202 protein-coding genes, 3 tRNA genes, 1 other RNA gene and 3 pseudogenes (2 of these 209 running past the window's edge) are annotated in these 228,847 nt (G+C 66.5%); 149 read left to right on the top strand and 60 right to left on the bottom strand.

Annotation, left to right across the window (positions count from 1 at the left end; translation table 11 throughout):
• The 25 genes from METUNV2_RS0113830 to METUNV2_RS0113710 all read left to right on the top strand — a co-directional run.
• Positions 1-1,004 carry the 3' portion of a GGDEF domain-containing response regulator gene (locus tag METUNV2_RS0113830; RefSeq protein ID WP_018230061.1) on the top strand. It extends 928 nt beyond the left edge of the window, so 1,004 of the gene's 1,932 nt are visible here — the last part of the coding sequence; the start codon falls outside the window, past its left edge; its stop codon occupies positions 1,002-1,004.
• Between the two features lie 176 nt (positions 1,005-1,180).
• A complete protein-coding gene (locus METUNV2_RS0113825) occupies positions 1,181-2,875 on the top strand; it encodes a putative bifunctional diguanylate cyclase/phosphodiesterase (protein WP_026188165.1) in 1,695 nt (564 codons plus the stop codon).
• A 233-nt stretch (positions 2,876-3,108) separates the two neighbouring features.
• The gene (gene flhD / locus METUNV2_RS0113820) at positions 3,109-3,426 is read left to right on the top strand and encodes a flagellar transcriptional regulator FlhD (protein WP_008062328.1); all 318 of its coding nucleotides are present in this window, start codon (positions 3,109-3,111) and stop codon (positions 3,424-3,426) included.
• Between the two features lie 14 nt (positions 3,427-3,440).
• On the top strand, positions 3,441-3,980 hold the full coding sequence (gene flhC, locus METUNV2_RS0113815) for a flagellar transcriptional regulator FlhC (protein ID WP_018230059.1): 540 nt from the start codon (positions 3,441-3,443) through the stop codon (positions 3,978-3,980).
• 283 nt (positions 3,981-4,263) lie between these two features.
• Positions 4,264-5,121, top strand: a complete 858-nt coding sequence (gene motA / locus METUNV2_RS0113810) for a flagellar motor stator protein MotA (RefSeq protein ID WP_018230058.1) — start codon at positions 4,264-4,266, stop codon at positions 5,119-5,121.
• Between the two features lie 50 nt (positions 5,122-5,171).
• The gene (gene motB / locus METUNV2_RS0113805) at positions 5,172-6,119 is read left to right on the top strand and encodes a flagellar motor protein MotB (protein WP_018230057.1); all 948 of its coding nucleotides are present in this window, start codon (positions 5,172-5,174) and stop codon (positions 6,117-6,119) included.
• A gap of 83 nt (positions 6,120-6,202) precedes the next feature.
• Positions 6,203-7,372, top strand: coding sequence for a methyl-accepting chemotaxis protein (locus METUNV2_RS0113800; protein WP_081618545.1), 1,170 nt, complete (start codon positions 6,203-6,205; stop codon positions 7,370-7,372).
• 12 nt (positions 7,373-7,384) lie between these two features.
• Complete coding sequence (locus METUNV2_RS0113795; protein WP_008062343.1) at positions 7,385-7,750, top strand: response regulator; 366 nt, start codon at positions 7,385-7,387, stop codon at positions 7,748-7,750.
• Positions 7,751-7,781: 31 nt separating this feature from the next.
• On the top strand, positions 7,782-10,073 hold the full coding sequence (locus METUNV2_RS0113790; RefSeq protein WP_018230055.1) for a chemotaxis protein CheW: 2,292 nt from the start codon (positions 7,782-7,784) through the stop codon (positions 10,071-10,073).
• Between the two features lie 186 nt (positions 10,074-10,259).
• The gene (locus METUNV2_RS0113785; RefSeq protein WP_018230054.1) at positions 10,260-10,769 is read left to right on the top strand and encodes a chemotaxis protein CheW; all 510 of its coding nucleotides are present in this window, start codon (positions 10,260-10,262) and stop codon (positions 10,767-10,769) included.
• 16 nt (positions 10,770-10,785) lie between these two features.
• On the top strand, positions 10,786-13,182 hold the full coding sequence (locus tag METUNV2_RS0113780; protein ID WP_018230053.1) for a methyl-accepting chemotaxis protein: 2,397 nt from the start codon (positions 10,786-10,788) through the stop codon (positions 13,180-13,182).
• A gap of 54 nt (positions 13,183-13,236) precedes the next feature.
• Positions 13,237-16,071 carry a methyl-accepting chemotaxis protein gene (locus METUNV2_RS0113775; protein ID WP_018230052.1) on the top strand — a complete coding sequence of 945 codons (2,835 nt, stop codon included), beginning with the start codon at positions 13,237-13,239 and terminating at the stop codon, positions 16,069-16,071.
• A gap of 124 nt (positions 16,072-16,195) precedes the next feature.
• A complete protein-coding gene (locus tag METUNV2_RS0113770; protein ID WP_018230051.1) occupies positions 16,196-17,035 on the top strand; it encodes a CheR family methyltransferase in 840 nt (279 codons plus the stop codon).
• The gene (gene cheD / locus METUNV2_RS0113765; protein WP_018230050.1) at positions 17,010-17,639 is read left to right on the top strand and encodes a chemoreceptor glutamine deamidase CheD; all 630 of its coding nucleotides are present in this window, start codon (positions 17,010-17,012) and stop codon (positions 17,637-17,639) included. The genes METUNV2_RS0113770 and cheD overlap by 26 nt, the downstream gene beginning before the upstream one ends.
• Positions 17,640-17,662: 23 nt before the next feature.
• Complete coding sequence (locus METUNV2_RS0113760; RefSeq protein WP_018230049.1) at positions 17,663-18,766, top strand: protein-glutamate methylesterase/protein-glutamine glutaminase; 1,104 nt, start codon at positions 17,663-17,665, stop codon at positions 18,764-18,766.
• A gap of 34 nt (positions 18,767-18,800) precedes the next feature.
• Entirely contained in the window at positions 18,801-19,106 is a 306-nt protein-coding gene (locus METUNV2_RS0113755) for an STAS domain-containing protein (RefSeq protein WP_018230048.1), read from the top strand.
• Between the two features lie 152 nt (positions 19,107-19,258).
• Complete coding sequence (locus tag METUNV2_RS0113750) at positions 19,259-20,965, top strand: methyl-accepting chemotaxis protein (protein WP_018230047.1); 1,707 nt, start codon at positions 19,259-19,261, stop codon at positions 20,963-20,965.
• A gap of 246 nt (positions 20,966-21,211) precedes the next feature.
• Complete coding sequence (locus METUNV2_RS0113745; protein WP_018230046.1) at positions 21,212-23,233, top strand: methyl-accepting chemotaxis protein; 2,022 nt, start codon at positions 21,212-21,214, stop codon at positions 23,231-23,233.
• A 286-nt stretch (positions 23,234-23,519) separates the two neighbouring features.
• Entirely contained in the window at positions 23,520-24,491 is a 972-nt protein-coding gene (locus tag METUNV2_RS0113740; RefSeq protein ID WP_026188163.1) for a chemotaxis protein, read from the top strand.
• A gap of 19 nt (positions 24,492-24,510) precedes the next feature.
• The gene (locus METUNV2_RS0113735) at positions 24,511-25,455 is read left to right on the top strand and encodes a chemotaxis protein (RefSeq protein ID WP_018230044.1); all 945 of its coding nucleotides are present in this window, start codon (positions 24,511-24,513) and stop codon (positions 25,453-25,455) included.
• A 15-nt stretch (positions 25,456-25,470) separates the two neighbouring features.
• Positions 25,471-25,869, top strand: a complete 399-nt coding sequence (gene cheY, locus METUNV2_RS0113730) for a chemotaxis response regulator CheY (protein ID WP_026188162.1) — start codon at positions 25,471-25,473, stop codon at positions 25,867-25,869.
• Positions 25,870-25,891: 22 nt separating this feature from the next.
• On the top strand, positions 25,892-26,716 hold the full coding sequence (cheZ, locus tag METUNV2_RS0113725) for a protein phosphatase CheZ (protein WP_018230042.1): 825 nt from the start codon (positions 25,892-25,894) through the stop codon (positions 26,714-26,716).
• Between the two features lie 135 nt (positions 26,717-26,851).
• Entirely contained in the window at positions 26,852-28,732 is a 1,881-nt protein-coding gene (locus METUNV2_RS0113720; RefSeq protein WP_018230041.1) for a chemotaxis protein CheA, read from the top strand.
• Positions 28,733-28,919: 187 nt separating this feature from the next.
• Positions 28,920-29,270 (top strand): hypothetical protein, encoded by a 351-nt coding sequence (locus METUNV2_RS0113715; protein WP_018230040.1) that lies wholly within the window; start codon positions 28,920-28,922, stop codon positions 29,268-29,270.
• A 58-nt stretch (positions 29,271-29,328) separates the two neighbouring features.
• Positions 29,329-29,658 carry a DUF3135 domain-containing protein gene (locus tag METUNV2_RS0113710; protein WP_026188161.1) on the top strand — a complete coding sequence of 110 codons (330 nt, stop codon included), beginning with the start codon at positions 29,329-29,331 and terminating at the stop codon, positions 29,656-29,658.
• A 59-nt stretch (positions 29,659-29,717) separates the two neighbouring features.
• Here the strand turns inward: METUNV2_RS0113710 and METUNV2_RS0113705 are convergent, their stop codons facing one another.
• Entirely contained in the window at positions 29,718-31,883 is a 2,166-nt protein-coding gene (locus METUNV2_RS0113705) for a putative bifunctional diguanylate cyclase/phosphodiesterase (protein WP_018230038.1), read from the bottom strand.
• A gap of 213 nt (positions 31,884-32,096) precedes the next feature.
• On the opposite strand from METUNV2_RS0113705, the gene flhB reads away from it, so the two are divergent.
• Complete coding sequence (gene flhB / locus METUNV2_RS0113700; RefSeq protein WP_018230037.1) at positions 32,097-33,263, top strand: flagellar biosynthesis protein FlhB; 1,167 nt, start codon at positions 32,097-32,099, stop codon at positions 33,261-33,263.
• Positions 33,264-33,419: 156 nt separating this feature from the next.
• The gene (locus METUNV2_RS0113695) at positions 33,420-35,060 is read left to right on the top strand and encodes a methyl-accepting chemotaxis protein (protein WP_018230036.1); all 1,641 of its coding nucleotides are present in this window, start codon (positions 33,420-33,422) and stop codon (positions 35,058-35,060) included.
• A 154-nt stretch (positions 35,061-35,214) separates the two neighbouring features.
• Here the strand turns inward: METUNV2_RS0113695 and METUNV2_RS0113690 are convergent, their stop codons facing one another.
• On the bottom strand, positions 35,215-36,015 hold the full coding sequence (locus METUNV2_RS0113690) for a glycine zipper 2TM domain-containing protein (RefSeq protein ID WP_018230035.1): 801 nt from the start codon (positions 36,013-36,015) through the stop codon (positions 35,215-35,217).
• Positions 36,016-36,242: 227 nt separating this feature from the next.
• Here METUNV2_RS0113690 and flhA point away from each other — a divergent pair, with 227 nt between their 5' ends.
• The 7 genes from flhA to METUNV2_RS19900 are packed head-to-tail and all read left to right on the top strand — an operon-like array spanning position 36,243 to position 43,529.
• A complete protein-coding gene (gene flhA, locus METUNV2_RS0113685) occupies positions 36,243-38,354 on the top strand; it encodes a flagellar biosynthesis protein FlhA (protein WP_018230034.1) in 2,112 nt (703 codons plus the stop codon).
• Positions 38,351-39,853, top strand: a complete 1,503-nt coding sequence (gene flhF, locus METUNV2_RS0113680; RefSeq protein ID WP_018230033.1) for a flagellar biosynthesis protein FlhF — start codon at positions 38,351-38,353, stop codon at positions 39,851-39,853. The genes flhA and flhF overlap by 4 nt, the downstream gene beginning before the upstream one ends.
• Positions 39,846-40,733 carry a MinD/ParA family ATP-binding protein gene (locus tag METUNV2_RS0113675; protein WP_018230032.1) on the top strand — a complete coding sequence of 296 codons (888 nt, stop codon included), beginning with the start codon at positions 39,846-39,848 and terminating at the stop codon, positions 40,731-40,733. Before flhF ends, METUNV2_RS0113675 begins: the two co-directional genes overlap by 8 nt.
• A gap of 32 nt (positions 40,734-40,765) precedes the next feature.
• Positions 40,766-41,482, top strand: coding sequence for an RNA polymerase sigma factor FliA (locus METUNV2_RS0113670; RefSeq protein WP_008062399.1), 717 nt, complete (start codon positions 40,766-40,768; stop codon positions 41,480-41,482).
• A gap of 10 nt (positions 41,483-41,492) precedes the next feature.
• A complete protein-coding gene (locus tag METUNV2_RS0113665) occupies positions 41,493-42,251 on the top strand; it encodes a flagellar motor protein (RefSeq protein ID WP_018230031.1) in 759 nt (252 codons plus the stop codon).
• Between the two features lie 5 nt (positions 42,252-42,256).
• The gene (locus METUNV2_RS0113660) at positions 42,257-43,087 is read left to right on the top strand and encodes a flagellar motor protein MotB (protein WP_018230030.1); all 831 of its coding nucleotides are present in this window, start codon (positions 42,257-42,259) and stop codon (positions 43,085-43,087) included.
• 43 nt (positions 43,088-43,130) lie between these two features.
• On the top strand, positions 43,131-43,529 hold the full coding sequence (locus METUNV2_RS19900; RefSeq protein WP_018230029.1) for a hypothetical protein: 399 nt from the start codon (positions 43,131-43,133) through the stop codon (positions 43,527-43,529).
• 211 nt (positions 43,530-43,740) lie between these two features.
• On the opposite strand, the gene METUNV2_RS0113650 is transcribed toward METUNV2_RS19900, so the two are convergent.
• The 3 genes from METUNV2_RS0113650 to flgA all read right to left on the bottom strand — a co-directional run bounded on the left by METUNV2_RS0113650 (position 43,741) and on the right by flgA (position 45,385).
• Positions 43,741-44,235, bottom strand: a complete 495-nt coding sequence (locus METUNV2_RS0113650; RefSeq protein ID WP_018230028.1) for a flagella synthesis protein FlgN — start codon at positions 44,233-44,235, stop codon at positions 43,741-43,743.
• Positions 44,235-44,549, bottom strand: coding sequence for a flagellar biosynthesis anti-sigma factor FlgM (flgM, locus tag METUNV2_RS0113645; RefSeq protein WP_026188160.1), 315 nt, complete (start codon positions 44,547-44,549; stop codon positions 44,235-44,237). Before flgM ends, METUNV2_RS0113650 begins: the two co-directional genes overlap by 1 nt.
• A 155-nt stretch (positions 44,550-44,704) precedes the next feature.
• Positions 44,705-45,385 (bottom strand): flagellar basal body P-ring formation chaperone FlgA, encoded by a 681-nt coding sequence (gene flgA / locus METUNV2_RS0113640; protein WP_018230025.1) that lies wholly within the window; start codon positions 45,383-45,385, stop codon positions 44,705-44,707.
• Positions 45,386-45,708: 323 nt separating this feature from the next.
• Here flgA and flgB point away from each other — a divergent pair, with 323 nt between their 5' ends.
• The 9 genes from flgB (at position 45,709) to flgJ (ending at position 52,905) form a co-directional block, all read left to right on the top strand.
• Complete coding sequence (gene flgB / locus METUNV2_RS0113635) at positions 45,709-46,125, top strand: flagellar basal body rod protein FlgB (protein WP_026188159.1); 417 nt, start codon at positions 45,709-45,711, stop codon at positions 46,123-46,125.
• Between the two features lie 11 nt (positions 46,126-46,136).
• Complete coding sequence (gene flgC / locus METUNV2_RS0113630) at positions 46,137-46,550, top strand: flagellar basal body rod protein FlgC (protein WP_008062436.1); 414 nt, start codon at positions 46,137-46,139, stop codon at positions 46,548-46,550.
• 10 nt (positions 46,551-46,560) lie between these two features.
• On the top strand, positions 46,561-47,238 hold the full coding sequence (locus METUNV2_RS0113625; protein ID WP_018230023.1) for a flagellar hook assembly protein FlgD: 678 nt from the start codon (positions 46,561-46,563) through the stop codon (positions 47,236-47,238).
• A gap of 14 nt (positions 47,239-47,252) precedes the next feature.
• On the top strand, positions 47,253-48,470 hold the full coding sequence (gene flgE / locus METUNV2_RS0113620) for a flagellar hook protein FlgE (RefSeq protein ID WP_018230022.1): 1,218 nt from the start codon (positions 47,253-47,255) through the stop codon (positions 48,468-48,470).
• 19 nt (positions 48,471-48,489) lie between these two features.
• Positions 48,490-49,230 carry a flagellar basal-body rod protein FlgF gene (gene flgF, locus METUNV2_RS0113615; RefSeq protein WP_018230021.1) on the top strand — a complete coding sequence of 247 codons (741 nt, stop codon included), beginning with the start codon at positions 48,490-48,492 and terminating at the stop codon, positions 49,228-49,230.
• An 18-nt stretch (positions 49,231-49,248) separates the two neighbouring features.
• The gene (gene flgG, locus METUNV2_RS0113610) at positions 49,249-50,031 is read left to right on the top strand and encodes a flagellar basal-body rod protein FlgG (protein WP_018230020.1); all 783 of its coding nucleotides are present in this window, start codon (positions 49,249-49,251) and stop codon (positions 50,029-50,031) included.
• 20 nt (positions 50,032-50,051) lie between these two features.
• Complete coding sequence (locus METUNV2_RS0113605; RefSeq protein ID WP_018230019.1) at positions 50,052-50,750, top strand: flagellar basal body L-ring protein FlgH; 699 nt, start codon at positions 50,052-50,054, stop codon at positions 50,748-50,750.
• Between the two features lie 90 nt (positions 50,751-50,840).
• Complete coding sequence (locus METUNV2_RS0113600) at positions 50,841-51,938, top strand: flagellar basal body P-ring protein FlgI (RefSeq protein WP_018230018.1); 1,098 nt, start codon at positions 50,841-50,843, stop codon at positions 51,936-51,938.
• A 1-nt stretch (position 51,939) separates the two neighbouring features.
• Positions 51,940-52,905, top strand: coding sequence for a flagellar assembly peptidoglycan hydrolase FlgJ (flgJ, locus tag METUNV2_RS0113595; RefSeq protein ID WP_018230017.1), 966 nt, complete (start codon positions 51,940-51,942; stop codon positions 52,903-52,905).
• Here the strand turns inward: flgJ and METUNV2_RS0113590 are convergent.
• Complete coding sequence (locus tag METUNV2_RS0113590) at positions 52,897-53,400, bottom strand: hypothetical protein (RefSeq protein WP_051081978.1); 504 nt, start codon at positions 53,398-53,400, stop codon at positions 52,897-52,899. The genes flgJ and METUNV2_RS0113590 overlap by 9 nt on opposite strands.
• 96 nt (positions 53,401-53,496) lie before the next feature.
• On the opposite strand from METUNV2_RS0113590, the gene flgK reads away from it, so the two are divergent.
• The 24 genes from flgK (at position 53,497) to METUNV2_RS0113470 (ending at position 78,938) form a co-directional block, all read left to right on the top strand.
• Positions 53,497-55,440 carry a flagellar hook-associated protein FlgK gene (gene flgK / locus METUNV2_RS0113585; protein ID WP_018230015.1) on the top strand — a complete coding sequence of 648 codons (1,944 nt, stop codon included), beginning with the start codon at positions 53,497-53,499 and terminating at the stop codon, positions 55,438-55,440.
• 11 nt (positions 55,441-55,451) lie between these two features.
• On the top strand, positions 55,452-56,744 hold the full coding sequence (flgL, locus tag METUNV2_RS0113580) for a flagellar hook-associated protein FlgL (protein ID WP_018230014.1): 1,293 nt from the start codon (positions 55,452-55,454) through the stop codon (positions 56,742-56,744).
• Positions 56,745-56,746: 2 nt separating this feature from the next.
• Positions 56,747-57,202, top strand: coding sequence for a hypothetical protein (locus METUNV2_RS0113575; RefSeq protein ID WP_018230013.1), 456 nt, complete (start codon positions 56,747-56,749; stop codon positions 57,200-57,202).
• 59 nt (positions 57,203-57,261) lie between these two features.
• Positions 57,262-58,419 carry an MFS transporter gene (locus METUNV2_RS0113570; RefSeq protein WP_026188156.1) on the top strand — a complete coding sequence of 386 codons (1,158 nt, stop codon included), beginning with the start codon at positions 57,262-57,264 and terminating at the stop codon, positions 58,417-58,419.
• A gap of 69 nt (positions 58,420-58,488) precedes the next feature.
• Positions 58,489-59,895, top strand: coding sequence for a 3-isopropylmalate dehydratase large subunit (gene leuC / locus METUNV2_RS0113565; RefSeq protein WP_018230011.1), 1,407 nt, complete (start codon positions 58,489-58,491; stop codon positions 59,893-59,895).
• 41 nt (positions 59,896-59,936) lie between these two features.
• Positions 59,937-60,059: an entericidin A/B family lipoprotein gene (locus tag METUNV2_RS0113560; RefSeq protein ID WP_018230010.1), complete on the top strand. Its 123-nt coding sequence runs from the start codon at positions 59,937-59,939 to the stop codon at positions 60,057-60,059.
• A gap of 21 nt (positions 60,060-60,080) precedes the next feature.
• On the top strand, positions 60,081-60,719 hold the full coding sequence (gene leuD / locus METUNV2_RS0113555; RefSeq protein ID WP_018230009.1) for a 3-isopropylmalate dehydratase small subunit: 639 nt from the start codon (positions 60,081-60,083) through the stop codon (positions 60,717-60,719).
• Positions 60,720-60,738: 19 nt separating this feature from the next.
• On the top strand, positions 60,739-61,812 hold the full coding sequence (leuB, locus tag METUNV2_RS0113550; protein WP_018230008.1) for a 3-isopropylmalate dehydrogenase: 1,074 nt from the start codon (positions 60,739-60,741) through the stop codon (positions 61,810-61,812).
• 21 nt (positions 61,813-61,833) lie between these two features.
• Entirely contained in the window at positions 61,834-62,949 is a 1,116-nt protein-coding gene (gene asd / locus METUNV2_RS0113545) for an aspartate-semialdehyde dehydrogenase (protein WP_018230007.1), read from the top strand.
• Between the two features lie 140 nt (positions 62,950-63,089).
• On the top strand, positions 63,090-65,975 hold the full coding sequence (locus tag METUNV2_RS0113540; RefSeq protein ID WP_018230006.1) for a FimV/HubP family polar landmark protein: 2,886 nt from the start codon (positions 63,090-63,092) through the stop codon (positions 65,973-65,975).
• Positions 65,976-66,192: 217 nt separating this feature from the next.
• Positions 66,193-66,807, top strand: coding sequence for a CbiQ family ECF transporter T component (locus METUNV2_RS0113535; protein WP_232415677.1), 615 nt, complete (start codon positions 66,193-66,195; stop codon positions 66,805-66,807).
• Positions 66,804-67,604 (top strand): tRNA pseudouridine(38-40) synthase TruA, encoded by an 801-nt coding sequence (gene truA / locus METUNV2_RS0113530; RefSeq protein ID WP_018230004.1) that lies wholly within the window; start codon positions 66,804-66,806, stop codon positions 67,602-67,604. The genes METUNV2_RS0113535 and truA overlap by 4 nt, the downstream gene beginning before the upstream one ends.
• A gap of 14 nt (positions 67,605-67,618) precedes the next feature.
• Positions 67,619-68,254 (top strand): phosphoribosylanthranilate isomerase, encoded by a 636-nt coding sequence (locus tag METUNV2_RS0113525; RefSeq protein WP_018230003.1) that lies wholly within the window; start codon positions 67,619-67,621, stop codon positions 68,252-68,254.
• A complete protein-coding gene (gene trpB / locus METUNV2_RS0113520) occupies positions 68,229-69,461 on the top strand; it encodes a tryptophan synthase subunit beta (protein ID WP_018230002.1) in 1,233 nt (410 codons plus the stop codon). The genes METUNV2_RS0113525 and trpB overlap by 26 nt, the downstream gene beginning before the upstream one ends.
• 64 nt (positions 69,462-69,525) lie before the next feature.
• Positions 69,526-70,338 (top strand): tryptophan synthase subunit alpha, encoded by an 813-nt coding sequence (gene trpA, locus METUNV2_RS0113515; RefSeq protein ID WP_018230001.1) that lies wholly within the window; start codon positions 69,526-69,528, stop codon positions 70,336-70,338.
• Positions 70,335-71,204, top strand: coding sequence for an acetyl-CoA carboxylase, carboxyltransferase subunit beta (gene accD / locus METUNV2_RS0113510; RefSeq protein WP_018230000.1), 870 nt, complete (start codon positions 70,335-70,337; stop codon positions 71,202-71,204). Before trpA ends, accD begins: the two co-directional genes overlap by 4 nt.
• 55 nt (positions 71,205-71,259) lie before the next feature.
• Entirely contained in the window at positions 71,260-72,582 is a 1,323-nt protein-coding gene (gene folC / locus METUNV2_RS0113505; RefSeq protein ID WP_018229999.1) for a bifunctional tetrahydrofolate synthase/dihydrofolate synthase, read from the top strand.
• 26 nt (positions 72,583-72,608) lie between these two features.
• Positions 72,609-73,322, top strand: coding sequence for an SPOR domain-containing protein (locus METUNV2_RS0113500; protein WP_018229998.1), 714 nt, complete (start codon positions 72,609-72,611; stop codon positions 73,320-73,322).
• Entirely contained in the window at positions 73,319-73,813 is a 495-nt protein-coding gene (locus tag METUNV2_RS0113495; protein WP_018229997.1) for a CvpA family protein, read from the top strand. Before METUNV2_RS0113500 ends, METUNV2_RS0113495 begins: the two co-directional genes overlap by 4 nt.
• 5 nt (positions 73,814-73,818) lie before the next feature.
• Complete coding sequence (gene purF / locus METUNV2_RS0113490) at positions 73,819-75,348, top strand: amidophosphoribosyltransferase (RefSeq protein ID WP_018229996.1); 1,530 nt, start codon at positions 73,819-73,821, stop codon at positions 75,346-75,348.
• Positions 75,349-75,602: 254 nt separating this feature from the next.
• Positions 75,603-76,811: an O-succinylhomoserine sulfhydrylase gene (locus METUNV2_RS0113485; protein WP_018229995.1), complete on the top strand. Its 1,209-nt coding sequence runs from the start codon at positions 75,603-75,605 to the stop codon at positions 76,809-76,811.
• A gap of 188 nt (positions 76,812-76,999) precedes the next feature.
• A complete protein-coding gene (gene ispD, locus METUNV2_RS0113480) occupies positions 77,000-77,695 on the top strand; it encodes a 2-C-methyl-D-erythritol 4-phosphate cytidylyltransferase (RefSeq protein WP_018229994.1) in 696 nt (231 codons plus the stop codon).
• Positions 77,692-78,213 carry a 2-C-methyl-D-erythritol 2,4-cyclodiphosphate synthase gene (ispF, locus tag METUNV2_RS0113475; RefSeq protein WP_018229993.1) on the top strand — a complete coding sequence of 174 codons (522 nt, stop codon included), beginning with the start codon at positions 77,692-77,694 and terminating at the stop codon, positions 78,211-78,213. Before ispD ends, ispF begins: the two co-directional genes overlap by 4 nt.
• Before the next feature lie 131 nt (positions 78,214-78,344).
• Positions 78,345-78,938: a discoidin domain-containing protein gene (locus METUNV2_RS0113470; protein WP_018229992.1), complete on the top strand. Its 594-nt coding sequence runs from the start codon at positions 78,345-78,347 to the stop codon at positions 78,936-78,938.
• 67 nt (positions 78,939-79,005) lie between these two features.
• Here METUNV2_RS0113470 and METUNV2_RS0113465 read toward each other — a convergent pair whose 3' ends face one another.
• From METUNV2_RS0113465 to METUNV2_RS0113400, 17 genes and pseudogenes are all read right to left on the bottom strand, one after another.
• Complete coding sequence (locus tag METUNV2_RS0113465; protein ID WP_018229991.1) at positions 79,006-79,692, bottom strand: YMGG-like glycine zipper-containing protein; 687 nt, start codon at positions 79,690-79,692, stop codon at positions 79,006-79,008.
• 10 nt (positions 79,693-79,702) lie between these two features.
• Positions 79,703-80,131 carry a hypothetical protein gene (locus METUNV2_RS0113460; protein ID WP_026188153.1) on the bottom strand — a complete coding sequence of 143 codons (429 nt, stop codon included), beginning with the start codon at positions 80,129-80,131 and terminating at the stop codon, positions 79,703-79,705.
• A gap of 189 nt (positions 80,132-80,320) precedes the next feature.
• Positions 80,321-81,655, bottom strand: coding sequence for a ferredoxin reductase family protein (locus METUNV2_RS0113455; RefSeq protein WP_018229989.1), 1,335 nt, complete (start codon positions 81,653-81,655; stop codon positions 80,321-80,323).
• A 97-nt stretch (positions 81,656-81,752) separates the two neighbouring features.
• A complete protein-coding gene (locus METUNV2_RS0113450) occupies positions 81,753-82,163 on the bottom strand; it encodes a hypothetical protein (protein WP_018229988.1) in 411 nt (136 codons plus the stop codon).
• 146 nt (positions 82,164-82,309) lie between these two features.
• Positions 82,310-82,810, bottom strand: a complete 501-nt coding sequence (locus METUNV2_RS19895; protein WP_198288858.1) for a hypothetical protein — start codon at positions 82,808-82,810, stop codon at positions 82,310-82,312.
• Between the two features lie 109 nt (positions 82,811-82,919).
• Positions 82,920-83,165: pseudogene (locus METUNV2_RS0113440) on the bottom strand (transposase); the annotation flags it as partial.
• A gap of 212 nt (positions 83,166-83,377) precedes the next feature.
• A complete protein-coding gene (locus tag METUNV2_RS19890) occupies positions 83,378-83,590 on the bottom strand; it encodes a hypothetical protein (RefSeq protein WP_157281416.1) in 213 nt (70 codons plus the stop codon).
• A 101-nt stretch (positions 83,591-83,691) separates the two neighbouring features.
• A complete protein-coding gene (locus tag METUNV2_RS19885; RefSeq protein WP_157281413.1) occupies positions 83,692-84,741 on the bottom strand; it encodes a hypothetical protein in 1,050 nt (349 codons plus the stop codon).
• A gap of 128 nt (positions 84,742-84,869) precedes the next feature.
• The gene (locus METUNV2_RS0113435) at positions 84,870-85,292 is read right to left on the bottom strand and encodes a hypothetical protein (protein WP_018229985.1); all 423 of its coding nucleotides are present in this window, start codon (positions 85,290-85,292) and stop codon (positions 84,870-84,872) included.
• Positions 85,293-85,728: 436 nt separating this feature from the next.
• A pseudogene (locus tag METUNV2_RS20275) lies at positions 85,729-85,907 on the bottom strand (lytic murein transglycosylase); the annotation flags it as partial.
• Between the two features lie 7 nt (positions 85,908-85,914).
• Positions 85,915-86,028: pseudogene (locus METUNV2_RS20360) on the bottom strand (transposase); the annotation flags it as partial.
• A 31-nt stretch (positions 86,029-86,059) separates the two neighbouring features.
• A complete protein-coding gene (locus METUNV2_RS0113420) occupies positions 86,060-86,545 on the bottom strand; it encodes a DUF4844 domain-containing protein (protein WP_018229983.1) in 486 nt (161 codons plus the stop codon).
• 170 nt (positions 86,546-86,715) lie between these two features.
• The gene (locus METUNV2_RS19875; RefSeq protein WP_157281410.1) at positions 86,716-87,168 is read right to left on the bottom strand and encodes a hypothetical protein; all 453 of its coding nucleotides are present in this window, start codon (positions 87,166-87,168) and stop codon (positions 86,716-86,718) included.
• A 393-nt stretch (positions 87,169-87,561) separates the two neighbouring features.
• Positions 87,562-88,596: a lytic murein transglycosylase B gene (mltB, locus tag METUNV2_RS0113415; RefSeq protein ID WP_018229982.1), complete on the bottom strand. Its 1,035-nt coding sequence runs from the start codon at positions 88,594-88,596 to the stop codon at positions 87,562-87,564.
• A complete protein-coding gene (locus METUNV2_RS0113410) occupies positions 88,593-90,590 on the bottom strand; it encodes a transglutaminase TgpA family protein (protein WP_026188151.1) in 1,998 nt (665 codons plus the stop codon). Before METUNV2_RS0113410 ends, mltB begins: the two co-directional genes overlap by 4 nt.
• The gene (locus tag METUNV2_RS0113405) at positions 90,587-91,543 is read right to left on the bottom strand and encodes a DUF58 domain-containing protein (RefSeq protein WP_018229980.1); all 957 of its coding nucleotides are present in this window, start codon (positions 91,541-91,543) and stop codon (positions 90,587-90,589) included. The genes METUNV2_RS0113410 and METUNV2_RS0113405 overlap by 4 nt, the downstream gene beginning before the upstream one ends.
• Positions 91,543-92,460, bottom strand: coding sequence for an AAA family ATPase (locus METUNV2_RS0113400; protein ID WP_018229979.1), 918 nt, complete (start codon positions 92,458-92,460; stop codon positions 91,543-91,545). Before METUNV2_RS0113400 ends, METUNV2_RS0113405 begins: the two co-directional genes overlap by 1 nt.
• 208 nt (positions 92,461-92,668) lie before the next feature.
• Between METUNV2_RS0113400 and METUNV2_RS0113395 the strand changes: the two genes are divergently transcribed.
• The 3 genes from METUNV2_RS0113395 (at position 92,669) to bamC (ending at position 95,722) form a co-directional block, all read left to right on the top strand.
• Complete coding sequence (locus METUNV2_RS0113395) at positions 92,669-93,547, top strand: histone deacetylase family protein (RefSeq protein ID WP_018229978.1); 879 nt, start codon at positions 92,669-92,671, stop codon at positions 93,545-93,547.
• Between the two features lie 109 nt (positions 93,548-93,656).
• Complete coding sequence (gene dapA / locus METUNV2_RS0113390) at positions 93,657-94,535, top strand: 4-hydroxy-tetrahydrodipicolinate synthase (protein WP_026188149.1); 879 nt, start codon at positions 93,657-93,659, stop codon at positions 94,533-94,535.
• Positions 94,536-94,558: 23 nt separating this feature from the next.
• Positions 94,559-95,722: an outer membrane protein assembly factor BamC gene (gene bamC, locus METUNV2_RS0113385; RefSeq protein WP_018229976.1), complete on the top strand. Its 1,164-nt coding sequence runs from the start codon at positions 94,559-94,561 to the stop codon at positions 95,720-95,722.
• Positions 95,723-96,140: 418 nt separating this feature from the next.
• On the opposite strand, the gene cobA is transcribed toward bamC, so the two are convergent.
• Complete coding sequence (gene cobA, locus METUNV2_RS0113380) at positions 96,141-96,926, bottom strand: uroporphyrinogen-III C-methyltransferase (RefSeq protein WP_018229975.1); 786 nt, start codon at positions 96,924-96,926, stop codon at positions 96,141-96,143.
• A 192-nt stretch (positions 96,927-97,118) separates the two neighbouring features.
• On the opposite strand from cobA, the gene METUNV2_RS0113375 reads away from it, so the two are divergent.
• Together METUNV2_RS0113375 and METUNV2_RS0113370 are read left to right on the top strand one after the other, a co-directional pair.
• On the top strand, positions 97,119-97,823 hold the full coding sequence (locus tag METUNV2_RS0113375; protein ID WP_198288857.1) for a TetR/AcrR family transcriptional regulator: 705 nt from the start codon (positions 97,119-97,121) through the stop codon (positions 97,821-97,823).
• Between the two features lie 117 nt (positions 97,824-97,940).
• Positions 97,941-98,843, top strand: a complete 903-nt coding sequence (locus METUNV2_RS0113370) for a nitrate- and nitrite sensing domain-containing protein (RefSeq protein WP_036271204.1) — start codon at positions 97,941-97,943, stop codon at positions 98,841-98,843.
• A gap of 25 nt (positions 98,844-98,868) precedes the next feature.
• Here METUNV2_RS0113370 and cphA read toward each other — a convergent pair whose 3' ends face one another.
• Together cphA and METUNV2_RS0113360 are read right to left on the bottom strand one after the other, a co-directional pair.
• The gene (gene cphA / locus METUNV2_RS0113365; RefSeq protein ID WP_018229972.1) at positions 98,869-101,442 is read right to left on the bottom strand and encodes a cyanophycin synthetase; all 2,574 of its coding nucleotides are present in this window, start codon (positions 101,440-101,442) and stop codon (positions 98,869-98,871) included.
• Between the two features lie 20 nt (positions 101,443-101,462).
• A complete protein-coding gene (locus tag METUNV2_RS0113360; protein ID WP_018229971.1) occupies positions 101,463-103,643 on the bottom strand; it encodes a cyanophycin synthetase in 2,181 nt (726 codons plus the stop codon).
• Between the two features lie 273 nt (positions 103,644-103,916).
• On the opposite strand from METUNV2_RS0113360, the gene METUNV2_RS0113355 reads away from it, so the two are divergent.
• The 12 genes from METUNV2_RS0113355 to METUNV2_RS0113300 all read left to right on the top strand — a co-directional run bounded on the left by METUNV2_RS0113355 (position 103,917) and on the right by METUNV2_RS0113300 (position 127,718).
• On the top strand, positions 103,917-106,187 hold the full coding sequence (locus tag METUNV2_RS0113355) for a cyanophycin metabolism-associated ABC transporter (RefSeq protein WP_018229970.1): 2,271 nt from the start codon (positions 103,917-103,919) through the stop codon (positions 106,185-106,187).
• Positions 106,184-106,645, top strand: a complete 462-nt coding sequence (locus tag METUNV2_RS0113350) for a cyanophycin metabolism-associated DUF1854 family protein (RefSeq protein ID WP_018229969.1) — start codon at positions 106,184-106,186, stop codon at positions 106,643-106,645. Before METUNV2_RS0113355 ends, METUNV2_RS0113350 begins: the two co-directional genes overlap by 4 nt.
• 158 nt (positions 106,646-106,803) lie before the next feature.
• Positions 106,804-107,418 carry a response regulator gene (locus METUNV2_RS0113345; protein ID WP_018229968.1) on the top strand — a complete coding sequence of 205 codons (615 nt, stop codon included), beginning with the start codon at positions 106,804-106,806 and terminating at the stop codon, positions 107,416-107,418.
• A 305-nt stretch (positions 107,419-107,723) separates the two neighbouring features.
• Positions 107,724-108,947 carry an efflux RND transporter periplasmic adaptor subunit gene (locus METUNV2_RS0113340; RefSeq protein ID WP_026188148.1) on the top strand — a complete coding sequence of 408 codons (1,224 nt, stop codon included), beginning with the start codon at positions 107,724-107,726 and terminating at the stop codon, positions 108,945-108,947.
• Positions 108,948-108,956: 9 nt separating this feature from the next.
• Positions 108,957-112,103 carry an efflux RND transporter permease subunit gene (locus METUNV2_RS0113335; RefSeq protein ID WP_018229966.1) on the top strand — a complete coding sequence of 1,049 codons (3,147 nt, stop codon included), beginning with the start codon at positions 108,957-108,959 and terminating at the stop codon, positions 112,101-112,103.
• Positions 112,084-113,547 (top strand): efflux transporter outer membrane subunit, encoded by a 1,464-nt coding sequence (locus METUNV2_RS0113330; protein ID WP_018229965.1) that lies wholly within the window; start codon positions 112,084-112,086, stop codon positions 113,545-113,547. Before METUNV2_RS0113335 ends, METUNV2_RS0113330 begins: the two co-directional genes overlap by 20 nt.
• Positions 113,548-113,823: 276 nt before the next feature.
• Positions 113,824-115,158 carry an MdtA/MuxA family multidrug efflux RND transporter periplasmic adaptor subunit gene (locus tag METUNV2_RS0113325; protein ID WP_018229964.1) on the top strand — a complete coding sequence of 445 codons (1,335 nt, stop codon included), beginning with the start codon at positions 113,824-113,826 and terminating at the stop codon, positions 115,156-115,158.
• A 15-nt stretch (positions 115,159-115,173) separates the two neighbouring features.
• Complete coding sequence (locus METUNV2_RS0113320) at positions 115,174-118,290, top strand: multidrug efflux RND transporter permease subunit (protein ID WP_018229963.1); 3,117 nt, start codon at positions 115,174-115,176, stop codon at positions 118,288-118,290.
• 229 nt (positions 118,291-118,519) lie between these two features.
• Positions 118,520-121,627 carry a multidrug efflux RND transporter permease subunit gene (locus tag METUNV2_RS0113315; RefSeq protein WP_018229962.1) on the top strand — a complete coding sequence of 1,036 codons (3,108 nt, stop codon included), beginning with the start codon at positions 118,520-118,522 and terminating at the stop codon, positions 121,625-121,627.
• Positions 121,624-123,033, top strand: coding sequence for an efflux transporter outer membrane subunit (locus METUNV2_RS0113310; protein WP_018229961.1), 1,410 nt, complete (start codon positions 121,624-121,626; stop codon positions 123,031-123,033). The genes METUNV2_RS0113315 and METUNV2_RS0113310 overlap by 4 nt, the downstream gene beginning before the upstream one ends.
• Positions 123,034-123,142: 109 nt before the next feature.
• The gene (locus METUNV2_RS0113305) at positions 123,143-124,759 is read left to right on the top strand and encodes a FecR domain-containing protein (protein WP_018229960.1); all 1,617 of its coding nucleotides are present in this window, start codon (positions 123,143-123,145) and stop codon (positions 124,757-124,759) included.
• A 67-nt stretch (positions 124,760-124,826) separates the two neighbouring features.
• A complete protein-coding gene (locus METUNV2_RS0113300) occupies positions 124,827-127,718 on the top strand; it encodes an EAL domain-containing protein (RefSeq protein WP_018229959.1) in 2,892 nt (963 codons plus the stop codon).
• Positions 127,719-127,803: 85 nt separating this feature from the next.
• On the opposite strand, the gene METUNV2_RS0113295 is transcribed toward METUNV2_RS0113300, so the two are convergent.
• Together METUNV2_RS0113295 and METUNV2_RS0113290 are read right to left on the bottom strand one after the other, a co-directional pair.
• Entirely contained in the window at positions 127,804-128,577 is a 774-nt protein-coding gene (locus tag METUNV2_RS0113295) for a phasin family protein (RefSeq protein ID WP_018229958.1), read from the bottom strand.
• A gap of 66 nt (positions 128,578-128,643) precedes the next feature.
• Entirely contained in the window at positions 128,644-130,209 is a 1,566-nt protein-coding gene (locus METUNV2_RS0113290; RefSeq protein ID WP_232415675.1) for an acyl CoA:acetate/3-ketoacid CoA transferase, read from the bottom strand.
• Positions 130,210-130,376: 167 nt separating this feature from the next.
• Between METUNV2_RS0113290 and clpB the strand changes: the two genes are divergently transcribed.
• From clpB to METUNV2_RS0113275, 3 genes are all read left to right on the top strand, one after another.
• The gene (gene clpB, locus METUNV2_RS0113285) at positions 130,377-132,965 is read left to right on the top strand and encodes an ATP-dependent chaperone ClpB (protein WP_018229956.1); all 2,589 of its coding nucleotides are present in this window, start codon (positions 130,377-130,379) and stop codon (positions 132,963-132,965) included.
• 317 nt (positions 132,966-133,282) lie between these two features.
• Entirely contained in the window at positions 133,283-134,257 is a 975-nt protein-coding gene (locus METUNV2_RS0113280; protein ID WP_018229955.1) for an IS110 family transposase, read from the top strand.
• Between the two features lie 230 nt (positions 134,258-134,487).
• The gene (locus METUNV2_RS0113275) at positions 134,488-135,447 is read left to right on the top strand and encodes a tRNA dihydrouridine synthase (protein WP_018229954.1); all 960 of its coding nucleotides are present in this window, start codon (positions 134,488-134,490) and stop codon (positions 135,445-135,447) included.
• A 184-nt stretch (positions 135,448-135,631) separates the two neighbouring features.
• Here METUNV2_RS0113275 and ssrA read toward each other — a convergent pair.
• From ssrA to METUNV2_RS0113255, 5 genes are all read right to left on the bottom strand, one after another.
• Positions 135,632-135,994, bottom strand: a transfer-messenger RNA (tmRNA) gene (gene ssrA, locus METUNV2_RS19680).
• A gap of 31 nt (positions 135,995-136,025) precedes the next feature.
• Complete coding sequence (locus METUNV2_RS0113270; RefSeq protein WP_018229953.1) at positions 136,026-136,685, bottom strand: HAD family hydrolase; 660 nt, start codon at positions 136,683-136,685, stop codon at positions 136,026-136,028.
• Positions 136,678-137,385 (bottom strand): bifunctional 2-polyprenyl-6-hydroxyphenol methylase/3-demethylubiquinol 3-O-methyltransferase UbiG, encoded by a 708-nt coding sequence (ubiG, locus tag METUNV2_RS0113265; protein ID WP_018229952.1) that lies wholly within the window; start codon positions 137,383-137,385, stop codon positions 136,678-136,680. Before ubiG ends, METUNV2_RS0113270 begins: the two co-directional genes overlap by 8 nt.
• Before the next feature lie 128 nt (positions 137,386-137,513).
• Positions 137,514-138,263 carry an OmpA family protein gene (locus METUNV2_RS0113260; protein ID WP_018229951.1) on the bottom strand — a complete coding sequence of 250 codons (750 nt, stop codon included), beginning with the start codon at positions 138,261-138,263 and terminating at the stop codon, positions 137,514-137,516.
• A gap of 140 nt (positions 138,264-138,403) precedes the next feature.
• A complete protein-coding gene (locus METUNV2_RS0113255; protein WP_018229950.1) occupies positions 138,404-139,735 on the bottom strand; it encodes a TRZ/ATZ family hydrolase in 1,332 nt (443 codons plus the stop codon).
• A 176-nt stretch (positions 139,736-139,911) separates the two neighbouring features.
• Between METUNV2_RS0113255 and gyrA the strand changes: the two genes are divergently transcribed.
• The 32 genes from gyrA to rpoS all read left to right on the top strand — a co-directional run bounded on the left by gyrA (position 139,912) and on the right by rpoS (position 169,974).
• Positions 139,912-142,530, top strand: a complete 2,619-nt coding sequence (gyrA, locus tag METUNV2_RS0113250) for a DNA gyrase subunit A (RefSeq protein WP_018229949.1) — start codon at positions 139,912-139,914, stop codon at positions 142,528-142,530.
• 8 nt (positions 142,531-142,538) lie between these two features.
• The gene (gene serC, locus METUNV2_RS0113245; protein WP_018229948.1) at positions 142,539-143,624 is read left to right on the top strand and encodes a 3-phosphoserine/phosphohydroxythreonine transaminase; all 1,086 of its coding nucleotides are present in this window, start codon (positions 142,539-142,541) and stop codon (positions 143,622-143,624) included.
• 3 nt (positions 143,625-143,627) lie between these two features.
• Entirely contained in the window at positions 143,628-144,725 is a 1,098-nt protein-coding gene (gene pheA, locus METUNV2_RS0113240) for a prephenate dehydratase (RefSeq protein ID WP_018229947.1), read from the top strand.
• Positions 144,722-145,819: a histidinol-phosphate transaminase gene (gene hisC / locus METUNV2_RS0113235; protein ID WP_018229946.1), complete on the top strand. Its 1,098-nt coding sequence runs from the start codon at positions 144,722-144,724 to the stop codon at positions 145,817-145,819. The genes pheA and hisC overlap by 4 nt, the downstream gene beginning before the upstream one ends.
• The gene (locus METUNV2_RS0113230) at positions 145,816-146,694 is read left to right on the top strand and encodes a prephenate dehydrogenase (protein WP_018229945.1); all 879 of its coding nucleotides are present in this window, start codon (positions 145,816-145,818) and stop codon (positions 146,692-146,694) included. The genes hisC and METUNV2_RS0113230 overlap by 4 nt, the downstream gene beginning before the upstream one ends.
• 37 nt (positions 146,695-146,731) lie before the next feature.
• Entirely contained in the window at positions 146,732-148,027 is a 1,296-nt protein-coding gene (gene aroA / locus METUNV2_RS0113225; RefSeq protein WP_018229944.1) for a 3-phosphoshikimate 1-carboxyvinyltransferase, read from the top strand.
• A complete protein-coding gene (cmk, locus tag METUNV2_RS0113220; RefSeq protein WP_018229943.1) occupies positions 148,024-148,698 on the top strand; it encodes a (d)CMP kinase in 675 nt (224 codons plus the stop codon). Before aroA ends, cmk begins: the two co-directional genes overlap by 4 nt.
• A gap of 129 nt (positions 148,699-148,827) precedes the next feature.
• Positions 148,828-150,534 carry a 30S ribosomal protein S1 gene (rpsA, locus tag METUNV2_RS0113215; RefSeq protein WP_026188145.1) on the top strand — a complete coding sequence of 569 codons (1,707 nt, stop codon included), beginning with the start codon at positions 148,828-148,830 and terminating at the stop codon, positions 150,532-150,534.
• Between the two features lie 97 nt (positions 150,535-150,631).
• A complete protein-coding gene (locus METUNV2_RS0113210) occupies positions 150,632-150,937 on the top strand; it encodes an integration host factor subunit beta (RefSeq protein ID WP_018229941.1) in 306 nt (101 codons plus the stop codon).
• A gap of 10 nt (positions 150,938-150,947) precedes the next feature.
• Positions 150,948-151,187: a lipopolysaccharide assembly protein LapA domain-containing protein gene (locus METUNV2_RS0113205; protein ID WP_018229940.1), complete on the top strand. Its 240-nt coding sequence runs from the start codon at positions 150,948-150,950 to the stop codon at positions 151,185-151,187.
• Positions 151,188-151,199: 12 nt separating this feature from the next.
• Complete coding sequence (lapB, locus tag METUNV2_RS0113200; protein ID WP_018229939.1) at positions 151,200-152,375, top strand: lipopolysaccharide assembly protein LapB; 1,176 nt, start codon at positions 151,200-151,202, stop codon at positions 152,373-152,375.
• A gap of 24 nt (positions 152,376-152,399) precedes the next feature.
• The gene (gene rfaE1, locus METUNV2_RS19185) at positions 152,400-153,350 is read left to right on the top strand and encodes a D-glycero-beta-D-manno-heptose-7-phosphate kinase (RefSeq protein ID WP_018229938.1); all 951 of its coding nucleotides are present in this window, start codon (positions 152,400-152,402) and stop codon (positions 153,348-153,350) included.
• 37 nt (positions 153,351-153,387) lie between these two features.
• Positions 153,388-154,119 carry a ComEA family DNA-binding protein gene (locus METUNV2_RS0113190; protein ID WP_018229937.1) on the top strand — a complete coding sequence of 244 codons (732 nt, stop codon included), beginning with the start codon at positions 153,388-153,390 and terminating at the stop codon, positions 154,117-154,119.
• 27 nt (positions 154,120-154,146) lie between these two features.
• The gene (gene cysM / locus METUNV2_RS0113185) at positions 154,147-155,049 is read left to right on the top strand and encodes a cysteine synthase CysM (RefSeq protein ID WP_018229936.1); all 903 of its coding nucleotides are present in this window, start codon (positions 154,147-154,149) and stop codon (positions 155,047-155,049) included.
• Positions 155,033-157,048, top strand: a complete 2,016-nt coding sequence (locus METUNV2_RS0113180) for a hypothetical protein (protein ID WP_018229935.1) — start codon at positions 155,033-155,035, stop codon at positions 157,046-157,048. The genes cysM and METUNV2_RS0113180 overlap by 17 nt, the downstream gene beginning before the upstream one ends.
• A 23-nt stretch (positions 157,049-157,071) precedes the next feature.
• Positions 157,072-157,245 carry a hypothetical protein gene (locus tag METUNV2_RS20020; RefSeq protein WP_018229934.1) on the top strand — a complete coding sequence of 58 codons (174 nt, stop codon included), beginning with the start codon at positions 157,072-157,074 and terminating at the stop codon, positions 157,243-157,245.
• Positions 157,242-157,652, top strand: a complete 411-nt coding sequence (locus tag METUNV2_RS0113170; protein ID WP_018229933.1) for a YdbL family protein — start codon at positions 157,242-157,244, stop codon at positions 157,650-157,652. Before METUNV2_RS20020 ends, METUNV2_RS0113170 begins: the two co-directional genes overlap by 4 nt.
• Before the next feature lie 35 nt (positions 157,653-157,687).
• Positions 157,688-158,479: a 3'-5' exonuclease gene (locus tag METUNV2_RS0113165; protein WP_018229932.1), complete on the top strand. Its 792-nt coding sequence runs from the start codon at positions 157,688-157,690 to the stop codon at positions 158,477-158,479.
• A gap of 65 nt (positions 158,480-158,544) precedes the next feature.
• A tRNA-Val gene (locus tag METUNV2_RS0113160) sits at positions 158,545-158,621 on the top strand.
• Between the two features lie 196 nt (positions 158,622-158,817).
• Positions 158,818-160,740, top strand: a complete 1,923-nt coding sequence (thrS, locus tag METUNV2_RS0113155) for a threonine--tRNA ligase (RefSeq protein WP_018229931.1) — start codon at positions 158,818-158,820, stop codon at positions 160,738-160,740.
• Entirely contained in the window at positions 160,703-161,290 is a 588-nt protein-coding gene (infC, locus tag METUNV2_RS0113150) for a translation initiation factor IF-3 (RefSeq protein WP_332309778.1), read from the top strand. Before thrS ends, infC begins: the two co-directional genes overlap by 38 nt.
• 158 nt (positions 161,291-161,448) lie before the next feature.
• Positions 161,449-161,646 (top strand): 50S ribosomal protein L35, encoded by a 198-nt coding sequence (gene rpmI / locus METUNV2_RS0113145; RefSeq protein ID WP_018229929.1) that lies wholly within the window; start codon positions 161,449-161,451, stop codon positions 161,644-161,646.
• Positions 161,647-161,658: 12 nt separating this feature from the next.
• Positions 161,659-162,018, top strand: a complete 360-nt coding sequence (gene rplT / locus METUNV2_RS0113140) for a 50S ribosomal protein L20 (RefSeq protein ID WP_008062637.1) — start codon at positions 161,659-161,661, stop codon at positions 162,016-162,018.
• A 69-nt stretch (positions 162,019-162,087) separates the two neighbouring features.
• A complete protein-coding gene (gene pheS, locus METUNV2_RS0113135) occupies positions 162,088-163,119 on the top strand; it encodes a phenylalanine--tRNA ligase subunit alpha (RefSeq protein WP_018229928.1) in 1,032 nt (343 codons plus the stop codon).
• Between the two features lie 12 nt (positions 163,120-163,131).
• A complete protein-coding gene (gene pheT, locus METUNV2_RS0113130) occupies positions 163,132-165,501 on the top strand; it encodes a phenylalanine--tRNA ligase subunit beta (RefSeq protein WP_018229927.1) in 2,370 nt (789 codons plus the stop codon).
• A 33-nt stretch (positions 165,502-165,534) separates the two neighbouring features.
• Positions 165,535-165,843: an integration host factor subunit alpha gene (locus METUNV2_RS0113125; protein ID WP_008062640.1), complete on the top strand. Its 309-nt coding sequence runs from the start codon at positions 165,535-165,537 to the stop codon at positions 165,841-165,843.
• Positions 165,827-166,195, top strand: a complete 369-nt coding sequence (locus tag METUNV2_RS0113120) for a MerR family transcriptional regulator (protein ID WP_018229926.1) — start codon at positions 165,827-165,829, stop codon at positions 166,193-166,195. The genes METUNV2_RS0113125 and METUNV2_RS0113120 overlap by 17 nt, the downstream gene beginning before the upstream one ends.
• 67 nt (positions 166,196-166,262) lie before the next feature.
• A tRNA-Pro gene (locus tag METUNV2_RS0113115) sits at positions 166,263-166,339 on the top strand.
• Positions 166,340-166,623: 284 nt separating this feature from the next.
• The gene (surE, locus tag METUNV2_RS0113110; RefSeq protein ID WP_018229925.1) at positions 166,624-167,367 is read left to right on the top strand and encodes a 5'/3'-nucleotidase SurE; all 744 of its coding nucleotides are present in this window, start codon (positions 166,624-166,626) and stop codon (positions 167,365-167,367) included.
• Entirely contained in the window at positions 167,364-168,020 is a 657-nt protein-coding gene (locus METUNV2_RS0113105; protein ID WP_018229924.1) for a protein-L-isoaspartate(D-aspartate) O-methyltransferase, read from the top strand. The genes surE and METUNV2_RS0113105 overlap by 4 nt, the downstream gene beginning before the upstream one ends.
• On the top strand, positions 168,017-169,015 hold the full coding sequence (locus METUNV2_RS0113100; RefSeq protein ID WP_018229923.1) for a peptidoglycan DD-metalloendopeptidase family protein: 999 nt from the start codon (positions 168,017-168,019) through the stop codon (positions 169,013-169,015). Before METUNV2_RS0113105 ends, METUNV2_RS0113100 begins: the two co-directional genes overlap by 4 nt.
• A gap of 5 nt (positions 169,016-169,020) precedes the next feature.
• A complete protein-coding gene (gene rpoS, locus METUNV2_RS0113095; protein ID WP_018229922.1) occupies positions 169,021-169,974 on the top strand; it encodes an RNA polymerase sigma factor RpoS in 954 nt (317 codons plus the stop codon).
• A 234-nt stretch (positions 169,975-170,208) separates the two neighbouring features.
• Here rpoS and fliR read toward each other — a convergent pair whose 3' ends face one another.
• The 5 genes from fliR to METUNV2_RS0113070 form a co-directional block, all read right to left on the bottom strand.
• On the bottom strand, positions 170,209-170,982 hold the full coding sequence (gene fliR / locus METUNV2_RS0113090) for a flagellar biosynthetic protein FliR (RefSeq protein ID WP_018229921.1): 774 nt from the start codon (positions 170,980-170,982) through the stop codon (positions 170,209-170,211).
• Positions 170,983-170,993: 11 nt separating this feature from the next.
• A complete protein-coding gene (gene fliQ / locus METUNV2_RS0113085) occupies positions 170,994-171,263 on the bottom strand; it encodes a flagellar biosynthesis protein FliQ (protein WP_018229920.1) in 270 nt (89 codons plus the stop codon).
• A 13-nt stretch (positions 171,264-171,276) separates the two neighbouring features.
• The gene (fliP, locus tag METUNV2_RS0113080; protein WP_051081975.1) at positions 171,277-172,005 is read right to left on the bottom strand and encodes a flagellar type III secretion system pore protein FliP; all 729 of its coding nucleotides are present in this window, start codon (positions 172,003-172,005) and stop codon (positions 171,277-171,279) included.
• 23 nt (positions 172,006-172,028) lie between these two features.
• Entirely contained in the window at positions 172,029-172,451 is a 423-nt protein-coding gene (gene fliO / locus METUNV2_RS0113075) for a flagellar biosynthetic protein FliO (protein WP_018229918.1), read from the bottom strand.
• A 118-nt stretch (positions 172,452-172,569) separates the two neighbouring features.
• Positions 172,570-172,761 (bottom strand): YqaE/Pmp3 family membrane protein, encoded by a 192-nt coding sequence (locus tag METUNV2_RS0113070; RefSeq protein WP_018229917.1) that lies wholly within the window; start codon positions 172,759-172,761, stop codon positions 172,570-172,572.
• Between the two features lie 127 nt (positions 172,762-172,888).
• On the opposite strand from METUNV2_RS0113070, the gene METUNV2_RS0113065 reads away from it, so the two are divergent.
• Positions 172,889-175,093, top strand: coding sequence for a RelA/SpoT family protein (locus METUNV2_RS0113065; RefSeq protein WP_018229916.1), 2,205 nt, complete (start codon positions 172,889-172,891; stop codon positions 175,091-175,093).
• Between the two features lie 15 nt (positions 175,094-175,108).
• Here the strand turns inward: METUNV2_RS0113065 and METUNV2_RS0113060 are convergent, their stop codons facing one another.
• From METUNV2_RS0113060 to METUNV2_RS0113050, 3 genes are all read right to left on the bottom strand, one after another.
• Entirely contained in the window at positions 175,109-175,675 is a 567-nt protein-coding gene (locus METUNV2_RS0113060; RefSeq protein WP_018229915.1) for a putative metalloprotease CJM1_0395 family protein, read from the bottom strand.
• 154 nt (positions 175,676-175,829) lie between these two features.
• Positions 175,830-175,904 (bottom strand) — tRNA-Arg (locus METUNV2_RS0113055).
• A gap of 30 nt (positions 175,905-175,934) precedes the next feature.
• A complete protein-coding gene (locus METUNV2_RS0113050) occupies positions 175,935-177,374 on the bottom strand; it encodes an ArnT family glycosyltransferase (protein WP_018229914.1) in 1,440 nt (479 codons plus the stop codon).
• Between the two features lie 80 nt (positions 177,375-177,454).
• On the opposite strand from METUNV2_RS0113050, the gene METUNV2_RS0113045 reads away from it, so the two are divergent.
• The 4 genes from METUNV2_RS0113045 (at position 177,455) to METUNV2_RS0113030 (ending at position 182,803) form a co-directional block, all read left to right on the top strand.
• Positions 177,455-178,453: a glycosyltransferase family 2 protein gene (locus METUNV2_RS0113045; protein WP_026188143.1), complete on the top strand. Its 999-nt coding sequence runs from the start codon at positions 177,455-177,457 to the stop codon at positions 178,451-178,453.
• The gene (locus tag METUNV2_RS0113040) at positions 178,450-179,382 is read left to right on the top strand and encodes a lysylphosphatidylglycerol synthase transmembrane domain-containing protein (RefSeq protein ID WP_018229912.1); all 933 of its coding nucleotides are present in this window, start codon (positions 178,450-178,452) and stop codon (positions 179,380-179,382) included. Before METUNV2_RS0113045 ends, METUNV2_RS0113040 begins: the two co-directional genes overlap by 4 nt.
• Before the next feature lie 76 nt (positions 179,383-179,458).
• Positions 179,459-181,393, top strand: coding sequence for an ATP-binding cassette domain-containing protein (locus METUNV2_RS0113035; protein ID WP_018229911.1), 1,935 nt, complete (start codon positions 179,459-179,461; stop codon positions 181,391-181,393).
• A 261-nt stretch (positions 181,394-181,654) separates the two neighbouring features.
• On the top strand, positions 181,655-182,803 hold the full coding sequence (locus METUNV2_RS0113030) for a PEP-CTERM sorting domain-containing protein (RefSeq protein ID WP_018229910.1): 1,149 nt from the start codon (positions 181,655-181,657) through the stop codon (positions 182,801-182,803).
• 47 nt (positions 182,804-182,850) lie between these two features.
• Here METUNV2_RS0113030 and METUNV2_RS0113025 read toward each other — a convergent pair whose 3' ends face one another.
• Both METUNV2_RS0113025 and METUNV2_RS0113020 read right to left on the bottom strand, forming a co-directional pair.
• Complete coding sequence (locus METUNV2_RS0113025) at positions 182,851-183,753, bottom strand: HDOD domain-containing protein (RefSeq protein WP_018229909.1); 903 nt, start codon at positions 183,751-183,753, stop codon at positions 182,851-182,853.
• Between the two features lie 82 nt (positions 183,754-183,835).
• Positions 183,836-184,048: a hypothetical protein gene (locus METUNV2_RS0113020; protein WP_018229908.1), complete on the bottom strand. Its 213-nt coding sequence runs from the start codon at positions 184,046-184,048 to the stop codon at positions 183,836-183,838.
• Positions 184,049-184,162: 114 nt separating this feature from the next.
• Between METUNV2_RS0113020 and earP the strand changes: the two genes are divergently transcribed.
• The 3 genes from earP to METUNV2_RS0113005 all read left to right on the top strand — a co-directional run bounded on the left by earP (position 184,163) and on the right by METUNV2_RS0113005 (position 186,491).
• Complete coding sequence (gene earP, locus METUNV2_RS0113015) at positions 184,163-185,293, top strand: elongation factor P maturation arginine rhamnosyltransferase EarP (RefSeq protein WP_018229907.1); 1,131 nt, start codon at positions 184,163-184,165, stop codon at positions 185,291-185,293.
• A gap of 111 nt (positions 185,294-185,404) precedes the next feature.
• Positions 185,405-185,962 (top strand): elongation factor P, encoded by a 558-nt coding sequence (gene efp / locus METUNV2_RS0113010; protein ID WP_018229906.1) that lies wholly within the window; start codon positions 185,405-185,407, stop codon positions 185,960-185,962.
• Positions 185,963-186,251: 289 nt separating this feature from the next.
• Complete coding sequence (locus METUNV2_RS0113005) at positions 186,252-186,491, top strand: hypothetical protein (protein WP_018229905.1); 240 nt, start codon at positions 186,252-186,254, stop codon at positions 186,489-186,491.
• 25 nt (positions 186,492-186,516) lie between these two features.
• On the opposite strand, the gene METUNV2_RS0113000 is transcribed toward METUNV2_RS0113005, so the two are convergent.
• The 5 genes from METUNV2_RS0113000 to fabI form a co-directional block, all read right to left on the bottom strand.
• The gene (locus tag METUNV2_RS0113000; protein ID WP_018229904.1) at positions 186,517-188,394 is read right to left on the bottom strand and encodes an ABC transporter ATP-binding protein; all 1,878 of its coding nucleotides are present in this window, start codon (positions 188,392-188,394) and stop codon (positions 186,517-186,519) included.
• Between the two features lie 49 nt (positions 188,395-188,443).
• Positions 188,444-188,938, bottom strand: a complete 495-nt coding sequence (locus METUNV2_RS0112995) for a TPM domain-containing protein (RefSeq protein WP_026188142.1) — start codon at positions 188,936-188,938, stop codon at positions 188,444-188,446.
• Between the two features lie 13 nt (positions 188,939-188,951).
• Entirely contained in the window at positions 188,952-189,806 is an 855-nt protein-coding gene (locus METUNV2_RS0112990) for a TPM domain-containing protein (protein WP_036271203.1), read from the bottom strand.
• Positions 189,807-189,809: 3 nt separating this feature from the next.
• Complete coding sequence (locus tag METUNV2_RS0112985) at positions 189,810-190,424, bottom strand: LemA family protein (RefSeq protein WP_026188140.1); 615 nt, start codon at positions 190,422-190,424, stop codon at positions 189,810-189,812.
• A 305-nt stretch (positions 190,425-190,729) separates the two neighbouring features.
• Complete coding sequence (gene fabI, locus METUNV2_RS0112980) at positions 190,730-191,515, bottom strand: enoyl-ACP reductase FabI (protein ID WP_018229900.1); 786 nt, start codon at positions 191,513-191,515, stop codon at positions 190,730-190,732.
• 100 nt (positions 191,516-191,615) lie between these two features.
• On the opposite strand from fabI, the gene METUNV2_RS0112975 reads away from it, so the two are divergent.
• From METUNV2_RS0112975 to fae, 5 genes are all read left to right on the top strand, one after another.
• Positions 191,616-192,143 carry a ribonuclease HI family protein gene (locus tag METUNV2_RS0112975; RefSeq protein WP_018229899.1) on the top strand — a complete coding sequence of 176 codons (528 nt, stop codon included), beginning with the start codon at positions 191,616-191,618 and terminating at the stop codon, positions 192,141-192,143.
• Between the two features lie 77 nt (positions 192,144-192,220).
• Positions 192,221-193,591, top strand: coding sequence for a carbohydrate porin (locus tag METUNV2_RS0112970; protein WP_232415674.1), 1,371 nt, complete (start codon positions 192,221-192,223; stop codon positions 193,589-193,591).
• A gap of 69 nt (positions 193,592-193,660) precedes the next feature.
• Entirely contained in the window at positions 193,661-194,140 is a 480-nt protein-coding gene (locus tag METUNV2_RS0112965) for a MarR family winged helix-turn-helix transcriptional regulator (RefSeq protein ID WP_018229897.1), read from the top strand.
• Entirely contained in the window at positions 194,137-194,919 is a 783-nt protein-coding gene (locus METUNV2_RS0112960) for a class I SAM-dependent methyltransferase (protein WP_018229896.1), read from the top strand. Before METUNV2_RS0112965 ends, METUNV2_RS0112960 begins: the two co-directional genes overlap by 4 nt.
• A 167-nt stretch (positions 194,920-195,086) precedes the next feature.
• Positions 195,087-195,635, top strand: a complete 549-nt coding sequence (fae, locus tag METUNV2_RS0112955; RefSeq protein ID WP_018229895.1) for a formaldehyde-activating enzyme — start codon at positions 195,087-195,089, stop codon at positions 195,633-195,635.
• 102 nt (positions 195,636-195,737) lie between these two features.
• Here fae and dinB read toward each other — a convergent pair whose 3' ends face one another.
• From dinB to METUNV2_RS0112940, 3 genes are all read right to left on the bottom strand, one after another.
• Complete coding sequence (gene dinB, locus METUNV2_RS0112950) at positions 195,738-196,922, bottom strand: DNA polymerase IV (RefSeq protein ID WP_018229894.1); 1,185 nt, start codon at positions 196,920-196,922, stop codon at positions 195,738-195,740.
• A 5-nt stretch (positions 196,923-196,927) separates the two neighbouring features.
• Positions 196,928-198,079: a rhomboid family intramembrane serine protease gene (locus METUNV2_RS0112945; RefSeq protein ID WP_018229893.1), complete on the bottom strand. Its 1,152-nt coding sequence runs from the start codon at positions 198,077-198,079 to the stop codon at positions 196,928-196,930.
• A 63-nt stretch (positions 198,080-198,142) separates the two neighbouring features.
• The gene (locus METUNV2_RS0112940; RefSeq protein ID WP_018229892.1) at positions 198,143-199,066 is read right to left on the bottom strand and encodes a LysR family transcriptional regulator; all 924 of its coding nucleotides are present in this window, start codon (positions 199,064-199,066) and stop codon (positions 198,143-198,145) included.
• Between the two features lie 98 nt (positions 199,067-199,164).
• Between METUNV2_RS0112940 and METUNV2_RS0112935 the strand changes: the two genes are divergently transcribed.
• Positions 199,165-199,911 carry a sulfite exporter TauE/SafE family protein gene (locus METUNV2_RS0112935; RefSeq protein ID WP_026188139.1) on the top strand — a complete coding sequence of 249 codons (747 nt, stop codon included), beginning with the start codon at positions 199,165-199,167 and terminating at the stop codon, positions 199,909-199,911.
• 51 nt (positions 199,912-199,962) lie between these two features.
• On the opposite strand, the gene METUNV2_RS0112930 is transcribed toward METUNV2_RS0112935, so the two are convergent.
• From METUNV2_RS0112930 to METUNV2_RS0112910, 5 genes are all read right to left on the bottom strand, one after another.
• Positions 199,963-200,592, bottom strand: a complete 630-nt coding sequence (locus METUNV2_RS0112930; protein WP_018229890.1) for an LON peptidase substrate-binding domain-containing protein — start codon at positions 200,590-200,592, stop codon at positions 199,963-199,965.
• A 211-nt stretch (positions 200,593-200,803) separates the two neighbouring features.
• Positions 200,804-202,846: a HAMP domain-containing histidine kinase gene (locus tag METUNV2_RS0112925; protein WP_018229889.1), complete on the bottom strand. Its 2,043-nt coding sequence runs from the start codon at positions 202,844-202,846 to the stop codon at positions 200,804-200,806.
• On the bottom strand, positions 202,831-204,228 hold the full coding sequence (locus METUNV2_RS0112920; protein WP_018229888.1) for a sigma-54-dependent transcriptional regulator: 1,398 nt from the start codon (positions 204,226-204,228) through the stop codon (positions 202,831-202,833). Before METUNV2_RS0112920 ends, METUNV2_RS0112925 begins: the two co-directional genes overlap by 16 nt.
• A gap of 203 nt (positions 204,229-204,431) precedes the next feature.
• Entirely contained in the window at positions 204,432-204,569 is a 138-nt protein-coding gene (locus METUNV2_RS0112915; RefSeq protein ID WP_018229887.1) for an MFS transporter small subunit, read from the bottom strand.
• Positions 204,570-204,589: 20 nt separating this feature from the next.
• On the bottom strand, positions 204,590-205,999 hold the full coding sequence (locus METUNV2_RS0112910; protein WP_018229886.1) for an L-lactate MFS transporter: 1,410 nt from the start codon (positions 205,997-205,999) through the stop codon (positions 204,590-204,592).
• Positions 206,000-206,278: 279 nt separating this feature from the next.
• Here METUNV2_RS0112910 and METUNV2_RS0112905 point away from each other — a divergent pair, with 279 nt between their 5' ends.
• Genes METUNV2_RS0112905 through METUNV2_RS0112890 form a run of 4 tightly spaced genes read left to right on the top strand, consistent with a single transcriptional unit; the run spans position 206,279 to position 212,896 of the window.
• Positions 206,279-208,468, top strand: a complete 2,190-nt coding sequence (locus METUNV2_RS0112905) for an ABC transporter substrate-binding protein (RefSeq protein ID WP_018229885.1) — start codon at positions 206,279-206,281, stop codon at positions 208,466-208,468.
• Positions 208,465-209,442, top strand: coding sequence for an ABC transporter permease (locus METUNV2_RS0112900; RefSeq protein ID WP_018229884.1), 978 nt, complete (start codon positions 208,465-208,467; stop codon positions 209,440-209,442). The genes METUNV2_RS0112905 and METUNV2_RS0112900 overlap by 4 nt, the downstream gene beginning before the upstream one ends.
• Positions 209,442-210,902, top strand: coding sequence for an ABC transporter permease (locus METUNV2_RS0112895; RefSeq protein ID WP_018229883.1), 1,461 nt, complete (start codon positions 209,442-209,444; stop codon positions 210,900-210,902). The genes METUNV2_RS0112900 and METUNV2_RS0112895 overlap by 1 nt, the downstream gene beginning before the upstream one ends.
• On the top strand, positions 210,863-212,896 hold the full coding sequence (locus METUNV2_RS0112890) for an ABC transporter ATP-binding protein (RefSeq protein WP_018229882.1): 2,034 nt from the start codon (positions 210,863-210,865) through the stop codon (positions 212,894-212,896). Before METUNV2_RS0112895 ends, METUNV2_RS0112890 begins: the two co-directional genes overlap by 40 nt.
• Before the next feature lie 51 nt (positions 212,897-212,947).
• Here the strand turns inward: METUNV2_RS0112890 and METUNV2_RS0112885 are convergent, their stop codons facing one another.
• Positions 212,948-214,522, bottom strand: a complete 1,575-nt coding sequence (locus METUNV2_RS0112885; protein WP_018229881.1) for a transglycosylase SLT domain-containing protein — start codon at positions 214,520-214,522, stop codon at positions 212,948-212,950.
• 222 nt (positions 214,523-214,744) lie between these two features.
• Between METUNV2_RS0112885 and METUNV2_RS0112880 the strand changes: the two genes are divergently transcribed.
• Positions 214,745-215,695, top strand: coding sequence for a GGDEF domain-containing response regulator (locus METUNV2_RS0112880; RefSeq protein ID WP_026188137.1), 951 nt, complete (start codon positions 214,745-214,747; stop codon positions 215,693-215,695).
• A 37-nt stretch (positions 215,696-215,732) separates the two neighbouring features.
• Here the strand turns inward: METUNV2_RS0112880 and gloB are convergent, their stop codons facing one another.
• Positions 215,733-216,494 carry a hydroxyacylglutathione hydrolase gene (gene gloB, locus METUNV2_RS0112875; RefSeq protein ID WP_018229879.1) on the bottom strand — a complete coding sequence of 254 codons (762 nt, stop codon included), beginning with the start codon at positions 216,492-216,494 and terminating at the stop codon, positions 215,733-215,735.
• A gap of 77 nt (positions 216,495-216,571) precedes the next feature.
• On the opposite strand from gloB, the gene METUNV2_RS0112870 reads away from it, so the two are divergent.
• From METUNV2_RS0112870 to moaE, 8 genes are all read left to right on the top strand, one after another.
• On the top strand, positions 216,572-217,309 hold the full coding sequence (locus METUNV2_RS0112870) for a class I SAM-dependent methyltransferase (RefSeq protein WP_018229878.1): 738 nt from the start codon (positions 216,572-216,574) through the stop codon (positions 217,307-217,309).
• 35 nt (positions 217,310-217,344) lie between these two features.
• Positions 217,345-217,779 (top strand): ribonuclease HI, encoded by a 435-nt coding sequence (gene rnhA, locus METUNV2_RS0112865; protein WP_018229877.1) that lies wholly within the window; start codon positions 217,345-217,347, stop codon positions 217,777-217,779.
• A gap of 67 nt (positions 217,780-217,846) precedes the next feature.
• Positions 217,847-218,566: a DNA polymerase III subunit epsilon gene (dnaQ, locus tag METUNV2_RS0112860; protein WP_018229876.1), complete on the top strand. Its 720-nt coding sequence runs from the start codon at positions 217,847-217,849 to the stop codon at positions 218,564-218,566.
• Positions 218,567-218,693: 127 nt separating this feature from the next.
• The gene (locus METUNV2_RS0112855) at positions 218,694-219,731 is read left to right on the top strand and encodes an isocitrate/isopropylmalate family dehydrogenase (protein ID WP_018229875.1); all 1,038 of its coding nucleotides are present in this window, start codon (positions 218,694-218,696) and stop codon (positions 219,729-219,731) included.
• 148 nt (positions 219,732-219,879) lie between these two features.
• Complete coding sequence (gene mobB, locus METUNV2_RS0112850; protein ID WP_018229874.1) at positions 219,880-220,374, top strand: molybdopterin-guanine dinucleotide biosynthesis protein B; 495 nt, start codon at positions 219,880-219,882, stop codon at positions 220,372-220,374.
• Positions 220,371-221,588 carry a molybdopterin molybdotransferase MoeA gene (locus tag METUNV2_RS0112845; RefSeq protein ID WP_018229873.1) on the top strand — a complete coding sequence of 406 codons (1,218 nt, stop codon included), beginning with the start codon at positions 220,371-220,373 and terminating at the stop codon, positions 221,586-221,588. The genes mobB and METUNV2_RS0112845 overlap by 4 nt, the downstream gene beginning before the upstream one ends.
• Positions 221,589-221,593: 5 nt before the next feature.
• Positions 221,594-221,848 (top strand): molybdopterin converting factor subunit 1, encoded by a 255-nt coding sequence (moaD, locus tag METUNV2_RS0112840; protein WP_018229872.1) that lies wholly within the window; start codon positions 221,594-221,596, stop codon positions 221,846-221,848.
• Positions 221,849-221,869: 21 nt separating this feature from the next.
• Positions 221,870-222,328 carry a molybdopterin synthase catalytic subunit MoaE gene (gene moaE / locus METUNV2_RS0112835; RefSeq protein ID WP_018229871.1) on the top strand — a complete coding sequence of 153 codons (459 nt, stop codon included), beginning with the start codon at positions 221,870-221,872 and terminating at the stop codon, positions 222,326-222,328.
• A 4-nt stretch (positions 222,329-222,332) separates the two neighbouring features.
• Here moaE and METUNV2_RS0112830 read toward each other — a convergent pair whose 3' ends face one another.
• Complete coding sequence (locus METUNV2_RS0112830; RefSeq protein WP_018229870.1) at positions 222,333-224,450, bottom strand: 4Fe-4S binding protein; 2,118 nt, start codon at positions 224,448-224,450, stop codon at positions 222,333-222,335.
• A gap of 150 nt (positions 224,451-224,600) precedes the next feature.
• On the opposite strand from METUNV2_RS0112830, the gene METUNV2_RS0112825 reads away from it, so the two are divergent.
• Positions 224,601-225,464, top strand: coding sequence for a tetratricopeptide repeat protein (locus tag METUNV2_RS0112825; protein ID WP_081618544.1), 864 nt, complete (start codon positions 224,601-224,603; stop codon positions 225,462-225,464).
• Between the two features lie 9 nt (positions 225,465-225,473).
• On the opposite strand, the gene METUNV2_RS0112820 is transcribed toward METUNV2_RS0112825, so the two are convergent.
• Positions 225,474-226,103, bottom strand: coding sequence for a LuxR C-terminal-related transcriptional regulator (locus METUNV2_RS0112820; protein ID WP_018229868.1), 630 nt, complete (start codon positions 226,101-226,103; stop codon positions 225,474-225,476).
• A gap of 180 nt (positions 226,104-226,283) precedes the next feature.
• Between METUNV2_RS0112820 and METUNV2_RS0112815 the strand changes: the two genes are divergently transcribed.
• Together METUNV2_RS0112815 and METUNV2_RS0112810 are read left to right on the top strand one after the other, a co-directional pair.
• Positions 226,284-227,705 (top strand): hypothetical protein, encoded by a 1,422-nt coding sequence (locus METUNV2_RS0112815; RefSeq protein WP_018229867.1) that lies wholly within the window; start codon positions 226,284-226,286, stop codon positions 227,703-227,705.
• A gap of 5 nt (positions 227,706-227,710) precedes the next feature.
• Positions 227,711-228,847, top strand: the 5' portion of a protein-coding gene (locus METUNV2_RS0112810) for an ATP-binding protein (protein ID WP_018229866.1). It continues 735 nt past the right edge of the window; the window shows 1,137 of its 1,872 coding nt (coding positions 1-1,137); the start codon lies at positions 227,711-227,713; its stop codon lies off the right edge, out of view.

The following is a 228,847-nucleotide window of genomic DNA, read 5'->3' as shown; positions in this document are numbered from 1 at the left end:
CCGAGCCGCCATCTGCCCCGATCGGCCCTGCGGCCAACGACGCTCCGGGTGGCGACGGCCTGCGCGTGCTGGTGGTGGAAGACGACGCCGCCACCCGGCTGACGCTGCAGACCCTGCTGGTGCGCGGCGGCTACCGTGTGGCCACCGCTGAGGACGGCGTGCGCGGCATGGAATGCGCGCTCGAATTCCAGCCCCACATCATGGTGGTGGACTGGATGATGCCGCAGATGAACGGCCTGGAACTGACCCGTACGCTGCGCCAGACCCGACTGGGGCGGAACATCTACATCATCGTGCTGACCAGTCATGAAGAGGATGCGCGGCTGGTCGAGGCCTTCGAATCCGGTGTCGACGACTACATGGTCAAGCCACTGCGGCCGCGCGTGCTTGAAGCGCGGCTGCGTGCCGGACAGCGGCTGGTGCGCATGCAGCGTGAGCTGGAAACCGAGCGCGAGGAGATCCGTCGTTACGCGGCGGAGCTGGGCGTGAGCAACCGGCGCCTGCAGGAAGTGTCGCTGACCGATGCCCTGACCGGTTTTCCGAACCGCCGCTATGCGATGGAGCGCATCGGACAGGAGTGGGCCATTGCCCAGCGCAGCAACCGCGCGCTGTCCTGCATGCTGATCGACGTCGACCACTTCCGGCAGATCAATGAAACCTATGGTCGCGACGTGGCCGACCGGGTACTCGAACAGACCGCACGGGCCATCCGTGCCTGCATGCGCGCACAGGACGTGGTGTGCCGCACCGGTGGCGACGAATTCCTGATCGTCTGCCCGGATACCGATCTGCAGCAGGCTCAGGCCTGTGCCCAGCGCGTGGTGACCGGCGTGGCGGCGGTGCCTGTACAGGCCGGGCGCCTGCGGCTGAAGAGCTCGATCAGCGTCGGCGTGGCCGAAAGACTGCCCGCCATGCCGGATGCCGACGCATTGCTCACGCTGGCCGACCAGGCCTTGCTGGCGGCCAAGAAGGCGGGCCGTAACTGCGTACGCACCGCTGGCTGAACGGATTTCTGGTCGGCGCCGAGCGAGAAATTTGACCGCATGCGGCATTCTTCGCCGCTCAAGTTTCGGCAGAAATTGCCGTCCATCTGTCCGTTGATCGTGCTCACGACGCGGAACCCGTATTAATGGATCGTCACTCGGACAGGATGGGAGGCTTCAGAACCATCAAGGTGTTGATGGTCGAAGACAATGAAGACGATGTCTTCCTGCTGAACGCTCAGCTGAGCGCGCGCGGCCTGGACACCTATTCAGAGCGCGTGGACAGCGCGCAGGACCTGGCGCGTGCGCTGGAAGAGCGCGAATGGGACCTGGTCATTTCCGACCATGCGATGCCCGGCTTCGATTCCGCGTCGGCGCTTGAGGTCGTGCGCCGCAGTGGCCGCGACATCCCCTTCATCATCTACTCGGGCAAGATTTCCGACCACATGGCCTTTTCGGCCATGCGCAATGGCGTGGCCGACTATGTCCAGAAGGGCAATATCGCCCGTCTGGTGCCGGTGATCGAACGCGAACTGCGCGGCGTGGAAACCCGTCGCGCAGTGCAGACCGCCGATGCGCGCATTCACGCGCTGGCCTTCTTCGACACGCTGTCCGCTCTGCCGAACCAGACCCTGTTGCGTGCGCAGATCGACGACTGGCTCGACTCCGCGCGCCGCAGCGCCGAGGCGCGCCACGCCACGCTGCTCGTGGTGGATATCGACCGCTTCCTGCGCATCAACACCAGCTTCGGTTACGAAGCCGGCAATGCGGTGCTGCGTGAAGCGGTGCGCCGACTGATCGAGCGTGCCGGCGATGGCGCCATGATCGCCCGTCTGAGCGGTGACCGCTTCTGCGTGTTCGCACCGGCGTGCACCACCCGCGCGCTCGCATCCGGTCTGGCCCAGCGCCTGATGGACGCCTTCGCCACCCCCATCATCAAGGACGGTCTCGAACTGTTCCTGACTGCCTCGGTCGGTGTGGCGATGACGCCGGACGATGGCGATGACGCGCAGTCCCTGATCATGAACGCCGAAGCCGCGATGGCCAGCGCCAAGCGCTCCGGCGGCAACGGCCTCAGTTTCTACGCCCGCGAAATGAGCGCCAGTTCGGCCGAGAAGCTGGTGCTCGAAACGCATCTGCGGCACGCGGTGCAGCGCGGCGAACTGTTCCTGAACTACCAGCCCATCCTGAATGGCCAGACCGGGCGTCCGTCCGGTGTCGAGGCGCTGCTGCGCTGGAAGCACCCGCAGCGCGGCGTGGTGTCACCCGACCGCTTCATTCCGCTGGCCGATGAATCCGGCCTCATCGTCGAGATCGGCGCCTGGGTCATGCGCGAAGCCTGCACCCAGGGCAAGCGCTGGCACCGTCAGGGCATGGACGATCTGACGGTTTCGGTCAATGTGTCGGCGGTTCAGTTTGCCCAGCCCCGTCTGCTCGAAACCGTGCGCACCACGCTGGAAGACACCGGCTTCCCGCCGGAAAAGCTGGTGCTGGAAATCACCGAATCGGTGCTGATGAAAGACGCCGAAACCACCATCGGCATGCTGAAGGCGCTCAAGAACATGGGCGTGCGCATTTCGATGGACGACTTCGGCACCGGCTACTCGTCGCTGTCCTACCTGAAGCGCTTCCCGATCGACATCGTGAAGATAGACAAGTCCTTCGTCCGCGACATCAATGAGGACGAGGACGACGCCGCCATCATCCGCGTCATCATCGCGCTGGCGCGCAGCCTGCGGCTCACCACGGTAGCCGAAGGGGTAGAGACGCCAGAGCAGTACGGCTTCCTGCGCCGCGAGCAGTGCGACCGCTTCCAGGGCTATCTGTTCTCCCGCCCGGTTGATGCCGAGCTGCTGGAACAGCGCATTCGCGCGGGCGGTTTCGACGTATGAAAATAGTCCTCAAGTCCGCTGTTCTGCCGCCGTAATCACTGTCAGGCGCGCTCGTCCGAGCGCGTTCAACCCCCCGTACGTCCGCCGGATGTAGGAATTTTTCCTACAGGCAGGCGTTCGTCCGTTCGTACAGCAAGTTTCGCCGCTCCCTGATTGGGCGCTGTCGCCCTCGTCGGCAGAATGCGAGTCGTCCACAGGCGCCTGGCTGCCTGGAAAAACGGAGGGATCGCAGCATGAAAACCGCTGGCTTGCTCAACGAAATCCGCGAACTGAATCTCGCCTATCTGATGCTCGCGCAGCAGATGATCCGCGAGGACCGCGATGCGGCGATGTTCCGCCTCGGCGTCAGCGAAGAGGTGGCCGACATGATCGAGTCGCTGTCGCCGGCCCAGGTGCTGAAGATGGCGAGCGCCAACATGATGCTGTGCCGCCTCCGCTTTGACGACCGCGTGCTGCTCGGCCTGCTGTCCAGCCATGGCCGCGAGGCTTCGACCTCCCATCTGCACGCGACCATACTGGCCTGCGCGCAGCCGCTCGAAGCCGTGTCCTGATCCGGAGCCTGGTCATGAAAAACAAGAGCATCGTGTCGGAAGGCCGCGAAATCGCACTGGCCGTCAGCCTGATCGAACTGGGCGCCCGCCTGCAGCTGCTGGAGGCGGAAACCAACCTCTCGCGTGAGCGTCTGCTCAAGCTGTACAAGGAAGTGAAGGGCGTGTCGCCGCCCAAGGGCATGCTGCCCTTTTCGACCGACTGGTTCATGACCTGGCAGCCGAACATCCACGCTTCGCTGTTCATGGCCTTCTTTTCCTTCTTCAAGCAGAACTCGAAGCTGACCCAGCTCGACTGCATCGTGAAGGCGTTCAAGCTGTACCAGGAACATGTGCAGACCCACGGCATGGAAGAGGTGTTGAGCCTCACTCGCGCCTGGACCCTGGTGCGCTTCTTCGACGCCCGGCTTCTGCAGCACACCGCCTGCACCTGCTGTGGCGGCCGCTTCGTCGCCCATGCCTATGATCCCAAGACCAGTTATGTGTGCGGCCTGTGCCATATCCCTGCGCGTGCTGGCAAGACGCGGCGTGCCCGAGAGGCGCTGATCGCCGCCTGACCCCCGTTTTCCTGTCTGACCTCCTCCTTGCGCAAGCAAGGAGCTCGCCGCTGCGGGGCAACCCGCGGCGGCTTTTTTTTGTGCGGCAGGAAAGCTGTTCCGGGGGCTCATTTCCTGCGTTGCAGGATGGTCAAGTTTTGTTGCGTGGTGCCGTTACACCAACAGGCAGGCGGTGCCGGCAGGCAGATGTCCCCGGAATGAAACCGGGCCGCAGCACCTGATGTCCGGGCGGACCATGCTGTCCGCCGGCCAGAGGAACATCCGTCTTACACAGGAAAAGTCCATGTTTCTGATCATCGGCTACGTGATCATTCTCGCTGCTTCGGTGGGCACCTATGCCATCCACGGCAGTCTGGCGGCGCTCTGGGTGCCGACCGAATACGTCGCGATCTTCGGTCTGATGCTGGGCGGTTTCGTCGCCGGCAACGGCATGCCGGCGATCAAGGCCACGGTGGCTGCGCTGCCTTCGGTGTTCAAGGGGTCCGGCTACAACAAGGCCTTCTACATGGATGTGCTGGCCATGCTGTACGAAATTCTGGCCAAGGTGCGCAAGGAAGGCCTGATGTCGATTGAAGCCGACGTCGAGAACCCGGAAGCCAGCCCGATCTTTTCCAAGTACCCGAATTTCCTCGCTGATCATCATGCGGTCGATTTCCTGACTGATTACCTGCGCATGATGGTGGGCGGCAACCTGAACGCCTTCGAGATCGCCGACCTGATGGACGCCGAGATCGAAACCCACCATTCGGAACAGCATGTGGCGGTGCACTGCGTGTCCAAGATGGCCGACGGCGTGCCGGCCTTCGGTATCGTGGTGGCGGTGATGGGCGTGGTGAACGTGATGGGCTCGGTCGGTCAGCCGCCGGCGGTGCTCGGCAAGATGATCGGCGGTGCGCTGGTCGGTACTTTCCTCGGTATTCTTCTGTCCTATGGTTTCGTGGCGCCGATCGCCTCCCAGCTCGAACAGAAGATGGAAGAGGGCGGCAAGATCTACGAATGCATGAAGGTCGTGCTGCTGGCCAGCATGAACGGCTATGCCCCTCAGGTGGCGATCGAGTTCGGCCGCAAGGTGCTGTACTCGCCGGACCGCCCCAGCTTCAAGGAGCTGGAAGAGGAAGTGAAGAACCGCAAGGGCAAGTGATCGCGCTCATCGCGCAGACACTGACACAGGCATCCGGCAACTGAAGAATCATGTCCGACGATACCCAGCAGCCAATCATCGTCAAGAAGATCAAGAAGGGCGGCGGCGGCGCGCACGGCGGTGCGTGGAAGATCGCCTACGCCGACTTCGTGACCGCGATGATGGCCTTCTTCCTGCTGATGTGGCTGCTCGGCTCGACCGCCCAGGGCGATCTGCAGGGTATCGCGGAGTTCTTCGAGAACCCGCTCAAGGTGGCCCAGCAGGGCGGCTCGGGTTCGGGCGACAGCTCCAGCGTGATCCAGGGTGGTGGCCGCGATCTGACCCGTCAGACCGGCCAGGTCAAGTACGGTTCGGTCGAGACGAAGCAGCGTTCGATCAATCTGAGCGCCAGCAGCGAGGACCAGAAGGCCGAGGAGGCCAAGCGCGAGCAGCAGCGGCAGGAGCGGGCCAAGCTGGTCGAACTGAAGAGCCAGATCGAAGCGCGCATCGAAGCCAATCCGGATCTGCGACCTTTCCGCAATCAGCTCATGCTGGACGTGACCGCCGAGGGCCTGCGCATCCAGATCGTCGATGAACAGAACCGTCCGATGTTCACCTCGGCCAGCGACCGGTTGCAGCCCTATACGCAGAAGATTCTGCGCGAGATCGGGGTCATCCTGAACCAGGTGGACAACCGCGTCTTCCTGTCCGGCCATACCGACGCGACACCGTTCGCTGGCGGGCTGGGCGGTTTCTCGAACTGGGAGCTGTCCGCCAACCGCGCCAATGCCTCGCGTCGCGAACTGATCTACGGCGGCATGGATCCGGACAAGGTGCTGCGCGTGGTGGGCATGGCGTCCATCGTGCCTTTTGACAAGGACGATCCGTACAACCCGATCAACCGCCGGATCAGCATCGTCGTGCTGAACCGGGAAACCGAACAGGCCATGCTGTCCGATGGCCGGTCGGTCAATGCAGAGGATGTTGCGGCTGCCGTCGGCGCCAGCGCCAGGCAATGACCTCTGATCCGGTCAAGTCCGGCCGTCTGATGCCGTAAAAGAGAACAGTCTGCCCGGACCCTTTCCCTCGGATGCCTGTTGCCATGAAAGATAGAACGCTCGCCCTGATCGTCGCCTGGACCGGGTCCGTCCTGAGCGTCGGGGTTATTGCCGGGTTGGCGCCCGGTGCGCTGTGGCCCTTGCTGGCAGCCGGTCTTGTCTGCGCCCTTGTATGGAGCGCGGCGCTGCTGCTGTGCGTACGGACGGGCAAGCGCAACGCTGGCGAGGTCGATGTCCAGGCACCTGAACCGGATGGCTCGCATCAGCTGGTTGCCGGTTCCTCTGACTCGGTGCATGCACAGTGCGACCACATGAACGAGGAACTGAGGCGGGTTCAGCAGCTTCTGCGCGAGGCGATCGAGGGGCTGACCCTGAGTTTTCACAAGATGCACGGCGAAACCACCAGTCAGCGCGAAACCGCTCTGGCGCTCACCGGTGGCGACGGCAGCGAGCAGTTCGATTTCGAGACCTTCGTCGAGGAAACGTCGGGCACCATGCAGCGCGTGGTCGATAGCGTGGTCCACAACAGCAAGCTGGGCATGGAACTGGTCGAACTGACCGAAGGTATTGCCCGCGAGACCGAACGGGTGCGCGCGCTGCTGAGCGAGATCGGCGGAATTTCCAAACAGACCAATCTGCTTGCGCTGAATGCCGCGATCGAGGCGGCCCGCGCTGGCGAAGCCGGCCGCGGCTTTGCCGTGGTGGCCGACGAGGTGCGCGACCTGTCCTCGCGCACCAATGAATTCAGCCAGCAGATCGTCACCCTGGTCGATCGCGTGCAGGTCAATGTGCGCCATACCGAAGAGGCGCTGGCGAAAATGGCCGGCCAGGACATGACTTTCGCACTTGAATCGAAGACGCGGGTCGAGACCGTCGTGCGCGGACTGGAGATGCTGCACCAGCGGCGCCAGCAGTCCATCGTCGAACTGGGCGCCTCGGTCGAGCGGGTGGATGTGGCGGTGGCCAATGCAGTCACCTCGCTGCAGTTCCAGGACATGACCTCGCAGCTGCTCGGTCATGTACAGAAGCGCATCGATTCGATCGACGGCGTCATGATCACCGTGCGTGCGCTGAGCCAGGCGGCCGCACAGGGGCAGGCGTCGCCTGAACTGACCCGGCGTGTCGGCGACGCGCTGGCGCAACTGACTGTCGTAGATAGCACCAACCCGGTGGCCCAGCAGGCTTACCAGGAAGGTGAAATAGAACTGTTCTGAAGGAGCTGGACCATGGCAAAGACCGTGCTTGCGATCGACGATTCCGCGTCGATCCGTCAGATGGTGGCATTCACGCTGAAAAGCTCGGGCTACGAGGTGATCGAGGCGGTGGACGGCCAGGATGGGCTGGACAAGGCCAAATCCAAGTCGGTCAATCTGGTGCTGACCGACCAGAACATGCCGCGCATGGACGGCCTCACGCTGATCCGCAATCTGCGCGCGATGGCGCAGTACAAGACCACGCCCATCCTGATGCTCACCACCGAGTCGTCCGACGCGATGAAGGCACAGGGCCGCGCTGCCGGCGCGACCGGCTGGCTGGTCAAACCCTTCGACCCGCAGAAGCTGGTCGAGGTGGTGAAGAAGGTCATCGGCTGAGCACCCCACACCTGCCGCCGGGAGACCGTCCATGACCGTGGACATGAGCCAGTTCTATCAGGTGTTCTTCGAGGAAGCCGCGGAACATCTGGCCAATATGGAGCAGATGCTGCTCGACATCGATCTGGACAGCATCGATGACGAGGAGATGAATGCCATCTTCCGCGCCGCCCACTCGATCAAGGGCAGTGCCGGCACCTTCGGCTTTCAGGATCTTGCCCAGGTCACCCACGAACTGGAAACCCTGCTCGACCTCGTGCGCAAGCACGAGGTGGTGATGACCACCGCCATGGTCGATGCCTCGCTGGAAGCGGGTGACCTGCTGCGCGATCTGGTGGCCGCACATCGTGGTGAGGGCACCGCCGACATGGCGCGCGTGGCCGAGGTGTGTGCCGCGCTGCAGCGCCTGTACGGCAACGATGCCGTTGCGGCGGATGCCCAGGCGCAGCCGCTGCCTGAGCGCGCATTGCCGGAGTCCTTCCGTTTCAGTTTTGCACTGCCGCCGGCCTGTGCCGACGCGGCAGGCGTGATCGAGAACATGAGCGCCGAGCTGGAGACGCTGGGCGCCACGGTGGTCGATGTATCGATGGACGCGGCCGGCCGCTTGCAGTGCGTGCTCGGTGGTGCAGTCGACACGGCGGCTGTGCGTGACATCGTGGAGTTCATCGCCTATCCGGGCAGCTATGCCGAGGGCGATGAGGCCGTACCGGCCGCTGCGGATGACGCTGCTTGGGGTCTGTTCGCTGAGGATGCTGCGCCGGCGACGGCCGGTGAGCCGGCGGACGGAGCTTGGGGGCTTTTCGCAGCCGATGCCGCTGCAGAATCGGTGGCCGATGGCAGTTACGGTTTCTTCACCGATCCGGTCGCGCCGGTGCCGCCCGCACAGGCGACGGAAGACGACAGTTTCGGCTTCTTCGACCATGCGCCGGGTGTGCCCGATCTCGCGCCGGCGCTTCAGGCCAGTGCGACGACCGACGGCAGCTACGGTTTCTTCGAGCCGCTGCCGGTGTCGCACGCGGAGATCATGCCGGTGCAGGCGCCGGTCAATGTGGTGCCGGCGGAGCCGGCACCCGCTGCCGCTGCAAAGCCGGTCGAGGCGCCCAAGGCTGTTGCGGCGCGTGCCGCGAAGGCCGGCAGTGGCGGTGATACCTCGATCCGTGTCGGTGTGGACAAGGTGGACCAGATCATCAATCTGGTCGGCGAACTGGTGATCACCCAGGCCATGCTTGCCTCGGCTGCATCGAAACTGAATCCGGTCGAGTTCGAGCGGCTGATGAATGGCGTGCAGCAGCTGGAGCGCAATACGCGCGACCTGCAGGAATCGGTCATGTCCATCCGCATGCTGCCGATGTCCACCGTGTTCTCGCGCTTCCCGCGCGTGGTGCGCGACCTGTCGCAGAAGCTGGGCAAGCAGGTCAGGCTGGTGACCACCGGTGAATCGACCGAACTGGACAAGGGGCTGATCGAGCGCATCGCCGATCCGCTGACCCATCTGGTCCGCAACAGTCTTGATCACGGCATTGAAACGCCTGATGTGCGTGAGGCACGCGGCAAGCCGCGCGAAGGCACGATTACGCTGAAGGCCTCGCATCAGAGCGGCAACATCGTGATCGAGGTGGGCGACGACGGCGCCGGACTGAATCGCGAGCGCATCCTGTCGAAGGCGCGCGAGCGCGGTCTGGCGGTCAGCGACGCGATGAGCGATTCCGACGTGTGGGCGCTCATTTTCGAAGCCGGCTTTTCCACCGCAGACCAGATCACCGAAGTGTCCGGCCGCGGCGTGGGCATGGACGTGGTGAAAAAGAACATCACCGCCATGGGCGGCCGGGTGGACATCGAATCGATGACCGGCGTCGGCACCCGCATGACGGTGCGCCTGCCGCTGACCCTGGCCATTCTGGACGGCATGTCGGTCGCGGTCGGGGCGGAAACCTATATCGTGCCGCTGAACTACGTGGTCGAGTCGCTGCAGCCGACCTCAGCGATGATCAAGAGCGTGGCTGGCCAGCCGCGGCTGGTGCAGGTGCGCAACGAGTATCTGAACATCCTGACGCTGAAAGATGCGCTGGGCCTGCGCGACGGTACCTGCGATCTTGAACGCGGCATCCTGGTGGTGCTGGAGTCCGATGGCGACAAGATTGCGCTGTTCGTTGACGAACTGGTCGGTCAGCACCAGGTCGTGATCAAGAGCCTGGAGGCCAACTACCGCAAGGTGGTGGGCATTTCCGGCGCCACCATCATGGGCGACGGTCACGTCGGCCTCATCCTCGATGTGCCGGCGCTGGTCGCGTCGGCCCGCGGCACTTTTGCCGCGGCGGCCTGAGCCCTCATTCCCCCCCTTTGTTGCCCTGTCATGTGCGGTATGCCCGGCTCGCTGTCGCGAGGCGGGTCTCCGGGCGGGAGCATGACCGGCCGCCGGAGGTAACGCGAAAAATGGGGGCTTCCCAGCCTCAAGGCGCGTGCCCCTTCTGCCGTTACTTCCGTGGTATCGGAAGCGAGGGAGCTCACAATGGTTCATGCGGCGCAGGTGGCGACTCACCGGCCCGACGGGGCGGCAGAGGGCGGCTATGCCCAGGAGTACCTCACCTTCACGCTGGGTGAGGAGGAGTACGCGATCGATATCCTCAAGGTGCAGGAAATCCGCGGCTATGACGCGGTGACCGGCATCGCTCATGCGCCGCCCTTCATCAAGGGCGTGATCAACCTGCGCGGCACCATCGTTCCCATCGTCGATCTGCGCATCAAGTTCGGTGTGGGCGTCGTCGAATACACGCCCTTCACCGTCACCATCATCCTCAATGTGGGCGGGCGCGTGGTCGGCATGGTGGTCGATTCGGTGTCCGACGTGCTGGCGCTCGGGTCGGCCCAGATCCTGCCTGCACCGGATTTTTCGTCCGCGCTCGATACCCGCTACATCCACGGCCTCGGTTCGATTGACGCACGCATGCTCATCGTCGTCGATATCGAGAAACTCATGCTGTCGCCCGACATGGCGTTGGTCGACGACCCGGTGCACTGACTGAAAGTCCCCGAGAATGACTTCAATCACTTCGTCGAATATCGCGTCCCCGCGCGGTCTGACCGTGCAGCAGCGGCTGCTGGTCATCGTGGCAGCCTCGATGGTCGGTATCGTCCTGCTGGCCACCATCCTGCTGTTCGGCATGCGTTCCAACATGCTGGAAGACCGCAAGAGCGCCGCCCGCTTTGCAGTGGAGTCCGCCTGGGGCGTGGTGGATGCCTTTCACAAGCGCGCCCGGTCAGGAGAGTTGAGCGAGGATGAGGCGCGCAGGCAGGCGATGGAAACCCTGCGCACGCTGCGCTACAACGGCCAGGACTATTTCTGGATCAACGATTTCGGCCCGCGCATGGTCATGCATCCGACCAAGCCCGAACTGGAAGGGAAAGATCTCAGCGGTACCCGGGACCCGGACGGCAAGGCGCTGTTCGTCGAGTTCGTGCGGGTGGCCAAGAGCGAAGGTGCGGGCTTTGTCGACTACAAGTGGCCGCGCCCGGGTGCCGATGCACCGGTGCCCAAGGTGTCCTATGTCAGGCAGTTCGAGCCCTGGGGCTGGGTGGTCGGTTCGGGCATCTATGTGGATGACGTGAATGCACTCATCCTGAAGGAAGTCGGCTTCGTGGCGATGATCGCGCTGGCGATCACCGCCGTAATCGGCTTCATCGGCCTCAATCTGGGGCGCAGCATCGCCAGCCGCCTGCGCCTGGCCGGTCAGCATGCGGAAGCCATTTCGACCGGCATGTTCGATCGTGCCATCGACGCTGGCGTGCAGGACGAGGTCGGGCAGCTCATGCGACTGCTCGACAAGATGCGGGGCGATCTGAAGACACGTGCGGAACGCGATCGCGTGGTGGCCGAGGAAAATCTGCGCGCCCGCAGCGCGCTCGACTGCGTCACCACCAATGTGCGTATTGCCGACAACAGCGGCAATGTGCTGTACGCGAACCGCGCCATGATGCGCACGCTGGGACGGGTGGAAGGCGAAATACGGACGGGCGCTCCGAACTTCTCGCTTGACCGTTTCATCGGCAGCAATGTGAATGCGCTCTGCACCAATCCGCAGTTCGTGCGCCGCAGCTGGTCGGACGGCCCGATACAGCGCAGCGAACTGGCCATCGGCGACCATGCGTTCGAACTGTCGCTGACCCCCATCGTGAATGACGCCGGCGAGCGTGTCGGCACAGTGGGCGAATGGAAAGACCGTACCGACGAGGTGGCCATCGAGCAGGAGGTAACCGGCCTGGTCACCGCGGCCGGTGCCGGTGATTTCACGCGTCGACTGTCGGTCGAGAACAAGCAGGGTTTCTTCCGCCAGCTGGCGGAAGGGCTGAATGACCTGGTGGAACAGGTGTCGGGCAGCCTCGGCGATCTGGCGTCGGTGCTCAACGCGATGGCCAGCGGCGACCTGAACCGCAAGATCGACGGCGAGTACCAGGGCACCTTCGCCCAGCTCAAGGACGACACCAACTCCACGGTGGACCGCCTGCGCGAAGTGGTGGGCCGGATCAAGGAATCGACCGAAGCCATCAACGTGGCGGCCCGCGAAATCTCGGCCGGCAACAGCGACCTCAGTTCGCGTACCGAAGAGCAGGCCAGTTCGCTGCAGGAAACCGCCAGTTCGATGGAAGAGCTGAATGCGACGGTGAAGCAGAACGCGGACAGCGCACAGAAGGCGAACCAGCTGGGTCACCAGAGCAACGAGGCGGTGATGCGCGGAGCGGAGACGGTGAAGCGGGTGGTGCTGACGATGTCGGACATCCAGGACTCGAGCAAGAAGATCGCGGACATCATCGGGGTGATCGATTCGATCGCGTTCCAGACGAACATCCTTGCGCTGAACGCGGCGGTGGAAGCGGCGCGTGCGGGTGAGCAGGGCCGGGGCTTCGCGGTGGTTGCGAGCGAAGTGAGGAACCTTGCACAGCGCAGCGCGCAGGCGGCGAAGGAGATCAAGGGTCTGATCGCGGCGTCGGTGGAGCGGGTGGATGACGGCGCGAAGCTGGTCGCGGAAGCGGGCGACACGATGGAGCGGGTGGTGGACAGCTTCCGTCAGGTGACCGGTCTGGTGACCGACATTGCCTCGGCGAGCCAGGAGCAGGCATCGGGCATTGCGCAGGTGACGCAGGCGGTGAGCCAGATGGACGGGGTTACGCAGCAGAACGCGGCGCTGGTGGAACAGGCGGCGGCGGCGGCGGAAAGTCTGGAAGAGCAGGCGAGGTCGCTGATGAGGGCGGTGGGCCAGTTCAAGCTGGACGGGTCGGGCGGCATGTCGTCGGGCTATGAGCGTGCGGTGGTGCGCGAGGCGGCGAACAGCGAGCCGGTGCTGCCGCGTTCGCGGGGCGGCGCGCTGGGCAAGGTCAAGCGTGTCGTGCCGGGCGCAGCAGCGGCCTTGGCCGAAGAAGAGTGGGAAGAGTTCTGAAGTGGAACGTGACCGGGGTGGCATCGCCGTTCCGGACGCAGGAGAGGAAACATCATGCGCATCAATTCGCCGGTGACCGGGCGGGAAGTTGAACTCACCGATCGACACAACATCGTGTCGCGTACCGATCTGAAAGGTCAGATCGCCTACGTGAACCGGGACTTCATCGAAATCAGCGGGTTCGAGGAATCCGAGCTGATCGGTCAGCCGCACAATATGGTGCGGCATCCGGACATGCCGCGCGAAGCGTTCGAGGACATGTGGCGCTGCCTGAAGTCGGAGCGCCCGTGGACCGGTCTGGTCAAGAACCGGTGCAAGAACGGCGACCACTACTGGGTCGTGGCCAATGCCACGCCGGTGCTGGAAAACGGTGTGGTCACCGGCTACATGTCGGTGCGCACCCGCCCGTCGCGCGAACAGGTGGCGGCGGCGGAAAGCGCCTACCGCGCCTTCCGCGAAGGCAGCGCCAAGGGACTGGCCATCCGCGACGGCGTGGTGGTGAAGACCGGCTTCTCGCTGGCCCGCTTCATTGCCAGCCTGAGCATCCGCGCACGCATGTTCGGCATCGTCGGCATCGTCGGTCTGGCCATGATCGGGATCGCGGCTACCGGCATGCAGGCGCTGCAGAACAGCGAGTCCGTGCTCAAGGTCACCTACAGCGACCGCGTGGTGCCGAGCCAGCAGCTCAAGGTGGTGTCGGACATGTATGCGGTCAACATCGTCGACACCGCGCACAAGGTACGCAACGGCAATATCGATTTCGCGCAGGGCGAAAAGAACATCGCGCAGGCACGTGAATCCATCGTCAAGAACTGGGACCGTTACCGGTCGAGCCAGATGACCGATGAAGAACGGACTCTGGTCGAGCAGGCCCTGCCGCTGATGAAGACGGCCGATGCGGCGATAGATCGCCTTGCCGGGATCATGCGGGCCAAGGACATGGCGGCACTGACCGCATACACGGTGCAGGATCTGTATCCGGTCATCGACCCGATCTCGGGCAAGGTAGGCGAGCTCGTGGATCTCCAGATCCGGGTTGCCGGCGGCGAGATCGAGCATGTACGAGAACTGTCCGGCCGCGCGTTCGCGACCATGGCGGCGCTGCTTGTCGTCGGGCTGCTGCTGGCGGCGGTCGGTGCCTGGCTGCTGCTGCGTTCCATCCTTAAGCCGATCGGCGACGTGAAGGCCATCGTCCGTCGCATGGCGGAAGGCCGGCTTGACGTCGAGGTCGACACCACCCGTCGCGACGAGATGGTGGCCATTCTCGATGCCACCAAGACGATGAAGATCAAGCTTGGTGCCGACATGGCCGAGGAGCGTAGGGTGGCGGACGAAAATCTGCGCATCCGCGAGGCGCTTGATTCGGTCACCACCAATGTGCGCATCGCCGACAACAGCGGCAAGGTGCTCTATGCCAACAAGACGCTGCTCGAAACCCTGCGCCGCACCGAGTCGGAAATCCGGCGCAAGGTCGCGCAGTTCTCGGCCGACGCCTTCGTCGGCAGCGACATCACCGTGTTCTACGACGATCCTGAAGCGGCGCGTGGCCGTCTTGCGGCGCTGAACAGCACGGTCAAGAGCGAAATCGTGATCGGTGGCCGGCTGTATCAGCTCACCACCAGCCCCATCGTGAATGCTACCGGCCAGCGTCTGGGTTCGGTCGGTGAGTGGCTGGACCGTACCGACGAAGTGGCCATCGAGAAGGAAGTGACCGATCTGGTGCGCGCAGCCGGCAATGGCGATTTCACGCGTCGGTTGTCGGTCGAGAACAAGCAGGGTTTCTTCCGTCAGCTGGCGGAAGGGCTGAATGGCCTGGTCGAGCAGGTCGCGGCCAGCCTCGGCGATCTGGCGTCGGTGCTCAACGCGATGGCCAGCGGCGACCTGAACCGCAAGATAGACGGCGAGTACCAGGGCACTTTCGCCCAGCTCAAGGACGACACCAATTCCACGGTGGACCGCCTGCGTGAAGTGGTGGGCCGGATCAAGGAATCGACCGAAGCCATCAATACCGCGGCACGTGAGATTGCCGCGGGCAATGCAGATCTGAGCGCACGTACCGAGGAACAGGCCAGTTCGCTGGAAGAGACCGCCAGTTCGATGGAAGAGCTGAACGCGACGGTGAAGCAGAACGCGGACAGCGCACAGAAGGCGAACCAGCTGGGTCACCAGAGCAACGAGGCGGTGATGCGCGGAGCGGAGACGGTGAAGCGGGTGGTGCTGACGATGTCGGACATCCAGGACTCGAGCAAGAAGATCGCGGACATCATCGGGGTGATCGATTCGATCGCGTTCCAGACGAACATCCTTGCGCTGAACGCGGCGGTGGAAGCGGCGCGTGCGGGTGAGCAGGGCCGGGGCTTCGCGGTGGTTGCGAGCGAAGTGAGGAACCTTGCACAGCGCAGCGCGCAGGCGGCGAAGGAGATCAAGGGTCTGATCGCGGCGTCGGTGGAGCGGGTGGATGACGGCGCGAAGCTGGTCGCGGAAGCGGGCGACACGATGGAGCGGGTGGTGGACAGCTTCCGTCAGGTGACCGGTCTGGTGACCGACATTGCCTCGGCGAGCCAGGAGCAGGCATCGGGCATTGCGCAGGTGACGCAGGCGGTGAGCCAGATGGACGGGGTTACGCAGCAGAACGCGGCGCTGGTGGAACAGGCGGCGGCGGCGGCGGAAAGTCTGGAAGAGCAGGCGAGGTCGCTGATGAGGGCGGTGGGCCAGTTCAAGCTGGACGGGTCGGGCGGCATGTCGTCGGGCTATGAGCGTGCGGTGGTGCGCGAGGCAGCGAACAGCGAGCCGGTGCTGCCGCGTTCGCGGGGCGGCGCGCTGGGCAAGGTCAAGCGTGTCGCGCCGGTATCGCTGGCTGCGGCCGAGGACGAGTGGGAAGAGTTCTGAACGGCATATCCGGTTCCGCGGAACCGGCAGTACGCATCAACCAGGGTCAGGCATCGTGAGTACAGGCAGCAGGGCAGGCATTGCGACACATAACGCGGCAGAGGTCACCCGTCAGCTTTCCGAGGTGAAGACGCTGGCCGGCAGCACGCGCGAATTCGCCTTCACGCGGGAAGACTTCGACCGCATCGCGAAGATGATCCACCAGTACGCAGGCATCTCGCTGTCGCCGATCAAGTTCGACATGGTCTACAGCCGGCTGGCACGCAGACTGCGCGCCACCGGGGATGCGACCTTTGCCGACTACATCCGCCGGCTGGAGCGCAATGACCGTACCGAGTGGGAAACCTTCGTCAATTCGCTGACCACCAATCTGACCTCCTTCTTCCGGGAAGCGCACCACTTCGACATCCTGAAACAGCATCTGACCAAGCTGGGCAAGCCGAATGCCCGCATCTGGTGCAGTGCGGCCTCGACCGGCGAAGAGCCTTACTCGATCGCCATCACCTGCTGCGAGCTGTACGGCTCGATGAATCCGCCGGTGGAAATCATCGCCTCCGACATCGACACCCAGGTACTGGCCCAGGGGCAGGCCGGTGTCTATGGTGAGGAACGCATCGAGAAACTGTCACCCGAACTGGTGCGCAAGTACTTCCTGCGCGGCACCGGCAGCCGCTCCGGCGATGTACGTGTGCGCCCCGAGCTGCAGAAGCTCATCCGTTTCACGCGGGTGAACCTGCTCGAGTCGAACTGGCCGGTGCGCGGCCCGCTTGAAGCCATCTTCTGCCGCAACGTGATGATCTATTTCGACAAGCCGACGCAGTACGGCATTCTCAAGCGCTATGTGCCCCTGCTGCGCCCGGACGGCCTGCTGTTTGCCGGGCATTCCGAGAGCTTCTCGCACGCGGTGGACCTGTTCCGCAATATGGGAAGAACCGTCTATGCGCGTGCTGACGGCGCTCGCTGACAACGGTCCCGGCCTGATCGAGCATCAGGCCGCGCAGCGCTACTTCGACCGCAATTTCTCACGTGAGGCGGTCAAGATACTGCCGGGCGAGTTTTTCGTGACCACCCGCGACATGCTGCTGGTCACCGTACTCGGTTCCTGCGTGGCTGCCTGCATACGCGATCCGGAGCGCGGTATCGGTGGCATGAATCACTTCATGCTGCCGGATGCCGGCACCGGCGTCATGAGCCGCTCGGCGCGCTACGGCGCCTATGCGATGGAGCTGCTGGTGAACGAACTGATCAAGTCCGGGGCCCGACGTTCTGCTTTGCAGGCAAAGGTGTTCGGTGGCGGCCGTGTCATGGCTACGCTGGCGAATGCCAATGTCGGTGAGCGCAATGCGGATTTCGTGCTCGATTATCTCGCTCAGGAAGGCATTCCTGTTCTTGCTCAGGATCTGCTGGACAGCCATGCAAGAAAGATTTACTTCTTTCCGAATTCGGGGCGCGTGCTGCTCAAGCGGCTGGCGCGCATGAACAACGATACGCTGGTCAGGCGCGAGCGCGAGTATCAGGAACGCCTTGCTCGCGACGATGCTTCCGGCGACATCGAATTGTTCTCCTGACCGGTTGCAAGGAGAAAGAAGGCATGAAGATCAGGGTTCTCGTGGTCGACGATTCCGCGGTGATGCGCGCGGTACTGACCGAGATCATCAACCAGGCACCCGACATGGAAGTGGTCGGCTCCGCACCGGACGCTGCGATGGCGCGACAGAAGGTGAAAGAGCTGTCGCCCGACGTGCTGACGCTGGATGTCGAGATGCCCAACATGAACGGGCTGGAGTTTCTGGATAAGGTGATGCGGCTGCGTCCGATGCCGGTCATCATGATTTCCAGCCAGACCGCCCAGGGTTCGGAAACCACGCTGCAGGCACTGGAGCTTGGTGCGGTCGATTACGTTGCCAAGCCGCGCGGCTCTCTGGCCGGCCTGCCTGCCAGCTATGCGCAGGAAATACACGAAAAGATCCGCACTGCCCATGGCGCGCGCCTGAAGGTGCTGCGCGCCGGCGCGACGGTGACGACGCCGGCGCCGGTTGCCGCGGCACGGGCGACCGCGCCCCCGCGTCCGGCCACGCCGGCGGTGGCGACATCGAGCTGGGGCGATCGCATCATCTGCATCGGTGCATCCACCGGAGGTACCGAGGCGATCAAGGAAGTGCTGTGCCGGCTGCCGGAAAACGTGCCGGGCATCGTGATGGTCCAGCACATGCCGGAAATGTTCACCGCGAGCTTTGCGCGCCGGCTGGACACGCTGGCACGGGTCAAGGTGAAGGAGGCGGAGCAGGGCGAGCGCATCCTGCCTGGCCACGCCTATCTGGCACCCGGCCATTCGCATTTGGAAATCCGCCGTTCCGGCAATGGCTATGTCTGCGAACTGTTGCAGACGCCGCCGTACAACCGCCATCGCCCGGCGGTCGATGTGCTGTTCAATTCAGCGTCCCAGCATGCGCGTGGCAGCGCGGTGGCGGCGCTGCTCACCGGGATGGGCAAGGACGGCGCCCAGGGCATGCTGGCCATGCGCCGGGCCGGCGCATGGACCATAGGCCAGGATCAGGACAGTTGCGTGGTCTATGGCATGCCGCGTGAAGCCGCCCAGATCGGGGCGTGCTGTGAAGTGGCGCCGCTGACCCAGGTTGCCGAACGCATTGTTGCCGCGTTGCAGAACGGCAAGCGTCTTGCCACCCAGGCCTGAGCGCCCGACGTTTCAATATCGATACAGGTTCATCATGGAAATACGTACTTCATCTCTCGACAATGACCAGACGCGCATCGCGCTGGGCGGCCGTTTCGATTTTTCGTCCCACCGCGAATTCCGGGACGTGACCGAACAGCTGCTTGCCCGCGGTACTGCGACGATGGAAATCGATCTGGGCGCGGTCACCTATCTCGACAGTTCCGCACTCGGCATGCTGCTGATGCTGCGCGACAAGGCGCGTGCCGCCCACTGCGAAGTGGTGCTGACGCACTGCAGTGCGCCGGTCCGTCAGGTGCTCGACGTCGCCAATTTCCAGAAGTTGTTCACGATCACCTGAGCGATCGACGGGCGGCGACTCAAGTTCGTACGCACGTCGTCGTAAAGCCTGTACCACGGATCGGCACACGATGCCCAGGGTCTGGGGACAGGACGTCGGGTTCGTTTGCCTGGCGCCTGTCCGAAGGCCCTTACCGGACAGGAGAGAGATCGATGACGACGAGCACGCGCGCACAGACGCGCAGCCTTGGCCCCTGGTTGGGCCTTTCTGCAGGACTGCTGACCACCCACCTCGGCCTGTACGCGCTCACCGCGCCGGCCTTCACACCCGGCGGAGCGCTCATTGCTGCCGCACTGGCGCTGATTGCCAGTGCGCTGGCACGCGGCCTGACGCTGCTGCTGCTGGAGCGGCCGCTGGATCGCATTGTCGCCGGCGTCGAACAGGCCCGCATGTCGGGCGACCTCACCTTCCGTCTCGAAGTGGCCGGCTATGGCGCTTTGCCGCGCCTGGCCGACGGTTATAACCGCCTGGTGCAGGAATTCAGCGCGGCCATGGCCAAGATGCTGTTTACCTCGCAACGTCTGCAGCAGACCTGCAGCGATCTCGGTAAGGGTGCCGAGCGCGTTGCCGGATCGGCCGAGCAGCAATGTGCGGCTTCGCGTGCCGCCAGCGGCGACGTCGGCAACATGAAGGACAGCATGGCCGAAGCCACGCGCGCCGCGTCCGGTACGGTGGATGACGCCACCCGCTCGCGCGAGTTGTCGCAACAGGGCGCCCAGGTGGTGACCCGGGTGGCCGAAGAGATGGGACGGGTGGCCGGCAGCGTGTCCGAGAGCGCCCGCAAGATCGAACTGCTGGGGCAGCGCTCGGAGGAGATCGGCTCCGTCGTGCAGGTGATCCGGGAGATTGCGGACCAGACCAATCTGCTGGCGCTCAACGCGGCCATCGAGGCGGCACGGGCTGGCGAACAGGGTCGCGGCTTCGCGGTGGTGGCTGACGAGGTGCGCAAGCTGGCCGAGCGCACAGCGGCCTCCACCGGGCAGATCCACTCGATGATTTCCACCGTACAGCGCGAAACCGGCGAAGCGGCTTCGGCGATACGCACCAGTGCAGTCGAGGCGCGTCGAGGTGCTGACCTGACCGGCGAGGCGGTGGCGACGCTGGAAAACATCCGTGCCTGCGCCGATGCAACCCTGGAGCGCGTGGGCGGCACGGTGGACGCGATGCGCCACAACCATGCGCTGGGCGAACAGGTCGAACAGCACGTGCAGCGCATTTTCGCGATGGCTGAATCCAATCTGGACGTATCGGGTGAAACCGCGACCGGCGCCGCACGGCTGGATGTGCTGTCCAGCAATCTGGCCGAGCTCGCCCAGGTGTTCCGTCTGGGCGGCTACGGCGAGCAGGCGGTCGCCATGCATGCCCGCATGCCCGACATCGTCGCCAGCGCCGCCGCCCAGATCGGCGCCTGCCTCGAAGCCGCGGTCAAGCGCGGTGAAATCACGCTGGATGCGCTGTTCGACGAGAACTACCAGCCCATTCCCGGCACCAAGCCGACCAAGTTCCACACCAAGTTCGACGGGCTGACCGACCGGCTGTTCCCGGCGGTGCAGGAAGGCATCCTCGATCGTAATCCGGGTCTCATCTACGCCGGCGCGGTCGACCGCAAGGGCTATTTCCCGACCCATAACAAGCGTTTCTGCCAGCCGCTGACCGGCGACGAGAAGAAGGACATCGCCGGCAACCGCACCAAGCGCATTTTCGACGATCCGGTCGGCCGGCGCTGCGGCGCCCACAGCCAGCCTTTCCTGATCCAGACCTATCGCCGCGATACCGGCGAGGTGGTGCACGACATTTCGGCGCCGATCTTCGTGTCGGGCAGGCAGTGGGGCGGCTTCCGCATCGGTTACGCCGCCTGAGGCCTGACCCGACAGCGCGCGGCGGATTGATGCAGATCAATCCGCCGCGCGCCAAGCACTTTCCGCATTCAATTTCCTCGACGACCGGCCGTAATTTCTATCGGATGTTCATGGTGTGGCCGGTGCATTGCCAGGTCGCCCGAACGTTTGTGCGGACGCGGTGATCTGCTGCGCGTTCCGGATATTCAATCCGATGCACCCGGCAAGTGCAGCGGGCACACGATGCCCGTCCGTCAGGAGACTGTTATGAATGCCCTGCTGTATCCCGCCCGTGCGCTGATGTCGCGCATGCGCTTCGCGCCCAAGATGGCCCTGGTCATGGGCATCCTCCTCGTGCTGTCGGTTGCGCTGGCCACGATGCTCACGCTGACCCGGGTGGAAACGCTGACCCTGATGAAGAACGAGCGGGTCGGTGCGACCTATCTGCGCTCGTTGCTGCAGGTCATGGGCACGTTGCAGCAGCACCGTGGCCTGTCGTCCGCGATGCTCAATGGCGACGCCAGTCTGGCCCCCAAGGTGGAGGCCAAGGCCGCCGAGGTGAAGGAAGGCCTGGCCCGGCTGCGCGCGCTGGACAGCGCCGATGCCGCCCTGCTGCAGCAGGGGGCGGGGCTTGACCGCATCGAGCAGGAATGGGGAACGCTCCGGCAGCAGGTGCAGGGCAGCAGCAGTGGCGACAACTTCAAGCGGCACAGCGCCCTGATCGAGAATCTGCTGAACGATTTCCGTGTCGTGTCGGACCAGGCTGGCATGACGTTCGACCCGTATGAAGACACCTACACGCTGAACGATGCGGCGGTGAATGTCGCGCCGCACACGATCGAATATCTGGCGCAACTGCGTGGCCGCGCGGCCACCGTCAGCGCCCGCAAGAGCGCCACGCTGGAAGAGTCGGTGGAGCTGGGCGCGCTGATGCAGCTGGTGCGCAGCCGTATCGTCGAGATGGACCGCGTGGTCGAGCGCGTCAAGGTGCGTTCGCCGGCCTATGCGGCTGCCGTCTCGGCCGATGTGGATCGCCTGCGCGAAAGCTACGGTTCGGTGTCGGCCATGCTCGACAACATCGTGATCCGCCAGCAGTTCGATCTGGCGCCGACCGAAGTGTTTGCCCAAGCCAGCAAGCCGGTCGATGCCGCACTCAAGGTGTCGAGCACGCTGCTCGACACGATAGACGCCAGCATGAATGCGCACAGCCAGCATATGACCACCGAACTGTCGCTCACCATTGCTGCGCTGGTGCTCGGGCTGGTGGTGTCGGCCTATCTCGCGCTGGGCCTGTATGCGTCGCTGGAAGACAGCATCGGACGCATGATAGAAGGCGGCAAGAAGCTGGCCGACGGCGACCTGAGCGCGCGCATCAACGTGGATAGCCAGGATGAACTCGGTGATATCGCGCGCAGCTTCAACGGCATGGCCGACGGTCTTGCCGCCTTGATCACCCGGGTCAAGTCCTCGGCTGGCGAAGTCGGCCAGGTCACGCTGGCGCTGGCCAGCGCCACGCAGCAGATCAGCGAAGCTTCGTCCAGCCAGAGCCAGTCCGCTTCGGCGATGGCAGCCACCATCGAACAGTTGTCCGTGTCCATCAACAGCGTATCTGACAGCGCCGCCGAGATGCGCCGGCATGCCGACGCCAGCCGGGACGAGGCCGCACAGGGGCATCGAGCGATCGATGCGGTGAGCAGCGAACTCGATGCGGTCGGCCAGGTGGTGGGAGAGATTTCGCAGGCGGCCGGTGCATTCATCGAAAGCACCCGGGCGATCGGCAACATGACCCAGCAGGTCAAGGACATCGCCGAACAGACCAATCTGCTGGCCCTGAATGCGGCCATCGAGGCGGCCCGTGCCGGCGAGCAGGGGCGCGGTTTCGCCGTGGTGGCGGACGAAGTGCGCAAGCTGGCCGAGAAGTCCGCAGTGTCGGCACAGCAGATCGAGGAAGTGACCCGCTCGCTCGATGCCCGTGCCGGCAGCGTCGAAGCCGTGGTGCAGCGCGGCGTGTCGGCCATCTCCAATTCGCGTAACGAGCTGTCGCAGGTGGTGGGGGCGCTTGGCCGCGCTGCCGATGCGGCGGCATCGACCTCTAACGGCATTGCCGGCATCGCGGAATCGGTCAGCGAACAGACGACGGCCAGCCACGACGTGGCGCGTTCCGTCGAGCAGATCGCCCAGATGAGCGAGGAGAACAGCAGCGCCATTTCGGCCATGGCCGGTGAAGCGCAGCACCTGCGTGCGCTGGCGATGGGGCTGGAAGAAGCGGGTGCCCGCTTCCGCGTCTGATCGGGGCGGTGTGCCGAAGGGCGCTCCGGCTTCCTCAGGCGTTACTTCATGATCAAGGGAAATCAGCATTGATTTCCCTTGTCTTTTTGTGGGCTGACCTCCGCTTTCAGCAGTGCGTTCCGGGGTGGCATACCGCCCCTTCACGATCTTCCAAGCCATTGATCCGGCGGGTGGAATGCGTCATCCGGAATTTCGTTCAGGGGGTTCAAGACTGTTCAGGCGCTGCCGTTAACTCAGCACATCACCACGTTGTTTTCGTGCCACTGACCAGACAGACGAGGCCGACATGTCAGAGTTGCTGAAGAATATCGATGCCCGCACCAAGCTTGCGGGCACCAACAAGCTCGAAATCCTGATGTTCTCGCTGGGCGTGGACTCCCGTACCGGCAAGCGCGAGACCTTCGGCATCAATGTGTTCAAGGTGCGCGAAGTCATGCGCACCCCGGCCGTGACCGCGGCGCCTGAAATGCCGCCGGCCGTGGAAGGCATGGTGAGCCTGCGCGGCGCGCTGGTGCCGGTGGTCGATCTGGCGAAATTCGCGCAGTTTCCGAGCGAAACGCCGCGCGACGTGATGATCGTGACCGAGTACAACGGCCACACCCAGGGCTTTCTGGTCGAGTCGGTCGATACCATCCTGCGCCTGGACTGGTCGCAGATGCGTGTGCCGCCCGCCATGCTCACCGCCAATCTGGGCGGGCTGGTCACCGCGGTCACAGAACTGGCCGACGGTCGTCTGGTGATGATGCTGGACGTCGAGAAAATCCTCTCGGAAACCGCGGACATCGACAACGATCTCGCGTTCAAGGACATCGAGCCGCTGGGCATCGAAGGGGCGACCGTGTTCTTCTGTGACGATTCGCCGGTGGCGCGCAACCAGATCACCCGCACGCTGGACCTGATGGCAGTGCGTTACGTGAGCGCGATCAACGGTGCCCAGATGTGGACCGAACTGAAGAAGGTCGCCGCCTACGCCGAATCCAGTGGCCGCAAGGTGGGCGATCTGGTCAGCATGATTCTGACCGATGTCGAGATGCCGGAAATGGACGGCTACATCCTGACCAAGCACATCAAGAACGACCCGCGCTTTGCCGGCATTCCGGTGGTGATGCACTCATCGCTGTCGTCCGGCTCCAACCAGCAGCTGGGCCGCTCGGTCGGTGTCGATGAGTACGTTTCGAAATTCGAGGCGCAGCGGCTGGCGGAAACGATCAGCCGTCTGATCCGCCGTGGCAACGGTGGCAGCCGTGCCGCCGCCTGAACGAGACTGGAGACAGACGATGGACAGAACCGATCAGAACCTGCTCGAACAGGTCGATGCCCGTACCAAGCTGGCGGGCTCGAACAAGATGGAAATCCTGCTGTTCTCGCTCGGCACGCACGAGCTGTTCGGCATCAACGTTTTCAAGGTGCGTGAAGTCAGCCGCACTCCGACCGTCACCCCGACGCCCAATATGCCGGGCGGTGTCGAAGGCCTGATTTCGCTGCGTGGCAACGTGATTCCGGTGCTGTCGCTGGCCCGCATCATGAATCTGGACGGTGCGCCCGAAGGCATGGGCGGCGCCATGATGGTGACCGAGTACAGCAAGCGCACGCTGGGCTTCCTGGTGCACGAGGTGGACCGCATCATCCGTGTCGACTGGGACCGCGTGCGTGCGCCCGAATCCGTGGTGACCAGCGAACAGCTGTACATCACCGCCATCACCGAACTGGACGACGGCCGTCTGGTGTCCATCCTGGACGTCGAAAGCATCATGGCTGGCACCTTCGGTGAAGCCGCCATTACCGACATTCCGCCGCTGGGCGGCAATTACCAGCCCAACGTGTTCTTCGTCGATGACTCGGCGGTCGCCCGCAAGAAGATCGCTGAAGTGCTGGACAAGCTCAGCATCCGCCACAAGCACGCCACCAACGGCGCAGAAGCCTGGACCCGACTGCAGGGCATGGCCGCGCACTCGTCGGCCACTGGCAACCCGCTGACCGATGAAATCGACCTCATCCTGGTTGACGCCGAAATGCCGGAGATGGACGGCTATGTGCTCACCCGTAACATCAAGAACGACCCGCGGTTTGCCGACATTCCGGTAGTGATGCACTCATCGCTGTCTTCGGAAGCCAACCGGGCGATGGGCAAGAGCGTCGGTGTGGATGCGTATGTGGCGAAGTTCGACGCCGAAGTGCTCGCCGACACGCTGCGTCCGCTGCTGGCAACACATAAAGCCTGAGAGAGGTAGTCACCCATGTCTGATCCCAAGATGAAATTCCTCGTCGTCGACGACTTCTCGACCATGCGCCGCATCGTGCGCAATCTGCTGAAGGAACTCGGATTCACCAACGTCGATGAAGCCGAGGACGGCGTGATTGCGCTGCAGAAGCTCAAGTCCAGCGAATTCGACTTCGTGGTGACCGACTGGAACATGCCGAACATGACCGGCATCGAGTTGCTGCGGGCCATCCGAGCCGATGCCGCGCTGAAGGCACTGCCGGTGCTCATGATCACCGCCGAGGCCAAGAAGGAAAACATCATCGAAGCCGCCCAGGCGGGTGCTTCCGGCTACATCGTGAAGCCTTTCACCGCCGGCACCATGAGCGAAAAGCTGAACAAGATTTTCGAGAAGATGAACCAGAAAGCCGCCTGAGGCTGAATCGGGAGAACGAACCGTGAAGAAGCTCAAGCTTGACGAGACCGGCGATTCCGACGATCTGCAGGCGCTGTTCGACAGCATCGCCAGCGAGACGCCGCAGAAGGTAAGGCTCGAAGTGGTGCCGGAGCCGGTCGTTGCCGCAGGTGGCGACAGCCCGGATCTGGAAGCGCTGTTTGACACCATGGCCGGCGAATACGCCGCGACCCATGTCGTGTCGCACGATGAAAGCGATCACAGCTGCGAAATGGTGTTCAACAAAGTGGGTCATCTGGCCCGCCAGCTGCACGACACCTTGCGCGAACTGGGCTACGACCACGCGCTTGAAGACGTCGCACAGCAGATGCCGGACGCGCGCAGCCGCCTGAACTACGTCGCGCAGATGACCGAGAACGCCGCCAGCCGGGTGCTGAACGCGACCGATGTGGCCATCCCGATGCAGGACGACATCGAGAAGCGGTCCAGCACCCTGCACGACCGCTGGGAAAAGCTGTACCGCAACGAACTGTCGGTCGATGAGTTCAAGGCGCTGGCCACCGAAACCCGTGGCTTCCTGGGTGATGTGCCGGGCTTTGCCCGCGACACCCGTGCGCAGTTGAACGAAATCATGATGGCGCAGGATTTTCAGGATCTGACCGGTCAGGTCATCAAGAAAATCGTCGAGATGTCGCAAAAGCTGGAGAGCGGTCTGCTGCAGGTGCTGATCGAGGCCATGCCGGCCGAGAAGCGCGCGGCGGCGCCGGAAGGACTGCTCAACGGGCCGGTGATCAATTCCGAAGGGCGCAACGACGTGGTCACCAGCCAGGAACAGGTCGACGATCTGCTCGAAAGCCTCGGTTTCTGAGCGGAACGCGCACAAGCACGAGAAGGGGACGGCCGGCGTATCCGATGGACGCCGTAACCGTGACAACAGGTGCAGTCGGGCAGGGGCCGGAAGCGGCTGCTGCCACAGGAGCGAAACATGAGTGATTTTCAGGGAATGGAAGATCTGCTGCAGGACTTTCTGGTCGAAGCCACCGACCTGCTGTCCGGCGTGGACAACAAGCTGGTCGACCTGGAAAAGACGCCGGGTGACCGCGGGCTGCTGAACGAAATCTTCCGTGGTTTCCACACCATCAAGGGCGGGGCGGGCTTTCTGAACGCTGCCGAACTGGTCGCACTCTGCCACCTGACCGAGAACCTCTTCGACAAGCTGCGTAATGGCGAAATGAATGTGACGCCGGTGCTGATGGACGTCATTCTCGACGCCACCGGCATCGTGCGCGACATGTTCGGCGCCCTGGAGCGCGGCATGCAGCCGAGCGCAGCCGACCCCGGCGTGATGGCCCGGCTGCGCGCTGCGCTGGCCGGTGAGCTGACCGCCGAGCCGGCCAAGGTTGCCGCACCGGCTGCACCGGTGGCCAAGCCGGTCGCGACTGCTGCTTCAGCCCCGGTGGGCGCCGAGCCCGACTGGGTTTCGCTGCATCAGGCGGTGACCGGTGTCGTGCCGTCCGCCCCGCAGGCCGTGCCCGAGCCGGCCGCCGCACGTTCGGCCAACGATGGTGAAGTGGCTGCGGTGGTCAATGCCGCCTTCGGCCGCCGCGCCGGCGATCGTCCGGGTACTCCGGCGCCGACCGGTCGCCGCGATGCCGAAAAGGGCCGCGACAACTCGATCCGCGTCGATACCTCGCGTCTGGACCAGGTGCTGAACCTGTCCGGCGAAATCGGCCTGACCAAGAACCGCCTCACCTCACTGCGCGCCGACATCCTGGCCGGCAAGAGCGACAGCGACACGCTGCACGCGCTGGACGCGGCGGTGAGCCAGCTCGATCTGCTGGTGTCCGATCTGCAGAACGCGGTGATGAAAACCCGCATGCAGCCGATCGGCCGCCTGTTCCAGAAGTACCCCCGCATCGCCCGCGATCTCGCCCGCAATCTGGGCAAGGACGTCGAACTGGCGCTGGTCGGTGAAGAGACCGAGATCGACAAGACCATGATCGAGGACCTGTCGGACCCGATCATCCACCTGATCCGCAACGCGGTCGATCACGGCGTGGAAACGCCGGACGAGCGCATGGCCCAGGGCAAGTCCGGCAAGTCGGTCGTGCGCCTCGAAGCGCGCCAGGAAGGCGATCACATCGTCATCATGGTGGCCGATGACGGCCGCGGCATGAATGCCGAACGTCTGCGTGCCAAGGCGCTGGAGAAGGGCCTCATTACCGATGAGGAAGCGAACACGCTGGACGAGCGCGCGAGCCTGAACCTGGTGTTCCTGCCCGGCTTCTCGACCGCCGCCACGGTGTCCGACGTGTCCGGCCGAGGCGTCGGCATGGACGTGGTGAAGACCAATATCCAGAAGCTGAACGGCTCGATCGAAATCCGCTCGGTCCAGGGTAAGGGCACCACCTTCGTCATCTCGTTGCCGCTCACGCTGGCCATCCTGCCGGTGCTGCTGGTGCGTCTGGCCGAACAGCACTTCGCGGTGCCGCTGTCGATGGTGCGCGAAATCCTGCCGATCCAGCAGGAAGACATCCAGGAAGTCGGCGGTCGCGCCACCATGGTGGTGCGCGGTGAGGTGATGCCGGTGCTGCCGCTGGCCCGCCTGCTGGGCTGGCCGCAGAAGAATCATCCGCAGTACGGTGTGCTGATGCAGTCGGCCGAGTCGTCCTTCATCCTGGCGATCGACAATTTCGCCGGTCGCGAGGACGCGGTGATCAAGAGCCTGGACGATTTCCGTCCGAAGGGCGTGGCCGGCGTGACCACGCTGTCCAACGGCCAGATCGTGCTCATCCTCGACATGAAGGAGCTGCTCGGTTCGATGGGCGACACCCGCGGCGTGTCCCGCTCCAGCCTGCTCGGCAACGTGGCCCGCGCCGCCTGATCGACACTGTTTCAGACGCGTTTCAGCAAGCCCGTCCAGGCGCAAGCCGGGCGGGCTTTTTCCTTTTGCAGACTGGGTTTTCGGGAAGTCCGCCTCGCAATCTCTCTGCCCCTAAAGAAGTCCTGCGGGGCCGTCGATAAGAAGACATAACCGGCACTTTGCCGATCGATCCAGAGGGAGTCCCATCATGGCCGAAGCAACCCTGATCCAGCCGATCTCGTCTCCGTTTCCCGCTGCGGCCATGTTGCCGGCTGCCAGCGTGCAGGCGCACCACGCCGAAATCATGCGTCTGATGGACGCCATCGAAACGTTGGGCAGCGAAGCCATGCTGACGGCGATGAATCTCGCAGGCGCGGCCGCTGACGAAGAGGCTCGCGGACTGTTCATGCGCGCCCAGGACGTGCGCGCCTGGGTACAGACCACGCTGGACATGGTGCATACCGATGCGCTGTGCCCCGACCTCGCCGGCCAGCTCGCCTACCAGGGCGTCGAACAGGCGGCCCGACTGGTCGCCGCACGTGAAACCCTGCCGCGCTGAAAGGGTCGACTGTCTGTTCCAATCGCCGTAGCACCAAAGATGCGGCAGAGGGCACCGAGTGTCGAAAAACCCTGAGCAGGACTTCGATTTTGACGTCTGGAAAGAGCTGGCTCATTCCGACCCCCAGACCTATTTCGCGGAGCGACGGCGCGTGATCGAACAATTCATCAATACCTGCCCGCCAGACAAGCAGGCGGTGCTGCGCGACCTGCAGGTGCGCATCGACGCCAGCCGCGCCATGGCCGGGTCGCCCAATCAATCGCTGCGCGAACTGTCGCGCATGATGGAAGACTATCTGCTGGCGCTGTCCGAGCGCCTGATGGCATTGCACCGGGAAACATCGTCGCTGCAGACCTCGCTGAGACAGGGCTTGCGCGGCTCGAACTGAAGCCGGTTCGCACGCAATCCGTCCTCTCAGGAACGGCCCGTTTCAGGGCCGTTTCCCGTTTACTCCGCCATCGCCGACCGGCGCCATTCTTCCGGTGGCTGCCAGAGCTGCAGCCAGCTTTCCAGCTCGTTGGCCGGCATTGGCCGCGCGATGCCGAAGCCCTGGCCCAGTTCGCAGCCCATCGCCAGCAGCGCCTCACCGTGCTCTATCGTTTCCACGCCTTCAGCGATCAGTTCGCGGCCGAAGGCGTGGGCCAGGCCGATGATGCCCTGCACGATGGCCCGGTCGTCGCGATCGACCAGCATGTCGCGTACGAAGCTGCGATCGATCTTGATCGTTTCCGCCGGCAGGCGTTTCAGATAGACCAGCGATGAATAGCCGGTGCCGAAGTCGTCGACCGCAAAGCGCACGCCGAGTCGGTGGCAGTCCTGCATCACCACCGCGACGTCGTTGATGTCGTCCAGCGCGCTGGTTTCCAGCAGTTCCAGTTCCAGCAGGGCGGGGGGCGCATCCGGGTGACTGGCCAGCGCCGCGGCCAGCGTTTCGACGAAACCGCGCTGCTGCAGGTTGCGTCCGTTGAGATTGACACTTACGGTCAGCTGCGTCAGACCCCGGGCATGCCACCGCGCCAGCTGGGCAAGCGCCCGGTCGAGTACCCATCGGTCCAGATCGGCGGCCAGCGGATGGCCTTCCGTCTGTGGCAGGAAGGCGGCCGGCGCGAGCAGACCCCGCAGCGGGTGGCGCCAGCGTATCAGCGCCTCCACGCCGGTAATGCGCCCGCTGCGCATGTTCACCTTGGGCTGGTAGAACAGTTCGAATTCGTTGCCGCGCAGGCCGCGCGCGATGTCTTCCAGCTGTTCGCTGCGCGAGCGCGCACGTTCGTGCAGATCCGGATCGAACAGATGGAAACGGTTCTTGCCCGCCTGTTTGGCTTCGTACATCGCGCGGTCGGCATGACGGATCAGCTGTTCCGCATCCACATTGTCCTGCGGGTAGAGCGCGACGCCGATGCTGGCGGATACCTGCACGGTTTCATCCTTCACGAAGAAGGGTTCGGTGCATACCCTCAGCACGCGGTCGATCAGCTGTACGCATTCATTGTGGTTGCGCAGCCCGACCAGCACTGCGACGAACTCGTCACCCCCCATGCGGGCCAGCGTGTCGGTGTCGCGCAGCTGGGCGCTGATGCGACGAGCCAGCAGCACCAGCAGTTCGTCGCCGGCATCGTGACCGAGTCGGTCATTCACCGCCTTGAAGCCGTCCAGGTCGAGATACAGCACTGCCACCCACTCGTCGCTGCGGCGGCTGGCATTGATCGCCTGCACCAGACGGTCCGACAGCAGCAGGCGGTTGGGCAGGTCGGTCAGCGCATCAAAATGCGCCAGGTGTTCGAGCGTTTCCTGATGACGCCGAAGCGGTGTCACGTCGCTCACCAGCACCACATAGTTCTGCGTCTGACCCTGTTCGTTGCGTACCGCGCTGATCTTGACCAGGCTGGCAAAACTTTCGCCGTCCTGCCGGCGGCTCCACGCTTCGCCCTGCCAGTGACCGGTCTGCGCCAGGGCGTCCAGTATCAGCGCGAATTCCGCCGGCCCCTGCCGGCTGGACGCGAACATGTCCGGTGTGCGACCGACGGCTTCGTGCCGGGCATAGCCGGTGATCAGGCAGAACGCATCATTCACTTCGACGATGCGGCCGTGCGGATCGACGATGACGATGCCTTCGCTGCTGTGGCTGAACACGCTGGCGGTCAGCCGCAGCCGTGCGCTGGCTTCCTTCTGGGCGGTGATGTCGCGCGCGATCTTGGAGGCGCCGATGATGCGGCCGCCGGCATCGCGCACCGGCGATACAGAAACCGATACATGGATGCGTTTGCCGTCGCAGCGCACCCGCTCGGTCTCGTAGTGATCGACCTTCTCGCCGTGGCGGATCTTGTCGAGGATGAAGTCTTCTTCCGCCACGCGCTCGGGCGGAAACAGCTTCAGCATGGGCTGGCCCAGCATGTCCTGTTCGCTGTAGCCGAAAATGCGGGTCGCCCCGGCGTTCCAGCTGCTGATGCGCCCGTCCAGCGTCTTGCTCACGATGGCGTCGTCCGATGACTCCACGATGGCAAGAAAATGCTCGGGGGCGCTGGCAATATTGGGCGGAACAAACGCTTCCGCCGGGCACACCGCGGTTTCGGGGCGGTGTGCAGATCCGGCATGACCGGTCTTCGATTCGTGCATGGCCTTCCTTGGGGCGGGATGGTTTCCCGCGCGTTGGGTGTTTTACCTCATTTCCTCATTTACGCCATGTAGCGGTTCCGGATTGAGAAAATTTCGGTGTCGACCGGATATCCGGCCGACGACAGATGAGGGCGCCTTGGCCCGTTGTTTCGTGGATTGCGGCGGCACGGCAGCCGGCATCATGCGACCGTTGCCCCCTCCGGATCTGCGCACGTGGCAGAAGAAAGCGATCTCGAAAAAACCGAACCAGCGTCGCAGCGACGACTGGAACAGGCGCGCGAAGAAGGGCAGGTGCCCAATTCGCGCGAGCTGGCAACCTTTCTCGTCACCATGACCGGCGTGGCCGGCATGTACGCGCTGGCCGGCTGGATGTGGCCACGCAGCGCCCAGCTGCTGCGTGACGGACTGGTGGTGGACCGGCGCGCGATCTTCGATCCCGCCGCCATGTTCGGGCTGCTGATCGAACGGGCCATCGACGCGCTGGTGCTGCTGGCGCCGCTGTTCCTCGCGCTGCTGGTGGCTGCATTCATTTCCCCCTTCCTGATGGCGGGCTGGAATTTCGCGCCCAAGGCGCTCGAACCGAAGTTCTCCAAGCTGAATCCGGCGGCCGGACTCAAGCGCATGTTCTCGTCCAGCGCCGCGGTGGAATTGGCCAAGGGCGTGGGCAAGGCCACCTTGGTTGGCAGCGTGGCGGTATGGGTGGTCATGCGCGACCACGAAAAGCTGTTCGCGCTGTTCGGCGCACCGATAGACATCGCACTCGGCGCCACCGGCGACCTGATCATCACGGCCACCCTGATGCTGGTGGCCGGCATGGGCCTCATCGTCGCCATCGACGTGCCGTTCCAGCTCTGGCACTACCACTCCGAACTGAAGATGACCAAGGAGGAGGCGCGCCAGGAATTCAAGGAGCAGGAGGGTGACCCGCACGTGAAGGGGCGCATCCGCCAGCAGCAGCGTGAAATGGCGCGCAGCCGGATGATGGCCAACGTGCCCAAGGCCGATGTGGTGGTGACCAACCCGACTCATTATTCGGTGGCGCTGCGCTACGAGGCGGCCAGGGGCGGTGCGCCCCGGGTGGTGGCCAAGGGCGCGGGCGAGGTTGCCCTGCGCATCCGCACACTGGCCGCCGAGCACGGCGTACCGCTGGTCGAGGCGCCACCGCTGGCGCGTGCGCTGCACAAGCACTGCGAGCTCGAGCAGGAAGTGCCTGCGCGGCTGTTCCGCGCAGTGGCCGAGGTGCTGGCCTATGTCTACCAGCTGAACGAGGCCTTTGCCCGGGGTGTCGAGGTGCCGCGGGCGCCGGGCGATCTGCCGGTGCCGCCCGATCTCGATCCGGGCCCCGATGCGGCCGGGGACGATGCTGCGGCGCAAACCTGAGGCGGACCGGCCCATCTGGCTCTGCGAGTAAGCCCGGACGCTGTCTGAGTTTCAGTTTTTTGCTGCAGCGCGCTCAAGTCCTGGACGTGCGAGCCGTTCAGTACTACCAGCTGCTGTACCTCGTTGGCTGCATGAAGGTTACTTCCCGGAGAAATTATGAAGAACCTCAGTATCTCGACGCGTCTGGCCATCGGTTTCGGCCTGATTGCGGTCATCTTTACACTCGTAGCCGCTTTCATCGCGGTGCGCGCGTCCGGCATGGCCGAACTGGCGCGTGACATCGATGAGCGCACCCAGCCTGAAGTCGAGGCGATCGCCGACCTCAATGCCGCCGTTCAGCGCGTGCGGGTCGACCTGCGCAGCGGCATCATCGAAACCGGCGATGCCGAAATCGACAAGGTGCGTACCCTGCTCAAGGAAAGCTACGCCGAGCTGGACGCCGCGAACACCAGACTGGCGGCACTGGTTGCCAATGGTGCCGGCACCGATGGCGAAGAAACCAAGGCCATGGCCCGTCTGACCGAAAGCCTGGTCACCTTCCGCCGCATTTCCGATCAGGTTGCCGACCACGCCTTCTCAAACCGGAATCAGGACGCCAATGTGCTGCTGCACACGGCGCACGCGCCGGCGGCGGCGGCCATCAACGCTTCGACCCGTGAAATGAGGGAGCTGACCCGTGCCCGCAACAGCACGGCGCTCGAGGCGATGAAGAACGACACCGCCAGCCTGAAGCAGGTGGTCATCGTGGCGGGCGGGCTGGTGATCGCCATCGCTTTCGGCGTGTGGTTCGCCATCACCCGCAGCGTGGGCAGTCAGCTGGCCCAGGCGCTGGCCGCGGTGAAGCGGATCTCTGCCGGCGACCTGACCCAGGATGTGCGTGCCGAGGGCAACAGCGAACTGGCTCAGTTGCTGCGCGAAGTGCAGTCCATGCAGAACGCGCTGCGCAACATGGTGCGCGCAATCGGGGAGGCGACCGGCAAGCTGGGGCAGTCTGCCCAGCACCTGTCCGGCGCGACCCAGCAGGTGCGTGCGTCGGCCGACAGCCAGGCTGAACTGGCCGCTTCTATGGCGGCTTCGCTGGAAGAAATGTCGACCTCGATCACTCATGTCAGCGAACTGAGCGCTGAAGCGAGTTCCGAATCCGGCGTCGCCGGCCGCCATGCCTCGAATGGCGCAAACGACATCGGGCGCATGGTCGAGCAGATCCGCGAAGTGACCGAGCGCATCGAACAGGGCGCGCAGCGTGCCGAGGCGCTGGGCAGCGAAGTGGCCCACATCACCAGCATCGTGCATGTGATCCGCGACGTGGCCGATCAGACCAATCTGCTCGCGCTCAACGCCGCCATCGAAGCCGCCCGCGCCGGTGAAATGGGTCGTGGCTTCGCGGTGGTGGCCGACGAGGTGCGCAAGCTGGCCGAACAGTCCGGCCGCTCGGCGAAGGAAATCGCTGAAATGGTGGGGCGCATCCAGTCCGGTGCCAGCGACGTGGCCAGCCAGATGCAGGCCACGGTGCAGCGGGTGCATGAAGGTTTGCAGACCGCGGAACAGGGACGGGTGAAGGTACTCGACATCGACGTTCATTCTCAGCGCGTGGTGCACACCATCACCGAGGTGTCCGGCGGACTGAAGGAACAGGCGATCGCCAGTCAGGATCTGGCGCAGCGGGTCGAGCAGATCGTGCAGATCGTGGAAGAGAACGCCGGCGCAGCCGCGTCGGTGGCCGAATCGGCCAACGAGCTGGCCGCTCTGTCCGGCCAGCTGGGTGACCAGGTGAGCCGCTTCCGCGTCGCCGGCTGAGGCCAGCAGGGCGCTCGAGCCTGACCGTTGTATCAGGGAGAGGCCGCAGCCCGGGAAGCCGGTGCTGCGGCCTGTTCATTTCCGAGCGTCAAAAAAACGGGCACCGCCCGGTGCCCGAGGCGCTTCTTCCGAAAGGGGCGGCAAGAAAGCGGTGTCAGTAGCCCGCCGCTACCAGACTGCCGCCCTGCAGCCGCACCCGGTCGCCGGTGCGCCACGACGGCGCACTGTCCATCGCCACCGTACGGTACTCGCCGTTTTCCATCCGTACGCCCACTTCCCAGCGTGACACGGTGCGCTGGGTCTTTTCGACCTGGTGGCCGGCGTAGGCGCCACCAGCGATGCCGATCAGCGTGGCGATGGTGCGGCCACTGCCCTTGCCCACCTGGTTGCCGAGCAGGCCACCGACCACGCCGCCGGCAGCCGCGCCCAGACCGCTGGGGTCGGCCGGCGCCTTCACTTCGCGTACCGATTCGATCTGACCGCAGTCGGCACACAGCGGCGCCGGCGCACGCTCGGCTACCGGTGGCGGCGGCGGCATGGCAGCGCCCGGCGCCGGGGCGGGAATCACGTCAATGCCCGGGTCGTAGCGTCGGTCAGCCACCTTGATGGTTTGAGGCGTTTCTTCGCTACGGGTGACCGTGTCCGAGTGATGCACCGCCGGTTTGCTATGCACGCGCTTTTCCGTGGCGGGTTTGCGGGGTGCGCTGTCCGGGGCGGTTGCGACCGGGGCGGTTTCCGGCGCCGGTGTGGCTGCGGCGACCGGTGCCGCCGGGGCGGCTGGTGTCGCGAGCGGCGCGGCGGCGGTGGCGACCACGGCCGGTTCGGCCGGCCGCGTGTCGAAGGCGCCGGTCAGTTTCGCGATGCCGACCGCGCTGAAGGCGGTCACCGATACCGCGGCCACCCACAGAGCGGGGTGAAGCGAACGGGTGGGTACGGTGCTGGCCTGGGTATTCATCTGTTTCTCCTCACGGGGTGAGCGCCGTCCTTCCAGGGCGGTCGCCTGACAGTAACGCATGTCCGGAGGCCGGAATCCGACCGCCTTTTGTAAGGCCGTTTTGCGCTTCGTAACAGCGTGAGTGCGGGTGGAGGCGGCTGGCGCACCGCTCCGATGCGTCCAATAGCCGGGTAAAACCCCGCTTCTTTTCGGGGTTTGATTGACGTCGCCTGCGCTGAAATGTCGTCATGGCTTCGTCCCTTTCGCTCCGTCAGGCAATCGGCTCACCGAACATCCGGCAGATGGCCGCGCCGCTGCTCATCGTCCTCATCCTGTCGATGATGGTGCTGCCGCTGCCGACCTTCGTGCTGGACGTGTTCTTCACGTTCAACATCGCGATGTCGGTGATGGTGATGCTGGTGGCGCTGTACACGACGAGGGCGCTCGATTTCTCGGTGTTTCCGACGGTTCTTCTGGTAACCACGCTGCTGCGCCTGTCGCTCAACGTGGCGTCCACCCGGGTGGTGCTGCTGGAAGGACATACCGGCCCGGACGCGGCCGGCAAGGTGATCGAGGCGTTCGGCCACTTCCTGGTCGGCGGCAACTACGCGGTCGGCATCATCGTGTTCGTCATCCTGACCGTCATCAACTTCGTGGTGGTGACCAAGGGTGCTGGCCGGATCGCTGAAGTGGGCGCGCGCTTCACGCTGGACGCCATGCCCGGCAAGCAGATGGCGATCGACGCCGATCTGAACGCCGGCCTGATCGGTGAGGACGAGGCGCGCCGCCGCCGCCGCGAAATCGCCGACGAAGCCGATTTCTACGGTTCGATGGACGGTGCGTCCAAGTTCGTGCGCGGCGATGCGGTGGCCGGCATCCTCATCCTGCTGATCAATATGATCGGCGGCATGCTGATCGGCATCATGGAACACGACATGAGCGCCGGTCAGGCCGCCAAGTCCTACGTGATGCTGACCATCGGCGACGGCCTGGTGGCGCAGATTCCGGCGCTGGTCATTTCCATCGCCGCCGGTCTGGTGGTGTCGCGCGTCGGCAGCGAAGGCGACGTGGGCGGTCAGGTAATCAGCCAGCTGTTCGGCAATCCGCGGGTGCTGGCCATTTCCGGCGGCATTCTGGCGATGATGGGCATGATTCCGGGCATGCCCAACTTCGTGTTCCTGCTGATGGCGGGCGGCCTGGGCTATCTGGCCTGGCGCGGTGTGCAGCAGCAGGCAGCGCCGAAGGCACGCGAGGCGGTTGATCGAGCGGCTGCGGAAAAGGCGGCAGCCGCGCAGGCGGTGGTGCCGCCGGAGCAGCAGGAAGCAGCGTGGAGCGATGTGGTGCCGGTCGACACGCTGGGTCTGGAAGTGGGCTACCGGCTGATTCCGCTGGTTGATCGCGGCCAGGACGGCGAACTGCTGAAGCGCATCCGTGGCCTGCGCAAGAAATTCGCGGCCGAGGTCGGCTTCCTGACCGCGCCGGTGCACATCCGCGACAACCTCGAACTGAAGCCCAACGGCTACCGCATCACGCTGAAGGGCGTGGAGGTGGGCAGCGGCGAGGCCTACCCGGGCAGCCTGATGGCGATCAACCCGGGCCGTGTGGCCGGAGCTCTGCCAGGGCGCGAAGCGCGCGATCCGGCCTTCGGACTGCCTGCGGTATGGATCGAGCAGGGCCTGCGCGAACAGGCGCATGCACTGGGCTATACCGTGGTCGATGCCTCTACCGTCATCGCCACTCATCTGAACCACCTCATCCTGACCCATGCCTCGGAACTGTTCGGCCGCCAGGAAGCGCAGTCGCTGCTGGAACATCTGAGCAAGGATCAGCCCAAGCTGGTCGAGGATCTGGTACCCAAGGCGCTGCCGCTGTCGGTGGTGCAGCGCGTGCTGCAAAGTCTGCTGGAAGAGAGCGTGGCCATCCGCGACATGCGCTCCATCATCGAAACGCTGGCCGAATTCGCACCGCGTACCCAGGATCCGCTGGAACTCACCACCCGCGTTCGCATGGCGCTGGGCCGTGCCATCGTGCAGCAGCTGTTCCCGGGCAGCAGCGACGTGCAGGTCATGGTGCTCGATCCGAGCCTGGAGCGTCTGCTCGGCCAGGCACTGGGCGGTGGCGGCGACGGTTCGGTGATCGAACCCGGTCTGGCCGACACGCTGATGAACGAAGTCGCCCGCAGCGCGCAGAACCAGGAAGAGATGGGGCTGCCGGCGGTACTGCTGGTGCCGGCGCCGCTGCGCTGGCTGCTGTCGCGCTTCCTGCGCCGTGCGGTACCCAGCCTCAAGGTGCTGGCCAATTCCGAAGTTCCTGAATCCCGGACCATCAAGGTCACTGCTGTCATCGGAGTCAAATCATGACGCCTCGCAAATATCTGGCTGCCACCGCTCGCGACGCCCTGCGCCGCATCAAGGAAGATCTCGGCCCCGACGCCATCGTGCTGTCGAACCGCCCGGTCGAGGGTGGCGTGGAAATACTCGCGCTGCCGGCCAATGCGCTCGAGGCGATGACCGCACCGGCGAAGAAGCCGGCCGCGCCGCCGCCGGTGGCAGCACCGTCTCCGGTGCGCGCGATGCAGCCGATGCCCGATGCCGACGATGATTTCGAGGTCACGCTGTCCAGCAGCCTGGCATCGCGTCGCGCAGCGCCCGCTCCGGAGCTGCGCGAGGACGTGCGTGCGCCCAAGCCCTGGCAGCCCTACCGCCCGCGTCCGGCGACGCCGGCCGAACTGCGTGACATGGCGCGTTCGCGCCAGCAGGAGGCGCCGGCCAACGAACAGCTCGAAGTCCATGCCGACGTGCCGATGCGTCGTCCGGCGGTTGAACCCGAGCCGGCGCCGCGCCGCGCCGCGCCGCCGGCCGCTGCGGTGCAGCCGGCAGGGCGTGCGCCCGATCTGGATCCCGCACTGCGCGAGGAACTGGGCAGCATCCGCCGCATGCTCGAGCAGCAGCTGGCTGGCTTCGCCTGGGGCGAAATGTCGCGCACCTCGCCGATCAAGACTTCGCTGGCTGCCGAAATGCTCGAATCCGGCTTCAGTGCGGTCACCACCTATCGCCTGCTCGACCAGCTCGCCACGTCCGATTCGCTGGCCGCCGCGCGCAACGAACTGCGCACGCTGATCGGCCGCGACCTGATCACGCTCAATTCCGACGCTGACATCATCGACCGCGGTGGCGTCTATGCACTGGTCGGCCCGACCGGCGTCGGCAAGACCACCAGCACCGCCAAGCTGGCCGCCCGCTGCGTGGTGCGCCACGGTGCCGACAAGGTGGCGCTGCTTACCACCGACGGCTACCGGATCGGCGCGCACGAACAGCTGCGCATCTACGGCCGCATCCTCGGCGTGCCGGTGCATGCAGTGCGCGATGCCTCCGATCTGCGCCGCATGCTGGTCGAACTGCGCGACAAGCACATGGTGCTGATCGACACCGTCGGCATGAGCCAGCGTGACCGTGCGGTGGCCGAACAGATCGCCATGCTGTCCTCCAGCGGCGATGTGCGTCGCCTGCTGCTGCTCAATTCGGTCGCCCGCGCCGATGCGCTGGACGACGTGGTACGTGCCTACTCGGCACCGAATGGCGGTGCCGACCTGGCCGGCGCCATCATCAGCAAGGTGGACGAGTCGGTCACGCTGGGCCCGGTGCTGGACGTGCTGATGCGCCACCAGCTGCCGCTGTACTACGTGGCCAACGGCCAGCGTGTGCCGGAAGACCTGCACCTGCCCAACCGCGCATATCTGATGCACCGTGCGCTGCGTGCCGCTGGCGAAGAGTCGTCGCAGCATCTGAGCCCGCAGGACGCCGGCCTGCTGATGGCAGCATCCCGTCGCGATCTGCGCAGCGAGGTGAGCCGTGGCTGATCTGATGCATGATCAGGCTGCCGGCCTGCGCGCGCTGTTCCGCCGTTTCCCGACCCAGCGGGTTGCCTTTGCCGGTGCCATGCCGGGCGCAGGCAGCACCTCTCTGGCAGTGGCCACCGCCATCGAAGCTGCCCGCAACGGCCTGCGGGTGACGCTGATCGACGAGCACCAGGGCGCCGGTTCGGCCATTGCCCGGCTCGGTCTGACTTCGCGTATCGATCTGCTGCAGGCGCTGAACCGCGACGCGCCGCTGTCGGCGGTGCGCATCGCCTCCCAGCATGGCGTGGCAGTGGTGCCGGCGGCCCGGCTGGCGTCGTCGTCGCGCCAGCTGAACCGGCTGCAGACCGAGGCGCTGGACGATGCGCTGATCGAACTGACCCGAGATACCGAACTGCTGGTGATCGACTGCGCGGTGGAAGAAGGACTGCTGTCGGCGCTGGCGCGTCGCGCCGACCGGTTGGCAGTGGTGACCGCCGCCTCCGGCGCCAGCATTACCGCGGCCTATGCGCTGATCAAGCGGCATCTGGCCGGGGCCACGCCGGTCGGTGCCGGCCATGTCTGCCCGGTGCACGTCGGCGTGAGCCGCGCACGCTCGGTGGCCGATGCCCGTCAGGCCTTCGCCAGCCTGAACGGCGTGGTGAGCGAACACCTGGGTTCCGCGTTGCACTGGCTGGGCTGCCTGCCGGTCGGCTATCAGCGACCGGTGTTCTCGGTGGCTGGCGACGATGCGCTCAAGATCGGCCGCGATCTTGCCGAAAAGCTCTTCGTGACCCGCGAAGCGGACAAAACCGGTATGTTGTCGGCCCTGAACGAACCGCGCGCGGATCACCGCAGCGACCGGGGAGGGCGTGCAGGCGAGCTTCCGGCCCGCGTGGCCTGACTGCACGGCGACCCGCAGCAGAGGACAGAATCATGTACACCGCATCCGGAACACTGGACCGCGACCAGCTCGCCAAACACTACGCGCCACTGGTCAAGCGCATCGCCTATCACCTGATGGCCAAGCTGCCGGCCAGCGTGCAGGTCGAGGACATCATCCAGAACGGCATGCTGGGCCTGCTCGACGCGATGAGCCGCTACGAGGAAGGGCTGGGCGCGCAGTTCGAAACCTATGCCGTGCAGCGCATCCGCGGCGCCATGCTGGATGGCCTGCGCGAGAACGACTGGCTGCCGCGCAGTCTGCGCCGCGACATGCGCCGCATCGAATCCGCCATTCATACGCTGGAACAGCAGAAGGGCCGGCAGCCGACTGAAGGCGAACTGGCCGAGTCGCTGGGCATGCCGCTGGGCGAATACCAGAAGATGCTGCAGGAGGCGCGCGGCTACCAGCTGGTGTATTTCGAAGACTTCACCGACGGTGACGACGACGATTACCTCGACCGCCACAGCGTGGGCACCGAAGACCTCGATCCGCTGGAGCGCCTGCTCGACAAGAACATGCGCGACGTGCTGGTGAAGGCGATCGGTGATCTGCCGGAGCGCGAAAAGACGGTGATGGGCCTGTACTACGAGGAAGACCTGAACCTGCGCGAAATCGGCGAAATCCTCGGCGTGTCCGAATCGCGCGTCTGCCAGCTGCACAGCCAGGCCATCGCCCGCCTGCGCAGCCGCATCGCCGCCCGCGGCTGAGCGCTCACCCGTGCGCGCGGACCGCATCAGCATTGCCGGCCTTCTGCTCGGGCTGGCCGCCATCATGGTGGGCCAGGTGCTGGAGGGCGGCAGCCTGTCGTCCCTGTTCCAGCCGGCAGCCTTCGTCATCGTGATCGGTGGCACCCTGGGCGCGACCATGCTGCAGACCCGCTACCCGATCTTCATCCGCGGCATGCGCATGGGCAGCTGGGCCTTTGCCGCGCCAGGGGTGTCGCCGGAAAGCTTGATCCGCAAGCTGGTGGCCTGGTCGCATCTGGCTCGCCGCGACGGCGTGCTGGCGCTGGAAAGGCAGATGGGGAGTGAAACCGATCCGTTCTTCCAGAAAGCGGTGCAGTTGCTGATCGATGGCGCGGATGCCAATCGGCTGCGCGATGTGATGGAAGTCGAACTGACCACCTACGAGAACACGCTGCGTCAGGCCGCCCGGGTATGGGATTCGGCCGCGGGCTACGCGCCGACCGTGGGCATCATGGGTGCGGTGCTGGGCCTGATCCACGTGATGGAAAACCTCGGTGATCCGACCCGTCTGGGTGCCGGCATCGCCACCGCCTTCGTCGCCACCATCTATGGCGTGGGCAGCGCCAATCTGATTTTCCTGCCGATAGGCCGCAAGCTGCAGACCCATGTGTCGCAGCTCATCATGATGCGCGAACTGTTCATCGACGGCCTGGCGTCCATCGCCAACGGCGACAACCCGCGTATCGTCGAAAGCCGCCTGCTCGGCTACGTGGCGAAGATTCCGGACTGAGCGCGATGCGTCGCAAGCGCCGCTACGTTCCGGACTCGGACGAGAATCACGACCGCTGGCTGGTGTCCTACGCCGATCTGGTGACGTTGCTGTTCGCCTTCTTCGTCGTCATGTACGCGATTTCCCAGGTCAATGAAGGCAAGTACCGGGTGCTGAGCGCCTCGCTGAACAGTGCCTTCGCCGCCAAGGACGGCGTACAGCTGATCGAACTGCCGACCGTAGCGGCACCGCGCAGCGCTCTGCAGGTGGAACTGGAACAGCTGCGTCAGGCGCGCGCCGCGCAGAAGGACAAGGAGCGACGGGAACGTGCGCAGCGCACAATGAGCGAACTGACCGAGGCCCTGTCGGCGCTGACCCGCGAAGGTCAGGCCACGGTGACCGACGGCGCGCTCGGCATCACGGTGGATCTTGACGCCACTTTCCTGTTCGGTCGCGGCCAGACCGCGCTTGAACCGGCGGCGCGCGACATCATCGCGGCCATCGCGGGTGTGCTGCTCTACACCGACTATCCGCTGGTGATCGAAGGACATACCGACAATCTGCAGCCGGCGCCGGGTGCGCTGTCCAACTGGGCCATTTCGGCGCTGCGTGCTGCAGCGGTGACCCAGGTGTTCGAGGAACAGGGCGTGATACCGGCAAGGCTGACTGCGGCAGGTCTTGCCGATCAGCGGCCGATTGCCGGCAACGACAGCGAACAGGGGCGGGCGAAGAACCGTCGCGTGTCGATACGTATCGAAACCTATTCGAACGATCGTGCTGCGCTGAATGGCAAGCCGGCGAACGGGCCGGTCGATGTGCCGGAAGGCGCGCTCGGTTCCAGCTTCCCCAGACTCTGATTCGCCGCTGCGTGCCGTCGTGCGTCAGTCGCGCCGGGCGGCCATGCTGCGAAGCCAGACCCGAATACAACGCCGGTACCGTGCCCGGCAGCAGCCGGTCGGCAATAAGCTTCTGAGGGTCGTCCAGAGATTCGTACAGCTGGCCCGCCGTTTCGGTGATATTTTCCATTGCGACCAGCCGGTTGCGTACGACGTCTACCCGGCGCTGTATCTGCTGCATCGCATCCAGACGGACGGTCGGTCGCGGGTCCATTCCAGGCCGGTCGGCCATCAGCGCACCCGTGGCCTCGCGGTAGCGCTCCCCGCGCACCTGCTGGAAAGGTGTGAGCGACAGGCGCTGTTCGACCTCCGACAGCTGGGCCTGCAGATCGTCCCGTACGCCGCCCGGGCCATCGCTACCCCGCAGTTCGCCCCGCAGACCGCGTGCCGGTCGTTCGGCTGACGGACCCCGGCGACCTTCTTCGCCTTCAGGGGGGGCTTGCGGCGCAGGCGGCAAGAATCAGTGCGAGTACCGGCAGTGCGGCAAGGCGGGGTGGGTACATCGGAATGTCCGCGTCATGGCGAAATGCGCACGATGCAGCGCTGCGGCGAACACGGTGTGTCGCCGCGTCAAGCCCGGCTTCGGAAATTCAAGCGGTGGTTTCGGGCGCGCGTCAGGCGCTGCCGAAGGAACGTCGGCTGGTGAGCGTGCTGGACTGCCCGTCCGGGCCGTAGGTCGAGGCCTGTTCGGCAGCAGACATCAGCACCGCCAGAGCCTGCTGGCTGGATGTCATCTGTGCGCGGATCATTTCGCCATTCGCCTGATTGGCGTCGTGCGCTTCGCGTGCGAGCGTCAGGAGGTCGGCGAAAGGCTGACGGCAGGCGGCCCACTCAGGCCCGCTTGCGAACAGCGTGTCGATTTCCGCCTTGGCCGGCTGCGCACCGGCACGTGCTATCAGCGCGCCACGCGCGTCACCCAGCTGGGCCAGGCGGGCATAGGCTTCCGATTTACGTGCTGCAAGCATCGGCAGAACGTCGATGTCACCGCTCTCGAGCGCTGCACGCTCGGCACGCAAATGACCGAGGGCCACGCGCAGTGTCGCGGCTTCCTCGGTCATCAGGGCGGACAGCCGCGCGGCGATCTGCGCGGCCAGTTCTGCAGACAGCATCAGGTCGCCGGGCGGGCGTTCAGCATCTGGCGCACGCTTTCGATCAGGCTGTCGGCCACGCGATCCGCGTTCACTTTGAAGCGTCCGTCGGAGATGGCCTGCTTGATTTCATCCACGCGTGCGCTGTCGACCACCGGCACATTGGAGATGGTGGCTTCCAGTTCCCGCAGACGGGAAGAGGTGCCCGAAATGTCGATCTGCGCGCCGGAGGCCGAAGCGGCCGACGTAGCGGAGGTCGAGCTGCTGCTGGAGCTGCTGCGCGCGGCCGAAGACGGCGCGGGGCCCAGCGGTTTTCCAGTTCCGTCGATTTTCACGATGAACCCTTTCTGAATACGTTCGAATCGTATTACGACCTGGCCCTGAAAAAACTTTAGAACTTTTTGTAGGGAGTCGTCTTACATCGATGCTTCATCGTGACTATATCAAGCGTTGGCGCGGCTCCACGAGGAATTACTTGCCGGTCCCGGGCTCAGTACATCACCTCGACGATGCCGCCCGGTCGTGCTATGCCGCTGACCACCTGACCGCTGCCGGTGCGGACCTGAACCGTCTGCCCTGCCTGGGCGGTGCCCAGCGCCTTGCCATCGTGGCTCACGGCAAAGCCGCTGCCGCGCGCGATCAGCTTCACGACTTGCCCCTGCTGTACCGCCGGCGGCGCGCGCAGCCAGTCGGCACGCAGCGGCTGACCGGCACCGATGGCCACCTGGACTGACTGGCCGACCGCCTGCTGGGCATCGATGATCATGTTGGGCGGCAGCTCGGTCAGGTCGCCACGCATGAAGGCGTAGTCGCCGTCCGCGATCACCTGCCCGCGCCCCAGAGCCCGTGCGGCCACCAGGTATTCGCCTTCGACCCTGACCCGCGATGGAATATAGATGGTCCAGTTCGCGCCCTGGGTACAGCGCACGCCCACATTGATGCGTCCCCAGGCACGGCTGCCGGGCGGCAGGAAGGTTTCGTGCGCACTGCAGGCGCCGAGCGCCAGACGTGCATCCGGCTGGCCGACCTCGATGACCGCCTTGCCCGGCACGCCGGCGGTCTGTGCGATCAGGAAGCGGCTGACGCTGGCGCGCAGTGTGTCGGCGCTCAGTTGCGCGGACGCAGCCGTGCACACGAAGGAGAGGAGGAGGGCGGCAAGCCAGCGGAGCATGGGCGGATCTCGTCGAACGGTCGGACAGGGTTGCATTCATTGCAGCACGGATCGCCAGTGCGCGGTACCCGGAATAGCCATCCAAGCCCGGCCTTGTTCCGGCCGGTTGCCGGCAGGCTGCCGGTCCGGTTCATTGCCTTGGCGGCAAACCCTTTCCAGCAGCCGGTTTGAACAGCAGACACATGTTTGCCGCGGCAAAGCTTGCCGGCGAAAGACGGCAGAAGCGGCGGAAAGAAGGGGTAGCGGTCGTCCTTTTTTGCCGTTTCCGGCTGCCGCTTCCCGCTTAAAGTCCCTGGCACGATAGCTGCAATGGATGGCCCATCATGCCGACTCCGCTCGACCGCCTTCTCGATCTTCCGCAAGCCGCTCTTGGCGTGCGTGCCGCGCGCCAGCAGCAGCTGGCGTCGAACATCGCCAACGCCGACACGCCGCACTACAAGGCGCGCGATCTCGATTTCAAGAGCGCGCTGGAAAGCGCGATGGGCGGCAAGGCCGGCGCGGGTGGTCCGGTGGAACTGGCCCGCACCTCCGGCCGCCATCTTGATGCGAAGGGCACGGGCGGCGCCTTTGAACAGTCGATGAAGTACCGCACCGAAACCCAGTCCAGCGTCGATGGCAACACCGTGGACATGGACGTCGAGCGCTCCGCCTTCGCCGAGAACTCGGTGCAGTACGAAGCGCTGCTCACCTTCATCAGCGGCCGGCTGCGCACCATGCAGCAGGCCGTCCAGGGCCAGTAAGGAGACTGATCATGGCAGGCAATATGTTCAACGTTTTCGGCATCGCCGGCTCTGCGCTGACCGCGCAGTCGGTGCGCCTGAACACCACGTCGAGCAATCTGGCCAACGCCGATTCGGTCGCTTCCGCCGACGGACGGCCCTATCGCGCCAAGCAGGTGGTGTTCGAAGTGAAGCCTTTCGCCGAAGGCGGCGAAGCGCAGGGCGTACGCGTGACCCAGATCGTCGAGAGCGCGGCACCGATGCGCACGACGTTCGACCCCAACAATCCGGCTGCCGACGCGCAGGGCTATGTACAGATGCCCAACGTCAATGTGGTGGAGGAGATGGTGAACATGATTTCAGCGTCCCGCTCCTACCAGACCAACGCGGAAATGATGAATACCGCGAAGCAGCTGATGCTCAAGACCCTCACCATCGGACAGTAAGGAGATCGCCATGGCCGTCAATCCCGTCAATGGCTCGTCCAGCACGGACCCCTACAGCTCGCTCAACGGCAGCAAGACCGACAAGACCTCGGAACTGGATGCGGCGCAGAACCGCTTCCTGATGCTGCTGACCACCCAGCTGAAAATGCAGGATCCGCTCAGCCCGATGGACAACGCGCAGGTCACGTCCCAGCTGGCCCAGATCAGTACGGTCGATGGCATCACCAAGCTCAACGGTACGCTGGAACAGATGATGGCCAGTTCGACCGGGGCTCAGCAGCTGCAGGCGGCGGCGCTGGTCGGCCATGCGGTGCTGATCGAAGGCTCGGCACTGAAGCTGGTCGAGGGCCAGTCCATGGGCGGCGTCGAGCTGGCCGGTCCGGCCGATCAGGTGACGGTCACGATCAAGGGCGCCAACGGCGTGGTGGTACGCGAGGTCAACCTTGGAGATCAGGACGGCGGTGTCGTGCAGTTCGCATGGGACGGCAAGGACAACGCTGGCACGCCGGTTGCTCAGGATGGTTCGTACTCCTTCACCGTGAAGGCGGTGCAGAAGGGCAAGACGGTGACCAGCACGCCACTCGAACTGGCGGTGGTCAGCAGTGTGGAACGCAGTGGCGGCAACGTCCGCCTGAACGTCGGCCAGCAGGGGCTGGTCGCGATCGACGACATCAAGCAGATCTACTGATCGGGAGTTGAATCATGGCCTTCCAGCAAGGACTTTCCGGACTGAACATTGCCTCCAAGGCGCTCGACGCGATCAGCAACAACGTCGCGAACTCGACCACCGTGGGCTTCAAGCAGTCGCAGGCACAATTTGCCGACATCTACGCGACCACGCTGGGTGGCGGCACGTCGTCCCAGATCGGTATCGGTGCCCGCGTCAACGGCGTGGCCCAGCAGTTCTCCCAGGGCAACATCACCGTGACCAGCAACCCGCTGGACATTGCCATCAACGGTGAAGGCTTCTTCCGGATGAGCAATAACGGCGATGTGCTGTACTCGCGCAACGGCCAGTTCAACGTCGACAAGAACGGCTATATCGTCAATGGCTCCGGCTATCGCCTGACCGGCTACGGCACCGATGCCAACGCCAACATCGTGGTGACCTCGCCGATCGATCTGCGCATCGATACCGCGCTGACCGGTGCCAGCCCGAGCTCCACCACGCAGGCCAACCTGGCGGTCAATCTCGATTCCCGTCTGTCGCCACCGGCGACCACGCCGTTCTCGACCGCCGACACGTCGAGCTTTTCGTACTCGACTTCGCTGACTGCCTACGATTCGCTCGGCAATCCGCATGTGATGTCGATGTATTTCGTGAAGTCGGCAACCGCCAACCAGTGGGATGTACACACTTCTCTGGATGGCGGTGCCGCGACTGCCGCGACCACGCTCACTTTCAATTCCAACGGCGGTCTGGTCGGGCCGACCTCGGTGGCCCAGTCCTTCGCCGTGGGCACCGGCGCCACCACGCCGCTTGCGTTCAATCTGGACCTGACCGGTTCCACTCAGTACGGCACCACCTTCAGCGTGAATTCGGTGGCGCAGGACGGTTACACCTCGGGTCGTCTGTCCGGTCTGACCGTATCGCCGGAAGGCATCATCCAGGGGCGCTACACCAATGGTCAGTCCCGCAATCTGGGTCAGGTGGTGCTGGCCAGCTTCCAGAACCCGGATGGCATGGTCCAGCTCGGCAGCAATGCCTGGGCCGAAACCTCCTTCTCCGGTCCGCCGGCAGTCGGTGCACCGGGCACTGGCAACCGCGGTGGACTGCAGCCGGGCGCCGTGGAAGATTCCAACGTCGACCTGACCGCCGAACTGGTGAACATGATCACGCAGCAGCGCGCCTACCAGGCCAACGCGCAATCGATCAAGACCCAGGACCAGATCCTGCAGACGCTGGTCAACCTGCGCTGACGCGCACTGAGGAACTGCCATGGACCGCGTGATCTATACAGCGATGGCCGGCGCGAAATGGACGATGGAGCGTCAGGCATCCGTTGCCCACAATCTCGCCAACGCGTCGACCACCGGCTATCGCGCAGAGGAACATCGGTTGCGTGCGGTACCGGTAAAAAGCGAAGCCATGCCGTCTCGGGCCTTCGTGGTCGATGCCAGCGTCAAGAACGACTACACGCCGGGCGTGCTGCAGCAGACCGGCCGCACCTACGACATGGCCGTTCAGGGCAAGGGCTGGTTCGCGCTGGCCATGCCCGATGGCAGCGAGGCCTACACCCGCAACGGTCATTTCCAGATCAGCCCGACCGGCGTTCTTCAGAACGCCAACGGGCTGACGGTGCAGGGCGAAACCGGCCCGATCACGATTCCGCCGGATACCGAAGTCACGCTGGGTTCCGACGGCACGCTGTCGACCGTACAGCGCACCGGTGGCGTGAATCAGGTCAATCCGGTCGGCCGGCTCAAGCTGGTCGATCCGTCCGAGAACACGCTCAAGCGGGGTGACGACGGCCTGTTCCGCGTCACGACGCCAGGCCCTGCACCGCAGGCACAGAACGTGCGTGTGGTGGGTGGCTTTCTCGAAGGCAGCAACGTGAATGTGGTCGATCAGGTGGTGGCGATGATTTCGCTGGCCCGCCAGTTCGAAATGCAGACCAAGATGCTGCAGACCGCGGAACGTAACGACCAGGCTGCATCCCAGGTTCTGGGCAACAACTGACAACCGGAGTAACCGATCATGATTCGCTCGCTGTGGATTGCCCGCACCGGCATGGATGCACATCAGACTCAGCTCGATGTCATCACCAACAACCTGGCGAACGTCAGCACCAACGGTTTCAAGCGCGCCCGCGCCGTGTTCGAAGACATGCTGTACCAGACCATGCGCCAGCCGGGCGCGCTGAATACGCAGCAGAACACGATTCCGTCCGGCCTGCAGATCGGTACCGGCGTACGACCGGTGGCCACCGAGCGCATCCACACCCAGGGCAATATCCAGCAGACCGGCGGCACGCTGGATGTGGCCATCCAGGGTGAAGGCTTTTTCCAGATCCAGATGCCGGACGGCACGCTGTCCTACACCCGTGACGGCGCCTTCCAGAAGGACGCGCAGGGTGTGATGGTGACGTCCAGCGGCTTTCCGGTTCAGCCGCAGATCACCATTCCGGCTGATGCGCAGTCGGTCACCATCGGCCGTGATGGCGTGGTGAGCGTGCTGCAGCCGGGTCAGGCTGCGCCGACCCAGATCGGCCAGCTGCAGCTCGCGACTTTCGTCAATGCTGGCGGTCTGCAGAGCATGGGCGAGAACCTGTTCGTCGAGACCGCTTCCAGCGGCACTCCGACGCCGAACACCCCGGGCACCAACGGTGCCGGCCTGCTCAACCAGGGCTTCGTCGAAACGTCGAACGTGAATGTGGTGGAAGAGCTGGTGAGCATGATCCAGACCCAGCGTGCCTACGAAATCAACTCGCGCGCGATCCAGACCTCGGACCAGATGCTGGCCCGCCTGACCCAGCTCTGATCGCAACTGCGGAGACCGACATGAACTCACGTCACCTCCATCTTGCCGCCCGCTGCGCAGGTTTTGCCGCGGTGCTGATCGCTGCGGCAATGCTTGCCGGCTGCGTCACGACCACGCCGCCAACTGCGGTTCATCAGCCGATGACGATCCGCCCCGAGCCGCGCCCGCAGTATCAGACCAATGCCGGCGCCATCTATCAGCCGGGTGCCGTTCGCCCGCTGTTCGAGGACCGCCGCGCCCGCATGATCGGTGACACGCTCGTGATCAATATCAGCGAGCGTACCCAGGCCGCGAAGAAGGCCTCCAGCTCGGCCGACCGCACGCAGGAGATCACGACCGGCGTGCCCACGATCAGCGGCCTGCCGTTCAAGAGCGCCCAGGGCATCGACATTTCGGCCAAGGGCGAGAACAAGTTTGCTGGCAAGGGTGCGTCGTCGGCTGACAACAACTTCACCGGCACCATCACGGTCACCGTGATCGAAGTGCTGCCGAACGGCAATCTGCTGGTGTCCGGCGAGAAGAAGGTGGCGATCAATCAGGGCGACGAGTTCATCCGCTTTTCCGGCGTCGTGAATCCGACCCAGGTCACCGCTTCGAACACGGTGTCGTCGACCCAGGTGGCCGATGCGCGCATCGAGTACCGCGCCAGCGGCTACATCGACGACGCTCAGGTGATGGGCTGGCTGGGCCGCTTCTTCCTGAGCTTCCTGCCGCTGTAACAGGTATTCGGGCCTCTTTTCCGGCCATCGCCGGGTGCCGCCGCCACGTATAACGGAGGCAGTGCATACCGGCCCCGAGGGCGTATCGACATGAAGCGCATCCTTTCACTCCTGTTGCTGGTCCTGCTGGTCAGCCCGGTCGCGCAGGCCGAGCGCATCAAGGACCTGGCGTCGATTTCCGGCGTGCGCAACAACCAGCTGGTCGGCTACGGTCTGGTGGTCGGCCTGGACGGCTCAGGTGACCAGACCACGCAGACGCCGTTCACGGTGCAGAGCGTGATCAACATGCTGGGCAATATGGGCGTGACGCTGCCACCCGGTCAGAACCTGCAGCTGAAGAACGTGGCCGCAGTCATGGTGACCGCCAGCCTGCCGCCGTTCGCGCGCCCGGGTCAGGGCATGGATGTGACCGTATCGTCGATGGGCAATGCCAAGAGCCTGCGCGGCGGCACGCTGGTCATGACCCCGCTGAAGGGCGCTGACGGCCAGGTCTATGGCATCGCGCAGGGCAATGTGGTGGTGGGCGGTGCCGGCGCGTCGGCCGGCGGCTCTTCGGTCACCATCAACCATCTGTCGGTCGGCCGCATTGCCGGTGGCGCCACGGTCGAACGTGCGGTGCCGTCGGCGGTGGGCGAGGGCGATTTCGTTCATCTGGAAACGCATACCACCGATTTCGGTACCACCCAGCGCATGGTCGATGCGATCAACGCCAGCGCCGGCCAGGGCACTGCGGTGGCGGTGGACGCACGGCGCATACAGCTGCGCGCGCCGACCGACCCGAGCCAGCGCGTGGCCTTCATGAGCCGCATCGAGAATCTGGACGTGACGCCGGCGCAGCAGGCGGCCAAGGTGATCGTCAATTCGCGCACCGGGTCGGTGGTGATGAATCAGGCGGTGACGCTGGACACCTGCGCGGTGGCCCACGGCAATCTTTCGGTCACGGTCAGTTCCGATCCGGTCATCAGCCAGCCGGCGCCGCTGTCCGGTGGCCAGACCGTCGTGGCCGAGCGCAACCAGATCGACATCAAGCAGGACGGCGGCGCGCTGATGAATGTGAAGAAGGGCGCCAACCTTGCCGAGGTGGTGAAGGCGCTGAACGCGCTGGGCGCCAATCCGCAGGACCTCATCATCATCCTGCAGGCGATGAAGGCGGCCGGTGCGCTGCGCGCCGAGCTGGAAATCATCTGAGATGGACAATCCGGCGCTCAATTCGCTGGCCTCCGACGTACGCGGGCTGGACACGCTGCGTCGCGCCGCACGCGACAATTCGCCGGAGGCGCTGAAAGCCGCGGCCAAGCAGTTCGAGGCCATGTTCCTGCAGGTGGTGATCAAGTCGATGCGCGAGGCGTCCTACGGCGACGAGCTGTTCGGCGGGCAGGAAGGCAAGATGTTCCAGGACATGCTGGACCAGCAGTGGGCCCAGGTCATGACCGAGGGCGGCGGCACCGGGCTGGCCCGGGTGCTGGAGCGCCAGCTGTCGGCCAATTCACGCAGCGCCGATACCTCGATTACGCCGCCGCTCAAGCCGCTGTCCGAATCCGGGCTGTTCCAGGGGCTGCCGCAGATGCCGGCAGCGGCAAGGTCTGCCGCTCTACGGCAGAGTCTGCAGGCGGGCACCGCCAGCGTGGAGGACGTCGAGGCGGCCATTGCCGAACTGGCGCCGGCGCGCGGGCGCGACGTGCCGGAGCACGCGCGCGCCTTTGTCGAGCGGGTGTGGCCGGCCGCGCTGTCGGCCAGTCGCGCCACCGGCATTCCGGCGCAGTTCCTGGTGGCTCAGGCGGCGCTGGAAACCGGCTGGGGGCGCGCCGAACTGAGCGCGGCTGACGGCTCGCCCAGTCACAACCTGTTCAATATCAAGGCTGGCAGCAGCTGGCAGGGCGACACGGTGACGGTGTCGGCCAGCGAATACATCGACGGCCGCTGGGTGAAGCAGCCGGACGCCTTCCGCCGCTACGCCTCGTATGAAGAGAGCTTCGCCGACTACGCGCGGCTGCTGAAGAGCCAGCCGCGCTACGCCCCGGTGCTGGGGGCGCAGGATGCCGGCAGTTTTGCGCGCGGCCTGCAGCAGGCCGGCTATGCAACCGATCCGGCCTACGCCGACAAGCTGCAGCGCATCATCAACGGCCCCTTGCTGCGGGCTGCGCTGTCAGGCTGAGCGCGCGCCCGGCAGCAGCGCCAGACAGCGGGCGCGGATGGCGCTGGCCTGGCTGACCGCGCCGGCGTCGAGCAGCGCCTTTTCGCAGGCCAGCAGGGCACGTCGCAGACCGGCTTCGTCGGTGGCGTCACGCAGCAGCGGTTTGAGCGCATCGGTCTTGCCGCGCAGCGCGCGCTCCACGCTTTCCATCAGATAGAGCCGGGCCAGCGCCAGCGACTTGCGTTCGGCCGGCGCCGGGGCATCGGTGGCCGGTGTCAGCGCGAGCAGCTCCAGTTCGATCAAGCGGCGCAGGGCGGTACGACTTTCGGCATCGCCGGATGCCGGCCGGCCCAGGGCGGCAAGCAGGGCGGCAAAATCCTGCCGCCCGTCGGCGACGATGAGCAGTGCGCGCTCCAGCGGACCGAGTCCGTGCTTGCGCGCCACCATTTCGACGCGTCCTTCGGCGGTCTTGAAAGCCACGTCGGTGGCGGAAATTCGCAATTCCGGAACAAGCATGCGGCGATTGTCCGCGCGCACTGTGACGACAATAAAAAGGAGCTGGCAAAACTCTTGCTTTGATGGGTTCGGACAGTGCTGACGAGACGTCACATCATGGGAACCCAGCTCTACAACATCGGTATCACCGGACTTAACGCGGCCCAGGCCGCGCTGGTCACGACCGGTCACAACATTTCGAATGCCTCGACCGCTGGCTATACGCGCCAGCAGGTCATTCTCGGCACCAACGACCCGCAACTGACCGGTGGCGGCTATCTCGGCCAGGGCGCCCGGGTCGAGACCGTGCGTCGCATCTACAGCCAGTTCCTCACCGCCCAGGTGATGGAGGCGCGCACCCAGAGTGCTGAATACACCGCTTTTGGCGATCAGATCGGCGCGCTCGACAATCTGCTGGCGGACGCTCAGGCCGGCATGTCGCCGGCGATGTCGGACTTCTTCAACGCCATCCAGAGCGTGACCGCATCACCGTCTTCGCTGGCGGCCCGCCAGTCGGTCATTTCCGCCGCCCAGGCGATGACCGCGCGCTTCAATTCGCTGGATCTGCGCATGGACCAGGTCCGCGACCAGCTGAACGGCGAAATTTCCGGTGCAGTCGGTGAAATCAATCAGCTGGTCACCCAGATCGCCCGCTACAACGACCAGATTTCGGTGGCCCAGTCGGTCACCGGTACGAATCGTCTGGCCAACGACATGCTCGACGCGCGCGAACGGCTGATCAGCGAGCTGAACGACATCGTGCGCGTCACCCAGCTTCAGCAGTCCGACGGTTCGATCAATCTGTTCATCGGCAACGGTCAGCCGGTGGTGGTGGGCGGCAGCGCTTTCACCTTGACCGCCTCGCCCTCGGTCGAGGATGCCAGCCGCTCCGAAGTCACTTACACCGCGCCGGGCGGCACTGTGCTGCGACTGCAGGAAGACACGCTGAGCGGCGGCAAGCTGGGTGGCCTGCTGTCCTTCCGCCGCAATACGCTGGACGCCGCGCAGAATGCGCTTGGCCGCGTTGCGCTCGGCATGGCCGAACAGTTCAACGCACAGCATCAGCTCGGGCAGGATCTGAATGGCGCGCTCGGCACCCAGTTCTTCAACACGATGATCGGCTCTGCACTGCCGGCGAGCACCAACAGCACGGTGGCCGGGGCACAGATCAACGTCACCATCAGCGCCTCGTCGGACCTGACCACCAGCGACTACCGGCTGCGCTTCGACGGCAGCAATTACACCCTGACCCGGCTGTCGGACAACACCAGCTGGACTGCGGCCACGCTGGGCGGGCTTCCGCCGGCCGGCAGCCCGCAGGGCTTCACGCTGGATTCCGGCGCCACCACGATGGCGGCCGGCGACAGCTTCCTGATCCAGCCGACCCGCAATGGCGCGAGCGACATCCGCACCGTGCTGTCCGATCCGCGCATGCTGGCGGTGGCGATGCCGGTCAGCACCTCGGCGGCGCTGGCCAATACCGGCAGCGGCCGCATCAGCGCCGGCACCGTCACCTCGACCACCGGCCTGCCGCTGGGCGGCGCGATCACGCTGACCTACGACGCCACCACCAACAGTTTCAACGTGGTGGGCGGCCCGGGTGGCACGCTGGCGTACGACCCGACCACCGATTCGGCCGGCAAGACCTTCACCTTTGCCGGGCAGGGCGGATTCACCTTCGAACTGTCCGGCACGCCGCGCAACGGCGACACCTTCACCATCCAGGCCAATGCCAGTGGTCAGGGCGACAACCGCAACCTGCTCGCGATGGCTGCCCTGCAGGGCAGCAAGACGCTGGCCTCGGGCACCACCGGCTTCCAGGGCGCCTATGCGCAGATGGTGGCCGACATCGGTTCGCAGGCGCGTGAAGTCAAGGTGAATCAGGCGGCACAGACCGTGCTGCTGAACCGGGTGACCGAGTCGCAGCAGTCCTTGTCCGGCGTCAATCTCGATGAAGAAGCCGCCAATCTGCTCCGTTATCAGCAGGCCTACCAGGCCGCCGGCAAGATGATCGAACTGGCCAGCCGGCTGTTCGACACCGTGCTGCAACTCGGCGGCTGAGGAGAAGCGTGATGCGCATTTCGACCAATACCCTTTACGAGAGCGGCACCTCCGGGCTGCTGCGTCAGAGCACGGATCTGTTCAGGCTGCAGCAGCAGCTGTCTACCGGTCGTCGCGTGCTGGCTCCGTCGGACGATCCGGTGGCTTCAGCCCGTGCGCTCGAGATCGACCAGTCCAAGTCGATGAACGACCAGTACGCGCTGAACCGGCGCGACGCTACCAGCGCGCTCGGTTTCGCCGAGTCGCAGCTGGCGACCGCAGGCGAGCTGCTGGGCACGATACGGGAGCGGCTGGTGCAGGCGCGCAGTGCCGGTCTGGCCGATTCCGATCGCAAGGCGATCGCTATCGACATCCGCGCCATGTTTTCGGAAATGATGGGCATCGCGAATTCGCGCGATGCCTTCGGCGACTACCTGTTCAGCGGCTACAAGAGCACCACGCAGCCGTTCTCGGGCAGCGTCGAGGCGGGCGTGAGCTATGCCGGCGACGACGGCCAGCGCGAGGCGCAGGTGGCCAGCAACCGCCGGCTGCCGATCAGTGATTCGGGCAGCAGCGTGTTCATGCGGGTGCCCTCCGGCAACGGCAATTTCTCGCTGACCCCGGACCCGGCCAACCGTGGCACCGCCGTGCTGGACAGCGGTGGTGTGAGCGACATGAGCAAGTGGAGCGACCCGAACAACCCGGGCGATTTCGACATCGTGTTCGCGGTGTCAGGCGGCGTGACCACCTACGACATCATCGACAACAGCAGCGGCAATTCGCTGCTCACCGGTGCAGCACCCGGCGGCGCACCGCTGCCGCGCGTGTTCCAGAAGGGTGACACCATCACGCTGCGATCCAATGGCGGATCGGAGCCGCCGTTCGATTTCGGTGCCCGCTTCTCGATGACCGGTGCGCCGGCCAACGGTGACCGGGTGTCGATGAACATCAGCAGCGCACAGAGCGTGTTCGACACGATAGGCGACGTCATTCTGGCGCTGGAACAGCCGGCGTCCGGAGACGCCAATGCGCTGGCCAAGGTGAGCAATGCCATCGGCTCGGCCATGTCCAACATCGATCAGTCGACCGACAACCTGCTCACCGCGCGCGCGCGCATCGGCTCGCGCACCACCGAAGTGTCGGCACTCGACTCGCTGGGCGAGGACGTGAATCTGCAGTTCGAAACATCGCTGTCGAATCTGCGCGACCTGAATTACACCGAAGCGATCAGCAAGCTCACGCAGAACCTGTCCTACTTCCAGGCCGCCCAGCAGTCCTTCATGAAAGTGTCCGGCCTGTCGCTGTTCAACTACATCGGGGCCTGAGCATGAAAGCGCCACTGATCGCTGCCTGCATGCTGACTTTCGCAGCGGCGGGCTGTTCGACGCTGGACCGTTCGCTGCCCAGCAGCACCTCCAGCTTCATTCCGAACACCCAGCTGCGGCTGACGCCCGGCTACACCACGACGCCGGAAAAGCTCATCTACTTCGCCGGCGCCGCCTACATCGCCTATCTGGTGCTGGACCCGATGGCGCCGAACTGGGAGATCGAGGAAGCTAAACTGTCCGACGACACCTACTTCCTCGGCATGAAGAAGATGCGCACCCGCGCCGGCGGCGAGGGCGAGGCGCGCATGGTGTTCCGGCGCCGCGCCGAACAGCTGGCGCGCGCCGGCGGCTTTGCCGGCTACGACATCGTGAGCTACAGCGAAGGCATACAGTCCGACCTGATCGCGCAGCGCGTCGGCGAGGGCGTGGTACAGCTGCGTCGAGGCATGCAGTAAGTTCAGTGACCGGGCCGGTGCAGGGCGCCGAGGCCCGGTGCTGCGGTACACTGCCGCCGATGCCGCTCCCCTACTGGCGACTGTCCGCCTACTACCTTTTCTATTTCGCCTTCGTCGGCGCATTTTCTCCGTACTTCGGGCTCTACCTGTCGTCGATCGGCTTCTCCGCGGCCGACATCGCCATCGTCATGTCGCTGATGCAGGTGATGCGCATTCTGGCGCCCAGCCTGTGGGGCTGGTTGGCAGACCGGATCGGCGCCCGCACGCCCATCATCCGTGGCGCGGGCATGGCCAGCCTGGCCGGTTTCCTCATCTTCTTCAGCACCGAACAGTTCGTCGGCGTGTTCATCGCGATGGCGCTCATGTCTTTCTTCTGGAGCGCCTCGCTGCCGCTGGTCGAGGCACTGACGCTGGAACATCTGAAATCGAAGGTGGCCCGCTACGGCGCGATCCGCGTCTGGGGTTCGATCGGCTTCGTCATCACCGTGCTGCTGCTCGGCGAAATGCTGGACCGCACCGGTCTGCGCGCGGTGCTGTGGGCGTGCAGCCTGATCCTGGGCGGCATCTGCCTGTTCGCCTTCAGTCTGCCGGAGGCGCCGGAGCACGCCGACCGGCCGCGCGCCACCGAAGGCCTGCGCGACATCCTGCGCCGGCGGCCGGTGGCCGGGCTGTTCGGCGCGGCCTTTTTCATGAGCTGTGCGCACGGCGCGCTCTATGTCTTCTATTCCATCCATCTGGACGAGCACGGCTACAGCAAGAGCCTGATCGGCGCCTTATGGACGCTGGGCGTGCTGGCCGAGATCGCGGTTTTCCTGTGGATGCCTTCGCTGATGCGGCGCTTCTCGCTGCGCACCATGCTGCTGGCCGCGCTGTGTGCCGCGGTGCTGCGCTTCGCGGTGATCGGTTTCATGGTCGGCTCGCTGCCCTGGCTGCTGGCCGCTCAGCTGCTGCACGGCCTCACCTTCGGCGCCTTCCACGCCAGTTCGGTGGCGGCGCTGAACCAGTGGTTCGATGCCCGTCAGCAGGGTCGGGCGCAGGCGCTGTACGGCAGCGTGTCCTTCGGCGCCGGCGGCATGGTGGGCGGGCTGATCAGCGGCTGGCTGTGGGCACCGTTCGGCGGTGGCTGGGCGTTCGCGCTCAGTTCGGTGTTTGCGCTGGCCGGCTGTGTGCTGCTGGCGCGGCTGTGGCACCCGGACGAGGTGGTCCGCGCCGGCTGAGCAGGGCGGCCGGATGCTGCGCCGCAAGGTTATAATCCCCGGTTTCGCTGATCAGCCGGAATCGTTGCAATGGCGCAGACGCTTTACGACAAGCTGTGGTCAAGTCACGTGGTGCATACCGAAGAAGACGGTACCGCACTGCTCTACATCGACCGCCACCTGGTACATGAAGTGACCAGCCCGCAGGCCTTCGAAGGCCTGCGCATGGCCAACCGCACGCCCTGGCGCGTGGACTCCATCGTCGCCACGGCCGACCACAACGTGCCGACCGACCGCGCGGAACAGGGCATTGCTGACCCGACCTCGCGTGCCCAGGTCGAAACCCTGGATGCCAACATCCGTGCCTTCGGCGCACTGGCCTATTTCCCGTTCCGCGACAAGCGTCAGGGCATCGTGCATGTGATCGGCCCGGAAAACGGCGCCACGCTGCCCGGCATGACTGTCGTCTGCGGCGACTCGCACACCTCGACCCACGGCGCCTTCGGCTGTCTGGCGCACGGCATCGGCACCTCCGAGGTCGAGCACGTGATGGCGACCCAGTGCCTGCTGCAGAAGAAGTCGAAGTCCATGCTCATCCGCGTCGAGGGCGAACTGGGCAAGGGCGTCAGCGCCAAGGACATCGCGCTCTACTTCATCGGCGTCATCGGCACTGCCGGCGGCACAGGCTATGCGATCGAATTCGGTGGTTCGGCCATCCGCGGCCTGTCGATGGAAGGCCGCATGACCCTGTGCAATATGGCGATCGAGGGCGGTGCCCGCGCCGGCATGGTGGCGGTCGACAACACCACGATCGAATACCTGCGCGGCCGCCCCTTCTCGCCGCGCGCCGACCAGTGGGACCGCGCGGTCGAGTACTGGCGAACGCTGAAGTCGGACGAGGGCGCGCAGTTCGACCGCGTGGTCGACATCGACGCCCGCCGCATCCTGCCGCAGGTGACCTGGGGTACTTCGCCGGAAATGGTGACCGACGTGCGCGGCCAGGTGCCTGCGCCGGAAGATTTCGCCGATCCGGTCAAGCGCGAGGGCGTGGCCCGTGCGCTGCAGTACATGGGGCTCACCCCGCGCACGCCGATCGACCAGATCCGCATCGACAAGGTGTTCATCGGCTCCTGTACCAATTCGCGCATCGAGGATCTGCGTGCCGCCGCCCGCGTGGTCGAAGGCCGTCGCGTGGCCGACAACGTGAAGCTGGCGCTGGTGGTGCCGGGTTCCGGTCTGGTCAAGGCGCAGGCCGAGGCCGAAGGTCTGGACAAGGTGTTCAAGGCGGCCGGTTTCGAATGGCGCGAGCCGGGCTGTTCGATGTGTCTGGCGATGAACGCCGACCGGCTGGAGCCGGGCGAGCGTTGCGCCTCGACCTCGAACCGCAACTTCGAAGGTCGCCAGGGTGCGGGCGGACGCACCCATCTGGTCAGTCCGCAGATGGCAGCGGCGGCGGCGATCGCCGGCCGTTTCGCCGATGTGCGTGAAATCGTCTGAGTCGGTAAGCCACCGACATTCCGTTTGAGGAAGAGCAGAGCATGAAGCTGATTGCCGTGATCATGAGCGCGATGACCCTGATGCTGGCCGGTTGCAATACGGTCGAGGGCCTGGGCAAGGACATCAAGAAGGGTGGCGAAGCCATCGAGAAATCCGCGAAGTAAGCGGCGACATAAGGGTCTCTCATGAAAGCATTCACCACGCTCGACGGCCTGGTCGCACCGCTGGATCGCGCCAACGTCGATACCGACGCCATCATTCCGAAGCAGTACCTGAAGTCGATCAAGCGCTCGGGCTTCGGCCCGACCCTGTTCGACGAGTGGCGCTATCTCGACGTCGGCGAGCCGGGTCAGGATCACTCGAAGCGCCCGCAGAACCCGGACTTCGTGCTGAACCAGCCGCGTTTCCAGGGCGCCAGCGTGCTGCTGGTGCGCGAGAACTTCGGCTGCGGTTCGTCGCGCGAACACGCGCCGTGGGCGATCGAGGACTACGGTTTCCGCGCCATCATCGGTACCACCTTCGCCGACATCTTCTACAGCAACTGTTTCAAGAACGGCCTGCTGCCGATCCGCCTGCCGGAGAAGGAAGTCGAGCAGCTGTTCCTGCAGTGCGCCGGCACGCCGGGCTACCGCCTGCACATCGATCTGGACCGGCAGGTGGTGGTGCGCCCGGACGGCCACGCCATCGGGTTCGATGTCGATGCCTTCCGCAAGTACTGTCTGATCAACGGTTTCGACGACATCGGCCTGACCCTGCGCCAGGCCGACAAGATCCGCGAATTCGAAGCGCGTCGCCGCATCGAACAGCCCTGGCTCTTTGCCTGACCCTCTACTGGAGCAATCCGTGAAAGTCTGTGTTCTCGCCGGCGACGGCATCGGACCCGAAATCACCGCCGAAGCACTGCGCGTGCTGGAAGCGCTGCGTACCGACGGCCTGAAGATCGAATTCGAGCACGCGCTGCTCGGCGGCTGCGCGGTCGATGCCACCGGTGACCCCTACCCGGAAGCGACCTCCAAGCTGGCGCGCGAAGCCGACGCCATCCTGCTCGGTGCAGTAGGCGGCCCGAAGTGGGACACCCTGCCGCGCGAACAGCGCCCGGAGCGCGGCTTGCTGCGCATCCGCTCGGAACTGGGCGTGTTCGCCAATCTGCGCCCGGCCATCCTGTATCCGGAACTGGCCAACGCCTCGTCGCTGAAGCCGGAAATCGTGTCCGGCCTGGACATCCTGATCGTGCGTGAACTGACCGGCGACATCTACTTCGGCCAGCCGCGTGGCATCGAGGTGCGCGACACGCAGTGGGGCGAACAGCGCGTGGGCTGGAACACCATGATCTACGCCGAGGAAGAGATCCGCCGCATCGGCCGGGTCGCCTTCGAGGCCGCCCGCAAGCGCGGCAAGAAGCTGTGCTCGGTCGACAAGATGAACGTGCTGGAGTGCACCCAGCTGTGGCGCGAGGTCATGATCGACCTGTCCAAGGACTACCCGGATGTCGAACTGAGCCACATGCTGGTCGACAACGCGGCGATGCAGCTGGTGAAGGCACCCAAGCAGTTCGACGTGGTGGTGACCGGAAACATGTTCGGCGACATCCTGTCCGATGAAGCATCGATGCTCACCGGCTCGATCGGCATGCTGCCGTCGGCTTCGCTGGACGCGAACAACAAGGGTCTGTACGAACCCAGCCACGGCTCGGCACCCGACATCGCCGGCCAGGGCGTGGCCAATCCGCTGGCGACCATCCTGTCGGCGGCGATGATGCTGCGCTACAGCTTCGGCAACGAAGCCGCCGCGGTGCGCATCGAGAACGCGGTGCGCAAGGTGCTGGCCCAGGGCTACCGCACCGGTGACATCTTCGAGCCGGGCACGACCCGGGTCGGTACGAAGCAGATGGGCGACGCCGTACTGGCGGCCCTGTAAGAGACGGACGAGGAAACGGACATGTTGAAGCTCGGTATGGTGGGTTGGCGCGGCATGGTGGGCTCTGTGCTCATGCAGCGCATGCGCGAGGAAAACGATTTCGCACTGGTGGAGCCGGTGTTCTTCACCACCTCCAGCGTCGGTGCCGCCGGCCCGGACGTGGGCCAGGGCAGCGCGCCGCTGCTGGACGCGACCGACGTCGCATCGCTCGCGAAGATGGACGCCATCATCACCTGCCAGGGCGGCGACTACACCAACGAGGTGTATCCGAAGCTGCGCGCCGCCGGCTGGAAGGGCTACTGGATCGACGCCGCCTCCGCGCTGCGCATGAAGGACGACGCCATCATCATCCTCGACCCGGTCAACATGGGCGTGATCAAGGACGGTCTGGCGCGCGGCGTGAAGGACTACATCGGCGGCAACTGCACGGTCAGCCTGATGCTGATGGGCGTGGGCGCGCTGTTCTCGGCCGGTCTGGTCGAGTGGATGAGCGCCATGACCTACCAGGCTGCCTCCGGCGCCGGCGCGCAGAACATGCGCGAACTGCTGAGCCAGATGGGCACGCTGCACAGCGTGGCCGCGTCCGGCCTGCGCGACAGCGCCTCGGCCATCCTGGACATCGACCGCGCGGTCACCGACAGCCTGCGCAGCGCCGATTTCCCGAAGAAGAGCTTCGGTGCGCCGCTGGCCGGCTCGCTCATCCCCTACATCGACAAAGAACTGGAGAGCGGCCAGAGCAAGGAAGAGTGGAAGGGGCTGGTCGAAACCAACAAGATCCTGGGCCGCAGCGGCGCCGACATCACGCCGATCGACGGCATCTGCGTGCGGATCGGCGCGATGCGCTGTCATTCGCAGGCGCTCACCATCAAGTTGAAGCGCGACGTGCCGTTGGACGAGATCGAAAGCATGATCCGCGAAGCCAACGCCTGGGTGAAGTTCGTGCCCAACCATCGCGAAGACAGCATGCGCGACCTGACGCCGGCGGCGGTCAGCGGTTCGCTGACCATTCCGGTCGGTCGCGTACGCAAGCTCAACATGGGGCCGGACTACCTCGGAGCCTTCACCTGCGGCGACCAACTGCTGTGGGGGGCGGCCGAGCCGCTTCGCCGCATGCTGCGTATCCTGGTCGAAGCCTGATCCAGCACCCGACACGCTGCTTTACCGCGAGCAGCGTGTCGTAACAGACAGTTTCGCAACATAAAGCGACGACTGAGCTTGCAGGGCTAAGACCATGATGTTATTTTGAGAATTGGGTTTTAGCGCGCGAGGAAAACGCGGTGCGTCATAGCGATAAAAAACATTCGATCCGCCTGCTGACTGCGCTGCTGTCGGCACTCCCGCTCACCGTAGGCGCTGCCGGTCTCGGCAAGCTCACCGTGCAGTCCGCCATTGGCCAGCCGCTGCGGGCCGAAGTCGAACTGTCGGCCAGTGCCGAAGAACTTGCGTCGATGTCGGCCAAGCTCGCGTCCGCCGCCTCATTCAAGCAGGCCGGCGTTGAATTCGCGTCCAGTCTGGCCGGCGTACGCATCTCGGTCGACAAGCGGCGTGGCCGTCCGGTGCTTGTGGTGACCAGCGACCGTGCGGTCAGCGAGCCCTATCTCGACATGCTGATCGAGCTGAACTGGTCCTCCGGCCGGCTCGTACGTGAATACACCTTCCTGCTTGATCCGGCCGACATGCCGCGTCCGGCACCGGTCGAACCGGTGGCGGTGCCCGGTGGCGACAGCAGTCGCCCTGCGGCGACACGTACCGTGCCTGCACCGGCTGCACGTGAAGCTGCACCGGCCGGCGGCAGCACTCGCGAAGTTCAGCGCGGCGAAACGCTGCGCCGCATCGCCACCGAAACCGCGCCGTCCGGCGTCAGCCTTGACCAGATGCTGGTTGCACTGGTGCGCGCCAATCCGGAAGCGTTCGACGGCGGCAACATGAACCGCCTGCGTGCCGGCCGCATCCTGACCATTCCTGATCAGGCCACCGCGGAATCGGTGTCGCCGCAGGAGGCGCGCCAGATCGTGTCGGCCCAGACCGCCGATTTCGCGGCCTATCGTTCCCGCCTTGCGGGCAGCGTCGCCAGCCAGCCGGTCGCGGCCGAATCGACCGGCCGCAGCTCTGGCGGCAAGATTGCGGCACGGGTCGAGGACAAGGCGCCTGCTGCCGCGCCCGCGGCCGATCAGGTGCGCGTGTCCAAGTCTGCTTCCGCAGACGGCGGCAAGATCAATGCGCTGGAAGAAGAGGTCGTTGCCAAGGACCGTGCGCTGAAGGACGCGAACAGCCGGCTGGCCGAGCTCGAACGCAATGTGCGCGATCTGCAGAAGCTGGTCGAGCTGAAGAACACGCCGATGGCCGATGCGCAGAAGGCGGCTGCACCGGCGCCGGCCCCTGCTGCCGCGCCGCAGCCCGCAGCCAAACCGGCTCCGGCTCCTGCACCTGCGCCTAAGGCTGAGGACAAACCGGTGCCCGATCTGATCGCAGCGGCGGAAAAGCCGGTGGAAAAGGCGGCAGGCAAGCCGGCCGACAAACCGGTGCCCGACCTGATTGCGCTGGCCGACGAAAAGAAGCCGGCAGAAACGCCTGCGGCCGAAGCGCCGAAACCGGTTCCGGTCGAACCGCCCAAGCCGGCGCCCGCGCCGGCACCGGATGTCGAACCGGAGGCCGCCGTGGAAGAGCCCGGCATGCTGTCCGATCCGGCCACGCTGGGCGGTCTGGGTGCCGTGCTCGCACTGCTGCTCGGCTATTTCGGCTGGCGCCGCCGCAAGGCGAGCGAACCGGTGGCCGATCTGGCGCCGCCCTCGACCACGGCCGGCATGGAACCGGTTGCCGCATCGACTTCGGTCATTGGTGCCACCGGCGGTGGCCAGAGCGTGGACACCAGCGCCAGCTCCATCCAGACCGATTTCAGCCAGTCCTCGCTGTCTTCCATCGACGCCGACGAAGGGGTCGATCCGGTGGCGGAAGCCGATGTCTACATGGCATATGGCCGCGATGCGCAGGCTGAGGAAATCCTGCTCGAAGCGCTCAAGAGCGAACCCAGCCGTCATGCCATCCACCTGAAGCTGCTGGAAATCTATGCCCAGCGCAAATCGGTGAAGCAGTTCGAAACCCTGGCGACCGAGCTGTATGCGCAGACCGGCGGCAAGGGGGCGGACTGGGAAAAGGCTGCCCAGCTGGGTCGGTCGGTCGATCCGGGCAATCCGCTGTACGGCGGTGGTGCACCCGAGCCCGAACCGGAACCGGACGTGCAGGCGGCGATGGCGGCCACGGTGGTGGTCAGCGGCGCCGACAAGCTGCGCGATACCTGGACGCTGCCCGGCGACATCGGTCAGCTGGTGTCAGGCGATGTGGCCGACGACAACCAGAGCACGGTCACGCTCGATCCGCATCAGGTGCCGCAGCTGGAGGAAGAAGCACCGGCACCGTCTGCTGACATCGGCCTCGATTTCGATCTCGATGTGCCGCCGGCCGACGATGTGCCGGTCGCGCCTGTCGTGGGAGTGGCCACGACGCTGACCAAGCCGGGCGAAGAGTCGGAGGGCGAATCGTCTCTCGATTTCGATCTGGGCCTCGATTTCACCAAGCCTGAAGAGCCGGCCGACGTGAGCACGCTGGTGCTCGAGCGCAATGTGGCCGATGCCGCCGAGGCACTGAGTCAGGAAGGGGCGCCGGCTTTCGATCTCGATCTGTCGCTGCCGGCCGAGGGCGAGGCGGTCGATCCGGCAGCGGTGGTGGACCTCGAACGCACCGACATCGGCAATCTGATCGACTTCAACTTCGACGCATCTGATGCACCGGCAGCGCCGGTCGCCCAGGCGGAGCCGGTGATCGACCTGTCGGACATCAATCTCGATCTGGGGTCGGATCCTTCGACGCTGGAAACCGACGTGGTTGGCGATGTGGCGAAGGCGCTGGAAGAGGCGTTGCCGGCAGCGGAGGAGGACATGCCGCCGTCTGCGGTGTCCACCGTCATCAATCCGGAAGACATGCTGGGGGGTGAAGAGCCGCCGCAGTCCGCCGCCGAGGAAGCCGAAACCAAGCTGGAACTGGCACGTGCTTACGAGGAAATGGGCGACAAGGAAGGTGCGCGCGAACTGCTGCAGGAAGTGGTGCGTGAAGGTACGCCGGAACAGCAGAGCCAGGCCACTGACATGCTGTCCCGTCTCGGTTGATCCTGTGTGACGCGTGCGGACGGGCCATACGGCCCGTCCTTCGGGAAGCCGGCCTGGTGCCGGCTTTTTTCATGGCGATTCAGCCTGTCGCGTGGCGGCTGGCCGCACATCGTATGCGCAGAACGCCCGGACGTCGATTGCGCGGTATGCTCGCCCACCCGCCTCATCCCTGCGCGCCGCTCCAGCCATGCCTTCCCCGTTTGCCGTCGATCCGCCCGTGATCTCCCGTCGCCCGTCCATGCATGGCGCGACGCTGCTCGCGCTGTGGCTGATGTGGCTGCTGGCCGGGCAGGGCGTTACCGCCTGGCGCGATGACGTGTGGCTGGCACTCAGTCTGGGCGGAGCGCTGCTGGCGGCGCCGGCCCACCTGTGGCGTCTGTTGCGGCGGCTGCGCTGGCTGTTCGGCGCGGTGCTGATCACCTTCGCCTTCGGCACGCCCGGGCGCCTGCTTGTTCCGGATCTGCTTGCCGGGCCTACGGTCGAGGGCTTGATTGCCGCCCTGCATGCGGCTATCCGGCTGGCCGCGATGGCCGCCTGCGTGGCGCTGCTGTTCCGCCTGCTGCCTCTGCGTGCGCTGGCAGGGGCGCTGCATCGCCTGCTGCATCCGTCCGACGCCGCGCCGCCCGGTCCCGGCAGCCTCGCATTGCGCCTGCTGCTGGTGTTGCGCGACCTCGAACATACGCCGGCTTTCGCCGACTGGCGCGACTGGCTCGCGTCGGACGGGAAGGCCGACGACACGATCACGGTTGATGTCTGTCCGGCGCTGGGCCGGGCCGATCTGCTGGCGCTGGCGGCCGGCGCCGGCGCACTGGCGGTCTGGAGTTTCGCGTGAGCCGCATCGCGCTGGGCGTCGAGTACGACGGATCCGCCTTCCGCGGCTGGCAGTCGCAGCCGGTCGGCCCGACCGTGCAGGACGCGCTCGAAGCCGCCTTGTCCGCCATCGCCGCCCACCCGGTGCGGGTACAGGCCTCCGGTCGCACCGATACCGGCGTGCACGCCACCGTGCAGGTGGTGCATTTCGACACCGAGGCGGTCCGGCCGGACAGCGCCTGGGTGCGCGGCTGCAACGCGCTGCTGCCGCCCTCGGTCGCGGTGCGCTGGGCGCAGCCGGTGAGCGACGCGTTCAATGCCCGCTTCTCGGCGCACAGCCGCAGCTATCGCTATCTGCTGTTCAACAGCCCGGTGCGCCCGGCCATCGGTGCCACCCTGGCCGGCTGGTTTCACCGGCCGCTGGACGTCGATCTCATGGCCGAGGCGGCGCAGGCGCTGTGCGGTGAGCACGATTTTTCCGCCTTCCGTTCGTCCGAATGCCAGGCGAAAAGCCCGGTGCGCACGCTGCACCGGCTCGACGTGAGGCGGCGCGGTGACTGGATCGCCTTCGATCTGGGCGCCAATGCCTTTCTGCACCACATGGTGCGCAACATCGTGGGCGCGCTGGTCGATATCGGCTGCGGCCGCCGCCCACCGGCCTGGACCGGCGAGCTGCTGGCGCAGCGCGATCGCCGTCTGGCCGCGCCCACCTTTTCGCCCTGCGGCCTCTATCTGGTCGGCGTCGGCTACGATGCACACTGGGGGCTGCCGCAGGCGGCGCTGCACCGCCTGCCGCCGGTCGGCCCGATGCTGGATTGAATACAGGAATCGACGTGCGCAGAACTCGCATCAAGGTATGCGGCTTCACCCGTGAAGCCGATCTGGACGGCGCGCTGGCGCTGGGCGTGGACGCGGTCGGCTTCGTGCTCTACCCGCCCAGTCCGCGCGCGGTGAGCATTGCCCGCGCCGCCGAACTGGCGCGCCGGGTGCCGCCCTTCGTCAGCCGGGTGGGGCTGTTCGTCAACGAGGCGCCCGAAGTGGTGGAACAGGCGGCCCGGGAAGCCGATCTCGACCTGCTGCAGTTTCACGGCGACGAAAGCCCGGAGTACTGCGAACGCTTCGGCCGACCCTGGATCAAAGCGGTCCGGGTGAGGCCGGAAACGGATTTGCTAGAATGTGCGCGCCTTTATCGTGGCGCGCGGGGTCTGCTGCTCGACGCGTGGTCGGAAGCCTGGGGTGGTTCCGGCAAGCGCTTCGACTGGACGCTGATTCCGGCCGGGCTCGGACTGCCGCTGATTCTGTCCGGCGGCCTCGACCCGGATAATGTGGCCGACGCGGTCGCGAACATCCGGCCGGTGGCGGTCGACGTGAGCAGTGGCGTGGAATCAGGCAAGGGCATCAAGGACGTCGCCCGGGTGGCGGCCTTCATATCAGGAGTGGAGCATGGGGAAGCAAGATCTGCCGGCTGAGGTATCCGCCTCGGCCTACAACTATCCGGACGCTCTGGGTCATTTCGGTCCTTATGGCGGTGTGTTCGTTGCCGAAACCCTGATCGCGGCGCTGGACGAACTGCGCGAAGCCTACGACTCGCTGAAGGACGATCCGGCCTTCCGCGCCGAGTACGCATACGAACTGAAGCACTACGTGGGCCGCCCGAGCCCGGTCTATCACGCCCGTCGGCTGTCCGAGCACTGCGGCGGCGCGCAGATCTACCTGAAGCGCGAAGATCTGAATCACACCGGCGCGCACAAGATCAACAACGTGATCGGCCAGGCCATGGTGGCCAAGCACATGGGCAAGCCGCGCGTGATCGCGGAAACCGGTGCCGGTCAGCACGGTGTGGCGACCGCCACCATTGCCGCACGTCTGGGCATGGAATGCGTGGTCTACATGGGCAGCGAAGACGTGAAGCGTCAGGCCGCCAACGTCTATCGCATGAAGCTGCTCGGCGCCACCGTGGTGCCGGTCGAGTGCGGCTCGAAGACGCTGAAGGATGCGCTGAACGAGGCGATGCGCGACTGGGTGACCAATGTCGCCAACACCTTCTACATCATCGGCACCGTGGCGGGCCCGCATCCCTACCCGATGATGGTGCGCGATTTCCAGAAGATCATCGGCGAGGAATGCCTGTGGCAGATGCCGGAAATGATCCAGCGTCAGCCGGATGCCGTGGTGGCCTGTGTCGGTGGCGGCTCCAACGCCATGGGCATCTTCTACCCCTACATTCCCTACCCGAACGTGCGTCTGATCGGTGTCGAAGCCGGCGGTCACGGCGTGGCCACCGGCCAGCACTCCGCCTCGCTCACCGCCGGTCGTCCGGGCGTGCTGCACGGCAACCGCACCTATCTGCTGCAGGACGAGAACGGCCAGATCATCGAGACGCATTCGGTGTCCGCCGGTCTGGACTACCCGGGTGTGGGTCCGGAACACGCGTGGCTGAAGGACACCGGCCGTGCCGAGTACGTCACCATCAACGATGACGAGGCGCTCGCCGCCTTCCATCGCATGTGCCGTACCGAAGGCATCATTCCGGCGCTGGAGTCCTCGCACGCGGTGGCCTACGCGATGAAGCTGGCGGCCGATATGCCGAAGGACGCGGCCATCCTGGTGAACCTGTCCGGTCGTGGCGACAAGGACATGCACACCGTGGCCGAAAAATCCGGCATCCAGTTCTGACGCGTTCCCGATCAACCTTTTGCCGGTCGGGACGCGCAAGCGATCCGGCCGGCGGTTTCAATACATGTCCCGAATCGCTTCCACCCTGTCCGCACTGGAATCGGCCGGCCGCAAGGCGCTGATTCCTTTCATCACCGCGGGCGACCCCGATCTGTCGGTCACCGTTCCGCTCATGCATGCGCTGGTCGAGTCCGGCGTCGACATCATCGAACTGGGCGTGCCCTTTTCCGACCCGATGGCCGACGGCCCGACCATACAGCGCTCGTCCGAGCGTGCGCTGGTGAAGAAGGTGTCGCTGCGCAACGTGATCCAGGTGGTGGCCGAATTCCGCAAGACCGACGCCCGCACGCCGGTGGTGCTGATGGGCTATGCCAATCCGATCGAGGCGATGGGCGTGGATGCGTTTGCCGACGCCGCGTCGAAGGCCGGTGCCGACGGCGTGCTGGTGGTCGATTACCCGCCGGAAGAGTCGCACGACTTTGCCGCCAAGGTGAGGGCGGTCGGTCTGGACGTGATTTTCCTGATTGCGCCCACCTCGACCGAAAAGCGCATTCGTGCAGTCGGCGAGATCGGCAGCGGCTACATCTACTACGTGTCGCTGAAGGGCGTGACCGGTGCTGGTCACCTCGACGTGAGCGAAGTGTCGCGCCGCATTCCGGCCATTCGCGAAGCCGTGGGCATGCCGGTGGGCGTGGGCTTCGGCATTCGTGACGGCGCGTCGGCCAAGGCGCTTTCGGCCGTGGCCGACGGCGTGGTGATCGGCAGCCGCATCATCGAGGAAATCGAGAACAGCCCGGCCGATCAGGTCATTCCGCGCGTGAAGGCGCTGGTCGGCAGCATCCGTCAGGCCATGGACAGCCAGGAGGTCACCGCATGAGCTGGTTGCAGAAACTCCTTCCGCCGAAGATCAACCGCAGCGAGGCAGCCGGCCGCAAGTCGGTGCCGGAAGGCCTGTGGTCGAAGTGCCCGTCCTGCGAGGCGGTGCTCTACACCGCCGATCTGGCGGCCAATCAGAATGTGTGCCCGAAGTGCAGCCACCACTCGCGCATGCGCGCCCGTGCCCGGCTGGACGGCCTGCTCGACCGCGAAGGCCGGTTCGAGATCGGCAACGAAGTGATGCCGGTCGATCCGCTCAAGTTCCGCGACAGCAAGCGCTACGCCGACCGCCTGAATGCGGCGGCTGACGACACCGGCGAGGGCGATGCGCTGGTGGTCATGCAGGGCGCGATCAAGACCGTGCCGGTGGTGGTCGCCTGCTTCGAATTCGAATTCCTCGGCGGCTCTATGGGTTCGGTGGTCGGTGAGCGTTTCGTGCGCGGTGTCCGCCTTGCGGTGGAGCAGCGCCTGCCCTTCGTCTGCTTCGCCGCCAGCGGCGGTGCCCGCATGCAGGAAGGCCTGTTCTCGCTGATGCAGATGGCCAAGACCACGGCCGCGCTGACCCAGCTTTCGCAGAACCGCCTGCCCTTCATTTCGGTGCTGACCGACCCGACCATGGGCGGTGTGTCCGCCAGCTTCGCCTTCATGGGCGACGTGGTGATCGCCGAGCCTGGCGCGTTGATCGGCTTCGCCGGCCCGCGCGTGATCGAACAGACGGTGCGCGAAAAGCTGCCGGAAGGATTCCAGCGCGCTGAATTCCTGCTGGAGAAGGGTGCGGTCGACATGATCGTCGATCGCCGCGAGATGCCGGAGCGCATCGCCGGGCTGCTGGCAGCGCTGCAGCGCATGCCGGCGCTGGCGAGCTGAGCCGGCTTCGCCTAATATCCGCGTCCGCACTGAATTCGGCTTGTCCGGCCAGCCCATGTATTCAACTCTGCCCGAGTGGCTGCAGCATCTCGAAAGTCTGCATCCGAAGGCGATCCAGCTCGGGCTGGACCGCGTGCTCAGCGTCAAGCAGGCGCTCGGTGTCGTCCAGAAGGTGCCGCTGTTCATCGTCGGTGGCACCAATGGCAAGGGTTCGACCTGCGCCATGCTGGAGCGCATCCTGCGCTGCGCCGGCTACCGCGTCGGTACCTATACCTCGCCCCATCTGCTGGCCTACAACGAACGCGTCCGCATCAATGGCGAACCGGCCAGCGACGAGGCGATCTGCCGCGGTTTCGCCGAAGTCGAGGCGGCGCGCGGTGACACCGCGCTGACCTATTTCGAATTCGGCACGCTGGGCGCCTGGCAGGTGTTCGAACACGCCAATCTCGACGTGATCGTGATGGAGGTCGGCCTCGGCGGCCGGCTGGACGCGGTCAACGCCTTCGATGCCGACTGCGCCATCGTGACCAGCGTCGATCTGGACCACATGGACTACCTCGGCGACACGCGCGAACTGATCGGTCGCGAGAAGGCCGGCATTTTCCGTCCCGGTCGCCCGGCCATCGTCGGCGACCCGGTGCCGCCGCAGAGCGTGGTCGACCACGCGCAGGCGATCGGCGCGGTACTGAAGATTTCCGGCCGTGACTTCGGCTTCGGTGGCGACCGCCAGCAGTGGGGTTACTGGCGGCGTGACCCGGAGCGTCTGGTCAAGCGCGGCGGCCTCGGCTATCCGGCGCTGCGTGGCGCCAACCAGCTGCTGAACGCGTCCAGCGTGATCACCGCGCTCGACGCGATGGCCGACCGTGTGCCGGTCAGCCTGGGCGACATCCGGCTCGGTATGGCCACGGTCGAACTGCCCGGCCGCTTCCAGGTCATGCCGGGGCGGCCCGCCGTCATTTTCGACGTCGCGCACAATCCGCATGCTGCCGCGGTGCTGAACGAAAATCTGTCCAGCATGGGTTTCTTCCCGGAAACCTGGGCCGTCATGGGCATGTTGCGCGACAAGGACATCGCCGGCGTGCTCGACCGCCTGAAGGGCCGCATCGACCACTGGATGCTGTGCGACCTCGGCGGCCCGCGCGGTACGCCGGCGGCTGACATCGCTGCCATGATTGCCGAACAGGGCATTCCGGGTGCGGTGCATACCTTCGCATCGCCGGTCGAGGCCTGGCAGGCCACGCAGGCGAGGGTGGGGGCGGATGATAGAATTATTGTGTTCGGTTCCTTCCTGACCGTGGCCGAAGTGATGCGCGAATACGCGCAGTCGCCGCGGCCTCCGGTATCGGGCCCCGCAACGCCTCCGCCCGCTCAGGGCTGATCCCACCCGCAGGACACGCCCCCGAAGTGGCTTCCACCGATTCCGATCTGCAGACCGATCTCCGTAAGCGTGCCCGTCGCCGCCTGCTGGGTGCGGTTGCCCTGGCACTGACCGCCGCCATCGTGCTGCCGGTGGTGATGGACCACGAACCGCGCCCGCCGGCGCAGGACATCGCGGTGCGCATTCCGCCGCGCGAAGGTGCTGCTCCGCTGGCTTCGCCGGCCCGCGCTGCGGTCGAATCGGAGGACACGCTGCAGCCGCCGCCCGATTCCGAGCCCGTACCGCAGACGCCGGCCAGGCCGGCCGCCCAGGCGCCCGTGTCGCCTCAGGTCGCGGCCCGACCCGAAGTGAAGCCCGAACCGAAACCCGAGCCGAAGCCGGAACCTAAGCCGGAACCTAAGCCCGCACCCAAACCTGAACCGAAGCCCGAACCGCCCAAGCCGGCGGCCAAGCCCGAGGTGTCGCCAGCCGAAGCTGCGCGTGCCGCTGCCGTGCTCGACGGCAAGAGCAGTTTCGCGCTGCAGCTCGGGGTGTTCGGCGATGCGGCCAATGTGGCCAAGCTGCGTGCCCGTGCCAAGGAACTCGGTCTGGCCAGTTTCACCGAAGAAGTGAAACTGGCGGACGGCCAGACCCGTACCCGGGTCAAGGTCGGCCCCTTCTCCAGCCGGCAGGCGGCGGAGGCGGCCCAGCGCAAGCTGGAAGCGGCCGGCATGCGGTCCATGGTCGCGCCGCGTCAATGACAGTTCTGGATTACGGCCTGCTCGCCATCGTGGTGTTCTCCACGGCGATCGGGCTGATGCGGGGTCTGGTGAGCGAAGTGATCGCGCTGGCGGCCTGGGTGCTCGCCTTCATCGCCGCCCGCCAGTTCGGCGGCGACGCCGCCCGGCTGCTCACCGGCACCATCGCCGATCCCGGCCTGCTTGCAGTCGCCGGTTTCGCCCTTACCTTCATAGTCGTGCTGCTGCTGTGTGGCGTGCTGCGCTGGCTCATGCGATCGCTCATCCATGCCACTGGGCTGGACATTCCGGACCGCGTGCTCGGCGGGCTGTTCGGGCTGGCGCGCGCCGGACTTATACTGATGCTCCTCGTCGTCGGCGCGGCCTACACCCCGGCACCGGAGCAGCCGTGGTGGAAGTCGGCTGCGCTGACGCCACCACTCGAAACGGCCGCCATCGCGCTCAAGCCCTGGCTGCCGGAATCCGTGGCGAAAAAGATTCGTTTTAAGGCCTGACCATCATGTGCGGAATACTCGGCGTCGTTGCCACCTCTCCCGTCAACCAGCTTCTGTACGATGGCTTGCTGGTGCTCCAGCACCGCGGCCAGGACGCGGCGGGCATCGCCACCGCGCAGGGGCAGAAGTTCCTGATGCACAAGGGCTCGGGCCTGGTGCGCGACGCCTTCCGCACGCGCAACATGCGCAATCTGCAGGGTAACTGGGGCATCGCCCATGTGCGCTACCCGACCGCCGGTTCCGCCTACAACGCGGCCGAGGCGCAGCCCTTCTATGTCAATTCGCCGTTCGGCATCATGCTGGCGCACAACGGCAACCTGACCAATTCTGAAGAGCTGAAGCTGGACATGTTCCGCACCGACCTGCGGCACATCAACACCACCAGCGATTCCGAAGTGCTGCTCAATGTGCTGGCGCACGAAATCATGCAGGCGCTGCGCGAGCGGCCGACCTTCGACCACGAAACCATCTTCCGTGCGGTGGCCGGCGTGCATCGCCGCTGCCGCGGTGCCTACGCGGTGGTGGCCATGATTGCCGGCTTCGGTCTGCTGGCCTTCCGCGACCCCTTCGGCATCCGTCCGCTGGTGATCGGCAACAACGAAACCGCCAACGGCACCGAGTGGCTGGTCGCGTCGGAAAGCGTCGCGCTCGATACGCTGGGCTTCAAGCTGCTGCGCGACATCGCGCCGGGCGAAGCGGTGCTCATTTCGCCGGAAGGCGCGATCAAGTCGCAGCAGTGCGCCGAGCGCCCGAACTACGCGCCCTGTCTGTTCGAATACGTGTATCTGGCCCGCCCCGATTCGCTGATGGACGGCGTGTCGGTCTACGAGTCGCGGGTCAAGATGGGTGAATTCCTCGCGCAGAAGATACAGCGCGACCACGCCGACCTGCAGATCGACGCGGTGATCCCGATTCCCGATTCCAGCCGCCCGTCGGCGATGGAACTGGCGCGTGTGCTGGACGTGCCCTACCGCGAAGGTTTCGTGAAGAACCGCTACATCGGCCGCACCTTCATCATGCCGGGGCAGGCGGTGCGTCGTAAGTCGGTGCGCCAGAAGCTCAATGCGATCACCCAGGAGTTCAAGGGCAAGAACGTGCTGCTGGTCGATGATTCCATCGTGCGCGGCACCACCAGCCAGGAAATCGTCGCAATGGCGCGCGAAGCCGGCGCGAACAAGGTGTATTTCGCCTCGGCCGCACCCCCGGTGCGCTACGCCAACGTGTACGGCATCGACATGCCCACCCGCGACGAACTGATCGCGTCCAACCGCACCGACGACGAAATCCGCGCCGCCATCGGCGCCGACGCGCTGATCTACCAGACGCTGGACATGCTCAAGGCCTCGATCACCGCCTGCAATCCGTCGATCGACCAGTTCGAAACGTCCTGCTTCGACGGCTGCTACATCACCGGTGACGTGACCGCCGCCTATCTCGACGGTGTTGAAAACCAGCGCAAGGGCGCGCCCAAGCAGAGTGACGACGACGGCGGCCAGCTCGACCTGAATCTGGTGGCGTCGGAAGAGAACGCCTGATGGCTGCGGGCGCTTGACGTCTGCTGCGGCCGGGCGCTAATGTCCGGCTACGCGCCGATTTGAATCCAGCTTGCGGGCGCGCGGGGCCGTCATCGAAAGAGAGCGGTCCCGGACAAATACGGCTAAAGCGGCGAAACGAACGTATCTGCGGAACCCGTTTTGCCTCCGAGGCGGAACGGGTTTTTTGTTTTGGGCTATCCGTTTTCGCCTCGCGCTTTGTTTTCGATCTTCCGCATGACCGGCCGCGAGGCCGGATGGAGCACATCATGAGCAGCACTGAACGCGCGCCCTTCGATCCCGCGCAGTACGACCCCGAAACCGTCGCCGTGCGCGCCGGCATAGAGCGCAGCCAGTTCGGCGAACACGGCGAGGCGATGTTCCTGACCTCGAGCTTCGTGTTCAACACCGCGGCCGAAGCCGCCGCCCGCTTCTCGGGCGCCGCGCCGGGCAATGTGTACGCCCGCTTCACCAACCCGACGGTCACCATGTTCCAGGACCGTCTGGCGGCACTGGAAGGTGCCGAGGCCTGCATCGCCACCAGTTCCGGCATGTCGGCCATCCTGTCGACGCTGATGGCGCTGCTGAAGAGCGGCGACCACATCATCGCGTCGCGCGGCATCTTCGGCTCGACCCAGCAGCTGTTCGCGACCTATTTCGAGAAGTTCGGCGTCAGCACCACGCTGGTCGAGGCGACCAACATCGAGGCCTACCGCGCCGCGGTGCAGCCGAACACGAGACTTTTCTTCATCGAAACGCCGTCCAACCCGCTGACCGAAGTGATCGACATCGCCGCGGTGGCTGAGGTCGCACACGCGGCCGGCGCGCTGCTGGCGGTCGACAACTGCTTCTGCTCGCCGGCGCTGCAGAAGCCGATCGAGCTGGGGGCCGACATCGTCATTCATTCCGCCACCAAGTACCTCGACGGCCAGGGCCGCGTGCTCGGCGGCGCGGTGTGCGGGCGCAAGGCGGAAATGGACGAGGTGCTGCGCTTCCTGCGCACCGCCGGCCCGACGCTGTCGCCGTTCAACGCCTGGATCATCCTGAAGGGGCTGGAAACGCTGTCCATCCGCATGCAGGCGCAGTCGGCCAACGCGCTGGAACTGGCGCGCTGGCTGGAGGCGCAGCCCTGGGTGGCGCGCGTGTTCTACCCCGGCCTGCCGTCGCATCCGCAGCACGAAATCGCGATGCGCCAGCAGAAGACCGGCGGCGCGGTGGTGGCTTTCGAGGTGAAGGGCGGCCGCGAAGAGGCGTGGAAGCTGATCGACGCCACCCGCATGCTGTCGATCACTGCCAACCTTGGCGACACCAAGACCACCATCACCCACCCGGCGACGACCACGCATGGCCGCATTTCTCAGGAAGCGCGCGACGCCTCGGGTATCCGCGACAGCCTGATCCGTCTGGCCATCGGTCTGGAGTCGGTGGAAGACATGAAGCGCGATCTCGGCCGCTGGTTGGCGTGATGCCCCCACGCTCAACGTGTCTGCATGGGTCAGGTGCGGCGCATCGCGCTGCAAGGCTTGTCTTACGGGGACCGGCTTTGCACAGCCGGTCTGTTCGCCAGGCGCAGCGCATGCGCTGCGAAACCCCTGCCTCACCCCAGCAGGCGGCGAGCGGCTTCGAAACGCGTCATTGCAGGAGTTGAGTCCGTATGCCGCGCCACATCGCCCTGGTCCCGGCCGCCGGCAGCGGCAGCCGCTTCGGTGCGCAGATGCCGAAGCAGTACCTGCCGCTGGCCGGCCAGCCGCTGATCCGTCATGCGCTGGCCACGCTGTGCGGCCACCCGCGCATCGACCGGGTGGTGGTCGCGCTGGCGCCTGAGGATCTGTACTGGCAGGGCTTCGACTGGACCACGCTGGGCCCCAAGCTGATGCCGGTGCATTGCGGCGGCGCCAGTCGGGCCGCCTCGGTGCGCAACGGCCTGTGGGAAATCGCCGGCTGGGCGCGGCCGGACGACTGGGTGCTGGTGCATGACGCCGCGCGCCCCTGTCTGTCGGCCGCCATGCTGGACACCCTGATCGACACGCTTGCCGACGATCCGGTGGGCGGCCTGCTGGCGCAGAAGGTGGCCGACACGCTGAAGCGCGCCGACGGCGCCGACCGGGTCGAGGCGACCGTGTCGCGTGACGCCATGTGGCAGGCGCAGACGCCGCAGATGTTCCGGCTGGCCCGGCTGGCCGACGCGCTGGACCGCTGCCCCGACGTGACCGACGAAGCCTCCGCCATCGAGGCCGCCGGACTCAGGCCGCGGCTGGTGGCCGCCGGTGCGGCCAATCTGAAAGTGACCTGGCCGGAAGACATGAAACTGGCCGAACTGATCCTGCAGACCCGGGGGACCGACGCATGAATCCGCTGTTCGCCACACCGCTGCCTTTCCGCATCGGCCAGGGCTTCGACGTGCACAAGCTGGTCGAGGGCCGTAAATGCATCATCGGCGGGGTCGACATTCCGCACGAGAAAGGTCTGCTCGGCCACTCCGATGCCGACGTGCTGCTGCACGCCATCACCGACGCGCTGCTTGGCGCCGCCGGTCTGGGCGACATCGGCCGCCTGTTTCCGGACACCGATGCGGCCTACGCCGGCGCCGACAGCCGGGTGCTGCTGCGTGAGGCGGTCAGGCAGGTGCAGGCAGGTGGCTGGCGCATCGGCAACATCGACGCCACGGTCATCTGCGAACGCCCGAAAATCACGCCGCACGCGGCGCAGATGGTGGCCAACATCGCCGCCGACTGCGGCATTCCGCCGCATGCGGTCAATGTGAAGGGCAAGACCTCGGAAAAGCTGGGCTACACCGGCCGCGGCGAAGGCATCGCCGCGCAGGCGGTGGCGATGCTGCTGGCGCCGCCCGAGGCCTCCATGGGCTGAGCACGGCTGTCGGACGCCTTGACAGTGCCGATGATGCGTTCGGCTCGTTGCACGAAATATCAATGACTTGCACTTGTGGTACGGGGATTGCTCATGTCGTGCCGGATCACGCACTCACAAAGGATGCCCAGATGAAATCACTGATGTTTGCAGGTGCCCTGCTGTTTGCCGGCGCCGTGTCGGCCGCTTCGCCGATCACCGCGGTCAATGCTTCGGCTACCGGCAGCTACTCGATCGACGGCACCGACCTGTCCATCCTCGCCGATGGCTTCATTGCCCCCGAAGGTACGGCCTACACCTTCAAGTCGGTGTCCTGGAGTGGTCAGGAAGGCGCATCCGGCGCGGTATTCACGCTCGACTTCGGCCAGCTCTACACGCTGACCGACGTGCTGCTCGGCGTGGACCACAATGATTTCTACCAGGTGCAGGTGTCGGCCAACGGCAGCAGCTGGAACACGCTGTTCACCAATCTGGCTTTCGAAGGCCAGTCGAATTTCGGCAGCGAAATCATTTCCAGCGACGCCAGCCACATCCAGTACCAGTCCACCATCGACTTCCCGGCGGTCAATGCGCGTTACGCGCGCATCTACGCGGTGGCCGGTGATGGCGCCTACTCGGTGTCGGAAATGAGCTTCAGCGGTGTGGCCGTGGTGCCGGAACCCGAAGCCTGGGCGCTGATGCTGGGCGGTCTGGCCCTGGTCGGCGCACTGGCGCGCCGTCGCTGACAGGCCTCTGCAGCATTAAAAAGCCGGCCCTCGGGCCGGCTTTTTTCGTTTACCGCGCTGCCATCCTTCAGCGCACCGGCGGCGGCGGGCTGGCCTCGACTGCACGCCATCCATCGCGGCAGGTCCGCACATAGGGGTAGTACTCCCGCGCCGATTCGCAGTAGTACCAGGTGCCGCCTGCGGACTGGGCGCTGGCCGGCGGTGCCGAGGCGGGCGGCGGCTGATGGCCCGGCGGCGGCGGGGGATAGGGCGCATGCGCCCGTCCGGGCAGGGCCGGTGCCTGGGCGGGCACCGCAGCCGGGGCACGGGCTGTGCTGTCGGCGAAGCGGCCGTTGGTCGGCACCCGCTGGCCCTTCGCGTACATGCACTGGATGTACGCCTGGTCGTAGCCCCGCTGCGTGCCGCGTGCCGAGCTCTGTGCCGCATCACTGCCGGCGGCTCCGCCGACCAGCAGGCCGGTGCCGGCGCCCACGGCAGCACCTTCGCGGCCGCCGATCAGCGCACCGGCTGCGGCGCCGACCGCGGTACCGACCGCCGCGCTGCGCACGCCGGACCGCGTGGCCGCCTCGTCGGCGTCGGTGCCGCCGGTCTGGTCGCGCGCATAGTCGCGGCACAGCGCGTCGTCGTAACGGAACTGTTCGAACGTCTTGCCGCTGCCCGGCAGCGCCATCACGCTCGGGCCGGAGGGTGTCGTGGCGCAGCCTGCCAGCAGCAGGATAGGCAGCAGCGCCAGCGCGGTGGTACGGGTGTTCATGATGCGTACCTCATCGCGGCGGCTGCGCCGCCACGCTCTGCCAGCCTTCCGGGCATTCCGGCACATAGGGGTAATAGCCCTGGGCGGACGCGCAGTAATACCAGGTGCTGGGCGGCTGCGGCGGGGGAGACATCGACGGCGCCGGCGCCACCGGTTGCGGGTCGCGCTCGACATACACCGGCGGCGAGCGCTCGATCACCACCGGCGGGTAGTAGGCCGGCCCGTAGTAGTAGGGCGGCGGATAGTAATAGGGCCCGGGGCCGTACCACGGGCGGTAACCCGACCCGAACACGAAGCCCACGCCGATATCGACATGCGAATGTCCGCGATGGTAGCCGCCATGGCCATACCGGTAGCCCCGGTCCGCCCACGCGCTGCTGCCTGTTGCAAGCAGCCCCAGCCCCAACGCCAGGGCGACCGCTGCCTTCTTCCCGTTCATGATGATCACCTCTCCGGCACCGTGCGACGGTACGGTGCATTGCAGGATCATCCTGCCCGTGTGTCAATCATCTGTGGGAGAGGCGTTGCAGCGTGTTGCAAATGCAAGCGCGCGGAAATGTATGGGGAGGGCGAATGTGATCGTCCGAGGGTACGCACCCTGGGCCGGCCTCCGCAAGGCGCGCGGCCCTCAGCGCATTTCGAACAGTTCCTGATGGAAACGATCCGGCGGCAGCCCGTGGGCGACGAAGTCATCGCGCAGCGCCTGACCGAAGCGCGGCGGGCCGCAGAACCAGACGCTGGCGGTCTGCCATTCGGGCACCGCGGCGCGGATGCGCTCGCCATTCAGGCGGCCGTCGCGCGCATCGACCAGCAGGTGCAGGCGCACGCCGGCCGCTGCCGCGTCTGCGGTGAGCCGGTCGATCGCGGTCTGGTCGAAATCGGCCGTCGGATGAAACAGATCCACCACCCGGGCGTCCGGCACGCTGGCGCGCTGCTTCATGCGGGCGATGAAGGGCGTGATGCCGATGCCCGCGCCCACCCAGATCTGCCGCGGCTGGGCGTCCTCGAAGTCGAAACAGCCGTAGGGCCCTTCCACCGTCACCGGCATGCCGATCTTCAGCGTTTCGCGCAGCCGGCGCGTATGGTCACCCAGCGCCTTGGTGATGAACACCAGCTGGCGTTCGGCCGGATTCCAGGCGGACGCGATCGTATAGGGGTGTGCGCCTTCCCGGCTGTTCGACGTCACGAAGGCGAACTGACCGGGGGCGTGGCCGCGCCAGCCCTCGTCCAGAGCGATGGCGGTTTCAAGCACCTGCAGCGCCGGGTATTCGGTCAGCGACACGATGCGGCCCTGCACCTTGCGGCCGGTGCCTATCCGGCCGCTCAGCGTGAGCACCGCCGCCACGCTGCCGCCGATCAGCAGCGCCGCCAGCAGCCAGCCTATCGGCTGCGACCAGTAGGCCCACTTGGTCAGCACGACCGTGTGATAGGCCAGCGCCAGATAGGCGACCGCGATCCATCGGTGCGTCCTGACGAACCAGTGGTAGGGAAAGCGCTTGACCAGCGCCAGCACGATCAGCGCCACCGCAGCATAGAACGCCCACTCGCCGACTGACTCCGCCACGCCGCGCTGGCTGCGCAGCCAGGCCTCTACCGTGCCCAGCGTCTCGCCGCCACCGGGCTTGCGCGCCGGCCTCACCAGCCAGCCCCAGCCCACCATCCACTTGGTGCCGGTCGCCCACCACCAGTGCAGCACCGCCACCACCAGCGCCGCGATGCCCAGCCACTTGTGCAGCCGATACATCTTGTCCAGCCCACCCAGCCACGGCTCCGGCCACTTCGGGCGCAGCGCCAGCAGCATGGCCACACTCATCACCGCGATCGCGATCACCCCGCTGTACTGCATGAACACCGGGCGGAACGAGAAATAGGTGAATGGATCAGGCAGCAGCGTATCGGCCGCGAGCCAGAGCGCGGTCGGCAGCAGCAGGGTGGCGAGGAAGGCGAGATGGAGGCGTTTCATTGAGTGGTTTGGTGTGACTTGGGTACGACTCAATATTGACGCCGAGCCCGTAAGCGGCCGCCTGCCGACAGGAGTTGGCCGAGTGACTGGTTCGGACTCATTCCTGGATGCATGCGAACACCTCGATGTGAGTCGAATCCACATTAACTTTTGGATTTCCAATGACTTGCAGGATTCTGACTTCGTCAAAGGTGTCATCAGCGTAGAGAGCCAGATCAGAGTACTTGGATCCGTCTCGCTTGAGCTGGCTCGCGCTGAATGAGTCAATGATGGTCTTCGCGACGTTGTCGACGTCAAGACGGCGACCGGATTTGGTGACACTGATGCGAAACGCCCACCAGAACACGACATCCGGCTTGGCGCAAATGATCTGAACCGCAGCTGCGCGATAGTTCTCACGTCGCTCGAGGTCTGTCTTTCCCGGTCGCATGTCCGCGTAGGAGTGTGCCCACGGAACCGTCAGATCAAGAACCTTGATGAATTTGCTCAAATCGTCAAATGCATACATGTGTCTGATGCGCTCTATCGTTTGATGTCAACGGTTGGCCGCCGGCTGGTCCCCTTAACGGCGAGTATTTCTACAGCCTCGACGTTTGACATGAGAGGTGCTGACTGGCTTGCCGGGCACCGCACTCTCGATTGAATTCTTAGCTGTCAATTCGTATGCGCTTCAGATGCGGCGGCTTGAAAGACTGTCCAGAGCTGGGCCTCAAGCTCTGTCTCCGGCAGAGTGGAGTTTATTAGGTATGACTCCCGATCCTCTTGCTCTACCTGGGTAACGCCCGGAATCTTTGCGAATCGCTCGGGCAGCGACTCATAAACCTCTGTGCCAAGGTACTGCTCGGCGCCCTCGAACATCATGAATCTGTACGACCAGCCGGCATCTCCCGGCGAAATGTCGAAGGACCAGTCCTCCTTCTTCGGAGGGTAGCCTAAATGCTCTCGAAGGTCAGTGTCTGCGCCTGCGGGGATAGCACTCATTGCGAGGCATCCAGGTTTTGTGCACGCGACTGCGGCAATGGCAAAGATTGCTGATATGAAAAGAACTAGAGGCCTAACACTGCGGAATACTGTCATGACGGCTATCGACGCTGTAAATATCCCGTTCCGGGGCAAGCGATTGCTTCCGGCCCGCGCCGGCTCGAAGTCGTTCATCATCGTTTCAGCCTTCCGATCTTCGCTTCATCGTTGTCCCCTCACTTATTTATGCCGTGGCTAATGCCGGGCGCCGTTGCTGAGGGCGCCATTCCGCCGGTCAGCCTACCTAATTCGCGTGTCCGTGGTGCCCGAGCTTTTCGAGCTTATGCACCAGGCAGTACGGCTTCCACTGCCCATCGACTTCTGTGCGCCCGAGCAACGTGAAGCGGGTGAGCCGCTTGTTGTGCCGCAGGTTGTCGAACACCGGCTCGACAGTGGTGAGCGTGGCGACTATCCGTTTGCCCTTAGTGGAATCGATGCGCCGCTTCATTCGCTCTGTGTGCGATTCGGTGTGGTCTTGCTTGCAGCGGAACACGAGACAGGTTGCCCATAACCCTTCCGGCAGCAGCACGCGTGTCGTTTCTATCGATTGGCGGTCCCGCGCAGATTCCATGTTGGCACGGGTCGCTCAGAACCCACTACGGATGCCGAATATACGGCTGCAAGTGATCTACCCGGGAAAACCAGACTATCGATCAGTCTTGATTTTTGGGGGAGTCCATATATGCCGTGTTAGGTGTTTTGCTATTGAATGCCAAAATACTTTGCAATCGCAAGCGCTAGGGATGTAAAAACTAGCAGAGGACCAGCAGTTTTGAGCAGCTTTGAATACCTCTCTCTCCACTGTAATTTCGCAATAGGATCTTTGCCTGGTGCTGGGATGAATTTGTAAGCAACGCCGGATGCCCAAGTTCCAACAAAAAACATAATAATTTGATCGATGTAATTTGCAATCATGTGTATATTCTCACCTGTTTAATGCCTAATTCTTGAACTCACCGGACCTGCGGCTTTTCGCGCAGGTCCGGTGTAGTGATGGGTTGAGTCGCACGTGTGAATCATTGCTGGCTTCTGCGGCCAGAACGGCGATTTAGTGCGGCTCTAAGTTTGTAACGAAAATTTCTCAGTAGCATCTTGATTTTTTGCTCTCGCGGAAATGCACCCGTAAATGCCATTTTTACAAGATCAGATTCAGTTGGCGCAGAATATCCAGCCTTGAGGCAATGTTGAATTAGCCAATCGCGATGATACGTGATGAGTTTATCGATTGGTTCCGCAACGTAGGCAGCTTCCAGTTGTTCTCTCCAAAGAAGAGTAAGAGCCGCAATTCTACGTTGCATGTCGTTTAGGTACGTCGGATGCGTCGGTGCGATCCGCTCACACAAGTGTTCAACTACACTATGCATGTAGATGAGCAGGTACGGCAATCGACTGTAGAGATACGCCCATTGTGTGCACTTCTCTTCCCAGTCTGAGAATATAAAGTTGATATTCAATGGGGCTGTTCGGATTGCTCGATGTTCGGTGAATAGATGCATTGCTAGATTGCAGATTCCGTCGAACCCATCCTCTTCGCTCTTGTTGTAACGGAGTTGCGCTATGTATTCGGCATTGAATCGACCTTCTTCGCCAATTTGCTCCAACACCCGCTGGATGCGTCGGGTGTGTGCGTCAAGACCGCCAGCCTTTTCCCCGCGTAGCTTCAACGGATCAGTTGCTAGCTTTGCTGCAAAGTCGTGGGGATTTATAATAATCGTTTCAAAAAGGAATAGGCTCTCTTGAATTGGCTTGCGCAACAACATATAGGTGATATTTGGCTTTGCCTTGCGTGAGGATTCAAGTGCTTCATAAATGCAATGAAGCGCGTCAGAAAGGACCGCAGGGAATACCGTTGTGGTCAGGATGGATGTGCGATCATTCAACCGTTGAGTCTCTTCGAGCCAACAAAATATGTCTTCGGTTTTCTCGAAAGAAATGCGATCTGCTTCATCTTCGAAGGCAATGGTGGTGCGAAAAAAGCCACCCTCTGCTCCGGATTTGAGTAACTGCGCCAGGATGTCATGGATCACGAAGCAGAGGTCATGCGCCAGATCGTAGGTGTCTGGCAAAAAGACTCCTCGATTTGTTCGTGTGGGGAAGCGCATGGCAGGACTATGGGGCCCAACGTTTGAGCTCAGGCCGCGGCCCCTCAGGGCCGTCGCGCCTGCAGCGAATGGTTAGCGGGCAGCGCGCACGATTAGCCCAAGAACTGGGTAGAGATGAAGCCCCAGACAATTGCGCCTACGCCGCCCAACTCGCCGATGATAAGGAGGATCATGCCCCAGGTGGTATTGAAGTTCCGCTCCTTGAATTGATTTGTGACTTCGCCAGCAAGTCCTAGCCGGTAGTACTGCCCGATAGCCACCGAAAAGAAGAATAGTGGCACCCCGGCAATCAGTAGCTGCACGTTCTCTGAATACGGGCTAAACGTTAGCAGTGCAGCCATGACCAACGCCGCAAAGCTGTAGAGAAGCGATGCCCTATGGGCAATATCGATGTATGGGTGCGCCCGATGATTGGGGCTGGTCATGATTCCGCGGTATTTGAGAATGCCGCCAATCAACCCAACAAACAGGAAGATCCCAGATGCTGCGAGCGTCACTTTCACTGCGAGATTCACGGCACCTCCTCTCTATGCCCGCTAACTTTGTTTTCTGGCGCAGTTTTGCGCCACGATTACGGATGCTGCCGGGTAAACAGGCGGGCGTGATCGCTCTGAAGTGGCCTTCAAGTGGACGTTTCGGTGCGCCATTTTGTATATCTATACAGTATTAAACGACGACAAAAAACCTCACCTCTTGGTCGCCGTCCCTGTACCCCGTCCGCCCGACTGATTGCGCGCACGAGTACGTCATGTGCATTACACCATACGAATGGGATAGCTCTGTGGCGGGGTGGGGGAGATCGGGCGGGTGCGCAGCGTTCTGCGTTGGTCGCAGCGCGGGCGGGGAGACGTGCTTTTCTTGTGAAAGAACGAGAGACGGACCGTACGGCATGCCCGTCCCCTGCGGATCACGTCAGCGATCGGGTACCGCGCTGCGCGCAGCCCCGCCACCTCATCCCTGCCGCAGTTCCTGACTCAGCTGGAACACGGCCATCGCATAGAAGTAGGAGCGGTTGTAGCGGGTGATGGCGTAGAAGTTACGGAAGCCGAGCCAGTATTCAGTCTGGGCGTCGGGGGTGACGAGGTCGACCAGGGTGGCGGGTTTGGCGATGAGATTCCGCCGCGCAGTGGCGAGCGTGGCGTTGGCTTCGTCTCCCAATCGGCTGATGAAGTGAGCGGCGGTAGTTAAGGGCTGCGCACTGTCGGCGAAGACAGCCATGAACATCACGTTGGTACAGCGGACGGTGGCGAGGGGAGTGAAGGACGTGGCGTTGAATGTCCTGTCAGGTACGCAAGAACCATCCGTAGGGGAAACCGTAACGCCATACGTTCAGCAGTTCGCCAGAGTTGTCGACTCCGACAATGGACATGATGCGATGGAGATAGACGAGGGCTTGGTCACGTTCCTCCGAGTCATGCTGCTCCATCCCGATCAGCGCACGCTTGAATGTTGCAAGGACGACTGAACGTCTCGGGTGAGGAGGCAACTCGGTGACCAACGATTGAATGATTGCATCGACTGAGGCCTGCGCACTGGCGCGAACAGCTTCAGTCGGCGAGCCCGGGTAAAAAGTGCTCTCGTCTCTACCGAACTTCCGCTCGTCTTTCAGCGCCTGGAGTTCCGCCAGAACTTCGGGCGTGATTCTCAGTGATTGGTCGGGGAAGCTCGTCGGCCAGAGAAAGAACAGCGCGCCTGACAGACCCAGTACCAGGACAAGTGCCGCAATGGCAATCATGGCGGCGAGTACTTTCATAAAGTTGGAGCCCATTGCTCAATGCTTGCGTTGTTGTCTGACCGTCGATAGTGCTCCGATGCGTGACGACCGCGGTTCGCTATCTACCCCGCTGTAGATCAGCATCAGCGGGCCGTACGCCGCCATGGGATAGGCCGGGAGCGCATTGCGGACCTAACCAAAAGAAGCACTCCTCGACGGATAGGCTAACGCGCTCGAACGCTGCGACCGAGCGATAGATGGCTGACGATGATGATCAGGCAACATGGCAGCACGATGAGCGCGATCAAGGTCTTCGTGTGAAATCGGATCCTAGGCTCAATTGCTCCAAGTCGACTGCCTGTAAGAAATAGCTGCGCGCGTTGACTGAGCACGTCGCAATTAAGCGCTCGATCACCTTTCCGGAATGGATCGATGATTTCCCTTGACTTGCGATCCTGCCAGGAGAAGACCCTGAAGGAGAGGCTCGAATGAAGCCGCAGCAAGGCCCGCTCAGCCTGCGGGGCGAGTTGCAAAAGGAAGGTTGGGCAGGGGTCAGCGGCGGCTTGCTCAAAGGTTGGTAGTGTCATAAAGCGGTTCGCTACCAGTCCGAGCACCAGAACCGTCCACGTCAGACACAACCATGTTGAAAGCCGATACCAAACAGACTTGGGTTGCATGAAGAGCCCTTCTCCTGATGTCGTCCGCACACGAGGTGTTCGAGAAACACGCGCTCCGGAGGGAGTCAGGACTGGGCTTGCCCCGAACGACGTCGTTGATCATCGTTGTCGCTGACATCTGCTCGAGCTCGCGCAGGGGCCCTCTATCGGTAGGGCATCGTCAGTCGCCTAGGATACGCGAAGTGAATAAAGGCAACGCTCGACCAGCATTGATGCTGTGCGAGAGCGCTTGCCCGGGAGTCCAACGGCACGACTTCAGCCGTCGCGTTGGATTGAGGGCTGAGTGTCGCCGGCTGCGTCATTCGTCGGCACGATGCATGACGCTATCGATTCGGAAGCAGGCGTCATCCGCGTCGTTTGCTCTACCAACGACATCGAATCCTGCCCGCCTCCTCACCCTTGCCTAAGCTCCTGACTCAGCTGGAACACGGCCATCGCATAGAAGTAGGAGCGGTTGTAGCGGGTGATGGCGTAGAAGTTGCGGAAGCCGAGCCAGTATTCGGTCTGGGCGTCGGGGGTGACGAGGTCGACCAGGGTGGCGGGTTTGGCGATGAGTTCGCCGCCGCGCAGCGGGCGGGCGCCGGCGGTGTCGAGGGTGGCGGTGTCGATGGAGGGTTCGACGCCGGCGGCGACCAGCGGGGCGGCGGCTTCGTCGGTGATGCGGATGCGCTGGGCCACCGGTTCGCCGGCTTCCCAGCCGTGGGCGGCGAGGTAGGCGGCGACGCTGCCGATGGCGTCCACCGGGCTGCCGATCAGGTCGGCGCGGCCGTCGCCGTCGAAATCGACCGCGTAGCGGCGCCAGCTGCTGGGCAGGAACTGCGGGTAGCCCAGCGCGCCGGCGTAGGAGCCACGGAAGGCGGCGACGTCGCGCGACTGTTCGCGCGCCAGCAGGAACAGCTCGCCCAGTTCGCGGCGGAACAGCTCGGCGCGCGGCGGCCAGGTGAAGGCCAGCGTGGACAGCGCGCTCAGCAGTTCGAAATCGCCGGTGTTGCGGCCGTAGATCGTTTCCACGCCGATGATGGCGGCCACCACTTCACGCGGCACGCCGAAATCCTGTTCCGCGCGTTCGAAGCTGGCCGCGTGTTCGGCCAGGAATTTGCGACCGGCGCGGATGCGCAGCGGTTCGATGAAGCGGCTGCGGTAGCGCGTCCACGATTTCACCGCCGGGCTGGAGGGCGGGCGGATGAGCTGTATGACCTTGGGCAGCAGGCGCACGCCGGCGAAGCGGTCGAGCAGCCAGGCTTCGTCGAAGCCGTGGGCGGCGGCCAGTTCGGCGCAGAAGGCGCGCACGTCGTCGCGCTCGGCGAAATTTTCCGGCGTGGTGGAGGGCGCGGCGCGCAGCGGCAGCGCCGGGGCCAGCAGCAGGGCGCCGGCTGCGGTCATGAAGTGGCGGCGGGCGGCGGAGCGGGCGGTGAGTATTTCGGTCATCGGTGGTGCAGTGTGCGGTGGCAGCGCAGCGCGCGGCTGCGTGCGCGGATTTCGCGTGCGGCCGGCGCCAGCGGGGCGCCGCCGTAGCGGGCGTCTGCATAAAGTGTACACGCTGCGCGCAGGTCTGCCGCCAGATCCGGACGCGCGGCGGCCACCCGTTCGGCATAGTCCAGCGGGCCTTCCCAGGCGGCGCGGCCCAGCCCGGCCGGTGCCAGCGCGCGGTCGAGCCCGGCCCAGGCGCGTGCCAGCGCGTCGCGGCCGGGCGCGCGGCGCAGTGCCCACAGCGTGAGCGCGCCGGCCATCAGGCCGCACAGCGCGGCCATCCACGCGGTCATGGTCTGCCAGTCCGGCTGCGCCATGCCCAGGCGCGACAGCAGTTCGCGCTGGCGCTGCTGGTCGTAGGACAGCACCCACTGATTCCACGCGTTGTTGGCGGCTTCCCAGCGGTGGCGCAGCGTGCGCAGCCAGCCGAGGTCGGCGCGCGCGACGAAGGGCACCGGTTCGCCGGCCGCCAGATCGGCCAGTCCGCGTTCCACCCGCGACGGCAGGATGGCGGCGGTGGGGTCCACCCGGCGCCAGCCTTCGGCCGGCAGCCACACTTCGGCCCAGGCATGGGCGTCGGACTGGCGCACCACGATGAAACTGTCGACGCTGTTGCGCTCGCCGCCCTGATAGCCGGTCACCACCCGCGCCGGCAGGCCGGCCGCGCGGGCCAGGAATACGAAGGCGCCGGCGTAGTGTTCGCAGAAGCCGCGCCGGGTGTCGAACAGGAAGGCGTCGATGCCGTCCGCACCCGGCAGCAGCGGCGGCGTGAGCGTGTAGACGAAGGCCTCGCGGCGGAACCGCCGCAGCAGCGCATCGACCGTCGCCGCGTCGCTGCCGGACTGGCGGCGCAGTTCGGCGGCCAGCGCGCGGGCGCGCGGGTTGCCGTCGCGTGGCAGCCGGCGGGCAGCGTCGATGTGGGCGCTCCACTCCTCGATGCCCGGCCGGGCCGCCAGCACCGACTCGAAACGGTCGCGACGCCGGTTGCGCACCACGTCGCCGGACAGTACCTGCCAGTCGTCCGACACCCGCGCGCCGGCCGGCAGCGCAGCCACGGTTTCCAGCGCGAACAGCCAGTTCTTGCCATGCGCTTCCAGCGTGACTTCATAGCCGCTGCGGGGGCCGGCCACCGGGTGCGGCGGCGTGCCGCCGGTGCGCCGGGCGGCAGTGCCCTGACGCCAGGTGCGGCCGTCGAATTCGGTCAGCACCGGGCCGCGCCAGTACAGATCGCGCGCCGGCGGCGCCTCGCGGTCGAACCGGGCGCGGAAGGCGATTTCCCCCGACTGGCTGAGCTGGGAGATCGAGCCGGGCTCCATGCTGTCGGACAGGCCGGTGCGCGCGCCGTGGGCGTCCAGCGGCAGCCCCCACAGTGGGCCGGGCACGCGCGGGAACAGCACGAACAGCACCAGCATGAAGGGCAGGGCCTGGGCCAGCATCCAGCCAGACTGGCGCAGCAGCGCGAGCGGCGCCGCCGGCGGGCCGGTGAGCGCGATCAGCGCGGCGGTGATGACGCCCATGGCCGCGAACAGCAGGGCGGCCATCGCCGGTGTCTGCGAATAGGTGAAGGCGGCCAGCAGCATGAAATAGCCGAGCAGCACCACGGTGTGGCCGTCGCGCACGCTTTTCAGCTCGTGCAGCTTGAGCACCAGCAGCAGCGCCAGCAGGGCCACGCCGGGCTCGCGGCCGAACAGCCGGCCGAAGGTGAGGCTGATGCCGGCACAGCCGGCGACGATGAGCAGGGTTCTGATCCATCCGCTGGCGCCGGGCCAGCCGCGTTTCCATTGCGCCAGCCGCCAGGTGAACAGCAGCAGCGTGACCGCGCCCAGCCAGCCGGGCAGGTGGTCGGCGTGCGGCAGCAGCGCACTGGCGGCGACCGCCAGCAGCCAGCCGGTGCGCTGTGCGCCCAGCGGCGGAAGATCGGGGGCCGCTTTTGCGGTGCGCCTGAACATCATGACGGCAGCCCGAACAGGGCCAGCGCGGCCAGCACGCGCGCACGGTGGGCCGGGCCGCGGTCCGGCGCAATGCGCTGGCCGGGCAGCGCGAGGCCGTAGCGCAGGCCGGCCGTTTCGGCGTCCAGCACCCAGCCGGTCAGGCGGGCCAGCCGCTGTTCCAGCGGCATCGTAGCGGGCAGGCGCTCCAGATCCAGCCACAGTTCGCCGCCGTCCTGGCCGTCGAACTGCTTGGTGAGCAGCGGTGCGTCCGGCGAGCGTGCCCACGCCTTCCACGCGACATGGCGCGGCGAGTCGGCGGCGCGGTGCGCGCGCAGTGCGGCGAATTCCTCGCTGCCGTCGCCGCGGGCGCGCAGGCCCAGCGTGCCGGCGTCACCCGGCGGCAGTGGCGGCCGGTCGCTTTCCGGCTGCGGATACACCAGACAGCGCTGCTGCGGCTGGCCGTAGCTCCAGGCGCGTATCAGCCCCAGCGGGTAGCGGGTGCTCAGCGTGAGCCGGCCGGGCGCGATCCAGCCGCGGCGCGGTGCGGGCACGCGCAGGTGAAAGGTGAGGGCGGCATCGGCGGTGAGGTCGATGTCCAGCGCCTCGTCGCTGCCGGCCATCGCCAGCCGCAAGGCCGGTCTCGCGCGTGACGAGGCGTTGTCGAGGGCCAGCGCGAAGCGGGCAGGCTGGCCGGCGAACACCGGCTCCGGTGGCAGCTCTTTCAGCGTGAGTCCGAGCAGATTGCGGAAGGTGTGCAGCAGCGCCACCTGGCCCAGGCCGGCCAGCATGAACACCAGCGCGAAACCCAGGCTCAGCGTGTAGTTGATCGCGGTGAGCAGCATGGCGATCAGCGCGCCGCCCCACACCAGACCGACCGCGCTGGGCAGCACGAAGATGCGCCGACGGTCCAGCGTGAGCGGCAGCGCGGGCGAGCCGCCGAGCGACGCCAGCCAGCGGCGCAGAGCGTCCCGCATCAGTGGGGCAGGGCGACCGCCTGCAGCAGCATGCGGGCGGCATCGTCCGGCGGCAGCGGGTCGAGCGGCGGCAGCCGGTGCAGCGCCACCGCAGGCAGCACCGCCTGCACGTCTTCCGGCAGCACATGGCTGCGCTCATGCACCCGGGCGTGGGCGCGCGCCGCCGCCAGCAGCGCGAGGCCGGCGCGCGGGCTCAGCCCGAGGCGGTAGCGGCCGCCGTCGCGGGTGTGGGCGATCAGCGCCTGCACGTAGTCGATCAGTGCATCGGCCACGTGCAGCGCCTGCGCCTCGTCGCGCCAGCGGGTGAGCTGGGCGGCGTCGGCGCAGGGCGCGAGGTCTTCGAGCAGGCTGCGCCGGTCGCGCCCGGTCAGCAGCGCGCGCTCGGCGGCGGGGTCCGGGTAGCCCATGGTGAGCCGCATCATGAAGCGGTCCAGCTGCGATTCGGGCAGCGGATAGGTGCCGATCTGGCTGGCCGGGTTCTGGGTGGCGATCACGAAGAAGGGTTCGGGCAGGCGGCGGGTTTCACCCTCGACGCTGACCTGGTGCTCTTCCATCGCCTCCAGCAGCGCGCTCTGGGTGCGCGGCGTGGCGCGGTTCACCTCGTCGGCCAGCAGCACCTGTGTAAATACCGGGCCGGGATGGAAGCGGAAGCCGCCGCTGTCGCGTTCGAACACGGATACACCGAGAATGTCCGCCGGCAGCAGGTCGCTGGTGAACTGCACGCGCCGGAAATCGAGGCCGAACAGGCGGGCCAGCACGTGGGCCAGCGTGGTCTTGCCGGTGCCCGGTACGTCCTCGATCAGCAGGTGGCCGCCGGCGATCAGGCAGGTGAGGGCCAGTTCGATCCGGCTGCGCTTGCCCAGTATCAGTTCGGAAGCGGCGTCGATCAGGGCGCGGGGGGCGGCGGCGGTGGGCATGTCTTGAGCTGGGTTAAGGTGTGGCGGGATAATCGGGATAAGAATGAATCCAGAAATGAATCCAGAATCCGGCGCGTCACGACCGTGGCGCGCAGAGCGGCAGGTGGACACGAAGCCGCCGGGCAGGTTGCATCGATAACGGCAGGTTTCCGGAGGAGCAGCGGTGACGACCGCATACATTACACACCGCGACTGTGCCCTGCATGACATGGGGCCGCATCACCCCGAATGCCCTGACCGGCTGGCGGCGATACAGGACCGCCTGATCGCCAGCGGCCTCGACCCGTATGTGGCGCACCACGACGCGCCGGTGGCCGACATCGACATGCTGGCGCGCGCGCATTCGCCCGAATACCTGCGGCAGATTTTCGACGCGGTGCCCGGCAGCGGCATCGTGCATCTGGATGCCGACACCGCCATGTGCCCGAATTCGCTGCGTGCCGCGCTGCGAGCGGCCGGCGCCGGCGTGCACGCGACCGATCTGGTGATGTCGGGCGCCGCGGTGAACGCCTTCTGCGCGGTGCGCCCGCCCGGCCACCACGCCGAGTATGGGCGGGCGATGGGCTTCTGCTTCTTCAATAACGTGGTGGTTGCCGCCCGTCACGCGCTGGAACACCACGGCCTGCAGCGGGTGGCCATCATCGATTTCGATGTGCATCACGGCAACGGCACCGAGAACATCGTTGCCCACGACAACCGCATCCTGATGGTGAGCATTTTCCAGCACCCCTTCTATCCGTATTCGGGGGCGGAGCCACTGGCCGACAATCTGTGCAACGTGCCGCTGCCGGCCGGCACCCGCGGCGACGGCTTCCGCGAGGTGGTGACCAGCAAGTGGCTGCCGCGGCTGGACGCCTTCGCGCCGCAGATGATCTTCATCAGCGCCGGCTTCGACGCCCACTACGAGGACGACATGGCCTCGCTCGGTCTGGTCGAGGCCGACTACGCCTGGGTCAGCACCGAACTGATGAAGGTGGCGAAGAAGCACGCCAACGGGCGCATCGTGTCGATGCTGGAAGGCGGCTATGCGCTGTCGGCGCTGGGCCGCAGCGCGGTCGAGCACATCCGGGCGCTGGCCGAACTGTGATCGCGCGTTTGCGAGCGATCTGTTACAGATCGGGCGGCTGCAGCCTGTTGGGCTTGTACCCGCGCTCCGGTAGAATGGCGCGTTTCCTGCCGAAGCCACTGTTTCGCACATGATTACCGGATCGCTCGTCGCCATCGTCACCCCCATGAACGAGGATGGCAGTCTTGACTACGCCAGCCTGCGTCGCCTGATTGATTTCCACGTCGCCGAAGGTACCGACGGCATCGTCATCGTCGGCACCACCGGCGAATCGCCCACCGTCGATTTCGACGAGCACTGCGAACTGATCCGTTTCACGGTCGAGCACACCGCCGGCCGCATTCCGGTCATCGCGGGCACCGGCGCCAATTCGACCCGCGAGGCGATCGAACTGGCGCAGCACGCGAAGTCGGTCGGCGTCGATGCCTGCCTCACCGTCGTGCCCTACTACAACAAGCCGACCCAGGAAGGCCTGTACCGCCACTTCCGTGCCCAGGCCGAAGCGGTCGATGTGCCCTTCATCCTGTACAACGTGCCGGGCCGCACCGTGGCCGATCTGGCCAACGACACGACCATCCGCCTGTCGGAAGTGCCGAACATCGTCGGCATCAAGGACGCCACCGGCAATCTCGACCGCGCCGGCGAACTGATCAACCGCGCGCCCAAGGGCTTTGCGCTGTACAGCGGCGACGACGCCTCGACCGCGGCTTTCATCCTGATGGGTGGCCACGGCTCGATCTCGGTGACCGCCAACGTGGCGCCGCGCCTGATGCACGAAATGAACGCCGCCGCACTGGCCGCTGACGCGGTCAAGGCGCGCGACATCAACGCGAAGCTGATCGGCCTGCATCGTCATCTGTTCTGCGAAGCGAATCCGATCCCGGTCAAGTGGGCGGTACAGCAGATGGGCCTGTGCGGCCCGACGCTGCGCCTGCCGCTGACCGAACTCCAGCCGCAATACTACGAGCAGGTCCGCGCCGCGATGAAGCAGGCCGGCGTGCTCGCCTGATCCCCTCCCGGGTACCTTTCCGAATGAAAGTGCTGAAGTCTTCCGCGCTGCGCGCTGCGCTGTGCATCGGTCTGTCGGGCGTGCTCGGCGCCTGCTCGATGTTTGACAAGGTCATGGAGTCCGGCAAGGTGGACTACAAGGCGCAGGCCAAGCGCTCGCCGCGCCTGGATCTGCCGCCCGATCTCACGCTGCCTGCCCAGACCGACCGCTATGCGGTGCCGGACAGCGCCGGCAAGGGCTCGGCCACCGCCTCGGCCTACAACGCCGACCGCACGGCGGGCCCGCAGGCCGCACCGCAGGCGAGCGGCGTGCTGCCCAAGGTGGCGAACATGCGCATCGAGCGTTCGGGCAGCCAGCGCTGGCTGGTGGTCAATGCCACGCCCGACCAGCTCTGGCCGCAGGTGCGCGAGTTCTGGCAGGAAACCGGTTTTCTGATCGAGATCGAACAGCCGGACGCCGGCGTGATGGAAACCGACTGGAACGAGAACCGCGCCAAGCTGCCGGACGATCTCGTCCGCAACACCATCGGCCGGCTGATCGATTCGCTGTACTCCACGCCGGAGCGCGACAAGTACCGCACCCGTCTGGAGCCGGGTGTCGAGCCGGGCACCACCGAAATCTACGTGAGCCATCGCGGCGTGATGGAGGTGTACATCAACGAGCGCAGCGACAGCACCGTGTGGCAGCCGCGTCCGGCCGACCCGGAACTGGAAGCCGAAATGCTGCGCCGGCTGATGGTGCGTCTGGGCGCCGACAACGAGCGCGCGAAGGCACTGGTGGCGGCGCAGCCGGTGTCCGAGCGGGCACAGCTGATGTCGGCCGACAAGGGCGGCACGCTGCAGGTGTATGAAGGCTTCGACCGTGCCTGGCGTCGCGTCGGCCTGGCGCTGGACCGCGTCGGCTTCACGGTCGAGGACCGCGACCGCTCGCAGGGTGTGTACTTCGTGCGCTACGTCGATCCGGAAATCGATGCCACCGGCAAGAAGGACGGCGGCATCCTGTCCAAGCTGCTGTTCTTCATGCCGGACGACAAGCCGGACCCGAAGAAGGGTCAGAACCAGTACCGCGTGCTGGTGAAGGGCGAGGGCAAGCAGAGCACGGTGCAGGTGCTCACCCGCGAAGGCGGGCTGGACGACAGCAAGACGGCAAAGCGCATCCTGTCGCTGCTGCACGAACAGCTGAAGTAAGCGCCGGCCGATCTGCCGGCCGCACGGGACAAAAGGCGCCACTGGCGCCTTTTGTCTTTCTGATCGCACGGTTTCTCAGCGCGACTGGTGGTCGCTCCTGCGGGCGGAGCGTGCCACGGCGTGTTTTTCGTGGGAGCGGCGCCTTCGCCGCGATCACAGCGATGACTCACGCACCGGCGCGTGATTCGCGGACCCCATCGCGGCGGGGGCGCCGCGCCCACGATCGATCAAGAGCGGGCGGAGCGTGCCACGGCGTGTTTTTCGTGGGAGCGGCGCCTCGCCGCGATTGCAGCGATGACTCACGCACCGGCGCGTGATTCGCGGACCTCATCGCGGCGGGGGCGCCGCGCCCACGATCGATCACGATTGCGGCGGTGACCGGACGCTGGCGTCCGGTTGAAGCAGTGGGGTGCCCGCCTCAGGCGGTCATCGACAGCGCTTCCGCCTGCGCGGCGATGTCGGCGAGATTCACCACCTCGCCGATCACGACGATGGCTGGGCTGCCCAGTTCGGCGTCGGCGACCGCCTGCGGAAGGGTGCCCAGCGTGGCCACCACTGCGCGCTGGTCGCTGCGGGTGCCGTTCTGGATGGCACAGGCCGGCGTACAGGGCGACAGCCCACCTGCCTGCAGCGCATCGGTAATGCGGGGCAGTGTGCGCATGCCCATATAGATGACCAGCGTTGTACCGCAGCGCGCCAGCGCGGCCCAGTCGGGCTCGCGGCCCGGCAGGCCGTCTTCGCGCGCATGGCCGGTCACGAAGGTGACGCCGCAGGCGCTGCCGCGGTGGGTGACCGGCACGCCCAGCGTAGCCGGCACCGCGATGCCGGCGGACAGTCCGCTCACCACCTCGCAGGCGATGCCGGCGCGGCGCAGCGTGAGCATTTCCTCGCCGCCGCGGCCGAACACGAAGGGGTCGCCACCCTTGACCCGACCTACCGTGTGGCCAGTGCGGGCATAGCGCAGCATGAGCTTTTCGATGAAGGCCTGCGGCGTGCTGCGGCAGCCACCGCGCTTGCCCACCCGCACGATGCGGGCGTCTGCCCGGGCATGCGCGAGCACCGCGGTATCGGCCAGGTCGTCGACCAGCAGCACATCGCACAGGCCGAGCACGCGGGCGGCCTTCAGCGTGAGCAGTTCGGGGTCGCCGGGGCCGGCGCCTATCAGGTAGACCTTTCCGGTCCGGGGGGCGGTGAGCGTATTCATGCCTGGCCTGTTGCAAGAGCGGTGCCAGAGGGGCTGCTGCGCGTGCAAAGGCCGACAGTGGCGCGTTTCCGACGCATTCCGCCTGCGGTGCTGCGCTGTCATGCCCGTCGCGGGTGCATCGTTGCACCGCAGTTGTGCGCCCGGTGCTACAGTCCTCGGGTGTCCCGGATCCTGACGCCTGTGCAGACCCCTATGCCCCTCAATGCGCCGCTCGATGCGCTGGATAGTGCACCCCTCACGGTTTCCCGCAACCCACCCTGTCCTGAGGTGCGCACGCGCGGCGATGCGAAGGAACGCATTTTCGCGGTTGCCGAAAGGCTGTTTTCGGAACAGGGCTACGCCGCCACCTCGATGCGCATGATTGCCGCCGAAGCCGGCGTGCCGCTGGCGTCCATCAATTACCACTACGGTTCCAAGCGCGACCTGATGGAGGCGGTGTACGCCCACGTGCTCGGCGCGGACGGCACCCGTTCCGGCTATCTGGCCAAGCTCGACCGCGAATCCGCAGGCGCGCCGCTGGGCGTGCGCCGCATCGTCGACACCTTCATCGAATCGGTGCTGCGGCTGTCGCGCAAGGACACGGTGTCCGGCGCGATGTTCAAGCAGCTGCTGGGGCGTGCTTTCTTCGAGCCGGGCGACGACTTCATTCCCGAAGAGTATCTGCGCATCATGGACTGGTACCGGCGGGCGCTGCAGCGCTCGCTGCCCGATCTGCCGGAAGACGAGCTGCTGCGCCGCATGCATTTCTTCGTCGGCATCGTCGCCTACGTGATGGCTGGCCGCGATGTGATGCATCTGCTCGGCCGCTGTCCGGCCGGGGTGCCGAACGATGCCGACAGCCTGTTGCGTGCGCTGGTGCCCTTCATCGTCGGCGGGCTCGAAGCACCGCCGGGCTGATCACTACGGCATGGCCCGCGATTTGCTCGTTTCCGCGGGTCGATTGCAGGAGCCGGTCATGAGCGCTGTCTTGCTGCCCCTGGCGTGTCCGATGCGCCGCGAACGCTGTGTTCCGTCATGCTGTCCGCCGCGCTGATCATTGCTGCAGTGCTGTTGCTGTCGGTGCTGCTGGTCTGCGGGCTGGAGCGCGCGGACCCGCAACCGGGATCATCGTCCGGATTGCCCGCCGAGCGCGCTCGGCGCGCGCTTGGTGACTGCGAACGCGTGCTCGCACTGATCCACGCCTTGCAGCAGCATCGCGGCATGAGCGTCGCCTGGCTGTCGGGCGACCGCGGTTTCGAAGCGGTGCTGCGTGCGAAACGACGTGATGTAGGCCAGTTGCTGCAGGCGCTCGAACCGGTGGCCCTGCGGGAGGAAAACCTGGCCGCCGATGCCTGCATCAGCCGCCCCGAACTGTCGCTGCTGGCCAGCCAGTGGATGGATCTGTGCGACGCCATGGAAAACGCCGCGCTCCGACCGGACCCGGAAGACAGCATCACGCGGCACAGTCTGCTGGTGACACGTGCGCTCGGCTGGCTGGAGTCTCTGGGCCTGAAGCGTGTCGGGCCGGTGCTGGCGGCGGAGCAGGCCGGGCTGCTGAACACCTGGGTGAGCACGCTGCCCACGCTGGGCGAACATCTGGGCCAGGCGAGGGCAATCGGCAGCGGCGCGGCGGCGCGCGGGCAGTGCACGCCGGCCGAACGCCTGCGGCTGCATTTTCTGGCTTCGCGCGCGGAATCGCTGATGCATCAGGCGGTGGTCGACACGCCGCGTCTGCCGGCCGCGCTGCCGGCGATAGAACGGGTGGTGCGCCTGCTCGGCGTACTGCGCAGCGATCTGCTGGCGGGGCAACCGCCGGGGGCGGAACACTATTTCGCCGAGGCGACCGCGGCGATCGACGCGGTGTATGCGTGGATGCAGGGTTGCGAGGACGCGCTGGCGCCCGCCCTCGCGGCCAGGACTGGCGCCGGCGGCGCCTGAACGGCGCGCCAGCCAGGCCCCGGCGTCAGGCCGCTTCGGCCACCCGCGTCGCGATGTGGGCCAGCGCTTCGTCCACCTGGTCGATCAGCAGCAGACAGAGGTCGCCCGGCTGCAGCTTCGACAGCGCGTGGTCGATGGCGACGAATTCGCCATTGATGTCGACCACATCGCGTACGCGGCTGGCGCCTTCCAGGCCCTGGCGCAGCAGCGCGATCACTTCACCGTCTTCACGGCCGCGCTGGCACTGGTCCTGATACAGCACGACGCTGTCGAAGGCGCTGCCAAGAATTTCCGTCTGCTTGCGGATGTCTTCATCACGCCGGTCGCCGGCACCGCTGATCACCACGCTGCGCCGCTTCGACGGCAGGGCATCGACCGCCTGCACCAGTGCGCTGATCGCGTCCGGGTTGTGGCCGTAGTCGGCGATCAGCGTGGCACCACGGTAGTCGAACAGATTGAAGCGCCCGGGCGCAGTGCTGGCGTCGGACACGAAGCTGGCCAGCGCCGAGCGGATGCTGGCCCAGTCTATGCCCAGCGCCCAGCCGGCGCCGAGCGCGGCCATCGCGTTCTCTACCTGGAAGCCGAGCGCGCCACCGCGGGTGAGCGGCACCTGGGACAGCGGAATGCGCACCGCGCTGCTGCCTTCGGCGGCCACCAGCGCGCCGTCATCGACATAGATGACCCGGCGGCCGCGGGCGCGGTGGGTGGCGATGACCGGATGGGTACGGTCCTTGGCGAAGAAGGTGATCGAACCCGGGCAGTGTTCGGCCATGGCCGCCACCACCGGGTCGGCGGCATTCAGCACCGCCATGCCCTTGGGCGCCACGTTCTGCACGATGACCCGCTTGACCACCGCGAGATCCTCGACCGTATTGATATAGGCGAGGCCCAGATGGTCGCCGCTGCCGATATTGGTCACCACCGCCACGTGGCAGCGGTCGAAGCCCAGACCTTCGCGCAGCACGCCGCCACGGGCGGTTTCCAGCACTGCGCCGTCGACGTCCGGGTGGGCCAGCACATTGCGCGCGCTCTTCGGGCCGCTGCAGTCGCCGGTATCGATGCATTCGTTGCCGACGAACACGCCGTCGGTGGTGGTCATGCCGACCCGCAGGCCGGTCTGCGCCATCATGTGCGCGATCAGGCGCACCGTGGTGGTCTTGCCATTGGTGCCCGACACCGCCACCAGCGGGATGCGGGCGTCGTCGCCCGGCGCGAACATGGTGGACATGATGGCCTCGCCCACCGCACGGCCCTTGCCGAAGGAGGGCGCGAGATGCATGCGCAGGCCGGGCGCGGCATTCACTTCGACGATGCCGCCCCCCTGTTCTTCCAGCGGCTTCAGCACCGTCTTGCACACGATGTCGACGCCGGCGATGTCCAGCCCGATGGTGCGCGCGGCTTCGATCGCGCGCGCCGCCAGCTCCGGGTGTACGTCGTCGGTCACGTCGGTGGCGCTGCCGCCGGTCGACAGATTGGCGTTGTTGCGCAGCACGACCCGTTCGCCCAGCGCCGGCACCGTGTCCGGGGTGTGGTTCTGCACCGCCAGGCGCGCCAGCGCGATGTCGTCGATGCGCATCTTGGTGAGCGAGGTGGCGTGGCCGTCGCCGCGGCGCGGGTCGGCATTCACTTCATCCACCAGTTCGCGCACCGTGCGCACGCCGTCGCCGATCACCTGCGGCGGTTCGCGGCGGGCGGCGGCAACCACGCGGTCGCCCACCACCAGGAAGCGGTAGTCGGCGCCCGGAATGAAGCGCTCCACCATCACTTCGCGGCTGATTTCGTAGGCCGCGCGGAAAGCGATGTCCATGTGGTCGCGGGTGACGATGTTTACCGTCACGCCCTTGCCCTGGTTGCCGTCGCGCGGCTTCACCACGACCGGAAGGCCGACTTCGAGCGCGGCGGCCCAGGCTTCGTCGGCGTCATACACGGTGCGGCCGCGCGGCACCGGCACGCCGGCTGCGTGCAGCAGTTGCTTGGTCAGTTCCTTGTCCTGCGCGATCGATTCGGCCACCGCACTGGTGCGATCGGTTTCAGCCGCCTGGATGCGACGCTGCTTGCTGCCCCAGCCGAGCTGGACCAGCGAACCGTCGGTCAGCCGGCGGAACGGAATGCCGCGTGCGACCGCCGCTTCGACGATGGCGCCGGTGCTGGGGCCGAGGCGGATGTCCTCGTCCAGTTCGCGCAGCTGGTGCAGTGCGCCGGGCAGGTCGAAACTGCCGCCTTCAGCGGCGGCGCGACAGAGCTGTTCCGCCAGTTCGAAGGCGAGGCGGCCGACCGCCTCTTCGGTGTACTCGACCACCACCTGGTAGATGCCGGTTTCGACCGTCGGAATCGTGCTGCTGAAAGTGACCGGACAGCCGGCACTGGCCTGCAGACCGAGCGCGGCCAGTTCAAGCGCGTCGGCCATGGCCAGCGGGCCGTTGCGGGTGGTCGGCCGCAGCGGGCGGATGCCCGGGAACAGGGCGCGCAGACGCTCGGCGAAGCCGGGCATGTTTTCGAGCGAACAGTGTTCGCCGGTGCAGGAGATCAGGGCCTCCATGCAGGTGTGGCGGCTCCACAGATTGGGACCGCGGAGGGCGCGCAGACGGGTGATGTGCATGTAAATCGGTTCAGCGGGGTTCAGGCGGGCACCGCGGCGGAGACCGGCGGATCGAAAGTTTCGGCACCGGTGCGCAGCGCGGTCGGCGACAGGCCGAGCGACCAGGCGGCGGCCAGCGCGGCCAGCAGGTTTTCGGTCGCGTGCAGCGGTTCGCCGTCGGTGACCGGCAGGCTGGTGAGCGGGCACAGCACTTCGGTGCGCTCGGCTTCCAGCAGGCGGATCTGGCCGTCGCGCACGATGACCGCACGGCCGCCGGCCTGCACATGGCTGGCCACGACGTCGTTGTCGGCGCGGGTGCTGTACCAGATCACCTCGCCGTCGCACAGCTCGGCCATTTCGTGCTGCAGCGGGTCGTCCGCGTTCAGCACGCCGGTGCCGCGACGCAGCACGACATCGATCTGGCTGCGCAGTACGTTGAACACGCGCTCCGGCGAATCGATGTAGTAGTCACCATAGTGCGAAGCCGGGTCGATGCGGGTGAGCACGCCCACCTGGCAGCGGTCGTAGGCCAGACCTTCCTTCAGCACGGTTTCGAAGCCGTTCTCGATCACCGCCACTTCGGCGCCCGGATTCATCAGTACGCGCTGCGACGGTTCGAAGCGGGCGGCGTCGCCGTCTTCCAGGCGGCGGCTGTCCAGATAGAGCCCTTCGCTGCACGCCAGACCGACACGCTGGCCGGAAAAGCGCATCAGGTGCGCCACCAGCTTGGCCACCGTGGTCTTGCCGCGGCTGCCGCTGATGCCGACGACCGGAATGCGGCCGTCGTCTGCGGTGGCGAACAGGTGATCGACGATGGCACGGCCGACCGGACGCGGCTGGCCTTCCATCGGTTTCAGGTGCATCAGCAGGCCGGGGCCGGCGTTCACCTCGACGATGGCGCCACCCTGTTCGCGCAGCGGGCGGCGGATGTCTTCCACCACCAGATCGATGCCGGCAATGTCCAGGCCCACCACGCGGGCGGCCAGCGCCACCAGACGGGCGGTGTCCGGATGCACCTGGTCGGTCACGTCGAACGCGATGTTGCCGTTGCGCTGCACCAGCACCTTCACGCCGTCGGCCGGTACCGATTCGGCGGTATGGCCCTGGCGCTCCAGTTCGAAGCGCAGCTTGGCGTCGCGCTCCGGCAGCAGCAGGTCGAGCGGGAATTCCTGTTCCGGCCCGCGGCGCGGGTCGATGTTGATCTGGCTGTCGAGCAGCTGGCGCACCGTGGAACGGCCGTCGCCGGTGATCCACACGGTTTCGCCGGCCACCGCCGCGACCATCTGCTTGCCCACCACCAGCAGGCGGTGTTCGTTGCCGCGGATGAAGCGCTCGACCAGCACGTACTTGCTGTAGCGACGCGCCAGTTCGTAGGCGGTCATCACCTCTTCGCGGGTGGTCAGTTCGGCGGACACGCCGCGACCGTGATTCGCGTTGGCCGGCTTCACCACCACCGGCACGCCGATGTCTTCGGCCGCGGCCCAGGCGTCTTCGGCGTCGCTCACTTCGCGGCCTTCCGGCACCGGTACGCCGCAGCCGGCGAGCAGACGCTTGGTCAGGTCCTTGTCACGCGAAATGCCTTCGGCGATGGCCGAGGTGCGGTCGGTTTCGGCCGTCCAGATGCGGCGCAGCTTCTTGCCGTAGCCCAGCTGCACCAGATTGCCGTCATTCAGGCGGATGGAGGGAATGCGGCGGTCCTGCGCGGCTTCGACGATGCAGCCGGTGCTCGGGCCGAGGCAGTGTTCGTCCACCAGATCGCGCAGTTCGGAAATGGCCGCCTTCACGTCGAACGGGCGGTCGTCCATCGCCGACAGCACCAGTTCGCGGGCGGCCAGAATGGCGGCGCGGCTGACCGTATGGTTGCCGGAGATCACCACCACCTTGTACACACCGCGTTCGGACGTTTCGCGCGCCTTGCCGAAATTGCCCTTCATGCCGGCCTGGTTCTGCAGCTCAAGCGTCACATGTTCGAGGATGTGGCCGGGCCAGGTGCCTTCGCGCAGACGACGCACGAAGCCGCCGCGCTCTTCGTAGCTGCAAGTGTGTTCGTACAGGGAGGGCAGCCAGTCGATCAGTCGATCGACGAAACCGGGGATGGTGTTCGAGGGGGAATCTTCGAGGGCGCCGATGTCTATCCAGACTTCGAGTGCCGGGACATAGGTCCAGATGTTGGGGCCGCGCAGCTCAAGGGTGCGCAGGATTTCGATGGAGCGTTTACTCATCGCGCGGGGACGGCAGCTGTCCGGAGCCCCGAAGTTGTTGAAAACACCGCTTCAACGCGACCCGCAGGCTTTGGTTGACAGCTTTTTCATCTATTTTTGAACCTGTGCGACGGGCGTGTTTTGACCGGGTCGCGGGCGCTATACTCCGCCGCCTTCGCTGCCGCGTTGCAGCTGTTGCATACTGCATCGAACCCGGGTTTTGCCGTCTGAAAACGCCCGTTCGGCATTGTCAGCCCCCTGTTTAACGCCTGTTTCCCTGCCTGAAGCCGCCCGATGACCCGCGCCACCCCTGCCGTCCCGCTGCCCGACGATCTGCCCTTGCCGTGGCGGGATGCGCTGGCCGGCCGGCTCGCGCCGGACGAGGCGGTACAGGCCTGGCTGCAGACCGACCTCGATGCCACGCTGCATTTTTCTGCCAGCCTGCTGGTGCTGACTGATCGCAGGCTGCTGGCGGCCGATGCCCCGTCCGCCACCGACTGGCAGAGCTGGCCGCTGGCCGCCGGACAGCGTTTCGACCATGTCGACCACGCCGGCGTCGGTACGCTGGCGCTGCACGACGCCCATCACCGCCTTGCGACCTGGCGCTACACGCTGGCGCTGAACACCGAGGCGCTGCGGCTGGCCGACCAGCACACGCGACTGATCGAGCGCATCGCCGATCCGCACGCGGTGCACGAGGACGAGGACGGCCTGTGCCCGCGCTGCAAGGCGCCGCTGCCGCCGGACGACGACGAATGCCCGCTGTGCGAGCGCGCCACCGTGAAGCCGCCGGAAACCTGGGCGCTGCTGCGCCTGTGGCGCTTCGCCCGGCCCTATCGCGGCCGGCTGCTGGCCGGCTTCCTGCTCACGCTGGCGTCCACCGCCGCCAATCTGGTGCCGCCCTACCTGACCATCCCGCTGATGGACAAGGTGCTGATTCCGCACCAGACCGGCACCCGCATCACCTTCGACGCGGTGTGGCCCTACATGGCCGGCCTGCTCGCCGCCGCGCTGTTCGCCTGGGCGCTGGGCTGGGCGCGCACCTACATTCTGGCGCGGGTGTCCGAACGCATCGGCGCCGACCTGCGCACCACCACCTTCGATCACCTGATGGGGCAGTCGCTGGAGTATTTCGGCGGCAAGCGCACCGGCGACCTGATGGCGCGCATCGGTGCCGAAACCGACCGCATCAACGTATTTCTGTCGCTGCATCTGCTCGATTTCGCGACCGACGTGCTCATGCTGTTCATGACCGCGGTGGTGCTGTTCTCGATCAACCCCTGGCTGGCGCTGGTCACGCTGCTGCCGCTGCCGGTCATCGCCTGGATGATTCACACGGTGCGCGACCGGCTGCGCACCGGCTTCGAGAAGGTGGACCGCATCTGGGGCGAAGTGACCAATGTGCTGGCCGACACCATTCCGGGCATCCGCGTGGTGAAGGCCTTCGCGCAGGAAAAGCGCGAATCCGAACGTTTCGCCGCGGCCAACCGACGCAATCTGGAAACCAATGACCGGGTGAACCGGGTGTGGTCGCTGTTCGGCCCGACCGTCACGCTGCTGACCGAGGTCGGCCTGCTGTTCGTGTGGGGCTTCGGCATCTGGCAGGTGGGCAACGACCACATCACCGTCGGCGTGCTGACCGCCTTCATCGCCTACATCAGCCGCTTCTACCTGCGCCTGGATTCGATGAGCCGCATCGTGTCGGTCACCCAGAAGGCGGCGGCCGGCGCCAAGCGCATTTTCGACATCCTGGACCACGCGTCCAGCGTGCCCGAGCCGGCGCGCCCGGTGCATCTGGAACAGGTGAGCGGCCGCATCGAACTGCGCAGCGTCGGCTTCCGCTACGGCAACCGCGCGGTGCTGCGCGGCGTAGACCTCGACATCGCGCCGGGCGAATTCATCGGTCTGGTCGGCCACAGCGGCTCCGGCAAGAGCACGCTGGTGAACCTGATCAACCGCTTCTACGACGTGTCGTCCGGCAGCATACGCATCGACGGCACCGATATCCGCGCGCTGCCGGTGGCGGAATACCGCCGCCACATCGGACTGGTGCTGCAGGAGCCTTTCCTGTTTTTCGGCACCATCGCCGACAACATCGCCTACGGCCGGCCGGACGCCACCCGCGACGAAATCATCGCGGCGGCGCGCGCGGCGCACGCGCACGAATTCATCCTGCGGCTGCCGCACGGCTACGACTCGATGGTGGGCGAACGCGGCCAGACCCTGTCCGGCGGCGAGCGCCAGCGCATTTCCATCGCCCGCGCGCTGCTGATCGATCCGCGCATCCTCATCCTCGACGAAGCGACGTCGGCGGTCGATACCGCGACCGAAAAGGAAATCCAGCGCGCACTCGACAATCTGGTGCAGGGCCGTACCACGCTGGCCATCGCCCACCGTCTGAGCACGCTGCGCAAGGCCGACCGTCTGGTGGTGCTGGACCGCGGCCAGATCGTCGAGGTCGGGCAGCACGACGACCTGATGGCGCGCGAGGGGCATTACTACCGGCTCTACATGGCGCAGCAGCGCCAGGCCGAAGCCGACGCTGCCGAAGGAGTGCTGGCATGACGATACGACTGGAACGCGACGCGCACGGCCAGCTGGCGCTGATCGACCGCGACGGCCAGCGTCATCCGGGCGTGCTGCCGGTGCGCGCCTTCCCGCTGTCGGCACCGGGCGAGGGCGTGGCGCTGATGTCGACCGACGGCCATGAACTGGCCTGGTTCGACCGGCTGGACGAGCTTGAAGCCGCCAGCCGTGCGCTGCTCGAAGACGAACTCGCCCGCCGCGAATTCATGCCGCAGGTGCGGGCGATTTCCGGCGTGTCCAGCTTTTCCACGCCCTGCGAATGGGATGTGCTGACCGACCGCGGCGCCACCCGCTTCACGCTGCGCAGCGAGGACGACATCCGCCGCCTCGTCGGCGGCCGGCTGCTGGTGACCGACAGTCACGGCATCCACTACGAGGTGGTCGACATGAAAAAGCTTGACCGCCCCAGCCGGCGCATCCTCGACCGCTTCCTCTGAACGCCGCCCGGCGGGCGCCACGCCCGCTGCCGGCCCCAGTTCGCCCCGCGTGAGAACCGCACGGCCGCCAGCCTGTCCGAGCGCCACAGCCCGTAACGCGCCGTTACAATCGGCGCCGGCTGCGGCCCTCATGACAACGGACACACACCCGGCGACCGATGCACTTCCTGATCGTGGATGACCACGCGCTGTTCCGCGAAGGACTGCGCGCGATGCTGCAAAGCCTGGACCCGGCACTGACGGTGAGCGAAGCCGACAGCTGCGAAGCCGGTCTGGCACTGGACGACGACGCAGCGGATTTCGACCTCATCCTGCTCGATCACGGCCTGCCCGGCATGAATGGCGTGCGCGGCATACGCGCCTTCCGCCAGCGCTTTCCCACCAGCCCGGTGCTGGTGGTGTCGGCCAGCTACACGCCGTCGCTGATCGACGAAGCGATCGCCGCCGGCGCCCGCGGCTACATTCCGAAATCGGTCAGTTTCGCGGTCATGCGCGACGCCATCGAACAGGCGCTGCTGCGCCGCGTGGTCACGCCGGCGACGCTGAATGCCGCACCCGGCGGCAATCCGACCGAAAGACCGGTGCTGCTCACGCCCAAGCAGCGCGAGGTGCTGCAGCTGATGCGCGGCGGCCTCACCAACAAGCAGATCGCCCAGCAGCTCAGCGTCAGCGAATTCACGGTGCGCACTCATGTGTCGGCCATCCTGCATGAACTGGGTGTCGATACCCGCACCGCGGCGGTCAGCGCGGCCCGTGATCACGGTCTGGTCTGATATCGATCGGCTTCGCCGTCTTCTGCATCACCGGCTGCTTCCGGGCCAGCACGCATGCACCGGAACTGAAGGGCGGGGTGAGGCAGACAGGTTGACACGGGGCGGCTGCGGTCGCCCCGTGTCGTTTCCGCCTGCACCTGTCCGTCGTACCCGGGACGGTTTCCTGCGCCCGTATTTTTTCGCGCACCCGTTTTAAACATACACGAATGTATGTTTATAATCGGAACCTACAGAAAAGCGCCCGAAAATCGGGGGTGCTTCCTATACGCGCGGCCTGACCGCGTCAGATTCCGGGAACAAGAATGATGAATACAGGGACGGATTTCATTCGGCGCGCGGGCCTGCTGTCCGCGACGGTGCTTGCGCTGGCACTGGCGGGTTGCGGCAAGGACAAGGGCGGCGAACACGCCGGTGGCGGCATGCCGCCAGCCGCGGTCAAGGTGCTGCAGGTGGCGCCGCGCGAAGTGCCGGTGCACTTCGATTACGTCGGTCAGGTGGCCGGCTCGCGCGAGATCGAAGTCCGTGCCCGGGTGACCGGCATCGTCGAGAAGCGGCTGTACGAAGAAGGCCAGCGCATCCGGGAAGGTCAGGTCATGTTCCGCATCGACCCGGCGCCTTACCGCGCCCGGGTCGCTGCCGCCGACGCCCAGCTCGACCAGGCCAAGGCGCAGCTCGCACAGGCCGAGCGCGAATACGCACGGGTGAAGCCGCTGGCCGAAGCCGAAGCGGCCAGCCGCAAGGAAGCGGACGACGCGCTGTCCACCCGCGATCTGGCGCGTGCCGCGGTCAAGGCGGCCGAAGCCCAGCTGCAGCAGGCGAACATCGATCTCGGTTACACCGACGTGCGCGCGCCGCTGGCCGGCGTGGCCGGCCGGGCGCAGAAGGTGGAAGGCAGTCTGGCGGTGGCCGGCGCCGACAGCCTGCTCACCACGCTGGCGCAGACCGACCCGGCCTACGTGAATTTCGGGGTGGGTGAAGTCGAATACCTGCGCACCCGTGAAGAGGTGGCGCGCGGCGTGCTGAAGCTCGACCCCAAGGGCTTCACCGTGCAGCTCAAGGGCTCGGACGGCGCGGCCATCCCGCTGTCCGGCCGTCTCGGTTTCCAGGATTACAAGGCGGACACCTCGACCGGCGCCTTCGCGCTGCGTGCCACCTTCGACAACAAGGAGGGCCGGCTGTCGCCGGGCCAGTTCGTGCGCGTGCAGCTGGCCGGCGCCAGCCGGCCGGACGCGCTGGCGGTGCCGCAGCGCGCGGTGCTCGACAGCGCGCAGGGCAAGTTCGTGTACGTGATCGCGGAAAAGGACGGCAAGACCATTGCCCAGCCGCGTCCGGTCAAGCTGGGCGAATGGGCCCGCCTGGACGGTGAACTGGCCAACGCATGGGTGATCCGCGAAGGCCTGCAGGCCGGCGACCGGGTCATTGTCGATGGCATGGCGCGCATCTTCGTGCCCGGCTCGCCGGTGAATATCGATGACGGCAGCGCGCCGGCCCAGCCGCCGGCGGCCGCTGCCGCGCCGGCCGCGAAGTAAGGAGACGCCATGTTCTCCCGTTTCTTCATAGACCGGCCCATCTTCGCCTTCGTCATCTCGATCCTGATCGCGCTGGCGGGCCTGGCGGCGATGCGCACGCTGCCGATCGCGCAGTACCCGGAAATCGCGCCGCCTGAAGTGATGGTGCGCGCGGTGTATCCAGGCGCATCGGCCGAAACCATCGCCCAGACCGTGGCCGCGCCGCTGGAAAGCGTCATCACCGGCGTCGAGGGCATGATGTACATGCGCTCGACCTCGACCTCGAATGGCGTGGTCGAAATCTACGTCACCTTCGAAATCGGCACCGACCCGGACAAGGCGGCGGTGAACGTGAACAACCGGGTCAAGCAGGCCGACGCCCGGCTGCCGGAAGAGGTGCGTCGCCAGGGCGTGGTGGTCGAGAAGGGCTCGTCCGCCTTCCTCGCGGTCTTCGCTTTCTACTCGCCCAACGGCACCCATGAGCAGCTGTACGCGTCGAACTACGTGACGCTGAACGTGCTGGACAACATCAAGAAGATTCCGGGCACCACCAACGTGCAGATCTTCGGTGCCAAGGACTACGCGATGCGCATCTGGCTGCGGCCGGACCGCATGACCCAGCTCGGCGTTACGGTGCCGGAAATCGCGGCCGCGCTGCGCGACCAGAACGCCCAGTTCGCCGCCGGCAAGATCGGCCAGTCGCCCACCGGCGGCGGCCAGGACATGGTCTATACGATTACCACCAAGGGCCGGCTGTCCACGGTCGAGGAATTCGACAACATCATCCTGCGTTCGAACGCCGACGGCTCCAAGCTGCGTCTGCGCGACGTCGCGCGGGTGGAGCTGGGGTCCAAGGACAACGACTTCAACGGCACCTACAACGGCAAGCCGGCAGTGCTGATGGGCGTGTTCCTGCAGCCGGGCGCCAATGCGCTGGACGTGGCCAAGGAAGTGAAGGGCGCGGTCGCCGAAATGGCCACCCGCTTCCCGGCCGACCTCACCTATTCGATTCCGTACGACACCACGCGCTTCGTCGAGGTGTCGATCAAGGAGGTGGTGAAGACGCTGGGCGAGGCGATGATCCTGGTGTTCATCGTGGTGTTCATCTTCCTGCAGAACATCCGCGCCACGCTGATTCCGGTGCTGGCGGTGCCGGTGTCGCTGCTCGGCACCTTCGCCGGCCTGCATCTGCTCGGCTACTCGATCAACACGCTTACGCTGTTCGGCATGGTGCTGGCGATCGGCATCGTGGTGGATGACGCGATCGTCGTGCTGGAAAACGTCGAGCGCATCATGCACGAACAGCACCTGACCGCCCGCGAGGCGGCGCTCAAGGCGATGCACGAAGTGACTGGTCCGGTGGTCGCCATCGTGCTGGTGCTGACCGCGGTGTTCGTGCCGATCGCCTTCCTCGGCGGCCTGACCGGCGAGCTGTACCGCCAGTTCGCGGTCACCATATCGATCGCCGTCGTGCTGTCCGGCCTGGTGGCGCTGACCATGACGCCGGCGCTGTGCGTGGCGCTGCTGAAGAACGAGCACAAGAGCACCGCCCGCATCTTCGTGTGGTTCAACGACTGGTTTACCCGCGTCACTCACCGCTACACCGGCGCGGTCACCTGGATGATCCGCCGCTCGGCGGTCGGCGTGCTGCTGTTCGCCGGCATGGTGGCCATCACCGCCGGCCTGTGGACCAAGACCCCGGGCTCGCTGGTGCCGGACGAGGACCAGGGCTATTACATCGCGGCGGTGTTCCTGCCGGATGGCGCGACGCTGGAACGCACCGACGAAGTGGTGAACGAGGTGATCAGGGCCATCCAGTCCAACCCGGCCAACGAACACGTGATGGCCTTTGCCGGCATGGATTTCATCGGCGGCGGCTTCAAGAACAGCGCGGCCACCATCTTCGTGAGCCAGAAGCACTGGGACGAGCGGCAGATGACCACGCAGCAGCTGGTGGGGGAACTGTTCGGCAAGACCGCGGGCATCAAGGAGGCACTGGTGCTGGCCTTCAACCCGCCGGCCATTTTCGGTCTGGGCAATACCGGCGGTTTCGAGTTCTATCTGCAGAACCGCGGCGACGGCGGCACGCCCAAGCTGGTCGAAGGCATGGGTGCGCTGATCGGCGCCTCGCATCAGAGCAAGGTGCTGGCCGGCGGCCTGCAGACGCTGTGGCGGCCGAACGCGCCCCAGCTCTATGTCGACGTCGACCGCGAACGCGCCAAGTCGCTCGGCATTTCGATGAATGACGCCTTCACCACGCTGTCCGGCACGCTCGGTACCTATTACGTGAACGACTTCAACAAGTTCGGTCGCGTGTGGCAGGTGCTCATGTCCGCCGAAAGCCAGTACCGCCGTTCGCCGGAAGACATCGGCCGGCTGTACGTGAAGAACGCCGCCGGCGACATGGTGCCGGTGTCTGCCTTCGCCAAGGTGAATTACAGCGCCGGCCCGGACACGGTGGACCGCTACAACAACCTGCCGGCGGTGAAGCTGATGGGTCAGGCCGGCCCGGGCTTTTCGTCCGGTCAGGCCATCGCCGAAGTGGAACGTCTGGTGAAGGATCTGCCGGGCGACCTCAGCTTCGAATGGACCGGCGCCGCCTTCCAGGAAAAGCGCGTGTCCAGCGCGGCGGCGGTGGCGCTGATTCTGGCTGCGGTCATGGTGTTCCTCATCCTGGCGGCGCAGTACGAGAAGTGGTCGCTGCCGTTCTCGGTGCTGCTGGCCATGCCTTTCGGCATCTTCGGTGCACTGACCGCGGTGTGGCTGCGCGGCATGACCAATGACGTGTATTTCCAGATCGGTCTGGTGACGCTGCTCGGCCTGTCGGCCAAGAACGCCATCCTGATCGTCGAATACGCGGTGCTGAAGCACCAGGAAGGCTATCCGGTCGCCGCCGCGGCGATCGAGGCAGCCCGCCTGCGCCTGCGCCCCATCATCATGACCTCGCTCGCCTTCATCCTCGGCGTGCTGCCGCTGGCAATTTCCAGCGGTGCAGGCGCCGGCGCGCGGGTGTCGGTCGGTACTGGCGTCATCGGCGGCATGGTGGCCGCCACCTTCCTTGCCATTTTCTTCGTGCCCCTGTTCTACAAGCTCATCGTCGATCGCCGCCTGGCGACGCCGGAAGACGAACTGAAGGTGCACAAGCCGGAGCAGCCCCATGTCCATGCCCATCATTGATCGCAGCCGCCGCAGCGTGCTGGCGGCAGCGGTCGCAGCCGCGCTGCTGTCGGCCTGCGCACTGACGCCGCAGGCCACGCCCGAACTCGACCTGCCCGCGGTCAGCGCGCAGACGCCGGCCGAACTCGACCAGTGGTGGCAGAGCTTCCGTGACCCGGTACTGGACGGTTTGATCGCCGAAGCGCTGGCGCGCAACGACGACGTGGTGATCGCCGCGCAGCGGGTGCAGGCGTCTCGCGCCACGCTCGATCTGGTGCGCATCAACCGCCTGCCGGACGCCAGCGTGTCGCTGTCAGGCTCGCGCCAGCAGTACAGCAACGAGCGCCCGATACCCGGCCGTTCGCGCCAGTACAACACGGTGCTGGGCGGCATTTCGGCGTCCTACGAACTGGATCTGTTCGGCCGCCTGTCCGGCCAGCGCGACGTGGCCCGCCAGCAGCTGGCGGCCAGCCGTTATGCGCTGGAAGGGCTGCGCGCGTCAGTGACCGCCCAGGTGGCGCGCGCCTACTTCAATCTGCGCGCGCTGGACGCCGACGAGGCGCTGCTGGCGCAGACCCTGGCCACCCGCGAAGCCGCGCTGGCGCTGCGCGAGAAGCAGTTCGCCGGCGGTGCGCTGAGCGGCTACGATCTGGAGATTTCACGCTCCGAACGCGCCAGTGTCGCGGCGGCGCTGGCCACCACGCGCAGCGCGCGCGAACAGGCGGAAACCGCGCTCGCGGTGCTGCTCGGCCGCTCGCCGCGCGAACTGGTCGAGAAGATTCCGGAGCGCGGTCTGGCGCTGTCGACGCTGGCGGTGCAGCCGGAAATTCCGGCCGGTCTCAGTTCCGACCTGCTGGCCCGCCGCGCCGACGTGCGCGCCGCCGAAGCCAATCTGGCCGCGGCCAGCCTGAGCGTCGAAGTGGCGCGCACCCAGTGGTTCCCGACCGTTTCGCTGACCGCCGGCCTGGGTGGGGAGAGTGCGGCGCTGGGCAGCCTGCTGTCGTCGTCCGCCCGCACCTGGAACATCGGCGCTGCCATCGCCCAGCCGCTGGTCGGCCTGCTCAGCACGCGTGCCATCGTCGCGCAGTCCGAAGCCGAGCGCGCGCAGATCGCCCAGACCTACCAGCAGGCGGCGCGCCAGGCCTACGGCGACGCGCTGAGCACGCTGTCCGCCGCCCGCGGTGCGAAAGAGGCGATGGACGAAACCGCCACGCTGTACGACGCCACCCGCAAGGCGCGCGATCTGGCGGAAAAGAACTACAGCGCCGGCCGCGCCAGCCGCATCGTGCTGCTCGACGCCGAGCGCGAAAAGCTGTCGGCCGAACGCCAGCTCATCGCCACGCGGCTGGACCGCGTGACCGCGCTGGTGAATACCTACCAGGCACTGGGCGGCGGCTGGTCCGGGCAGATCCCGACCGGCGGCGACGACGAAAAGCTGGAGAACGCGCCCACCGCGTCCCGCTGAAGATTCCCTCTCCTCCTCCAAGGAAGTTTGGCGCGGGCCTGTCCCGCGCCATTTTTTTGCCTGCCTTTCGCGCTCGCTCGCCATGCCGTCGCGGCGCCACGGATAGCGCGGTGTGACCGCGATTTACACGCCATTCACAAGCCGCCGCGGCTGCTGGCGGCAGCGTTAACACGGCTGCACGATAATCGCGTCTCTGCCGGCCTTGCGCCGGCCTTTCCTGTCCGGCTCCGACGGTTCGCGTCGCGGCCCGACGGCTCCGAACCGACAGAACGAGCGATGACCACTTCCGCACCTTCTTCCACCCCGGCCACGCGCAAGCCGCGCTGGCCCTGGGTCATGATGCTTCTGCTGCTGGCTGGCCTGAGCGCCGGCGGCTATTACGCCTACCAGCGCACCAAGCCGACCGACGGCGAGGGCGGCCCGCCGGGCATGGGGCCGGGTGGGCCGCGACCGGGCGGCGCTGCGGGCGGGCCGCCGGGCGGCCGCCGTTTCGGCGGCGAGCCGCGCGTGGGCAGCGCGCTGGCGGTGCGCACCGACCTGCCGGTGCACCTGTCGGCGCTGGGTACGGTGACCGCGATCGAAAGCGTGGTGGTGCGCAGCCGGGTCGAGGGCGAACTGCAGTCGCTGCATTTCACCGAAGGCCAGCGGGTGAAGAAGGGCGATCTGCTGGCGCAGATCGATCCGCGCGCCTTCGAGGTGGAACTGGCCCAGGGTCAGGCTGCGAAGGCGCGCAACCAGGCGCTGCTGGTCAATGCGAAGGAAGATCTGGCGCGCTACGAAACGCTGCTGGCGCAGGATTCCATCGCCGCCCAGCAGGTGAGCAACCAGCGTTCGCTGGTGCGGCAGTACGAAGCGGCGGTGCTGGCCGACGACGCCACCATCGCCAACGCCCAGCTGTCGCTGAAGTACGCGCGCATCACCGCGCCGATCAGCGGCCGCGTGGGCCTGCGCCAGGCCACGCCGGGCAATATCGTGCGCACCTCGGACACCAATGGCCTGCTGACGCTGACCCAGGAAGCGCCGATTTCGGTGGTGTTCGCGCTGCCCGAACCGCAGCTCGCGCAGGTGCGCGGCGCGATTGCGCGCGGCGGTCTGCCGGTCGAGGCGCGCGACCGCGAGAACCGCACGGTGCTTGCCACCGGCACGCTGCGCATTCTGGACAACCAGATCGATGTCGCCACCGGCACGGTGAAGGCCAAGGCGATCTTTGCCAATGACGACGGCGCGCTGTTCCCGAACCAGTTCGTGAATGTGCGGCTGCGGGTCGATACGCTGGCCGGCGTCACCGTGGTGCCGGTGACCGCGATGCAGCGCGGCGCCAGCGGCCCCTTCGTCTACGTGATCGGCGAGGACCGCAAGGCGACCATGCGGCCGGTCAGGGTGGGTGTGCTCGAAGGCGAGCAGCAGCAGGTGACAGACGGCCTGCAGCCGGGCGAGCGGGTGGTGACCGACGGCGTGGACCGTCTGCGCGAAGGCGACACCGTGAAGCTGGACGACGCGCCGCCGGGCGGCCGCGCCGTGCGAGGCGAAGGCCGGCAGGGTGCTGCGGCCGGTGGCAAGGGCGGTGAGCGCAGCGGCAGCGAACGTCGCGCCGCACCGCCTGCGCCCTAATGTGACGGACCGTCGATGAATCCGTCCCGCCTGTTCATCCTGCGGCCGGTGGCCACCTCGCTGCTGATGGTGGCGCTGCTGGTGGCCGGCTTCCTCGCCTACCGGCTGCTGCCGGTCGCCGCACTGCCGCAGGTCGATTACCCGACCATGCAGGTGGTCACCTTCTACCCGGGCGCCAGCCCGGAACTGACCACCTCGCTCATCACCGCACCGCTGGAACGCCAGTTCGGCCAGATGCCCGGCCTGGTGCAGATGAATTCCATCAGTTCCGCCGGCGCCTCGGTGGTGACGCTGCGTTTCGGCCTCGACATTTCGCTCGATACTGCGCAGCAGGAGGTGCAGGCGGCGATCAATGCGGCCACCACGCTGCTGCCGTCCGAACTGCCGGCGCCGCCGGTCTACAGCAAGGTGAATCCGGCTGATGCGCCGGTCATGACGCTGGCGGTCAGTTCGAAATCGGTGCCGCTGCACCTGCTGGAAGAGGCGGTGAGCAACCGGCTGGCGCAGAAGATTTCGCAGCAGTCCGGCGTCGGTCTGGTCAGCATTTCCGGCGGCCAGCGGCGGGCGGTGCGGGTGCGCGTGAATCCGTCGGCGGTCGCCTCATACGGCCTGAGTCTTGAGCAGCTGCGCGCCGCGGTGGTGGCCACCAGTTCCAATCAGGCCAAGGGCAGTTTCGACGGCCCGACCCGGGCCACCACGCTGGACGCCAACGACCAGCTGCGTTCGGCCGACGAATACCGGCGCAGCGTGATCGCGTGGAAGAACGGCGCGCCGATCCGGCTGCAGGATGTGGCCGAGGTGGTCGATGGTCCGGAGAACCGGCTGCTCGCTGCCTGGGCCAACGAAACGCCGGCGCTCATCCTGAACATCCAGCGTCAGCCGGGCGCCAACGTGATCGACGTGGTGCGACGCATCCAGGCGCTGCTGCCGGAGCTGCAGACCGCGCTGCCGGACGCGGTGGACGTGCAGGTGCTGACTGACCGCACCGAGTCCATCCGCACCTCGGTGCATGACGTGCAGGTCGAGCTGGTGATGGCGGTGCTGCTGGTGGTGGCGGTCATTTTCGTGTTCCTGCGCAACGGCCGCGCCACGCTGATTCCGGCGGTCGCGGTGCCGCTGTCGCTGGTCGGCAGCTTCGCCGTCATGTATCTGGCCGGCTTCTCGGTGAACAACCTGACGCTGATGGCCATGGTGATCGCCGCCGGCTTCGTGGTCGATGACGCCATCGTGATGACCGAGAACATCGCGCGCCACCTTGAAATGAGAGTGGACGGCAAGGGCAAGGGCGCGATGCAGGCCGCGCTCGATGGTGCGAAGGAAATCGGCTTCACCATCATTTCGCTCACCGTGTCGCTGGTGGCGGTGCTGATTCCGCTGCTGTTCATGCAGGACGTGGTGGGCCGGCTGTTCCGCGAATTCGCGCTCACGCTCACCATCGCCATCCTGCTGTCGGCGGTGGTGTCGCTGACGCTGACGCCGATGATGGCCGGCCGCCTGCTGAAAACCGAAGGCGGCCACGACGCACCGCACGAAGGCTGGTACGCGCGGCTGCTGGCCGGCTACGAACGCACGCTGGGCTGGGTGCTCGATCACCAGCGGCTGACGCTGCTGGCGGCGGTCGCCACCTTCGTGGTCACCGCGCTGCTGTATCTGGCGGTGCCCAAGGGCTTTTTCCCGGTGCAGGACACCGGCCTGATCCAGGGCGTGTCTGAAGCGGAACCCACCATTTCATTCGCCGCGATGAGTGCGCGCCAGCAGGCGCTGGCCGAAGTGCTGCTGCGTGATCCGGACGTCGACAGCGTCAGTTCCTTCATCGGCGTCGACGGCCAGAACCCCACGCTCAATACCGGCCGCATGCAGATCAAGCTGAGGCCGCTGGCCGCGCGCAGCGACCGCGCGCCGGACATCGCGCGCCGGCTGGAAGCGGCGGCGCGCGACGTGCCGGGCATCACGCTCTACCTGCAGCCGGTGCAGGACCTCACCATCGAGGACCGGGTGACCCGCGCCCAGTACCCCTTCGTGCTCCAGGCCACCCGGCATGAAGATCTGCTGGAATGGGTGCCGCGGATGGTCGAGGCGCTGCAGCAGTCGGACCGGCTCGCCCAGGTCAGCAGCGATCTGGCCACCGGCGGCCTGCAGGCCTATGTGGACATCGACCGCGCGACCGCCGCCCGGGTCGGCGTGACCGTGGCCGACATCGACGCCGCGCTGTATAACGCCTTCGGCCAGCGGCTCATTTCGACCATCTTCACCCAATCCAGCCAGTACCGCGTGGTGCTGGACGTGCAGCCGCAGTTCCAGATCGGCCCGGAGGCGATCGCGCAGCTGCACGTGATGTCGGCCGACGGCCAGCAGGTGCCGCTGGGCAGTCTGGTGCGGGTCGAGGAGCGGCCGGCCCGGCTGGCGCTCGGCCGCCAGGGGCAGTTTCCGTCGGCCACGCTGTCCTTCAACCTGCCGCACGGCGTGTCGCTGGGCGAAGCGGTGGAGGAGGTTGAGGCGGTACGCGCCCGGCTCGGCATGCCGGCCACCATGTCTCTGAAATGGCAGGGCGCGGCGGAAGCCTTCCGCGCCTCGCTCACCAATACGCTGTGGCTCATCCTGGCGGCGGTGGTGACCATGTACATCGTGCTGGGCGTGCTGTACGAAAGCTATGTCCATCCGCTCACCATCCTGAGCACGCTGCCGTCGGCCGCCATCGGCGCGCTGCTCGCGCTGCTGCTGGCCGGCCACGCGCTCGACATGATTGCGGTGATCGGCATCATCCTGCTGATCGGCATCGTGAAGAAGAACGCCATCATGATGATCGACTTCGCGCTGGAGGCCGAACGCCATCAGGGCATGGCGCCGCGTGACGCGATCTTCCAGGCCTGCCTGCTGCGTCTGCGCCCCATCCTGATGACCACCGCCGCCGCGCTGCTCGGCGCACTGCCGCTGGTGTTCGGCGGCGGCATGGGTTCGGAACTGCGCTTCCCGCTCGGCCTCACCATGGTGGGCGGCCTGCTGGTAAGCCAGGTGCTCACGCTGTACACCACGCCGGTCATCTACCTTGCCTTCGGGCGGCTGTTCCGGCTGCAGCCGGCCGGGGCAGGAGCGGCGGATACCGAGGCGGAAGTGGGGAGCGAAGCGCGATGAGCATTCCGCCCGGTCGCCCGAAGGAATGCTCGCCCTCCCCCGGGGAGGATGTCGCGCAGCGACAGGAGGGCTGTCTGGTCTGCATTCCGCCCGGCCGCCCGAAGGAATGCTTGCCCTCCCCCGGGGGTGGAGCAGGGGTTTCGCGGAGCAGGGCTCCGCGCCTGCGTAACGGGCCGTCCGTTCCGGACCGGTACTGGCCGATGTCGCGCAGCGACAGGAGGGTCTGGCAATGAGCGCCTGGTCGCTGCCGATACGCCGGCCGGTCGCCACCGCGCTGCTCACCGCAGCGATCGCGCTGGCCGGTGCCATCGCCTTCCGCTTCCTGCCGGTGGCGGCACTGCCGCAGGTGGATTTTCCGACCATTTCGGTCAGCGCCGCGCTGCCCGGTGCCAGCCCGGAAGTGATGGCGGCCACCGTGGCCACGCCGCTGGAGCGCACGCTCGGGCGCATCGCCGGTGTGACGGAAATGACCTCCAGCAGTTCGCAGGGCAATACCCGGGTGACGCTGCAGTTCGAACTCGACCGCGATGTCGAGGGCGCGGCGCGCGACGTGCAGGCCGCGATCAATGCCGCCCGCGCCAGCCTGCCCACCAGCCTGCCGTCCAACCCGACCTACCGCAAGGTGAATCCGGCCGACGCGCCCATCATGATTCTGGCGATCACGTCGGACACGGTGCCCATCCCGCGGCTGTACGACATCGCCTCGACCGTGCTGGCGCAGAAGATGTCGCAGATTCCGGGCGTGGGCGAAGTGACCGTGGGCGGCGGCGCGCTGCCGGCCATCCGGGTGCAGGTGAATCCGGAGGCGCTGCAGCAGCACGGACTCACGCTGGCCGACGTGCGCAACCGCATCGTGCAGTCCAATGTGTACCGGCCCAAGGGCTTCGTCGAGCAGGACGGCCGCTACTGGCAGATCGAAGCGAACGATCAGGCGCGACGCGCGGCCGACTACGTGCCGCTCATCCTGAATCACACCTCGGGCGGCGTGCTGCGGCTGGGCGACGTGGCCACAGTGAGCGAATCGGTGCAGGACGTGCGCAACCTCGGCCTCACCAATGGCAAGCCCACGGTGCTGCTGGTGGTGACCAAGCGGCCGGGCAGCAACGTGATCGAAACCGTCGAGCAGGTGCGCGCACTGCTGCCCGAACTGTCGGCCAGCCTGCCAGCTGCGGCCCGCATGGAAATCGCGCTGGACAGTTCGGTCACCATACGCAGCGCGCTGCACGAGGTGGAGATCGCGCTGGTCATTTCGGTGGCGCTGGTCATCCTGGTGGTGTTCCTGTTCCTGCGCAATGCGCGCGCCACGCTGATTCCGGCGGTGGTGGTGCCGGTGTCGCTGGCCGGCAGCTTCGCGGTCATGTATCTGCTGGGCTTCAGCCTGAACAATCTGTCGCTGATGGCGCTCACCATCGCCACCGGTTTCGTGGTCGACGACGCGGTGGTGGTGATCGAGAACATCGCCCGCCACATCGAGCGCGGGCTCAGACCCTTCGAGGCGGCGGTGGCCGGCGTGCGCGAGGTCGGTTTCACCGTGGTGTCGATCAGCCTGTCGCTGGTGGCGGTGTTCATTCCCATCCTGCTGATGGGCGGCATCGTCGGCCGGCTGTTCCGCGAGTTCGCGCTCACGCTGTCGGTGGCGGTGCTGGTGTCCATGGTGGTGTCTCTGACCGCTGCTCCGATGCTGGCTGCCCGTCTGCTCCGGCACCAGCCGGTCGAGCAGGAGGCGCGCTGGCAGCGGCTGCTGGCGCGCGTGTTCGACGACATCCAGATCGCCTACGCACACAGCCTGGACTGGGCACTGCGCCACACCCGCATCGTCATGCTCATCTTCCTCGGCGCGATCGCGCTGAACGTGTGGCTGTTCGTCATCGTGCCCAAGGGCTTCTTCCCCAGCCAGGACACCGGTCGCCTGTTCGGCAGCCTGCGCGCCGACCAGAGCACCTCCTTCCAGGCAATGACGAAGAAGATGGCACAGGCGGTCGAGGTCATCCGCGCCGACCCGGCGGTGGACAACGTGAGCGCCTTCACTGGCGGCGGGCGCGGTGGCGGCGCCAACAACGCCAGCTTCTTCGTGAACCTGAAGCCGCTGGCCGAGCGCGGCGTGTCGGCCGACAAGGTGATCGGCCGGCTGCGCGGCAAGCTGTCGCGCATCGAGGGCGTGCAGCTCTTCCTGATGGCGGCGCAGGACCTGCGGGTGGGCGGCATGCGCTCGTCCTCGCAGTTCCAGTTCACGCTTACCGCCGACAGCCTGCGCGTGCTGCGCGAGTGGGCGCCCAGGGTGCGCGACGCGATGAGCGACCTGCCGCAGCTGGTCGATGTCGGCACCGACCAGGAGGACCGCGCCTCGCAGACCCGGCTGGTGTACGACCGCGACACGCTGGCGCGGCTGGGCCTGACGCCGGGCACCGTGAACCAGGCGCTGTATGACGCTTTCGGCCAGCGCCAGATCAGCACGCTGTACGAGCCGCTGAACCAGTACAAGGTAGTGCTGGAGGTCGACCCGGCGCGCGCGCAGGACCTGTCGGCGCTGAATTCGATACGGGTGGCGACCTCAGAAGGCGGCCTGTCGCCGCTGGCCAGTTTCGCCCGGGTGGAGGAGGGCGTGATGCCGCTGTCCATCGCCCATCTCGACGGCATGGTATCGACCACCCTCTCATTCGGCACCGCCGACGGCGTCACGCTGGCCCAGGCGATGGAGGCAATCCGCGCCGCAATGGTCGATATCGGCGTGCCGGCGAGCGTCAACGCCGGCTTCCAGGGCTCGGCGCGCGCCTTCCAGCAGTCCTCGTCCAACCAGCCGCTGCTGATACTGGCCGCCATCATCGCGGTCTATCTGGTGCTGGGCATCCTGTACGAAAGCCTGGTGCACCCGCTCACCATCCTGTCCACGCTGCCGTCGGCGGGCATCGGCGCCATCCTCGCGCTGATGGCGTTCAACATCGAGTTCGGCCTGATCGCCGTCATCGGCCTGCTGCTGCTGATCGGCATCGTAAAGAAGAACGCCATCATGATGATCGACTTTGCGCTGGAGGCCGAACGCAAGCGCGGGCTGGCGCCGCGCGAGGCGATACGCGAAGCCTGCCTGCTGCGTCTGCGCCCCATCCTGATGACCACGCTGGCCGCCATGGTGGGTGCGCTGCCGCTGGCCATCGGCTTCGGCGAGGGCTCGGAACTGCGCCAGCCGCTGGGCATCGCGGTGGTGGGCGGCCTGATGGTGAGCCAGCTGCTCACGCTGTACACCACGCCGGTCACCTATCTGTACCTCGAACGTTTCAGCCGCTACTGCGGCCGCATCCTGTCGCGCGCGCCGCGCGCTCCGGTCACCACGACGCCATGAACAAGACCCTGCCGCCTCTCCTCGCCGTGCTCGCCGCGCTGATCGCCGGCTGCACCACGGTCGGCCCCGACCACCAGCGCCCCGCCTTCGACCTGCCGGCCGATTACCGCGCCGCCGACGGCTGGAAGCCGGCCACCCCCGCCGACCACCTGCCGCGCGGCGAGTGGTGGCGCGCCTATGGCGATCCGGTGCTGGACGAGCTGATTACCCGCACCGACCGCGCCAACCAGACGCTGAAAGCCGCGCTCGGCAGCTATCGCCAGGCGCGCGCCGCCGCCGCGCAGGCCCGTGCCGGCTTCCTGCCCGAGGTCGGGCTGTCGGCGTCCGCCCAGCGCAGCCGCAGCGCCGCGGTACAGGGCCGCTCGGCCAATCAGTCCAACACCACCCAGCTCGGACTGGACGCGAGCTGGGAAGCCGACCTGTGGGGCCGCATCGGCCGTCAGGTCGAAGCGGCCAGCGGCGAGTTCGACGCCAGCGCTGCCGATCTGGCGTCGGTGCGGCTGTCGCTGCACGCCGAACTGGTGCAGAACTACTTCCAGCTGCGGGTGACCGATACCCAGCGCGCGCTGTACGCGCGCACCGTGGCCGCCTATGAAAAGGCGCTGGAGGTGGCGCGCAACCGCATCGCCGCCGGTGTGGCCACCCGCGGCGACGAAGCGAGCGCGCTGGCCCAGCTGCGCGCTGCCCAGGCGCAGGCGGTCGATCTTGAACTGACCCGCAGCCAGCTTGCCAACGCGATCGCGGTGCTGGTGGGCGAGCCGGCGTCCAGCTTCGCACTGCCGCCGGCCGAAACACAGGCCGGCGTGCCGGCGGTGCCGGTGGGCCTGCCGTCCGAACTGCTGGAGCGGCGACCGGACATCGCCGCCGCCGAACGCCGGGTGGCCGCCGCCAACGCGCGCATCGGCGTGGCGCAGGCGGCGTGGTTCCCGTCGCTCACGCTGAGCGCGTCCGCCGGTTACTCGGGCAACGCCTTCGCGCAGTGGTTTTCGGCGTCGAATCTGGTGTGGTCCTTCGGCCTGTCGGCGGCACAGGCGGTGTGGGACGGCGGCCGGCGCGACGCGCAGATCGAGGCCGCCCGCGCCGCGCACGAGGTGACCGTGGCCGACTACCGGCAGACCGTGCTGACCGCGCTGCAGGAGGTCGAAGACAACCTGATCGCGCTGCGCCTGCTCGACGACGAGGCCTCCCTGCGCGCCCAGGCGCTGGCTGCGGCGCGCGAAGCCGAGGCGCTGGCGCTGAACCGCTACCGTGCCGGCACCGCCAGCTACACCGAAGTGATCACTGCCCAGACCACCGCGCTGGACAACGAACGCACGCTGATGCAGCTGCGCGGCCGCCAGTTCTCGGCCGGCGCGCTGCTGAACAAGGCAGTGGGCGGCGGTTGGGACGGGCAGTTCAGGCCCTGAGTCCGGTTCCCCGCGGCAGCAGGGTCGCCGTGATGCATTTTGATGTGTATCGGGTAGCGCACAGGCATAGAATCCCGCAATTGCCTTTCGGGAGAAGGTCTTGTCTGCAGTGCGCTCCGCCGCGGCCCCGGGTCGTGCCCTTGCCTGCTGTCTGCTGCTCGCCGCACTGCCGGCCGCTGCCGCCGATTTCGCCTATGAAATCCGGGCTGGCGACAATCCGTGGAACCTCACCCAGCGCTATCTGAAGGATCTGTCCTACTGGCCGCGCATCCAGCAGTACAACCGGATCGCCGAGCCGCGCCGGCTGCAGCCGGGCGCGCGCCTGCTGATTCCGGAACAGTGGCTGAGGCTGCAGACCCGCGAGGTGCGGATCGATGCCCTGCACGGCGAGGTGGCGCTGACCGGTGCTGACGGCCTGCTGCGGCCGGCCCGTGTCGGCGACCTGCTGGCGCCCGGCATGAAGCTGGTGACCGGCGAGGCGGGCAGTGCCGCACTGGCCTTTGCCGACGGCAGCCGGGTGCAGTTGCGGCCGCGCAGCGAACTGGGCGTGCAGCAGTCGGCCGATTTTGCTGCCGGCGCCGGCAGCTGGGTGCGGCTTGAACTGCTGCGCGGTTCGGTGGACAGCCTGATCGCACCGCGCAGCGGTCCGGCCGGGCGCTTCGAAATCCAGACCCCGGCCGCAGTGGCCGCGGTGCGTGGCACCCGGTTCCGGGTGCATGCCGACGGCGATGCCGCGCGCAACGAAACGCTGGAAGGCCGGGTGGCCTTCGGCAACGCTGCCGGCGAACAGTCGGTCACGGCCGGTCAGGGTTCTTTCGCCCGCACCGGCGTTGCGGCCACCGCGCCGCGCACGCTGCTGCCGGCACCGGCGCTGCCGCCGCTGTTCGCCGACCGGCTGCCGATCAACCGGCCATTTCCGGCGCTCGACGGTGCCACCGCCTACCGGGTGCAGATCGCGGGCGATGCCTCCTTCGATACCGTGCTGATCGATGGCTTCGGTCCCGCGGCCGCCGTGCGTGCGGCCGATCTGCCAGATGGCGAGTACCGGGTGCGGGTGCGCGGCATCGACGGCGACGGCTTCGGTGGTCTGGATGCCGACGCCGTGCTCACCGTCGATGCGCGGCCGGAGCCGCCGGTGCTGGTCGAACCGGGGCCGGATGCCCGGGTGAGCGACCAACAGCCCACGCTGCGCTGGAGCCGCGCCCGTGCCGACGAGCGCTGGCGCCTGCAGATCGCATCGGATGCCGCGTTCTCGAGCCTGCTGATCGACCGTGATGAGCTGAGCGAACCGTCCTTCCGGCCGGAAGCGCCGCTGCCGCCCGGCATCTGGTTCTGGCGCATCGCCAGCCGCAATCCGGACGAAGGCGTCGGCCCGTTCAGCGACGCGCAGTCCTTCCGTCGCCCGCCGCCCGGCCCGGCGATGGAGCCGCCGCAGGCCGGCCCGGAAGGCCTGGCGCTGCGCTGGCGCGATGCCGGCCCCGGCATGCGCTACCAGATACAGATCGCACGCACGCCAGATTTCACCGCACCCGAAGTCGATGCACGCACCGACAGTCCGGCCTGGCTGCTGAAGGACGCGCAGCCGGGCGTGTGGCATCTGCGGGTGCGCAGCTTCGCGCCCGACGGTTTCGAGGGCGACTGGGCGCCCACCCAGGCGGTCACCGTGCCCGAGCCGGCGCCCGCCTTCCGCCCGTGGTGGCTGCTGCCGCTGCTGTGGCTGATCTGAAGCCCGCCATGCCGCGCCGATACGCACTCTCTTCAGGCCCGGCACAGCGCCGGCAGGGCAGGGTGGCATGAACCGGCGCCGGCAGCTGGTGCGTTCGCTGGTGGATGTTTACCGGCTGCCCTGGCTGCTGGCACTGTGCGTTGCGCTGGCACTGTGGCTGGCCGCGCCGCTGTCGGTGGCCCGGCTCGATCTGCTTCTGTACGACCTGTTCAGTGTCGAACTGCTGTTCGAGCCGCCGGCCGGCGGCGGTGGCGACACCCGCCTGCCGGTCGTGGTGGCGATCGACGACGCCAGCCTGCACGCGCTGGGTCCCTGGCCCTGGCCGCGCAGCCGGCACGCCGAACTGCTGGACCGCCTGTCGCGCGCAGGCGTGGCCGGCATCGGCTACAGCGTGCTGTTTGCCGAAGCTTCGGACGACGCCGCCGGCGATGCCGCCCTGGTCGACGCGGTGCGCCGCGCCGCCAATGTGGTGCTGCCGGTCGCGCCGCTGGCGCTGGACGGCGGTGGCGTCGGGGCGCTCGAACCCTGGCCGGAACTGGCTGCCGCCGCAGCCCGGCTCGCCCATGTCGATGTCGAGATTGACGCCGACGGCCTGTCGCGCCGGCTTTTCCTCGAAGCCGGCGCCGGCAGTACGCAGTGGCCGGCGCTGTCCTGGGCGCTGATCGACGTGTCGCGCAAGTCTCGGCCCCTGGCCGGCCTCGGTGGGCGTCGCTCAGACCCCGGTCCGGCCGCCGGTCTGTGGGTGCGCGACCACGAGGTGCTGGTGCTGCCGGCCGAATCCTGGCCGCCGGCCCAGATATCGGCGGCCGATCTGCTGGCCGGCCGGGTGGCGCCGCATCTGTTGCGCGGACGCAGTGTGCTGGTGGGCGCGACTTACACCGGCGCCGGCGGCACGCTGAATACGCCGCTGTCGGCGCTGGCTGCGCCGATGCCGGCGGTGGAATTCCACGCCCGTGCTTACGCCGCGCTGCGCAACGACCGCTACGCCACCCAGCTGTCGCCGATCTGGTCGCTGCCGGCCACCTGTGCGGTGCTGGCACTGCTGTGGTGGCGCCGCCCGCACGCCCGTGTGCGTGACCTGTTCGCGGTGCTGCTGGCGGTGGCGCTGCCGCTGCTGCTGAGCGCCGCCCTGCTGGCTGGTCTGCGGGTGTGGCTGGCGCCGGCCGCGGTCACGCTGGGGCTGGCGGTCGGCGCGCTGCTGTGGGGCACGGTGCGTACGCTGGATCTGGCGCAGCGGCTGCGGCGCGCGAACGCGCGCGCCCATGCCACGCTGCACGCGATTTCCGACGCGGTGCTGCAGTTCGACCGCAACCTGAACATCCATTACCTGAATGGCAAGGCTGAGGCGCTGTGTGCCTGCCGGCTGGAGCAGGTGCGCGGCGGCGGGCTGGACAGCCTGCCGGCGATCGAGCACGCGCTGCGCGAAACGCTGCAGTCGCTGCTGCAGCGCTGCCGCGACCAGGCCTGCGAACAGACGGTGTCCGGCCACGTGCAGATGCCGGCCGGCCGTTACGGTCCGGCGCGTGCGCTGCGGCCGGGTGCCAGTCCGCTGTTCGGGCGCGGCGGCCGGGTAGAGGGGGTGGTGCTGGTGCTCAGCGACGTGTCGGACACCGTGGCTGCGGCCGACAAGCTGGCCCATCAGGCGACGCACGACGCGCTGACCGGCCTGCCCAACCGGGTGCTGCTGCGCGACCGGCTGCGTCAGGCTCTGGCGCAGCGCGAGGCCGGCATGGTGGCGGTGCTGTTCGTCGATCTCGACCGCTTCAAGCGCATCAACGACAGCCTGGGCCACCAGCAGGGCGACAAGGTGCTCACCACGCTGGCCAGCCGGCTGCGCACCGTGTGCCGGGTCGGCGACACGGTGGCGCGCTGGGGCGGCGACGAATTCATGATCATCCTGCAGGGTCTGGCCGACCGTGACGCGGTGGCCCGGGTGGCGGCCAAGGTGATGCAGGCGGTGGGTCAGGTGATCACGCTGGACGACGTCGATTTCCGCTTCTCGTGCAGCATCGGCATCGCGATCGCGCACGAGGACAGCGACGACGCCGACGTGCTGTTCGCGATGGCCGACACCGCGATGTACCGCAGCAAGTCGCAGTCGGGTGCGGCCATCCATTTCTACGCGCATGACATGAGTGCCGGTACGCGTGACTGGATAGAACTGGAAGCCGACCTGCGCAACGGCCTCGACGACGACCGGTTCGAGGTGCATTACCAGCCACAGTACGAACTGGCCACCGGCCGGCTGGCCGCGTTCGAGGCGCTGCTGCGCTTCCGCCGGCACGACGGCCTGCTGCTGCTGCCCGGCGACTTCATCGCGGTGGCGGAAGAGTCCGGCCTGATCGAGTCCATCGGCGACTGGGTGCTGCAGGAGGTGACCTTGCAGATTGCCGACTGGTCGCGCCAGGGGCTGGCGGCGGTGCCGGTGGCGGTCAACGTGTCGGCGCGGCAGTGCCTGGGCCGTTCGCTTGCGCGGCGGGTCGAACAGGCGCTGCGGCAGTCGCGCATCGCACCTTCGCTGCTGCGGCTGGAACTGACCGAAAGCACCGCCATGGGCGATGTGGACCACGTGGCCGCGCTGCTGGCCGACATCCGCGCGCTGGGCGTGCATCTGTCGGTAGACGATTTCGGCACCGGCTATTCGTCGCTGTCCTACCTGAAGCGCTTCCCGATCGACGAACTGAAAGTGGATCGCTCCTTCGTGCGCGATCTGGTGACCGATCCGGATGACGCGGCCATCGTGCGCGCCACCATCGCGCTGGCGCACGGGCTGGGCATGCGGGTGGTGGCCGAAGGCGTGGAAACGGTCGAGCAGCTCAATCTGCTGGCCAGCCACCAGTGCGATCTGGTGCAGGGCTATCTGTTTTCCAAGCCGCTGCCGGCGGAAACCGTGGTGGCCGAAGGCCTGCTCGCGCCGGCGGAGGCGCCGGTGCGCAATCTGAGGCTGATCCGCTCCTGAGCGGCCGGTTGCCCGGTCGCCCAGGGGGATCGATCAGGCGCCTGAATCAGGAATCCGAATCAGGCGCCCTCATCCGGCGATTCGATCAGGCCGACGGCTTCTTGCGTGCGGCCGGTTTGGCGGCCGCCTTCGGTGCGGCGGCCTTGGCTGCGGGTTTCGCGGCCGGTTTTGCGGCCGGTTTTGCCGCCGCTTTCGGGGCGGCCTTGCTCGCAGACTTGGCGGCTGCAGGCTTTGCGGCCGGTGCAGCCTCGGTGGCTGCACGCACTGCGGCTGCGGTGGCGGCGGTCGCTGCGCTGGTGGCCGCCGAAGCGGCGGAAGCCGCTGCGTTTGCCGCTGCCGTGGCGGCCGCAGCCGCCGTTTTCGGTGCCGCGCTGGCCGCAGTGCCGAATTGCTGGAAGGCGGTGCGCGCCACCGAACTGATCTGTTCGAAGGCGCTGCGCGCCTTGTCCATCGCTTCCTGCATCGAACCCATGGACTGCTGGCTGTTGATCGGCATGCCGGCCAGCATCTTGCGCAGGCTGTCCATCAGGTCGGTGCCGCCGCTGTTGAGCTGTTCGCCGACCAGACGGCCGAATTCCGCCTGCGTCTCGGCGGTGATTTCGGCTATCTGGCGTGCGCAGCCCAGCATCTTTTCGGTGGTGTTGCGTGCCAGCCGGGCGCGCAGTTCGACCTGAGCCACCGGTTCCCGGGTTTCAGATACCGCACGGGCGTTGCTGACGCTTTCCTCGAACAGGGCGCGGGCGGTGTCCACCTGCAGCTGCATGATGCGCTGCGAGTTGTCCATCGACAGCTGGGCCAGACGCATGGCGGCTTCGATGTTCTTCTTCTGCAGCTCTGACATCTGTTCGGTCTTGTTCATCGTGCGCAACTCCTCTCTGGGTGGGGAACTGTTCGTCGGTCGACCGCGCCGTCGTGCGCCGCAGCTTCAGGACGATCCATCCGCATTGTGCCGCCACTGTGCGGCCAGTGCCATGACGCTGTCGGCAAAAAGCCGCGTCTCCATCGGGCGCAGCAGCGGCGACACGCGCGGCGTGAAATCCATGTGGGCGAACACGCCGCGCGCGAGGTCGATACCCGGCGCGATTTCAATCACTTCCAGGCCGTCTTCCGCCAGCCGGAACACCGCACGCTCGGTCACGTACAGCACTTCCTGCCCGCGCCGGCGCGCTTCACGGCCGCTGAAGGTGCGGTGTTCGACCGCCTGCACGAACTTGCGGCTGCGCCCTTCGGTGCGGATGTCGAGCCGGCCGTCGCGCACCGCGATGTCGGCGTCGCCGGCGGTGAAGCTGCCGACGAACACCAGCCTGCGCGCGTTCTGCGAAATGTTGATGAAGCCGCCGGCGCCGGCCAGACGGTGGCCGAAGCGCGACACGTTCACATTGCCTTCGGCGTCGGCCTGAGCGAGACCGAGGAAGGCGATGTCCAGGCCGCCGCCGTCGTAGAAATCGAACTGGTAGGGCTGGTCGATTACCGCCTGGGTATTCACCGCAGCGCCGAAATCGAGGCCGCCGGCCGGTATGCCGCCGATCACGCCGGGTTCGGCGGTCAGCGTCAGGTCGTCCATCAGGCCTTCTTCGGCCACCACCGCGGCCACGCCCTCCGGCATGCCGATGCCCAGATTCACCACGTGGCCCGGCTGCAGTTCGAGTGCGGCGCGGCGGGCGATCACCTTGCGGATGTCCAGCGCCATCGCCGGCAGCGCTTCGGCGCCCAGCCGGGTTTCACCGGCATAGGCCGGGCTGTAGGCGGTGGCGAAGGTCTGCTGATGGTGCTCAGGCGGCGACACGACGACGCAATCGACCAGCACGCCCGGCACCTTCACCTGGCGCGGGTTCAGTTCGCCGCGGCCGATCGTGCGCTCGACCTGCACGATGACCAGACCGCCGCTGTTGTGCGCCGCCATGGCGACCGACAGCGCCTCCTGGGTCAGCGCTTCGCGCTCCATCGTCATGTTGCCGTCCGGGTCCGCGGTGCTGCCGCGCACCAGTGCGACGTGAATCGGGAAGGCCTTGTAGAAGAGGAAATCCTCGCCGCCGATCTGCATGCGCTGCACCAGATCGGCGGTGGTGATCGCGTTGATCTTGCCGCCGCCGTGCAGCGGATCGACGAAGGTATCCAGCCCGACCCGGGTGAGCTGGCCCGGCCGGTGTGCGGCGATGTCGCGGAACAGCTGGGAAATGACGCCCTGCGGCAGATTCCACGCCTCGATGCGATTGCTCACCGCCAGCGCCTGCAGCCGCGGCACCAGCCCCCAGTGGCCGCCGATCACGCGCTTTACCAGACCGGCGTGCCCGAAGTGGTTCAGCCCGCGGTGCTTGCCATCGCCCTGGCCGGCGGCGTACACCAGCGTGAGGTCGCGCGGCGCGCCGCTGTCGAGGAAGCGCTGTTCCACTGCGATCGCCAGATGTTCGGCGAAGCCGATGCCGACGAAGCCGGTGGTGGCCAGCGTGGCGCCATCCGGAATGCGCGCCACCGCGTCGGCGGCGCTCATGATCTTGCTGTTGTGGGGCGGCGTCTGCGGCATCGGAAGCGTGTGGCGTGCGATGACATCACTTTACCGGACGTGACCGCCGCATTTGACCGGCATCAAGCGTTTGCCGGTTGAAAAGCGGATCGTTTGCCCCAGATAGCGTCCAGATCAAGTTCACGGAGGCGTTCATGCGTTTCGACAAGCTCACCACCAAATTCCAGCAGGCGCTGGCCGATGCCCAGAGCCTGGCGGTCGGTCGCGACCACCAGTACATCGAGCCGGCCCACCTGATGCTGGCGCTGCTGAATCAGGACGACGGCTCGACCGCGTCGCTGTTGCAGCGTGCCGGCGTCAATGTCGCGCCGCTGAAGAAGGCGGTGGATGAGGCGCTGTCGCGCATCGCCACGGTCGAGGGCCACGGCGGCGAGGTGCAGATCGGTCGCGATCTGACCAATCTGCTCAATGTCGCCGACCGCGAGGCGCAGAAGCGCGGCGACCAGTTCATCGCCTCGGAAATGTTCCTGCTCGCCGCCACTGCGGACAAGGGCGAACTGGGCCGTCTGCTGAAGCAGGCCGGGCTGGAGCGCGCCGCGCTGGAAAAGGCGGTGGAACAGGTGCGCGGCGGCTCGTCGGTCGGTTCGGCCGAAGCCGAAGGATCGCGCGAGGCGCTGAAGAAGTACTGCATCGACCTGACCGAACGCGCCGCCCAGGGCAAGCTTGACCCGGTGATCGGCCGCGATGACGAAATCCGCCGCGCGATCCAGATCCTGCAGCGGCGCACCAAGAACAATCCGGTGCTGATCGGCGAGCCCGGCGTGGGCAAGACCGCCATCGTCGAAGGGCTGGCGCAGCGCATCGTCAATGAGGAAGTGCCGGAAACGCTGAAGGGCAAGCGCGTGCTGGTGCTGGACATGGCCGGCCTGCTGGCCGGCGCCAAGTTCCGCGGCGAATTCGAGGAGCGGCTGAAGTCGGTGCTGAACGAGGTGGCCAAGGACGAAGGCCGCATCATCCTGTTCATCGACGAAATCCACACCATGGTCGGCGCCGGCAAGGCTGAGGGCGCGATCGACGCCGGCAACATGCTGAAGCCTGCGCTGGCGCGCGGCGAACTGCACTGCATCGGCGCCACCACGCTGGACGAATACCGCAAGTACATCGAGAAGGACGCCGCACTGGAGCGCCGCTTCCAGAAGGTGCTTGTGGACGAGCCCACGGTGGAGGCGACCATCGCCATCCTGCGTGGCCTGCAGGAGAAATACGAACTGCACCACGGCGTCGACATCACCGATCCGGCCATCGTCGCCGCGGCCGAACTGAGCCATCGCTACATCACCGACCGCTTCCTGCCGGACAAGGCGATCGACCTGATCGACGAGGCGGCGGCGCGCATCAAGATGGAAATCGACTCCAAGCCGGAGTCGATGGACAAGCTCGAACGCCGCATGATCCAGCTGAAGATCGAGCGTGAGGCGGTGAAGAAGGAAAAGGACGAGGCGTCCATCCGCCGGCTTGGCCTGATCGAGGACGAACTGGTCAAGCTGCAGCGCGAATTCAACGATCTGGAAGAGATCTGGAAGGCCGAGAAGGCGCAGGTCGTCGGCAGCGCCCACATCAAGGAAGAGATCGAGAAGGTGCGGGTGCAGATGGCCGACCTGCAGCGCAAGGGCCAGTTCGACAAGCTGGCCGAGCTGCAGTACGGGCGTCTGCCGGAACTGGAAGCGCAGCTGAAGCAGGCCGAGAAGAACGGCGGCGACGCGAAGCCGCAGAACAAGCTGCTGCGCACCGAAGTGGGCGCAGAGGAAATCGCCGAGGTGGTGTCGCGCGCGACCGGCATTCCGGTCAGCAAGATGATGCAGGGCGAGCGCGAAAAGCTGCTGAAGATGGAAGACCGCCTGCATCAGCGGGTGATCGGTCAGGACGAGGCGGTGCGCCTGGTGTCGGATGCCATCCGTCGCTCGCGCGCCGGCCTCAGCGACGAGAACCGCCCGTACGGCAGCTTCCTGTTCCTCGGCCCGACCGGTGTCGGCAAAACCGAACTGTGCAAGACGCTGGCCGAATTCCTGTTCGATTCGGAAGAGCACCTGATCCGCATCGACATGAGCGAATTCATGGAGAAGCACTCGGTGAGCCGCCTGATCGGCGCGCCGCCGGGCTATGTCGGTTACGACGAGGGCGGCTATCTGACCGAGGCGGTGCGGCGCAAGCCCTACAGCGTCATCCTGTTCGACGAGGTCGAGAAAGCGCATCCGGACGTGTTCAACGTGCTGCTGCAGGTGCTGGACGACGGTCGCATGACCGACGGCCAGGGCCGCACGGTGGATTTCAAGAACACGGTCATCGTGATGACCTCCAACCTCGGCAGCCAGATGATCCAGCAGATGGCGGATTCCGATTACGCCGTGGTCAAGCTGGCGGTGATGGGCGAGGTGAAAACCTTCTTCCGGCCGGAATTCATCAACCGGATCGACGAAGTGGTGGTGTTCCACGCGCTGGACGAACGCAATATCCAGAGCATCGCGAAGATACAGCTCGCCTATCTGGAAAAGCGCCTGGCCAAGCTGGACATGGGCCTGCAGGTATCGGACGCGGCGCTGGCCGAGATCGGCAAGGCCGGCTTCGACCCGGTGTTCGGCGCACGGCCGCTGAAGCGCGCGATCCAGGAACACATCGAGAACCCGCTGTCGAAGCGCATCCTCGACGGCAGCTTCGGGCCGAAGGACGTGATCGCGGTCGACGCCGATGCGGCGGGGCACTTCAGCTTCCGCAAGCCGGGCTGAGCGAGGCGGCTTCACCTGCCGTGCCGCGTGATGCGCTCGCGGGCGCGGCAGAGCGGGCTCTCCATTCACAGGCTGAATCGCGGCGGGGGCGCCGCTTGTATGTTCATCTACGGCAAGCGTAGTAGTGGACGCTTATCGGGCGGAGGGACGAGCGCCGCATCTGACGGCAAGCACGTACAGACAGTGGGAGAGATGTCCCGCCTTCACCCCCGAGCACCGATGAGGAATCCTTCGGACCGCGTCCGTCACGGTACCGACCATATCCTGCAAGCCTGTGCCCAGGTGACCCCGACAAGCCCTTCAACCATAGTCCGGAGGTGCTCATCGTGACAAGTCAGACCGAATCCCCCCGCTTTGGCATCGACGTCTCCAAGCGCTGGCTGGACATCGCCGAGTACGGCCGCTCGCCGGTGCTGCACATCGACAACACCGCCCAGGCCATCCGCGGCTGGCTGCGCACCTTGCCCCCGGGCGCCTGCCACATCGCCTGCGAATCCACCGGCACCTACCACCGCGCGCTGGTCGAGCTGCTCATCGGCGCCGGTCATCGGGTGTATCTGATCGACGGCTACACGCTGTCCAGATACCGCGACACGCTGGGCCAGCGTGCCAAGACCGATCGGCACGACGCGGGGCTGATCGCCCGCTATCTCGCCCACGAAGGGGCGCGTCTGCGCCCGTTCTCGCTGCCGCCCCGTGCGGTGACCGACCTGCGCGCCCTGTTGCGCCGTCGCGCCACCCTGGTGCGTTGCCTGGGCCGCATGCGTCAGAGCATGGAGGAGCTGCCCGGCTTCACCCGCCAGGTGCGGGCCGTCACCGAGCGGATCCAGGCGCTGATCAAACGGCTGGAGCAGCGCATCGCCGCGCTGATCGGCACCAGCGGCTGGGGCGACCCGTACCGGCGCATCCTGAAGGTTGAAGGCATCGGCACACTCACCGCCGCCGGTCTGTGCGCCACCTTCCACCGCGCCCCATTCGGCCGGGCCGATGCCTTCATCGCCTTCCTCGGCCTGGATGTGACCGTGCGTCAGTCGGGCACCCAGCGCGGACGCGGGGTGCTCAGCAAGAAGGGCGATGCCGAGATGCGCCGCCTGCTCTACAACGCCGCCATGGCCGCCAGCCGATCCAGTACCTGGCAGCCCTTCTACCAGCGCATGCTCCAGCGCGGATTCAGCCGCACCCAGGCGCTGGTCGCTCTGGCCAGAAAGCTCGCAAGGGTCGCCTTCTCGCTAATGAAGAACGCCTCCGACTACGTCCCTCAACAACACGAAAACGCTTGCGCTCAAACATAGAATCTCCCACGGCATCTGCCACGCGCGCTGCCGTTCCTGTGGGAGCGGCGCCCCCGCCGCGATCCGGCCGGTTGATTGCGCACAATCTTCCGATCGTTGCGGAGTTCAGGCGAGTGCCGTGCCACCGCCGTCCCCGCCTGCTGGGCGATAATCCGGCCTCGCCGTCCGCTTTTCCGCCCATGTCCCCGCCGCCCGTTTCCGCTGTTTCGCCCCGCCTGCTGCTTGCGCCGATGGAAGGGCTGCTCGACGCGCGCCTGCGCGCCGAGGTGACCCGGCTGGCGCACTACGACTGGTGCGTGACCGAATTCGTGCGGGTGACCGACGGCGTGCTGCCGCCGCGAAGTTTCCAGCGGGTGGCGCCCGAACTGCACACCGCGTCACGCACTGAAGGCGGCGTGCCGGTGCGGGTGCAGCTGCTGGGTTCCGACCCGCAGCAGCTGGCGGCCAATGCCGACCAGCTGGCCCGCCTGAAGCCGGCCGGCATCGATCTGAATTTCGGCTGTCCGGCACCGACCGTAAACCGTCACCGCGGTGGCGCGGTGCTGCTGGACGAACCCGAGCTGCTGCACGACATCGTGTCCGCGGTCGGCCGCGCAGTGGCCGGTCGCGTGCCCTTCACCGCCAAGATGCGGCTGGGCGTGCGCGACACCTCGCGCGCGATCGAAGCGGCGCAGGCCCTGGCCGGGGGCGGGGCCGACATGATCGTGGTGCACGCCCGCACCAAGCTCGACGGCTACAAGCCGCCTGCCCACTGGCCGTGGATCGCGCGCATCGCCGAGGCGGTGCCGGTGCCGGTGGTGGCCAATGGCGAAATCTGGAGCGCGGACGATTACCTGCGCTGCCGCAGCGAGAGCGGTCTGCGCGACGTGATGCTGGGGCGCGGTGCGGTGGCCGACCCGTTGCTGGTTGAACGCATCCGTGCGCGGCTGGCAGGCGACGATGAGGGTGATCCGGCGCGCGACTGGCCGCGCATCGCGCCGGCGCTGACCGGTTACTGGCAGCGCGTGCTGGCTCATGTCGAGGCCCGGCATGCGGCTGGCCGGGCCAAGCAGTGGCTCAATCTGTTGCGCCGGACCTACCCGCAGGCGGAAACGCTTTATCAGGCGCTGCGCCCGGTACGGGACAACGCAGCGGTGGCACGGATGCTGGAGGAAGCGGTTGCCTCAGCCCGGGTTCAGGCGCCGGATTGAGGGCGTACTCCCTGGTGAGGCGGCCATGCGCAGGAATCGGGGGCAGGTCGTCCGCTTCTGCGGGCAATACGTGCTGTTCCGCCCGTAGGGCGTGAGACCTCAGTGGCATGCCGGTCAAGCTTTCGTGCCGAGCGGATGGCACAAACGAAAAACCCACTGACGAGTCAGTGGGTTATCGCATTCTTGGTGGAGGCGGCGGGAATCGAACCCGCGTCCGCAAGCCCTACGCAGACAGTTCTACATACTTAGCCTGGCCATTTGATCTAACCCGTCACCCGCCGACCTGGCAGGCTGATGAAAGGCGATCCGCTGAATTTTCGTGATGCACCACGCGGCAGAGTGCACCCTTACTTTAGCTGTTAATGGCGCTGCGACCGGTTGCCCGGCCCGACCCGCTAATCAGTCGGTGCAGCGTCCGGCCTTAAGCGGCCAGAGCGTAAGATTGGTCGTTGGCGACTATCTAATTTTCGGTTGGATTTACGAGGTACTCCGACCCTCGGTATGCCCTGCGCTGTTTCGCGACCCACGTCGAGACCAGGTCGCCCCCAGTCAGCGGTAGATGGTATCACCTTGACCGATTACAAGAGGGTCAGAAGTTCCAGCGGGTGGTGGATGGTGTGGTCGGCGCCCCATTCGCTGTGGTGCCGGGCGCAGCCGAGATAGCCGAAGGCGGCGGCCACCGAAGGCATGCCTGCGGCCTGCGCTGCCTGTATGTCGCGTTCGTCGTCGCCGACATACAGGCAGATCGCGGCGTCGACGCCCAGTTCTGACGCCGCAAGCTTCAGTCCGGCCGGATCCGGCTTCGGTACCGGAACGCTGTCGCCACTGACGATGCTGGTCGCCCGCTCATGCAGCCCGAGTTCGCGCATCAGCGGCACGGTGAAGCGCGCCGCCTTGTTGGTCACCACGCCCCAGGGGATGCCCGCCTGCTCGAGTCGGGTGAGCACTTCGCCCATGCCGTCGAACAGCCTTGTGTCGACGCACAGCGCCGATTCGTACAGCGCCAGGAAGCGTTCTGCCAGCGCCGCGTAGCGCGGGTCGTCCGGCGTGATGCCGAAGCCGGCGCCGATCAGCCCGCGTGCGCCGGCCGAGGTGTGCGGCCGCAGCGTTTCAGCCGGCAGTTCGTCCAGTCCCTGTTCCAGCCGCAGCCGATTCAGCGCGCCGCCCAGATCGGGGGCGGTGTCGGCCAGCGTGCCGTCGAGGTCGAACAGCACGCCGCGTATGTGCACTTCACTCATCGCGCACGCACCGCATCAGGTAATTGACCGCAGTGTCGCGGCCGAGCGAATACACCTTGGTGAGCGGGTTGTAGCTCATGCCCAGCAATTCCGCTTCACGCAGGCCCACCGCTCGCGCGTCGCGCGCCAGTTCGGACGGTTTGATCATTTTTTCGTATTCATGAGTGCCGCGCGGCAGCAGACGCAGCAAGTATTCCGCCCCGACGACCGCGAACAGCCAGGACTTCGGATTGCGGTTCAGCGTGGAAAAGAACACGGTGCCGCCGGGCCGGACCAGCGTGGCGCAGGCCCGTACGATGCTGGTCGGGTCCGGCACGTGTTCCAGCATTTCCATGCAGGTGACCACGTCGTACTGACCGGGGCGTGCGGCAGCGTGGTCTTCCGCCGACTGCAGAAGGTATTCCGCCTTCTGTCCGCTTTCCAGCAGATGCAGCCGCGCCACCGAAAGCGCCTTTTCTCCGAGGTCGATGCCGGTCACCGTGGCGCCGCGTACCGCCATGCTTTCAGCCAGGATGCCGCCGCCGCAACCCACGTCCAGCACCCGTTTGTCGGCCAGGCCGACGCAGCGGTCTATCCAGTCGAGGCGCAGCGGATTGATGTCGTGCAGCGGCTTGAATTCCGATTCCGGATCCCACCAGCGGTGGGCCAGCTCGGAAAATTTTTCCAGTTCGAGCGGGTCGGCATTCAGATGTGTGGTCATGTGCGGAAGACAGTCCTGTGCGGGGCGGGGTTTCCCGGAAAGGGCAGAATGTTAAGCCTTCGGCCGGAGCCAGGGCGAAAAAAAGCCCTGCACGTGTGCAGGGCTTTTCGTGAGACCGGGGAACCCGATTACTTCTGGGTGCCGATGATCTCGATTTCCACGCGGCGGTCCGGCTGCAGGCAATCCACCAGCTTCTTGTTGCTGCGGTGATCCTTGCCCAGCTTCTTGCAGCTGTCGCCGGTCACCGGCTGGGTTTCGCCCTTGCCTTCGGTGTACACGCGGTTGGCTTCAACGCCCTTGCTCACCAGGTAATCCTTGACGGCGGCAGCACGCTTTTCCGACAGGGTCTGGTTGTACTTGTCCTTGCCGATGCGGTCGGCGTGGCCAACGGCGATGATTACTTCCAGGTCGATCGAGCTGAGCTTGCTGACCGCTTCGTCGATCTTGGACTTTCCTTCCGGACGCAGGGTGGCCTTGTCGAAGTCGAACAGGGCGTCGGCCGACAGGGTGATCTTCTGTGCGGCGGGCTTCGGAGCCGGAGCGGCGGCCGGAGCGGCGGGCTGTTCAGCCTTCGGAGCCGGGGCGGCAGCCGGAGCCGGCTTTTCGCACACGTCCTTCGGCAGCAGGTCCTTGTCGCAGGCGCAGCCGACTTCCGGCACCGACGCGGCGTAGGCCGGGGTCCAGTAACCGGTTCTCCAGCACAGGCCGGTGGCGCTGCGGGCGACCACGCCGCGGGCGTCGATCACGTAGGGAATGTGTGCCTTCAGTTTCGGATCGACCTTGATGTCTTCGATGGCCGAGGCGGTGGAGGAAGCGAAACCGGCCGTGGCGGCCAGCAGGGCGATGAGCAGCGGTTTTTGCGTCAGTTGTTTGAGCATGATCCCCTCTTATGAAACTTGAAGCGGTTGTCAACCGGCCTGCCCGCCTGCCTTGGACCTGACAGGCAAAACTGGCGGCAAACCCGCATTGAACTGCGGATATGCCGGGCGGCAATCCAGAAAATAAGAGCCGCAAGCCGTTATAGAGCCACCTGATTTTGCCACAGGCGCGCGCGCGCCTTCAAATCATTGTTGTGCAGGTGCAACAAATTCCCCTGCGCTACGCGCGCTGTACCTGCGACCCAAACATCGGTCACGTGTTCCCGGCCGGCAGCATATACAAGGTGGGAAAGTGGCGAATAGCACGGGCGGGTTTCCGCCTCATCAAGGCTGATGGCGCACAGGTCCGCGCTCTTTCCGGGACGGATTGATCCGGTTTCGTGTTCGATGCCCAGCGCACGCGCGCCGCCGAGCGTTGCCATGTGCAATAGCCGGTCGGCCGGAAGGGCGGCCGCATCGCCGCTGGTCAGTTTGGCCATCAGACCTGCGTGCCGCATTTCCTGGAACAGGTCGAGGCGATTGTTGCTGGCCACGCCGTCGCTGCCCAGGCCGGTATTCACGCCGGCGGCCAGCAGGGCGGACATCGGGCTGGCGCCGCTGGCCAGTTTCATGTTCGACGTCGGGCAGTGGGCGACGCTGGCACCCTGGCGGGCCAGCAGTGCGATGTCCGCGTCGTCCAGATGTATCGCGTGTACCGCGATCAGCTCCGGCCCGACCAGGCCGAGACGGTGCAGGCGTTCCAGCGGGCGCACACCATGTTCGCTCAGGCTGCGTTCGATTTCGTCGCGGGTTTCATGCACGTGCATGTGGATGGGCAGCGACAGCTGTTCGGCCAGCGTACGGATGCGCTCGAAAGTGCCATCCGACACCGTGTAGGGCGCGTGTGGCGCGAGCGTGAAATGCAGCAGGGGTTCGTGCTTGAAGCGGTCGCGCACCGCCAGTCCCTTGCTCAGGTACTGGTCGGCGTCGCTGGCCCAGGCGCTCGGGAACTCCAGCACGACGACACCCAGCGCAGCGCGTATGCCGGCTTCCAGCGCCGCTTCGGCGGCGGCGTCCGGGAAGAAGTACATGTCGCTGAAGGTGGTCACGCCACCGCGCAGCATTTCGGCGCAGGCCAGCAGCGTGCCGTCGCGCACGAAGTCGTGGCTTACGTGTTTCTGTTCGGCCGGCCAGATCCTTTCGGTGAGCCAGCGCATCAGAGGCAGGTCGTCGGCGTAGCCGCGCAGCAGGTTCATCGCGGCGTGTGCGTGCAGATTGACCAGACCGGGAATGAGCACGTGCTCGCCCAGCGTACGCAGCATCTGCGGGCGGTAGCGCTGGCGCGCCTGATCCGACGGCAGCAGGTCGAGGATGCGTCCGTTGCGTATCGCGACCGCATGGTGCTCGAGCACCTGGCCGGCCGGTTCGACCGGAATGATCCAGCGTGCTTCGATCAGCAGGTCGATGTCGATCGGCGTGACAGGGGCGTGCATGGCAGGGTGGGTCTATGGCGCGATGAGCAGGGCTGCGCAGTGTAGTCGGTCGGCCGCCGGTGCTGTGACCCGGAACGGCATACGGCTGCATGTTAAACTCCCGGTTTGGCTGAACAAACCGGCGTTCGCAGACCGGGTTCACTCCAACATACAGCCGACGTCCGTCCTATCCCCCGATGACCACATCTTTTGCCAAGGAAACGCTGCCCATTTCGCTCGAAGACGAGATGCGGCACTCCTACCTTGATTACGCGATGAGCGTGATCGTCGGCCGTGCGCTGCCCGATGTGCGCGACGGCCTGAAACCGGTGCACAGGCGTGTGCTGTTCGCGATGCACGAGGCGAACATCACCCACAGCCGCCCGTACGTGAAGTGTGCGCGCGTGGTCGGTGACGTGATGGGTAAGTACCACCCGCACGGCGACTCGGCGATCTACGACACGCTGGTGCGGATGGCGCAGGACTTCTCGCTGCGCTACACGCTGATCGACGGCCAGGGCAACTTCGGTTCGGTCGACGGCGACAACGCCGCGGCGATGCGTTACACCGAGTGCCGTCTGGACAAGATCGCGGCCGAACTGCTGGCCGACATCGACAAGGAAACCGTCGATTTCGGGCCGAACTACGACGGCAAGGAGCAGGAGCCGCTGGTGCTGCCCAGCCGCATACCGAATCTGCTGATCAACGGCAGCGCGGGCATCGCGGTCGGCATGGCCACCAACATTCCGCCGCACAACCTGGCCGAAGTGCTTGACGCCTGCCAGCTGCTGCTGGCCGAGCCGGACACGCCGATCGAGACGCTGATCGACATCGTTCAGGCGCCGGACTTCCCGACCAGCGGCCTCATCTACGGCCTGTCCGGCGTGCGCGAAGGCTATCTGACCGGCCGCGGCCGCGTCGTGATGCGTGCGCGCACCCACTTCGAGGACATCGACCGCGGCAACCGTCAGGCCATCATCGTCGACGAGCTGCCCTACCAGGTGAACAAGAAAACCCTGCTCGAGCGCATCGCCGAGCTGGTGAATGACAAGAAGGTCGAAGGCATTTCCGACATCCGCGACGAGTCCGACAAGTCGGGCATGCGCGTGGTGGTCGAGCTGAAGCGCGGCGAAGTGCCGGAAGTCATCCTGAACAATCTGTACAAGCTGACGCAGCTGCAGGACACCTTCGGCATGAATATGGTGGCGCTGGTCGACGGCCGCCCGCGCCTGCTCAACCTGCGCGACATGCTGGGCTGCTTCCTGTCGCACCGGCGCGAGGTGATCACCCGCCGCACCGTGTACGAGCTGCGCAAGGCGCGCGAACGCGGCCACGTGCTGGAAGGTCTGGCGGTCGCGCTGTCCAACATCGACGAAATCATCGCGCTGATCAAGGCGTCGCCGTCGCGCTCGGAAGCGCAGACCGCGCTGATGGCGCGGGTGTGGACGTCTACGCTGGTCGAACAGATGCTGACCCGCGCCGGCGCCGACGGCTTCCGTCCGGACGGACTGGACCCGGCCTTCGGTTCGTTCGCTGACGGCTACCGCATGTCGGACGTGCAGGCCAAGGCCATTCTCGACATGCAGCTGGCCCGCCTGACCGGGCTGGAGCAGGAAAAGATCACCGCCGAGTACCGGGAAGTGATCGAGCAGATCATCGACCTGCTCGACATCCTGGCCCGCCCGGAGCGGATCAACCAGATCATTTCCGACGAAATGCGCCAGATCCGCGAACAGTTCGGCGACGCGCGCAAGTCGGAAATCATCGTGCACACCCAGGACCTCGGCATCGAGGACCTGATCGCCCAGCAGGACATGGTGGTCACGCTGTCGCACGGCGGCTACTTCAAGCGTCAGCCGCTGGCCGACTACCGCTCGCAGAAGCGCGGCGGCCGTGGCAAGCAGGCGGCGGCGGTGAAGGACGACGATTTCGTCGACCAGCTGTTCGTCGCCAACACCCACGACTACATCCTGTGCTTCTCGAACCGCGGCCGCGTGTACTGGCTCAAGGTGTATGAAGTGCCGGAAGGTTCGCGCAACTCGCGCGGCAAGCCCATCGTGAATCTGTTCCCGCTGCTCGATGGCGAGAAGATCACTGCGGTGCTGCCGGTGAAGGAGTTCGACGAGAACCACTACATCTTCATGTCCACCGGTCGCGGCACGGTCAAGAAGACGCCGCTTACCGATTTCAGCAACCCGCGCAAGGCCGGCATCATCGCGGTCGATCTGGACGAAGGCGACGCGCTGATCGGCGTGGCCATTACCGACGGCTCGGACGACATCATGCTGTTCTCCGACGCCGGCAAGGCGGTGCGCTTCGCCGAGGCGGACGTGCGGCCGATGGGCCGTACCGCCCGCGGCGTGCGCGGCATGATGCTGGAAGACGGCCAGAGCGTGATCTGCATGCTGGTGTCCAAGAACGACGAACTGAGCGTGCTGACCGCGACCGAAAACGGCTTCGGCAAGCGCACCCGTGTTACCGAATATCCGAAGCACGGCCGCGGCACCAAGGGTGTGATCGCCATCCAGACCAGCGAGCGCAATGGCGGCGTGGTCGGCGCGGTGCTGGTGGAAACCACCGACGAAATCATGCTCATTTCGACTGGTGGCGTGCTCATCCGCACCCGCGTCGCGGATATCCGCGAAATGGGCAGGTCCACCCAGGGCGTGACGCTGATCAATCTGGATGACGGTACCCGTCTGGCCGGTCTTGAAAAGGTGATCGAGAGCGACAGCGAACAGGATCTGGAGCAGGAGGGCGAGCAGGACGCCGGCGGCGAGGTGGATGCCGAGGGCGAGGACGGCGGCGAGGCATAAGGCGGCCCATGGGTGAGCGCGCGTACAACTTCGGAGCCGGTCCGGCCATGATGCCGGACGCGGTGATCGAACGCGTCGCGCGTGAGTGGCAGGACTTCCGCGGCGAAGGCTATTCGGCGATGGAGCTCGGCCACCGGAGTGAGCATTTCGCCGACATCCTCGCCCGCGCCAAGGCCGATCTGCGCGCGCTGCTTGCAGTGCCGGAGTCGCATCACATCCTGTTCCTGCACGGCGGCGCGACGCCGCATTTCGCGATGGTGCCGCTCAATCTCGCGCAGCCGGGCGAGAGCGCTGACTACATCCACACCGGCTACTGGTCGGACAAGGCGATGGCCGAAGCGAGCGCGCTGGTAAATGTGCGCATCGCCGCCAGCGCAGCCGACAGCGAATTCGACCGCGTGCCTGACCGCGCGGGCTGGCAGCTTGATCCGGCTGCGGCCTATGTGCACATCTGCAGCAACGAAACGATAGGCGGCGTCGAATTCGACGGCGATCCGGACACCGGCAGCGTGCCGCTGGTGGCCGACATGTCGTCCAACATCCTGTCACGACCGATCGACGTGGCGCGCTACGGCCTGATCTACGCTGGCGCGCAAAAGAACATCGGCCCGGCCGGACTGGCCATCGTCATCGTGCGCGACGATCTGCTGGGGCGAGTGCGTGCGGGCGTGCCCTCGGTGATGAAGTACGCGCGGCACGTCGAATGGGATTCGATGTACAACACGCCGGCAGCGTTCGCGATCTGGGTGGCTGGCCTGGTATTCGAGCATGTCCGCAAGGCAGGGGGCGTGGCGGAAATGGCCCGCTTCGGCGTGGAGAAGGCGCAGAAGATCTACGCTGCGATCGACGCCTCCTCGCTCTACATCAACCGCATACAGCCGGCATCGCGCTCGCGCATGAATGTGCCTTTCTTCCTGCGCGAACCGCGCCTGGAACAGCGCTTCCTCGATGGTGCCCGCCGGCGCGGCCTGCTGAACCTGAAAGGTCACCGCGCCACTGGCGGCATGCGCGCCTCGCTTTACAACGCGATGCCGCTGGCCGGTGCCCAGGCGCTGGCCGACTACATGACTGAATTTGAACGCAAGAACGGTTGAACGATGTCCACCGACCCGAGCCCGAACGACGAACTTCTGAAACTGCGCGACGCCATCGATGCGATCGACACGCAGGTGCTGCAGCTCATTTCCGAGCGCGCGCGCCATGCCCACCGGATCGGCGAAATCAAGCAGGGCAACATTTACCGCCCGGAGCGCGAAGCCCAGGTGCTGCGTCGCCTTGCTGACGACAATCCGGGGCCGCTGCCGCCGCAGGCGGTGAAGACGGTGTTCCGCGAAATCATGTCCGCCTGTCTGGCGCTGGAACAGCCGCTGACCGTGGCCTTCCTCGGTCCGATCGGCACCTTTTCGGAAAGCGCCGCCCGTCGCCATTTCGGTTCGGCGCCCACCTTCCAGCCGCTGTCCACGATAGACGAGGTGTTCCGCGCGGTGGAATCGGGCAACGCGTCCTACGGCGTGGTGCCGGTCGAGAATTCGACCGAGGGCGCGGTCGGCCGCACGCTGGACATGCTGCTCAGCACCACCCAGATGCTGTGTGGCGAGGTGATGCTGCGGGTCGAGCAGAACCTGATGACGCGCGACACGCCGCTGAACGAGATCCGCTGCGTGTATTCGCACGCGCAATCGCTGGCGCAGTGTCACGAATGGCTGAACCGCAATCTGCCCGGCGTGCCGGTGGTGGCCGTCGCCAGCAATGCCGAGGCGGCCATCCGCGCATCGGAAGAGGAACGTGCCGCGGCGATTGCCGGGCAGGCGGCCGCCGACGCCTACGGCCTGAAAATCCTCGCCGCCAACATCGAGGATGACCCGGCCAACACCACCCGCTTCCTGGTGCTGGGCGAGCACGATGCCGGTCCGTCCGGTCGCGACAAGACGTCGATCATCTTCACTGTGCAGAACAAGGCCGGCGCGGTGGTGAGTCTGCTGCAGCCGCTGTCGGAAGAGGGCGTGAGCATGACCAAACTGCAGTCGCGGCCGGTGCGCGGCTTCGGCAGCGGGGGCTGGCAGTACGTGTTCTATGTAGACGTCGAAGGTCACCAGAGTGATCCGGCGGTGGCGCGCGCACTGGCGCGCATTCGCGCCGAGGCCGGTTCGCTCAAGGTGCTCGGTTCCTACCCCGTTTCGGTGAACAACTCATGAGCGTGTTCGACAGCGCCGCGGCGCACATCCGTTCGATCTCTCCCTACCAGCCGGGCAAGCCGATCTCCGAACTGGCGCGTGAAATGGGGCTGGATGAGGCGGGCATCGTCAAACTGGCGTCCAACGAGAATCCGCTGGGCATGAGCGAGCGGGCAAAGGCGGCTGCGCTGGCGGCGATCGCCGAAGTGCCGCGCTATCCGGACGGCAACGGCTTCGAACTGAAGCAGGCGGTATCACGCCACCACGATGTGGGCATGAACCAGATCGTGCTCGGCAACGGTTCCAACGACGTGCTGGAAATGGTCGCCCGTGCACTGCTCGGCCCGGGCCGCAGTGCGGTGTATTCGAAGCACGCCTTCGCGGTGTATCCGCTGGCGACGCTGGCCGCCGGTGCCGACGGCATCGAAGTGCCGGCCCGTGATTTCGGCTGCGATCTGGATGCAATGCGCGCCGCCATCCGCGACGACACGCGCGTGGTGTTCATCGCCAACCCGAACAATCCGACCGGCACCTTCATCGAAGCCGGCCCGCTCGAACGCTTCATCGCTTCGGTGCCGCGCGACGTACTGGTGGTGCTGGACGAGGCCTACAGCGAATACCTTCCGGCCGCGCTGGCCTACGACAGCGCGCGCTGGCTGGCGCGCTACCCGAATCTGCTGGTGTCGCGCACCTTCTCGAAGGCCTACGGACTGGCGGGTCTGCGGGTCGGGTACGGCGTCGGTCAGCCGGACGTGATCGATCTGCTGAACCGTGTGCGCCAGCCCTTCAACGTGACCAGTGTCGGTCTGGCTGCGGCGGTGGCGGCGCTGGCCGATCAGGACTTCGTCCGCCGTTCGGCCGAACTGAACGCGGCAGGCCTGCAACAGCTGTCAGCCTTCTTCGACGGCGCCGGCATCGGCTACATCCGTTCCTACGCCAATTTCATCGCCTTCCGCGCCGGTGACGGCGCGGCGGTGAACCAGCGGCTGCTGCAGCAGGGCGTCATCGTGCGGCCGATCGCCGGCTACGCGATGCCCGAGTGGCTGCGCGTGTCGATCGGGCTGGAATCCGAAAACGCCCGCTTCATCGAAGCGCTGCAGAAGGCACTGGCGTGAGCGCACCGCTGATCGGACGCCTGGTCGTCGTCGGTGTTGGCCTGATCGGCGGCTCGTTCGCCGCGGCGCTGCGCCGTGCCGGGCAGGTGGGCGAGGTGGTCGGTGTCGGGCGCAGCGCCGACAGCAAGCGTGAAGCGCTCGAACTGGGCCTGATAGACCGCGCGGAATCCGACTGGGCGGCTGCGCTGGACGGCGCCGATCTGGTGTTGCTGGCCATGCCGGTCGGCCAGATGGACGCAGTGATGGCCGGCATGCTGCCGCATCTGTCTGCGCATACCGTGGTGACCGATGCCGGCAGTACAAAGGGCGATGTGGTGGTGGCCGCCCGACGCTGTTTCGGTGCGCGCATCGGCCAGTTCGTGCCCGGGCATCCGATTGCTGGCGCCGAAAAGAGCGGGCCGTCCGCCGCCCGCGCAGATCTGTACGAAAAGCGCAGGGTCGTGCTGACGCCGCTGGCCGAAAACGAGTCTGCCGCGGTCGATCTCGTGCGGCAGGCATGGCGGGTGTGCGGTGCGCTGATCAGCGAAACCACGCCCGAACATCACGACCGCTGGCTGGCTTCGGTCAGTCACCTGCCTCATCTGTTGTCCTTCGCGCTGGTGTCGGAACTGGCCGAGCGGCCGAACGCGGAGGAAATCTTCAATCTCGCCGGTGGCGGCTTCCGCGATTTCACCCGCATTGCCGCCAGTCACCCCGAAATGTGGCGCGACATCTTCTTCGCCAACCGCGAAGCGCTGCTGGCCGAACTGTCTGCCTACGAGGCGGAACTGGCGTACTACCGGGAGCTGATCGAATCCGGCGACGCCGCCGACCTTGAAGCGCGCATCGGCAGCGCGCGGGCCGCCCGTACCGCCTGGGCACAACGCCAGGGCTGAAACTCTTGAGGGGCCGGACCGGCCCCGCTTACGCACGATGAAAACCGAATTCCTCGATCTTCCTCCGGTCAGCACCGCACGCGGCACGCTGCGGCTGCCGGGCTCCAAGAGCATTTCCAACCGTGCACTGCTGCTGGCTGCGCTGGCCGAAGGTGACACGCTGCTGCATGACCTGCTGTCGTCGGATGATGTGGACCGCATGCTGGACGCGCTGCGCACGCTGTCGGTGGACTGGCAGCACGCCGGTGGCGACGATTACCGCGTTCGCGGCACCGGCGGCCGCTTTCCGGTGCGCAAGGCGGACCTCTTCCTCGGCAATGCCGGCACCGCCTTCCGTCCGCTGACCGCGGTGCTGGCGCTGATGGGCGGCGAATACCGGCTGCACGGCGTGCCGCGCATGCATGAGCGCCCGATCGGCGATCTGGTCGATGCGCTGCGCCAGGTCGGTGCGCGCATCGATTACGACGGCAACGACGGCTATCCGCCGCTGCGCATCCATGCGGCGCAGATCAACGACGCGGCGGTGGTGCGGGTGCGCGGCGACGTGTCCAGCCAGTTCCTGACCGGCCTGCTGATGGCGTTGCCGCTGACCGGCCGCGCGGTGCGCATCGAGGTCGAGGGCGAACTGATTTCCAAGCCCTATGTAGACATCACGCTGGCGCTGATGCGCCAGTTCGGCGTGACCGCCGAGCGTCAGGGCTGGCAGGCGATCGAGCTGCCGGCCAACGCGCGCTACGTGTCGCCCGGCGACTGCTATGTCGAGGGTGACGCGTCGTCAGCCTCGTATTTCCTGGCGGCCGGCGCGATCGGTGGCGGTCCGGTGCGGGTCGAAGGCGTGGGCCGTGATTCGGTGCAGGGCGATGTGGCCTTTGCCCAGGCGCTGGAACAGCTGGGTGCGCGCATAGCGATGGGGCCGAACTGGATCGAGGCGCAGGCGCCGGAAAGCGGCCGTTTGTCCGCTTTCGATCTTGATCTGAACCACATTCCGGATGCCGCGATGACGCTGGCCATCTGCGCGCTGTTTGCCGACGGCCCCAGCCGCTTGCGCAATATCGCCAGCTGGCGGGTCAAGGAAACCGACCGCATCAGCGCGATGGCTACCGAACTGCGCAAGCTCGGCGCCATCGTGGAGGAGGGGGCGGATTACCTTGCGATCACGCCGCCGGCTGCGCTGACGCCACATGCTGCCATCGGCACCTATGACGACCACCGCATGGCCATGTGCTTCTCGCTGGCCACACTGGGCAGGGTGCCGGTGCGCATCATGGACCCGGGCTGCGTGGCCAAGACCTTCCCGGACTATTTTGCGCGCTGGGCAGAGGTGGCGGCATGAGCGGGCAGGCCGGCATTCCGGTCATCGCGATCGACGGCCCGTCGGCTTCCGGCAAGGGCACGGTTGCGGCGCGCGTGGCGGCGGCACTGGGTTTTCATCTTCTGGACAGCGGAGCGCTCTACCGGCTGACTGCGGTGGCGGCGATGCGCGCAGGTGTCGCGCTCGATGACGAGGTAGCGCTCGAACGGATCGCGGCTACGCTCGACGTGCGCTTTGCCGACGGTGCGACCTGGCTGGCCTGCGCGGACGTGTCGGACGCGATGCGTAGCGAAGCTGCCTCGGTCGGCGCTTCTAAAGTCGCGGTGTATGGCGGTGTGCGCGCTGCTTTGCTTGACCGCCAGCGTGCCTTCCGTCAGGCGCCGGGCCTGGTTGGCGACGGCCGGGACATGGGGTCGGTGGTGTTTCCGGATGCCGCGCTCAAGGTGTTCCTGACCGCCAGTGTCGAGATCCGCGCCGAGCGCCGCTATAAGCAGTTGATCGAAAAAGGTGTTTCTGCTAATCTGGAAAGTCTTTCGCAGGATTTGCGGGAGCGGGACGAGCGAGACCGCAACCGGGCTCATGCACCGCTGGTGCAGTTGCCGGATGCCCTGCTGCTCGATACCAGCTCGATGAGCGCAGACGCTGCCGTCCGCTTTGTGCTTGACGCCTGGCGCGAAAGAAACCCGCAGTGATGTCGTGAGTGGCCGGTTTTCCGGCGTGTAAGAGGCGGTCGGGGTTCCGGCCGCCAAGGTGCGTGACCGGGCTGTTCCGGTCATGTTGTGTTCATATCTAACCCGTTGCCGCGCAAGCGGCTTTTGCCAATGTCCCAAGTTGCCCAGTCGTCAGACTCCATGGAAAGTTTTGCCGCGCTGTTCGAGGAAAGCCTCACGCGCCAGGAAATGCGCGCCGGTGAAGTCATCACCGCCGAAGTCATGCGCGTGGATCAGAACTTCGTCGTCGTCAATGCCGGCCTGAAGTCGGAAAGCTATATCTCGATCGACGAGTTCCGCACCGATCGCGGTGAACTGACGGTCGCCCCCGGCGATTACGTCAGCGTCGCCATCGAAATGCTCGAGGACGGCTACGGTGAAACCCGCCTGTCCCGCGACAAGGCCAAGCGCATCGCCGCATGGAACGAACTGGAAAAGGCACTGGGCGACGGCTCCATCGTCAAGGGTCTGGTGTCGGGCAAGGTCAAGGGCGGCCTGACTGTCATGACCAACGGCATTCGTGCCTTCCTGCCGGGTTCGCTGGTCGACCTGCGTCCGGTCAAGGACACCACGCCGTACGAAAACAAGGAATTCGAATTCAAGGTCATCAAGCTCGACCGCAAGCGCAACAACGTTGTGGTGTCGCGCCGTGCCGTGCTCGAACTGACCGCCGGTGAAGAGCGCGAAAAGCTGCTCGAAACCCTGAAGGAAGGTACCGTCGTCAAGGGTATCGTCAAGAACATCACCGACTACGGCGCATTCGTCGACCTCGGTGGCATCGACGGCCTGCTGCACATCACCGACCTGGCCTGGCGCCGTGTCCGTCACCCGTCGGAAGTGCTGGCGGTGGGCGACGAGGTCGAAGCCAAGGTGCTCAAGTTCGACGCCGAGAAGAACCGCGTGTCGCTGGGTCTCAAGCAGCTGGGCGAAGATCCGTGGGTGGGCATCTCGCGCCGCTACCCGCAGGGCACCCGCCTGTTCGGCAAGGTGACCAACCTGACCGATTACGGCGCATTCGTCGAGATCGAACAGGGCATCGAAGGCCTGGTCCACGTGTCCGAAATGGACTGGACCAACAAGAACATCCACCCGACCAAGGTTGTCCAGCTGGGCGACGAAGTCGAAGTGATGATTCTGGAAATCGACGAAGACCGTCGCCGGATTTCGCTGGGCATGAAGCAGTGCATGCCGAATCCGTGGGAAGACTTCTCGATGAACCACAAGAAGGGCGACAAGGTCCGTGGCCAGATCAAGTCGATCACCGACTTCGGTGTGTTCATCGGCCTGACCGGCGCCATCGACGGTCTGGTTCACCTGTCCGATCTGTCGTGGTCGCTGGCCGGCGAAGAAGCCGTGCGCAACTACAAGAAGGGCGACGAAGTCGAAGCCGTCGTGCTGTCCATCGATGTCGAGCGCGAGCGCATCTCGCTGGGCGTCAAGCAGATGGATGGGGACCCCTTCACCAACTTCATCGCTACCCACGACAAGAACAGCGTCGTGCGCGGCGCCGTGAAGACGGTGGATGCCAAGGGCGCCGTGATCGCGCTGAACGAGGATGTCGAAGGCTACCTGCGCGCCTCGGAAGCTTCGCGTGACCGCGTCGAAGACCTGACCACCATCCTCAACGTCGGCGACGAAGTCGAGGCGATGATCGTCAATCTGGACCGCAAGACCCGTTCGATCACGCTGTCGGTGCGTGCGAAGGATCAGGCCGAACAGAACGACGCCATCCAGAAGATCCAGGCCGAAGGCACTTCGGCCAGCAGCGGCACCACCAACCTGGGCGCACTGCTGAAGGCGAAGCTGAAGAACTCCTGATCGTTTAGACGATCCGGAGTCGAACGGACAACGCCGCCTCCGGGCGGCGTTGTCTTGTGTTCCTCCGGCAAGCACGCTCCTGTTCATCTGGACCGACATGACCAAATCCGAACTGATTGCCCGGCTGGCGACCCGCTTTCCGCAACTGGTCGCGAAGGACGCCGACTATGCGGTGAAGATGATCCTCGACGAAATGACCGAGGCGCTGGTGCGGGGAGACCGCATCGAAATCCGCGGTTTCGGCAGCTTTTCGCTGAACCACCGTCCGCCGCGCGTCGGCCGCAACCCGAAGTCGGGCGAGAAGGTGATGGTGCCCGAGAAGCGGGTGCCGCATTTCAAGGCCGGCAAGGAATTGCGCGAACGCGTGGACAACGCGGTCGGCACCCCTGTGCAGACCGCCTGAGGACGCCGGCATGGCGATCCTCAAATGGCTGCTGCGCATCGTCGTCTTTCTGCTGCTGCTCGGCCTGGCCGCGCGCAACAGCGATCCGGTGACGGTGCGCTTCTTCTTCGGACAGGTGTGGCAGGTCGAACTGTCGCTCATCCTGTTAATTCTTTTCCTGGTCGGTGCCGTGCTGGGCGCCTTCGCCGGATGGTCGCTTGCGCAGGCGCGTACGATCCGTGGCGAAGAGCAGTCTGTGCAGGCCGACTGAGTCCGCATCCCCATGGAAATCGAACTCTGGTGGCTGCTTGCCCTGCCGCTGTTCTTCGGTCTGGGCTGGCTGGCTGCGCGCATCGACATCCGTCATCTGGTGCGTGAGTCGCGCTCGCTGCCGCGATCCTATTTTGCCGGCCTGAACTTCCTGCTGAACGAACAGCCGGACCGCGCCATCGACTCCTTCATCGAAGCGACCAGCAAGGACCCGCAGACCGCCGAACTGCAGTTCGCACTGGGCAATCTGTTTCGCCGTCGTGGCGAAACCGACCGTGCGATCCAGATCCATCAGGCGCTGGCGGCGCGTGAGGACGTGCGCCCGGAGCAGCGTCTCTCCGCCCGGCTGGAACTGGGTCTGGATTTCCTGAAAGCCGGCCTGCTGGATCGCGCCGAGGACGTGTTCATCAGCCTGCGTGGCAGTGCGCTCGATACCGAGGCGCTGCATCACCTGCTGGACATCTATCAGCAGGAGAAGGAGTGGCTGAAGGCGATCGACGTTGCACGCGCGCTGCCTGAAACCGAATCCCATCGTGCCCAGAAGGACATCGCGCAGTTCCTGTGCGAACTGGCGACGCAGGCGCTGGCGCAGTCGCGCCTGGGCGACGCCCGCACGCAGCTGGAAGAGGCGCTGAGCACCCACCGCAAGTGCGTGCGGGCGCTGATGCTGCTGGGCGATGCCGCCGCTGCCGACCAGAAGTGGGAAGAGGCGATCGAGCACTGGCAGCGCATCGAGCAGCAGAATCCGGTCTATCTGGCGCTGGTCGCCGCCCGTCTGGCGGACGCCTACCGTCGCCTTGGCCGCGAACGTCAGGGCATCACGCTGCTGAAGAGCTATCTCGAGCGCCACGCCTCGCTTGACCTGCTGGACGTGGTGTTCAAGGAAGAGCTGGACGCCGAAGGCCCCTCCGGCGCGCTGACCCTGGTGCGTGAAGAGCTGCGCCGCAATCCGACGCTGCTCGGACTCGACAAGCTGCTGGAGGCGCAGATGCAGACGCTGCCGCCGGATGCGCGCACCGATTCCGACCTGATGAAGAACATCATCCACGCCCACACGCGGCGCGTGGCGCGTTACCGTTGCGACAGCTGCGGCTTCAAGGCCCGCCAGTTCCACTGGCGCTGCCCGGCCTGCGGTGGCTGGGAAACCTATCCGCCCAAGCGCACCGAAGAGTTCGATCTCACGCCCTGAACACCGACTGAGCACGCCCTGAGCATGAGCCTGACGCTTCCCGATACCCGCGCCGCGCGCATCCTGGTTGCTGGCGACGTGATGCTGGACCGCTACTGGTTCGGCGACGTGCAGCGCATTTCGCCCGAGGCGCCGGTGCCGGTGGTAAAGGTCGACCGGGTGGAAGAGCGCCCCGGCGGCGCGGCCAACGTGGCGCGCAACTGTGCAGCACTCGGTGCGCAGGTGAGCCTGCTGTCGGTGGTCGGCGCCGATGACGCCGGCCGCACGTTGCGGGCCCAGATGCAGGGCGCCGGGATTGCCGCCAGCCTGCACGAGGATGCCCAGCTCGACACCACGATCAAGCTGCGCGTGATCGGTCGGCAGCAGCAGCTGCTGCGCATTGATTTCGAAAGCGCGCCGGCACGCGAGGTGCTGTGCGCCAAGCTCGATGAGTTCGCGCGCCGGGTGAAGGATGCCGACATCGTCATCCTGTCCGACTACGGCAAGGGGGCGTTGGCTGACATCCGCGACATGATGGATATCGCGCGGGCAGCCGGAAAGCCGGTGCTGGTCGACCCCAAGGGCGACGACTACACCCGTTATGCCGGCGCCACGCTGCTCAAACCCAACCGCAGCGAACTGCGTGAAGTGGTGGGCAGCTGGGCCGACGACGACGATCTCGCGCGCCGCGCCAGCGCGCTGCGCGAACAGCTCGATCTGGGCGCGCTGCTGCTCACCCGTTCGGACGCGGGCATGAGTCTGTACGCCGCCGAAGGCGTCGTGCATGAACGAGCGCTCGCGCGCGAGGTGTATGACGTGAGCGGCGCCGGCGATACCGTCATCGCCACGATGGCGGTCATGATGGCCAGCGGCTGTTCCCAGGTGGACGCCATGCGGCTGGCCAACCGCGCGGCCGGCATCGTCGTCGGCAAGCTGGGCACCGCGGTATGCGCGCTGCACGAGCTGGACGCCGACCTGCGCCACGGCGCCGCCTGAGCGGTATCCTTCGGCTGTCATCCTTCCGGGAGGCGTCATGCGCCGTCTGACCTGCCTGCTGTTGCTCTGTCTCGCGGCACCGGTGTTCGCCGCGCTGGACCTCAATACCGCCACCGTGGCCGACCTCGACGCGCTGCCAGGCGTCGGCCCCAGCCGCGCCCAGGCCATCGTCGATTACCGTTCCCAGCACGGGCCCTTTGCGTCGGTCGATGAGCTGCGCAATGTGAAGGGCATCGGTGACAAGACCTTTGCCGAACTGAAGCCGCTGCTGTCCGTCGGCGCCGTGGTACCCGCATCGCGCAGAAGCGAAACGTCGCCGGCATCGGCTCCTTCCGCGTCGCCGATGGCCGTCCCCGCCAGTGCTCCGGCTGCGAGCGGCGGATTTCCGTGGTGGATTGCCGGCCTGGTCGTGGTGCTCGCGGTGGCCGCCTTCGTGTTCGTGCGCCGCCGTCCGTCGGCGCACGCCAGCGCGCCGCAGACGCCTGCAGCCCCTGAGCTTCAAGCGAAGCCGGTGTCCGCACCGCCGCCGCGTCCGGCCAGCACTTCGTCGCCGCAGTCCGCGCCGCCTCCCCGTCCCGCAGGGGCCGGCCCGACAGGTGCCACATCGCATTCAGAGGCGTCCGCGCCGCCGGCACGACCGGCCGGTGCACCGCCCCGCCCGGCAGGCAGCACGCCCGCCGCCACGGCTGCCGCACCGGCAGCCGATCCGCCTTCGTCTGCACCGCCCAAGCCGGCGGGCGGACCTCCGAAACCGGCCGGCTCGCGCTGAGACGGCCACACTGGATTCAATGCAGCCATGCACTACAAGACGCTCGAAGATTTCGTCGGCAACACGCCGCTGGTTCGCCTGCAGCGCATTCCCGGGGCAGACAACGACCGCCGCGGCAATGTCATCCTGGCCAAGCTCGAAGGCAACAACCCGGCCGGTTCGGTGAAGGACAGGCCGGCGCTGTCCATGATCCGGCGCGCCGAGGAGCGCGGTGACATCAAGCCGGGCGACACGCTGATCGAGGCGACCAGCGGCAACACCGGCATCGCCCTGGCCATGGTGGCGGCGATGCGCGGCTACAAGATGATTCTGGTGATGCCCGAGAACCAGAGCGTCGAGCGCCGCCAGAGCATGGCCGCCTACGGTGCCGAACTGGTGCTGACCGCCAAGGAAGGCAGCATGGAACTGGCGCGCGACACAGCCGAAAAGCTGCGCGACGAGGGCCGCGGTATCATCCTCGACCAGTTTGCGAACAGCGACAATCCGCGTGCCCACATCGAGGGCACCGGACCGGAAATCTGGCGTGACACCGCAGGGCGCGTCACCCATTTCGTCAGTTCCATGGGCACCACCGGCACCATCATCGGCACCTCGACCTATCTGAAATCGCAGAATCCGGACATCCAGATCGTCGGCTGCCAGCCGGAAGAGGGCGCGCAGATTCCGGGTATACGCAAGTGGCCCGAAGCCTATCTGCCGAAGATATACGACCGCACCCGTGTTGATCGCCTCGAATACGTCGGCCAGCACGACGCCGAAGAAATGACCCGCCGCTTGGCGCGGGAAGAGGGCATCTGCGCCGGCATCAGTTCCGGCGGGGCGATGGTGGTCGCGCTGCGCATTGCGGCCGAGGTCGAGAACGCGACCATCGTGAGCATCGTGTGCGACCGCGGCGACCGCTATCTTTCGACGGGTGTGTTCCCTTCCTGAGCGCCTGCGTGGCGTCGTCCTCGCGCTGACGCTGGCGGCATCCGCCGCGTCGCAGGCCTCACTCGACCTGAGCTTCGACCGCCTGCAGGCACCCGCGCTGACCCTGGAACAGGTCAGCGTGTCGCTGCAGGCCCTCGATCGTGGCCCGGCCCGGCTGCGGATCGTGCGTGCCCGCATTGCCGGGCGCGAACTGTCCGATCTGCGGCTCGACTGCACCGAGTTTTCCATCCATCCCGAAGTGCGCTGCCGCGGCGGCGTGCTGCATGTCCGCGGTCAGGAGCCGTGGCGGCTGGAGTTCGCGCTGACCGGTGCGCAGCGCACCCTGGAGGCTCGCGTGCAGCCGCCGGGCAGCCCGCCGATCGACATCGAAGGCGCGCTCGCGGGCGCGCATCCGCACCTGCGCCTGCGCACCCGGGCCGCGGACCTCGTCCGCCTGATGGCGCTCGATCCGGCGTTGCAGACGGCGGTGGCGGCCTACGCGCCAGCCGGCCGCGTCGATGTCGATGCGCAACTGCACGATTTCGGCGCGGGCCGCTCGGTGCAGATCGACGCGCGCGTCGATCTGCATGACGCGCGTTTTTCGTCGGCGGACGGTCTGCGCGGGGCCGAGGGCATGGCGCTCGGCATCGACATCCGTGCGCGGGCCGACGGCGCGCGCTGGAACGGCGACCTGTCCGCCGACTGGCGCGCCGGTGAGCTGCTGTGGGATGCGGTCTATCTGAAGGGCGGCGGGACCGCGCTTACCAGCCGCTTTGCGGTCGATGCCGGACAGCTGACGCTGACCAACGGCGCGCTGGATCTGGCGCAGGTGGGGCGGCTGAGCTTTTCTGCCGACTGGGGCCGGTCCGCAACTGGTGCGCCGGCGTTGCACAGTGCCCGGATCGAAGGGCGGGCCTTCGATCTCGAGGCGCTGAACGCGCGCTTCATCGCGCCGCTGTCGGCGGTGCATGGCTGGCCTGCGCTGACGCTGTCCGGCCGTGCGGATATCGCGCTGTCGGTCGACGCACAGGGGCCCGAGACCGCGCGGCTGCAATTGCACGGCGTGGCGCTGGCTGACGCGGCGGGCCGGTGGTCCATGGATCGGGTGGATGCCGATCTGCCCTGGCAGCGCGAACAGCCGACTGCGCCGCGCGCGACCGTGGCCGGCGCGCACTTCGGGCGCATTCCGCTCGGTCCGTTCGAACTGCGTGCGGCGCTGTCGTCTGACCGGGTATCGATCGAACCGGTACGCATTCCGGTGCTCGACGCCGGGCTGCGGCTCAACCAGCTCGAATTCGTACAGGACGACGGGCGCTGGCGCGGCGATCTGGCTTTCGATCTGGAGCCGGTGTCGATGTCGGCACTGAGCGAGGCGCTCGGGCTGCCGCGCATGGCAGGCAGCTTCGCCGCCAGCGTGCCCGGCGTGCGCTGGCGCGACGGCGTGCTGGCGCTCGACGGCCAGATGCTCATTCGCGTATTCGACGGCTATGTCGCCGCCACCGGCCTGAAACTGGTCGAGCCTTTCGGTACAACCCCGCGTGTGCTTGCCGACCTGCAGATGCGTTACATCGATCTGGAGGCGCTGACCGACACGGTGAAATTCGGACGGGTGACCGGCCGGCTGGATGGTGACGTGACCGGGCTGGAACTGCTGCGCTGGCGGCCGGTGGCGTTCGACGCCCACATAAGGTCGAGTCAAGGTGACTACCCTCGCGTCATCAGCCAGCGCGCGGTGCAGAACATCACTGCGCTGGGCGGTCCCGGTGCAGCCGCGGCGATACAGCGCAGCTTTCTTGGCTTCTTCGAGCGCTTCGGCTACCGCCGTATCGGGCTGAGCTGCGTGCTGCGCGACGGCGTGTGCGAGATGGATGGTCTGGGCAACAAGGGCGGGGGCTTCGTGCTGATCGAGGGCGGTGGCGTCCCGGCACTGAGCGTGGTTGGCTACAATCGGCGCGTTGATTGGCCCGAACTGCTGGACAGGCTGTCGCGGGTGACCGGCTCAGCACCGGTGGTCCGATGAGCGACCGTGAAACGAGGAATGCAATGAACAGACCGCTGTACGCACTGCTGATCGCGGCCGCGATGCTGTCCGGCTGCGTCACCATCAACATCTATTTTCCGGCTGCCGCAGCCGAGAAGGCGGCTGACCGCATCATCGACGAGGTGTGGCAGCTGAAGAAGGAACAGGGCGCGAAGCCAGAAGGGAACCAGCCATGAACGCACTGAAGCGCATTGCGCTGCTCGCCGCGCTGGTGGCGTCTGCCGCCTGGGCCCAGGGCAATCTCGAAATCAACACGCCGGCGATCAGCCAGATCAAGTCCGGCATGCAGGCGCGGCACGCGCAGCTCGCGCCGCACTACGCCTCGGGGGCGGTCGGCCTCGGCGCCGACGGCGCTGTCGCGCTGCGCGATGCCAGCGCGGTGCCGCTGGCGCAACGGCAGGCGGTGCAGGGGCTGGTGGCGCAGGAAAACGCGGATCGCGCCGCGCTCTACCGCGAGATCGCGCGCGCCAACGGTCATCCGGAATGGGAAGCGGACATCCGCAACACCTTCGCCCAGCGCTGGATCGAACGCGCCCAGCCCGGCTGGTACGTCCAGTCGGGCGGCCAGTGGTCACGCAAGTAACTCAACGAACAACACAAGGTCATTCGACATTCCACATGGCTGCCGTACTCGTATTCGACATCGAAAGCATTCCGGACATCGCCGGCATACGCACGCTCAACAATCTGCCGGACGAACTGTCTGACGCCGAAGTTGCGGAATTCGCCTTCCAGCAGCGGCGCGCTGCGGTCGGGCACGATTTCCTGCCGCTGCATCTGCAGCGGGTGGTGGTCATTTCGTGCGCGCTGCGCGACGCGAAGTCGCTGAAGGTGTGGTCGCTGTCCGAGCCGGAGAACGGCGAAGGGCAGATCATCCAGCGCTTCTACGAAGGCATCGAGAAACTCACGCCGCAGATCGTGTCGTGGAACGGCGCCGGCTTCGATCTGCCGGTGCTGCACTACCGCGGCCTGATCCACGGCGTGACCGCGCCGCGCTACTGGGAAATGGGCGAGGGCGACGGCCCGGACGCGCGCGAGTTCAAGTGGAACAATTACATCAGCCGCTACCATTCGCGCCATCTGGACCTGATGGACCTGCTCGCGCTCTACCAGGGTCGCGGCAACGCACCGCTCGACGATCTGGCCAAGCTGATCGGCTTTCCGGGCAAGCTGGGCATGGACGGATCGGCGGTGTGGGGCGCCTGGCAGCGCGGCGAGATCGCCAGCATCCGCGACTACTGCGAAACCGACGTACTGAACACTTTCCTGGTGTTCCAGCGCTTCCAGCTGATGCGCGGCGCGCTCGACCGCGTGCAGTACGACGCCGAGATCGCCTTCGTGCGCGAGTGGCTGGCGACCCAGCCCGGCGAGCACTGGAAGGAATATCTGGCGGCGTGGAAAATCGCCTGAATCAGCCGGCGTGAAAAAATGTCTTGAACAGGGGCGAGTTTTCGCTATACTTGCTCCCTCTCTTCAGGCGCGTAGCTCAGCTGGTTAGAGCACCACCTTGACATGGTGGGGGTCGTTGGTTCGAGTCCAATCGCGCCTACCAACACACACTGCAGGGCTTGAAAGGCAGCGTTATGACACCGCGAACTCGTTTCACCCCGGTATCGATCACTGCCTGAGGCCTGCAGCCAAAGACGCACGTTCTGACGTGCGCAGACAGAAAAGTGCGGCCAAGGCCGCACTTTTTTTTCGTCCATAGATTTCATTACATCCCCGTTACCGATTTCCGGAGCACCGCCATGGTCAACATCACCCTGCCTGATGGTTCGGTCCGCAGTTTCGAATCCGCCGTGTCGGTGCGCGACGTCGCCGCCTCGATCGGCGCCGGTCTTGCCAAGGCGGCGCTGGCTGGTCGTGTTGATGGCAAGCTGGTCGACACCTCCTTCGTGATCGAGAACGATGCGCAACTGGCCATCGTGACCGACAAGGACGCCGACGGCCTGGACACCATCCGCCACTCCACCGCCCACCTGCTGGCCTACGCGGTGAAGGAGCTGTTTCCGGACGCCCAGGTCACCATCGGTCCGGTGATCGACAACGGCTTCTATTACGACTTCTCGTACAAGCGCCCGTTCACGCCGGAAGATCTGGTGGCGATCGAGCAGCGCATGGCCGAACTGGCGAAGAAGGACGTCCCGGTGACCCGCGAGGTATGGCCGCGCGACAAGGCGGTCGACTTCTTCAAGTCCATCGGCGAGCACTACAAAGCGGAAATCATCGCGTCGATTCCGGCCGATCAGGATGTGTCGCTGTACCGCGAGGGCGATTTCATCGATCTGTGCCGCGGCCCGCACGTGCCGTCCACCGGCAAGCTCAAGGTGTTCAAGCTGATGAAGGTGGCCGGCGCCTACTGGCGCGGTGACGCGAAGAACGAAATGCTCCAGCGCGTCTATGGCACCGCCTGGGCGAAGAAGGACGAGCAGGACGCCTACCTCAACATGCTGGAAGAGGCGGAAAAGCGCGATCACCGCCGCCTGGCCAAGCAGCTCGACCTGTTCCACATGCAGGAAGAGGCGCCGGGCATGGTGTTCTGGCACCCGAAGGGCTGGGTGGTGTGGCAGCAGATCGAGCAGTACATGCGTACTGCGCTCGACCGCGCCGGCTACCGCGAGGTGAAGACGCCGCTGATGATGGACCGCGTGCTTTGGGAGAAATCGGGTCACTGGGAGAACTACCGCGAGAACATGTTCACCACCGAGTCGGAAAAGCGCGACTACGCGGTGAAACCGATGAACTGCCCGGGCCACGTGCAGATCTTCAACAACTCGCTGCATTCCTACCGCGACCTCCCGCTGCGTATCGCCGAGTTCGGCTCCTGCCATCGCAACGAGCCGTCCGGCGCGCTGCACGGTCTGATGCGGGTGCGCGGCTTCGTGCAGGATGATGCCCACATCTTCTGCACCGAAGGCCAGATCACGTCGGAAGTGATCGCTTTCAACGAACTGCTGCAGACCGTGTACCGCGATTTCGGCTTCACCGACGTGGCGGTCAAGCTGTCGCTGCGTCCGCCCAAGCGTGCCGGTTCGGATGATGTGTGGGACCGCGCCGAAGCCGGTCTGCGCGATGCGCTCTCGGCGTCCGGCATGCAATGGGAAGAGCTGCCGGGCGAGGGCGCCTTCTATGGTCCGAAGATCGAGTACCACATCAAGGACGCGATCGGCCGCTCGTGGCAGTGCGGCACGCTGCAGCTCGATTTCGTGCTGCCTGAACGTCTGCACGCCGAATACGTTGCGGAAGACAACACCCGCCAGCGCCCGGTCATGCTGCATCGCGCAGTGCTCGGATCGCTCGAGCGCTTCATCGGCATCCTGATCGAAAATCACGCCGGTAACTTCCCGCTGTGGCTGGCGCCGGTGCAGCTGGTGGTGATGAGCATCACGGAAGCGCAGGCCGAATACGCGCAAAACGTTGCAAACGCGCTACGCGAAGCCGGTCTTCGGGTCGAATGCGATTTGCGCGGCGAGAAAATTAACTATAAAATCCGCGAACATAGCTTGCAAAAGCTGCCTTACCAGATCGTCGTCGGCGACAAGGAGAAGGCAGCCAACGTGGTGGCCGTGCGTGCCCGCGGCAATATCGACCTCGGGCAGATGTCTCTCAGCGACCTGATTCAGCGTCTGGCTGATGAAATCGCGAACAGGGGCATCGATCGCACGGCTTGATTTTTTTCGTCTCGGGAGCACGAGCATCAGTCAGCAAAAATCGCAGCGCACCAATTCGGAGATCAACGCACCTGAAATCCGCCTCGTAGGCGACGAAGGTGAGCAGCTCGGGATCATGTCTTCACGCCAGGCATTGGCCATGGCGGAAGAAGCCGGGCTCGATCTGGTCGAAATTGCGCCGCTTGCCAAGCCGCCGGTCTGTCGTCTAATGGACTTCGGCAAGTTCAAGTACCAGGAAGCAAAGCGCGCTGCCGAGGCAAAGTCGAAGCAGAAGCAGATCCAAGTCAAGGAAGTGAAGTTCCGTCCGGGTACGGACGAGGGCGACTACCAGATCAAGCTGCGCAATCTGAACCGCTTCCTGCTGGATGGCGACAAGGCGAAAGTGACGCTCCGCTTCCGCGGCCGCGAAATGGCCCACCAGGAATTCGGTATGCGACTGCTTGAGCGCGTGAAGAGCGATCTCGAAGCGGTGGCGGTGGTCGAGCAGTTCCCGAAGCTGGAAGGTCGTCAGCTCATCATGGTGCTGGCGCCGCAGAAGAAGAAGTCCTGAGACGGACTGAAGAATCTGCCGGGGAAACCCGGCGATGCGCGGAGCTCCGGTTCCGCGTCGCTGGCGTGAAAGCGCCGGCAAAAAAAGTGTTCATGGGTCCGAAAGTGCAGCGAGAGGTTCGCCGCCACCTGTGAAGATGACATAAATGGAGTTTTGTCATGCCCAAGATGAAGACCAAGAAGGGCGCTTCCAAGCGCTTCAAGGTCCGGGCGAGCGGCAGCATCAAGCGTTCGCAGGCGTTCAAGCGCCACATCCTTACCAAGAAAACCACCAAGTCGAAGCGTCAGCTTCGCGGTACCACGGCGGTGCACGCCACGGACGACGCACGCGTCCGCAACATGTTGCCCTACGCGTAAGGAGACCCAGAGATGCCCAGAGTCAAGCGTGGTGTAACGGCGCGCGCCCGCCACAAGAAAGTCCTCGATCAGGCCAAGGGTTACCGCGGCCGTCGCAAGAGCGTATATCGCATCGCCAAAGAAGCGGTGATGAAGGCGGGGCAGTATGCCTACCGCGACCGTCGTCAACGCAAGCGTCAGTTCCGTTCGCTGTGGATCGTGCGTATCAACGCCGCTGCCCGCGAACTGGGCATGACCTATTCGGCCCTGATCAACGGCCTGAACAAGGCTTCGATCCAGGTCGACCGCAAGGTGCTGGCTGACCTCGCCGTGTTCGACAAGGCCGCGTTCGCAGCCATCGCGAACCAAGCCAAGGCCAAGCTCGCCGCCTGAGCGTGCAAGACGCAAAAAAAGGAGGCCTGGCCTCCTTTTTTTGTTCCTGAATTCAGTGGGTAGACGTCGATGAGTGATCTGGAAGCCCTTGTTTCGCAAGCTGAATCCGATTTTTCTGCCGCGGCCGACGCCGCTTCGCTTGAACAGGCGAAGGCGCGTTATCTGGGCAAATCCGGAAGCCTGACCGAACAGCTCAAGGGGCTGGGCAAGCTGGACCCCGAAGCGCGCAAGGAAGCAGGCGCGGCGATCAATGTGGTCAAGCAGAAAGTCGAGGCGGCGCTGGAAGCGCGTCGTGAGGCACTGCGCCGTGCAGCGCTGGAGGCGCGGCTGGCGGAAGAGGCGCTGGACGTGACCCTGCCCGGACGCGGTCAGCTGCGGGGCGGTCTGCATCCGGTGTCGCGCACCCTGGAACGCATCGAACTGCTGTTCCGCGGTATCGGTTTCGACGTGGCCGACGGCCCGGAAATCGAAACCGACTTCCACAATTTCACCGCACTGAACACGCCGGAGAACCATCCGGCCCGTTCGATGCACGACACCTTCTATCTGGAAGGGGCCAGCGACGTCATGCTGCGCACCCATACCAGCCCGATTCAGGTGCGTTACATGCAGGCGCATGTCGCGCGCCACGGCGGTGCCGATGGGATGCCGGAAATCCGCATCATCGCGCCCGGCCGCGTGTATCGCGTCGATTCCGATGCCACCCATTCGCCGATGTTCCATCAGGTCGAAGGCCTGTGGGTCGGTGAATCGGTCAGTTTCGCCGACCTGAAGGGTGTGGTGAGCGACTTCCTGCACCGCTTCTTCGAAACCGATCAGCTGGACGTGCGTTTCCGCCCGTCCTTCTTCCCCTTCACCGAGCCGTCGGCCGAAATCGATGTCGCCTTCATGAGCGGACCGCTGGCCGGCCGCTGGCTGGAAATTGCCGGCTGCGGCATGGTGCATCCGAACGTGCTGGGCCACTGCGGCATCGACGCCGAGCGCTACACCGGCTTCGCCTTCGGCTTCGGGCCGGACCGCCTGACCATGCTGCGCTACGGCATCAACGACCTGCGCCTGTTCTATGACGGCGATGTGCGCTTCCTGAGCCAGTTCAGCTGAGGGTTCTCCGACATGCAATTTTCCGAAAAGTGGTTGCGCAGCTTCGTCGATCCGGCGATCGACACCGCTGCCCTGTCTCATCTGCTGACCATGGCCGGCCTCGAAGTCGAGGAGCTCGAGCCGGCAGCGGCCGCCTTCAACGGCGTGGTGGTGGCCGAAGTGCTGGCGGTTGCGCCGCATCCGGATGCTGACCGTCTGCGCGTGTGCCAGGTGAATGCCGGCGGCGAGCCGCTGCAGATCGTGTGCGGTGCGCCGAACGTGGCTGCCGGCATGAAGGTGCCGTGCGCCACCGTGGGCGCGAAGCTGCCGGGCATCGACATCAAGCGTGCCAAGCTGCGCGGCGTAGAGAGCAGCGGCATGCTGTGTTCGGCGCGCGAACTGGGCATTTCCGACGAAGCGTCCGGTCTGCTCGCGCTGCCGGCCGATGCGCCGGTCGGCACCAGCATCCGCGACTATCTCGATCTTGACGACAGCGTGTTCGTCATCAAGCTCACGCCCAACCGCGCGGACTGTTTCGGCATGACCGGCATCGCGCGTGAAGTGTCCGCGCTGACCGGCGCGCCGGTCTGTCTGCCGGAAGTCAAGGCGGCACCGGTGAGCATCGCCGACCGCCTGACGGTGAACATCGCGGACGCGGACCTGTGCGGCCGCTTTTCCGGTCGCGTCATCCGCAATGTGAATGCGCGCGCCGCGACGCCGGACTGGATGAAGCGCCGGCTCGAACGCGCCGGCATGCGTTCGCTGTCTGTGCTGGTCGATATTTCCAACTACGTCATGCTGGAAATGAACCGGCCCAATCACGTGTTCGATCTTGATCGCGTGCAGGGCGGGCTCACCGTGCGCTGGGCGCAGCCGGGTGAAACACTGAAGCTGCTGAACGACCAGACCATAGAACTGACCGCGGACTGCGGCGTGATCGCGGACGACGCCGGTGTCGAAAGCTTCGCCGGCATCATGGGCGGCGCGTCGACCTCCTGCACCGACGACACCCGCAACGTGTACGTTGAAGCCGCTTTCTGGCATCCGGATGCGATCCAGGGGCGTGCCCGCCGTTACGCTTTCTCCAGCGAAGCGGCCCACCGCTTCGAGCGTGGCGTTGATTTTGCCGACACCGTGGCCGGTGTCGAGCGCGTCACCCAGCTCATCCTTGAACTGTGCGGCGGCGAAGCCGGTCCGGTCGATGACCAGACCACGCAGCTGCCGGCACGCACGCCGGTGCGCCTGCGTCCGGCACGCGCCACCCGCGTGCTTGGCGTGAAGTTCAGTGACGACCAGATCGCCACGCTGCTCGGCCGGCTCGGGCTCGCCTTCGAGCGGGATGGCGGCGATTTCGTGGTGCAGCCGCCGAGCTGGCGTTTCGATATCGAGATCGAAGTCGATCTGATCGAGGAACTGGCCCGTCTGCACGGCTACGACAATATTCCGACCGTGCCGCCGACCGGTCGCCTGGCCATGCCCGAGCTGCCGGAAGCGCGTCGTGGCGCGTTCGCGCTGCGCCATCTGCTGGCCGGTCGCGACTATCAGGAAGTGATCAACTTCGCCTTCGTCGAGAAGGCGTGGGAGCACGACTTTGCCGGCAACAATGCGCCGGTGGTGCTGGCCAATCCGATTGCCAGCCAGATGTCGGTCATGCGCTCGTCGCTGATCGGCGGCCTGGTGGACAACGTCGCGACCAACCGCCGTCGTCAGATCGACCGCGTGCGCGTGTTCGAGATCGGTCGCTGCTTCGCAAATGATGCCGACGCGCGTCCGGTGGCCGGCTACGCGCAGACGCTGCGTATCGCCGCGCTCGCCTGGGGCGGCGTACACACCGAACAGTGGGGTTCGCCCACCCGCGCGGTCGATTTCTTCGATGTGAAGGCCGATGTCGAAGCGCTGCTCTGGCCGCGCCAGGCGACCTTCGCGGTGGCCGTACATCCAGCGTTGCACCCGGGTCGTTCGGCGTCGATCCGTCTGGACGGCGCAGTGATCGGCCACATCGGCGAGCTGCATCCGGAACTGGTGCAGCGTTACGAACTCGGCAGCGCACCGGTGCTGTTCGAACTGGATGTCGAGCCGCTGCTCGACCGCACCATGCCCAGCCACCGCACCCAGTCGCGTCAGCCTTCGGTGCGTCGCGACATCGCGCTGCTGCTGCCGCGTGCGACCTCGGCACAGGCCGTCATGGACGGTCTGAAGGCCAAGGCGCCGGCCATCGTGCAGGACATCGCGCTGTTCGATCTGTATCAGGGCAAGGGTATTGCAGAGTCGGAAAAGAGCTTTGCTTTCCGTATACTTATGCAAGATACTGAACGTACTTTGGCGGACGCGGAAGTCGACGCCGCCGTGCAGGAACTGGTGAACCACGCACAGCGTGAATTCGGCGCAAGGCTGCGTGCCTGAGGCGGCGGGGCGAAGGGAGCAAGAGGAAGCCGCATGACCACACTGACCAAGGCCGAACTGGCGGAGATGCTGTTCGAACAGGTAGGACTGAACAAGCGCGAAGCCAAAGATATGGTCGAAGCGTTCTTTGATGAAATCCGCGATGCGCTCGAAAGCGGCGACGGCGTGAAGCTGTCGGGATTCGGCAATTTCCAGCTGCGTGACAAGCCGCAGCGCCCGGGGCGCAACCCCAAGACCGGCGAGGAAATCCCGATCACCGCTCGGCGTGTCGTTACTTTCCATGCCAGTCAGAAACTGAAGTCGGCAGTCGAGGGCATCGCCTACGATGGAAACGACGAATAAGGAACCGCAGGCGCTGCCTGCGATTCCTGCCAAGCGCTATTTCACGATCGGCGAAGTGAGCGAGCTGTGCGGCGTGAAGCCGCACGTGCTGCGCTACTGGGAGCAGGAATTCACCCAGCTCAAGCCGGTGAAGCGGCGTGGCAACCGGCGCTACTACCAGCACCACGAAGTGCTGCTGGTGCGGCGCATCCGCCAGCTGCTGTACGAAGAAGGTTTCACCATCAGCGGTGCGCGCAACCGGCTGGACGATAACGACCCCCGTTCCGGTGCGCCGGAACAGTCGCCTGAGCCGGCCATCGATGTTGCGGCGCTGCGCAGCGAACTGCAGGAGCTGCTCGATCTGCTGGGCTGACGCATCTGCATTTTTCATGCCGAGATGAGCTCAAGCGCTTCAGCGCTGTTATACTTGTTGGCTGAGTCGGGGCGTAGCGCAGCCTGGTAGCGCACTTGCATGGGGTGCAAGGGGTCGCGAGTTCGAATCCCGCCGCCCCGACCAATTAAATCAAGCACTTAGGCCACTTTTCGAAGTGGCCTTTTTCTTTTCCGCGCGACTTTTGCGCGACTTCTGCGTGATCCCGTGCGGCCTGCATCCTGCACGCCGACGGCGTGCTGCAAGCCGGCTGCAAGGCGCGCCTGTGCTATATTCCAGCGCTGTTCAGGCGCCTCGGGCGCCGGTCGTGACGGCGTCGCAGCAGATGCCGGAACGGTCATCTTCCGGCCCCTCGCCGGGGTTTCTGTCCGGTCAGCGATGACCGGTCGCACACTTCATCGCACCTTTCCATGCGCATCCTGTTGTCCAATGACGACGGCTATTTCGCTCCCGGCCTCGAAGCGCTCGCACGCGCGCTCGGCGAAGTGGGCGAAGTCACCGTGGTCGCGCCTGAAGCCGACCGCAGCGGCGCCAGCAATTCGCTTACGCTGGACCGTCCGCTCATCCTGCGCCGTGCGCGCAACGGTTTCTACTACGTGAATGGCACGCCGTCCGACTGCGTGCATCTGGCCGTGACCGGCATGCTCGATCACCTGCCGGACATCGTGGTGTCCGGCATCAACGACGGCGCCAACATGGGCGACGACACCATCTATTCCGGCACGGTGGCGGCTGCGACCGAAGGCTATCTGCTCGGCGTTCCGGCCATCGCGATGTCGATGACCCGCAAGGGCAGTGCGCATTACGACACCGCGGCGCGCATCGCACGCGATCTGGTGAAGCGGCTGACCGAGCGTCCCTTCGCGGCGCCGGTGCTGCTCAACGTGAACGTGCCTGACCTGTCTACCGAAGAACTGAAGGGTACGCAGATCACTCGCCTTGGCCGCCGTCACAAGGCCGAGCCGGTGGTGCGCACGATCAACCCGCGCAACGAAACGGTGTACTGGGTAGGCGCCGCCGGTGCCGCGCAGGACGCGGGTGAGGGCACCGATTTCAACGCCACCGCAAACGGTTATGTGTCGATTACGCCGCTGCAGATCGATCTGACCCATGTGGCCCAGATGGGGCAGATCCGGGACTGGCTGGGCGCATGATTTCGGCGGACGCGAGCCTCGCGCTGACCCGCGCCCGTGCGCGCATGGTGGATCGCCTGCGAGCGTCGGGCATCCGCGACGAGGGCGTACTGGCAGCCATGCAGGCCATTCCGCGCCATCAGTTCGTCGAAGAGGCATTGCGCAGCAGGGCCTATGAAGATACTGCGCTGCCGCTCGGCTACCAGCAGACCATCTCCCAGCCCTTCATCGTTGCGCGGATGATCGAACTTCTGCGTGCTGGCGGGCGTCAGTTGGGGAAGACGCTGGAGGTGGGCGCCGGCTGCGGCTATCAGGCCGCCGTGCTGTCCAAGCTGGCGAAAGACGTGTACGCGGTCGAGCGCATCGCGCCGCTGCTTGAACTGGCCAAGCGCAATCTGCGGCCGTTGCGCCTGCCGAACGTGCGGCTGAAACATGCCGATGGCACGGTGGGTCTGGCTGCCGAAGCGCCCTTCGATACAATCATCGTCGCTGCGGCGGCTAATACGGTGCCTATGCCCTTGCTGGAACAACTGGCCGAGGGTGGCCGTCTGATCCTTCCGGTGGGTGCCGGAGACCAGACCTTGCGCATGATCGAACATCAGCCGCAGCACCGCTTTGTCGAATCAAAACTGGATGCGGTGCGCTTCGTACCGCTCCTGCCGGGGGTTGAATGAAAAGAACGCTGTGTGCGCTGTCCGTCGTGAGCCTGCTGCTGGCCGCCTGCGCCGGCACGCGACCGGCTCCGGTCGAGGACCGCACGACCGCGGGTACGCCGCCGTCTTCCGCTGCCACGCCGCCCGCTGTTACCGGCACGCCCGCCGCACCGGCGGCGCGCAGCGGCTTTCACATCGTGTCCAAGGGCGAAACGCTGTACGGCATTGCGCTGGAATACGGTCAGGACTGGCGCGATCTGGTGGCCTGGAACAAGCTCGACAATCCCAACCTGATCCGCATCGGCCAGGAACTGCGCGTTTCGCCGCCGGAAGGCACGGTGGAAACCCGCCCGGTCCTCGGTGCAGGCGCGGTTGAGTCAAGACCGCTGGACGCCCCGGCTGCGCCAGCGCAGCAGCCGGCCCAGGCTGCGCCGCCGGATGCAGCGAACAGCGCCCAGCTGAAGCGTGAGCCGCGCGGTGGCGTCGAAGCCTATTCGGAAGCTGCGCTCGCGCGGCTGAAGGGCGCACCGGTGGTGGCGGCTCCGGCTACGCCCACGCCCCCCGCGCCGGCTCCGGCCGCCACGGCAGCACCCGCACCGACCGTGCCTGCCGCCGGCGCGCCGGACGCGACCCGCTCCGAAGAGGGGCTGGACTGGAGCTGGCCGGCACAGGGCCGCATCATCGGCCGCTTCGGCGAAGGATCGAACAAGGGCGTCGATGTCGGCGGCAAGACCGGAGACCCGGTGCTGGCGGCCGCAGGCGGCCGTGTCGTATATGCCGGTGAAGCGATGCGCGGCTATGGCAAACTGGTCATCATCAAGCATGACAACACGTATCTGTCCGCCTACGCGCACAACAGCAAAATCCTGGTTCAGGAACGCGACAGCGTGAAGCGCGGACAAAAGATAGCCGAACTCGGTGATACCGACACCGAGGCCGGAAAGCCCAGGCTGCATTTCGAGATACGACGCCAGGGCAAACCCGTTGATCCGCTGAAGTACCTGCCGCCGAGATAGACGCCATGTCCGACCTGTCGCTGCCAGAGGATGCCGAACCCGTCGAACCGATCGAGGACGACGCGGCCATCAGCGACATCGACACGCCGGACGCGACGGCCGAAACGGTCGAACCTGCGGAAGCCGAATTTCTCGGCGATGCGACCCAGCTCTATCTGAACGAGATCGGCGCCAATCCGTTGCTGACGCCGGACGAGGAATTGGCGCTGTCACGGCGCGTACGTCTGGGTGACTTCGAAGCGCGTCAGACCATGATCGAGCGCAACCTGCGCCTGGTCGTAAACATCGCCAAGCATTACCTGAACCGCGGCATGCCGCTGCTCGATCTGGTCGAGGAGGGCAATCTCGGCCTGATCCACGCGCTCGAGAAATTCGATCCGGAGCGCGGCTTCCGCTTCTCGACCTACGCCACCTGGTGGATACGCCAGAACATCGAGCGCGCCATCATGAACCAGTCGCGCACGATACGGCTGCCGGTGCACGTGGTGAAGGAACTGAACCAGGTGCTGCGCACGATGCGCAATCTGGAGTCGAAAAGCGGCGGCGACTGCTGCGCCGAGGACATCGCGCAGGTGCTGGACAAGCCGGTCGAGGACGTGCGCCACATCCTTTCGCTGAACGAGCACACCGCCTCGCTCGACGCGCCACTGGACATCGATCCGTCGCTGTCCATCGGCGAATCGCTGGCCGACGACGATCAGGAAGGGCCGGACGTGCAGATCCAGAACGCGGAGATCGGCTCGCTGGTGCAGACCTGGATAGGGCAGCTCGGCGAGAAGCAGCGTACGGTGATCGAATACCGCTACGGCATCAATGGCAGCGAAATTTCCACACTGGAAGAACTGGCTGAACGGCTGGGCCTGACCCGCGAACGGGTGCGCCAGATCCAGCTTGAGGCACTTGCCCAGTTGCGCAAGATACTGCGCAGGGCGGGGGTGTCGCGGGATGTGCTGCTTTAGAGGGTGAGGGCAGGGCGCGGACGGCGGGTTGTCTGCGCGGATCGACCTTCTGGCTGTGCCCGCGCCGATCTGTCACTCGCGAAACGCCTGCTTTGCACAGCCGGCCGGTTCAGGGGGCCGCGAGCAAGGAATCTGCCTTCTGAGGATGCCCGCGCCGATCCGCCACCCCAGGGCTGGCTTTGCACAGCCAGCCCGTTCAGCGGGCGCGAAGCGGTGCTTCGCGAAACCCCCGCCTCACCCCATTGCAAGTTGTGCGAGGGTGCGGAGGCCGTAGTCGAACAGGCGCTCCAGCGACGGTGCGATGAAGGGCAGTGACAGCATCAGCATGACGAAACCGGCGATCAGCGTGACCGGAAAGCCGATCGCGAACAGGTTCAGTGCCGGCGCGGCGCGGGTGAGTACGGCCAGCGCGATGTTCACTACCAGCAGTGCCGCGATCACCGGCAGCGCAAGCATGACGCCCGCGGAGAACACGGTGCCACCCCAGCGCGCGATCGCCGCCCAGCCATTGGCCGGAAACAGGTCGGCGCCGATCGGCCACCACTCGAAACTGTTGCCCAGCACCGCCAGCATCATCAGGTGGCCGTTGATCGACAGGAAAATGAGCATCGCGAGCAGGCCGAGGAATTCTGAAATCACCGGCGACTGGGCGGCGTTGTCCGGGTCGTAGAACATGGCGAAGCCCAGGCCCATCTGAAGGCCGATCAGTTCGCCTGCCAGATCGATGGCGGTGAACACGATGCGCATCGAAAAGCCGAGTGCGATGCCGATCAGCATCTGCTGCACCAGTGCCAGCAGGCCGGGCCAGGAACCGACGATCAGACCGGGCGGTGGCAGCGCCGGAATCAGCGCCAGCGTCATGGCCGCACCCAGACCGAGCCGGATGCGGGCAGGAAAGGCGCGGTTGTTAAAGACCGGTGAGGCCGCAACCAGCCCCAGCACCCGTACCAGCGGGAACAGGAAGGCGGCCATCCACAGGTCGAGCTGGGCGGCGCTCAGCGAAATCACGCCGGGCAGCCCTATCCGATCAGCGACGGAATGGAGGAATAGAGCCGGCGGATGTACTCGGTCATCAGCGTGATCATCCACGGGCCGCCGACGATGATGACCACGAATACCGCGATCAGCTTCGGAATGAACGAAAGCGTCATTTCGTTCACCTGGGTCGCGGCCTGGAAGATGCTCACGAGGAGGCCGGTCACCAGTGCGGCGCCCAGCATCGGGGCGGACACGATGAGCAGCACTTCGACCGCGTCCCGGCCGATGTCGACGACAGTGGTCGGTGTCATGTCAGGGATTCCTTCAGTTCTGTCCGAAGCTCGCCACCAGCGTGCCGAGCAGCAGGTTCCAGCCGTCGACCAGCACGAACAGCATGAGCTTGAACGGCAACGACACGATGACCGGCGACATCATCATCATGCCCATGGACATGAGCACCGACGCCACCACCATGTCGATGATGATGAAGGGGATGAATACGATGAAGCCGATCTGGAAAGCGGTCTTCAGTTCCGACGTGACATAGGCCGGCACCACCACGCGCATCGGCAGTTCGTCCTGGCTGTTCACCTTCGGCGTGTTCGACAGCCGCATGAAAAGCTCCACGTCCGGCTCGCGCACCTGCTTCAGCATGAAGGCCTTCAGCGGCTTGCTGCCGACGTCCAGCGCCTGTTCGAAGCTCATGCGGTTCTCGCTGAGCGGCACATAGGCCTGGGTGTAGATCTGTTCGCCCACCGGCGCCATGATGAAAAAGGTGAGAAACATCGCCAGCCCGATCAGCACCTGGTTGGGCGGGCTGCTCTGGGTGCCCAGCGCCTGCCGCATCAGCGACAGCACGATGATGATGCGGGTGAAGCTGGTCATCATCAGCAGCACCGCCGGCAGGAAGGACAGGCTGGTCAGCAGCAGCAGGGTCTGGATGGACAGCGACCAGTTGGTGCCGCCACCCGGGGCCGGGGTGCTGGTCAGCATCGGCATGGCCTGGGCCAGCGCGTCGCCGCCGGCCATCATCAGCGGTGCGAGCAGCAACATCCTGCGCAGGGCGGTACCGCGCGTCACGGGCGACCGCCTTTCAGCCGCGCCAGCACGCTGGCGAAATCCGGCGCCGAGGCCTGCGGGCCTTCCGGCAGCTCGCCGCGCGGCAGCGTGGCGATGCCGGTGACCGATCCGGGCGCCACGCCCACCACCAGCCAGTGCTCGCCCACTTCCAGCAGCAGTACCCGCTCGCGCGAACCGACCGCGATGCCGCCCACCGTGCGGATCGGTGCCGGCCCGGCCAGCTTGCTGCCTGACAGCCGGCGCAGCAGCCACATTGCACCGAGCAGCACTGCCAGCACCAGGCCGAGCGCGCCCAGCATCTGCACCACCGCGGCCGCGCCGCTGACCGGTGCGGCCGCAGCGGCAGGTTCAGCGGCCTGCAGCGGCAGGGCAACGAGCGCAAGCAGAATCGACGCAGAAAGGGGTGATACGGATTTCATGGTGCCAGCGTAGCGCGCGCGAGGCGGAAATCAGGCCGGGAATAGGCCGGATAAAGGACCGGATTTCCGGCCGCAGCGTCGGCCGCCGCCGGTCGGATCGTGCGGAACGCGGTCGGTGTCAGCGGCGGCTGAGTGCTTCTTCGATCTTCTTTTCGGTCTTGTACTGGCTCAACGCATAGACCGCCCACAGCGCGGCCGGCAGCCAGCCGATCAGTGTGAGCTGAAGGATGAGGCAGATGATGCCGACAAACGGACGGCCTATCGTGAAGAACACCGTGAAGGGCAGGAAGATGGCGAGCAGCAGACGCATGAAGGGCTCCTGTCGGATGGCGTGCCTGCGACGGTACAAGATTCGGATGGCAAGTTGAAGCCCGCCAGCCGGCCGTCATGTTGCTGCGCCGCAAGCGGGGCCCGGGCGAATACGGGATAATCGCGTCATGGTTTCAGTTGTGCACTCCCTCTCCAGCGCCGACGCGGCGCGTACCACCCTCGAATTGCTGACCGACGGTCTGGGCGACGCGGAAGCCGAACTGCTGCGCGCGGCGCACGACCGCGTCATGCCGCTGTACGCCGAGCGCGTGCTTGGCACCAGCGAACCGATCGGCGAACACGTGCTCGGCCAGGCGCTGATCTGCGCGTCGCTGCGCCTCGACCTGGAAACCCGGCTGGCGGCGCTGCTGTTCCCGCTGCACGAAGTGCAGGACGACGCCGGCGAGCAGATCGCCGCCGCCTATGGCCCGGCGGTGGCTGAGCTGGTGACCGGCCTGCAGCGGCTGGACAATCTGCGCCTGATCACCCGGGCGCACGCATCGCAGCAGGTCGCGGGTCAGGACAGCGGCGGCAATCAGGCCGAAGTGCTGCGCAAGATGGTGCTCGCCATGGTGGCCGACGTGCGCGTGGTCATGCTGCGGCTGGCTTCCCGGGTGCAGACCCTGCGCTGGCTCACCGCCCATCCGAACGACGAACGCCTGCAGCTTGCGCGTGAGTCGCTCGACATCTACGCGCCGCTGGCCAACCGGCTCGGCGTGTGGCAGCTGAAGTGGGAGCTGGAGGACCTGTCCTTCCGCTTCCTCGAGCCGGACACCTACAAGCGCATCGCCAAGCAGCTGGACGAAAAGCGGGTCGAGCGCGAAGCCTTCATCGCCGAATCGATGGCGCGGCTCAAGGCCGAACTGCAGGCGGCCGGCATCCAGGCCGACATCCAGGGCCGGCCGAAGCACATCTACAGCATCTGGAACAAGATGCGGGCCAAGAAGCTCGAATTTTCAGAGGTGTACGACGTGCGCGCGCTGCGCGTGCTGGTCGAGTCGGTGCGCGACTGCTACGGCGCGCTCGGCGTGGTGCACCAGCTCTGGCATCCGCTGCCGCGCGAGTTCGACGACTACATCGCCCAGCCCAAGGGCAACAACTACCAGTCGCTGCACACCGCGGTGATCGCGCCGGACGGCCGTTCGCTGGAGGTGCAGATACGCACCCGTGACATGCACCGCCACGCCGAAATGGGCGTGGCTGCGCACTGGCGCTACAAGGAAGGGTCCGGTCAGGACAAGGACTACGACGACAAGATCGCCTGGCTGCGCCAGCTGCTGTCCTGGCGCGACGAAATCGCCGATCACTCGGAGTGGGTGGAACAGTTCAAGCGCGCTGCGCTGGACGACACCATCTATGTGCTCACGCCCCAGGGTAAGGTGATCGATCTGCCGGCCGGCTCCACTCCGGTCGATTTCGCCTACCGGCTGCACACCGATCTCGGCCACCGCTGCCGCGGCGCCCGGGTCAATGGCCAGCTGGTGCCGCTGAACACGCCGCTGGACAACGGCCAGCGGGTGGAAATCATCGCCGCCAAGCAGGGCGGGCCGTCGCGCGACTGGCTGGTGCCGCAGCAGGGCTATATCTCCACCCACGGCGCCCGCCAGAAGGTGCGCCGCTGGTTCGCCCAGATCGAGGAAGGCGAGACGCTGGCGCAGGGCCGTGCCTGGCTCGCCCGCGAACTGGCGCGCGAGGGCGCCACCCAGACCAGTCTGGAAGAGCTGTCGCACAAGCTGGGCTACAACAGCGTGGATGCGATGCACATCGCCTGCGCGCACGGCGAGGTCGGGCCGCGTGCCATCCACGTCGCGCTGAAGGGCGAGGAGCCGCCGCCGGACGAACCGGAAATCAAGCCGCGGGCGCCGCGTGCCACCGGCGAGCGCGGCGTGCTGGTGGAAGGCGTGGGCAAGCTGCTCACCCAGCTCGGCCGCTGCTGCAAGCCGGCGCCGCCGGACCCGATCTCCGGCTTTGTCACCCGCGGCCGCGGCGTGGCCATCCACCGCAGCGACTGCCCGAACTACATCAATATGGTGGCGCGCAACCCGGAGCGGGTGATCGATGCGCAGTGGGGCGAGGTGGCTGGCCGCGACCCGGACGCGCGCTTCGCCGCCGACATCCATGTCGAAGCGCACGACCGCCAGGGCCTGCTGCGCGACATTTCCGAAGTGCTGTCGCGCGAGAAGATCAACGTGACCGCGGTCAGCACGCAATCGAAGGCTGGCATGGCACGCATGAACTTCACGGTGGAAATCGCCGGCGTCGGCCAGATCAACAAGGTGCTGGGCCTGGTCCGCGAGGTCGACGGCGTGGTCGAAACGCGGCGCGGCTACTGAGCCGAGTCGGCGCCCTCAGGCGTAGCTGTCGGTGATGCGGGAAGGGGCGTTCTGAGTCGTACTGGCGTACATCGCCAGCGCGGCCTCGGCAGAGCGCTGTCCGTCCGTACTGCGCTCGCTTGCGGCTGGCGTGCTGTCGCGGGTGCCTTGCGCCAGCTCGGTCTGTGCATCCAGCGCCATGCGCGCCGCCTGGGCGGCCACCGCCAGATCCTGGCCCGAAGGCTGGGCCGGCGCGAGCGCTGCGGCGCGCACCTGACGTGCCCGCTGCAGCGTTTCTTCCGGTGTGCGGCCGGGGGCCGTGTCTATGCTCACTTCCCCGCCGATCGCGTAATCGACGCCATCCGGCCCGCGCTGGTAGCTGAAGCGCGCGCCCGAGGTTGCCAGTCCGCCGGACGCCGCCAGATGCGCCTGCTCGTGCTGGCGGACCTCGCGGTCGCGGGCCTGCAGCTTGCGCAGCGCCGCTTCGTCTTCCGCGCTCAGTGCCTGCGTCGAGGATGAAGATGTACCCGAAGCGCGGCTTCCGGTGCCGGACGCGGTCTGTGCAGAGGCGGAAAGCGATGAAGGCAGGGCAGACAGCAGCATGACCAGAACCCGAGGGACGCGCCGCAGTGCCGGCGCCCTTACGGTATAGACCGGCGGACCGCAAAAAGCCTCAGGAGGCGCCCGGCACGCTGATCTGGCTCAAGACGGGTGGCGCATCGCGGACAAGTCCGGGTCACATCCGCCCTCTGACGGATGGCGGCCCCAACAGGAATCGAACCTGTACCTACCCCTTAGGAGGGGGTTGTTGTATCCATTCAACTATGGAGCCGCAGGGCCGCGATTGTAACCGCGGGGCGGCTCAGTGCACGAGCGCGTAGCGGTATTCGACCGGCGGAAGGTCCGGGCGCACGTGGCGGTAGGGCAGGGCGAGGCGGATGCCTTCACCCGCGCCGCTACGTTGGAGCAGGTCACCGGCCGCCGCTCCCCGACCGATCACCAGACGCGGGCCGTCCGGCAGCAGCGGTGCCGGAGCGCCGGCTTTCCATACGGTCACCTGCGCATCCGGGAAGCGCAGACGCAGCACGCCGCCAAACACCGGGGTGTCGGTCACGATGGGCACATGGCCGTCGTAGCCGGCGGCGCGCAGCGCGGTGGCCAGTTCGAGCGCCGGCTCGTTCAGTTCGTCCGGCCGGTCGCGCCAGCCATCGAGCAGCGGCCGGCCGGCCGCCAGTGACAGGTAGAGCAGGCCGAACACCACCAGGATGCCACGCAGCCAGCCCAGTCGCGGGCTGTCGACCAGATGCGGGCGGCTGCTGAAGAACACCAGGGGTGCGACGAACAGCAGCGGCTGCAGCCAGCGACCCTTGAAATGGGTGGCGCCACCGACGAACACCATGGCCAGCATGAACAGCACGAGCGCGATGAGATAATGGCGCCAGAAGCGGGGCCAGGGGCTGCCTGCATCACGGCGGAAGGTGGCACGGCCGAATACCGCGGCCAGAATGAGATAGAGGCCGGCCACGGTGGCGGCGATGGCGCCGGCCAGGCTGGTCAGCCCGCGCAGCGGACCGCCGGCGACCGCGCCACCGGTGGTGTTGAGCTTTTCCAGCGTGCGTGCGCTGGCGGCCTGCCAGTGGTCGATCAGCCACAGGCCGTGCGGCAGGAATACCAGCAGTGCGATCGCGCCGCTGGCGATGAGCCAGGGGTTGAGCCAGACCGCGCGCGCATCGCGCCGCAGCAGTACGGCCAGCGCCAGCGCCGCGGCAAATACCGCGTAGCTGTACTTGGACAGCATGCCGAGGCCGGCAATCAGCCCGAGCGCGATGTACAGTGCCGGCCGCGGGCCTTCGTCGAGCAGGCGCACCACGACGTAGAGCGAAGCGCTGGCCAGACAGGTGACCAGCACCGAATGGGTGAGGTCGCGCTGCGATTCCCAGCCGATCTGCGGGATGAGCAGCATGCAGGCGGCGGCCAGTACTGCCAGCGGCGGCGCGACCAGACGGCGGGCGGCCAGCCAGGTGCAGGTGTAGGTGGTGGCCAGCAGCAGGTTCTTCAGCAGCGCGAGCGCCGGCACCGATACGCCGATGATCTGGAAGAACGTCCATTGCAGCCACGTGTAGAGTGGCGGCTGCGCGCCGTAGCCGGCGGCTAGCTGCTGGGTCCAGAGCACCTGTTCGGCTTCGTCCAGTTCGAGCGCGTCCGACGCGAACACGCGGGCGGCCAGGTGGGCGGCAAAGTAGAGAACGAGCAGACCGAACAGCGTCCAGCCATTCGATGCGGATGTGCGGGATGAGGGCATCGTGATCAGGCGGGTGCCCGTAAGCGAATGTTTTGAGCCGGTCGCGACGCGACCGGCGTGTTTTTGAAAGGTTGTCGAAATTGTATCAATCCCCCACGGTCGTCACCGCGGATGACGCGGCATGCAGCTACGCGGTCGATATTTCCGTCGTGATTCCGGTGTTCAACGAGGCGGAAAACCTGCCGGATCTGGTGCGCCGGGTGGATGAGGCGCTGACGCCGACCGGCCGCAGTTTCGAACTGATTCTGGTCGATGACGGTTCGCGTGACGGCAGCGGCCGGCTGCTGGCCGAACTGGCGAAAGATCGCCCGTGGCTGCGTCCGGTGCGGCTGGTGCGCAATTACGGCCAGTCGAGCGCGCTGCAGGCCGGCTTCGACCGGGTGCGTGGTCGCTATGTGGTGACGCTGGATGGCGACCTGCAGAACGACCCGTTGGACATTCCGGCGCTGATCGACCGGCTGGATACCGATCCGGACGTGGACATGATTTCCGGCTGGCGCAAGCAGCGGCAGGACAAGGCGCTGTCGCGCCGCCTGCCGTCGGTGATCGCCAACAAGCTCATTTCGACCTCGACCGGCGTGCATCTGCACGACTACGGCTGCGCGCTGAAGGCCTACCGGCGCGACATCATCGACCGCATCCGGCTGTACGGCGAACTGCACCGCTTCATTCCTTCGCTGGCACGCGACGCTGGCGCGCGCATCGACGAAGTGCCGGTGCGCCACCATGCGCGTACCCGCGGCGTGTCGAAGTACGGCATCGACCGTACCTTCCGGGTCATTCTCGATCTGGTGCTCATCATCTTCTTCATGCGTTACCGCCAGCGTCCGCTGCACGCCTTCGGTGCGCTCGGCCTGTGGCTGGCCACGCCCGGACTGGGCATTCTCGGCTGGCTGGGCCTGGTCAAGCTGACCGGCGAGGACATCGGCGGCCGCCCGCTGCTGATGGCCGGCGTCATGCTGCTGCTGATGGGCCTGCAGCTCATCGTGGCCGGTCTGGTCGGTGAACTGCTCATCCGCATCTATCACGAGGGGCGCGGCCGGCCGCAGTACCACGTGAAGGACGATCACGCCCGATGACGCGCGCTGCGCTGCTGCGCGTCGCCGCCGCCGCCGCGCTGCTGTTCGCGGTGGTGCGGCTGGCCGATCCGGCCGCACTGCAGTCCGCACTCGCCGGGGCCGACCACGGATGGCTGGCCGCCGGCTTTGCGCTGGCCCTGGCGTCCAACATCGCCTCCGCGTTGCGCTGGCGTCTGCTCACGCAGTGGCTGGGCGCGGCGGTGCGCCGGCTGTTTGCGCTGACCACCTACTTCAGGGCGATGGCACTCAATGCACTGCTGCCGGGCGCGGTGGTCGGTGGCGATCTTTTTCGCGCACTGGCACTGCGGCAGGCCGGCCTGCCTTCGCTCGATGCCGGGCTGTCGGTGGTGCTGGACCGGGTGAGCGGCCTGTGGGTGCTGCTGTCCATCGGCGCCTTCGCGCTGCCGTTCGCCCAGCGCCATCTGGTGATCGCGCTGCCGTGGCCGCCGGTGCTGCTCGACGTGCTCGCGGTGGCCGGCGGCGTCGTGCTGCTGGTGGCTCCGCTGGCGCTGATCGCGCTGCGGCTCGACCCGGCGGGCGGCCGCATCGTCGCCACGCTGGCCCGCGTACAGTCGCGGCTGATGCGGCCGCAGGCGGTGCGCCAGTACGCGCTGCAGATGGGCGCTTCGCTGGCGGTGCAGGCGCTGTCGATCGCGGCGCTGGCTTTTGGTGGCCGCGCGGTCGGCCTCGATCTTCCGGCCGCGGTGTGGATCGCCGCCGCTGCACCCATCTTCCTGATGGCCGCGCTGCCGGTCAGCGTCGGCGGCTGGGGCACGCGCGAAGCGGCGGCCGGCGTTGCGCTGGCGGCGTTCGGCGTGCCGGCGGCGCAGGCAGTCGGCGCCGCGCTGATCTATGGCCTGTACGGCCTGGCGCAGGCCGCCCTCGGCGGCCTGATGTTCGCGCGTCGCGCGGCGCCCGGCGCCGGCTGACTCCCGCGTGAAGTGAGGGCCGGGTGGGGGCGGGGCGTATACTGCGCGCCCGTCTTCGCATCGCCCAGATTCCGTCATGCCGCTGATCACCCTCGATAACGCCTGCCTCGCCTTCGGCGACCTGCCCCTGCTGGACCACGCCGCGCTGGTGGTCGAGCCTGGCGAACGTCTGGCGCTGATCGGCCGCAATGGCACCGGCAAATCCAGCCTGCTCAAGATCCTCGCCGGCGACGCACGGCTGGACGACGGCACCGCCTGGCGGCAGCCGGGCATCAAGATCGCCTATGTCGCGCAGGAGCCGCAGTTCGCGCCGGGCGCGCGGGTGTTCGACGCCATCGCTGAAGGGCTGGGCGAACTGTCGCAGCTGCTGATCGACTATCACGACGTGGCTGAGGCAGTGGCTCATGGCGACGAAGGCAAGCTCGACCGCATGGCCGAACTGCAGGACGCGCTGGAACACCACCAGGCGTGGCGCTTCGAACAGCGCATCGAGCAGGCGCTGGTGAAGCTCAATCTGCCGGGTGACGCAACCGTGGAATCGCTGTCCGGCGGCATGCTGAAGCGCGTCGCGCTGGCGCGTGCGCTGGTGTCCGAGCCCGACATGCTGCTGCTGGACGAGCCGACCAACCACCTCGATCTCGACGGCATCGCCTGGCTGGAAACGCTGCTGAACGACTTCCGTGGCGCCAGTCTGGTCATCACCCACGACCGCCGCTTCCTCGACAGCTTCGCCACCCGCATCATCGAGCTGGACCGCGGCCTGCTGCGCAGCTATCCCGGCCGCTACGCCGAGTACGTGGCGCGCAAGGCGGACGAACTGGCGGCCGAGGCGCTGGAATCCGCGCGCGCCGACAAGCTGCTGGCGCAGGAGGAGGTGTGGATACGCAAGGGCGTGGAAGCCCGCCGCACCCGCGCCCAGTTCCGTGTAAAGCGGCTCGACGAACTGCGCGCCCAGCGCGAGGCGCGCCGTGACCAGATGGGGCGTGCCAAGCTGGAACTGGACCGCGGCGAAGCCTCGGGTCAGCTGGTGGCCGAACTCGAAGGCGTGAGCAAGCGCTACGGCGAGCGCCCCATCGTGCGCGACTTCTCGACCCGCATCGTGCGCGGTGACAAGGTGGGTCTGATCGGCCCGAACGGCGCCGGCAAGACCACGCTGCTCAAGCTCATCCTCGGTCAGCTGGAGGCGGACGAAGGCAGTGTGCGCACCGGCAGCCGCATACAGGTGGCCTATTTCGACCAGTTCCGCGCCCAGCTCGACGAATCGGCCACGCTGGCCGAAGTGATCAGCCCGGGCTCGGATTTCGTCGAGATCGGCGGCAAGCGCATCCATGTGATCGGCTATCTGGGCGATTTCCTGTTCCCGCCGCAGCGCGCGCGGGCCAAGGTCGAATCGCTGTCCGGCGGCGAGCGCAACCGGCTGCTGCTGGCGCGCCTGTTCGCGCGACCGGCCAATGTGCTGGTGCTGGACGAGCCGACCAACGATCTCGACATGGAAACGCTGGACCTGCTGGAGCAGCTGCTGCAGGACTACGACGGCACCGTGCTGCTGGTGTCGCACGACCGCGCCTTCCTCGACGCGGTGGTGACCCAGACCATCGCTTACGAAGGCGACGGGCGGTGGCGCGAATACGTCGGTGGCTACAGCGACTGGGTGGCGCAGCGCGCCACGGTGCCGGCTGCACCGGCGAATGTGGCAGCGAGTGTGTCAGCGAGCGTGGCACCGAATGCGACGGCGAAATCTGTGGCTGCGCCGGCTGTCGCTTCGGCCAAGTCCGATAAGCCGGCTGCCGTGCAGAAGACGAAACTGAGCTTCAAGGAACAGAAGGAACTCGATGCGCTGCCAGACCGCATCGCCGCGCTGGAGGCTGAGCAGGGGATTTTGACCGATCGTCTGTCCACTGGCGCGGTCAGCGGTCAGGACGCGGCGAAGCTCTCCACCCGGTTGGGTGAACTGGCGGCTGAAATCGATGCCGCGATGCTGCGCTGGGAAGCGCTGGAATCGCGCCGCTAGGGCGTGTGACCGCCGGCACAAGGGCAGGAAGCGCCCGCGATGGACACACCCCGGAAAGCCGCCAGGCGAGGGGCGTTGTGTCGATATTTTTGACAGTATTCGTGATGCAGTTCATGGGTAAGCATCCCACGCCATATTTCTGAAACAAAATCATGGGTCTGCATGCCGAGGCTCTGTCTGGCTCGCGATTTGCTAATGCGACGATACCGGTCGGGAAAAATTCCCGGGTTTCGGGCAAACAAGAATCGGAGACCACAGATCATGGACAAGCGTGCTTTTTCTCAGGGGCTGCGGCTGGCCACCGCGTTCACCGCGCTGTCGGCGGCAATGGCCGTGACAGCGGCGCCGACCGTCAATCTGAACAATGTCGGTTTCGTGACCTACGGTGATGCGCGTTCCTATTCGCTGCCCATCGCCGGCCTGGAGGTGATGTCCGGCCCGGGTCAGATCAGCGTGTTCACCAAGCTGGGCCTCGGCGCCGACGGCCAGCTCGGCAATACCAACGCCGGTGTCGATGACGCCTTCGAAACGCCCAACGCCAACACCGTCGAAGGTTTCCGCACCACCACCGCAAATGAACCCAACAGCCTGGCTGGCCAGCTCGATGGCAGCTGGGATCGCTCGGGCTGGTGGGACGCCAGCCTGTCGGCCCTGAATACCGACCTGAATCTGGCGTCGAACTCGCTGGTGTTCTTTTTCGCCAACAACGAGATAGGCAGCGGCGAAGATCGCGCCAGTCTCGCAGCGTGGATGCGGGTCGAAGTCACCCAGATCAGCACCAACACCATTCTTGGCCGCTTCGATCTGAGCAACGATTTCAACCAGGACCATTCATCCGTCTATGGCGGATTGCCCACCTTCGACGGTTCCGGCGGGTCGGGCATCATCATGGGCGATACCAGCATCTACACGGCTCCCGGCGCGCTGACCGATGCCGGCCGGCAGGATCCCTATCTGGCCGATTTCGTACGTTCCGGCGGCCCGGTCTGCCTGCAGTCCGTGCCCGGCGGTGAAATCATCGTCGACTGCGCCGGCTCCTACACCCGCAAGGTCGAGCACAATCTCGGCGGCGACCGTGCGGCCTACGCCATCGTGCTGCCGGAACTGGACCAGATCATCACCAACCTGATGAAGACGCCGGGGGTGAATCTGGCCGACTACGCGATACACGTCGATTACCGCCTGGGCTGTGGCAGCGAATCCGGTTTCAGTGCCATCCGTGCCCAGCCGAGGCAGAATCAGACCGTAGGCGATTGTCCGGACAAGTACGCGCTGAACGGCGGTGATGAAAAGCTCTTCCTCGGTACCCAGGCTGTAACGCCGGACAATCCGGTGCCGGAACCGGGTGTGATCGCGCTGACTGCACTTGCCCTCGGCGCGATGGCTTGGTCGCGTCGCCGCAGCAGCTGATCCGCAGCGCCTGATGCGAAAAGCCACCGCTTGCGGTGGCTTTTTTTTCAGGTTTCCGTACCGCCGTCGGTATCGGTTCCCGGCTGTTCGGGGTTTTCCGCGTGTTCCGGCGGCGAAGGCGGTTGCGATCCGTCCATCGGCAGACCCAGGCGGCCGAGCAGGCTTTCATGGCTGATGTGCAGCAGCTCTTCGATGTCCTTGAAATCGTCGGGCAGCGCAGGGTCGTCCCAGCCCTTGGCACTGTGGCGGGCCAGGTTGACCGCGTACTGCACGTTGCGCACCCGTGGTGACGGGTTGGCCGCGCCCCCCATCAGCTCCACCAGCAGCGCCGGCAGCTTCCAGGCACGCGCCAGCGCAAGCTGAAGGTCGTGCGAGGTGACGTTGAACACCGCTCTCTGAGCGGCCGCGGTGCGCATGGTCGGATTGGCCCGCAGCACGTCGCGCAGCTTCAGCGACAGTTTCGGAGCGAACACCCAGCACAGTATTTCGGCCACGTCATGCAGCAGCGTGGCGACGGTGATTTCATCGACATCGATGTCGTGCCGGATGAGGGCCCATTCGCGCGCCCATGCGGAGGCCTTGCGGGCACGGGCGATCACCCGCATCACCCCCAGCAGCGCCTGCGGATGACTGTGCAGATGCTCTTCCAGCGTGGGCAGCGATTCGAAATGGGTGAAGAAGGGCGTGATGCCTATCATCATCAGCGCCCGCTCTATCGTGGTGATGTCGGTGTGCTGGCTGCGGCCGCGGCGGGCTTCAATGAAGGCGAGCACGCGCAGCGTCATCAGCGGATCGTGCAGGATGACCTGCGCGATGGTGCGCGCGCTGACCGTGTTTTCGGCCTCGCGCAAAAGAGCAAGCTCCCGGGTGGTACGGGCGAGCACCGGCAGGGGTTTGTCGCCCATGTAGGCGACCCAGCCTTCCAGCGTTGCAGTGGACGCGTCGCGCATCGGTCAGGTCCTCGTTGCGATGACCTGTTAACGGCGGCGAACCACCCTTCCTGAAGGCGGGACGGCTCCCGCCTGACTGCGCTCAGTCGTTCAGGTCGTCGTCTTCATCGTAGCTGTCAATCAGCAGGCTGTCGTTGTCGGCGTCGCCTCCGGCTTCGGCCACCACGGCCATTGCGTTGATCTGCGCGATCTGGTCGAACAGGCTGGGCATGGACGGAATGGGCTCGCCGGACTTCAGCGGGCGGTGAGTGTGGCGAAAACCCAGTGCTTCGGACGTCGGGCGCGGCATGGACATGTCGGGACTCCTGATACTGTTGCGTGTGGTCGATCGCAGCTGCAAGGCTGATTACGACATCGGCTTTGCGGACTTGAAGGCTTGTCGCACCCCCTGACTGGAGATTTTTCACGCATGCACGTCGCTGCGCGCATCGACTGCGACCTGTTCTGCCGCGTCATCGACAATTTCGGTGATGCCGGCGTGTGCTGGCGGCTGGCCCGTGCGCTGGCCCGCGATCACGGCTGGCGGGTCCGGCTGTGGATGGACATGCCGGAGGCGCTGGCACGGATCAAGCCGGCCGGCTTGAATGAGCCGGACATAGACCTCCGGCACTGGACCACGCTGCCCGCCGACCTGGAACCGGCCGACTGCGTGATTGAAGCTTTCGCCTGCGAACTGCCGCGCAGCTACATCGACGCGATGGCTGCGCGCGCCGGGGGGACGCGCTGGTTCAATCTCGAATACCTCAGCGCGGAGGACTGGGTCGAAGGCTGTCACGGTCTCGCCTCGCGCGATCCGGCCACCGGGCTGGCCAAGCATTTCTTCTTTCCCGGTTTCACCGCACGTACCGGTGGCCTGCTGCGCGAGCGCGATCTGCTCGCGCGCCGCGACGCCTGGCGTGCCGATGCGGCGCTGCAGCAAGCCATCTTTGCCCGCCTCGGCATGCAGCCCGACCCGGCCGCGCTGCAGCTCACGCTGTTCAGCTACGAAAGTCCGGCCCTTGTCTCCCTGGTCGATGCGCTGGCCGGCGGTGACCGGCCGGCGCAGCTGTGGGTGCCGGAAGGGCGGGCGCTGACGGCGCTGGAACAGATCTGCGGGCAGCCGCTGGCGCCGGGTGAGGCCTGCCAGCGCGGGGCGCTCGACATCCGCCCGCTGCATTTCATGGATCAGGACGATTACGACGCGCTGCTGTGGCATGCCGACCTGAACATCGTGCGCGGCGAGGATTCCTTCGTGCGCGCGCAGTGGGCTGCCCGCCCGCTGCTCTGGCACATTTACCGTCAGCAGGACGATGCACACATCGCGAAGCTGGATGCCTTTCTCGACCGCCTCTGCACCGGTCTGGGCCCGGGGGCAACGCAGGCGCTGCGCGCGGTCCACGCGGCGTGGAATCGCGACCTTCCGCTGCCTGCCGAGAGTTGGCACGCGCTGTTCGCGGCGCTGCCGGCGCTGCGGCAACACGCGGAGGCATGGGCCGCCAGCCTTGCCCGGCAGTCCGACCTTGCAAGCCAGCTTGTTTCGTTTAATCAGACACCTATATAATGCCGGGTTTGCCGCGACGGGCATTGCAACAGGGGTTGCAAGAAGCTTCGGGGCCCGACTGACGGGCCACGGTGCTTTGCCGGCCGGCCTCCATCCCCACAGGAACACTGCATGAAAACCGCACAGGAACTGCGCGCCGGCAACGTCGTGAAGATCGGCAACGACGCCATGGTCGTGCTCAAGGCCGAGTACAACAAGTCGGGCCGCAACGCCGCCGTCGTCAAGATGAAGATGAAGAACCTGCTGACCGGCTCCGGTCAGGAGACCGTCTACAAGGCGGACGACAAGTTCGACGTGGTCATTCTCGACCGCAGGGAAGTCACCTATTCCTATTTCGCCGATCCGATGTACGTGCTGATGGACACCGAGTACAACCAGTACGAGGTCGAAGCCGAGAACATGGGCGACGCGCTGAACTACATCGAAGACGGCATGACCTGCGAAGTCGTGTTCTACGAAGGCCGCGCCATTTCGGTCGAGCTGCCGAACTCGGTCGTGCGTGAAATCACCTACACCGAGCCGGCCGTCAAGGGCGACACCTCGGGCAAGGTGCTCAAGCCGGCCAAGATCAACACCGGCTTCGAAGTGCCGGTGCCGCTGTTCTGCGAAATCGGCGACAAGATCGAAATCGACACCCGCACCGGCGAATACAAGAACCGCGTGAAGTAAGTGTGTGCGGGCGGCGCCCGCCTCACCGGATGTCCCGCGACCGCCTGTGGCGGTGCGCGGTCAGCAGAGCCCCGTCCTCAGGCGGGGCTTTTCTTTTTGTCCGAGCGGAAGCGATTGCGGCATGCAGACAGGGAAATTTCCCTGTCATGACGGATTTCGCTGCGCTGCGACAGGATTTCAGGCGATCGAATGCCTACATTGAAATCTTTCCGTCAAATCTGCATGCCAGGCTTGATGGGCTGATGACCTGCCTGACTGATCCAGACGTCCACAACGAAGGGGATGATCCATGTCGCGTGTAGTCCAGATCCAGACGCTTGAAGCCGAATTCATTCCGCCGCTCGAACTGATCGGGTCGTCACAGGAGTACCTGATGTCCTGGGAGCGCCAGCTTGCCGCAGCGGTCGCCTGGCAGGCGGCCGGCGGCAATGCTGACAATGACGGTGCCACGCAGCAGTCGGTGCCGCCGCGCATCGAGCGTCGCCGTCGCGCCGACGTGATCGCCTTTCCGGACCGCCGCGCCGCTTGAGCTTTGCCGCAGCGCCGGGCCCCGCTCAGACCGTTTCCGCCCGTACCGCCAGCGTTTCGTCCACGTCCGCCGCCAGAAAGCCGCCGCTCTGGTGCGACCACAGCCGTGCGTACAGACCGCCGTGTGCCAGCAGGCTGCGGTGGTCGCCTTCTTCGACGATGCGGCCGCGGTCCATCACGATGAGCCGGTCCATCGCGGCGATGGTGGACAGCCGGTGGGCGATGGCGACTACGGTCTTGCCTTCCATCAGCCGGTAAAGACTGTCCTGTATCGCGGCTTCCACCTCTGAATCGAGTGCGCTGGTCGCTTCGTCCAGCAGCAGGATGGGCGCGTCCTTCAGCATCACCCGTGCGATCGCGATGCGCTGGCGCTGGCCACCGGACAGTTTCACGCCGCGTTCGCCGACGTGGGCGTCGTAGCCACTGCGGCCCTTGGGGTCGACCAGGCTCATGACGAACTCGTGTGCTTCGGCCCGCTTCGCTGCGGCCACCATGTCGGCGTCGGTCGCGTCCGGTCGGCCGTACAGGATGTTGTCGCGTACCGAGCGGTGCAGCAGCGAGGTGTCCTGGGTCACCATGCCGATCTGCGCGCGCAGGCTGTCTTGCGTGGCGCTGGCGATGTCCTGCCCGTCGATCAGGATGCGGCCTGACGGCAGGTCGTGGAAGCGCAGCAGCAGGTTGATCAGCGTGGTCTTGCCGGCGCCGGATCGCCCGACCACGCCGATCTTCTCACCCGGCCGGATGTGCAGCGTGAGCCGGTCGATCACGGCGCCGCCGTCTGGGTTGCGCGGCTTTTCGTAGTTGAAGGTGACGTCCTCGATCCGGATGTCGCCGTGCGTGACCCGCAGCGGCTGCGCGTCCGGCCGGTCGACCACCGCGTGCGCGCGCGATAGCGTGTTGATGCCGTCGCGCACGGTGCCGATCTGTTCGAACAGCGACGCCAGTTCCCACATTACCCAGTGCGAAATGCCGTTCAGCCGCAGCGCCATCGCGGTCGCCGCCGCCACCGCGCCGATGCCCACCTGGCCGTGGGTCCACAGCCACAGCGTCATGCCGGCAGTGGAGGCGATCAGCCCCATGCTCAGCATGTGGTTCACCACTTCGAAGCCGCTCACCAGCCGGAACTGTGCCTGCACCGGCCGCATGAATTCGCGCATCGCCTCGCGCGCATAGTTCGCCTCCCGTGCGGTGTGGGAAAACAGCTTCACGGTCGCGATATTGGTGTAGGCGTCGGTGATGCGGCCGGTCATCAGCGAGCGCGCATCGGCCTGTGACTGCGCGACTGCGCCCAGTCGTGGCACGAAATAGAACATGGCGCCGACATACAGCGCGAGCCAGCCGCCGAAGGGCAGCAGCAGCGCGAGATCGAAGCCGCCGACCACGCTCACCATGGTGACGAAGTAGATGATGATGAACACCAGGATGTCGGCCACGATCATCCAGGTGTCGCGCACCGCCAGCGCGGTCTGCATCACCTTGGCGGCAACCCGGCCGGCGAATTCGTCCTGATAGAAGCTCATGCTCTGGCCGAGCATGTGGCGGTGGAAGTTCCAGCGCAGCCGCATCGGAAAACTGCCGGCCAGCGCCTGGTGCTTCAGCAGCGTCTGCAGCGCGATCACCAGCGGGCTCACCAGCAGGATGACCGCCAGCAGCGTGAGCGTGCCGCCTTCCCGCTCCCACAGTCTCGCCGGCTCGATCTTGCCCAGCCAGTCCACGATGTCGCCCAGCATCGCGAACAGCAGCGCCTCGAACACGCCGATGGCCGCGGTGCACAGCGTCATGACCGCGATATAGCCCCGCAGGCCGCGGGTGCATGACCACAGGAAGGGGAACAACCCGTGCGGCGGCACCGGCGGTGTGCCTTCGGGATAGGGGTCGATCCGGTTTTCGAAATACTTGAGCAAGAGAGATCTCCGCGTGCGGCGCGGGCGCGATCATCGTCGGCCGGCCACCTTACAGGACAAGCACACGGTCCGGCAGTTCGTTGTGTTTCGCGTCCGCGGACGGGAAGTGGCGGGTCAGTTCGTCCGTGATGGCGGCCACCGCCTGCAGCAGCCCGTCGCGGAATTCCCCCTGCGCGAGCCGGATTTCCAGCTGCCGGCACAGGTCCGCCCAGCGCGCGTCGGGTACCCGCGCCCGGATGCCGCGGTCGACCACGATTTCGATGTCGTGATCGGCCATCAGCAGATAGATGAGCACGCCGCTGTTGTGTCCGGTGTCCCAGATGCGCAGTGCGGAGAACAGTTCGACCGCGCGTTCTCGGCCGGTCTGGCCGCGCAGCACCGCGTGCGGATGCAGCGCGTGTTCCACCACCACCCGCAGTTCGCCGGCATGGCGCGCCTCGCTGGCTTCGATCGCCAGTTCGATCGCTTCCAGCGCCGCAGGCGGCAGCGCGCGTCGCGTGCGCCAGGCGAAGGCGCACAGATGTCTGAAAAGACGCTGAATCATGTCGTCACCGATGTCACCATCGCCCGGAAGCGCCACCGCCGCCGAAGCCGCCGCCTCCGCCACTGAAGCCGCCTCCGCCTCCACCGCCGCCGTAGCCGCCTCCCCAGCCTCCGCCGCCGATGCCGCGCCCGCCGCCGAACAGCGTGATGAACAGCGCGACGATGCCGGCGAAGATGGCGACCGGCAGCATGCCGATCACGATCCAGGCGATGAAGCCGACCACGCCGCCGGTGGCCAGTGCGCCCGGCAGCCGGCCCAGCATTGCGCGCAGCACGCCGCCCAGGCCGAAAGCGACCACCAGCAGCAGCGGTGCGTACTGTTCCAGCCCGCCTGCATCGGCCGATGACGCGCGCGCGGGCGGCGGCAGCGGCTCGCCTTCGATCAGCCGCATCATGCGATCGACGCCGGCACGGATGCCGCCGGCGTAGTCACCTTCGCGCAGGCGCGGCACGATCACGTCGGACACGATGCGCTTGGCCGCGATATCGGTCAGCACGCCTTCCAGGCCGTAGCCCACCTCGATACGCAGCGCCCGGTCGTTCTTCGCGACCAGCAGCAGCGCGCCGTCGTCCACGCCCTTGCGACCCAGCTTCCACGCCTCGGCCACGCGCAGCGCGTACTGTTCAACCGTTTCGGGGGCGGTGCTGGGTACGATCAGCACCGCGATCTGGCTGCCGCGCAATGCCTCGAAATCGGCCAGCATGCGGTCCAGCGCCGCCACGTCGGCCGGTGTCAGCGTGCCGGTCTGGTCACTCACGCGGGCAACCGGCGGCACTGCCACCTCCGCCCGTGCGGAGAAACCGGTCAGCAGCAGTGCGAACAGCAGCAGCGCACCGAAAAAGCTGCGCAGTGCGTGCAATCGATTCATCGCTTACTGGGCAGGCCGGGGCGCGGCGCCGCCGAAGTCGACCTTGGGCGCGCGCGAGATTTCCGCCTCGTTCTCGACCGTGAAGCCCGGCTTCACCTGATGGCCGAACACCATGGCGGTCAGATTGCTCGGGAAGGAGCGCACGGTCACGTTGTAGTCCTGCACCGCCTTGATGTAACGGTTGCGGGCCACCGCGATGCGGTTCTCGGTGCCTTCGAGCTGGGCCTGCAGGTCGCGGAAGTTCTGGTCCGACTTCAGCTGCGGGTAGTTTTCGGTCACCACCAGCAGCCGCGACAGCGCGCCGCCCAGTTCGCCCTGCGCCGCCTGGAAGCGCTGGAAGGCCTGCGGGTCATTGATCAGTTCGGGCGTGGCCTGGATGGCGCCCACCTTCGCGCGTGCTTCGGTCACGCGGGTGAGCACCTCTTTCTCCTGCTCGGCGAAGCCCTTGACGGTGTTCACCAGATTGGGAATCAGGTCGGCGCGCCGCTGGTACTGGTTCAGCACCTCGGCCCAGGCCGCCTTGACCTGTTCGTCACCCGACTGCAGCGTGTTGTAACCGCAGCCGGACAGCAGCGTGACGGTGAGAAGAGCGAGCAACGACATCCAGAGCCTGCGCATTTCCTGCCTCCATTGAACTTCGGAACGCGTTCGAAGATGGGGGCGCTGGCCCCCGGATGCAAGAAGGATACAGGCCGGATGTGACGCTGCGGCCGCCGCAGGCGTTGCCAGGTGTTTCTGCGCCGGCAGCGCGCGCGCAGGCGGTTCGGCGGGCGACCGGGCGCTGGATCGAGGTCGCGGGGCAGCAGAGCGTGAGCGCGGTGCAGGCTTACCGGTGGCAGGACCGCAACGAAAACGGCCCATCCGGGCGGCAGACACCGCCTGGATGGGCCGTTGGCAGCGGGTGTGCCGGTCTGGCGCGAAACTCAGTCCACCGCGCCCAGCGCGGTCTGGCTGAAACCGGCGTCTACATAGGTGACTTCGCCGGTCACGCCGCTGGCCAGGTCGGACAGGAGGAAGGCGGCGACATTGCCGACTTCCTGAATGGTGACGTTGCGGCGGAGCGGAGCGACCTTTTCGTTGTAGGCCAGCAGCTTGCCGAAATTGCCGATGCCGGAGGCAGCCAGGGTCTTGATCGGGCCGGCCGACACCGCATTCGCGCGGATGCCCTGCGGGCCGAGGCTGGCTGCGAGGTAGCGCACCGATGCTTCCAGACTGGCCTTGGCCAGACCCATGATGTTGTAGTTGGGCAGTGCGCGCACCGCACCCAGATACGACAGCGTGAGCACCGAGCCGTTGCGGCCCTGCATCATCGGGCGCGCGGCCTTGGCCAGCGCCGGGAAGCTGTAGGCGCTCACTTCGTGGGCGGTGCGGAAGGCTTCGCGCGACAGGCCGTCGAGGAAGTCGCCGTCCAGCGCTTCGCCCGGCGCGAACGCGATCGAGTGCACCAGGCCGTCGAGGCCGTCCCACTTGGTCGCCAGCTGGTCGAACAGGGCAGTGATCTGGGCGTCGTCGGCCACATCACAGGGAAACACCAGCGAAGAACCGAAATCCGCCGCCATCTTGCTCACGCGATCCGTGAAGCGCTCGTTCTGATAGGTGAAGGCCAGTTCCGCGCCTTCGCGGTGGCAGGCCTGCGCGATGCCATAGGCGATGGAACGGTTGGACAGCAGTCCGGTGATCAGAATCTTCTTGCCGGCGAGAAAGCCCATGTAAGGTCTCCAGTATTCCGGCGTTCGGCCGGTTGGGGGAGGGCGGATTATAGGGGAAGCCGGCCCGGCCGCCACGCGGACCGGCAGCCTGCGCCGCTGCGTGGCACCATCGCGCTTTGCCCGCGCCCGCCTCACCGTGTCACTGCCCCCCGAATCCGACGATTCCGACTGCTGGCTGCTGTGGTTCGACGGCTGCGCCTGGCCCAATCCCGGGCGGCTCGGTCTGGGCGCGCTCATCGTGGCACCGGACGGCCGGCGCATCGAACTGTCGCAGGCCGGCAGCCGTCACGGCTGCAACAACGAAGCCGAGCTGGAGGCGCTGCGCATCGCCCTCGAGCGCGCCCGCGCCGAAGGCGCGCGCCGGCTGCAGGTGATCGGCGACAGCGATGTCGTGCTGCGCCATCTGGGTGGCGACAGGCGAGCCACGGTCGAGCCGTTGTGCAGCCAGCTGCAGGCGGTGGCGGCGACGCTGGCCGGTTTCGACCGGATCGAGCTCAGATGGGTGCCGCGCCACCGCAACCGCGACGCCGACCGGCTGTCGCGCGCGGCACTCGGTCTGCCCGACAAGCCGGCGCCGGTACCCGGTCGCGGCCGGCCACGACGCCGGCGGGTTGCCGATCCGGTCTGAGCGCAACGCCGGCGGGCTCGCACGCCTGCAATGCAGATGAAGGATGTTTGCCCGGCTTGGCGCAGCACCTTTTCCGGATGGACCTGACTGGAGAGATGGACGTGTTATCGACGGTGTTTCCGGCGAGCCGGCTGCGGCTCGCGTTTTTCGCGTTCTGCGCGCTCGCAGGCGGCCGCACGGCGGTGGCGGAGTCGCCACAGTACGAAGCGTGGACCGCCCGCTTCCAGGCCACTTACGGCTGGCAGGTCAAGCCGCGCATGGAGGCCGACTACAGCGGCCCGAAAAGCCTGCTCGCCGCGCGCGAGCGCAGCTACACCGCCACTGCGACCGGCTATTTCGGCCTGCGGCCGTGGCAGGGCGGCGAGCTTTACCTGAATCCGGAAATCACGCAGGGCGTGCCGTTTTCCGGGCTGGACGGCTCGGCTGCCTTCACCAACGGCGAACTGACGCGCACCGCCGGGCATTCGCCCAAGCTCTACCGGCAGCGTCTTTTCCTGCGCCAGACCTGGGGACTGGGGGGCGGCGACGAGCAGGTCGAAGCCGATCTGAACCAGATGGCCGGTACGGTGGATCGCAACCGGGTGGTGCTGACGGCCGGCAATTTTTCGGTGCTCGACGTGTTTGACGACAACGCCTACGCCAAGGACCCGCGCGTGCATTTCATGAACGCCGGCTTCATGGCGCCGCTGGCCTACGACTACGCAGCCGATGCGCGCGGCTTTGGCTGGGGTGCGGCGATCGAGTGGTACCAGGACGACTGGGTGCTGCGGCTGGGCCGCATGACCGGCCCGAAGCGGCCCAACGAACTGCCGGTCGATTACCGCATCCTGCGCCACTACGGCGACCAGATCGAGGTCGAGCATGCGCACACGCTGGACGGCCGCCCGGGCCGTGTGCGTCTGCTCGGCTGGCGCAACCGCGCGGTGCTGGCGAGCTTCGACGATGCGCTGCAGGCGCTGCGCGCCAATCCGGGCGGCGATCCGCAGACCATTTTTGCGGTGCGCAGTGGCGAGAAGACCAAATACGGTTTCGGCGTGAATGTGGAACAGGCGCTGTCCGACCACGTGGGCCTGTTCTTTCGCGGCATGAAGGCCGACGGCCGCAGCGAAACCTTTGCCTTCACCGAAACCGATGCTTCGCTGGCCGGTGGCCTGGCGGTCAATGGCGGCCTGTGGGGGCGCGGGCTGGATACGCTGGGCGTGGGTTACGTCCGCAACATGCTGTCGCGCGAGCGTCGCCGCTATCTCGAAGCGGGCGGCATTTCCTTTTTCCTCGGCGATGGCGCGCTCGACTACCGGCCGGAACAGGTGTTCGAAACCTATTACAGCCTCAGCCTGTGGTCACGCACCTTCGTCACCGCCGACTACCAGCGCATGTGGAATCCGGGCTACAACGCCGACCGCGGTCCGGCGACCTTCTACGCGCTCCGGCTGCACACCGAGTTCTGATCCGCAGTGCATTCGTGTCCGCCGGCATTCGGCCTTGAAATTGCATTACTGCTAATGTAATTTGCGCACATGGATACGAAAGAACCCGGCCTGGGCGAATTGCTGCGCCATGTCGGCGAACTGGTCGAACAGGGGGCCGACGCGCACTACCGCACGATGAAGCTGCCGATGCAGACGCCTTACCGCGCGCGCTACACGCCGGTGCTGCGCGCGCTGCACGCCGGGGCCGGCACGGTGACCGACATTACCGCGCGCACCCGACTGACCCAGGGGGCGATCAGCCAGACCGTGGCCCTGCTGGAAGCAGACGGGCTGCTTGAACGCCATGCCCTGCAGGACGGACGCAAGAGCGGCATCGGGCTCACGGCGGCGGGGGCTGCGCTGGTCGAACAGCTGGAGCGGCACTGGGCGGCCACCTTCTCCGCCATCGAGGGGCTGGAGGATGAAATCGGCCACCCGCTGCGACAGATACTGGATGCCGCGGCCCGGGCGCTCGAACGTGAAGGGTTTTCCGCCCGCCTTGCAGCGGCCAGGGGCGACGCGCGATGAATGATGAAAATGCAGCCGGAAAGCCGCAGCCGGGTGAGGGCGTCCGCAACTGGTTTGACCGGGGCGGACGGGCTTACGCCCGATTCCGGCCGGACTATCCGCCGGCACTGGCGGCCTTTCTCGCCTCGGTGGCGCCGGACACCCGGCTGGCGGTCGATGTCGGCTGTGGCAACGGTCAGCTCACGCAGCTGCTGGCGCCTCATTTCGACGCGGTGCTCGGGCTGGACCCCAGCGCCGATCAGATCGAGCATGCCCAGCCCGGCGAGCGCTTGCGCTACCAGTGCGCGCCGGCCGAGCGGCTGCCGCTGGCTGACCGCAGTGTCGGCCTGATGACCGCCGCCCAGGCAGCGCACTGGTTCGATCTGCCGGCCTTCTACCGGGAGGTGCGGCGGGTGGCGGTGCCGGGCGCCGTGATCGCGCTGATCAGCTACGGTGTGCTCAGGCTGGAGCCGGCACTGGATGCGCGCTTTCAGCGCTTCTACCGCGACGAGATCGGGCCTTACTGGCCGCCCGAGCGCGCGCTGGTCGATGGCGGCTATGCCACGCTCGATTTCCCGTTCGACGAGATGCAGGCCCCCGCCCTCGAAATCCACGTCGATTGGCCGCTGGATGGCCTGCTCGGTTATCTGCTGACCTGGTCCTCGGTCAGGGCGGCGCGCGAGGCGGGCCACGAACAGCTCCTGCTGGATTTCGCCCGCGACATCACTGCGCTCTGGGGGAATGCCGACACGCCTCGCACTCTCGTGTGGCCGCTGAACATGCGGGTCGGGGTGGTGTGAGCGGCTGACGCCAGCCGGTTTCAGGGTGGGCGTCCGCGGCGGTGTGACGAAAGGTTAGGTTTGTTTAGTGAATCAAAGTTGTATTATGTGAAACCTTGGTTTCACATCGTCCTGCGCACGGGGGTGCGCAGAACGCCTTCACGAACGACAACACAGGAGACCCCGCCATGTCCGAACGCATCGTTTTCCGCAGTGGTGAAGCACTGGTTGCCGGTGGCCCTCCGGGCACCGCGGCCGAACCCGAAGTCATCATCGGCGAACTGGATGGCCCGGTCGGTACCGCGCTGGCCACGCTGACCGGCGATCAGGTGAAGGGTCACACCCGCGTGTTCGCCATCCTGAACACCGACATCCAGGTGCGCCCGCTGACGCTGATGGTGAGCAAGGTGACGGTGAAGGACGAGCGCTACACCAACATCCTGATGGGCACGGTGCAGGCCGCCATCGCCAACGGCGTGCTGGACGCGGTGCGCGCCGGTGACATCCCGAAAGAGAAGGCGAACGACCTCGGCATCATCGTGTCGGTGTGGCTGAACCCGATGGTGAGCACCGCCAAGGATCTGGACCACAAGATCCTGTTCGACATCCACCGTCAGGCCATGGCCAAGGCGATCAAGAAGGCGATGAACAACCAGCCGGACATCGACTGGCTGCTGGAAAACCAGGACAAGATCACCCACAAGTACTACCAGATGGGCCTGGACGGAAAGATCTGATCCGCTGCGCAGGCGATTCGGGGTGCGGATCGCCTGCAGGGACAGGGTCGATGTCCGTCGCCTGCCTGGCAGGCGACACCGCCGCGGTGTGCAGCGCCCGCTTCAGAACGGCAGCGCGAGCTGCCCTTCTTCCGGCCCGGCCGGCACTTCGGCAGCCTGATCGGCCGGCAGCAGATGGCCGGCGCGCACGCCCAGCAGGCGGAAGCGTCGGTCCAGCGGCATGCGTTTCAGGCACAGCCCGGCATGCCGGCGGATGACCGCGGCGTCTGCGGTGCAGGCATCCATCGTCAGTTCGCGGGTGACGATGCGGAAGTCGTCCTGCCTCAGTTTCACGCCCACCGATTTCGCCACCACGCCCTTGCGTTTGAGGTCGTCGGCCAGCCGCTCGCACAGCCGGGTGAACAGGGCGCCCAGTTCTTCGCGGTCGTGCTTCGCGTGCAGATCGCGTTCGAAGGTGGTTTCGCGGCTGATCGATTTCGGGTCGCGGCTGTAGCTCAGTGGCCGGTCATCGCGGCCGTGCGCCGCCTCGGTCAGCCAGCCGCCGTAGCTGCGCCCGAAACGTTCGATCAGCCCCTGCGGGTCGGCGGCCGCCAGGTCGCCGATGGTGCGCAGGCCCAGTTCGTCCAGTTTCGCGTTCGCCTTCGGGCCGATGCCATTGATCCGTTTCGCCGGCAGCGGCCAGATGCGGGCCGCGATGTCGGCTTCGGTGATCACCGTGAGGCCGCGCGGCTTTTCCAGATCGGAGCAGATTTTCGACAGCAGCTTGTTCGGCGACAGCCCGATCGAGCAGCTGAGGCCGGTCGCCGCCTGCACCGCCTGCTGGATGCGCGCGGCGATCGCCCTGACGCCGCCGTGCGGGTCGTCACCGGCGGCGTCCTGCGCACCCGGCAGCTCGGTCAGTTCGAAATAGATTTCGTCGATGCCGCGGTCGTCGATCTGCGCCACGTGTTCCAGCACTGCCTGCTTGAACAGCCGCGACATGCGCTTGTATTCGTCGAAATCGGTCGGCAGCAGCACCGCGTCGGGCGCCAGCGCGGCGGCCTTCATCAGGCCGATGCCCGAATGCACGCCGAAGGCGCGCGCCTCGTAGGTGGCGGTCGTTGCCACGCCGCGGCCGGCGTAGTCGCGCAGCCGCGCGAAGCGGCGCGTGCCGTCCGCCTGCAGCACCGGCTGGTGCCGGCTGCCGCCGCCCACCACCACCGGCTGGCCGCGCAGTTCCGGGTAGCGCAGCAGTTCGACCGACGCGAAGAAGGCGTCCATGTCGAGGTGGGCGATCCAGCGGCGCATGGAGGTCAGCGATTGCGGGGCGGGGCAGGGCGCGTCGGTAACGGGGAGGGCGGCGCCGAACCGGCCCGGCTGGCGGCCTCAAGCGCATCGCGCACCGCCGCCATGTCGTGCGCGCGCAGGCCGTCGACCAGCGCGCGCGAGGCATCGCGCCGCGCTTCGGCGTACTGGCGCAGTGCGCTCAGCGTCGGCGCCGACGGGGCGGACGGGCTCAGCTGCAGCTCGCTCAGGTCGTCAAAGCCCTGCTGGTAGGGGGCGGCGATTTCGCTCTCGATGCGGCCGGCCAGTTCGTCGAAGCTGGCGCCGGTACGTTGCGCATCGCCGATCAGTGTCTGCCAGCGGCGCACCAGCTGACGGTCCTGGCCGATGAAGTCGCTGATTTCACCGCGCGCCATCACCTCCTCGCTCCAGCGGTAGCGCGGTGCCGGGATGGCAATGATGAGCACCGCAATCAGTGCGACCAGCGCGCTGCCGGCCAGCCACTGCCCGTGCGACGCCAGCGGCTGGCGATAGCGGCCGAGCAGGGTGTCGGCATCAAGCGGCCGCACCAGCGCCGCGCCTGCCAGCAGGCCGGCGATGAATCCGCCGATGTGGGCGCCGTTGTCGATGCCCGGAATATTCAGTCCGAGCACGATGGTGATGGCCGCGAACAGCCCAGCGCCCCAGAACAGTCGCACGAATTCGCGCCGTTCCAGCGTGTCGCGCTGCTGCCAGAGAAAGGCCAGCAGCGCGCCATATACGCCGAAGATGGCGCCCGACGCGCCGCCGGATACCGCGCGGTCGCCCTGCGCGATCAGCGACAGCAGATTGCCGGTCAGGCCGCTCAGCACATAGATCGCGGCAAAGCGCAGCGGGCCGAACATGCGCTCGACCAGCCGGCCGCCGTCGAACAGCGAGGCCATGTTCATGCCCAGGTGCAGCAGGCCGAAGTGCAGGAACATCGCGCTGCCCAGCCGCCACCACTGCCCGTCCTTGGTGGCCGGGCCGAAGTTGGCGCCCCAGGCGAGCTGCACGCCGTTCTGCGAATGCCAGAGCCCGGCGCCGCCGGCCAGCATGGCGGCGAATACCGCAAGGTTCAGCGCGATCAGCACGAAAGTGACCGGAATGCGCGGGCGGCGCGCAGTGAGCTGATCGATGAGGGGGAGCGGTGCGGCGGTCACGGATGAAGGCGTGTAGTCGGATGCAGCGGGTGCGAGGTTAGCACCCGCCGGCGGGTCGGACCGCTACCAGGCGGTTGCGGTTTCGCCGTCGGCCGTGCGCTGTGCCGCAAAGCGCGCTGCGAGAAAGTCGGCGAAGGCGCGCACCCGGGCCGATTGCCGGTGGTGCGGCGGCCAGACCGCGTGGATGTCGGCCGCCGCGCCCACCCAGGGCGCCAGCACCCTCACCAGCCGGCCGTCGCGCAGCAGCGGCGCCACGTCCCATTCCGAACGCAGCACGATGCCGTGGCCGTCCAGTGCCCAGTCGGCGGCCACTTCGCCGTGGTTGGCACCGAGCGGGCCGCTCACCTTCACCCGCACTTCGCGTGTGCCGTCGGACAGCGTCCAGATATTGAAGGCGTCGTCGTTCTCGCGGATGACTATGCAGCGGTGGTCGCGCAGCGCCTGCGGCGATTCCGGCTGGCCGTGCGCCGCGATGTAGGCCGGCGCCGCCACCAGCAGGCGGCGGTTGCCGGCGATGCGCTGCGCGTGCACCCGGCTGTCCGGCGGCGGGCCGAAGCGGATGGCCAGGTCGAGGCCGTGCTGTTCGAGGTCCAGCGGGCGGTCGGTCAGCTGCAGCACCACCTCGACGTCCGGCCACTGCCGCACGAAATCGGACACCGCCGGCGCGACATGGCGTCGGCCGAAGCCGAACGAGGCGTTGATGCGCAGCAGCCCGGCCGGCTGGTCGCCGCGGGCGGACAGACCGCGCTCCAGCGCTTCGATGTCGCGCAGGATACGTTCGCCGTCCTGCAGGTAGCGCTCGCCTTCCGGCGTCAGGCTGAGCCGGCGGGTGGTGCGGTTGAGCAGCCGCACGCCCAGCCGTGTTTCCAGTGCAGCCAGACGCCGGCTCACCGCGGGCGGTGTCACGCCCAGTTGCTGGGCCGCGGCCACCAGACTGGGCTGGCGGGCGAGGGTGGCGAAGAACAGCAGATCGGCGGCATCTTTCATTGATGATCTTTATCTCAATGATCGCTTGAATTGATGATCATTGTAGTTCTCTGTCGACCGCCTAGCATCCGGGGTTTCGTCCTGCCGGGTTGATGGCCATGTCTGTATCCGATCTTGTGTACACGCTGCCGCTCGGTGCCGCGCTCGGCTTTTTCGGCGGCCTGTTCGGCATCGGCGGTGGCGTGATCGCGATTCCGCTGCTCGGCCTCGCGTTCGGCATGGACCAGGCGCTGGCCCAGGGCACCGCGCTGGTCATGATGGTGCCCAATCTGGTGATCGGCTGGTGGCGCTACCAGCAGCGTCATCCGGTGCCCTGGCGCCGGGTGGTGGCGCTGGCTGCGGTGGCGACTGCCACCACTGCGGTGACCGCGCATTTCGCCGCGCGGCTCGATCCGGCGGTGCTGCGGGCGCTGTTCGGCCTGTTCATGAGCGCGCTGGCGCTGTCGCTGCTGTGGCGGGTGCGTGCCGCGTCCGAGGTGCAGCAGCCCGGGCGGCGCGAGGGGCTGATTCCACTGGTCGGCCTGGTCGGTGGCAGCAGCATGGGCTTGCTGGGTGTCGGCGGTGGCCTGCTGGCTGCGCCTCTGTTCGTGCGCCTGTTCCGCCAGCGGCAGACGGTGGCGCAGAGCCTGGCACTGGCTCTGGTCACGCCGAGCGCCGCGGTGGCGCTCGCCACCTATGCCCAGGCGCAGCGGGTGGATTGGGCGATGGGGCTGCCGATGGCACTGGGCGGCCTGCTCACCGTGTCGGCTGGCGTCGCCGTCGCCCACCGGCTGCCGGAAGCGCGCATGCGCACGCTGTTCGCGCTCCTGCTGCTGGCGACCGGTGTCTGGATGCTGCTGCGCTGACGCAGTGCATGAGCGCCTTCGCGGTGTTCAGGATCTGCGCCAGACCCGGCTTCAGCGCCGACCGAACTCGCTCCGGTCCAGCAGGTCGCCGACCAGTTCCAGGCGCAGCAGCGGGTCGCGCATTTCCATCAGGCGCTGGCGGTCGTCGCCGTCCAGTGGCAGCAGTTCGCACCAGCGGTTGGCCACCCAGCCCGCGTCGTCCAGCCGCCGCGTGTCGTCCGCCGGCCAGATGTCGGTCGCGCGCAGCAGGTCCATCAGTTTCACCAGATTGCCGGCGACATACGCCAGTTCCGGCGGCAGCGGGCAGGGCGCGTCCGCCGGGATGTCCTCGATATCGGCCATCCACAGACCGTGCGGCGTCTGCGCCTGCGCGGTGATGCGGAAGCGGGTGCTGCCGCGGGTGACGATTTCGTACAGCCCGGGCTGGGGCTGGGCGAAGGATTCGATGCGCGCCCGGGTACCGATCGCGTGAAAGCGCTCGGTCGCGCCCTCGCCCGCGCGCCGGACTTCACTGCCTTCGATCAGCGACACGACGCCGAATTCGCGGCCGGCGCGGTGGCACTTCTTGATCATGTCCAGATAGCGCACCTCGAAGATGCGCAAGGGCAGCCGGCCGTCCGGAAACAGCACGGTGCCGAGCGGGAACAGAGGAAGGGCGTGTTCGGTGAGCGGAGTGTTCATCGAGAGGTCTGCCGGTCAGCGAGCTGGGGGCTGCGCATCCGGTCGACACCGGACGCTGCGGCGATGCGGGTGCCGATGTGTGCGGGGCCGGACCGCCACGCGGCGGGCGGCAAGGTCGATCGGTGGCGGCAGGTGGCAAGTGTGCATGGCATGAAGAGGCGGAAACCGAATGGACAGACCGACGCACGCGACGGAGGTTCGCGCGTACCGGTCAGGCCGGCAGGCGTACGGTGAAGGTGCTGCCCGCGCCCGGCCTGCTGTCCACCCGTATGCTGCCACCGTAGCGCGCCACCAGCGTGTAGCTGATGGACAGGCCCAGCCCGGTGCCCTTGCCGTGCTTGGTGGTGAAGAACGCGTCGAACACGCGGGCCAGATGTTCCGGCGCGATGCCGCAGCCGTCGTCGCGCACCACGATGTCCACGCCGTGCCGAGGCTGCCCGTCCTCGTCGATGTCCGACCAGTCCGCGCTCTCTATCATCAGCGTGCCCTTGCCCTTCATTGCGTGCGTGGCATTGGTGAACAGGTTGATCAGCACCTGCTGCAGTTCGCCACGGTTGATGCGGACCTGCGACTGTGCGCCGCGGACATGGGTTACCGCGATGCCGCCGTCCTTCATCAGGTGGCGTACCAGCAGCAGCGAATCGGCGATGGCCTCGTCGACCTCTATCGGCTGCACATAGCCGGAGAATTCCTCCGGGCTGGCGAACTGCAGCAGTTTGGCGACGATGGTATGGATGCGCACGATCTGTTCGTCGATCAGCGCCAGTTCGCCGGTCACCGGCGCTGCGCGTTCGCCCAGCAGGTCGCGCAGCAGATCGAGATTGCCCTGGATCACTGCCACCGGATTATTGATCTCGTGCGCGACGCCGGCGGTTATCTGGCCGATGGCGGCCAGTTTCTCGGTCAGCGCGAGCTGGCGCTGGGCGGCCTTGAGTGCCTCGTTGGCGCGCGCCAGTTCGGCGGTGCGCTCGACCACCTTGCGGTCCAGTTCGTCGCCCCAGTCCTTCAGTTCGCGGTTCTGCCTGCGCACGGTGTCGAGCAGGTGGTCGAGGCTGTGCGCGAGGTCGGCGATCTCGTCGCAGGCAGGATGGGGCGCGGTGCGTGCGTCCAGATCGCCGCCTTCGAAACGGCTCATCGTGTGGCCCATGTCCTCGATCGGCCGGTAGATGGTACGTGCGACCCGCGACGACAGCAGCACGCCGGCCACGCACACCAGCGCGCACAGCGCGACCACTACCGCGATGGCGGTGTGCTTGGCATGACGGAACGGCGCTTCCAGATAGCCCACGTAGAGCATGCCGATGCGCTGGCGCTTGCCATCGACCACCGGCCGGTAGCCGGATACATACCAGTCGTGCACGACGAAGGCGCGGTCCAGCCAGGTGTGGCCGGCACCGAGCACGCTGTCGCGCACTTCCTTCGACACGCGGGTGCCGAGCGCGCGGCGGTCGCCGAACAGCCGCACATTGGTGGCGATGCGCACGTCGTCGATGAACAGGGTGGCGGTGCCGTCGCTGCCGGCGGGCAGCGAGCCGGCCGGGTAGACCACGCCATTGAGCGTGTCGATGAAATCGAGATTGCGGTTCAGCAGCACGCCGCCTTCGAGCACGGCGAGCAGCCGGCCGCTGCCGTCACGCACCGGCACTGCGGTATGGATCACCATGCCGCGCGTATCCATGCTGTGGTCGACCGGTGCCGCGTTCGGTGTGGGCACCAGTTCGGTCCGCGCGCGCTCGGCCAGCGCCGGAGCCAGCGCGGCCAGTTCGTCGGCGCTGTAAACCTCCAGCGTGGTGGCGCTGCCCTGTCGTTCGGCGGTGGCTGCCACTCTGCGCAGCCGCGCATCGGGGCGGGCGGTCTGCAGCGAGGACACGCGCAGCCCGCCCTGCGCGTCCATCAGGTTCAGGAAATCCAGCTTCAGCGCCGACTGGCGCTCGACCAGCAGCGCGCGCAGCGCGTCGTCATTGCCGGTGCCGACCGCATTCACCAGCGCGTACGAGGCGCCGAGGTTGGCGACGTCCAGGCCGACGTGGTCGACCACGCGCGAAAAGTACTGGTCGGCGACGGCGAGGTCGCTGGCCACCTTGGAGGTGAGCAGGCGGTCGTAGTAGCCCACGCCCCAGTAGGAAGCCAGCATGAGCAGCAGCGGCAGCACCGCGACGAAGGGCAGCAGCGCAATGCTGAGCAGCTTGCCGCGTACCGATGCGTGGTGCGGCAGCAGCCGGTGGCGTGGCCGATCGCTCAGGACAGCCCCCACAGCGCGAACTTGCGGTCCAGCGTCTTGCGGGCCACGCCGAGGCGGCGGGCGGCTTCGGTCTTGTTGCCGCCGACCGCGTCGAGCACGCGCAGGATGTGCGTCTTCTCCACCGCGTCCAGCGACATGTCGCCGCCGATGTCCGGCGCGCTGGCGGTGCCGCGGAAGAACACGTCGGGGAAGCTGCCGAGGATGAGCCAGCGTTCGATCACGTTGCGCAGTTCGCGCACATTGCCCGGCCAGTGGTGCGAGCGCAGCGCGACGATGTGTTCGGGCTGCAGCTGCGGCGCGGTCAGGCCCAGCGGGCCGGCGAGCTGGCGCACGAAGCGTTCGGCCAGTGCGGGGACGTCTTCAAGCCGTTCGCGCAGCGGCGGCATGTGCAGCGGGATCACGTTCAGCCGGTAGTACAGATCCTCGCGGAAGCTGCCCTGGCGGACCGCCTGTTCGAGGTCACGATTGGTCGCGGCGATGATGCGTACATCGACCGGAATCTCGCGTTCGGCGCCGACCGGGCGCAGCCGGCGTTCTTCCAGCACGCGCAGCAGTTTCACCTGCATCGCGGCCGGCAGCTCGCCCACTTCGTCGAGGAAGAGCGTGCCGCCGCCGGCGTAGAAGAACAGGCCTTCGCGTGACGAGGCAGCGCCGCTGAAGGCACCCTTCACGTGGCCGAACAGTTCGCTCTCGATGATGTCCGGTGCCACCGCGCCGCAGTTGATCGGCACGAAGTGGCCACTCGCGCGCGGGCTCAGCCGGTGCAGCGCGCGGGCGACCACCTCTTTGCCGGTACCGGATTCCCCGGTGATGAGTACCGTGGTCTGCACGCCGGCCAGCCGGTGCAGCGCGTCGCGTATCGGCTGCAGTGCGGCCGACTGGCCGATCAGGCCCGCGAGCATGTCCTGCTCGGGGTCGCCGCGATCGCCCAGCTCGCGTTTCAGTATGAAGTTTTCGCGCCGCAGCCGCGCGTCGTCGAAACAGCGGGCGATGGCATTGAGCAGCTGGTTGATGCGGAAAGGCTTGAGCAGGAAGTCGGCAACCCCGGCGCGCAGCGCACTGATCGCCGTTTCCAGGTCGGCGAAGGCGGTGATCAGGATGATGTCGCCGTACAGCCCCTGTTCGCGCATCTGTCTGGCCCAGCTGACGCCGGTACCGTCCGGCAGCGTGTTGTCCAGGATGACGAGGTCGAAGGGGCGCTGCGTGATCAGTGCGCCGGCCTCTTCCAGCGAAGCGGCTGTCCTGACCTCGCGGCAGCGGCCTTCCAGAGAGCGCTGCAGGAAGTTGCGCATGCCCGGCTCATCGTCCACCACCAGAATGGAGCGGTGCGGCCAGGCGCCGAAGGCGTCCCGGGCATCGCCCGCCGTGGCAGGGGCTGGAGGCTGTGGATTCATGAAGTCTGCTGACTGACCTTTCGTCGTAGGCGCGTCGGCGGCGATGTGTCCGCCGATGTTGTTGCGCCGGATGCGGAGGGGCCCGGACGAACGCAATCGGAAACACCCGGCAGGCCTTAAGGCCGCCGAGTGTTTCCGATTGCGGGCGCTTTGTCCATCCGCCACCGGCGCGGAGCAGGTGGCGGATGGCGGGGCGGGCCGGGTCAGCCGAACAGGGCCATGGCCTTCTGCAGCGTGGACCACACGCCCCACGACAGCGGAATGCCCACGCCGAGCCAGAACACGGCGATGGCGAGCGGAGAGGTGGGGGTGACGGCGGTATGAGCAGTGACGGTGTTCATGGTTATCTCCTGTATCGGGTTCAGCGGGCGCCGGCGGGTTGCAGCGTGGCGGACGGCGACTGGCGGGCGGCGCCGTCCTTGTCCCCGTCGCCGAGCATGTGGTGGCGTTCATCGACTGCCCGCACGCCCAGATTGCAGAAGAAGCCGACCACCAGCAGGCCGGCCATGATGTACATGGTGACCGTGTAGGCATCGCCTTTCGCGACCCCCTGGTCGATCTGGTATTCGCGGATGTAATTCACCAGCACCGGCCCGAGTACGCCGGCCGTGGCCCAGGCGGTGAGCAGCCGGCCATGGATGCCGCCGACGAATTTCGTGCCGAAGATGTCCGCCAGATAGGCCGGGATGGTCGAGAAGCCACCGCCGTACATGCTGATGATGAGCGCGTACAGCACGACGAACAGACCGACATTGCCCATGTGGCCCATGGTGGGCACGCAGGCATAGAGCACGGCGCCCACGGCAAAGAACACGAAGTAGGTGTTCTTGCGACCGAGGTAGTCCGACGCCGAGGACCAGAACAGCCGGCCGCCCATGTTGAACAGGCTGAGCAGGCCGACGAAACCGGCGGCCGCGGCGGCGTTCACCGAGTCCCTGAACATTTCCTGGATCATGACCGAGGCCTGCCCCAGCACGCCGATGCCGGCGGTCACGTTCAGGCACAGCGCCAGCCACAGCAGATAGAACTGCGGCGTCTTCATCGCCTGGTCGATATGCACGTGATTGCGCGTGATGAGCTTGTTCTTCGCCGGTGGCGGCGTCCAGCCCTCGGGCAGCCAGCCTTCGCGCGGAATGCGGATGGTGAGCGCGCCCAGGGTCATCGAGATGAAGTACAGCACCCCCATCACGACGAAGGTTTCGGTGATGCCCACCGAGCCCGGCGTGCTGAAGTGGTTCATCAGGAACACCGACAGTGGCGCGCCTATCATCGCGCCGCCGCCGAAGCCCATGATGGCCAGACCGGTCGCCAGGCCGCGGCGGTCGGGGAACCACTTGATCAGCGTCGATACCGGCGACACATAGCCCAGTCCGAGCCCGATGCCGCCGAGTACGCCGTAGCCGAGATAGAGCAGCCAGATCTGGTGCGTGGCCACGCCGACCGCCGACACCAGGAAACCGCCGCCGAAGCAGGCGGCCGCCAGCAGCATGGTGACGCGCGGGCCGACCTTTTCCAGCCACTTGCCGCCGAAGGCAGCGGACAGGCCGAGGAACACGATGGCCAGGCTGAAGATCCAGCCCAGCGTGGTGAGCTTCCAGTCGTCCGGCGCCGATTCGGTGACGCCGATCACCTTGGTGAGCGGACCGTTGAACACGCTGAACGCGTAGGCCTGCCCGATACAGAGATGCACGGCCAGTGCGGCCGGCGGAACCATCCAGCGATTGAATCCGGGACGCGCGACGATGGCGTCCTTGGAAAGGAAGTGGGACATGCGTTCTCCTCCGTTGTTGTAGACGCGATGCGGCACGGATGAGCAGCATCGCCTTGCGGCATCCGCCCTGTCTGAAGGCGTCGCCGCAAGACGGACAGCAACTGGCATACCAGTTCCGGTGAGGTGTTCAGGTGTTTGAAAGAAAAGGGTTTTGTCGCTGAAGGCGCGGGCGGGTCAGGACAAAATGACGCGCGTCGGACAAAACGCTGCGGTGGCCCGGAGCCTTCCGGCTTCAGCCGGTTCACAGCGCAATGCGAACTGCCCCTAGAATCGCGCCTCATGACTTCATCGCGCTTCTTCGCCCGTTCCGCATGCCGGCTGGCCATGGCGCTGTGCGTATCGGGCCTGGCGTGGGCACTGTCCGGTTGCGGCGAGGTGTGGAACGACCCCTATCCGGCGGCCGAGCGCGGGCAGAACATCCTGTACACCGCCTTCACCGACCGGCCCAAGCATCTCGACCCTGTGCAGTCGTACAGCGAGAACGAAATCACCTTCACTGCGCAGATCTACCAGGCGCCGCTGCAGTACCACTACCTGAAGCGCCCGTTCGAACTGATTCCGGCCACCGCCGAAGCGATTCCGGTGCCGCGTTTCTACGACGCCGCAGGCCGCGAACTGCCGGCCAACGCGCCGGCGGCGGACATCGCCGAATCGGTCTATGAAATCCGCATCCGGCCCGGCATCCGCTACCAGCCGCATCCGGCGCTGGCGCGCGACGAGGCCGGGCATTACCTGTATCACGAGGGCGGGCCGGGCGAGCGGCGCACGCTCTACGACTTCGAGCGCACCGGCACGCGCGAGCTGGAGGCGGACGACTACGCCTACCAGATCAGGCGGCTGGCCCACCCGGCGCTGCATTCGCCGGTGTTCGGGCTGATGAGCGACTACATCGTCGGCCTCAAGGAATACGGCGACACGCTGAAGGCGGCGGCGAAGTCTCTGCCGCCCGGCCAGTGGCTGGACCTGCGCCAGTACGACCTGCCGGGCGTCGAGGTGGTGGACCGCCACACCTACCGCATCCGCCTGAAGGGCAAGTACCCGCAGTTCCTGTACTGGCTCACCATGCCTTTCTTCGCGCCGGTGCCGTGGGAAGCCGACCGCTTCCACAGCCAGCCGGGCATGGCCGAGCGCAATCTGACGCTGGACTGGTATCCGATCGGCACCGGTCCCTACATGCTGAGCCAGAACGACCCGAATGCGCGCATGGTGCTCACGCGCAACCCGCACTTCAGCGGCGAAACCTACCCGTGCGAGGGCGAGCCGGGCGATCGCGAAGCCGGCCTGCTGGCCGACTGCGGCAAGCCGCTGCCGCTGACCGACCAGGTCGTGTTCATGCGCGAGAAGGAGCAGATTCCGTACTGGAACAAGTTCCTGCAGGGCTATTACGACGCCTCCGGCATCAGTTCCGATTCCTTCGACCAGGCGGTGCAGTTCGGCCAGAGCGGCGAGGTGAGCCTGAGCGACGACATGAAGGCGCAGGGCATCGATCTGCAGACCTCGGTGTCCACCTCCACCATGTATATGGGCTTCAATATGGCCGACCCGCTGGTGGGCGGGCTGGGCGAGCGCGGACGCAAGCTGCGTCAGGCCATCGGCATCGCGCTCGATCAGGAGGAATTCATTTCCATCTTCCTGAATGGCCGCGGCCTGCCGGCGCAGTCGCCACTGCCGCCGGGCATTTTCGGACACCGCGACGGCCGCGACGGCGTGAACGGCTACATGTATGACTGGGTCGACGGCCAGCCGCAGCGCAAGTCCATCGACGTGGCGAAGAAGCTGCTGGCCGAAGCGGGCTGGCCGGACGGCCGCGACGCGAAAACCGGCGAGCCGCTGGTGATCAATCTGGACACCACCGGCACCGGGCTGGGCAGCAAGGCGCGCATCGACTGGCTCACCAAGCAGTTCGACAGGCTGGGCGTGCAGCTGGTGGTGCGCAGCACCGACTACAACCGCTTCCAGGACAAGATACGCAAGGGCGCCGCCCAGCTCTTCTTCTGGGGCTGGAACGCCGACTACCCGGATCCGGAGAACTTCCTGTTCCTGCTCTACGGTCCGCAGTCCAAGGTGAAGGCGCAGGGCGAGAACGCGTCGAACTACGAGAACGCGGAATTCGACCGTCTGTTCGAGCGCATGAAGGCGATGGAAAACGGGCCGGAGCGGCAGGCGGTGCTCGACCGCATGCTGGACATCCTGCGTCACGACGCGCCCTGGGTGTGGGGCTTCCATCCCAAGAGCTACGGGCTGGAACACAGCTGGGTGCATAACCGCAAGCCGTCGAACGTCGCCAACAACACGATGAAATACACCCGGGTCGATCCGGCGTTGCGCGACGCGAAGCGCGCCGAATGGAACCGGCCGGTGCGCTGGCCGCTGTTCGCCTTCGCCGCGCTGCTGCTGGCGCTGGTGTGGCCGGCCTGGCGGCACTGGAAACGCTCGGAACAGGCGCGCGCGGTGGAGGGGCAGGCATGATCGCCTACATCGTCCGCCGGCTGCTCTATGCCCTTCCCATCCTGATCGGGGTGAATCTGATCACCTTCGTGCTCTTCTTTGTCGTGAACTCGCCGGACGACATGGCGCGCATGCAGCTGGGCGCCAAGCGGGTGACGCCGGAAGCGATCGAGAAATGGAAGGCCGAACGCGGCTACGACCGGCCGCTGGTATGGAATGCCGAGGCGCCCGGACTGGCGAAGGCGACCGACACCATCCTGTTCGACAAGTCGGTGCGCATGTTCGCCTTCGACTTCGGGCGTGCCGACGACGGCCGCGACATCGCGCTGGAAATCCGCAGCCGCATGGGGCCCAGCCTCGCGATCGCGCTGCCCACCTTCCTGCTCGGCCTGTTCGTCACCGTCAGTTTCGCGCTGCTGCTGGTGTTCTTCCGCCACACCGCACTCGACGTGGGCGGTGTCGTGCTGTGCGTGGTGGCGATGTCGATTTCCGGTCTGTTCTACATCATCGGCGGCCAGTATCTGGTGAGCAAGGTGTGGAATCTGGTGCCGATTTCCGGTTACGCGCCCGGGCTGGACGCCGCACGCTTCCTCATCCTGCCGGTGCTGATCAGCGTGATCGGCGGCATCGGTTCGTCGGCGCGCTGGTACCGCACGCTCTTTCTGGAAGAGATCAACAAGGACTACGTGCGCACCGCCCGCGCCAAGGGGCTGTCGGAACTGCGGGTGCTGTTCCGCCACGTGCTGAAGAACGCCATGATCCCCATCCTGACCGGCGTGGTGGTGGTCATCCCGATGCTGTTCATGGGTTCGCTGCTGCTGGAAAGCTTCTTCGGCATCCCCGGACTGGGCAGCTACACGATAGACGCGATCAATGCGCAGGACTTCGCGGTGGTGCGCTCCATGGTGTTCATCGGATCGGTGCTCTACATCGTCGGGCTGCTGCTGACCGACATTTCGTACACGCTGGTCGACCCACGGGTGAGGCTGAACTGATGGCCGACCTTTTCGGTGTGAAACCGGTCTTCCTGTGGTCCGACATCCTGCTGTGGTCGCTGCTGGCCGGCTGCGTGCTGCTGGCGTTCTACTGCCGCCGGCACGATTACCTGCGCCGTGCCTGGCGGCGGGTCGGCGAGTCGTCGGCGGCGATGGCGTCGGCCACGCTGCTCACCGCCTTCATCGCGGTCGGCCTGCTCGATTCGCTGCATTACCAGCCGCGCCTGCCGGCGAAGGAGGGCAGCACCGAAGTGCAGTACGCCCCCGAGGTGCTGTCGGCGCTCGATGCGCTGCTGGCCGACCTCAGGCTCAAGAAGGAAAAGACCTACTCCGCGCCGCTGGCCACCCACGCCTTCGCCAAGGAAACGGTGGAACGCGACGGCGTGCAGACCCGCGACTTTCCGCGGCTGCAGCACGCCGGCCGGCATCTGGAAGACCTCGCGCAGCACCGCGATGACCTGATCGCCCGCGCCGCGGCCGGGGCCTTCCGCGGCGCGCTGCTGTGGGCGGCGTTCACCGGCATCGTGGTCGGGCTGATCGCGCTGTCGCACCGCACGCGCTATGCCGACACCTGTCGCGCGGTGTGGCGTCCGGCGCTTTCCGCCAGCCGGCCGGTGGCCTGGCGGGCGGTGCTGCTGACCGCAGCCGTGCTGTGCGTCGCTGGCGGCGTGATGGCCGGCTGGGCCGACGGCTATCACGTGTTCGGCACCGACAAGGTGGGGCAGGACGTGCTCTACCTGTCGCTGAAGTCGGTGCGCACCGCGCTGCTGATCGGCACGCTCACCACGCTGGTCACGCTGCCGCTGTCGATCGCGCTCGGGCTGATCGCCGGCTTCCGCGGCGGCTGGTGGGACGACGCCATCCAGTACCTCTACACGGTGCTGAACTCGATACCCGGCGTGCTGCTGATCGCCGCCATGGTGCTCATGATGCAGGTGGTGATCGACACCCATCCGGAGTGGTTCGAAACCGCCGCCGAGCGCGCCGACGCGCGGCTGCTGGCGCTGTGCTTCATCCTCGGCCTGACCTCATGGACCGGCCTGTGCCGGCTGCTGCGCGCCGAAACGCTGAAGCTGCGCGAACTCGATTACGTGCAGGCGGCGCGCGCCTTCGGCGTCGCCGACACGCGCATCATGGCGCGCCACCTGCTGCCCAATCTGATGCACATCGTGCTGATCGCGCTGGTGATGGATTTCTCCGGCCTGGTGCTGTCGGAGGCGGTGCTGTCCTACATCGGCATCGGCGTGGACAGCACCCAGAACAGCTTCGGCACCATGATCAACGCCGCGCGCCTCGAACTGTCGCGCGAGCCGGTGGTGTGGTGGTCGCTGGCCGCCGCCTTCGTGCTCATGCTGGCGCTGGTGCTGGCCGCCAACCTGTTCGCCGACGCGGTGCGCGACGCCTTCGATCCGCGCTTCCAGTGGCGGGCGCGCCGCATGCCGAGGAGGGCTGCCGCATGAACGCGCCGCTGCTCGAAGTGCGCGGGCTCACCGCCGAACTCGATACGCCGGCCGGCATCGCGCGCGCAGTCGACGCGCTGGACCTCGACCTGCAGGCCGGCGAAACGCTGGCGCTGCTGGGCGAATCCGGCTGCGGCAAATCGATGACTGCCGCCGCGCTGATGCGTCTGCTGCCGGACGTGGGCTATCTCGCCGCCGGCAGCGTGCGCCTGTCCGGCCGCGAACTGACCGGGCTGACCGAGGCGCAGATGCGCGAGGCGCGCGGCCGCGACATGGCGATGATTTTCCAGGAGCCGGGCACCAGCCTGAATCCGGTGCTCACCGTGATGCAGCAGATCGGCGAGGTACTGGCCGTGCATCGCGGCCTGCGCGGCGCGCCGGCGCGTGCCCGGGCGCGCGAACTGCTGGCGGCGGTCGGCATTCCGGACGCCGCGCGCCGGCTCGACGAATACCCCTTCCAGTTCTCCGGCGGCATGAAGCAGCGGGTCATGATCGCGATGGCGCTGGCCGGCGAACCGAAGCTGCTGATCGCCGACGAGCCGACCACCGCGCTGGACGTGACCATACAGGCGCAGGTGCTGGACGTGCTGGCCGCGCTGCAGCGCGAACGCGCGATGTCCATGCTGCTGATCACCCACGACCTCGGGGTGGTGGCGCGCATGGCGCACCAGGTGGGCGTCATGTACGCCGGTCAGCTGATCGAGCGCGCACCCCGCGCGGCCTTTTTTGCGCGGCCGGCGCATCCGTATTCGCAGCTGCTGTTCGCCGCGCTGCCGGACACCGCGCGCCGCACCGGCGTCGCCACCGAACTCGCGACGATTCCCGGCTCCGTACCGCCGCTCACCACCTATTTCCGCGGCTGCCGCTTCGCCGACCGCTGCCCGCGGGCCTGGGCACGCTGCAGCGAGGAGCTGCCGGACTGGCACGACGCCGGTGAGGCGCACCGGGTGCGCTGCCATCTCCATGACCCGGCAGAAGCCGCACGTCTCGCACAGCAGGCCGGGGCTGAGGGCGCACGCGCAGCGGTGGCCGCGGCCGAAGCCGGCGAGCCGCTGCTCGAGGTGCGCGAGCTGAAGGTTCACTTCCCGATCCGGCGCGGCATCCTGCAGCGTACGGTGGGCCATGTGCGGGCGGTCGATGGCGTGTCGCTCGACATCCGTGCCGGCCGCACGCTGGCACTGGTCGGCGAATCCGGCTGCGGCAAGACCACCGCCGGCAAGGCGCTGCTGAAACTGATCGACGCCACCGCCGGCACGATCACGCTGGGCGGCGTCGATCTGGGCCGCGCCCGCGGTGACCAGTTGCGGGCGCTGCGCGCCCAGGTGCAGATGGTGTTCCAGGACCCCTACGGTTCGCTGAATCCGCGCATGCGGGTGGGTGAAATCATCGCCGAAGGCATGAACACGCTGGGCCGGCCGGGCGATGTGGCAGCGCTGCTGAGCCAGGTCGGGCTGCGGCCGGACATGGCCGACCGCTATCCGCACGAGTTCTCCGGCGGCCAGCGCCAGCGCATCGCGATCGCGCGTGCGCTGGCGGTGCAGCCGCGGCTCATCGTGTGCGACGAACCGACCTCGGCGCTCGACGTGTCGGTGCAGGCGCAGATCCTGAACCTGCTCGGGCGGCTGCAGCGCGAACTGGGTCTGGCCTATCTGTTCATCACCCACAACATCGCGGTGGTCGAGCACCTCGCGCACGACGTGGCGGTCATGTATCTGGGCCGGATCGTCGAGAGCGGGCCGGTGGACCAGGTGCTGCGCGCACCGCGCCACCCCTACACCCGCGCGCTGCTGTCCGCGGTGCCGCGTATCGATGGCGTGATGCACGCACAGAAGCTGGCGGGCGACCTGCCTTCACCGGCGAATCCGCCGTCCGGCTGTGCCTTTCACCCGCGCTGCCCGAAGGCCGGGGCGCGCTGCCGCAGCGAAATGCCGCCGCTCGAAGCGACCGGAAGCGGGGCTGGGCAGAGGGTGGCCTGCTGGTTCCCGGAAGGCTGAATGTCCGGGCGGGCGGTCAGCGCAGGATCTGCACCTGCGCTGATCCGAGCCTCACTTCGCGGCCTTTTTCGGTGCCGCCTTGGCGACCGGTTTCTTCGCCGGTGCGGCGGTCTTCTTTGCCGGCACCGCGCCCTGTTTCTTTGCAACCGCCTGTGCGCTCTTGCGCTGCGACACCGGCTTGGCGATCTGCTTGCCGGTGGCCGCCTTGCTGCTCGTGGCGGCAGCCGGCGTGACCGGCACCGTCACCCAGCGTCCGTTGCGCTTCACCCGGCGGGTCTGCACCTTGTCCGCCGACAGCCGTGGCGCTTCCTCAACGCTGAGGCCGGTTTCGGGCGACAGTTCGCTGCCCTCTTCAGGCACCAGCAGCGTGCTGCCCGGGCCGACCTTGACGGTGGGCGACAGGCCGTTGAAGCGGCGCAGGCGCCACTCGCTGACGCCGAAGCGCCTGACCACCGAAGCCATCGTTTCTTTCGGTCCCAGCGTGTAGGTACGCCAGGCAGAACCGCTGGGGGCGCCGGTGTCACGGCTTTCCAGATTGGACATGAAGGTGTCGACCGCGTGCGCCGGCAGCACCAGCTGGGCGCCGCCCTCGCCGGTGCGGATGACAGGCCGCTTGTGCTGCGGGTTCAGCGCCTTGATTTCCGCCACCGGCACGTCGGCCAGGCGGGCCGCGGTGGCCAGGTCCATGGTCGGCGCTTCGGCCACCAGCGCGAAATAGGGCTTGTTGGCGACGGGATCCAGTTCGATGCCGAACAGTTCGGGCTGCGCGATGATGTTCTTCAGCGCCTGCAGCTTGGGTACGTAGTGACGGGTTTCCGCCGGCATGTTGAGCGAGGCGTAGTCGGTCGGCAGGCCGGCTGCGGTGTTGCGCATGACCGCGCGACCCACCGCGCCTTCGCCCCAGTTGTAGGAAGCAAGCGCCAGATGCCAGTCGCCGTGCATTTCATAGATGCGCTGCAGGTATTCCAGCGCGGCGGCGGTGGAGGCGACGATGTCGCGCCGGTCATCGCGCTGGGCGTTCTGTTCGAGGCCATACAGCTTGCCGGTCGATGGAATGAACTGCCACAGGCCGGAGGCCTTGGCCACCGACAGCGCTTCCGGGTTGTAGGCGCTTTCCACCATGGGCAGCAGTGCCAGTTCGGTCGGCAGGCCGCGCTTCTCGATTTCCTCGACGATGTGGAACATGTAGCGCCGGCCGCGCTCGGTGATGCGGCGGAAGTAGTCCGGGCGGTTCAGGTACCAGGCCTGGTGTTCGGCCACCAGCGGGTGGTTCAGGTCGGCCATGCCGAAACCCTTGCGGATGCGCTCCCACAGATTGTCCGGCGCCACGGTCAGATCGACCGGTTTGACCGTGTCGGTGGCGCCGTCGACCACTTCGGTGGCTTTCGGGAAGGGAATGGGTTCGGCGCTGCCCGGCCTGATGCCGGGCGTGGTGCGGGCAGCGGGCTCAGCGGGGCGACGGGCTGCGGGGCGTTCGCCCGAGCGGACGCCCTGACTGGCCGTGGCACCCGGCGACGGGTCGGCCCTGTCCTCGGTCACCACGCCGGTGGCGGCACAGCCAGCCAGGGTGGCGGCCGCAAGCGCGATCAGCGAGCGGCGCAGCAGGGATGCGATGAAAGACGGCATTGTGGCGCAGAAGCCAAACCCCGAATGCTAGCCAGCCTGACGGTGCAGCGTCAAACCGGGATGCGGACGGAGGGCGGCGGGCAGAGTGCAGGACCGTGCATCGACCCCGTTCCCGGCCATCGGTTTCAAAAGGCGTGATCCCCGCCGGGCGGCCACGCTGCGGTGCCGCTTGCCCTTGGCGCGGGCAGCGTTATGATGGCGGGCAAAAAAACGGGTGTTCACATGAAAGCGCTGGTCATAGAGGACTCTCAGACGGGGCTTGCGGTCGTCAGCCAGCATCTGGAGCGCATGGGCATACAGCCGATCGCCGCCACCGATGGCGAGCGCGGCGTGGCGCTGTTCCGTGAACACAATCCGGACATCGTGCTGCTCGACGTGGTGCTGCCGGGCATGGATGGCTACGAGGTGGCCCGCCGCATCCGCGCGATCGAACAGTCGGGCGAATGGACGCCCATCATCTTCCTGACCGCCCGCACTGCCGACACCGATCTGGTGCAGGGCATCACCGCCGGCGGCGACGACTACCTGTTCAAGCCGATCAGCGAAGTGGTGCTGGCGGCCAAGGTGCGCGCCATGCAGCGCATCCTGCAGATGCGCTATTCGCTGGTGGTGCTCACCCGCAAGCTCGACGCCGCCAACCAGGAACTGACCCGCCTGACTTCGCTGGACGGCCTGACCGGGCTGGCCAACCGCCGTCACTTTGACGAAACCCTGCTGCGCGAATGGCGCCGCGCGGCCCGCTACAAGCGGCCGCTGGCGCTGGCGCTGATCGACGTCGACCACTTCAAGCTGTTCAACGACAGTTACGGCCATCTGGCCGGTGACGAATGCCTGAAGTCGGTGGCCAGTGCGCTGCATGCGGTGTCTCGCCGCCCCAGCGATCTGGTCGCGCGTTATGGCGGCGAGGAATTCGCGCTCATCCTGCCGGAAACCGATCTCGCCGGTGCCCGCAACGTGGCCGAAGGCCTGTGCGACGCCATCCGAGCGCTGCAGGTGCCGCACGGTGCGTCACCGAGCGGCTTCGTCACCATCAGCGTCGGCGTGGCCAGTCTGACGCCGGGCACCGGCGGCCCGCAGAATCTGATCGCCGAAGCCGATCTGGCGCTGTACGACGCCAAGTCCGGCGGGCGTGACCGGGTGGGCTTCCGGCTGCCGGAAACGGTCGCCAGCTGAACCACCGGCCGCGTTCGCGGCGGCCGGTGTGCACCGGTCAGAAATCGTTCTTCCACGCCCGCAGCGCTGCGAACACCTCGACCGGTGTTGTCAGCGGCTGGCCGGCGTGCGCCTCGGCAGCCCTGATCACGTCCGGTTCGCGCACCCGCAGGAAGGGGTTGGTCGCCAGTTCGTCGGCCAGTGTGCTCGGCACCGTCGGTTCGCCAGCGGCACGCTGATGCGCCACCCGGCGGATGCGGGCGAGCAGGGCCTGATTGTCCGGTTCCACCGCCTGCGCGAAGCGCAGATTGGCCTGCGTGTACTCGTGAGCGCAGTACACCCGGGTGTGCAGCGGCAGCGATGCCAGCCGTGACAGCGCGTGCCACATCTGTTCCGGCGTGCCTTCGAACAGGCGGCCGCAGCCGCCAGCGAACAGCGTATCGCCGCAGAACAGCCGGTCGCGTGCGACATAGGCGATGTGGCTGCGCGTATGCCCCGGCACTTCCAGTACCGCGAGTGACGCGTCCAGCCAGGGCAGCGCGATGCGGTCGCCTTCGCGCACCACCTGGTCGATGTGCTCGATGCGTCCGTCGTCCGGCCCGTACACGCGGGCGCCGGTCAGTCGTTTCAGTTCGCCCACGCCGCCGGTGTGATCGGCGTGATGGTGGGTGATCAGGAGGGTGTCCAGGCGCAGCGAATGTTTGTCGAGAGCGGCCAGAACCGGAGCGGCATCGCCCGGGTCGACCACCAGCGCCCGGTCACCTGCGGCGGCGAGCCAAAGATAGTTGTCGCCAAATGCGGGGATCGGATATATCTTCATCCGCCCGATTCTGGCGGCTGGGCCTCGCGTTGACAATGCGCCCCGCCGTTTTTCCGCTGCCGCAACCCGCCCCGCCCATGTCGATTCCCGGTCTGCACGAATGGTTGGACACCCCGCAGGGACTGTATGTCCAGCGCTGGGAACAGGCGCGGGTGGATAGCATCGTGGCCGATGTGTTCGGCTATAACGCGGTGCAGATCGGGCTGCTGGAGCACGATTACCTGCGCGCCAACCGGATGCCGTACAAGCTTTATTGCGAGGACGCGAAGCCGGGGCCGGCGCGGGCGCTCATCTGTGACCCGGTGCAGCTGCCGCTGGCCTCGACCAGCGTCGATCTGGTCGTGCTGCCGCATGTGCTGGAATTCGCCAGCGATCCGCATGCGGTGCTGCGCGAGGTCGAGCGGGTGCTGGTGCCGGAAGGTCAGGTGCTGGTGACCGGCTTCAATCCGTTCAGCCTGTGGGGCGCACGGCGGCGCCTGCGCGAGCGCGATCCTTTCCCGTGGAACGGCGACTGGCTGTCGGTGCCGCGCCTGCGCGACTGGTTCAAGCTGCTCAGCCTGGACACCCAGGCCGGCTGTTTCGGCTGTTACCGGCCGCCGGTGCGCAGCGAAAAATGGCTGTCGCGCTGGCAGTTCATCGAGGCGGCCGGCGAGCGCTGGTGGCCCTTTCTCGGCGGCGCCTACGTGCTGCAGGGAATCAAACGGGTGCGCGGCATGCGGCTCATCATGCCGAAATGGCGCGACCGCCGCGCCGCGGCGCGTGCGCTGGCCGCGGTCAGCCCGCGCGCCCAGAAAGACAGGTCGCCCGGCCAGTGAGCCGGCGTACGTACTGAATCATTGCGGAGAGTTTCTTGGACGAAGTCATCATCTATACCGACGGCGCCTGCAGCGGCAACCCGGGCCCCGGCGGCTGGGGTGCGCTGCTGCTGAGCGGCACGCACGAGAAGGAAATGTCCGGCGGCGATCCCTCGACCACCAACAACCGGATGGAAATGATGGCGGTGATCGAGGCGCTGAATGCGCTGAAGAAACCGGTGCGTGCGGTGGTCTATACCGACTCGCAGTACGTGCAGAAGGGCATCAGCGAGTGGATACACGGCTGGAAGCGCAAGGGCTGGAAGACCGCCGCCGGTGCTCCGGTCAAGAATGTTGACCTGTGGAAGGCGCTGGACGCGGCCGCCGGCGTGCATCAGGTGGAATGGAAATGGGTGAAGGGCCACGCCGGCCACCCGGAGAACGAGCGCGTGGACCGGCTGGCGCGCGAAGCCATTCCGGCCCGTCGTTGACCGCTGTCAGCGAACCGCAAGGCGCCGCCGGTACAATGCGGCCCGCTTCCCGGAGTCCCGTCCAGAAATGACCCGTCAGATCATCCTCGATACCGAAACCACCGGCCTGGAATGGCAGAACGGCGATCGGCTGATCGAAATCGGCTGCGTCGAACTGGTCGGGCGCAAGCGGACCGGCCGTCAGCTGCACCTGTACTGCAATCCGGAGCGCGATGTGCCGGAAGGCGCGGTGGCGGTGCATGGCATCACCACCGATTTCCTGGCCGACAAGCCCAAGTTTCGCGACGTGGTCGACCAGATCGTCGATTTCGTGCGCGATGCCGAACTGGTCATCCACAACGCAGCCTTCGATACCGGCTTCATCGACAATGAACTGAACATCGTCGGCCGGCCGCCGCTGCGCGAAATCTGCGTGTGGCCGGCGATCGACACGGTGCGCATGGCGCGCGACATGTTCCCGGGCAAGCGTGCCAACCTCGACGCACTGTGCGAGCGCTTCGGCATCGAGAACTCGCACCGCGAATTCCACGGCGCGCTGCTCGACGCGGAACTGCTGGTCGAGGTCTATCTGGCGATGACGCGCGGCCAGGAAAGCCTGATCATCGATCTCGAACCCGAGCCTTCGGCGGTGCGTGCCGCCGCCGCAGCGCGCCCGCGCGGTGCATTGCGCCGGGTACAGGCAAGCGAGGCCGAGATCGCCGAACACCAGAAGCTGCTGGCCGAGATCGACAAGGCCAGCGGCGGCGCCACCGTGTGGCGCAAACTTGAACCGGCTGCGGCCGGATGAATACAGGGGCGACCGGCCGTCCCCGAGCCGAGGCAGGTTTCTTGCTTCGGCGGCCGGACATTTCCGGATGCGTCGCCGACCCGGCGGCGTGGTCCGGTAGTGCTGACAACCAGACAGGAGACCCCGCATGAGCGCGCAGAAAATTCCCGCCACACTGATCCCCGGCGACGGCATCGGACCGGAAATCATGGAGGCCGTGCTGGCGGCCCTGGACGCGGTGGGTGCGCCGTTCGAGTGGGAAGAGATGCCGGCCGGCATGGGCGCGCTCAAGAGTGAGGGCGATCCGCTGCCGGGCAAGACGCTGGACAGCATCCGCCGCACCCGGCTGGCGCTGAAAGGCCCGCTGGAAACCCCGGTCGGTGGCGGCTTCCGCTCGATCAACGTGCGCCTGCGCGAGGAATTCAAGCTCTACGCCAACATCCGTCCGGCGCGCACGCTGATTCCGGGCGGCCGCTACGACAACATCGACCTCATCGTCTGCCGCGAGAATCTCGAAGGCCTGTACATGGGCTACGAGCACTTCATCCCGATCGAGGGTGACCCGCACGCGGTCGCCATGTCGACCGGCGTGAATACCCGCCAGGGCGCGCGCCACATTCTGGAATACGCCTTCGACCACGCGATCGCGCTCGGCCGCAAGAAGGTGACCGTGGTGCACAAGGCCAACATCATGAAGGCGCTCACCGGCATCTTCCTGGAAACCGCCGAACAGATGTTCGAGGAGCGCTACAAGGGCAAGATTCAGTTCGAACAGGTCATCGTCGATGCCTGCTGCATGAAGCTGGTGATGAACCCGTGGCAGTTCGACGTGCTGGTCACCACCAATCTGTTCGGTGACATCCTGTCCGACCTGACCGCCGGTCTGGTCGGCGGTCTGGGCATGGCGCCCGGTTCCAACATCGGTGCCGACGCCGCCATCTTCGAAGCGGTGCACGGCTCGGCGCCGGACATCGCCGGCCGCGGCATCGCCAACCCGACCGCGCTGGTGCTGGCGGCCGCGCTGATGCTGGATCACGTGAAGCAGCAGGACAAGGGCGACCGCATCCGCCAGGCGGTCAGCGACACGCTGAACGTAGACAACGTGCGCACCGGCGACCTCGGTGGCAAGGCCAGCACCCGCGAATACACCGCGGCGCTGGTCGCCCGTATCCGCAACAACGGCTGAGCGGACTGCGCCCCGTCCGGCACACCCGGCGGGGCGGTCATGGCCGTACACCGCCGTGTCCGGCGGCGTACGGCATCCGTACGCGGTGTGGCCGCGGTCTGGGCGATAATCATCCACTTCCTCGACCTCCCCGCGGCCATCCCTCTCCATGAAAGTCTTCGGATTTGCCGGCTACAGCGGCTCCGGAAAGACCACGCTGATCGAGCAGCTCATCCCGCGTTTCGTGCTGGACGGGCTCACCGTGTCGCTGATCAAGCATGCCCATGCCGGCTTCGACATCGACCGTCCGGGCAAGGATTCGCACCGGCTGCGCGAAGCGGGCTGCACCGAAGTCATGCTGGTGTCGAACAACCGCTGGGTGCTGATGCACGAACTGCGCGGCCGGCCGGAACCGACGCTGGACGAGCAGATCGCGGCCATGGGCGACTGCGACCTGCTGCTGGTCGAGGGCTACAAGGCCTCGGCCATTCCCAAGCTGGAAATCCACCGGCCGTCCTACGGTCGTCCGCTGATGTATCCGGACAATCCGCACATCGTGGCGGTGGCGACCGATGAGGCGATGGAACTTCCGCTGCCCCGGCTCGACCTGAACGATGTGGACGGGGTCGCCGACTTCATCCTCCGACACCAGGGGTTCAGATGAACGAAATGCTTACGCTGGATGCCGCGCTCGACCGCCTGCTGGCGGCCGCGCGTCCGCTTGCCGACACCGAAACCGTATCGACCTTCGCGGCCACGGGCCGGGTGCTGGCCACCGATCAGCGCTCGACGCTTACCGTGCCGCCGCACGACAACTCCAGCATGGATGGCTATGCGGTACGGCTGGCCGACCTGACCGCGCCCGGCGACTGTTTGCCGGTCAGCCAGCGCATTCCGGCTGGCCATGTCGGCACGCCGCTGGCCGCCGGCACCTGTGCCCGCATCTTCACCGGCGCGCCGGTGCCCGAAGGCGCCGATGCCATCGTGATGCAGGAGGCCACCCACGCCTCCGATGCCGGCGTGCGCTTCGACGAAATTCCGAAACCGGGCGCCTGGATACGCCGTGCCGGCGAGGACATCCGCGCCGGTGACGTGGTGCTGACGGCCGGCACCCGGCTGCGCGCGCAGGAAGTGGGGCTGGCCGCGACGATAGGGCTGGCCGAACTGCCGGTGGTGCGCCGGCCGCGGGTGGCACTGTTTTCGACCGGCGACGAATTGGTCATGCCGGGCGAGCCGCTGCCGCCGGGCGGCATTTACAACTCCAACCGCTACACGCTGCGCGCGCTGTGCGAAACCCTGGGCTGCGAAGTGCTGGATCTGGGCATCGTGCCCGACCGGCTGGACGCTACCCGCGCCGCGCTGCGCGAAGCGGCGGAGAACTGTGACCTCATCCTGACCAGCGGCGGAGTAGGCGTCGGCGAAGAGGACCACATCAAGCCGGCGCTCAATGCCGAGGGCGGGCTGGACAGCTGGAAGATCGCGATGAAGCCGGGCAAGCCGCTGGCGCACGGCCATGTGCGCCGGGGCGAGGGCGATCACGCCGACTTCATCGGCCTGCCCGGCAATCCGGTATCCAGCTTCGTCACCTTCCTGCTGCTGGTGCGGCCCTTCATCCTGCGCCGCATGGGCGTGAGCGACGTGACGCCGCAGCCGTTCGCGGTGCGCGCCGACTTCGACTGGCCGAAGCCGGACCGCCGGCGCGAGTTCCTGCGGGTACGCCGCAATGCCGAGGGCGGGCTGGAGCTGTTCCCGAACCAGAGTTCGGGCGTGCTCACCTCTACCGTGTGGGGCAGCGGTCTGGCCGATATCGCCGCCGGCCAGCCGGTGAAGCGCGGCGATGCCGTGCCCTTCCTGTCCTTCGAATCCCTGCTTTACTGAACATCATGAAGATCAAGGTGCTTTATTTCGCCGCGCTGCGCGAGGCGCTGGGTTCATCCGGCGAAACGCTGGAACTGCCCGCGGGCGTAACCACGCTGGCCGGCGTCCGTGCGCTGATCGCCAACCGTGGCGGCGACTGGGACAGGCTGGCGCAGATGAAGAACCTGCGCGCCGCGGTGAACCAGCGCATGGCCGAACCGGAGACCGCGATCGCCGACGGCGACGAGGTGGCCTTCTTCCCGCCGGTCACCGGCGGCTGAGCCGGTACCGAGGAGAGAACGATGAGCGTGAGCGTTCAGCAGGCCGACTTCGACATCGGCGCCGAGATCGACGCGCTGCTGGCTGGCCGCACCGACGTCGGTGCGGTGGCCACCTTCAGCGGTCTGGTGCGCGACATCAATGACGGTTCCGGCGTGCATGCGATGACGCTGGAGCACTACCCCGGCATGACCGAGGCGGCGCTGGAAGACATCGTCGCGCAGGCCAGATCGCGCTGGGACATTCTGGCGGTGCGGGTGATCCACCGCGTCGGCACGCTGCAGCCGGCCGACCGTATCGTGCTGGTCATTGTCGCCGGCAGTCACCGCGGCGAAGCCTTCGCCGCCTGTGAATTCATCATGGATTACCTGAAAACCCGCGCGCCGTTCTGGAAGCGCGAGGACACGCCCGAGGGCAGCCGCTGGGTGGACGCGCGCGATTCCGATGACAGCGCCGCGCAGCGCTGGATGCAGCAGGGCTGAGCGTTCAGGGCCGCGCGTCAGCCGCGCGCACCGGAACCGGGAAGGGCGCCACCGTGCGCCCTTTTTTCATGTACAGCAGCACCGGCGCGCAGCGCTGCGGGTCGGCGTGGATGCCGACACAGTCCAGACACTGGAAACAGTCGTCGTAGCGGATGGCGCCGCTGCGCTCGATCGCGTCGTACTGGCAGCGGTGACGGCAGGTCTGGCAGGGCTGGCCGCATTCGGCGCGGCGGGTGAGCCAGTCCAGCCGCCGCAGCTTGCCGCCCAGCGTCATCGCAGCACCCAGCGGGCACAGGAAGCGGCAGAAGAATTTGTAGCTGAAGGCGCCGGCCGCGAGCAGGCCGACCGCCCAGGCGACATAGGGCCATGAGCGGTCGAAGCCGACGGTGATGGCGGTCTTGAACGGCTCGACCTCGACCATGCTTTCCGCCAGCCGCGGCGCCAGCGCGGCCGACAGCACCAGTGCGGCCAGCAGCGCGTAGCGGCCGCGGTCGAGCACGCGTGCCACGCCGCGGGGCAGGCGGATCTGCGGCACGCGCAGCTTCTGCGCCGCGATGGCGACGAATTCCTGCAGCGCACCGAAGGGGCAGAGCCAGCCGCAGAAGGTGCCGCGGCCCCAGACGAAGAAGCTCACGACGGTGAAGGCGATGATGAGCAGCGACACCGGGTCGTACAGGAAGCTGGCCAGATTCTGGCCCGCCGCCAGCGTCTTGATGGCGCCGGTGATCTGCACGATGGACAGCTGGCCCTGGGCGTACCAGCCGATGAAAATCAGCGTGAAGGCGAGGAAGGCGTTGCGGAACAGCGTCAGCCGGCGGGCGTCACGCGCCATCCAGTCCGGCCGGGCCAGCACCGCGGACAGCAGCGCCAGCGCAAGGCCGATGGCCAGCAGATCCGGCCAGCGGCCGGCCCAGGCCACCAGCCACTCCGGCGGCGGCTCGGGCGGATAGACGAACAGCGCCGCCTCCGGCCGGTAGTCCAGCGTCACTGTCTGGTGCGTGATGCGCGGCAGCATCATGCCCTTGGCGCGGGTGAGCGTGAGGGTGAACTGCATGGGCCGCGCCGGGTCCAGCCCGGCCTGCGCGTAGACGCGGAACACGCCGGACGCGTTGAAGGCCGGTGCGCCGTCCGGCGCCGGATGCTCGAATACCAGATCGCGCATTTCCACCGGCAGTCCGCTCTGGGTGAGCGACAGCGCCGGCGGCGGCGTGCCCGGCACGAACTGGTCGTCGATCAGCGCCACCCGGCCGGCGGTGGCCAGCCACAGCGCGTGCTGACCGTCCTCCAGCTTGTTCATCAGATCGGCGTAGCGCGCGTCGCCCAGCACTGCGCGGCCCACGGTCGGCGCGTTCAGATAGCCGACGTAGAGGTCGACCAGCGTGCCGCCCGGCTCGGCCAGCGCCCCCTCGTCTGCGCCTTCGCCATCGGTGCCGGCGAACAGCTTTTCCGCCTGCGCGTGAGTGACCCGAAGATGGCCGATCAGCCCGCGCTTTACCAGCGTGGCGAAATCGAGTCTTTCGTACAGATCGGCGCGTGCGCGGGCGGTCGGGCCGCGTGCACCCGGGTCGGCGAAGCCCAGCTTCGCGCGCGCCACCGCCAGACCGGCGGCGAGTACCGTCTGGTTCACGATGCGCACCGAGGCGGTGGCCTTGGTCACGCCATCCAGCACCACCCGTGTTTCGCTGCCGCCAGCCCGGGTATTGCCGTAGGCGGACGACACGGTGATTTCCTGCTTCAGGCTCTTGCCGGCGTACTGCTGCACGAACTCCTTCAGCGGCGCTTCGCCCAGACCGCTCAGGAACACCGGTTCGTGCTGGCGCAGCACCTCGACGTCGATGAAGCCGCCCTTGCGGTCGATGGCGACCAGCAGATTCATCGGCGTGCCTTCGAAGCCGGGGATGGGCGCCAGATCGATGGATTCGAACACATAGCCGACCGGGCCGGCTTCCGGTTCCAGTTCGCTGGTGAGCGGCCACACCGGCAGATCATTGAGCTGCGGCTGTACATGCAGCGGCGGCTGGAAGCGGCGCTGCAGTGCCTCCAGCGTCAGGTCACCGGCCTGCGCACAGGCACACAGCACGAGCAGCAGCAGGGCGAACAGACGGCGGATCGGGGGCAGCATGGGGGCGTACCGGCAAGCCTTCGAAGTGGCTCAGGATGCTAAACGCGGCGATGCCCGGCGGACGCATGGAAATTGCCTGAAACCTGGCCGGGCGTGTGCCGGTCAGGGCACATACCCTGATGCCTGCTGGCTTGATTTCCGGAGTGCCCGATGTCTCTGAACCCGTCCGTCCCGATTCCCATCTCGATTCCCCTCTCGATTCCCATCCTGATCCCCGTCCTTGCCGTGCTCGCGCTCGGCCTGCCGTTGACCGCGGCCGCACTCACCGACGAAGACATCGCCGAGGCGGTGCAGAAGCCGTCGTGGGGGCTGTACAAGGGCTACGCCGAATTCAAGATGGCGCATTACGCCGACGCCAGGCGCATCTGGGTTGCACTGGCCGAGCGCGGCAACGGCGAGGCCTGGTTCAACCTCGGCATCCTGGCCGAGGACGGGCTGGGCGAGCCACGGGATGCCTACGCCGCGCGCCGGCTGTACGAGCAAGGCGCCGAAGCTGGCAGCCGCAACGCGGCGCTGCGGCTGGGCCTGCTGCTGCAGGGCGGCAAGCTCGGTCAGCGCGATCTCGACGGTGCGCGGCGCTGGCTCAAGGTGGCCGCGGACCAGGGCGACGCCGAGGCGGCTACCCATCTGGCCGCGCTGGATGATCCGCAGGGCGGTGGCAGCGTGCGCGACCGCGAACTGGCCGAAGCCCGCCGCTTCGAGGCCGAAGGCCGGCACGCCGACGCGGCCGCGATGTACCGCAAGCTGGCCGATTTCGGCGATGTGCGCGGCGTGACCCGTCTGGCCTGGGCGTACGAGGCTGGGCGCGGTGTGGAGCGCAATCTGGCCGAAGCCGCCCGGCTGTTCCGGGTGGCGGCGGAGCAGGGTGAGGCGGAAGCGCAGTACGCGCTGTCGGTCATGCTGGATACCGGTGCGGGTCAGGCCCGCAACGGTGACGAAGCGCTGCGCTGGCTGCGCGCGTCCGCCGGCCAGAACTACCCGCCGGCGGTGCAGGCACTGCAGGCGCGCAACTGAACGCCAGGGTCACACCAGGCCGAGATCGCGTGCGATCAGCGCCGCTTCGGCGCGCGACGATACATTGAGCTTGCGGTACAGCTCCTTCACGTAGCCGGCCACCGTGTGCTGCGAAATGCCCAGCAGGCGGGCGGTTTCCGCCTGGGTGAGCCCTTTCGAGATCAGCCGCAGCACTTCGGTTTCGCGTTCGGTGAGGTCGGGGCCGGGCGCCGACGGCGCCGGCTGGAAGAAGGCCAGCATGCGGCGCGCGATGGCCGGCGACAGCGGTGGCTGGCCGGCGGCGATGCCGGTCAGTGCCTGCACGATGCCGGCCACCGGCTGGTCCTTCAGCAGATAGCCCCGGGCGCCAGCGCGCAGCGCCGGGAAGATGTGGCCGTCGTCGTCGTAGATGCTGGCCACGATGCACAGCGTGGCGGGCGAGCGCCGCTGTATCTGTTCGATCAGCGTGATGCCGCTGCCGTCCGGCAGGCCGAGGTCGATCAGCGCGATGTCGGGCGCCGGCCCGACGGCCAGCTTCTGTGCCGCTTCGGCCAGCGAATAGGCGCTGTCGATGGCGATGCCCGGAAAGCTTTGTTCGAGCGCCTCGCGCAGCCAGGCTTGCGATTCGGGCAGATCTTCGAGAATGAATCCGGTCTTCATCGTGGTACGGCGGGGCCCGTGCCCCGGCGGTTGGAATGCCCGGACATCATAACGCCCGGCTACGGCCGCGCACCCCCGCGATCACGGGGGCTGGCAAGCCGGCCCGCTTGAAGGACAATGCGCGGGTCAGAGCGGCCGCACGGGCCGCATCCTCCAACAACAAACACAACGGAAAGCCCGATGCAGCCGCCGCCGATCGAGCGACTTTCGCCCGTGCGTGTCACGCGCGTGCGCCCTCCGCGCCTGCGCACGCGAGATGGCCGGTATGCCGGCCCGTATGTCCGCCCCGGCCCCACCAGCCGCATTCCCCGCCTGTGTGCCCGTCTGCTGCCGCTGCTTGCCTGCGGCCTGCTGTCGGGCGCGGCCGCCGGTGCGCCGGTCGAGGTGATCGAAGCCGCTACCGTCGATACCACCGCCGGACCGCTGCCGGACCCGGCTGCCGGCCTGCAGGACAGCCGGCTGCACGCGCTCGACACCATGGCGCCGCAGGGCCGCTGGGCGGCGCGGCTGGAGATGCGCACCAACGGCTACGACCTGTGGTTCGACGACCGTGGCCGCATGCGCGGCCTGGGCGGCGAATTCGACCGGGTGGACCTGAACGCCGGCATCTTTCCGGCGCTGGCGCTGCTCGGGCCGGGCGCCACGCTGGGCACCACCCGGCTGCGCTCGCGGGTCAATATCGACTTCACCGCGCTCACCATGGGTTACGGCATTACTGAAAACCTGACCGTGGGCTTCATCCTGCCGTATTCGCACATCCATACCGGCGTCGGCTTCGCGATGAGCGGCGGCAATGTCGGCTTCAACCCGGCTTTCAATGCCGGGCTGCCGATCGGGCCCGGCAACTTTCCGTTCGCGCCGGTCGGCGGGCCGGTGACGCCGATGGGCAGCGCCGGCGTGCAGCGCCTGCTGACCGACCCGGCTTTCGGCTACCGCTACAAGCCGGTGGGCAGCGTGGCCACCAGCGGCATCGGCGACCCGACCTTCGGTTTCCTGTGGCGGCTGTACAAGGGCACGCACGACGGCGCGGTGCTTGGCCTGGGCGTTCACGCAGGTTGGGCGCGCGACGACGACCCGGACGACCTGTTCGACGTGCAGGCCAGCGACGGCAGCACCGATCTCGAGGCGAGGCTGGAGTACTTCCGCGCGCTGGGCGCCGGCTGGGATCTGCGGCTGTTCGCCCGCCACCGCGAACAGACCGCGGACCGGGTGACCCGCCGGATTCCACGACCGGGCGAAATCCTGGCGCCGTTCTCGACCCGCGAACGGGTCGAGCGCGACCTCGGCGACTACCGCGAATACGACATCGAACTGGGCCACAGCATCGGCGCCTGGCGCGGCTCGCTGACCTGGCATCTGTACGAGAAGAGCGGCGATCACTACCGCTCGTCGCGTGGCACCGACGTGTCGGCGCTGGAGGCGAACACCCATATCCGCGCCGACCAGTGGCGCGCCGGCCTGTCCTGGAGCGGCGTGGGCGCCTTCCTGCGCGGTGCGTTGCCGCTGCCCATCGTGGTGAAGCTGGAAATGCAGGACACCTATGGCGGGCGCAACTTCCCCAAGGTGCGTGACGTGTATGTGCAGGTGACCAGTTTTTTCTGAGTGCGATGAATCTGCTCCGCCTCGCCCTGTTCTGCCTGCTGTTCGGCGCCGCGGCCGCCCGCGCCGAACAGCAGGTCATCACGCTGGAGCGGGCGGACTTCGTCGTTGCGCCGCTGACCGCACGCGATGCGGTGCCGCCGCCGGAGCGCGCCGACTGGCAGCCGCAGGCGCTGCCGGACGCCTGGCGCGACACCCATCCGGAGCTGCATACCAGCGGCTGGTACCGCTTCCGCTTCACCGTCACGCCGGGTGACGATCCGCTGCAGGCGGTTTTCCTGCCCAAGCTGGGGCTGAATGCCGCGGTCTGGCTCAATGGTGTGTTCATCGGCGACGGCGGCCGATTCGATGACCCGATCTCGCGCAACTGGAACCGGCCGCTGCTTTTCCTGGTGCCGCCGGGCACGCTGAAGCCGGGCGCCAACGCGCTCTACATCCACCTGCGCGGTCACGCCTACACCCAGGCTTCGCTGCATCCGCCGAAGATCGGGCCGGACAGCGTGCTGCGGCCGATGTACGAGCGCGAGCACTTCCTGCGCATTACGCTGAACCAGACCGCCAGCCTGCTGATCGCCAGCGTCGGCGTGCTCATGCTGGCGCTGTGGCTGCAGCGGCGGCAGGACACCGCCTACGCCTGGTTCGCCGCGTCGGCGCTGGTGTGGGCGGCGCAGTCGGTCAATCTGTACGTGCGCGATGTGCCGTTCACCACCGCCCAGTGGGAGGTGCTGATCAACGCCAGCTTCCAGGTGTTTTCGGCGCTGCTCATGGTGTCGCTGCTGCGTTTTGCCGAAGCCGGCGGCCGGCCGCTGATTCCGGCGCTCATGCTGTCGGCGCTGCTGGGGCCGCTCACCATGTGGCTGGCGCCGGACGCGCAGGCGATCCGGGTGAGCGCCTTCTGGCACCTGTACACGCTGGCGGGCGCGGCGGCCACGCTGGCTTTCCTGCTGCGCGCCGCCATCCGCTGGCACAACCGCGACGCCCGGCTGCTGGTCGGCGCGCTCGGCGTGGTGCTGCTGCTGGCCGCCCACGACTGGCTGATGCACAGCCGGCATCTGCTGCCCGGCGGCCACCGCCTGCTGCTGGATGACGTATATCTGCTGCACTACGGCGCGCCGCTGCTCTTTCTCGCGGTGGGGCTGATCATG

Origin of the sequence: Methyloversatilis universalis EHg5 (assembly GCF_000378945.1) — a bacterium.
Taxonomy (GTDB): domain Bacteria; phylum Pseudomonadota; class Gammaproteobacteria; order Burkholderiales; family Rhodocyclaceae; genus Methyloversatilis; species Methyloversatilis universalis_A.
This window is presented reverse-complemented; position numbering and strand designations above follow the sequence as displayed.

Excerpts from the sequence above, each read along its gene's own strand:
- METUNV2_RS19890 (WP_157281416.1), bottom strand. The coding sequence starts at position 83,590 with ATGATTGCAAATTACATCGATCAAATTATTATGTTTTTTGTTGGAACT.
- METUNV2_RS0113105 (WP_018229924.1), top strand. The coding sequence starts at position 167,364 with ATGATTTCGGCGGACGCGAGCCTCGCGCTGACCCGCGCCCGTGCGCGC.
- METUNV2_RS0113450 (WP_018229988.1), bottom strand. The coding sequence starts at position 82,163 with ATGTATGCATTTGACGATTTGAGCAAATTCATCAAGGTTCTTGATCTG.
- METUNV2_RS0113825 (WP_026188165.1), top strand. The coding sequence starts at position 1,181 with ATGGTCGAAGACAATGAAGACGATGTCTTCCTGCTGAACGCTCAGCTG.
- METUNV2_RS0113340 (WP_026188148.1), top strand. The coding sequence starts at position 107,724 with ATGAATACAGGGACGGATTTCATTCGGCGCGCGGGCCTGCTGTCCGCG.
- METUNV2_RS0112815 (WP_018229867.1), top strand. The coding sequence starts at position 226,284 with ATGCAGCCGCCGCCGATCGAGCGACTTTCGCCCGTGCGTGTCACGCGC.
- METUNV2_RS0112940 (WP_018229892.1), bottom strand. The coding sequence starts at position 199,066 with ATGAAAGATGCCGCCGATCTGCTGTTCTTCGCCACCCTCGCCCGCCAG.
- METUNV2_RS0113460 (WP_026188153.1), bottom strand. The coding sequence starts at position 80,131 with ATGAACGGGAAGAAGGCAGCGGTCGCCCTGGCGTTGGGGCTGGGGCTG.
- flgC (WP_008062436.1), top strand. The coding sequence starts at position 46,137 with ATGGCAGGCAATATGTTCAACGTTTTCGGCATCGCCGGCTCTGCGCTG.
- METUNV2_RS0113255 (WP_018229950.1), bottom strand. The coding sequence starts at position 139,735 with ATGCACGCCCCTGTCACGCCGATCGACATCGACCTGCTGATCGAAGCA.
- cheD (WP_018230050.1), top strand. The coding sequence starts at position 17,010 with ATGCGCGTGCTGACGGCGCTCGCTGACAACGGTCCCGGCCTGATCGAG.
- cobA (WP_018229975.1), bottom strand. The coding sequence starts at position 96,926 with ATGAATACGCTCACCGCCCCCCGGACCGGAAAGGTCTACCTGATAGGC.
- METUNV2_RS0113690 (WP_018230035.1), bottom strand. The coding sequence starts at position 36,015 with ATGAATACCCAGGCCAGCACCGTACCCACCCGTTCGCTTCACCCCGCT.
- METUNV2_RS0113400 (WP_018229979.1), bottom strand. The coding sequence starts at position 92,460 with ATGCCCACCGCCGCCGCCCCCCGCGCCCTGATCGACGCCGCTTCCGAA.
- METUNV2_RS0113650 (WP_018230028.1), bottom strand. The coding sequence starts at position 44,235 with ATGCTGTCTGCAGAACTGGCCGCGCAGATCGCCGCGCGGCTGTCCGCC.
- METUNV2_RS0113330 (WP_018229965.1), top strand. The coding sequence starts at position 112,084 with ATGTCCATGCCCATCATTGATCGCAGCCGCCGCAGCGTGCTGGCGGCA.
- fae (WP_018229895.1), top strand. The coding sequence starts at position 195,087 with ATGTCCGAACGCATCGTTTTCCGCAGTGGTGAAGCACTGGTTGCCGGT.
- METUNV2_RS0112830 (WP_018229870.1), bottom strand. The coding sequence starts at position 224,450 with ATGCTGCCCCCGATCCGCCGTCTGTTCGCCCTGCTGCTGCTCGTGCTG.
- METUNV2_RS0113065 (WP_018229916.1), top strand. The coding sequence starts at position 172,889 with ATGGTTTCAGTTGTGCACTCCCTCTCCAGCGCCGACGCGGCGCGTACC.
- METUNV2_RS0112885 (WP_018229881.1), bottom strand. The coding sequence starts at position 214,522 with ATGCCGTCTTTCATCGCATCCCTGCTGCGCCGCTCGCTGATCGCGCTT.
- gloB (WP_018229879.1), bottom strand. The coding sequence starts at position 216,494 with ATGAAGATATATCCGATCCCCGCATTTGGCGACAACTATCTTTGGCTC.
- METUNV2_RS0113295 (WP_018229958.1), bottom strand. The coding sequence starts at position 128,577 with ATGAACAAGACCGAACAGATGTCAGAGCTGCAGAAGAAGAACATCGAA.
- METUNV2_RS0113270 (WP_018229953.1), bottom strand. The coding sequence starts at position 136,685 with ATGAGTGAAGTGCACATACGCGGCGTGCTGTTCGACCTCGACGGCACG.
- METUNV2_RS0113040 (WP_018229912.1), top strand. The coding sequence starts at position 178,450 with ATGACGCGCGCTGCGCTGCTGCGCGTCGCCGCCGCCGCCGCGCTGCTG.
- METUNV2_RS0112910 (WP_018229886.1), bottom strand. The coding sequence starts at position 205,999 with ATGTCCCACTTCCTTTCCAAGGACGCCATCGTCGCGCGTCCCGGATTC.
- METUNV2_RS0113370 (WP_036271204.1), top strand. The coding sequence starts at position 97,941 with ATGCTGTCCGCCGCGCTGATCATTGCTGCAGTGCTGTTGCTGTCGGTG.
- METUNV2_RS19900 (WP_018230029.1), top strand. The coding sequence starts at position 43,131 with ATGCTGCGAAGCCAGACCCGAATACAACGCCGGTACCGTGCCCGGCAG.
- METUNV2_RS0113315 (WP_018229962.1), top strand. The coding sequence starts at position 118,520 with ATGAGCGCCTGGTCGCTGCCGATACGCCGGCCGGTCGCCACCGCGCTG.
- METUNV2_RS0113800 (WP_081618545.1), top strand. The coding sequence starts at position 6,203 with ATGAAAGATAGAACGCTCGCCCTGATCGTCGCCTGGACCGGGTCCGTC.
- METUNV2_RS0113165 (WP_018229932.1), top strand. The coding sequence starts at position 157,688 with ATGGCTGCCGTACTCGTATTCGACATCGAAAGCATTCCGGACATCGCC.
- METUNV2_RS0112870 (WP_018229878.1), top strand. The coding sequence starts at position 216,572 with ATGTCGATTCCCGGTCTGCACGAATGGTTGGACACCCCGCAGGGACTG.
- METUNV2_RS0113350 (WP_018229969.1), top strand. The coding sequence starts at position 106,184 with ATGACGATACGACTGGAACGCGACGCGCACGGCCAGCTGGCGCTGATC.
- pheS (WP_018229928.1), top strand. The coding sequence starts at position 162,088 with ATGAGTGATCTGGAAGCCCTTGTTTCGCAAGCTGAATCCGATTTTTCT.
- METUNV2_RS0112900 (WP_018229884.1), top strand. The coding sequence starts at position 208,465 with ATGATCGCCTACATCGTCCGCCGGCTGCTCTATGCCCTTCCCATCCTG.
- METUNV2_RS0113600 (WP_018230018.1), top strand. The coding sequence starts at position 50,841 with ATGAAGCGCATCCTTTCACTCCTGTTGCTGGTCCTGCTGGTCAGCCCG.
- fliO (WP_018229918.1), bottom strand. The coding sequence starts at position 172,451 with ATGAAATCCGTATCACCCCTTTCTGCGTCGATTCTGCTTGCGCTCGTT.
- dapA (WP_026188149.1), top strand. The coding sequence starts at position 93,657 with ATGATTACCGGATCGCTCGTCGCCATCGTCACCCCCATGAACGAGGAT.
- METUNV2_RS0112970 (WP_232415674.1), top strand. The coding sequence starts at position 192,221 with ATGGACCTGACTGGAGAGATGGACGTGTTATCGACGGTGTTTCCGGCG.
- METUNV2_RS0113750 (WP_018230047.1), top strand. The coding sequence starts at position 19,259 with ATGACGACGAGCACGCGCGCACAGACGCGCAGCCTTGGCCCCTGGTTG.
- METUNV2_RS0113670 (WP_008062399.1), top strand. The coding sequence starts at position 40,766 with ATGTACACCGCATCCGGAACACTGGACCGCGACCAGCTCGCCAAACAC.
- METUNV2_RS0112920 (WP_018229888.1), bottom strand. The coding sequence starts at position 204,228 with ATGAATCCACAGCCTCCAGCCCCTGCCACGGCGGGCGATGCCCGGGAC.
- fliP (WP_051081975.1), bottom strand. The coding sequence starts at position 172,005 with ATGTTGCTGCTCGCACCGCTGATGATGGCCGGCGGCGACGCGCTGGCC.
- flgK (WP_018230015.1), top strand. The coding sequence starts at position 53,497 with ATGGGAACCCAGCTCTACAACATCGGTATCACCGGACTTAACGCGGCC.
- flgG (WP_018230020.1), top strand. The coding sequence starts at position 49,249 with ATGATTCGCTCGCTGTGGATTGCCCGCACCGGCATGGATGCACATCAG.
- moaE (WP_018229871.1), top strand. The coding sequence starts at position 221,870 with ATGAGCGTGAGCGTTCAGCAGGCCGACTTCGACATCGGCGCCGAGATC.
- dnaQ (WP_018229876.1), top strand. The coding sequence starts at position 217,847 with ATGACCCGTCAGATCATCCTCGATACCGAAACCACCGGCCTGGAATGG.
- METUNV2_RS0113125 (WP_008062640.1), top strand. The coding sequence starts at position 165,535 with ATGACCACACTGACCAAGGCCGAACTGGCGGAGATGCTGTTCGAACAG.
- cysM (WP_018229936.1), top strand. The coding sequence starts at position 154,147 with ATGCACTACAAGACGCTCGAAGATTTCGTCGGCAACACGCCGCTGGTT.
- METUNV2_RS0113205 (WP_018229940.1), top strand. The coding sequence starts at position 150,948 with ATGGCGATCCTCAAATGGCTGCTGCGCATCGTCGTCTTTCTGCTGCTG.
- flgJ (WP_018230017.1), top strand. The coding sequence starts at position 51,940 with ATGGACAATCCGGCGCTCAATTCGCTGGCCTCCGACGTACGCGGGCTG.
- METUNV2_RS0113030 (WP_018229910.1), top strand. The coding sequence starts at position 181,655 with ATGGACAAGCGTGCTTTTTCTCAGGGGCTGCGGCTGGCCACCGCGTTC.
- METUNV2_RS0112880 (WP_026188137.1), top strand. The coding sequence starts at position 214,745 with ATGAAAGCGCTGGTCATAGAGGACTCTCAGACGGGGCTTGCGGTCGTC.
- mobB (WP_018229874.1), top strand. The coding sequence starts at position 219,880 with ATGAAAGTCTTCGGATTTGCCGGCTACAGCGGCTCCGGAAAGACCACG.
- METUNV2_RS0113290 (WP_232415675.1), bottom strand. The coding sequence starts at position 130,209 with ATGAGCGCCGCCGACGCGGTGGCGCGCATTCCGGATGGCGCCACGCTG.
- METUNV2_RS0113410 (WP_026188151.1), bottom strand. The coding sequence starts at position 90,590 with ATGATGTTCAGGCGCACCGCAAAAGCGGCCCCCGATCTTCCGCCGCTG.
- infC (WP_332309778.1), top strand. The coding sequence starts at position 160,703 with ATGAAATCGCGAACAGGGGCATCGATCGCACGGCTTGATTTTTTTCGT.
- METUNV2_RS0112995 (WP_026188142.1), bottom strand. The coding sequence starts at position 188,938 with ATGATTCAGCGTCTTTTCAGACATCTGTGCGCCTTCGCCTGGCGCACG.
- METUNV2_RS0113170 (WP_018229933.1), top strand. The coding sequence starts at position 157,242 with ATGAACGCACTGAAGCGCATTGCGCTGCTCGCCGCGCTGGTGGCGTCT.
- METUNV2_RS0113210 (WP_018229941.1), top strand. The coding sequence starts at position 150,632 with ATGACCAAATCCGAACTGATTGCCCGGCTGGCGACCCGCTTTCCGCAA.
- flhA (WP_018230034.1), top strand. The coding sequence starts at position 36,243 with ATGGCTTCGTCCCTTTCGCTCCGTCAGGCAATCGGCTCACCGAACATC.
- METUNV2_RS0113470 (WP_018229992.1), top strand. The coding sequence starts at position 78,345 with ATGAAATCACTGATGTTTGCAGGTGCCCTGCTGTTTGCCGGCGCCGTG.
- METUNV2_RS0113720 (WP_018230041.1), top strand. The coding sequence starts at position 26,852 with ATGGAAGATCTGCTGCAGGACTTTCTGGTCGAAGCCACCGACCTGCTG.
- motB (WP_018230057.1), top strand. The coding sequence starts at position 5,172 with ATGTCCGACGATACCCAGCAGCCAATCATCGTCAAGAAGATCAAGAAG.
- METUNV2_RS0113070 (WP_018229917.1), bottom strand. The coding sequence starts at position 172,761 with ATGCGTCTGCTGCTCGCCATCTTCCTGCCCTTCACGGTGTTCTTCACG.
- METUNV2_RS0113740 (WP_026188163.1), top strand. The coding sequence starts at position 23,520 with ATGTCAGAGTTGCTGAAGAATATCGATGCCCGCACCAAGCTTGCGGGC.
- leuD (WP_018230009.1), top strand. The coding sequence starts at position 60,081 with ATGAAAGCATTCACCACGCTCGACGGCCTGGTCGCACCGCTGGATCGC.
- rplT (WP_008062637.1), top strand. The coding sequence starts at position 161,659 with ATGCCCAGAGTCAAGCGTGGTGTAACGGCGCGCGCCCGCCACAAGAAA.
- METUNV2_RS0113120 (WP_018229926.1), top strand. The coding sequence starts at position 165,827 with ATGGAAACGACGAATAAGGAACCGCAGGCGCTGCCTGCGATTCCTGCC.
- METUNV2_RS0113035 (WP_018229911.1), top strand. The coding sequence starts at position 179,459 with ATGCCGCTGATCACCCTCGATAACGCCTGCCTCGCCTTCGGCGACCTG.
- METUNV2_RS0113590 (WP_051081978.1), bottom strand. The coding sequence starts at position 53,400 with ATGCTTGTTCCGGAATTGCGAATTTCCGCCACCGACGTGGCTTTCAAG.
- rfaE1 (WP_018229938.1), top strand. The coding sequence starts at position 152,400 with ATGAGCCTGACGCTTCCCGATACCCGCGCCGCGCGCATCCTGGTTGCT.
- METUNV2_RS0113785 (WP_018230054.1), top strand. The coding sequence starts at position 10,260 with ATGGTTCATGCGGCGCAGGTGGCGACTCACCGGCCCGACGGGGCGGCA.
- METUNV2_RS0113485 (WP_018229995.1), top strand. The coding sequence starts at position 75,603 with ATGGAGCACATCATGAGCAGCACTGAACGCGCGCCCTTCGATCCCGCG.
- METUNV2_RS0112935 (WP_026188139.1), top strand. The coding sequence starts at position 199,165 with ATGTCTGTATCCGATCTTGTGTACACGCTGCCGCTCGGTGCCGCGCTC.
- aroA (WP_018229944.1), top strand. The coding sequence starts at position 146,732 with ATGAAAACCGAATTCCTCGATCTTCCTCCGGTCAGCACCGCACGCGGC.
- METUNV2_RS0113320 (WP_018229963.1), top strand. The coding sequence starts at position 115,174 with ATGAATCCGTCCCGCCTGTTCATCCTGCGGCCGGTGGCCACCTCGCTG.
- cheY (WP_026188162.1), top strand. The coding sequence starts at position 25,471 with ATGTCTGATCCCAAGATGAAATTCCTCGTCGTCGACGACTTCTCGACC.
- dinB (WP_018229894.1), bottom strand. The coding sequence starts at position 196,922 with ATGCGCCGCTGGATCGCCCACCTCGACATGGACGCCTTCTTCGCGTCG.
- METUNV2_RS0113465 (WP_018229991.1), bottom strand. The coding sequence starts at position 79,692 with ATGAACACCCGTACCACCGCGCTGGCGCTGCTGCCTATCCTGCTGCTG.
- METUNV2_RS0113260 (WP_018229951.1), bottom strand. The coding sequence starts at position 138,263 with ATGCTCAAACAACTGACGCAAAAACCGCTGCTCATCGCCCTGCTGGCC.
- METUNV2_RS0113375 (WP_198288857.1), top strand. The coding sequence starts at position 97,119 with ATGCCCCTCAATGCGCCGCTCGATGCGCTGGATAGTGCACCCCTCACG.
- lapB (WP_018229939.1), top strand. The coding sequence starts at position 151,200 with ATGGAAATCGAACTCTGGTGGCTGCTTGCCCTGCCGCTGTTCTTCGGT.
- flgF (WP_018230021.1), top strand. The coding sequence starts at position 48,490 with ATGGACCGCGTGATCTATACAGCGATGGCCGGCGCGAAATGGACGATG.
- METUNV2_RS0113560 (WP_018230010.1), top strand. The coding sequence starts at position 59,937 with ATGAAGCTGATTGCCGTGATCATGAGCGCGATGACCCTGATGCTGGCC.
- METUNV2_RS0113020 (WP_018229908.1), bottom strand. The coding sequence starts at position 184,048 with ATGTCCATGCCGCGCCCGACGTCCGAAGCACTGGGTTTTCGCCACACT.
- serC (WP_018229948.1), top strand. The coding sequence starts at position 142,539 with ATGGGTGAGCGCGCGTACAACTTCGGAGCCGGTCCGGCCATGATGCCG.
- accD (WP_018230000.1), top strand. The coding sequence starts at position 70,335 with ATGAGCTGGTTGCAGAAACTCCTTCCGCCGAAGATCAACCGCAGCGAG.
- METUNV2_RS0113005 (WP_018229905.1), top strand. The coding sequence starts at position 186,252 with ATGTCGCGTGTAGTCCAGATCCAGACGCTTGAAGCCGAATTCATTCCG.
- METUNV2_RS0112990 (WP_036271203.1), bottom strand. The coding sequence starts at position 189,806 with ATGAATCGATTGCACGCACTGCGCAGCTTTTTCGGTGCGCTGCTGCTG.
- rpmI (WP_018229929.1), top strand. The coding sequence starts at position 161,449 with ATGCCCAAGATGAAGACCAAGAAGGGCGCTTCCAAGCGCTTCAAGGTC.
- METUNV2_RS19875 (WP_157281410.1), bottom strand. The coding sequence starts at position 87,168 with ATGCAACCCAAGTCTGTTTGGTATCGGCTTTCAACATGGTTGTGTCTG.
- clpB (WP_018229956.1), top strand. The coding sequence starts at position 130,377 with ATGCGTTTCGACAAGCTCACCACCAAATTCCAGCAGGCGCTGGCCGAT.
- cmk (WP_018229943.1), top strand. The coding sequence starts at position 148,024 with ATGAGCGGGCAGGCCGGCATTCCGGTCATCGCGATCGACGGCCCGTCG.
- pheA (WP_018229947.1), top strand. The coding sequence starts at position 143,628 with ATGTCCACCGACCCGAGCCCGAACGACGAACTTCTGAAACTGCGCGAC.
- METUNV2_RS0113190 (WP_018229937.1), top strand. The coding sequence starts at position 153,388 with ATGCGCCGTCTGACCTGCCTGCTGTTGCTCTGTCTCGCGGCACCGGTG.
- METUNV2_RS0113345 (WP_018229968.1), top strand. The coding sequence starts at position 106,804 with ATGCACTTCCTGATCGTGGATGACCACGCGCTGTTCCGCGAAGGACTG.
- METUNV2_RS0113100 (WP_018229923.1), top strand. The coding sequence starts at position 168,017 with ATGAAAAGAACGCTGTGTGCGCTGTCCGTCGTGAGCCTGCTGCTGGCC.
- METUNV2_RS0113275 (WP_018229954.1), top strand. The coding sequence starts at position 134,488 with ATGGAAGGGCTGCTCGACGCGCGCCTGCGCGCCGAGGTGACCCGGCTG.
- METUNV2_RS0113360 (WP_018229971.1), bottom strand. The coding sequence starts at position 103,643 with ATGAGTAAACGCTCCATCGAAATCCTGCGCACCCTTGAGCTGCGCGGC.
- METUNV2_RS0113050 (WP_018229914.1), bottom strand. The coding sequence starts at position 177,374 with ATGCCCTCATCCCGCACATCCGCATCGAATGGCTGGACGCTGTTCGGT.
- METUNV2_RS0113300 (WP_018229959.1), top strand. The coding sequence starts at position 124,827 with ATGAACCGGCGCCGGCAGCTGGTGCGTTCGCTGGTGGATGTTTACCGG.
- flgE (WP_018230022.1), top strand. The coding sequence starts at position 47,253 with ATGGCCTTCCAGCAAGGACTTTCCGGACTGAACATTGCCTCCAAGGCG.
- trpA (WP_018230001.1), top strand. The coding sequence starts at position 69,526 with ATGTCCCGAATCGCTTCCACCCTGTCCGCACTGGAATCGGCCGGCCGC.
- rpsA (WP_026188145.1), top strand. The coding sequence starts at position 148,828 with ATGTCCCAAGTTGCCCAGTCGTCAGACTCCATGGAAAGTTTTGCCGCG.
- gyrA (WP_018229949.1), top strand. The coding sequence starts at position 139,912 with ATGACCACATCTTTTGCCAAGGAAACGCTGCCCATTTCGCTCGAAGAC.
- efp (WP_018229906.1), top strand. The coding sequence starts at position 185,405 with ATGAAAACCGCACAGGAACTGCGCGCCGGCAACGTCGTGAAGATCGGC.
- flhC (WP_018230059.1), top strand. The coding sequence starts at position 3,441 with ATGAAAAACAAGAGCATCGTGTCGGAAGGCCGCGAAATCGCACTGGCC.
- METUNV2_RS0112895 (WP_018229883.1), top strand. The coding sequence starts at position 209,442 with ATGGCCGACCTTTTCGGTGTGAAACCGGTCTTCCTGTGGTCCGACATC.
- earP (WP_018229907.1), top strand. The coding sequence starts at position 184,163 with ATGCACGTCGCTGCGCGCATCGACTGCGACCTGTTCTGCCGCGTCATC.
- METUNV2_RS0113325 (WP_018229964.1), top strand. The coding sequence starts at position 113,824 with ATGACCACTTCCGCACCTTCTTCCACCCCGGCCACGCGCAAGCCGCGC.
- METUNV2_RS0113695 (WP_018230036.1), top strand. The coding sequence starts at position 33,420 with ATGAAGAACCTCAGTATCTCGACGCGTCTGGCCATCGGTTTCGGCCTG.
- flgB (WP_026188159.1), top strand. The coding sequence starts at position 45,709 with ATGCCGACTCCGCTCGACCGCCTTCTCGATCTTCCGCAAGCCGCTCTT.
- hisC (WP_018229946.1), top strand. The coding sequence starts at position 144,722 with ATGAGCGTGTTCGACAGCGCCGCGGCGCACATCCGTTCGATCTCTCCC.
- METUNV2_RS0112845 (WP_018229873.1), top strand. The coding sequence starts at position 220,371 with ATGAACGAAATGCTTACGCTGGATGCCGCGCTCGACCGCCTGCTGGCG.
- METUNV2_RS0113335 (WP_018229966.1), top strand. The coding sequence starts at position 108,957 with ATGTTCTCCCGTTTCTTCATAGACCGGCCCATCTTCGCCTTCGTCATC.
- METUNV2_RS0113495 (WP_018229997.1), top strand. The coding sequence starts at position 73,319 with ATGACAGTTCTGGATTACGGCCTGCTCGCCATCGTGGTGTTCTCCACG.
- ispD (WP_018229994.1), top strand. The coding sequence starts at position 77,000 with ATGCCGCGCCACATCGCCCTGGTCCCGGCCGCCGGCAGCGGCAGCCGC.
- flgL (WP_018230014.1), top strand. The coding sequence starts at position 55,452 with ATGCGCATTTCGACCAATACCCTTTACGAGAGCGGCACCTCCGGGCTG.
- METUNV2_RS0112905 (WP_018229885.1), top strand. The coding sequence starts at position 206,279 with ATGACTTCATCGCGCTTCTTCGCCCGTTCCGCATGCCGGCTGGCCATG.
- thrS (WP_018229931.1), top strand. The coding sequence starts at position 158,818 with ATGGTCAACATCACCCTGCCTGATGGTTCGGTCCGCAGTTTCGAATCC.
- moaD (WP_018229872.1), top strand. The coding sequence starts at position 221,594 with ATGAAGATCAAGGTGCTTTATTTCGCCGCGCTGCGCGAGGCGCTGGGT.
- METUNV2_RS0113625 (WP_018230023.1), top strand. The coding sequence starts at position 46,561 with ATGGCCGTCAATCCCGTCAATGGCTCGTCCAGCACGGACCCCTACAGC.
- asd (WP_018230007.1), top strand. The coding sequence starts at position 61,834 with ATGTTGAAGCTCGGTATGGTGGGTTGGCGCGGCATGGTGGGCTCTGTG.
- METUNV2_RS0113420 (WP_018229983.1), bottom strand. The coding sequence starts at position 86,545 with ATGGGCTCCAACTTTATGAAAGTACTCGCCGCCATGATTGCCATTGCG.
- METUNV2_RS0113795 (WP_008062343.1), top strand. The coding sequence starts at position 7,385 with ATGGCAAAGACCGTGCTTGCGATCGACGATTCCGCGTCGATCCGTCAG.
- rpoS (WP_018229922.1), top strand. The coding sequence starts at position 169,021 with ATGTCCGACCTGTCGCTGCCAGAGGATGCCGAACCCGTCGAACCGATC.
- METUNV2_RS0112825 (WP_081618544.1), top strand. The coding sequence starts at position 224,601 with ATGTCTCTGAACCCGTCCGTCCCGATTCCCATCTCGATTCCCCTCTCG.
- METUNV2_RS0113395 (WP_018229978.1), top strand. The coding sequence starts at position 92,669 with ATGGGGCCGCATCACCCCGAATGCCCTGACCGGCTGGCGGCGATACAG.
- METUNV2_RS0113735 (WP_018230044.1), top strand. The coding sequence starts at position 24,511 with ATGGACAGAACCGATCAGAACCTGCTCGAACAGGTCGATGCCCGTACC.
- ubiG (WP_018229952.1), bottom strand. The coding sequence starts at position 137,385 with ATGACCACACATCTGAATGCCGACCCGCTCGAACTGGAAAAATTTTCC.
- METUNV2_RS0112930 (WP_018229890.1), bottom strand. The coding sequence starts at position 200,592 with ATGAACACTCCGCTCACCGAACACGCCCTTCCTCTGTTCCCGCTCGGC.
- METUNV2_RS0112965 (WP_018229897.1), top strand. The coding sequence starts at position 193,661 with ATGGATACGAAAGAACCCGGCCTGGGCGAATTGCTGCGCCATGTCGGC.
- METUNV2_RS0113745 (WP_018230046.1), top strand. The coding sequence starts at position 21,212 with ATGAATGCCCTGCTGTATCCCGCCCGTGCGCTGATGTCGCGCATGCGC.
- METUNV2_RS0113775 (WP_018230052.1), top strand. The coding sequence starts at position 13,237 with ATGCGCATCAATTCGCCGGTGACCGGGCGGGAAGTTGAACTCACCGAT.
- METUNV2_RS0112855 (WP_018229875.1), top strand. The coding sequence starts at position 218,694 with ATGAGCGCGCAGAAAATTCCCGCCACACTGATCCCCGGCGACGGCATC.
- METUNV2_RS0113060 (WP_018229915.1), bottom strand. The coding sequence starts at position 175,675 with ATGCTGCTGTCTGCCCTGCCTTCATCGCTTTCCGCCTCTGCACAGACC.
- METUNV2_RS0113790 (WP_018230055.1), top strand. The coding sequence starts at position 7,782 with ATGACCGTGGACATGAGCCAGTTCTATCAGGTGTTCTTCGAGGAAGCC.
- flhF (WP_018230033.1), top strand. The coding sequence starts at position 38,351 with ATGACGCCTCGCAAATATCTGGCTGCCACCGCTCGCGACGCCCTGCGC.
- METUNV2_RS0112985 (WP_026188140.1), bottom strand. The coding sequence starts at position 190,424 with ATGCGCAGGCTCTGGATGTCGTTGCTCGCTCTTCTCACCGTCACGCTG.
- METUNV2_RS0113575 (WP_018230013.1), top strand. The coding sequence starts at position 56,747 with ATGAAAGCGCCACTGATCGCTGCCTGCATGCTGACTTTCGCAGCGGCG.
- motA (WP_018230058.1), top strand. The coding sequence starts at position 4,264 with ATGTTTCTGATCATCGGCTACGTGATCATTCTCGCTGCTTCGGTGGGC.
- ispF (WP_018229993.1), top strand. The coding sequence starts at position 77,692 with ATGAATCCGCTGTTCGCCACACCGCTGCCTTTCCGCATCGGCCAGGGC.
- METUNV2_RS0112820 (WP_018229868.1), bottom strand. The coding sequence starts at position 226,103 with ATGAAGACCGGATTCATTCTCGAAGATCTGCCCGAATCGCAAGCCTGG.
- fliQ (WP_018229920.1), bottom strand. The coding sequence starts at position 171,263 with ATGACACCGACCACTGTCGTCGACATCGGCCGGGACGCGGTCGAAGTG.
- METUNV2_RS20020 (WP_018229934.1), top strand. The coding sequence starts at position 157,072 with ATGAACAGACCGCTGTACGCACTGCTGATCGCGGCCGCGATGCTGTCC.
- METUNV2_RS0113660 (WP_018230030.1), top strand. The coding sequence starts at position 42,257 with ATGCGTCGCAAGCGCCGCTACGTTCCGGACTCGGACGAGAATCACGAC.
- METUNV2_RS0113025 (WP_018229909.1), bottom strand. The coding sequence starts at position 183,753 with ATGCGCGACGCGTCCACTGCAACGCTGGAAGGCTGGGTCGCCTACATG.
- flhD (WP_008062328.1), top strand. The coding sequence starts at position 3,109 with ATGAAAACCGCTGGCTTGCTCAACGAAATCCGCGAACTGAATCTCGCC.
- folC (WP_018229999.1), top strand. The coding sequence starts at position 71,260 with ATGTATTCAACTCTGCCCGAGTGGCTGCAGCATCTCGAAAGTCTGCAT.
- METUNV2_RS0113355 (WP_018229970.1), top strand. The coding sequence starts at position 103,917 with ATGACCCGCGCCACCCCTGCCGTCCCGCTGCCCGACGATCTGCCCTTG.
- METUNV2_RS0113570 (WP_026188156.1), top strand. The coding sequence starts at position 57,262 with ATGCCGCTCCCCTACTGGCGACTGTCCGCCTACTACCTTTTCTATTTC.
- flgA (WP_018230025.1), bottom strand. The coding sequence starts at position 45,385 with ATGCTCCGCTGGCTTGCCGCCCTCCTCCTCTCCTTCGTGTGCACGGCT.
- cphA (WP_018229972.1), bottom strand. The coding sequence starts at position 101,442 with ATGCACATCACCCGTCTGCGCGCCCTCCGCGGTCCCAATCTGTGGAGC.
- METUNV2_RS0113755 (WP_018230048.1), top strand. The coding sequence starts at position 18,801 with ATGGAAATACGTACTTCATCTCTCGACAATGACCAGACGCGCATCGCG.
- METUNV2_RS0113455 (WP_018229989.1), bottom strand. The coding sequence starts at position 81,655 with ATGAAACGCCTCCATCTCGCCTTCCTCGCCACCCTGCTGCTGCCGACC.
- METUNV2_RS0113760 (WP_018230049.1), top strand. The coding sequence starts at position 17,663 with ATGAAGATCAGGGTTCTCGTGGTCGACGATTCCGCGGTGATGCGCGCG.
- METUNV2_RS0113780 (WP_018230053.1), top strand. The coding sequence starts at position 10,786 with ATGACTTCAATCACTTCGTCGAATATCGCGTCCCCGCGCGGTCTGACC.
- purF (WP_018229996.1), top strand. The coding sequence starts at position 73,819 with ATGTGCGGAATACTCGGCGTCGTTGCCACCTCTCCCGTCAACCAGCTT.
- METUNV2_RS0113310 (WP_018229961.1), top strand. The coding sequence starts at position 121,624 with ATGAACAAGACCCTGCCGCCTCTCCTCGCCGTGCTCGCCGCGCTGATC.
- METUNV2_RS0113715 (WP_018230040.1), top strand. The coding sequence starts at position 28,920 with ATGGCCGAAGCAACCCTGATCCAGCCGATCTCGTCTCCGTTTCCCGCT.
- METUNV2_RS0113405 (WP_018229980.1), bottom strand. The coding sequence starts at position 91,543 with ATGCGGGACGCTCTGCGCCGCTGGCTGGCGTCGCTCGGCGGCTCGCCC.
- surE (WP_018229925.1), top strand. The coding sequence starts at position 166,624 with ATGCGCATCCTGTTGTCCAATGACGACGGCTATTTCGCTCCCGGCCTC.
- bamC (WP_018229976.1), top strand. The coding sequence starts at position 94,559 with ATGAAAGTGCTGAAGTCTTCCGCGCTGCGCGCTGCGCTGTGCATCGGT.
- METUNV2_RS0113605 (WP_018230019.1), top strand. The coding sequence starts at position 50,052 with ATGAACTCACGTCACCTCCATCTTGCCGCCCGCTGCGCAGGTTTTGCC.
- trpB (WP_018230002.1), top strand. The coding sequence starts at position 68,229 with ATGGGGAAGCAAGATCTGCCGGCTGAGGTATCCGCCTCGGCCTACAAC.
- pheT (WP_018229927.1), top strand. The coding sequence starts at position 163,132 with ATGCAATTTTCCGAAAAGTGGTTGCGCAGCTTCGTCGATCCGGCGATC.
- leuC (WP_018230011.1), top strand. The coding sequence starts at position 58,489 with ATGGCGCAGACGCTTTACGACAAGCTGTGGTCAAGTCACGTGGTGCAT.
- METUNV2_RS0113705 (WP_018230038.1), bottom strand. The coding sequence starts at position 31,883 with ATGCACGAATCGAAGACCGGTCATGCCGGATCTGCACACCGCCCCGAA.
- mltB (WP_018229982.1), bottom strand. The coding sequence starts at position 88,596 with ATGACCGAAATACTCACCGCCCGCTCCGCCGCCCGCCGCCACTTCATG.
- METUNV2_RS0112960 (WP_018229896.1), top strand. The coding sequence starts at position 194,137 with ATGAATGATGAAAATGCAGCCGGAAAGCCGCAGCCGGGTGAGGGCGTC.
- METUNV2_RS0112915 (WP_018229887.1), bottom strand. The coding sequence starts at position 204,569 with ATGAACACCGTCACTGCTCATACCGCCGTCACCCCCACCTCTCCGCTC.
- fabI (WP_018229900.1), bottom strand. The coding sequence starts at position 191,515 with ATGGGCTTTCTCGCCGGCAAGAAGATTCTGATCACCGGACTGCTGTCC.
- METUNV2_RS19895 (WP_198288858.1), bottom strand. The coding sequence starts at position 82,810 with ATGAACGACTTCGAGCCGGCGCGGGCCGGAAGCAATCGCTTGCCCCGG.